The sequence below is a fragment of the Variovorax glacialis genome (genome assembly GCF_051216375.1).
Lineage (GTDB): Bacteria > Pseudomonadota > Gammaproteobacteria > Burkholderiales > Burkholderiaceae_C > Variovorax.
Genome location: NZ_JBPJZT010000007.1, coordinates 167645 through 398330 on the forward strand (window position 1 = coordinate 167645; position 230686 = coordinate 398330).

A 230686-nucleotide genomic window follows, 5' to 3' on the forward strand; every position below is an offset into this window, starting at 1 on the left:
CGCGCCGCTGTCCTTCCGCTTCATCCTGCAGCCGGCGGTTGCCGCCTTCTTCGCCTACAAGGCCGGAAGGCAGGACGCACGCGAGGGACGGCCGCCTTACCTGTGGACGCTCCTGCGGCACCGCGAGCAGCGGAAGGCCTTGCTGCTGGAGGGCTGGCGGCACATCGGCAAGGTCTTCATCGTGGCCATCGTCATGGATGGCGTCTACCAGTTCATCCTGGCGCGCTGGTTCTATCCGGTCGAGGCCCTGATGGTCGCATTGGTGCTTGCGGTGCTGCCCTACCTGCTGCTGCGGGGCGTGGTGAATCGCATCCTGCGACATCGGCCGCACAGCTGAGCAAAGTTCCAGGGCATTGTTTCGAGGTGACCTGGCACCTCTCCAACCAACGTTGAGGAAGAAACCATGACGATGAAGAAGCCCAACATCCTGATTCTCTGGGGCGATGACGTGGGCTGGTGGAACATCAGCTACAACAGCCGGGGCCAGATGGGCTACCGAACGCCCAACATCGATCGCATCGCCAACGAAGGCGTCGCGTTCACCGACTACTACGCGCAGCAGAGTTGCACCGCAGGGCGTGCCGCCTTCATCACCGGGCAGAACCCCATCCGGACCGGCCTCACGAAGGTCGGCATGCCGGGCGCCTCGGTCGGCCTGCATGCGGAAGACCCGACCATCGCCGAGATGCTGAAGCCGCATGGCTACGCCTGCGGGCAGTTCGGCAAGAACCACTTCGGCGACAAGGACGAGTACCTGCCCACGCTGCACGGCTTCGACGAGTTCTTCGGCAACCTCTACCACCTCAATGCGGAGGAGGAACCCGAGGATCCGGACTATCCGAAGGACCCCGAGTTCAAGAAGCGCTTCGGCCCGCGCGGGGTGCTGCATTGCCTGGCCGACGGCAAGGGCGGACAGACGATCGAGAACACCGGCGCATTGACGAAGAAGCGCATGGAGACCATCGACGACGAGACGACCGAACGCGCGCTCAAGTTCATCGACAAGTGCCATGCCGACGGCAAGCCCTTCTTCCTCTGGTACAACACCACGGCCATGCACTTCAGGACGCACTGCGCCGAGAAGCACAAGGGCAAGAGCGGCGGGCAGGGCGACTACAACGACGTGATGGTCGCGCATGACGAGCACATCGGGGAGATGCTCGACAAGCTCGACCAGCTCGGCATCGCGGACGACACGATCGTCATGTACTCGACCGACAACGGCCCGCACTACAACAGCTGGCCCGACGCCGGCATCACGCCCTTCAGGGCCGAGAAGAACACCAACTGGGAAGGCGGCTGGCGCGTGCCGTGCTTCATTCGCTGGCCCGGCCAGTTCAAGGCCGGCACGGTCATCAACGGCATCGTGTCGCACCAGGACTGGCTGCCGACCCTGCTGGCAGCGGTGGGCGAGGGTGACGTCAAGGAGAAGCTCCTCAAGGGCTACAAGGTCGGCGAGAAGAACTTCAAGGTGCACATCGACGGCTACAACATGCTGCCCTACCTGAACGGGCAGACGCAGGAAAGCCCGAGGCAGTTCTTCTTCTACATCAGCGACGACGGGGACATCATGGCGATCCGCCTGAAGGACTGGAAGGTCGTGCTGATGGAACAGCGCGCGAAGACCCTGCAATGCTGGTTCGAGCCTTTCGTGAAGTACCGGGCGCCGAAGATCTTCAACCTGCGGCGCGATCCATTCGAGCGCGCCGACGAGAACTCGAACAGCTACTGGGACTGGGTCATCTCCCACGCCTACATCATCTATGCGATGCAGGGGGCCGTCGCGAACCAGATGGAAGCGTTCCAGAAATTCCCGCCGCGGCAGAAGCCGGGTTCGTTCAACCTCGATGAGGTGATGCGGAACTTGCAGGAGTCGTCAACAGCTTCGCACTAGCCCACCTCCGAAGCGCCGCGGTCCGGCGGAGCCGGACCCGCGGCATCCCTGCAATTTGGGGGCGGTGCGCCAATGAAGAAAGCCTGGGTCGACGGAGGTCGGGTCCAGGCTTGCGTGCGTGAAGGCGGGCAGGAGGCTGCCCGGAAGGTCTAGCTCTTCCTCACGACTGACGTGGCGATGGCTTGGGTAATGGTCATCTTCATCTGGTCGCCGACCTTGACGCCGCTGAGCATTGCGGGATCCCTCAGCTTCACTTCGGTGAAGTGACCGAAGGGGCCGCGGACCATCACGGTGCCCTTGGCTTCATTGACTGCCCAGATGTTCGACACCATCGTCGTCTGCTTCATCGCGGCGCCGCCGGGAAGCTCTCCGGCCTGGGCACGATCGACGGCGCGGGTCTGCGTGGCCATGCGGATGCCGTCACCCTTCTGGAAGTCGAGCGCGACCGATTGGATGTAGGTGACATCCACCATGTCGCCGGCCTTGACCTGGGCAAGGTTCTTGACCCTCGAGTCGACCATGACGGCGAATTCATTTCCTTCCGGTCCCTTCAGGGTGACGATGCGGTTCTTCGGGTCGATCGCGGTCACCAGCGCGGAGATGGTGATGCCCTTCATCGTCTCCCGGAGGTCCAGCACCTTGGGGTTGGCCGAGGGCGTGTTCGGCTGCGCCATCGCGGGCGCGACGAGCGTCACGGCGGAGGCCAGCGCGAGAGCTGCATAGCGGGTTGATTTCATTTCACGTTTTCCTTTCACTTTTCGGGTAGATCAGGTAGACGGAACGCGTTCGCCACGTGCGACATCGGCAAAACGAGGCATCTCTCGCAGTGATCGCTTGCACTCCGGTCGAAGATTTTCCCCATTGCCAAGCCGCGCGCCATCCCGACGGCCACGCATGAACACGTACGTGAATTCTCTTTATTCGACGGTGACACGCGCCTCGAAGAGGTAGCCGGCCAGGGCCTGCTCGACCATCGGGACCGAGGTCCGGGCAGTCGCCGGCAGAGTCACGCTGACCATCATTCCCCTGCGGCCGCCTTCGCTTGCCTGAACCTGCGCATCAGGCAGGCCGAGTTGCTCGCGCACCAGAGTGGTGACGAGGCGTGCGGCGGCGTCGCAGCGTAACTGGGGCTTGTAGATCTTGCCGACGGAGGTGAGCGGGATGGCGTCGATGACGTGGATCATCCTCGGCCACGCCGGGCGCTCGCCGATCGTGCGCTCGGCATGCTGGCGCAGTTCCGCCTCGGTGACGCTGGCACCGGGCCGCAGCGCCACGTAGCACACCGGCAGTTCGCCGGCATAGGCGTCGGGCACGCCGACGGCCGCCGCCAGCAGCACCGCGGGATGGGACGCCATGGCGTTCTCGATCATCTGCGGATCGATGTTGTGGCCGCTGCGGATGATCAGGTCCTTCGCGCGTCCGGCGATGTGGATGCGACCCTGGGCATCGGTGTAGCCGAGGTCACCGCTGTTGAGCACGCCGCCGTCGAAGACGCCGGCGTCGTGCGCGGGATCGCGATAGCCCGGCGACACATGCGGGCCGGAAACGGTGATGACGCCCACCTCGCCGGTCTCGCAGGCCGGCCCCAGCGCGCCGCTGGCCTCCAGCCGCCGCACCGCGACCCGCGTGTAGGGCAGGGCCCATCCGACCGAGCCGATGCCGCCGCTGCCGCCCACGGCGTCGATGGCGATCAGGCCCGAGGCCTCGGTCATGCCGTACACCTCGAAAAGGCCACGGCCCGTGACCTGCCTGAAGCGCTCGCCCACCGTGGTCGGCAGCGACGCCGCGCCGCAGAAGCCGGCACGCACGGCGCTGATGTCGGCGTCGCCGAGCGGCACGTCGAGCAAGGCGCCGACCGAGGTGGGCACCGCGCCCACCAGCGTGGCGCCGTACTGGCCGGCCAGACGCCAGAAGCCCTGGACCATGGCCGGATTGCGCAGCCCGCCGGGCGACATGATCAGCAAGCCGATCCCCGCCATGAAAGCACTCAGGCCGCAGAAGATGGTGCCGCCGACGTGGAACAGCGGCAGCGTGGCCGTGAGCGTGTCGGTCGGTCGCATGTCGCCCAGGATGGCGCCGCCCAGCGCGGCCGCCAACTGGCTGCGGTGCGTGTGCGCGACCAGCTTCGGCGCGCCGGTGGTGCCTCCGGTGTGGAAGTAGGCTGCCACGTCGCCGTCCCGTCCCGGCTCGCCGAACACGAGGCGGTCGTCGGGCTGCGCCATGAGTGCCGTGTGAAAGTCGATCACGCCCTCTTCGGACGGCGTGCCCGGCGGCGCCACGCGCAGCAGCGTGAGCCCCGGCACCGCGTCGCGCAAGGCGAGCGCCTTCTGCCAGATGTCCAGCACCGGATGCGGCCCCAGCGCGACCAGGACGCGGGCACCGGAGGCTTTCAGCAATTCCGCGATGTGCGCCGGCTGCAGCAGGAAGTTGATCGGCACCGCATAGCCCGCGGCCTCCGCACCCCACAGCGTCGCGTGGGTCTCGACCAGGCTGGGCAGCATGTAGGCCACGCCGGGACGTTCGCCCGCGAGCGATGCGAACAAGTTGGCCGCGCGGCGGATCAGGCCCAGCAATTCGGCGTAGCTGACGCGACGGGGCGCCTCGTCGGGGGCTCCCGTCATAAGCATCGTCAACGCGGTGCGCTCGGGATGGCGGGCGGCGGCGGCAATGAAGACGTCGAGGATGCTGCGCTCGGGCAGGCGCTCGTCGAGCGTCATGTCCGCCTCGACACGCGCCAGGTCCTCAAGATTGCGAACGCTGTTCTCGGGCAGGAATGCCATGGCTGCCTCCTTTGCGGATGAAGGCGGAGGACATTAACGCGATCGGCGCAACGGCAACATCAGGGTCTTACCCGCTTGCTTGCCGAAGTCGCACCGCAAAGCGCCGCGCTGTCCTACCATCGCCCACTCGTGTGTCTTCGGAGAGAGCCGAATGGACGAAGAACAGCATCGGCGCGGCGAACCGCTCGACCTCGTCATCATCGGCGCAGGCATCGGCGGCGTGATGACGCTGCACTACGCGCGCCAGGCGGGCCTGAATGCGCTGCTGCTGGAGCGCCAGAACGTGGTCGGCGGCCTCTGGGCCACGCTTCCGCCGTGGCAGGACATCCAGTTCGGCCGCTGCGACTGGACTTTGGGCGATCTGCCGATCGCGGGGGAGGACCAGGCCAGCATCCGCGACAACATCGAGGCCTGGGTCGAGCGCTTCGGCCTCGCAAGCGCGATGCGACTCGGCACCGAGGTCACGCGCGCCATCCGCAGCGGCGATGAATGGATCATCGAGACACCGGCGGAGACCTATCGCGCGAGATTCCTGGTCAGCGCCACCGGCGCGCACAACAAACCCATCATCCCTGCGCCCGATCGCGAAACCGTCACGCTGCGCGAACTGCATTCGTCGCAACTGCGGGAAGCCTCCGACCTGCGGGGACGGGATGTCGTCGTGGTCGGCGGCGGCGCCTCTGCGCTGGACTTGCTCGACCTGTGCTTCGAGCATGAGGCTCGCCGCGTGATCTGGATCCACCGGAAGCTGCGGTGGATGATGCCGAGCACCAAGCCCAAGAGCCTGGCGGGCAGCCCGCGCGGAATGGCAAGAGCGCAGATGGAGGGCGCGACCGTCGAGCAACTCAGCGTCAGCTTCGATGCGCAGCTTCGCGCCCGCTATGCCAAGTTCGGGCTGCAGGACATCCTGCCCGAGGGCGTCTTCGATCTGGGACGCGACCAACTCTTGCCTGGGCGCTGCCGAATGATCGAGAACTTCGCCAGGATCGAGCGTCACCGCGCTGAGGTGACACGCGTCGAAGGCAAGTGCGTGACGCTGTCGACCGGAGAGACGATCGATGCCGACTTGCTGCTCTGGGCCACGGGCTACGAGATCGATCTCGGTTTTTTCGCCAATGAATCCCTGTCCCGCATCCGCCGGCACGAAGAGCTGGTTGCGCAATGCGGCTGCGGGCTGGTCGCAACGGCGGAGCCCGGCCTGTATTTCCTGGCTGCGGGCTGGAGTCGACAGGTACTGCTCCCTGGGCCTACGCACTGATCGCACGCACGCTGATGTCGCACATGCGGGGTCGCGCCACGCTGGAGTCCGCGCCGCTCGAACGCAAGCTCAACCACTTCCACTACCCGGCCTTCCTGGCGGCACGCGATCCGGCGAACTATCCGGAAGGGCAGTGGGAAGAGGAGTTTCGACAGCTGGCCCTGGCCTACCCGGAAGACCGGCCTTTGCCGATCCCCGATCTGAGACTCTGAGCCGACAGGCGGAGGGGTGTGGGAGTCGAACCCACCCGGCGACGCATGGCGCCACCCACCGGGTTTGAAGCCCGGCCGTCCCACCAGGGACGTTGCCCCTCCATGATTGAATTCGAAGTGGTCCTCGCCATCACGACGTGCCCTCCGAAAATAAAGAGGTGTCGCTGCGCAACCTGTGCGCGTCCCCGACGCGGCGCAGCAGGCCGGTCCGGTCGAAGAATTCGAGCACATGGATCGCGCGCTTGCGGCCGAGGCCGGTGGCATCGCGAAACTGTGCGGCCGTGACCTCGCCGTCCGCGCCGGCGGCGACCTTGCGCAGGATGGCCGCCATGCGCGCCATGCTGTCCGGCGGGTAGTAGAGGTCCTTCACCACCTGATGCATCTCGCCGCGCTGCGCGAGGCGCGCCAGTGTCGTGCGCATCAGCGCTTCGTTCTCGTGCGTGTCGCGGGCGAGGTCGCGCACCCAACTGCCTTCGAAGCCGGCCGTCGACATCAAGGGCCTGACCTTCTGTGCGAGGCGCTCGTCGGTGGCCGTGAGACGAAGGCCGTGCTCGGGCAAGTGCACGAAGGCGCCGCGAATGCCGATGTGTCCTTGAGCACGCAGGTCGGCAAGCAACGCGCGCCACAACGGCTCCGTCCATCGCGGCGCCGCGAGCCGCCGCAGGCGACCGGCGTCGGGGCCCAGCGTGTTCGGCTCGCGTTGATGGAAATTGCCCAGCGCAGCCAGCACACCGTCCTGCGCAGCGCGACGATGGCTCGCTGCCAGCGCCCAGTCGCAGCCCTCCGCCTCGGCTGCATGCAATGCGCCCTGCGGCAGCGACGCCATGGCCTGCGAGGGCAGGCCTTCCGCCAGTGCCCAGCGGCGGAGCGACACGCCATGCGGCGCAGCATCGATCAGCGACGCAAGGCGCGCCGTCGCATCGGGCTGCGACCACGCACGCAACTCCGCCAGGCGCTGCGGGGTGCGGCGATAGCGCACCGGCGCGAACGGGTCCAGCACACGGCCTCCCGCCAGCGTGCGGCTGCCCGAGTTGTCGCGCAGCACGATCCGATCGCCGTGCCATGCGCCCACGGGATGGTGCAGCACCAGTTGCACGTGCGCGGAGGCACCGGGTGCCATCGACTGGGCCGCATCCTTCGCGTCACCGCCTTGCACATCGAGGATGGCGACCGTGCCGAGCACGTCGGCGGCACCGATGTGCACATGCACGGGTGTGCCCGATCGCAGCGCCTTCGCCTCGTCGTGCCACAAGGTGAGGCCGGCGTCGATCCGGTCGGTGGCGATCGCGCTGTCGCGCGCGACCAGCCACTGCCCGCGCGACACCTGCTCCTTGTCGATGCCGACGAGGGCGACCGCACAGCGTTCGCCGGCCTGTGCGCGCGTGACGGCACGATTCTGCGCATGCAGGCTGCGCACACGGGCCGTCAGCGCCGGCGTCGATGGCGTGAGCGCAAGCTCGTCGCCTACCTGGACCTGCCCTGCATGCACCGTGCCGGTGACGACGGTGCCGACACCGTCGAGCGTGAAGGCGCGGTCGATCGCGAGGCGGAAGGCCGAGTCGCCCTCGCTGCGGGCTGGCGTCGCGCGCGCCGCATCGAACAGCATCTCGCGCAGCGGCGCGATGCCGATGCCCGTTTGCGCCGACACCGGCAGCACGGGCACGCCCGCCAGTGCGCTTCGCGCCAGCAGCGCATCGACTTGCGCCCGCACTTCATCGATGCGCGCCCCGTCCGCCCGGTCCGCCTTGGTGATCGCCACGGCGCCGCGCGAAATGCCGAGCAGCGACAGCACGGCCAGGTGTTCGCGCGTCTGCGGCATGACGCCATCGTCCGCGGCCACCAGCAGAAGCGCGAAGTCGATGCCCGTCGCGCCCGCGAGCATAGTGTGCACGAGCCGCTCGTGCCCGGGCACGTCGATGAAGCCGATGCGTCCGGCCGCCGCGCTCCCCGGCACGTCGAGGAAGGCATAGCCCAGTTCGATCGAGATGCCGCGCTTCTTCTCCTCGGGCAGGCGGTCGGTGTCCACGCCGGTGAGCGCGTGCACCAGCGTGGTCTTGCCGTGGTCGATGTGGCCTGCCGTTCCGATGATCATGGCTACATGAAATTCCGGGTGTGCAGGTCGGCGAGGCGCCCGGCCTCGTCGCGATCGAAACCCAGCCGGGCCAGGCGGGCGCGCCGGCCGGCCGACATGTCGCGCTTGAGCTGCTGCACGGCATCGTGGCCGCGCGCGATGGCGGCGGGCGTCAGCTCGCCCGCGGCGAGCAGGACCAGTGCGTCGAAGACCTCCTCGTTCAGCCCGGCGGTTGCGGCCAGGGCGTCGTAGCGCACTTCGACCGCATTGCGCAGGCGCACCTGGTAGTCGGGCTGCGCGGCCAGGCGGTATTCGAGGTGCGCCATGCCGAAGGCGACATGGCGTGCCTCGTCGCGGGCGGCCAGGCGGGCGATCTGGCGCGTCACCGGGTCGGGCGCGTGTTCCTGCAGGAAGTTGAGCAGGTTGACGAAGCTGCCTTCGCCCAGCACCGCGAGCAGGAAGGTCGACACCGAGAAATCCGGCGCGTCGAACAGCGTGCGCAGCGACGCCTGCCCGCCGGCGGTCGACAGCGCCGGCGTGTGCCCGCGCAAGGTCGCACGGCGCGTGAACACTTCGACGTGCCGGGCTTCGTCCGCGCATTGCAGGGCCAGCAGCTGGAGGACTTCGCGGTAGTGCGGGTGGATCTGCCCCAGGTGCCGCGCCGGCACGAGCAAGGCCGCGTTCTCGTTCTCGATGAGATAGGTCATGACCTGCACCACGGCGGCCTCGATGGCCGGTGGAAGGTCGAAGGGCGCGTCCCAGTCGATGGCCGTTTCGGGATCCCACTGCGCCGCGGCGCCTTGCCGGTACAACTCGCCCGCTGTGGCGGCCCAGAGCTCGTCGCGGCGGTTCAGGCCGAAGGCGAAACGCGGGCTTCCCGCTTCGACGAGTGCGCCGCGTGCGGCAAGGCCCCATGCCGGGGAGGCCTCCGCAGCCGGCAGCGCGCTCTCGTCGAGCCGTGCGCGCCCCGTCGGCAGCGCGTCGCGCCAGCGGCCTTCGGCGTCGGCGCCGCGGATCACGCACGCTTCCAACTGTCCGGCCGCCGTCGAGGCGAAGCGTGCCGCGTGACCCTGCTGCCGGCACCAGGCGGCCAGGTGAAGGTCCCAGGCCGGCGCCTGCCCGCGCACGCGCAGTTCGCCGCCGACCGGCAGCGCGGCCAGCGCGCGACGGATCAGCAGAAGGGCGCCCTGGTCCAGCCCGAGCGTCTCAATATCGATAGTCGTCGGCAAGGATTCGGCCATCGGGGCTGTAGAAGTTTTCGTCGTCCACTGCGCGTTCGAGCAGGGCGTAGCCGCTGGTCCGTCCGGTGCGCCACTGACGCAGGCCCTCCAGTTCGAGCAACGGGCGCACTTGCGGGTCGTCCCACCGCATCGCCATCAGCAAGGAGATGAACTGGTCGATGAGCGCGGCGGGTGCATCCGGACTGGTGGTGAAGTTGCAATGGTCGTAGGCCGCGGTGGTGGCGATGACACGCGTGCCGCCGGCGGGCAGGGTGCCATCGAGCCCGAAGGCCAGGTGGTTGCCATCGATCAGGCAGCAGGCATCCACCTCGCCGGCAATGAGCGCGGTCGCGGCGTCGCGCTCGCCTCCGATGTGGTCGCCGTGCTTGCCGCCGAGCACGTCGAAGCGGCGCACGCTGAAGTCGCGCCCGCCGACGAGCCCAGCGCCGCGCAGGTGGTCGAGCGGGATCAGCGTGGCCTGCGGCGAATCGATCGCACCGACGCCGACCGTCTTGCCGCGCAGGTCCGCGACGTCTTTCATCGGGGTGTCCGCGCGCACGACGATGACCGAGCGCAGGTCGCAGTCGGTGTCGCGCATCGCGACCGCGCGCACCTGCTGGCCGCGGCTGCGTGCGATGCGGTCGGCCCGCACCCAGGCCAGCGGCGAGTTCCACGCCAGGTGCAGCGTGCCGTCGAACTGCGATTCGACCTGTCGCTCGTAGTTGGAATACAGCACGTAGTCGAAGGCCAGCCCGTGCCGGGCGAAGAAGGCCTTGAAGCCTTCCCAGATGGTGACGACCTTGGGGGCGTAGGCCACGGCCCCCATGATCAGCGTCGGATGCGACATCGCGCGCTCCTTCAGAAGAGAGGCAGGCCGGTGATGGCCTTGCCGATGAAGTCGTAGAGCACGTCGGAGGTCGGCGCCATCACGCTCGCCGCGCGCGCATCGCGGAACAGCCGCTCGATGCCGGCCTCCTTGCGGAAGGCGGCCCCGCCGCACACGCGCATCGCGATGTCGGTCACCTCCAGCGCAGTCTCGCCGGCCGCGGCCTTCACCTCCAGGACCCGCAGCATCGTGTCGGCGCGGCCGGCGCCGATGGCGGCGACGGTGTCGTCCAGCAGGGCCTGCGCCATGTCGGTCTTGATGCGCGCACGGGCCAGGTAGGCGCGGATCGTCGGCAGGTCCGCCAGCGAGGAGCCCAGGTGAAGATGCTTCGTCTGGCCCACATGGCCGATCGCCCGCGTGAGCGCGCCGTCCATCAGGCCGACCGAGCAGGCGGCGCTCAGCACCGAGAACCAGGGCAGCACGACGCCCATCATCACGTCGAAGCCCTTGCCGTCGTCACCCAGCCGGTCGTCTGCGGCTATGCGCACGCCCTGCGCGGTGATCGGCGTCGATGCGTTGCCGCGCAGGCCCAGACCGTCGAAGGTGCCGGGCTGGCTCAGGCCTTCGCTCTCCGCGTCGACCCACCACAGCGTGCTGGCGCCGTCCGCCGCCAACGGCTTGCTCGACCAGACATAGCTGTCGGCCTCGAAGGCCGACGTCACCCAGCTCTTGCGCGCATCGAGCACGACCTGCCCGCCGTCGGCGCGTGCGGTGCCGGTCGGCGCCCAGAAGTGGCTGCGCGAATCGGCCTCCGAGAAGGCCAGCGTGCCCAAGTGCCGGCCGCCTGCGATGTCCTTGCGGACGGGCTCCTTGCCGAAGTGCTCGATCACGGCGGTGGCGCAGTAGTGCATGCAGGCGACCATCGCGGTGGACGGGCAGCTTTGCGCAATGCGCGAGACCACCTGCGCCGCTTCCTTGAGACCGAGGCCCATGCCGCCGACCTCCTTGTCGGACACCAGCCCGAGCAGTCCGGCCTCGCCCAGCGCCTGGATCACCTCGCGCGGAAAGCGTCCCTCTCGATCGGTGCGCAAGGCCAGCGGCTCCAGCGTTCCGGTGAGGATGGGGGCGAGTGCGTCGAGGTATTCCATCGGTTTCTCCTGGTCGAGGTGGATCGGAAATGTCAGCTCAGAAGTTGTTTCAGGCGAGGCAGCTGCGCCACGAAGGCTTCGCTTTCCTCCAGGCAGCGGAGGTCGAGCAGCAGGCGGTCTTCGGCGATGCGGCCGATCACCGGCAGGGGAAGGGCGCGCAGGGCGGTGGCGAGCGCATCGAGCGAGGTGCCGATGCCTTTCTTCGTCGTGCCGGCCGGCGCGAGGGCGAGGCCGGCCGATGGCAGGCGCTCGACCGGCAGCGAACCCGAGCCGATCTGACCCAGCAGGTCGACAACTTCGACCGTGAAGCGCGGTGCCACCGTCGACGCGAGTGTGGGTTGCAGCGTATGCGCCAGCGCGCGGATCGTGTCGGCGGGCCGGGTCAGCAATCGCAGGGTGGGAAGGTCCTGCGCCAACCGTTCGGGCCGCAGGTAGAGCATCAGCGTGGCTTCGAGCGCGGCCAGCGGCAGCTTGCTCATGCGCAGGGCCCGCTTCATCGGGAACTTGCGGACGCGGCCCACCGCCTCCTTGCTGCCCACGATGAGTCCGGCCTGCGGACCGCCCAGGAGCTTGTCGCCGGAGAAGGTGACGACATCGCAACCGGCGGCGAGCATCTCCTGCGGCAAGGGTTCGCGCGGCAGGCCGTAGTGGGCCAGGTTGACGAGCGAGCCGCTGCCCAGGTCGGTGGCCAGCGGCACGCCCCGCGCATGCGCGATGCCGGCAAGGGTGGCCTCGTCGACGGCCGCGGTGAAGCCCTGCACGGCGTAGTTGCTGGTGTGCACCTTCATGACGAGCGCGGTCTGCGCGTTGATGGCGCGCTCGTAGTCCTGCGGGTGCGTGCGGTTCGTGGTGCCGACTTCGACCATGCGCGCACCGGCGCTCGCCATCACGTCGGGCATGCGGAAGGCGCCGCCGATCTCGACCAGTTCGCCGCGCGAGACGATGACTTCCCGGTCACGCGCGAGCGCGGCGATGGAGAGCAGCACGGCCGCCGCGTTGTTGTTGACCACCGTGGCGGCCTGCGCGCCAGTGATGGTGCACAACAGTTCTTCGACGATGGAATCGCGATCGCCCCGGGTGCCCGATGCCAGGTCGTACTCGAGGTTGTTGGGCGCGGTCATCACCCGTAGCAGGTGCTGCAGGGCCGCGTCGGCGAGCAGGGCACGGCCCAGGTTGGTGTGGATGACGGTGCCGGTGAGGTTGAGCACGGCGCGCATGCGCGGCGCCAGCCGGGCTTGCACGCGCGCAGCGAGCGCGGCGGAGAGCGCATGGGACTCGACCTCCAAACGGGGCAGGGCACCGACGACCGCCTGGGCGCGAAGGCCATCGAGCAGGGCGCGGGCTTCGTTGGCGACGAGCGTGTGACCGTGCGCATCCAGCAGAGCGCGCGATGCATCCAGCCGGAGCAGCTTGTCCACCGAAGGCAGATCCTGGGGCCTGGCCTTCGAACCGTGAACCACGGATTCGTCGGTCGCAGGCATCAGCCGCCTCCGCCGTCGTCGGGAATGTCGGGATCGCCGAAGAGCAGCATCAGATTGACGCCGTGCCGGCGAAAGCCCGCTTCGGACACCAGGAGGTCGAGCGTGACCGAGGCCAGGTCATCGGCCGCGGCCTCGACCTGCGCGTCGCGCTCCATGTGCACGATCTTCAGGTAGTGGCCGCACTCGTCGCAGGTCTCGGCTTCGATGACGGACTTGGGCGCACCGGATGCGGCAGCGTCGACGGGCTGCAGCGACTGGTAGTGGATGCCCTTGGTGCTCTCGCAATGGCTGCACTTGATGCGCACCATGTGCCATTGCGTCGAGCACAGCGAGCAGTGCAGGTAGCGATAGCTGCCCGCGCTGGGTTCGATGCGCGAGATGCTGGCCGTCGGACGGCTGCCGCAGCAGGGGCACAGCGTGGCGTCGTCCGTGCGGCCGAACGGCGGGAGGCGGTCGGCGCCACGCGCGTCCTGCGTCGCGATCACGAGCTGCGACCAGTACGCCTGAAGTGCGGCGGCGATGAGCGGCGCGGCCGCGAGGTCCAGGCCGAGCATCACGTTGTTGAGCAGGCGGTCGGCCTGCGCTTCGAGTCTGTCGTCGTCCGCTTCGCGCAGGGCGCGAACGCTGGCTTGCGCGGGACTGCCTTCGAGCCGTTGCAGCAGGCGGTCGAGCATGCGGCGCAGCACCGCCCGCCATGCCGGGTCGCGCGGCCAGTCGATCGCAGGCAGGGGCGGCATGCCGGCCCGCGAGGCGGCGTCCAGCGCGGCGGCATCCGGCAGGGGAACGGCGGGAAAGTCCTGGAGCGCCGCGTGCTGCGCATGCGCGACGTCGGCCATGAAGATCAGGAAGTCGCGCATCGGGTGCGACGCGGCGCGCTGGCGCAACCGCATCTCGCGCTCGGCGAAGACCTCCGAGCGGCGAGGCGTCTGGAGAAACGGAACCTGCTGTCCCGCGCGGACGGCGATCTCTTCCGGTGTCAGCAGCGGACTGGCTTGGCTCAGGCTCATGGATCTATTCTGCGCTCCGGCACCGCGCCCTGCTTGCGCAATTGGTCGTACCAGAGCGGATGGTGCTTGCGAGCCCAGCCGTCGCTGACGGTGCCGCGCGTCATCGAGCGGATCGACCCCTTGACCCAGATCGCCGCGTAGACGTGCACGATCACGCCGATCACCAGGATCGCGGCCGACGCCGAGTGCACCACCACCGCGATGCGCCGCAGGGTGATCGGGAAGAAGTCGACGAACCAGGGCCGCCAGAACATGAAGCCGGTGATCAGCAGGAGCAGCAGGCAGACGGTGAACAGCCAGAACACGCCCTTCTGGCCGGCGTTGTACTTGCCCACCTGCGGCATCTTGTCCTCGTCACCCTTGAGCAGGTCGCCGGCATGCCGGACCCATTGGGTGTCGTGGGACTTCCAGGTGTTCTCGTGCCACACCTGGAAGAACAGCAGGACGAAGCCCAGCACCATCAGCAGTCCGAAGAAGGGGTGCAGGATGCGCGTCCACGGTCCGCCGCCGAAGAGGGCGCTGAAGAAGAACATCGACGGATGGAAGAAGGCCAGTCCCGACAGCGCCGCGCAGATGAAGAGGAATGCCACCGCCCAGTGGTTCATGCGCGTGTGGTCGGGATAGCGTCGGATGATGGTGCGTGACATGGCAACTGCTCCTCAAACGTCCGTCCTGCGCTCGGTGGGCTTCTCGCCCAGCGTGGGATCCGGGTTCTCGTCCTCCTCGACCTCCAGCGGCCCGACCTTGTTGTAGTGGAAGAAGCCGGCCACTGCGGCGCCGACCATGGCAGCCACCGCCAGCGGCTTGGCGGCGCTCTTCCACAGCGAGACCCAGGGACTGATGTGCGGGTCGGCCGGCAGCCCGTGGTAGAGCTCCGGCTTGTCGCCGTGCTGCAGCACATACATCACGTGCGTGCCGCCCACGCCCGGCGGGTTGTACACGGCGGCCTGCGCATAGCCGCGCTCCTTGAGGTCGACGATGCGCTCCGCGCCGTAGTCGAGCATGTCGCTCTTGGTGCCGAAGCGGATCGCGCCCGTGGGGCAGGCCTTGACGCAAGCGGGCTCCAGGCCCACGCCGACGCGGTCGGAGCACAGCGAGCACTTGTAGGCCTTGTCGTCCTTCTTGCTGATGCGGGGCACGTCGAAAGGGCAGCCGGTCACGCAGTTGCCGCAGCCCACGCAATGCTCGCTGATAAAGTCGACGATGCCGTTGGCGTACTTGATGATGGCGCCAGGGGATGGGCAAGCCTTGAGGCATCCCGGGTCCGCGCAGTGCATGCAGCCGTCCTTGCGGATCAGCCATTCGAGCTTCGTCTCCTCGTTCTGCTTCGTCTCGACTTCAGAGAAGCGCATGACCGTCCAAGACTCGGGCGACAGGTCGGCCGGGTTGTCGTACACGCCCACGTTGTGGCCCACCGTGTCGCGCAGGTCGTTCCACTGCATGCACGCCACCTGGCAGGCCTTGCAGCCGATGCAGCTGGACACATCGATGAGCTTCGCCACCTCGGGCGTCGAGCGCGCCTGCGGACTGGGCGTGGTGGTCGCCGAGCGCGCGGCGATGTCGAGTGACTGCAGTGAAGACATGTCAGTTCCCCCCCACGTGACCAAATGACTCGCAACGCATGAACCCGCCAGGCCCGAGCCCAGGGATACCGCGGAACCGGCTCCGCCGGGCCGCCGGTATCGCCCCCTCGAGGGGGAGGCGCCGCAGGCGCTTCGGGGGTGGCCTCATACCGCGGAACCGGCTTCGCCGGGCCGCCGGTATCGCCCCCTCGAGGGGGAAGCGCCGCAGGCGCTTCGGGGGTGGGCTCGTGTTCATGCCTTTTCGATGTTCACGATGAACGCCTTGAACTCCGGCGTCTGCGTGTTGGCATCGCCCACGAACGGCGTCAGCGTGTTGACCAGGTAGCCGGGCCGGGTGAGGCCAACGAAGCCCCAGTGGTTGGGCAGGCCGACGGTGTCGATGGTCCGGCCGTCGCACTGCAGCCGCGGGATGCGCTTAGTGACCACCGCGACGGCCTTGATGAAGCCCCGGTTCGACGACACCTTCACCATGTCCCCGTGGGCAATGCCCTTGGACTTGGCAAGCTCCTCGCCGATCTCGACGAACTGCTGCGGCTGGATGATCGCGTTGGTCAGCGCGTTCTTGGTCCAGTAGTGAAAGTGCTCGGTCAGCCGGTAGCTGGTCGCGACATAGGGGAAGTCCTTCGGCGAGCCGAAGGCTTCCAGGTCGCCCTTGAACACGCGGGCCGCCGGGTTGGCGCGCGCCTTCGCGTTGTTCGGGTGCATCGGGTTGTTGTCGAGCGGCGATTCGAAGGGCTCGTAGTGCTCGGGCAGCGGACCTTCGGCCATGCCGGTGGGTGCGAAGAGCCGTGCCACGCCCTCGGAGGTCATGATGAAGGGCTGGACGCGGTCGGCATCGCCCGGGTTCGCGTCGGGCCGGATGTCGGGAACGTCCGAGCCGCCCCAGCTCGTGCCGTTCCATTGCACGAGCCTGCGCGTCGCGTCCCATGGCTTGCCGTCGGGCGCGCTCGATGCGGCGTTGTAGAGGATGCGGCGATTCGCCGGCCAGGCCCATGCCCAGCCGAGCGTCTGCCCGATGCCCCACGGGTCGGCGTTGTCGCGGCGGCCCATCTGGTTGCCGGCCTGCGTCCAGGCGCCGGTGTAGATCCAGCAGCCGGCGGAGGTCGAACCGTCGTCGCGCAGTAGCCCGAAGCCCGACAGTTGCTCGCCCGCCTTCGCCATCACCTTGGTCGCGTCCTTGGGGTCGACCAGGTCGGTGAGCGCCTTGCCGTTGTATTCCATCGCGAGCTCTTCGGCCGACGGACTGTGCGGGATCTTGTAGGGCCAGGTCAGCTTGACGATCGGATCCGGGAAGGCGCCCCCTTCCTTCACATAGGCCGTCTTTATCCGGTTGAAGATGTCGGCGATGATTTCGATGTCGCCCTTGGCCTCGCCGGGTGGCGGTGCGCCGTTCCAGTGCCATTGCAGCCAGCGGCCGGAGTTGGTGAGCGAGCCGTCTTCTTCGGCAAAGCAGGTGGAGGGCAGGCGGAACACCGTGGTCTGGATCTCCTCGCTCTTCACGTCGTTGTGCTCGCCGAAGTTCTTCCAGAACTCGGAGGTCTCGGTGTTGAGCGGATCGATGGTGACCATGAACTTGAGCTTGGACAGCCCCGCGATGATCTTCTTCTTGTTGGGGAAGGAACCCACCGGATTGAAGCCCTGGCAGAGGTAGCCGTTGAGCTTGCCCTGGTTCATCAGCTCGAAGGCCTGCAGCACGTCGTAGAGCTTGTCGATCTTCGGCAGGTAGTGGTAGGCCCACGAATTGTCGGCCGTGGCCGCGCTGCCCCACCAGGCCTTCTGGAGACTGACGAAGAACTTGGGGTAGTTCTGCCAGTAGCTCATCTGGTTGGGCCGCAGGGGCTGCAGCGCGCGTGTCTTGTAGTAGGTGTCGAGGTCCTGCTCCTCGTCGCGCGCCAGGGAGAGGTAGCCCGGCAGCGAGTTCGACAACAGGCCCAGGTCGGTCAGGCCCTGGATGTTGCTGTGGCCCCGCAGTGCATTCATGCCGCCGCCGGCGATGCCGATGTTGCCGAGCAGCAATTGCACGATCGCCGCGGTGCGAATCATCTGCGAGCCCTGGCTGTGCTGCGTCCAGCCCAGCGCATACATGATCGTCATGGCCTTGTTCGGCACGGCGGTGGTGGCGATCATTTCGCACACCTTGAGGAACTTGTCCTTCGGCGTGCCGGTGATCTGGTTGACCACCTCGGGCGTGTAGCGCGAATAGTGCCGCTTCATCACCTGCAGCACGCAGCGCGGGTGCTCGAAGGTGGGATCGACCTTGGCGAAGCCCTTGTCGTCGAGTTCGTAGCCCCAGCTGTCAGGGTTGTAGCGGCGCCTGGCCTCGTCGTAGCCGGAGAACAGGCCGTCGTTGAACTGGTAGGCCTCGCCGACGATGAAGGACGCGTTGGTGTAGTTGCGGACGTAGTCCTGCTGCAGCTTGTTGTTGCTCAGCAGGTAGTTGATGACGCCGCCGAGGAACGCGATGTCGCTGCCCGCGCGGATCGGCGCATAGAAGTCGCTCATGGCCGCCGAGCGCGTGAAGCGCGGGTCGACGACGACGAGCTTCGCCTTGTTGTGGTGCTTGGCCTCGATCACCCACTTGAAGCCGCACGGATGCGCCTCGGCGGCGTTGCCGCCCATGATCAGGATCAGGTCCGCGTTCTTGATGTCCACCCAGTGGTTGGTCATCGCGCCGCGTCCGAACGTCGGGGCCAGACTGGCCACCGTCGGTCCGTGTCAGACGCGCGCCTGGTTGTCGAAGACGAGCATCCCCAGCGAGCGCATCGTCTTGTGCGTGATGTAGCCCGTTTCGTTGGAAGATGCGGAGGCGCACAGCATGCCGGTGCTGAGCCATCGGTTGACCGGCTTGCCGTCGGCATTGCTGGTGATGAAGTTGGCGTCGCGGTCGGCCTTCATGAGCTTCGCGATGCGCGACATGGCCTCGTCCCACGAGACGCGCTTCCATTCGCTGCTGCCGGCCTCGCGCACTTCGGGGAACTTGAGGCGGTTCGGGCTGTGCACGAAGTCGAGCAGTCCCGCGCCCTTGGGGCAGAGCGTGCCCCGGTTTACCGGATGGTCCGGATCGCCCTCGATGTGGATGATCTCGGCGGTGACGTTCTTCGCCCGGTCGCCCAGGCTGTACATGATGATCCCGCAGCCGACCGAGCAATAGGGGCAGGTGTTGCGGGTCTCCGTGGCGCGCGTCAGCTTGAAGTTGCGCGCTTCCGCCAGCGCCTGCGTCGGCGAGAAGCCGAGCGCGACCAGGCTGGACGCCGCCAGCCCGGCGCCGCTGACGCGGAAGAATTGCCTTCGGTTCATGTCCATCGTGAAGCCTCCTGTGATGCGGCCTATTTCTTCGGCGGTGGGGTTTCGGACTTGGCTGCGCCGTCACCACCCGTCGGTGCGGACGTGCCGCCCGAGGCAGCGCCGCCATCCTGCCTGCCGCCCGTGACGCCACCGATGGCGGTGGCGCCTTCGGCAGGCCCGGACCCGGAGGACGATGGCGGAAGGTCGCCGGAATGCGGCTTGATGCCCTCGGTCGACGAGTTGCTGGCGGCGGGTGGCGAGGGAGCCGATGCCGGCGGCGCGGCAGGCGCGCCCCGATCGCACGCGGCCAGCGCGAGCAACGAGGCGGCGAGGCCTATCCGGGCGATCGGGCTCATGGCTAAGACGAACTTCGTTTGGCTCGCGCCAGTTGGCAATACAACCCGACATGCGACAAGCCTTGGAAAACCCTTAGAGGTGGGAATGTTTCATTCGTCATCTTCCCCGTTTCGGGCGAATGATTTCGCAGCCTGGCCGGCAATGAAGGCGAAATGGCCCAAATCGAGCATCGAGGCACCAGATCAAGTGCGACGCACATCGCGCCATGAGCGAGCGGGCGCGCAACAACTACCTGTTCGCGCGCGCACTCATCGGCATCGACGTGGACACGCCCCGCGTCCGGATCCAGTGAAGCTCAGCCGGCGGTGCGCGGCTTCAGCGTCTGCGCCAGGCCCTCGGCCAGCTCCCGCAGGCCGAGCGGCTTTCGCAGCAGCGCCACCACACCGGCGTCCCGCGCACTCTGTTCGAGCGCAGCGCCCACATTGCCGCTGACCAGGATCACCGGCAGGCCGGGGCGGGCCGCGAGCAGGCGGCGGGCGAGTTCGCTGCCCGTGAGCCCCGGCATCATTTCATCGGTCAGCACCACATCGAAACGCTGCGGGTCTGCCATGAAGACCTCCAGCGCACGCTCGGCGGAATCGAAGCCGACCGGCTCGTAGCCAAGCTCCGCCAGCAGCTCCTCGGCCAGTTCGACCAGCGGGCGCTCGTCGTCGACAACCATCACGACCTGCCCGTTGCCGAGCGGCCATTGCGGATCGGGGCGCGCCGCCTGGCCTTCGACCTCGCCGGACGCCGGCAGCCAGACAGCGACCTTCGTGCCGTGCCCGGGCTCGCTCTGGATGTCGATCGCGCCGCCGAGGTCGGCCACGATCCCATGCACCATCGACAGCCCGAGTCCCGTCCCTTCGCCCACCTTCTTGGTCGTGAAGAAGGGATCGAAGGCACGCTGAAGCACTTCCGGCGACATGCCGCTGCCCGTGTCCGACACCGTGAGGCGCACGTAGTCGCCAGCGGCGAGCTCGCCGTGGAGCAGCGGCTTTGCTGCGTCGCAACGGACGCGCTCCAGCACGAGCTCGATCACCCCGGCGTCGCCGATGGCTTGTGCGGCGTTGGCGCAGAGGTTCATGACCACCTGGTAGAGCTGGGTGCCGTCGCCGAGCACGGCGGCCGTGCCGGCCTCCAGGCGTGCATCGAAGCGGATGCCTTCGGGCAGGGAAGGGCGGAGCATCGCGATGGCTTCCTCCGTGACGGCCTGGATGTGCACCGGCACGCGCTCTGCGACGCCGCTGCGGCTGAAGTCGAGGATCCTTCGCACCAGCACCCGCGCCCGCGCGCCGGCCTGCAGCACGCGGTCGATGTGGCGTCGCATGTCGCTGCCGGGCTCCGCATGCTGCTGGGCCATTTCGCCGAAGCCGAGGATCGCGCCGAGGATGTTGTTGAAGTCATGCGCGATGCCGCCGGCCAGTGTGCCCAGCGACTCCAGCCGCTCGGCCTTCTGCAGCCGGGCCTGCAGCGCGGCCTTCTCGGCCTCGCCGGCCTCCAGTCGCCGAAGCTGGCGCAGCAGGCCCGCGATGGTCAGCACCACCAGCGCCGTGAGCAGCAGCGTGCGGATGATGGCGCTGCGCACCTCGTCGCGCCACGGGCGCAGGGCGTTTTCCTCGTCGCGGATGATGGCCAGAGTCAACGGCCGCTTGCCAATGCCCACGGCCGCTACCAGCTTGGCCCGGCCGTCGGCCGGACTGACCGCGCGATCGATCAATGGCGCGCCCTTGAAGCCCGGCACTTCGGGAAAGCGCCGGCTGGGGTCCAGCCCGGTGACCTCCGGCTGCCGTACCACCAGCGTGCCATCGTCGAGCGTTAAGACGAGGGCGCTGCCTTCGCCCAGCTCGATCGCCTTGTAGGCCGCCTGGATCTCCTGCAGCGTCACGATCGCGGTGACCACGCCGTCGAAGCTGCCGTCCGGGGTGTTCAGCCGGCGCGACACGACCAGCGCGGGCAGCCGTTCGGTGCGCGTGACCACGGGCTCGTTGATGTAGAGACCCGCGGAAGGGTGCTCGCGCTGGCTCTGGAAGTACGGCCGGTCGGAGACATCGGCCAGCGGCGCCCCCGTGATCCGCGAGCGATGGCGCTGCAGGCCCTGGGCGTCGACCACCGTCAGCACGCTCACTTGCGAGACGCCGACCACGCGCGATGCCAGGCCGTCCGCAACGGCCTCCGGGGGCAGGTGACGTCCGGTGGTCTCCCACCATTCGGTGGTGTCCCGCAGAAGCACGTCGACCGCCTGCAGGGTCCTGGCGCCTTGCTCGGCCAGCGCCTTGGCCAGGTTGCCCAGCTCGCGGTCGTTGGCGAGCATGATCTGCTGGTGCAGCCGCCAGCCGTCGTACACCGCCGAGCCGGCGAATGCCGCCACCAGGACGACACCCGCCGCGATGATCCGCTGCCGCAGCCGTTGGCCCGTCGTCATGAGGCTAGGCGACGGCCGCCACGGCGTCGAGCAGTTCCTCGCGGCCGCACGGCTTGGCGAGCAGGCGACAGACGCCCAGGGCGCGGGCTGCGTCCGAATTGCCGCCCAGGCTGCGCCCGAGTTGCGTCGAGATGCCGATGACCGCCGCACGGGGATAGGAGGCGTGTACCGCCTGCACCGCGCGCGCGGTCTCGCCGTGCCGGGAGCGCGGATTCGGCAGGTCGAGGATGACCAGGTCGACCGTGTCGTCGGAAGCGGCCGCGGGCCGCTGCAGCGAACGGACCTCGTGCCCCTCGCCGGCGAGCCATTCGGAAATCAGCAAGCGCATCGCTCCATCTTCCTCGATAACCATGATCTTCAGCATGAAATCAGTCCAATCCTTCACCGGGGCGAAGTGGCGCCCCATGGGATCTATTGGCGCTGATGCGGGTGCCGGGGCGATGTCAGATTGGCGGGGCGGGATTACAGTTGTAATGCGCCTGTAGGCACCCGTAGGATCAATTCAACTACGCTCCCTGTGCCATGAACACTGTTGCACCCCACATCCTTGTCGTCGACGACGATCCGGCGCTGCGCGAGCTGATGTCGGACTATCTGTCGGAGAACGAATTCCAGGTCACCGCGGTCGCGAGCGGCGCCGAGATGAATGCGGTCCTGCAGAACAGCGTGATCGACCTGGTCATGCTCGACCTCCGCCTGGCCGGCGAGGACGGCATGAAGCTGGCGCGCGGCCTGCGCGAGACCAGCGAGGTGCCCGTCATCATCGTCACCGGCAAGCAGGACGAGGCCGATCGCGTGATGGGCCTGGAGATCGCCGCCGACGACTACGTGACCAAGCCCTTCAGCAACCGCGAGATGCTGGCGCGGATCCGGGCGGTGCTGCGCCGCTGCCAGTCCCGGGCCGACGCCGCGCCGCAGAGCCGCAGCACCAAGCGCCGTGCCTACCGCTTCGCCGGCTGGGAGCTCAACCTGCTGGCGCGCCGGCTGACGTCGCCGGAAGGGCAACGCGTCGAACTCAGCAACGGCGAGTTCAACCTCCTGCTGGCGCTGTGCGAACAACCGCAGCGCGTGCTGTCGCGCGACCAGTTGCTCGAGATGTCGCGGCTGCACGGCGCGGAGGTGTACGACCGCTCGATCGACGTGCAGATCCTGCGCCTGCGCCGCAAGATCGAGGCCGATGCCTCGGCGCCGAAGATGATCCGCACCGAGCACGGCGCGGGCTATGTCTTCGAGCCCCAGGTGCAAGTGGTGCACTGAGGCATAAAGACACTGGCGGCCTCGCTCAGCGCGAGGGCCCGTCGTCCGCATCGAGCTGCGTGCTCGATGCGTCGAGCCGGTCGACGCGCCGGCCCAGTTCACCGACCTGCCGCCGAAGCGTCGCGATGCTGGAGCGCAGGTCGTCGAACTGTTGAGCGTTGATCTTCGATTGCCGCTCCAGCGCGGACAGCAGCAGTTCGGTGATGTCGGGCATGGCTTCTTCTCCCCGCCGCGCTCAGCGACCTGTTTCGAAGAGGAACCAGGCGCGCCGCTCGGTCTCGTCGATCCAGACCTCCGGCACGCTGGCCGTGGCGACGTCGCCATGTGCGTCGCACAGCGCGTGTGTCGCGCGCATAGAGGTCTCGCGACGGGCGATGGCGTTTTCGAGGGTGAGAGTCATTGCATGGGCCTTGGGTGTGCATCGGGTTGAAGGATGAACCACCCTTGGATGCGCTGCAGGTGGTCCATGGCTGAACTTTGAAGCGCCCGCGTTGCCACGCGATTGCAGCCGGCCCCTTTTCCGGTCGACTTCCGCTACAGCTGAAACACGAGGGTGTCCACCCGAAACCACGACGCAATGGCGGCCCTGGACGATCGGTCCCCATGCCGATCAAGGACGCCTCATGAATGACGACAGCATTCGCCCGTACCAGCGGCACGCCTTCCACAAATCCGTGCCGATCCGTCTTCGGCGTTCATTCCCCTGACAGGAGCTGGTTCCATGACCTTGCATCAAGCACTCTGGCGCTGCCGCATCGGCGCCGCCCTCAGCGCCTTCGTTTTCCTGGCGGCCTGCGGCGACTCGAAGCCCCATGCGCCCGTGGCGCAGGCGCCGGAAGTCGAAGTGGTCGCCGTGCACCGCCAGCCCGTGCCGGTCCGCACCGAACTGCCGGGCCGCACCTCGGCCTATCTCGTGGCACAGGTGCGCGCGCGGGTCGACGGCATCGTCCTCCAGCGCGAGTTCGAGGAGGGCTCGGACGTCAAGGCCAACCAGCCGCTCTACACCATCGACCCGGCACCGTATCGCGCCGCGCTGGACAGCGCCCTCGCGACCTTGCAGAACGCGCAGGCCAACCTGGTGTCGGCCACTGCGCTGGCGCAGCGCTACAAGCAGCTCATCGGCGCGAACGCCGTGAGCAAGCAGGACCTGGACAACGCGGTCGCCGCCCAGGGCCAGGCGCAAGCGTTGGTCGCCTCGGGCAAGGCCGCCGTCCAGACCGCGCGCATCAACCTGGCCTACACCGAGGTGGTATCGCCGATCAGCGGCCGGGTCGGCATCTCGCAGGTCACGCAGGGGGCCTACGTGCAGGGGAGTGCGGCGACGCTGATGTCCACCGTGCAGCAACTGGACCCGATCTACGTCGACCTGAACCGCTCGAGCCTTGCCGGCCTGCAATGGCGCCGCGACATCGCCTCGGGCAAGTTGAAGCTGGCCGGCCCCGACGCGACGAAGGTGCTGCTCACGCTGGAAGACGGCAGCCGCTATCCGCTGCCCGGCGCGCTGGAGTTCACCGACGTCACGGTCGACGCGGGCACGGGCTCGGTCACGGTCCGTGCCGTCTTCCCGAATCCGAAGCACGTGCTGCTGCCGGGCATGTTCGTGCGGGCCAGCATCGACGAAGGCGTGGACGAGCGCGCGCTGCTGGTGCCGCAGGTCGGCGTCACGCACGATCCGAAGGGCCAGGCCACGGTGCTCGTGGTCGGTGCCGATGACAAGGTCCAGCTCAAGACCATCCAGGCGACGCGCACCCTTGGCGACCAATGGGTGGTCGACGGCGGCCTGTCGGATGGCGAGAAGGTCATCGTGGCCGGCCTGCAGAAGGTCAAGGACGGGACGCTGGTCAGGCCGGTGGAGAAGGACGCGCCGGCCGCTGCCACCACGCCGGCCGATCGCCCCGTCGTCGCCTCCAGCACCAACTAGACGAGGTGCGACGATGGCCAGATTCTTCATCGCGCGCCCGATCTTCGCGATCGTGCTCGCCATCCTCGTCATGCTGGCGGGGGCCCTGTCGATCTTGACGCTGCCGGTCGAGCAGTATCCGCAGATCGCCCCGCCGACGGTGCAGATCACCACGAGCTACCCCGGCGGGTCCGCGACCACGGTGCAGGACACGGTGGTCCAGGTGATCGAGCAATCGATGAGCGGGCTCGATCACCTCCTGTATCTGTCCTCGGCCAGCGACGACACCGGGCAGTCGACCACGACATTGACCTTCGCGCCCGGAACCAATCCGGACATCGCCGAGGTGCAGGTGCAGAACAAGCTGCAGCTCGCCACGCCGCTGCTGCCTGCGCAGGTGCAGCAGACGGGCGTGCGCATCACCAAGTCCAGCAGCGCTTCGCTGCTCGTGGCCGGCTTCGTGTCGACCGACGGCAGCATGACCAAGTTCGACATCGCGAATTACGTCGTGTCCCATGTACAGGACCCGGTCAGCCGGATCGATGGCGTGGGCAACCTCAACGTCTTCGGCACGCAGTACGCGATCCGGATCTGGCTCGACCCGCAGAAGCTCTACAGCTACGCGCTCACGCCGGTGGACGTGAACACCGCCGTGACCAACCAGAACGTGCAGGTCTCCGGCGGCCAGCTCGGCGGCGCGCCCGCCGTCGGCAACCAGCAGCTCACCGCGACGATCACCGCCGCGACGCTGCTGCGCACGCCCGAGGAGTTCGGCGCGATCCTGCTGAAGGTGATGCCCGACGGCTCGCAGGTGCGCCTGCGCGATGTCGCGCGCATCGACCTGGGGGCCGAGAACTTCGCCGTCGATACGCGCTACGACGGCAAGCCGGCGGCAGGCATCGCGGTCCAGCTCGGCACCGGCGCCAATGCACTGCAGACGGCCACGGCGGTGCGCGCGCGCATCGAAGAGCTCTCGCGGTACTTCCCACCCGGACTCAAGGTGGTGTACCCCAACGACTCGACGCCCTTCATCAAGGAGTCGATCAAGGAAGTCGTGAAGACGCTGTTCGAAGGCATCGCGCTGGTGTTTGTGGTCATGCTGCTCTTCCTGCAGAACATCCGGGCCACCCTCATTCCCACCATCGCGGTGCCGGTGGTGCTGCTCGGCACCTTCGGCGTGATGGCGGCGCTGGGCTTCACGGTCAACACACTGTCGATGTTCGGCCTGGTGCTGGCGATCGGCCTGCTGGTGGACGATGCGATCGTCGTGGTGGAGAACGTCGAGCGCGTGATGGAGGAAGAGGGCCTGCCCGCCGTGGAGGCAACGCGCAAGGCGATGGGCCAGATCTCCGGCGCGCTCGTCGGCGTCGCGATGGTGCTCTGCGCGGTGTTCGTGCCGGTGGCGTTCTCAGGCGGCACGGTCGGCGAAATCTATCGCCAGTTCTCGCTCACGATCGTCGCGGCGATGCTGCTGTCGGTGTTCGTCGCGCTCACGCTCACGCCGGCGCTGTGCGGGTTGATCCTCAGGCCATCCCATCCGGACAAGGGCAGGAAGGGCTTCTTCAACTGGTTCAACCGGACATTCGACAGCTCGCGCGATCGCTACGTTCACGGCGTGCGCCATGTGATCGGACGCGCCGGCCGCTGGTTCGCGATCTACGCGGTGATCATCGCGGCGGTGGCATGGCTTTTCGTCCACCTGCCGACGTCCTTCCTGCCGACGGAAGACCAGGGCTTTGTCTACATCCAGGTGCAGACGCCGCCCGGCGCGACGATGGAACGCACGGGCAGGGTGCTCGACACGATCCAGGGCTACCTGGCAAAGGACGAGCGGGACACCGTCGAGAGCAGCTTCATCGTGAACGGCTTCAACTTCGCCGGACGCGGACAGAACCAGGGCCTGGTGTACGTGCAGCTCAGGGACTGGCATCAGCGAAATCGCCCCGAGCTGAGCGCCGATGCGCTGAACGCGCGACTGGCGAAGCACTTCGCGTCGTATGAGGACGCAGTGATCATCCCCATCAATCCGCCCGCCATCCAGGGCCTGGGCACCGCCTCGGGCTTCGACTTCGAACTGGAGGATCGCGGCGGCGTCGGCCACGAGAAGCTGACGCAGGCGCTCGACAAGCTGCTGGAACTCGCCCGGCACGACCCCGACCTCGCGCTGGTGCGGCGCAACGGGCTCGCCGACAACCCGACCTTCAAGGTCGATGTCGACCGCGAGAAGGCGAGCGCACTCGGCGTGGCCATCCCGGATGCCGACCAGACTTTCTCGATCGCCTGGGGCTCGAAGTACGTCAACAACTTCCTCGATACCGACGGCCGCATCAAGAAGGTGTACCTGCAAGCCGACGCGCCGTACCGCATGAATCCCGAGGACCTGGACCGCCTCTACGTGCGCAACGGGCAGGGCGGCATGGCGCCGTTCTCGTCCTTCGCCAAGGGGACGTGGACCTTCGGCCCGCCGCAACTCCAGCGCTACAACGGCGTGCCCGCGGTCGAGATCCAGGGGCAGGCCGCGGCCGGCCGCAGCACCGGCCAGGCCATCGCCGCCATGGAACGGCTGATGAAGCAGATGCCGGAGGGCATGGGCTACGAGTGGACAGGCGTTTCGCTGCAGCAGCAGCAGTCCGGCTCGCAGGCACCGTATTTCTATGCGCTGTCGATCCTGGTGGTGTTCCTCTGCCTCGCCGCGCTGTACGAGAGCTGGGCGATCCCGCTGTCGGTGTTGCTGGTCATCCCGCTGGGCGTGCTCGGCGCATTGGGCGCGACGACGCTGGCCGGCCTGTCGAACGACGTCTATTTCCAGGTCGGGCTGCTCACGACGATCGGCCTGTCGGCGAAGAACGCCATCCTGATCGTCGAGTTCGCCCGCGACCTGCAGGCGAAAGGGAAGAGCGCGCTGGATGCGGCCATCGAGGCCGCCCACATGCGCCTGCGGCCGATCGTCATGACCTCGCTGGCCTTCGGCCTCGGCGTGCTGCCGCTGGCGCTGGCCAAGGGCGCCGGCTCCGCGAGCCAGAACGCGATCGGCATCGGCGTGATCGGCGGGATGGCGACGGCCACCTTCCTCGCGATTTTCATGATTCCGATGTTCTATGTCGTGGTCGCCGCCAGGCTGGCGCGGCCCAAGGCTTCGACGACGCCGTCAGCCGCCGTTGCAAGCCCAGAAGGAGTCTGAAATGCATGTCCTAAAGCATGGCGTGATCGCATTGGCGGCCGCAATCGCCTTGGCCGGCTGCTCCCTGCAGCCGATCTACCAGAGGCCCCCGGCACCGATTGCTGCCGCGTATCCGTCGGGCGACGCCTACGGAATGCCGGTAGCGGCGGTCCCGGGCGCGACACCCGCTGCGGACATCGGCTGGCGCAATTTCCTTTCGGACGAGCGCCTGCAGCGGCTGGTCGAGCTTGCGCTGCACAACAACCGCGACCTCCGCGCGGCGGTACTGAACGTGGCACAGGTGCAGGCGCAATACCGGGTGCAGCGCGCGGCCCTTTATCCGCAGGTCACTGCCGGCGCGGGGGGCTCGCAGTCGCGAACGCCCGCCAGCCTGACGCAGAGCGGCGAGACGCTGGTCGCGCATTCGGCGTCGGCGGAGCTGTCGGTGGCTTGGGAGGTCGACCTGTTCGGCCGGCTGCAGAGCCTCAGCGATGCGGCGTTCGAGCAATACCTCGCCAGCGCGCATGCGCGGCAAGCCGCGCAGATCCTGCTGGTCTCGCAGGTGGCCGACCAGTACTTCACCGTGCTCGCGTTCGACGAGCAACTCGCCGTCACACGCAAGACCCTCGAAGCCACGACCGGCTCGCTCGCGATCGTGCAGCGCCGGTTCAATGTCGGCACCGCATCGGATCTCGACCTGACGCAGGCACAGACGCTGGTCGAACAGGCCCGGGCCAACGATGCCGAGCAGGTGCGCCTGCGGGCGCAGGCCGAAAACGGGCTGGTGCTGCTCGTCGGCGAGCCGCTGCCGCCGTCCCTGCCGCAGCCGGTGCGGCTGAGCGAGCAGGCCATCCGCGACGACGTGCCCGCCGGCCTGCCGTCCGATCTGCTCACGCGCAGGCCCGACGTCCTGCAGGCCGAAGCCGTGCTGCGTTCGGAGAACGCGGACATCGGCGCGGCACGCGCGGCCTTCTTTCCGCACATCACGCTGACCGGCGCATTGGGCACGGCGAGTTCGTCGCTGGGCGGGCTGTTCGGCGCCGGCGCCAGCGCATGGTCCTTCGTGCCGGCGCTCACCTTGCCGATCTTCGACGCGGGCGCCAACCAGGCCAACCTCGACGTCGCCAAGGTGCGCAAGGACATCGGCATCGCGCAGTACGAGAAGACGATCCAGACCGCGTTCCGCGAGGTGTCCGACGGCCTGGCCGCCCGCGGCACCTACAACGACCAGCTCGTCGCCGCACAGCGCTACGCCGAGGTCGAATCACGCCGCCTGGGGCTCGCGCAGGTCCGCTACGACAGCGGCGTGGACGGCTACCTTGAAGTGCTCACGGCGCAACAGGACCTCTACAACGCGCAGCTCTCGCTGGTGTCGGTGCGCATGAATCGCCTGGAAAGCCTGGTCGACCTGTACCGCGCGCTGGGCGGCGGCTGGATCCCCGACACCGGCGACGACAGCGATCTCGCGCACGTCGCCAGCAGCGGCAGCAACGCCAGGTAGCCCGCCGCGACGGGCCATGTTTCAAAAGAAACCGTGCCCGTTTCAGCCGCATCACGCGTTCGCCGCGTCGCAATCCGGCGGCAACCGCCGGATCCGACAGTAGAGGCACCGGGACAGATGCAAGTCGTCCGGTTTTTTCAAAGAGATCGCCGGATGCGTGTCTGTCGGCGCCACCTCTCTCCTTCATTCAGACGCGCGAAGGAAATCATCATGAAGAAGTTCAACCTCACCATGGGCCTGCTGGCCACCGTCCTGACCCTCTCCGCCACCGTGGCGTCCGCGCAGGTGACCCGTGCCGAAGTCAAGGCACAACTCCAGGCCGCGCAGGCCAGCGGCCAGCTCGCCGCGCTCGACGGCGAGGACAGCGGCTCGGCCTACCTGGCCTCGCACTTCCACTCGACCGAATCGCGCGGCGAGGTGAAGAGCGAAGTCAAGGAAGCCCGTGCCGACCACACGCTGAACGTGCTGGACGGCACCGACAGCGGCTCGTTCTACCTGTCGCGCCACGAGACCCTCGACACGCCGCGCGCGGAAGTCAAGGCCGAACTCGCCGCCGCGGAAAAGAACGGCACGCTCGACCAGCAGTACGGCGAGGACAGCGGTTCGTTCGAACTGTCGGCCAACCGCTACCCGCACGCCAAGCGCGCGGCCGTCGCCTCGAACTGAGCATGCGGGGTCCGGCGGCATGTTCCTCCTCGACTTCCCCTGGTACCGCGTCGTGGCGATCGCGGGACTGACATGGCTGGCAGCCGCCGGACCCATGCCGGTCTTCGCGACGCATCTCGCCGACCATGCGACGACGAGCCTGTCCGCGCCGGACCGCGCCAGCGCGCGTAACGGGACCGTCGCCAAAAGCGCGCCGTGTACCCCGCGCCTACCCGGAAGTCAAGCGAAGTCAGGGTAGTACGTGGCCGCACCTAATGGCTTAGGTGCTCGCACGGGCCGTCAGCACGTGCGCGCCACGATTTTCAACGCCTGCACGGGCGACTAGTCTCCACGGTGCCCGCAAAGCGGAGCGACGACAGGAGACGAGGATGCCCGCACTTTCGGCGATTGACCTGGCCATGTTCCTGCTCGAGACGCCAGCCCGGCCGTTCAACATCGGCCCGCTGGTTCTCCTGCGACCGCCAGAGGGCTTCAAGGGAAACTTTGCCGACAAGCTGCATGCGAAGCTGCTCAAGCGCCCGCCGGGTCCGCCCTTCAACTACCGGTTCAGGAAATCGCTGACCCGACTGCCGTCGGTCGAGCCCATGGCCGACCCCGACATCCGCGAGCACGTCCACCGGCTGACCCTGGACGACGCGACGATGGACGAGTTGCTGAAGGAAGTCTGCGCGCTCCACGAGACACAGCTCGACCGCTCGGGCCTGCTCTGGCAGTTCCATGTCATCGACGGGCTCGAAGATGGCCGCGTGGCGCTCTACGGCAAGGCGCACCACGGCATCATCGACGGACGCACCTTCGTCAAGGCCGTCACGGCCTGGCTCAGCGACGATCCGAAGGACAAGGAAGTGCGCGCCCTGTGGGATGGCGTGCCGCGCTCCAGCACCGCGACCAAGGAGCGCGCGGACATGGTCCAGCAGCTCTTGAACGCGAGCAACCAGGTCACGGGCGCGCTGGTGTCCGCAGCCGGCCTGTACGGCATGGTCGTCCAGCAGGGACTGCGGTCGCTGAGCTTCGGCAAGGAACTGGCGCTGCCTTTCCTGAAGGTGTCCTCGGCCTTCGATGGCGCGCTGTCGTCAAGGCGCAGCTATGCCTACTGCACCTTGCCGCTGCCGGAGATGAAGAGCCTCGGCAAGGCGCACGGCGCGACCATCAACGACCTGCTGCTGACCGCGCTCGACATGGCGATGCGGCAGTACCTGCGCAAGCGCGGCGGCTCGCACAAGGAGCCCCTGGTGGCCGACATGCCGGTGGCACTGGCCGACGCGAAGGGCGGCAACCAGATCGCGGTGCTCCAGTTTCCGCTGGGCAAGCCCGGCGCCACGGTGGCCGAACGGCTGGCCGCGATCCGTGCCGAAACGGGTCAGCTGAAGGAGTCGCTGAAGACACTCAGCAGCGACACGGTGATGCTCTACACGACCATCGTGCATGCGGTGCCGCTGCTGATGGAAATGGTCGCCGCGAAGGCCGCGCCGCGCCTGTCGAACCTGATGGTGTCGAATCCCTTCGGCCTCACGGGCCAGCCCTACCTCATGGGCGCCGCCGTCGAACTGGTGCTGCCCGTGTCGGTGGTGGCGGCCGGGCACAAGCTCAACGTCACCGCCGTCACGCTGGGCGAGCGGCTGCAGCTCGGCTTTCTCGCGATGCCCGAGGCGGTGCCTCACATCGAGGAGCTGGCGCGCTTGACCGAGCAGGCGTTCGAAGAACTGCGGGCCACCCTGGGTGCGGGCGATCCGGCGGCCGAACCTGCCGTTGCATCGCAGGAGAAGCCGACCAAGGTCGCGGCCAGGACGCCGCGCAAGCGCCCCGCCAAGGCGCCCGTAAAGCGAGCGAGGGCCGCGCCGGCCAAGCGCGGTGCGAGGTCTGCATCCGCCTGATCCCCTGCCTTTTCGATCAAGAACCAATACCAGGAGACGCCCCATGAAGAACGCATCCGTCGCGACCTGTGTCGGCGTCGCGTTGCTGGCCTGCGCAGCCGCCATTGCCCAGCCGACGACCGCGCCGCTGCCGCCGTCCAAGCCCGCCACCGCCACCACCGAGCGCGCCAACGAAGCGGTGCGCAAGGCCATGGCGATGAACGACAAGCAGGACATGGAAGACGCCACGCGAGGCAAGCTGGCCGAGCTGAAGGACCCGCTGATCAAGGCCGCGGACGGCAGGATGGTGTGGAACACGCAGCGCTACGACTTCCTCAAGGGCGATGCGCCGGCGACGGTGAACCCCAGCCTCTGGCGCGAGCAGAAGCTCAACACCTCGCAGGGCCTGTTCAAGGTGACCGACGGCATCTACCAGATCCGCGGCTATGACCTCGCCAACATGACGCTGATCGAAGGCGCCACCGGCTGGCTCGTCATCGATCCGCTGTTGACCGAGGACACGGCCCGTGCCGGCCTGAAGCTGGCGATGGAGCACCTCAAGAGTACGAAGCCGGTGGTCGCGGTGATCTACACCCACAGCCATGCCGACCACTTCGGTGGCGTCCGCGGCGTCATCGACGAGGCCGACGTGCGCTCGGGCAAGGTGAAGGTCATCGCGCCCGAGGGCTTCATGGACAACGCCGTGGCCGAGAACGTGCTCGCCGGCAATGCCATGTCACGCCGCGCGAACTACATGTACGGCATCTCGCTGCCGGCCAGCGACAAGGGTTCGGTCGGCACCGGCCTCGGGCTGGCGCTGAGCATCGGCTCGCCGGGCCTGGTCCCGCCGACGGACCTCATCAAGAAGACCGGCGAGGAGCGGACGGTCGACGGCGTGCGCATGCAGTTCCAGATGGCGCAAGGCTCCGAGGCGCCGTCGGAATTCATGCTCTATTTCCCCGACAAGAAGACGCTGTGCCTCTCGGAGGTCGCCACCAAGCTGATGCACAACATCTACACCATTCGCGGCGCCAAGGTACGCGACGCGCTGGAATGGAGCAAGTACATCAACGAGACGCTCGACCTGTATCCCGACGTCGACGTGGCCTTCGCGAGCCACCACTGGCCGACCTGGGGCAACCAGCACATCCGCCAGTACCTGGCGAACCAGCGCGACACCTACCGCTTCCTGCACGACCGTGCACTGCACCTGGCGAACAAGGGCCAGGTGATGGACGAGATCGGCAACGAGCTGTTCTTCCCGAAGGAACTTGCCAAGGATGCGAGTTCGCATGGCTACTACGGCACGCTCAGCCACAACCTGCGGGCGGTCTACAACTTCTACCTGGGCTACTACGACGCCAATCCGGCCACGCTGAACCGCCTGCCGCCCGTCGATGCGGCCAAGCGCTACGTGGCCGCAATGGGTGGCGAGGCCGCGGTCATCGCCAACGGCCGGAAGGCCTTCGACGAAGGGGACTACCGCTGGGTCGCCGAGATGGTGAACCACGTGGTCTTCGCCAACCCGGCCAATGCCGAGGCGAGGGCGCTGCAGGCCGATGCGCTGGAACAGCTGGGCTACCAGGCCGAGTCCGCCACCTGGCGCAATGCCTACCTGATGGGTGCGCTGGAGCTGCGCGCCGGGCCGCGCACCTCGGGCGCGAGTTCGAGCGGACCGGACACCGTGCGCGGCATGACCAACGAGCTGCTGTTCGACTACATCGCGCTGCGCCTGGACCACGAGAAGACCGACGGCATGAAAGCCGCGATCAGCATGGTGTTCAGCGACACGAACGAAGTCTGGGCGCTGGAGCTGTCGAACTCGGTGCTGAACAACACCAAGGGGCGGGTGCTGAAGAACCCCGATGTCACGCTGACGCTCACGCGCCCCGCGTTCCTCGCAATGCTGCTGCAGGGCAAGAAGGTGCCCGAGCTGGTGCAGGCCGGCATGCTCAAGGTCGAGGGCGACCCGAAGGGGTTCGCGGCGGTGGTGTCGAACATCGTCGACTTCGATCCGGTCTTCAACATCATCGCGCCCTGAGCGCGGCGAAGAGGAGGCGAATCATGACCGCGAGGCACTGGCACGCGAGCTGCGGCGACACCCCGACGCCTGACGCTCGGTCGAGCGCAGCGGCGATCTTGCGGCGCGAACTGCGCGACGTGACATGACCGACTTCGACCACGACTGGCTGATCGTCAACTCCGGCTTCGGCGGCAGCGTCTCGGCGCTCCGGCTGGCCGAGAAGGGCTACAAGGTGGCCGTGCTCGAATGCGGCCGGCGTTATCGTGACGAGGATTACGCCGCCAGCTCCTGGAACCTGCGCGACTTCGTCTGGGCGCCAGCACTGGGGCTGCGCGGCATCCTGCGGCTCACGCCCTTCAAGGATGTGTTCATCGCCAGCGGCGCGGCAGTGGGCGGCGGCAGCGTGGTCTATGCCTGCACCCTGTACCGCGGCGCACCGGAGTTCTTCGTGAACCCGCAGTGGGCCGGGCTCGAAGACTGGGCGGCCACGCTCGGGCCCCACTACGACACGGCCGAACACATGCTCGGCGTGAACACCGTGCCATTCCAGAGCGACGGGCAGGAACTGTTGATGGACGTGGCCCGCCATTTCGGCGTGGAGGACACGTTCAAGCGCACACCGGTGGGTATCTTCTTCGGCGAGCCCGGCAGGACCGTGCCCGACCCGTACTTCGGCGGCGAGGGGCCGGCGCGGACCGGCTGCACGCGCTGCGGCGCCTGCATGGTGGGTTGCCGCGTCGGTGCGAAGAACACGCTGGTGAAGAACTACCTGTGGTTCGCCGAGAAGGCCGGCGCGCAGATCCTGCCGGAACACGAGGTGGTCGACATCCGCCCGCTGGGCGCGGCCGATGGCAGCGACGGCTATCGCGTCACCACGCAACGGCCCGGCGCGTGGTTCAACAAGCAGCGGAGAAGCTTCACCACGCGCGGCGTGGTTGTGTCGGCCGGAGCGCTGGGCACCAATCGCCTGCTGGCCAAGTGCAAGCACGGCGGTTCGCTCCCGGCCATCAGCGACCGGCTGGGTGAACTGGTGCGCACCAACAGCGAATCGATCCTCGCCGTGACATTGCCCGACGAGAAGCGCCGGCCGGGCAACGACGTGGCGATCAGTGCCAGCATTCATCCGCGCCCGGACACCCACATCGAGTTCGTGACCTACGGCGCCAAGGGCGACTTCATGTCGACGCAGTTCACCATGATCACAGGCGAGGGCACGCGCGTGACACGCCCGCTGCGGCTGCTGGGCAGCATCGCGCGCCATCCGGTGCGCTTCGCCAAGGTGCTGTGGCCCTTCGGCTGGAGTCGCCGCACGGTCATCTTCCTGGTGATGCAAAGCCTCGACAACGCCATCGCGTTTCGCGCGAAGCGGGGGTGGCTGGGGGGCATCGGGTTGAGTACCGAGCAGGACAAGGACAAGCCCAACCCGACCTTCATCCCGGTGGCCAACGAGGCGGCCGAGTGGCTGGCGCAGAAGACCGGCGGCATCGCGCAGAGCATGGTGCTCGAAGCCACGGCCAACATCCCATCGACCGCGCACATCCTGGGCGGCGCGGTCATCGGCAAGGATGCGAGCTGCGGCGTCGTCGACCGGCACAACCGGCTCTTCGGCTATCGCAACTTCCTGGTCTGCGACGGGGCCGTCATGCCGGCGAACCCCGGCGTCAACCCGTCGCTGACCATCACGGCCATCACCGAAAACGCGATGAGCCACATCCCTGCGGCACAGGCGCAGCACGCATGATTGCCCAGCGGGTCATCGATGCGGCCCTGCGCTTCAGCGTGAGGCGGCTGTGGCGCAAGGGTGTCACCATCGACAGGCTGCGCGAGAAGGCGCGCTTCGCGGACACCTGGCTCCATCGGGGTGCCGGCAGCATCGGCATCGAAGGCGTCGACGCCAACGGCGTGCCGTCGGAATGGATCGGCGGGGAGGGCGCGGCGAAGCGCGGCGTGCTGCTCTATCTGCACGGCGGGGCCTTCTGCCTGCACATGCCCAACGCCTACCGGCAACTGGCCGCGCGCCTGGCCCGGACGACCGGCATGCGGGTGCTGGTGCCGGCCTATCGCCTGGCGCCGGAGCATCCCTTTCCGGCGGGGCTGGACGATTGCAGTGCGGCGTGTCGCTGGATGATGGACCAGGGCTCTGCGCCCGAGCACATGGCGATCGCCGGCGACTCGGCCGGCGGCAATCTGGCGCTGGGCGTCCTGATGCACCTGCGCGATCAAGGGCTGCCACTGCCTGCCTGCGCAGCGCTGATCTCGCCCGTCACCGACCTCACCGGCAGCGGCATCTCGCTGCAGGGCAATGAAGACAGCGACGTGCTGTTCGACCGGCATGCGCTGACGCTGGTGCAGGCCGCCTACCTCGGTGATGCGCGCGCGGACGCCCCCGCAGCATCGCCGCTGTTCGCGGACTGGACCGGGCTGCCGCCGCTCTTGTTCCACGTGTCGAGCAGCGAGATGCTGCTCGACGATTCGCTGCGCGCCGCAGAGCGCGCCCGCGCCCTCGGCGTCGATGCGCAGGTCAGAGTGTGGCCCCGCATGCCGCACGTCTTCCAGATCATCGGCGCGCTGCCGCAGACGAAGGAATCGCTCGACGAGATCGGCGCCTTCATTGTCGAGCGCTGCGGCCTTGCGGCGCAATCCGCGATGCGCGTCGCCGCGCAGCCGATGGCGGCGGTTCCCTAGGAGATCCACCATGGACACCCTCATCCAGCGCATGGAAGACACCTTCGAACGGCAACGCGTGGCCTTCCTGGCGCATCCCTTTCCGAGCCTGTCGGAGCGCAAGGCCAAGCTGAAGGCCCTGCGGGCACTGCTCAAGCGCTACCAGGACCGGATCGCCACGGCGGTCAGCGCCGATTTCGGCAATCGCTCACCGGCCGAGACCAAGCTGGTGGAGGTGCTGGGACCGATCCTCGAGATCAACCACGCGCTGCACCGGCTGCGCCATTGGATGGAGCCGCAGCGCCGTGCGACCGAATTGCTCTTTCTCAGCAACAGCGCGCTCGTCAACTACCAGCCCAAGGGCGTGGTCGGCGTGATCACGCCGTGGAACTTCCCGTTGTACCTGTCGCTGGGGCCGCTGGTCGCCGCGCTGGCCGCGGGCAATCGCGTGATGATCAAGATGTCGGAACTGTCGCCGAGGACCACCGAACTGCTGGCGCAGATGCTTGCCGAGCACTTCCCGCAGGACGAGGTCGCGGTCTTCGGCGGCGAGGTCGCGGAGGCGCAGGCGTTCTCGCACCTCCCTTTCAACCACCTGGTGTTCACCGGCTCGCCTGCGGTGGGCCATCACATCATGCGTGCGGCTGCCCAGCACCTCACGCCGGTCACGCTGGAACTGGGCGGCAAATCGCCGGCGCTGGTGGCGAGCGAACGTGCGGTGGAGATGGCCGCCGAACGCATCGCGCACGGCAAGGCCTTCAGCAGTGGCCAGGTCTGCCTGGCACCCGACTACGCCTTGGTGCCGTGTCCGCAGGTCGATGCCTTTGCGAGCGCCGTGGAGCGCGCCTTCCGGCGCCTGTACCCCACGGTGCAGGGCAACCAGGACTACACCAGCATGGCCTGCGACCCGCATGCGCAACGCATCCGCGAACTGCTGGCCGAAGCCGCCGCGAAGGGCGGGAAGGTCATCGCCTGCGGCGACAACGGGCCGGGGCGACGCATCCCGCTGCACGTCGTCACTGGCGTCCGCGACGACATGCGCATTGCCAGGGAGGAACTGTTCGGCCCGATCCTTCCGGTGGTGGGCTACGACACGCTCGACCAGGCCATCGACTACATCGCGGCGCGACCGCGCCCGCTGGCGCTCTATGCATTCGGATTCGATGGCGCGGATCAGCAGCGACTGACAAACCTCACGCATTCAGGCGGCCTCTGCATGGACGACTGGGGCTGGCATGCCTTCAACCACGACCTGCCTTTCGGCGGCACGGGCAACTCGGGCATGGGCACCTACCACGGCGAGGAGGGCTTTCGGGAGCTGTCGCACGCCAAGGGCACCTTCAAGCGCGCACCGTGGTTCCCGATGGGATTGTTCTATCCGCCCTATGGCAACCTGGTGCAGCGCCTTGTGTTCAGGTTCTACCTGGGCCATGCCGATCCGGCACTCTCGGAAGCACCGCTCGGCCAGCGCGCCGCGCAAGTCCCGTCGCGATGAAGCGGCCGGCCGTCAGCTGGCGGCGACGATGCCGCGCGACGGATTGGGAAACAGCAGCGGCCCGAGCATGCCGCGCTGGAACGGCTTCCATTCGCCCTCGGGCTGCGCGAGGCGGTCGGCCAGCGCGTAGAGCACGGCGGGGTGCGTGTCGAGGCCGAGGTGGCTGCCGAGCAGTACTTCGATGTTCTCGGAGGTCGGCCCGGTGGTCTCCATGCTGCAGCGCCACGCGACGATGCCGTCGGTGCGGCTGAAGATCGACGTGGTCGGCACGCGCGGCGTGCGCGTCACGTGCTTCATGCGTGGTGGATCTTCGGCGCTCTGGCCGCTCAGGCCTTCATAGACGCGCCAAGCATGGGTCGCGCGCGGGCTGCCCTTGAACGGGCTGCCGAGCGTCACGACGCTACGGACCAACCTGGGATGGCGGTTGGCCAGGAAGCGCGCATAGGCACCGCCGAGACTCTTGCCGACCAGGCTCACCTTGCGGCCCTCCTTGGCGTGGAGTTGCTTCAGCTTCTCGACCATGCGGTCCTCCACGCCGGTGCGCGGACCGAAGTTGCGGCCCTGGCCCCAGCCGTGCACGTCGTAGCCGCGGCCCTTCAGGTAGCGCCGCAGCAGGAGCGTCGAGCCATCGCCCGAGGTCAGGCCGGGCAGCACGAGCACCGGATGGCCGTCACCGCGCGGCGCAATCTTCAGCAGCGGCCATAACGCGACCGTCGCGCCGGCTTCCCACAAGGCGCGGACCTCGGCGAGCACGAGCAGGCGAGAGGGCGCGCGAACGGGGCGCGGCACTGCGGTGGATGAGGTGGGTACGGCAGGTGAGTTCATTCCAGATCCCTGGCCGAGATTGTTCCAGCGCGGCCGGATTGAGTCCAATGCATATTCGCCTCGATATCAATGCACGAGATGCAATCGCGCAACCACCCTCGCCGGGTGGCGTGGACTGGGTGAAACCCTCCACCCTGCGCGGGGGGAGGGTGGGAGAGGTCTGCGGCTACGGCTACGACTTCGGCATCCGCCACGCGTTCTGACGCCGAGGGCCGCCGCGCGTCGCTCAGGCGCGCGAACGCCGGGCCGGCCCGAAGTCGACCGGCAGGCTCCCCTCGGTCTTCACTTCCCGCAGCACGATCGCCGACCGCACGTGCGTGACGCCGGCTTGCTCGAAGAGCGTGGTGTGCAGGAATTTCTCGTAGTGCTTGATGTCGGGCACGAGCACCGTGAGGATGTAGTCGGCCGGGCCGGTCGCCGAGACGCAGCGCACGATTTCAGGGCTCGCTTCGACGGCCTTCTCGAAGTCGCGGACCTTCGATTCGTTGTGCCGGTCGAGATTGACCTCCGTCACCGCCGCGATGTTCAGGCCGACCTTCTCGCGATCGACGACTACGGTGTAGCCGCGGATCACGCCCGCGGCCTCCATCTCCTTGATGCGCCGCCAGCAGGGCGTCGACGACAGCCCGACCTTGTCGGCGATCTGCTGCACCGTCTGTCGCGCGTCGCGCTGCAGTTCGAGGAGGATCTGGAGGGAGTAGTTGTCCAGAGGAATGGAATCGGTACTCATGGGGGTTTGGGAGAATGAAATTCTCCGAAATAGGGTCGGTTTGGGGGCATTGAAGAGGATATTCCTCCGCCAGGCGAAGAACAATCCCCGGATGAATACGACCACGATTCCCGCGCCCATCCAGCGCCCCGCCTACCAGCTGTCCGACAGCCTCTGGGCCCGTTCGGGCGCCATATTCCTGACCGGCACGCAGGCCCTGGTGCGCGTGCTGCTGATGCAGCGCCAGCGCGATGCCGCACGCGGGCTCGACACCCAGGGCTTCGTCAGTGGCTACCGCGGCTCGCCGCTGGGCATGGTGGACCAGGCGATCTGGAAAGCCGGTGCGGGCTTCAAGGACGCGGGCATCCGCTTCGTGCCCGCCATCAACGAGGAACTCGGGGCGACACAGGTGCTCGGCACGCAGCGCGTGGAATCGGACCCCGAGCGCACCGTCGAAGGCGTCTTCGCGATGTGGTACGGCAAGGGCCCTGGCGTGGACCGCGCCGGCGATGCGCTCAAGCACGGCAACGCCTACGGCTCGTCGCCGCACGGCGGCGTGCTGGTGGTGGCGGGGGACGACCATGGCTGCGTCTCCTCGTCGATGCCGCACCAGAGCGACCATGCCTTCGTCGCCTGGAGCATGCCGGTCATGCAGCCGGCCAGCGTGGCCGAGTATTTGGAGTTCGGCCTGTACGGCTACGAGCTCTCGCGCTTCTCCGGTGCGTGGGTCGGCATGGCCGCGCTGTCCGAAGTGGTCGAGAGCGCCGGTACGGTCGACCTCGACCAGATCAATGCACGCGTCGCCACCTGGGCCGGTGCCGACACGGTGCGCGCCGCCACGGGCCATCGTGCGCCGGCCGACGGCCTTCACTACCGCTGGCCCGACCTGCCTTCGCTGCGCATCGAATCGCGCCTGGCCGACAAGCTGGAGGCCGTGGCCGCCTTTGCCCGCGTCAACAGCATCGACCGCCACGTGATCGAGAGCCCGCATGCCAAGGTCGGCATCGTGACCTGCGGCAAGGCGCACTACGACCTGATGGAAGTGCTGCGCCGGCTCGAAGTGACGCCGGAAAGTCTCGCGCGCGTCGGCGTCAGGCTCTACAAGGTGGGGCTGAGCTTTCCGATCGAGCAGACGCGCATCCGGGCCTTTGCGCAGGGGCTGGACGAGATCCTCATCGTCGAGGAGAAGGGCGGCATCGTCGAGAGCCAGTTGCGCGACCTGTTCTACAACGCGCCCGCCGGTGCGCGGCCCGCACTGGTCGGCAAGCACGACCGCGACGGGCGGCCGATGGTGTCGGCGCTCGGCGAGCTGAGGCCCTCGCGGCTGATCGAACTGGTGGCGCACTGGCTGTCGGTGCACTTTTCGGACAACGGCGATCTCGGCGACCACTTCCGGCACGTCCGCGACTTCACGCTGCCCGAACTCATGAGCAACGACAGCGACTCGGTCAAGCGCCTGCCGTACTTCTGCGCGGGCTGCCCGCACAACACCAGCACCAAGGTGCCCGAAGGCTCGACCGCGCGCGCCGGCATCGGCTGCCACTTCATGGCCAACTGGATGGATCGCAGCACGGCCGGGCTGATCCAGATGGGCGGGGAGGGTGTCGACTGGGTCTCGCACTCGATGTTCACGCGCACACCGCACGTGTTCCAGAACCTCGGGGACGGTACCTACTACCACTCGGGCTACCTCGCGATCCGCCAGGCGGTCGCGGCGAACGCGACGCTGACCTACAAGATCCTGTTCAACGACGCAGTCGCCATGACCGGCGGGCAGCCGGTCGACGGCGTGATCAGCGTCGATGCCATCGCGCGGCAGGTGGAGTCAGAGGGCGTGAAGCAGGTAGTCGTCGTGAGCGACGCGATCGAGAAGTACGCGCAGATCAAGGGCAAGTTCCCGGCCGGCACCGAGTTCCACGACCGCAGCGAACTCGATGCGGTGCAGCGTCGCCTGCGCGAGATCCCGGGCGTCACCGTGCTGATCTACGAACAGACGTGCGCGGCCGAGAAGCGCCGTCGGCGCAAGAAGGGCGAACTGGTCGAGCCGGACAAGCGCCTCTTCATCAACGAGGCGGTCTGCGAGGGCTGCGGCGATTGCAGCGTGCAGAGCAACTGCGTGGCCGTGCTGCCGCACGAGACCGACCTGGGCCGCAAGCGCAAGATCGACCAGACGAGCTGCAACAAGGACTATTCGTGCGCGAACGGCTTCTGCCCGAGTTTCGTCGGCGTGACCGGCGGCGCGCTGCGCAAGAAGAGCGGGGCGCTCGCTGCCGGGCGCGATGCCTTCCTGCAGCATGTTGCGGCATTGCCGCGTCCGGCCGAAAGAACATGGGACGCGCCCTATGACCTGCTCGTCACCGGCGTCGGCGGCACCGGCGTGGTGACCGTCGGCGCGGTGATCGCGATGGCCGCGCACCTCGAAGGCAAGTCGGCCAGCGTGCTGGACTTCATGGGCTTCGCGCAGAAGGGCGGGGCGGTGCTGAGCTTCGTGCGTCTTGCCGACACGCCCGCGCGGTTGAATCAGGTGCGCATCGACACCCAGCAGGCCGATGCAATCCTGGCGTGCGACATCGTCGTGGGTGCATCGCCCGATGCGCTGCAGACCGTCCGGCATGGCCGTACCCGGATCCTCGCGAACACGCACGAGATTCCGGTGGCCGAATCGCTGCGCAATCCGGACGCCGACCTCAAGGTCGAACTGCTGCTCGAGAAGATGCGATTTGTCGCGGGCCGGGACCAGGTCGAGACTTTCGATGCGCAGACGATGGCGGAGGAATTCCTCGGCGACACGCTCGCATCGAACATCCTCGCGACCGGCTATGCATGGCAGCGCGGTCTCGTCCCGCTGAGCCTCGAGGCGGTGACGCGCGCCATCGAACTCAACGGCGTTGCGGTCGCGGCGAACCTGACGGCCTTCTCGCTCGGCCGGCTTGCCGCGGGCGCACCGCAGGCGATCGAAGGCTTGCGCGGCGCAAGCACGCCCGCCGCGCAGGACGAATCGCTGGAGGCCCTGATCGCCCGTGCACGCCACCATCTCACCGGCTACCAGAACGCCGCCTGGGCGCAGCGCTTCGAGGCGCGCGTGCGCGGCATGCAGCAGCGCGAAGCGGCGCTCCCGGGTGGCGATCCAAGCCTGCCGGTCACACGCAACGCGGCGCGCAGCCTGCTGAAGCTGATGAGCTACAAGGACGAGTACGAGGTTGCTCGCCTCTACAGCGACGGCAGCTTCCGCGAGAAGCTTGCGGAGCAGTTCGAAGGCGACGTCAAGCTCGAATTCCACATGGCGCCGCCCTTCCTGTCGCGGCCGAAGAACGGGCAGCCGCCGGCCAAGATCCGGCTCGGAGCGTGGATGCTGCCGGCCATGAAGTGGCTCGCCCACGGCAAGCGCCTGCGCGGCACGTTTCTCGACCTGTTCGGCCATACGGCAGAACGCCGGCTGGAACGCTCGTTGATCGACCAGCTCGACGCGCGACTGGACGAGTTGATGGCCGAGCTGTCACCCGACAACCAGAAGCTCGCCGCGCAGATCGCCGCCGTGCCCATGACCATCCGCGGCTATGGCCACGTGAAGCTGGCCAATCTCGCACTGGCGCGCGGCCGCGAGGCAGAGCTGATGCATCGCTTCTCGCCCGCTCGCTATCCGAGACCCGCGGCGGAGGCGAAGGCCGGCCAGATCCGCGGGATCGCGGTCGTGGCGACGCATTGACGGCCTACTTGCGTGCGGCCTTGAGCACGTCCGCGATCAGGAAGGCCAGTTCCAGGCTTTGCGACCCGTTCAACCGCGGGTCGCAGGCGCTGCGATAGCGCGCCGCGAGGCCTTCGTCCGTCAGCGCCTGCGCGCCGCCGCGGCATTCGGTGACGTCCTGGCCCGTCATCTCGAAATGCAGGCCGCCGGGGTAGGTGCCCTCCTGTGCATGCGCGTCGAAGAAGCCGCGCAACTCCTGGAGGATGCGTTCGAAATCGCGGGTCTTGTAGCCGTTGGAGGCGGTCACGGTGTTGCCGTGCATCGGGTCGCAGCACCACACCGGCGTGCGCCCGGCGCTGCGCATCGCACGCAGCAGGGGCGGCAGGCGCTCGGCGACCTTGTCGCTGCCCATCCGCGCGATCAGCACCAGGCGCCCGGGCTCGCGCTGCGGGTCGAGCACGTCGGCGAGGCGCAGCGCGTCGTCCGGGCTCGCCGAAGGTCCCAGCTTCACGCCGATCGCGTTGCCGATGCCGCGCAGGTACTCTACATGGGCGCCGTCGCGCTGGCGAGTTCGCTCGCCCAGCCATAGCATGTGGGCCGAGCCGCCGTACCAACGGGCGGTTCGCTCGTCGAACCGGGTCAGCGCCTCCTCGTAGTGCAGGTGCAAGGCCTCGTGCGAGGTGTAGAACTCCACGGCGTGCAGTTGTGGTGCGCGAGAGGCATCGAAGCCGCAGGCCTCCATGAACGCGAGCGACTCCGTGATGCGATCCGCGAGTTCCTCGAAGCGCTCGCCCTGCGGACTGGAGCGAACGAAGTCGGCAGTCCAGCGATGCACCTCGTGCAGATCGGCAAAGCCACCCTGGGCGAGCGCGCGCAGCAGGTTGAGCGTGGTCGCGGAATGCGAATACGCCGTGAGCAGGCGCGCCGGATCGGGCTGCCGCGCTTCCGCCGTAAAGGCACCCCCATTGATGATGTCGCCGCGGTAGGAGGGCAGCGTCAATGCGTCCTGCGTTTCCACGTCCGAGGAGCGCGGCTTGGCGAACTGCCCGGCGATGCGCCCCACCTTCACCACCGGGCAGGCGGCAGCGTAGGTCAGCACGACCGCCATCTGCAGGATCACGCGGAAGGTCGATTCCACCGGCGCCTGGCCGAACTCGTCGAAGCTTTCGGCGCAATCACCGCCCTGCAGCAGGAAGGCCTCGCCCCGGGACACGGCCGCGAGGCGCTGGCGCAATTGCGAGATCTCGCCCGGGAAAATCAGCGACGGCAGGCCGGAAAGACGTCGCTCCGTTTCGCGCAGCGCGTGCGCGTCGCTGTAGGACGGCATCTGAAGCGCAACGCGATCGCGCCAGGAGGATGGACGCCAGTCTTGCAGATGCGACATCATGGGAACTCCTGTTTCGGCCGACCTGACGAAATCGTCTCGCGCATGAGGCAGGCCCAAGGAGAGCTACATGCCGAAACCCAACCACGAGTGGAAGGTCCTCCCTCATGGTCCGCTTCGGGAGATCGACCCCGACATTCATGTCGTCGAAGGCGAGATCCCGATGCCGCTGATGAACCTTCCGCGCCGCATGACCATTATTCGCCTGGTCAACGGCGAGCTGCTGATCTGGAGCGCCATCTCGCTCGAAGAGGAGGACATGGAGACCATCGAGCGCCTGGGTCGTCCCGCGTTCCTCGTGGTGCCCAGCGACCACCACCGACTCGACGCCAGCGCCTGGAAGCATCGTTATCCGGCGTTGAAGGTCGTTACGCCGCCGGGCTCGCGGGCGAGGACGGAGAAGGTGGTGGAGGTCGATTCGACGGCGCCGGACTTCGGCGATCCCGACGTTCGCATGGTCGTGGTGCCCGGGACGGGCGAAGAAGAGGCGGCGTTGATCGTTCGGCGACCGGGCGGCACGACACTGGTTCTCAACGACCTGGTCGGGAACATCCGACACTCGTCAGGGTTCGGCGGATGGGTGTTGCGGATGATGGGACTGGCGGGCGACAAGGCGCAGGTGCCCAAGGCGGTGGCGATGGTGATCGTGGAAAGCAAGAAGTCCTTGGGTGAGCAGCTTCAGGCATGGGCTGCGATGCCGGATCTGAAGCGGATCATTGTTTCGCATGGGGACATCATTGACGAGGCGCCGCAGGGGGTGTTGCGGGAGCTTGCGGCGTCGTTGGGGGAGTGAGGTGTGGATCTGGAATGCTGCCGCCTCCACCGGAACAACGTCCGTTGCCCGATGCAGGGACTGCGCAGCAGCAGGGGCGGCATCGAGGCCAAGCCCTAAGTAGGGGTGCTCCACCTAGCCGAGGGTGGATTCCGTGCAGGGCCCGGAGTACCGACGAAAGGCAAACACCTCTCGCAGTAGAACTAGATAGAAATCGTCCACCCTCCGATGTCGAGGTTTGTCACTGTGTAAGCCTTCTCTCCATTTTCCCAGTAGTACGTCTCAACGCTACTCCAGTAGTGGACACCCTCCTGGTCATAGTTGATAAGCAGAGTGCTGCCATCGTCGCGGGAAATTCTTCGCCAGTCTTCGCGTCCCCACGCGTCCGTGTAGCTCTCCCAGACGCGGTCGCCGCGTTGATTGGCTTGGTCATAGTCGATCCAATGGGAACTGCCGTCGTCCTGCACGACGTTCACGTAGTCCAGGCGACCCGAGGCATCCCAGCGGGTCTCCCTGGTCCTCCAGCCTTGCGAATTGTCCTGGTCGAAGTCGGTCTGGTTGGTACTGCCGTCATCCTGCACGACGTTCACGTAGTCCACGCGACCCGAGGCGTCCCAGCGGGTCACCCTTGTCTTCCACCCGTGCGAATTGTCCTGGTCGAGGTCGGTCTGATTGGTACTGCGGTCGTCCTGGACGACGTTCACGTAGTCCACGCGACCCAAGGCATCCCAGCGGGTCTCCCTGGTCTTCCAGCCGTGCGAATTGTCCTGGTCGAGGTCGGTCTGATTGGTACTGCCGTCGTCCTGGACGACGTTCACGTAGTCCACGCGACCCAAGGCATCCCAGCGGGTCTCCCTGGTCTTCCAGCCGTGCGAACTGTCCTGATCGAGGTCGGTCTGATTGGCGCTGCCGTCGTCCTGGACGACGTTCACGTAGTCTACGCGACCCAAGGCATCCCAGCGGGTCTCCCTGGTCTTCCAGGCGTGCGAACTGTCCTGATCGAGGTCGGTCTGATTGGCGCTGCCGTCGTCCTGGACGACGTTCACGTAGTCCACGCGACCCGAGGCATCCCAGCGGGTCTCCCTGGTCTTCCAGCCGTGCGAACTGTTCTGGTCGAGGTCGGTCTGATTGGCGCTGCCGTCGTCCTGGACGACGTTCACGTAGTCCACGCGACCCGAGGCATCCCAGCGGGTGTCTCTGGTCTTCCAGACGTGCGAATTATCCTGGTCGAAGTCGGTTTGATTAGCGCTGCCGTCGTCCTGGGCAACGTTCACGTAGTCCACGCGACCCGAGGCATCCCAGCGGGTCGCCCTTGTCTTCCAGCTTTGCGAATTGTCCTGGTCGAAGTCGGTCTGATTGGTACTGCCGTCGTCCTGGACGACGTTCACGTAGTCCTTGTGACCCATAGCATCCCAGCGGGTCTCCCTGTGAGTCCAGTTCTGCAGATCTCCCGGGTCGTTCTCAGTCAGATCAATGCTGCCGTCATCCCGCGTGAACTCGATTCGCTCAACACGCCCGTCCGAGTCATAGCTAGTCGTGCGCGTGGCGTAGTCAGTGTTGTTGTTCGCGCCATCCCATTCTGTGACGCGAGAGACTTCGCCGTTTGCATGGTAGGCGGTGGCGCTCTTGTCGCCGTTCGCGGCGGTTTCAGTCTGCCGGTAAACATTGCCGTTCGAATCGAATACCAGTTCCCTGCGGCGGCCATCCTCGTAGATGACGGTCGCGGTGGACGAACCGTCGTCATACACGATGGGATCGGTCACCTTATAGCCCGTTGCATTGAAACTGCTCTTAAGGTGATTCAGCATGTCAATTCCGGCTTGCGAGCCGGCGAGGCCAAGCACTCCGTTAACGTGAGCAGCGTAGTAGTTGACGTAGAAGTGTTCGTAATAGCCAGCCATCTCGTCTCGACTCCCTTGAATGGCGAACTCTTTTGCCTTCTCGTCGCTCATCCCGTTCGTATGGGACTGAGCACTCGAAAACGCCTTGTAAATATCGTTAGTGACAAGCTCGACCCGATTCGCTCGGTGGTACTGGTTGACCGATAGATCGGTCAGGCTATCAAGCTGAGAGCGAAATTCCCAAGATTCATACCGCGCGTCCAATTCATCATCAAGCCTAAGGCGCATAAAGTTTTCGGCACGCTCTGCATTGGAGCGAGTCGAATCATCCAAAGCCCTGTTCGCGGCTTCCCGTGCGTCTTGCATGGCCGGGTCTCCATGCCCGATACCTTCATGCACAAGCGTATCGATCAACTTGAGCACAGCGCCAGGCATATCCGTTGGGTCCGATACAGAGAGAAGATCGGACCGCACAAGGATTTGGCCAGGCGTACCGCCTTTCGGATCAAGGAATTGACCGTCGGCATCCTTCATCTCGGCTGCAGTGGCCGCGCGAAGCGTCCAGCTACAGTTCGCCAGCCCTTCTCGTAGTGCACCCAGCGAGCTCAAGTTTGGATTGTTGATGAGCTCAACGACCTTTGCGATGAGGACCGGATCAGCGCCTCTAAGGCCGGACAGTGCGTTTGCAGTGATGATTGTCATTGGCTGGTTTTCTCCTCTTGGTAGCGGCCGGCCACACTGATCTCGTTAATGCAGCCGGTACTAGTGAATGATTGAGTGACGGAATCCTTCGTCAGAGCTACTTTGATGCTGAAGCCTTGTCCTCGATAGCGTCCGGATTCGCTCCAGCTGAACATGCCCCAGACGTATGCCGGAGGCGATCTACCTGCGACCGCATGCGGCGAGCTATCAAGATCCACGAACGTCGATCCGGTGTAGATCGCCAGTTCATAGGGATCTAAGCAAAATCCGCTTCGTATTGGTGATACAACCAATTGAAGGCTTTGCGTCATGTGGCCGAGCCGCGACGGCTTGAGTACGAAATAGTTCGCGCCAGACGCAAGCTGAGCGTCCGAATGTGGGTGCATGTAGCGCGTGCCACCGACAACGAACACTTTGTGAAAGGTGCGAATCTCCCGAGCCCGGAGCGGTCGCTCGGTCAGCGAGATCCTCATCTTCTGTTCCACCTCCTTAGCAGTCGGCGGCCGTTCGTCGGCAGTCTTCGGATACAGCGTCAGCATGTTGTCCACCAGTCGTTTGATCTCAGGCGGCCAACGGTCCGCAATGCGCGGATCGCGCGGCGGTAGCGGCGTACCTTCCGGCTGCGGCACCAGTGGCGGTGGAGGTATCCCCGTCGTCCCGAGCGGGGAGTTTTCCTCCGGTACCCGGGAGGTCGTGCAGGCCGCGAGGCATGCGACAACACTCAGCAGGACTAGCCCGCATCTACTTCGCGTCATTCTTCTTAGCTCCTTTCGGTAGTGAGTTGACGATGAAACAATCACGGCGCGTACACATGATGTCGCTCCGGGCTCTTGATCGCTTGCAGTCAAGCCTCCCGGATGTCAATCGGACGTGACAAGGTCCACCCGGTTTGCTCTGTGGTACTGGTTAACCGATAAATCGGGGATCGAGGAATTGCCCGTCGGCGAGGCCGATGTTGTCGGCAGCGGTGGCGACGCGGACCGCCCTGGTTCCATTGACCAGCCCATCCCAAAGGGCGTTCAGTGATGTCAATGCCGGATTGTTGATGAGTTCGACGGCTCTCGCGATGAGCGCCGGATCGGAGCCTGTGAGGCCGGAAAGCATGCTTGCGGAGATGATTGTCATAAATTACCTTTCCTTCGTTCGATATCCGCCGCCACCAGCGACGGCGATGTCATTCACACAGGGGTTGCTCGTTACCTGTTGTGTTTTGGAGTCGCGGTCTTGAGTGATCGTGATCGTGAAGCCTTGTGCGAGATAGCGTCCGGGTTCGCTCCAACTGAACATGCCCCAGACATAGGACGGAGGCCGACGATGAGAAGCCGCACGTGGCGAACTGTCCAGATCGACAAACGTCGATCCGGTGTAGACCGCCAACTCGTAGGGACCGAGGCAGAATCCGCTTCGCGCCGGCGATATGACCAGCTCCAGGATTTGAGTCTGCGATTCCCGGAGGATGGTGAAGCGCGCGCCGAGGACGTCAGGAACGTCGGAAGGTGGGTTCATGTAGCGCGTACCGCCAACAATGAACCGTTTGCTGTAAGTGCGGACTTCATCGGGCCGCAGCGGGCGCTCGGTCAGTGTGATCTCCATCTTTTGCTCGATCTCCTTGACGCTTGGTGGCCGCTCATTGGGCGTCTTCGGGTACAGCGTCAGCATGTTGTCCACCAGTCGTTTGATCTCAGGCGGCCAACGGTCCGCAATGCGCGGATCGCGCGGCGGTAGCGGCGTACCTTCCGGCTGCGGCACCAGTGGCGGTGGAGGTATCCCCGTCGTCCCGAGCGGGGAGTTTTCCTCCGGTACCCGGGAGGTCGTGCAGGCCGCGAGGCATGCGACAACACTCAGCAGGACTAGCCCGCTTCTACTTCGCTTCATTCTTCATAGCTCCCCTCGGTAGTGATTGAAATTGATGATGAAACACTCACGGCGCGTGTGCATGCAATCGCTCCTGGGCGCTTGGTCACTTGCAACCGCTACGGACAGAATGGAAAGCTTCATGGGCAGGAAACGCACGGGGGAAGCAAACCCATCCTTTCATTTAGTGCCCGAAAGAAGTCGAGGCTTCGCCGCCGCTTCCCGCTCTACAAACAGTTGCCTCGTCGTGTACGAGACCCAGACTTTTCGAGTCTTGAGAAAGTCCTGCCCGAGGATTCCGGCGTATGGTTTGACGTCGATATCAGACACCTTGAGTTCGACATTGCGGTAGGCCGCTTTTCCGATCTGGATCTTGTCAAAGTGTTGGGAGTAACTCGCCTTTGCAACGCGACTGAGACCGTAGCTCGCCGAACGTGGCGCTTCGGACTTCATCCGGTCAAGTTCCGGAGCTTGTTGGATGAGAGGGTACTGGGTCATCGATATCTTCATAGTGATGTGGCGCCGGGCGGCGGCCCGGTTCATCGTTCGCGCAAGCTGTGCCTGATGCCATCGAGGACCGGATCGAACAGGTACCGCCACGCACTGCGCTCGGTGGTCGGGATGAACACTTCGGCCTGCATGCCCGGAGACAGCACCAGCGGCTGACCCGCGAGCTTGCTGGCGGTGTCCAGTGCTTCAGGGCTCACATTGATGTGCGCGATGAAGTACGGCGCGTTGGGGGCCTGGGGATCGGTCTGGCGATCCGCCCCTACATAGGTCACGCGCCCATCCACCTGAGGCGTCGCACGTGTGCGGTAGGCAGGCAGCATCACATGGGCAAGCGCTCCGTGCGCCATGGTCTTCTGCGCGTCCCGGATGTCGCTCGGCGCAATGCGCGCTTCGATCACCAGTTCCGAATTCGCGGGCACGATGTCCAGCAGCGGCTCGCGCGGGCCGATGGCTGCACCCACGGTATGCACCTTCAGGCCCACGACTTCACCGTCGACCGGGGCAAGCAACTGCTGCCGCGTCTGCGCGTCGAGCGCAGGGCGCAGCGCCTGCTCCGTCTGTGCGAGTTGCGCCGTGATCTCCTTCAACTCGTCAGCCGCCGCACGCGCAAACTCGGTGCGCTGCGCCGAGAGCTTGAGGCGCGTATCCGCCTCTTTCTGCCGCGCCTGAGAGAGCTGGCTCTGGCCCGCCTGCACGCGAGCGCGGTAGTCCGCGACGACCCTCTGCAACTCGGCCAGTCGCGCAGGGCTGATAAAGCCATCGCCTCTCAACTTCTCGTTCATCGCGAGGTCTTGCTGCGCCAGTCTGAGGGCTGATTCGGTGGTGGCGATCAGTTCGCTTTGCGTCCGCGCCTCGCTCTGTATCTGCGCCAACTGTTCACTGAGCCACCTGGCCTGCTCGGTCTGCTGGCGTGCACGCGCGGCGAACAGATCAAGCTCGCGTTGGGCCAGCAGCGTGACCTGTGCCTCGCCCTCGTTGTGCCGCGCGTGCGCGTCCCACGGCTGTTCCAGCGCCTGCAGGTCGGGCGTGAACGACGCACCGCGCGTCTCGGCGCTAAGGCGTTGCACCTTCAGCGTGTTGACGGCCCATTGCTCACGCAGGGACTGCGCGCCTGCCGCCACGCGCGCATCGGCCAGCGTGATGAGGGCTTGGCCCTGCTTTACCCGGTCCCCGTCCCTCACATGAATGGCCGCGACGATGCCGCCCTCGGCGTGCTGCACGGTCTTGCGGTTGCCTTGCGACTTGACTGTCCCCTCGGCAATGACTGCAGCGGCCAGCGGCGCGAGCGCGGCCCAGGCGCTCAGGGCGATGACACCGAGCACGGTGCCGCAAATGCCCGAGCGCAGGGCACGGCGCATTTCATGCCGCCATGCGGGCAAAGGAATGGCCAGGGGATCGTTGGCGGCGGAGTGGTCGGTCGTGTTCATGCACGGGCCTCCCGGCTCGCGATCAGGGCCTGGTTGCGCTTCACCATCCATTGGCGAACCTGCTCGCGCGGGCCGTACTGTTCGACGGCTCCCTGCGCGAGCACCAGGACGTGACTCGCGAGGCCGACGAGGTGGGGGCGGTGCGTGATCACGACGACGGTGCGCCGGCGTTCGCGCAGGCCGTGCAGGCAGCGTTCCAATGCGGCTTCGCCCTCGGCGTCGAGCTGGCTGTTGGGTTCGTCCAACACCACGAGGCTGGGTTCGCCTGCGTCCGGCGTCGCATAGATCGCACGCGCCAGGGCGATGCGCTGGCGTTGCCCTCCGGAGAGCACGTGCGCGCCGGGTTCCTGGCCGATCAGGGTGTCATACCCCTTTGGCAGCGCCGCAATGAGTTCATGTGCGCCCGCGCGCCGCGCCGCGAGCACAACGGCTTCGCTTTGCCCTGGCGTCAGCTTTTCGGTCGGCCTCCACAGGCGCGCAATGTTGTGGGCCACGGTGCCCGTGTGCAGCAAGACGTCCTGCGGGAGAAAGCCCGTGCTCCGTCCACGGGCCTGAGCGCCGTACTGATGCAGAGCCGCACGGTCGAGCGCGACCTCGCCTTGCGTCGGGGCCTGGATGCCCGCAAAAACGCGCGCGAGCGTGCTCTTGCCGCTGCCGCTGGAACCCAGTACCGCGAGCATGCCGCCTGCGGGCAGGTCGAAGCTGACGTTCTGGAGGATCGCAGCCCCGGCAGGCGATAGTCGTACGCCCAACTGACGCACGTTCAGCTCGCCCTTGGTCGGCGGCAGAATCGTCTCGGGCGCCCGGTTCGCCGACTGTGATTCGGACGCCAGGGCGTGCCGCAGGCGGGCGAGCGCGTCGCGTGCCTCCAACTGCTGCTTCCATCCGCCGATCAAAATCTCCAGGGGCGCGAGCGCCTTGCCGAGCAGGATGCTGCCGGCGATCATCACGCCGCCTGTGGCTTGTCCCTGCAAGACCAGCCATGCGCCCGTGGCGAGCATCGCGATCTGCAAGACCTGCCGCGCGAGCTTGCCCAAGCCCTTCAGGCCATGGCCGGGCAGATCTGCGGCCATCCGCGCCGTCGAGGCCTCGTCCCTGATCGCGATGAGCGCGCTGCAGACCTGCCGTTGCTGGCCGTGCGCCTGAAGCACGTCGGTGAAGGCGGCAACCTCGCTGCCCATATGGTGCGCGCGCATGTAGCCTTGTTCGGCCATGCCCACCGCGCCGCGCAAGCGCCATTCGGTGAGCCATGAGAGGCCGATCAGGATCAACATGCCGGATAGCGCAACCGCGCCGAGCAGGGGATGAAAGGCCGCCAACACCAGCAGGTACACCGCGCACCACGGCAGATCGATCAGCGCGAGCAAGGCAGGCCCCCCGACGAATGCGCGCAGGGTGCCGATGTCCCGAAAGAGTTGTTGCGATACCGTGCTTGCCTGCGCGGCGGGGACCTGCAAGGTCAAGGGTATGAGCGCTTGCGTGAGTTGCGCGTCAAGCCCTACGGCTCGTGCCGCATGCCAGCGCACGCGGGCGGTATCGACCACCCACCACGCCGCGAGCGACAGGGCCGCAGCGGCCAGCAGCATAAGCAGGGTCGGTGTGCTGCGGCTGGAAAGCACGCGGTCGTAAATCTGCAGCGTGATCAACGTGGGGATCAGTAGCAACAGGTGCACGACAGCGCCCGCCAGGAATGCGCCAGCCCACTCAGACGAGCTGGGCAATGCGAGGGTTCTCTCGACGCGTACGCGGTTGGCTCTCGTCGCGCGGTGCGGGGGGTGGCCCAGCGAAGTATTGTTGCGCGCGGGCGCTTGGGACTCGGGGAACAAAAGAGGGGCTTTCTTCACTTAAATTTTTGTCGCGGCTCTGATTCGGCCAGTGAGGAAGCAAGGGCGCGCTCCTTGTTCTTGCGACTGAGACTAAGGGGGATGCGTGGCTGCGGTCGATCGGAACAGTCCGAATCGCAATGAAGTGCGCCGCGATGCGCTATCAGACGGTTCTGGAAATCTGTTGAGATTCTTCTGAATGTCTGGAGGGGCTGTCCAAATTTTCGCCGCGACAGATAGGCTTGAGCCACTGCGCGCCACTGCGCGCCACGCGTGGACACACGGCGCGATATACGAACGGAACAGTCCAGGAGGGAGAACCTGATGGGAACACGCTTCAGTCGGCGCACATGGGATGGAACCTACGAGTACTACGAACGAAGAGTCGCTGCGAGAGGTCGAGCGCCGCGAAAATAGCGAATCACGCGCAACCGTGTTCGGACTGGTTGGGCTGCTGTTGGGCGGCATCGTGACCTAACTCGTGCTGGCGAAGTACAGCATGGAGTGGCCGAAGTGGCTGCGCTTCGGCCTCGTTTTGGCGGGAGCGACCATCGCTTGCTGCGCGCTGGCCAAGTTCGCCGATCTCATCTGTAACATCATCGGGGCGGTTGTCTTAATGGCCATCGTGTACGGCATCGGCGCGTTGATCTGGAAGGTTATTTAAGGGCTTCGGCGTTCACCCAGCCTTCCCGCTGCAAGATCTCGATGAAACCCATCTGTACCGCATCGATGAGGTACTTCCTCAGGGTGCGTCCGTCGACATAGGCCGATGCGGCTCGTACGCTCGCGACGGTGTCGCTTAAGCAAGCGAACCCGAGTTGCGCGGCCAGACCTGCGATGTTCGCTTCCCTTGCTGCAACTCCACAGGTGGGTCCTTGCGGACGGAACAGGCACCCTCAGCCCTTCCTCTTCGCCACGGTGCCGGTGGCGCGATCAACGCCGGGGCCAAGTGCAGAAGTCGACTTCTCAAGCCCCGCCACGCCGGTAAACCCCCGGCGCACTGCCGGTCCAGCACTTGAACGCGCGCTGGAACGCCGCCGTATCGGCAAAGCCGAGCTCATGCGCAATGGCGGCCATCGGCACCGTGCTGGTGTTCAGGCGTTGAATCGCCACGTCGCGTCGCAATTCGTCCTTCAACGCCTGGAACGCCGTGCCTTCGACGGCCAGACGGCGCTTGAGTGTCGTCGTCGACATGTTCATGGCACTCGCCGTCGTGGCAAGGTCGGGCCATTGCGGCTGGGTTTCCAGCAGGTGCCTGCGCACGCGCTCGCCGACCGCATCGTCGCCTCGCCGCGGCACGATGATCTGGGCCTGCGCATCGGCCAGAAAGGTGCGCAGTGCGGCCTCGTCGCGGCGCACTGGGCGGCGAAGTCGCTCGGCCTCGAACCAGAGTGCCGACAGCGGCTGCTCGAACTGCAGGGGCGCGGTGAAGATCGCGGCGTAGCCGCCGTTGTAGGGCGGGCTCGCGAAAGCGAAGTCGAAGCGTGCGGCCGGCAACTGGCCGCCGGCCAGCCACGCGAGCAGCCGCCACAGCGCGCGCATCAGCAACTCATGCAGGAAAGTCGGCCGCGCGGTCGACGGACTGGCGAAGCGCAGGCCCCAGCCGGCCAGCGGCCCTTCGCACACGGCATCCAGCACGAGGTCGTCCTGCAGCAGCAAGAGCGTCCTTGCAATGCGACGCATGGCCGCTTCCAGCGTGGGCGCCCCCAGCGCGGAGTGGGCGATCAATGCAAAGCTTCCGCGCCTGAGCGGTCGAGACAGGAAGCCCAGCATCTCGTCATCGAGGCGGTTCGTCAGCAACTGGAACAAGGCCACGTACTGCGCCGCGCCGACACGGGCCCCGGGCATTGCGAGCAGTTCGGGCGCAATGCCGGCGTCGGCGACGAAGCTGTCAGTGGAAACGCCACGTGCCACCACGCCGGACAGCATGCCGTGCACAAACGCGATCGGGATCGTGACCGGGGGCTTTTGCGTCATGCACGAGGGCGTCCTGATTTGAGCTTTTCTGCCATTGAAACGACCTGAAACGCAATGGCGCGCAAGGTCATCGGTTTCTACCATTCGCCTTGCACACAAGACACCCGTGCATTCACGGGTGAGAAGGAGACAAGCATGTACCTGACCCAGAGTTTCCATCGCGCGATCTCGACACGGCCGGGGGCCATCGCCAGCGTGTACCGCGACCGGCGTCGAACCTTCGCGCAGATGGGCGACCGCGTGGCGCGCTTGGCCGGCGCCTTGCGGAAGCTCGGGCTCCAGCCCGGCGACCGCGTCGGCATGCTGGCCTTGAATTCCGATCGTTACCTCGAGTACTACATGGCGGTGTACTGGGCCGGTTGCGCGGTCAATCCGGCCAATATCCGCTGGAGCGCCGCCGAGATCGCCTTTTCGCTCGACGATTGCGACACCCGGGTGCTGATCGTCGACGATCAGTTCGCACCGATGGTGCCGGAGTTGCTTCGGCGCTCCGTGGCGCTGCGCACGTTGATCCATGCCGGCGATGGCGCCACGCCCGAAGGCATGCTGTCGTACGAGACGCTGATTGCCGAGTCCGAGCCGGCGGAAGACGCCGGGCGTGGCGGCAGCGACCTGGCCGGCGTCTTCTACACCGGCGGCACCACCGGCTTCCCGAAGGGCGTGATGCTGTCCCACGCGGGCCTCTACGTGAACGCCCTGGCGATCGTCGCGGAAGGTGCCGTGCGCGATGGCGACATCGGCCTGCATGCCGCCCCGATGTTCCATCTGGCGGACGGCGCCTTCATGAACGCGATGTTCGCGTGCGGAGGGACTCACGTGATGATCCCCGCGTTCACGCCGCTCGCGGTGCTGGAGGCGATCGGGCGCGATCGCATCACCGCATCGCTGCTGGTGCCGACGATGATCCAGATGACGGTGGACCATCCGGAAGTGCCCCGGCACGACCTGTCCAGTCTGCGCAGCGTGATCTACGGCGCCTCGCCGATCAGCGAGGCCCTGATCGACCGCGCCACGCGGGCCCTGCCGCGGGTCGGCTTCTTCCAGGCCTACGGCATGACGGAGCTCTCACCGGTAGCGACGATGCTCAGGCCGGAATTCCACACCCGGGAGGGCCGGGCCCTGGGCAAGGTCCGTTCCGCGGGCCGCCCGACCTACTGCGTCGAATTGCGCATCGAGGACATCGACGGAAGCGAACTGCCGCGGGGAGAAGTCGGCGAGATCGCCGTCAAGGGGCCCGGAATGATGCTGGGCTACTGGAACAGGCCGGAAGAATCCGCCCAGGCCCTGCGCGGCGGCTGGATGCACACCGGCGACGCCGGGCGCATGGACGAGGAGGGCTTCGTGTTCGTCGTCGACCGCATCAAGGACATGATCGTCACCGGTGGCGAGAACGTCTACTCGGTCGAGGTCGAGAACGCCGTGCTCCAGCACGCCTCGGTCGCCGCCTGCGCGGTGATCGGCATCCCGTGCGACAAGTGGGGCGAGCAGGTGCATGCGGTGGTGGTGCTCAAGGCCGGCGCTGCCGCCACGGGCGAAGACATCCAGGCGCATTGCAAGACGCTGATCGCCAACTACAAGTGCCCGCGCAGTATCGAGTTCATTGCGGCGCTGCCGCTGTCCGGGGCGGGCAAGGTGCTGAAGACCGCATTGCGCGCGCCGCATTGGGAGGGCCGGGAGCGGGCCATCGCCTGACGGTGGCCGTTCCTGCCCATTCACTTCCTTCTTCTCTCCACGGTTTCAGGAGCATTCGATGAGCCAGAACGTCTTCGTCGCCGGGGTCGGCATGATCCCCTTCACCAAGCCCGGCACCAACGAGCCCTATCCGCAGATGGCCGCGAAGGCCACGCGCGCCGCACTGGCCGATGCCGGCATCGGCTACGAGCAGGTGCAGCAGGCCTACGTGGGCTATGTTTACGGCGACTCCACCGCCGGCCAGCGATCGCTCTACGAAGTCGGCATGACCGGCATCCCGGTGGTCAACGTCAACAACAACTGCTCCACCGGCTCGACGGCGCTGTTCCTGGCCCGGCAGGCGGTGGCCAGCGGCGCCGCCGACTGCGTGCTGGCGCTCGGCTTCGAGCAGATGAGCCCCGGGGCGCTCGGGGCGGTGTTCAAGGACCGGCCCAGCGCTTTCGAGCGCTTCGACGCCGCCACGGACGAACTCGTCGGCCAGGGCGATGTGCCGCTCGCGCTGCGCTACTTCGGCGGGGCCGGTCTGGCGCACATGGAGCAGTACGGGACGAAGTTGTCCACCTTCGCGAAGATCCGCGCCAAGGCCAGCCGTCACGCGGCGAACAACCCGCTCGCGCTGTTCCGCAACGTCGTCACGGAAGAGGAAGTCATGAACTCGCCCATGATGTGGCCCGGCGTGCTGACCCGCCTGATGGCCTGCCCGCCCACCTGCGGCGCGGCCGCGGCCATCGTCTGTTCGGAGAAGTTCGCCAAGGCCCACGGCCTGGATCGCAGCGTGCGCATCAAGGCGCAGGCGATGACCACCGATCGCCCGGTCACCTTCGAGGCGCGCGACATGCGCGAGGTCGTCGGCTTCAGCATGGCCCAGGCCGCGGCCCGGCAGGTCTACGACGCGGCCGGGGTCGGCCCGCAGGACATCGATGTCGTCGAACTGCACGACTGCTTTGCCCAGAACGAACTTCTCAGCTACGAAGCGCTCGGCCTGTGCCCGGTGGGCGGCGCCGAAAAGTTCGTCGACGACGGCGACAACACCTATGGCGGCCAGGTCGTGACCAACCCGTCGGGCGGCCTGCTCAGCAAAGGCCATCCGCTGGGTGCCACGGGCCTGGCGCAGTGCACGGAACTGGTCCAGCAACTGCGCGGCACCGCGGACAAGCGCCAGGTCCAGGGTGCGCGGCTGGCGCTGCAGCACAACCTCGGGCTCGGCGGCGCCTGCGTCGTGACCCTCTACGAACGCGTCTGAGAGGCAAGCCATGATCGACAGGAAATGGATCGGCCACGAACTGCCTGCGTCGGTGCTGCCGATCGAGCGCAGCCGGCTGCAGTTCTTCGCCAAGGCCATCGGCGAGACGGACCCGCTCTATATCGACACGGCCGTGGCGCGGGACGCCGGCTATCCGGACCTGCCGGCCCCACCAAGCTTCCTGTTCGCGGCCGAGCTCGACTCGGGTGCCGCGTTCCGGATGGTCGAGGACCTGCAGATTCCCATCGCCAAGCTGCTGCATGGCGAGCAGAGCTTCGTCTACCACCGCTCGGCCTGCGCTGGCGACACGGTGACGGTGCGCTCCACCATCAGCGACATCTACGACAAGAAGAACGGCGCGCTCGAGTTCGTCGTCAAGACCTCGCGCGCCACCAATCAACGCGACGAACTGGTCGCCGAGTTGCGCTCGGTGCTGGTCTGCAAGAACTAGGCACAGCCCCAGGCTCGTCCACTTCGCGTGGCTCCCACACCCCCTTGCAGGGGGCAACACCGGCGGGCCGGCAAAGCCGGTCCCGCGGTGATTCTCGACAAAGGAACAACTTGCGATGTCTCAACACACATTCGAATCCGTTCACGTCGGTGACGAGCTGCCCGCCCTGCAACTGCCGCCGGTGAACCGCACGACGCTGGCATTGTTCGCCGGCGCCTCCGGCGACCACAACCCCATCCACATCGACCTCGACGTGGCACGCCAGGCCGGCATGCCCGACGTCTTTGCGCAGGGCATGCTGGGCATGGCCTGGCTCGGCCGCCTCATCACAGGCTGGGCGCCCCAGAGCCGGCTGCGCCGCTTCGACGCGCGCTTCCAGGGCATCACGCATCTCGGCAACGCGATGCGGTGCAGCGGCCGCGTCGTCGAGAAGCTCGAGCACGGCGGTGAACGCTGCGTGCGCATCGAGCTGCAGAGCGCCAACCAGTTCGGGCAGACCAAGATCGTCGGCGAGGCCGTGGTCGCGCTGCCCTGATTCCCTTCACTTCCGGAGCATCCCCATCATGACAAGCAAACTCGACGGCAAGGTTGCCCTCATCACCGGCTCGGGCCGCGGCATCGGGCGCTCGATCGCGCTCAAGCTGGCCAGCGAAGGCGCGCGCATCGTGGTCAACGACCTCGACGACGGCCCGGCCCAGGAGACCGTGGCGGCCATCCGCGAGGCCGGCGGCCAGGCCGTGGCCTGCGCAGGAAGCGTGAGCGCGCCGGATTTCGCCGAACGCTTCGTCGGCCTGGCCACCAGCGAGTACAAGGGCCTGGACATCATCGTCAACAACGCCGGCTACACCTGGGACAACGTGATCCAGAAGATGACCGACGAGCAGTGGTACGCGATGCTCGACACCCATCTGACGGCGCCGTTCCGCATCCTGCGCGCCGCGCAGCCGGTGATCCGTGCGCTTTCCAGGTCCGAGGCCGAAGGCGGCCGACGCGTCGTGCGCAAGGTGGTCAACATCTCGTCGATGGCCGGCCTGTTCGGCAACGCCGGCCAGGCGAACTATTCGACCGCCAAGGCCGGCATTGTCGGCATGACGCAGACCCTGGCCAAGGAATGGGGCCGGATGAACGTCACCGTCAACTGCGTCGCCTACGGCTTCATCAAGACGCGGCTGACCAGCAGCGCCGCCGGCGAGTCCACCGCCAGCATCGATGGGCGCGAGATCAAGGTCGGCGTCAATCCGGACCTGCTGGCGATGATGGAGAAGACCATCCCGCTGGGCCGCGGCGGCACGCCCGACGAGGCGGCGGGGGCCGTGTACCTGTTCTGCATCCCCGAGTCCGACTACGTCAGCGGCCAGACGCTGATGTGCAGCGGCGGCCTCACCGGCATCTGACGGCCATGCTGCCGCAGCTTTACCACCATCGCTGGATGGACGAGGACATCGACGCGTTCCGCGAACAGGTTCGACGCTACGTCGTGGGCGAATTGGCGCCGCACGTCGAGGGCTGGCGCCGCCAGGGCTACATCCCGCGCGAGGTCTGGCGCCCGTTCGGGCAGATGGGCTTTCTGCTGCCCGAACTCGACGAAGCCTACGGCGGCGCGGGGGCGTCGCTGGCCTGTCAACTCGTGGTGCAGGACGAACTGGCCAAGGTCGAGATCCCGGCCAACACCGGCGTGCACAACCTGGCCGCGCACTACATCCTCGACTACGGCACCGAGGCGCAGAAGCGCCGCTGGCTGCCGCGGATGGCCAGCGGCGAATTGCTCGCCGGCATCGCGCTGACCGAACCCGGCTGCGGCTCCGACCTCAAGGCGCTGCGCACGCGCGCCCGGCGCGATGGCGACGACTACGTCATCGACGGCGCCAAGACCTTCATCACCAACGGTTTCACCGCGAACCTGCTGGTAGTGGCCGTGCGCACCGGCGATGCCGGCAGCCGCGGCGTGTCGCTGGTCGTGCTGGAGACGGAGGACCTGCCGGGTTTCCGCGTCGGGCGGCGGCTGGAAAAGCTGGGCCAGCATGCCTCCGACACCGCGGAGCTGTTCTTTGACGGCGTGCGCGTGCCGGCCAGCCACCTGCTGGGCGACCGGGAGGGCGAGGGCTTCGTGCAACTGATGAGCCAGCTTTCCTACGAGCGTCTGTTCATCTGCGTGCCGGCCGCAGCGGCGATCGAGCGCGCGGTGGCATTGACGGTGGAATACACGCGGCAACGCAAGGCGTTCGGGCAATCCGTCGCCGATTTCCAGAACACGCGCTTCAAGCTGGCCGAGTGCGCGACCATCGCGCACGTGGTGCGCAGCTTCGTCAACGACTGCATCCAGCGCATGCTCGACGGCACGCTCGACCAGGAGGCCGCCTACATGGCCAAGTGGTGGTGCACCGAGCAGCAGGGCAGAGTGATCGACGAGTGCGTCCAGCTCTTCGGCGGCTATGGCTACATGGCCGAATACCCCATCGCCCGCCTGTACGCCGACGCGCGCGTGCAGCGCATCTACGGCGGCACGACCGAGATCATGAAGGATCTGATCGCTCGAAAGCTCTTCGCATGAAGCCGCCCCTTTGACGAGCGCGCGCTGCGGGGCCAAGATCGGCGAGAGCAGAAACCCAGAGAGTCGCAATGAAATCGATGCCTTCCGTTTTCGGACGCAGCCGGACGACACCCGCAGCCGCGACAGGCGCGCACGCCATCGGCACCGCCGCATTGGGCTCCGTCGCGCTTGGCGCGGTCGCGGTCGGTGCCCTGGCCATCGGCGCCTTGTCGATCGGCTGGCTCTTCGTCGGCCGGGTCCGGATCCGTCGGCTGGAGATCGACGAGCTCGTCGTTCGCCGCGTTCGTGTCATCGAGCAGCTCACGACACCGCCACCGCCCGACCCCGACGCCGCCATCGACGCGTCGAACCCGGTCGCCGGGACTCGTCGAGCAGACCGCAGTCGACGATCCTTCTTCGCGTATTGACGCCTGAAGGCGGATGGTTCAGTCTTCCGCTTCCGGACCTGGCAGGCGGTGCCGCAGCGGTTGTGGCATCGAGGCGGTCGCGTCGCGGACGGAGGTTGTCATGCTTGTTGAACGCATCGCGCTTCGCAGTGCCGGGGTTTTCAGAACCCGGCTTCTTCCCGTGCTGATGTTGTCGGCCGCTTGCGTGCTCGCCGCGATGCCTCGCACTGCCGCTGCCGACGACGTTCCGTACTTCTACGTGGTCAATTCCGGGACGCTCATGATGGCCGACGTCGTCGCACGCCGCACGGATGACGGTGCGCCGGTGGTCCTCTGGCCGAACTACGGTGGCCCCAGCCAGCAGTTCAGCATCCAGCGGCTGCCGCGTTCAGCCAATCCGGAGCCCTTGCAGGAGCAGTGGTTCCTGTTGCGGGCGCGGCATTCGGGGAAATGCCTGAAGACCGCCGGTTTCCAGGCGGGCGCGGCCATCGTCCAGGAGACATGCAGCGGAGACGCCTCCCAGTTGTGGCGTTTGCGGCCCGTGGTCATGACGGCCGCCGAATGTCGGGCCAGCGGTCAATGCTTCATGGGCCGCCGGACGGTCCTGGAGAACTATCACGACCGCGGGCGGCGCTGCCTCGATGCCGCGAACGTCGAACTCGGGACGCCTCCCCAGCAAGGAGAAGGCTTGCACGCCCGGAACTGTACGACGAGGTTCAGCGCGCCCAACGCCGTCAACCAGGAGTGGGAACTGGTCGACGTACAGAACTGGGATGCGCCGTTCAACGTGAGGTGAAGTTCGGTCGCGGCCATGCTCACGCGGCCCGCGTGCGCTTTCGGCCGCGCGTTCGCGAGCCGTTGGCGGCCGGCGAAGCCACGCACCAGGGGCCTGAAGGTCCAGTTGGACTGAACGGCGCGACCGCGAGGCAGTGCCGCACTACTGGTCGGGCGGGGGCTGCGACGTGCTTTCGTCCGGCGGTGTCGCCATGTCGCGCATGAGCTGATCGATCTGGTCGGGGCGCAGGTTCTCGTCCGGTGCGAGCGTGGCCGGCGAGGTGCGGAGCCAGCGCGTCGTCGCCGGCCAGGCGATCACCATACCCATCACCAGCAGCAGTGCGACGAGGTAAGGAACGAGCACCGCAAACACGCGCCACGACGACGGCCGCGGCGAAGTGTGACCACGGGCCAGCACCACCGCGTAGCCGAACGGTGGCAGCAGGAAGCCCGCCTGAAGGGCGAGCAGGGCCAGTGTCGAGACCCAGGCGGCGTCGTCGATCTGGGCCAGCAGCGGCGGCATGATGATCGGCACCACCAGGAAGATGAGCTCGAACGCGTCCAGCACGAAGGCGCAGGCCAGCAGCACGCCGAGCACGGTGAGCGTCGCGGCCATCGGATGCCCTTGCAACGACTGCATGAGTTGCACCGCCAGCTTGTCGGTGCCCAGGATGCGGAGCAGCAACGAAAAGCTGGTCGCGGCAACCAGCAGGGCGAAGAGTGCGCCGGTGAGCGACATGGCCTCGTCGAGCACTTTCCAGAGCACCGCGCCCGTCAGCCGTCGCGAGATGACGCCCCAGCAGAGCAGCAGCATCCCCGCGGTTGCGGCGGCCTCGACCGCGCGCACCATGCCGATCGCGACCAGCGACAGCAGGATGACGATGATCACTGGCACCACGCACGTGATGAGCCGTTCGCTCTTCGTCATCGGTGCCGGCGAAGCTTCACGGGAGCCGCGCGGTGCGGCGAGCACGATGAGGATCGCCCAGAACGCCAGCAGCACGGCGCCCGGCAACAGCGCCGCCTGGAGGATGTCCTGCGTATTGACGATGCGAACGGCCGCTTCGGCATGCGGCAGGCCCATCTGTCGCGCGAGATTCACGCCTTCGGTGTGCGCCTGCAGCATCGCGTCCCCAAGCAGGAGCAACACCAGTGATGGCGGCACGATCACGCCCAGTGTGCTGGCGAGCGCCACCATCGCGGTTCGACGGGCCGGCGCGCGCCCTGCGGCAGCCCATTTCGCGTCCGCCGTGCGCGACAGCGTCATCAGGCTGGCGCCCACCGAACCGTTCATCGGCGCAAGGATCAGTCCGAGTCCGAGCCCGGCCAGCTCGGGTGCAGCGGACGGCACACGGCGCTGCAAAGTCTTGTCGATCCCGCTGTAGAGGCTGTCGGCGATCGTCAGCCGGTTCAGCAGCGCACCGACCAGCGCATAGAGTGCCAGCGCCTGCAGCAGATCGCGATCAAGCAGGCCCACGATGCGGGTGGGCAGGGCGCCGAGCACGGCAGTGTCGACGGCACCCGACGCCAATGCCGCCAGTGTTCCGGCCGAGCACACACCGAGCAGCACCGCGTAGGTCGGCCAGCCGGTGGTCATCATCAGCGCGAGCGCCAATGCGAGGAGGGCGAGGCCGAACCAGCCCATGTCAGTCCCCTGGCCCCGGCGGCACGGCACGCAGCGCGCGCCAGAGGTCCAGCGCGGCCTGCACCAGCATCAGCAGGCCCATCAGCATCAATGCGACCTTGATCATGAAGTAGCCGGGGTTGAAGGTGTCCGGAAAAAGCTCCAGTGCACGCACCGACTGGCCGACGGGCGCCGCCGCGCTGAGCACCAGGAACAAGGCCCACGGAAGCACGCACAGCGGCGCGCCGACGCGGCGCAGCCATGCAACTCGGCCCGCGCCTGACGGCGGAAGGTCGGGCCGCGCGACAAGATGCGCGCCGCGTCGCCGCGCATGGTTGATGGCGACGGCAACGTAGAGCGCGAACAGCCACTGCGCAAGATCGTTTGCCTGGGTCGACCCCTTGCCGATCCAGTCCCGCAGCGGCCATTGCAGGAACAGCAGCAGCGTGATGGCGAGCGCCAGCGGCATCATCGCCATGCTCACGCCGTCCAGCACGCGCTGAAGGCGGGACCTGGTGGATTCCATGGCGGGTTGCGACATTGGCGATGCGACGGGCGGACGCGCCATGCTAGCGCGTCGCCGTGAAGCGGCCCGCGCGCATGCAATTGCACTAGGATGATCCCTTCATTGCGCAGCCGTGCCCATGCTCATACGTATCGACGAGGACATCACCTTTCGCAAGCTGGAGATCCTCCTGGCGTTCATGGAGACGGGCAATCTCGCGCGCGCGGCCGAGCGCCTCGATGTCAGCACGGTGAGCGTGCACCGGGCGCTTCATTCGCTGGAGGCGGGCGTGCGGTGCGCGCTATTCCGCCATGAAGGTCGCAACCTGCATCCGACCGACGCCGCACGCGAGCTCGCCGAAGTGGCGCGCGAAGTGCTGCGCACCATGTCCGACGGCATCCGCTCCACGCGCGAGCTGGCCGGCTATTCGGCCGACCGGATCCGCATCGGCTCCCTCTATTCGCTGACCAGCCGCACGGTGCCGACCATCGTCATGGGGATGAAAGTCCGCAAGCCCGAACTGCAACTGGAACTGGTGCTCGGCTCCAACGCCGACCTGCTGCAGCGCCTGCGCGACGGCACGGTCGATGCGGCCCTGATCGGCACGCCCGAGGGTGCGGCCGACGTGGAATCGGAACTGCTGTTCGAGGACGACATCTTCTTCGCCGCGCCGACGGGCTCGCGCTACGCCGAGCTCGCGGAGGTCGACCTCGGCGCCTGCGCCAACGAGCCTTTCGTGAGCCTGGGCGAAGGGTTCGTGACCTACACCGGCTTCCAGGATGCGTTCCGCGTGGCCGGCTTCACGCCCAACGTGGTGATGGAAACAGGCGACATCTTCTCGCTGATGAACCTGGTCAGTGGCGGCGTGGGCTACACGCTGCTGCCCGGCCGCGTGCGCGCCGTGATGCCCCAGCGCGTGCAGTTGCTGCCGCTGCAGGAGCGCTACCTCATGCGGCAGAAGATCGGGGTCAGCTTCCTTCGCACGCGGGAGCGCGATCCGAACCTGCTGGCGCTGCTGACCGTGTGCCGAATGGCACGCGCAGACCTCTCCTGACGCCGCGCCCGCCTGTTCGGCGCATTCAGGGTTAACCCTCGATCGTTTCACCCGGCGCGTTTTCGCGCACGGGTGGTTAATTGATCGCACCCGGAGCCACCGGTACCTTTCGTCTCCAGGGAAGCAGTTCCCCCGGGTCGCGCAGTTCGTGCGGCACGAACCAGGAGACAAACCCATGATCATCTACGGCACCGCGCTACTGGCAGTCTGCCATCTGCTCGGCATCTTCATCGGCGACCTGCTCGGGCAGGCGATGGGCGTCAAGACCAACGTGGGAGGCGTCGGCATCGCGATGCTGCTGCTGATCTTCGCGCGGATCTACATGCAGAAGAAGGACATGCTGCCCAAGCTCACCGAACTCGGCGTGGAGTACTGGGGCGCGATGTACATCCCGGTCGTCGTCGCCATGGCGGCCCAGCAGGACATGGTGTCGGCACTGCGCGGCGGCCCGGTCGCTTTGCTCTCCGCCATCGCGGCGGTCGGCGTCTGCGCCATCGTCATCTCGGTCATCAATCGCACCGAAAGTCCGGAAGACGAAGCGGTGACCGGCCCGATCCTGCACAACAACCCCCTGGTCGCCGAAGCGGAGTGAACGCCATGCTCGAAATCCTCGAAAAAGCCGCCGCCCTGAACGGGCTCGTCACTGCCTTCGCCATCGTCGGTTTCGTCGTCCTGGTCTCAGGGCAGATCTCGCGCCGGCTGACCATGGGCCGCGTCCATGGCTCGGCCATCGCGATCGTCATCGGACTGGCGCTCGCCTACTGGGGCGGCACGCAGACCGGCGGCCACAAGGGGCTGGCCGACATGTCGCTCTTCGGCGGCATCGGCCTGATGGGCGGCGCGATGCTGCGCGACTTCGCCATCGTCGCGACCGCCTTCGAAGTGCAGGCCACCGAGGCGCGCAAGGCCGGGATGATCGGCGTGGTCGCGCTGTTGCTCGGGACCGTGCTGCCCTTCATCGTGGGCGCGGCGATTGCGTGGAGCTTCGGTTATTCGGACGCGGTCAGCATGACGACCATCGGCGCGGGTGCGGTGACCTACATCGTGGGGCCGGTGACAGGCGCCGCGATCGGTGCCACGCCCGACGTGATGGCGCTGAGCATCGCCACCGGCCTGGTCAAGGCCATCCTGGTGATGGTCGGGACGCCCGTCGCGGCGCGCTTCCTGCGCCTGAAGACGCCGCGCTCCGCGATGGTGTTCGGCGGACTGGCCGGCACGGTGAGCGGCGTGTCGGCGGGCCTTGCCGCCACCGACCGGAAGCTGGTGCCCTACGGCGCGCTGGTCGCGACCTTTCACACGGGCCTCGGCTGCCTGCTCGGCCCGTCGCTCCTGTTCTTCGCCGTCAAGGCCCTGGTGCACTGAGGACTTCACATGGACCGCATGATCTGGAATACCAAGACGGCCAACCGCAATGCGCGGCTGGCCAGGGTCTCGCAGGCGCTCGGCGCGCAACGCGTGGGCAAGTGCGTGGCGACCGAGGCCATCGGCCAGCTGCTCGAAGCGGCGATCGAACCCGGCGACAGGGTCTGCCTCGAAGGCAACAACCAGAAGCAGGCCGACTTCCTCGCCAAGGCGCTGGTGCAACTCGATCCCCAGCGCATCAATCACCTGCACATGGTGCAGTCGGTGCTGGCGCTGCCGGAGCATCTGGACATCTTCGAGAACGGCATTGCCTCGCGGCTCGACTTCAGCTTCTCGGGGCCGCAGGGCGCGCGGCTGGCGAAGCTGGTCTCGGCCGGCCGCATCGAGATCGGCGCGATCCACACCTACCTCGAACTGTTCGCGCGCTACTTCGTGGACCTCACGCCCAAGGTGGCGCTGGTGGCGGCACAGGCGGCCGATGCCGAGGGCAACCTCTACACCGGCCCCAATACCGAGGACACGCCGGCGATCGTCGAGGCCACGGCCTTCTCGGGCGGCATCGTGATCGCCCAGGTCAACGAAATGGTCGACGGCAAGACGACCACCCTGCCGCGCATCGACATCCCCGGCGACTGGGTCAGCTACGTGGTGAAGGCGCCCAGCCCCAACTTCATCGAACCGCTGTTCACGCGCGACCCCGCGCAGATCAGCGAGATCCAGGTGCTGATGGCGATGATGGCGATCAAGGGCATCTACGGCGAATACGGCGTGCAGCGCCTGAACCACGGCATCGGCTTCGACACCGCGGCCATCGAGTTGCTGCTGCCGACCTACGGCGAATCGCTGGGCCTCAAGGGCAAGATCGCGAAGCACTGGGCGCTGAATCCGCACCCGGCGCTGATCCCGGCGATCGAGGCGGGGTGGGTCGAGTCGGTGCATTCCTTCGGCTCGGAGCTGGGCATGGAGGACTACATCCGCGCGCGTTCGGACGTGTTCTTCACCGGCCCCGACGGCAGCCTGCGCAGCAACCGCGCGTTCTGCCAGGCGGCGGGCCACTATGCCTGCGACCTGTTCATCGGCTCGACCTTGCAGATCGACCTCGACGGCAACAGCTCGACCGCGACGCTGGGCCGTATCGCCGGCTTCGGCGGTGCGCCCAACATGGGTGCCGATGCGCGCGGCCGGCGCCATGCCAGTCCCGCCTGGCTGAAGGCCGGCCGCGAGGCGCGCGCAGGCCGCAGCGGTGCGGCCGGCACGCCGCGCGGGCAGAAGCTCGTCGTGCAGATGGTCGAGACCTTCCGCGAGCACATGCAACCGGCCTTCGTCGACCGGCTCGACGCATGGACGCTGCAGGAGCAGGCCGGCATGGACCTGCCGCCGATCATGATCTACGGCGACGACGTGACCCACATCCTCACCGAGGAGGGCATCGCCAACCTGCTGCTCTGCCGCAGCGACGAAGAGCGCGAGCAGGCGATCCGCGGCGTGGCGGGCTACACCACGGTCGGCCTGGGCCGGGACAAGCGTGCGGTGGAGAACCTGCGCGACCGCGGCGTGATCCGCCGTCCGCAAGACCTCGGCATCGACCCGCGCGACGCCACCCGCAACCTCCTGGCCGCGCGCAGCATGCGCGACCTCGTGCGCGCATCCGGTGGGCTCTACCAGCCGCCCAAGCGCTTCCGCAACTGGTAAGGAACAACAGACATGAGCGACATTCCCGTGGGGATCGAAACCCTGGACTTCTCATTCGCAGGCGGGCGTCCCGTCGGCGCATTCGAACCGGTGCTCGTCGGCGTGGTGGGCTCGGGCAATCTCGAAGTGATGCTCGAGGCTTCGGTCGACGACCAATGCCTGGTGCGCGTCGAGACCTCCGCGCGCGGCTTCGGCCCGATCTGGCAGGCCGTTGCCGACGACTTCTTCGCGCGCCATCCGCTGGGCGGACTGCGCGTCTCGATCAACGACATGGGCGCGACGCCCGCCGTGGTGAGCCTGCGGCTCGACCAGGCCGTCGCCGAATTACCTCAAGGAGCCTCCTCATGATCAGCTTCGCCGAATGCTCCGCGCGCGAGCGCCTTGCCTTGCTGTTCGATGCGGGCAGCTTTCATGAATGGATTCCGCCGTCCGAGCGGCTCACCAGCCCGCATTTGGCCCAACTCGGCGTGCCATCGGCCTTCGACGATGGTGTGGCGATCGGGCACGCGAAGCTCGATGGGCATGAAGTTTTCGTCGCCGCGCAGGAAGGTGCCTTCATGGGCGGCGGGGTCGGCGAAGTGCACGGCGCCAAGCTGGTCGGCATGCTGCGCCGCGCCTTGCGCGACCGGCCCGAGGCGGTGGTGCTGCTGGCCGAGTCCGGCGGCGTGCGCCTGCACGAAGCCAATGCCGGCCTGATCGCAGTGTCGGAAGCGATGCGCGCCGTGCTGGACGTGCGCGCCGCCGGCATCCCGGTGATCGTGCTCATCGGCGGCGCCAACGGCTGCTTCGGCGGCATGGGCATCGTGGCGCGCTGCGCCGACTTCATCGTGATGAGCGATGTCGGGCGGCTGGCCATGTCGGGGCCGGAAGTCATCGAGGCCTCGCATGGCGTGGAGGAATACGACTCGCGCGATCGGGCCCTGGTGTGGCGCACCAGCGGCGGCAAGCACCGCTGGCTGACCGGCGACTGCGACGCGCTCGTCGAGGACGACGTGCAGGACTTTCGCGCCGCGGCCATCGCCGCGCTCGACCGGTCGCGGCCGGTGACGCTCGAATCGCTCGAAGCCGAGCACGCGCTGCTCGAAACGCGACTGCATCTGCTTCCGCTGGAAACCGGCGGTGCGGATTCGGCCACGTGGCTGTGGCACGGACTCGGCATCGAACAAGCCGAGTGCGTGCCCGAACTGGATGTAGGCGCGGTGCGCGCGTTGCGCACGGCATGAAAGGCGAAACGAACATGAACTGGAATGCACTCGTGACCCAGCTTTTCGGGTCCTATCACGGCATGCGCGCCGCCGGCGATTTCCTCAAGGGCGATGTGATCTTCGAAGGCCGTCCCCTCACGGTCGTCGGCACGACGAACCATGCGCCGATCGGCGTTGCGCTGGCCCTGGCGCAGGCCCGCGTCATCCTCGACACGATCGCCCGGCATCCGGGGCGGGCCATCCTGCTGCCGATCGACACGCAGGGCCAGCAGTTGCGCCGGCGTGACGAAACCCTGGGCATCAATCGCGCGATGGCGCATCTGGGCATGTGCATCGACCTGGCGCGGCGGCGGGGCCATCAGGTGATCGGCCTGGTGTATGACCAGGCGCTTTCGGGCGGCTTCATCACCTCGGGGCTGATCGCTGACGGCTGCTACGCCTTGCCGGAAGCGGAGATCCGCGTGATGCGCATTCCTGCGATGGCGCGGGTCACCAAGCTGTCGGAGGAGACGCTCACGGCGCTGTCGCAATCGAATCCGGTGTTTGCGCCGGGCGTGGGCAACTACGTGGCGATGGGCGGCGTTCGCGCATTGTGGGAAGGCGACTTGCGGAAGGCCCTGCGCGATGCATTGGCCGACACGCCGGTGGAGGACACGCGGGCGCAAGACGGGGCGGAGCGCGGCGGCCGCAAGCTGGCGGCGTCGGTCGTTCAGCGCGTGCTGGCAGCGGCCTGACGCGCAGGAGAGGCAACGTGGAACCGCTGCGTCGTCATCGACTCGCTCGCCTGACCGTGGCAGGCTGGGCCGCCGTGCTCGCGCGGCCCTGGGATGCGCAGGCACGCGATGTCCTGACGCACTGGGCTGCACATCGATTGCCGCTGGTCGTGACACGGCAGTCGAACGACCCGGGTGCCGCCGGACTGATCGCCCTGGGCTTGCCTGCGCCGGCGGCGTGGGGACGGCGGCGCATCGCGCTGCAGCTTCCGTCGAACGCAGTGAACCGCTTCGATGAATTTGCCGACCTCGGCGAGGTCTTGTCGCTCTTGCCGCTTTCCGTACGTCTTGCGGCCAGCGATCTGCGTGCGGGACTCGCAGCATGCGATGCCACGGCGCACGTCTACGGCAGCTACGGTTGGCAAGCAGTCAGCGGTCTCGATCACGTGCGGCCGGGCTCCGATCTGGACGTCTGGGTGGCGGTTGACGATGCCGCACATGCGGACGCGGTTGCCAGCCAATTGCTTTGCTTCCCCGGCGTAGAGCCAAGACTGGATGGCGAACTCTTGTTCCCCGATGGCACTGCGGTCGCGTGGCGCGAGTGGGTCGAATGGCGGGCAGGGCGGGTGCGCGCCGTGATGGTCAAGCGACTCACGGGCTCGGCGCTGCGGCATGACACCGCTTGGTGCGAGGGCGACCGCATCGCGGCGATTGCAGCATGAACGCAGCACGCCTGCCCCTGCACCAAGGAGCGCCGCGCACGCCGACGGCGATCGGCCGCGCCGCCACGCTGGCGCTGCACGACGAACTCGCGCTGACGCCAAAGCCGGGCCTCGTCACGCTGGTCGACAACGGCAGCCATCAGGACATGGATGCGCACACCTTCATGCGCAGCCTGTTCGCCTTGCGCGGCTATTTCGTACGGATTGCCGAAGCGGGTCATGCGGGCGCCGCGTTCGGCGAACTCGAACGCTGCGGCATCGCCGCCGAGGCGCGAATGCTGGCGGCCACCGGAGGGATCAACACGCACCGCGGCGCGATCTTCATGCTGGGCCTCCTGTGCGCGGCCGCTGGTGCGGTTTCGCGGGAGTGCGAGGGTCCCATCGATGCATCGCAATTGCGCGCGGCGTTGCGTCTGCATTGGGGCGACGCGCTGATGGCGCGCAGCCAGCGCGTGTCGACCTTGCCCGGCGGTATCGCAGCGCGGCAGTTGGGCCTGCGTGGCGCCTCGGAGGAAGCGGCGCTGGGCTTTCCGGTGCTGTTCGAGGTGGCAGTGCCGGCATTGGCGAGCGGACTTGCGCGGGGCCTGTCGCCGCAACTGGCGCGGCTCGATACGCTGTTCCATGTGATGGCCGTTCTGGACGACAGCAATCTCGCGCACCGTGGCGGCCTCTCCGGATTGCGCGATGCGCAGCGCATGGCGCAAGGGTTCATCGACAGGGGCGGCGTTGCCAGGGCCGGCGGCCTTGCGGAAGCGCAAGCTATCGCGGAAGCATTCGTCGCCCGTCGGCTCTCTCCGGGCGGTGCGGCCGACACACTTGCCGCGGCGTGCTGGGTCGTACGCATGGGTGCGGCGCCATGAGCTTTGCCGTGTTCTTCTCCGGCCAGGGGACGCAGCATCCCGACATGCTGCCCTGGTTGGCGGATGACGAACGCGTGAACGACGTGCAGGCGCAGCTCGGCGTGCGCGACTGGCGTCGCAGCCTTGCCGATCCGGCCTGGGCGGCGAACAACGCCAACGCACAGACACTGTTGACCGGTCTTGCGCTCGCGGCCTGGGCGCAGTTGATCCCCATGGTGCCGCAGCCCGCGGTGGTCGCGGGCTACAGCGTTGGCGAGCTAGCTTCGTTCAGTGCGGCGGGCGTGTTCGACGGGGCCACTGCGATGGCGCTGGCGCCGCAGCGCGCCGCGGCCATGGACAGGAGTGCTGCCCGGGAGGCCGGGGGCCTGCTGGCAATCAACGGCCTGCCGGCTGCCGCGATGGAGAAGTTGCGCGGCGACACCGGCCTGGCGCTCGCGATCCGCAACGGCCTCGACAGCTTCGTGCTCGGCGGCCCCGTGGCTGCGTTGGAGAGGGCGGAAATGATGGCAGCCCATCAGGGCGCGCAATGCACGCGCCTGCGAATCAATGTCGCCTCCCACACGCCGTGGATGCGGGGCGCGGCAGAGGGCTTCGCGCAGACCCTGTCGACCGTAGACTTCCGATCACCGCGGATCCTGCTGTTCAGCAATGCCTGCGATCGCATCCGCGATGCCGAATCTGCAAAGACCGCGCTCGCCGCCCAGACCGCGCAGACGGTGCGTTGGGACGAATGCATGGAAAACGTCTCGGCGCGCCAGGTTCGCTGTGTGCTGGAGATAGGGCCCGGTCAGGCGCTCACGCGCATGTGGAACAAGGCCTTTCCGTCCATTCCCGCCCGCGCCTGCGACGACTTCCGCAGTGCCGCCGCCGTCGCAAGCTGGCTGCGAGCGCACGCGGACGACTGAATTTCCCTTCACTCATCTTTCACGTAAACCAAGGATCGAGACCATGAGCAACAACGAAGCAATCAGCCTTGCGCTGCCGGAAACCGCGATGCCCGACGCCCACGTCAGCGGCATGTCGGGCTACGAAGCCCTCGTGGACGAGGCCGATGCCGACTACCGCGCCTACTGGGCCCGGCTGGCACGCGAGTTCGTGAGCTGGAAGACGCCCTTCACGAAGTCGCTCGACGACAGTGATGCGCCGTTCTTCAAGTGGTTCGAGGACGGCACGCTCAATGTCTCGTACAACTGCCTCGATCGGCAGGTGGAGCGTGGCCTGGGCGACAAGGTCGCGATCATCTTCGAGGCGGACGATGGTCAGGTCACTCGCGTGACGTACAGCGACCTGCTGGCGCGCACCTGCCGTCTGGCCAATGCGCTGAAGGCTCGTGGCGTGAGGAAGGGCGACCGCGTCGTCATCTACATGGCAATGAGCGTCGAGGGCGTGGTCGCGATGCAGGCTTGCGCGCGCATCGGTGCCACGCACTCCGTGGTGTTCGGCGGCTTTTCGGCGCAGAGCCTGCGCGACCGGATCGAGGGCGCGGGCGCGGTGATGGTGATCACCGCCGACGAACAGGCGCGCGGCGGCAAGCATTTGCCGCTCAAGGCCATCGTCGACGAGGCGATCTCGCTTGGAGGATGCGAATCGGTGAAGGATGTGATCGTGTATCGCCGCACGGGCGGGAACATCGCCTGGGATGGGTCGCGCGACCACTGGATGCACGAGGAGACGCAAAGCCAACCAGCGGTTTGCGAGCCTGAGTGGGTGGGCGCGGAGCACCCGCTGTTCCTGCTGTACACGTCGGGCTCCACCGGGAAGCCCAAGGGCGTGCAGCATTCGACCGGCGGCTACCTGCTGCATGCCGCGCTGACGACGAAGTGGACCTTCGACCTGAAGGACGACGACGTGTTCTGGTGCACCGCCGACATCGGCTGGGTCACGGGCCATACGTACATCGCCTACGGCCCGCTGTCGCTGGGCGCGACCGAGGTCGTCTTCGAAGGCGTGCCCACCTACCCGGACGCGGGCCGCTTCTGGAAGATGATCCAGGACCACCAAGTCTCGGTGTTCTACACGGCCCCCACCGCCATCCGTTCGCTCATCAAGGCGGCCGAAGCCGATGAAAAGGTGCATCCCGGCCGGTACGACCTGTCGAGCCTGCGCATCCTGGGTTCGGTGGGCGAACCGATCAATCCTGCCGCCTGGGAGTGGTACCACAAGCACGTGGGCGGCGGCCGTTGTCCGATCGTCGACACTTTCTGGCAGACCGAGACGGGTGGCCACATGATCACGCCGCTGCCCGGTGCCACGCCGCTGGTGCCCGGATCGTGCACGCTGCCGTTCCCCGGCATCGCGGCGGCCATCGTCGACGAGACCGGTAACGATGTGCCGAACGGGCAGGGCGGCATCCTGGTGGTGAAGAAGCCCTGGCCGAGCATGATCCGCACGATCTGGGGCGACCCGGAGCGCTTCAAGAGCAGCTACTACCCGCCGGAGCTCAAGGGCTACTACCTCGCCGGCGACGGCGCGATCCGCGACGCGGAGACGGGCTACTTCACCATCACAGGCCGCATCGACGACGTGCTCAACGTCTCGGGCCACCGCATGGGAACGATGGAGATCGAGTCGGCGCTCGTGTCCTGCACCGACCTGGTCGCCGAAGCGGCCGTGGTGGGCCGGCCGGACGACACCACGGGCGAGTCGATATGCGCCTTCGTCGTGCTCAAGCGCTCGCGCCCGACCGGTGACGAGGCCAAGGCCATTGCCACCCAGTTGCGCAACTGGGTGGGCCGAGAGATCGGCCCCATCGCCAAGCCCAAGGACATCCGCTTCGGCGACAACCTGCCCAAGACCCGCAGCGGCAAGATCATGCGGCGCCTGCTGCGGTCGATCGCCAAGGACGAGACCATCACGCAGGACATCTCGACGCTCGAGAATCCGCAGATCCTCGAACAGCTCATGCAGAGGAACTGAGCGACTTACGTCGCCTGGCATCAAAATCGCTTGCCCTCCGGCACGATAACGATGCAAGGTGACAAGAATGGCCAAGATCCCTCCCGGCGTCGGTCCCCGCTTCCCCCAGGTCGTGATGCTGGTGGGCGCGACCGGCGACCTGGCGCGACGCAAGCTGCTGCCGGGCCTGTTCCACCTTTGCAGCTCGGGCTTCATACCTGGCTGCCGGATCATCGGCGTCTCGCTCGACGAACTCGACGCCGAGGGCTTCCGCGCCGTCGCGCGCAGTGCGCTGGACGAGTTCGGCAGCCGCAAGGTGCTGCCGGCGGCATGGGACGCCTTCGCGGGCATCCTCGACTACGTGCCGCTCTCGGGCGGTGCGCAGGCGCTCAAGGAGGCGGTCGAGCGTGCCGAGCAATCGCTCGGCGCACCCGAATGCCGGCGCCTGCACTACCTGAGCGTGCCGCCGAGCGCGGCCCTGTCGGTGGTGCGCATGCTGGGGGCGGCCGATCTGGTCGAGCGCTCGCACATCGTGATGGAGAAGCCCTTCGGCACCGACCTCGCGAGCGCGGTGTTCCTGAACGGCCAGTTGCACGAGGTGTTCAAGGAAGAGCAGATCTTCCGCATCGACCATTTCCTCGGCAAGGAGCCGGCGCAGAACATCCTGGCCTTCCGCTTCGCCAACGGCCTCTTCGAGCCGATCTGGAACCGCAACTTCATCGACCACGTGCAGATCGACGTGCCGGAGACGCTCGGCCTCGGCAAGCGCGCAGGCTTCTACGAGCAGACCGGCGCCTACCGCGACATGGTGGTGACGCACCTGTTCCAGATCCTCGGCTTCATGGCGATGGAGCCGCCGACGGCGCTCGAACCGGCACCGATCAGCGAGGAGAAGAACAAGGTTTTCCGCAGCATGCTGCCCATTTCGCCTTCGGACGTGGTCCGCGGCCAGTACAGCGGTTACAGGCAGGAAGAGGGCGTCGACCCCGATTCCGACACCGAGACCTTCGTGGCGCTGAAGTGCCACATCGACAACTGGCGCTGGGCCGGCGTGCCCTTCTTCCTGCGGACGGGCAAGCGCCTTGCCGAGGGCCAGCGCATCATCTCCATCGCGTTCCGCGAGCCGCCAAAGAGCATGTTCCCGCCGGGATCGGGCGTCGGCTCGCAGGGCCCCGACCACCTGACCTTCGACCTGGCGGACGCGTCGAAGATGTCCCTGTCCTTCTACGGCAAGCGACCCGGTCCGGGCATGCGGCTGGACAAGCTCAGCCTGCAGTTCGCGATGCGTGACACCGGGCTGGTCGGCGAAGTGCTGGAGGCCTACGAGCGCCTGATTCTGGATGCCATGCGCGGCGACCGTACCCTGTTCACCACCGCCGAGGGCATCGAGCGCCTGTGGCAGGTTTCGACGCACCTGCTAGAAACGCCGCCGCCGGTGCGACTCTACGAACCCGGCTCCTGGGGCCCGAAGCCGATCCACCAGCTGATCGCGCCGCACGCATGGCGCCTCCCCTTCGAGCGCGCCTGGCGGGATCCGAACAAGGCCGGAAGCTGAAGCGTCGAGAGAGCGCCAGGAACCCCGCGGAACCGGCTCCGCCGGGCCGCAGGGGTTGCGCCCGGAGAGGGGGGAGGCGGCCACACGAAGTGGGCAAGCCTGGGGGCGATGTCCAGGCTAGACCGCCTTCAATTTCATGGTCAGGCCGACAGGCGCCATGGATAGCTGGAGCAGTTCACGCGGCTCCTTGCCGTCGACCGTGCCCACGTCCTCGATGTCGAAGTGGCTCAACAGGACCGCCATCGCCATCTTCATTTCGATGAGTGCCAGATAGCGCCCGGGGCAGATGCGCGGGCCGGCGCCGAAGGGCATCGAGATCCGCTTGGCCGAACTGGCGCTCTGGCCGGGGTGCCCGTCCGCCAGCCAGCGTTCCGGCTCGAAGCGGTCGGCATCGTGAATGTACGTTTCGCTGACCGCGTCGCGCCGCATGACCGCGATCACCACCATGCCTTCCTGGACTTGCACATCGCCCAGCGTCGTGTCGCGGATGGCCTGCATGGCGTTCTGCGGTGCCACCGGCTTCAGGCGCATCGTCTCGTGGGCGCAGGCTTCCACGTAGTCGAGCTGCGCGATCTGGTCGACGGCGGGCGGCTCGCCGTCGGCGCACACGCGGCGCACTTCGGCGGTGGCCTTGGCCAGCGCCTCCGGGTTCTGCCACAGCAGGTGGATCATCCAGGACACGGTGTTTGCCGTGGTGTCCTCGCCGGCCAGCAGCATGGTCAGCACGTTGCCGGCCACCTGCTGGTCGTCCATCCCGCTGTCGGGCTCGTCGGCAGCCACCAGCATGGCCTCCAGCAGGTTGGTGGGATGCTCGCGCAGGGCAGGATTCGCCTCCAGCCGCTTGCGTCCTTCGGCAATGAAGCCGTCGATCGCCACGTTTACCTCCGCGACGCTGTGCGCCAGCGCGCGGTCTTCGGCCGACGGGAACCAGCGCCACAGCGGAAGCGGCGCGAAGATGCGCTTGAACACGGTCGGAAAGATCCGGTTCAGGTGCTTTTGGATCACGTCTTCGTCACTCTGGAGCGTATTGACGTCGGCGCCGAACGCCAGGCCGGCGATCGCGTCCACGGTGAAGCGCATGAGGTCGGCCTGCAGGTCGATGGTGGCGCCCTGGCGCGCAGCCTGCTGCCATCGCTGGATCAGACGCTGCGCGACGCGCTGAAGCGCAGGGTGATAGCGCCGCACGCTGCCCGGGTCGAAGCCGGCCATCACCATCCGTCGCTGGCGCCGCCAGGTCTCGCCATTGGCACCGAAGACGCCGCCTGCGAGCCCGAGTTCGCTCCACACCTGTTGCAACTTGGTGGTGCGGCGAAAACCGTCGGGGCGGTCCCGCAGGGCGGCAGCGATCAGCTCATGGTCGCCCACCACGATCGCGCGGCGGGGGCCCAGGCGCAGCTTGAAGATCGGACCGTGCTCTTCGCACCACTTCTCCATCTGCAGGTGCAGCCGGGTGGAGTCGACCTGAAGCAGGTTGCCGAACACCGGCACGCCGCGCGGGCCCGGAAGGTCGTCGAACTGGCGCAGCCGGGTTGCAACGGTAGGCGTGTCCATGTTTTGCTGACTCCAAACGGCCACGTTGACCGGTGCTCAAGTATTCGGCAGTTTCGAGAGCCCGGCAATCGTCATTTGGGGTGATGGCGGATGGACCGCCGCGATTCACCGATCTTCTGCTTCGACTGCGCGCCGGTGCAGCGGCCAGATCGCCTCGAGCGCCTTGCCCTCGCTGCGATAGGCCTGGCAGGTATTGGCGAGCGCCGGTCGCGGCAGGGGGCCGGGCCGGGCATGCGCGGCGCGCAGTCCGCCCCTCTCGCGACCAAGTGCGAACCATGTCTGCATGGCCGTCGTCGCTGCCGGGCCCATCAGCTCCGTGAGGTGGGTGCAGCCCTTGGCGCCGCCCACCAGGGCACGAACCTTCTTCGTGAATCCCGGGCCGATCTTCATGCCAACCAGGGCGTCGTAGACGGCGTTGCTTTCGGCGCACCAGGGCGTGGGGGCGGCATCCGTGCTCACCTGGATGCCCCGGATCACGAGTTCCGCATCGACGGTCAGCACGATGCGCATGCGGTGCAGGTCTTCCCCCGGACCCAGCGGCTTGAAGAACAGGTCGGAGCCGCAGGGCGAGATGTCGCGCATGGTGCTTTCCACGTCGACCAGGCCGTCGTCGCGCAGGAAGCCGTTGCAGATGATCTCGCGCGTGTGGAGCAGGCGGCGCGCGGGGGCGGAAGGTGTAGGCAGATCCATGGTGGGGTGCGTGTCCTGTGCAATGGGCTGGCACATGGTCCCCGAATCGCGCCGCGACGGCACTACCCCGGGCGGGTGGCCGGGGTGGCTCCCGTTGCCCGACCCTGCCACCCGTTCGGGGTGGCAGCGCCTTTGGAGGCGCGCGTTCTACTCGAAGCCATTCAAGAGACGAGGCAGAACCGGACGCCACCATGCAAGTACCCAGCGCCATCCACCCGTGCCCCACGCCTGCAGGCGTGATCGAACGCCCCAGCGGAGCCCTGCACATCGACCCGGCGCTCGCTCGCGGCGGCTTGCCCCGGGAAGCCCACATCCCGGGGACGAGCCTGTTCCGGAACCTCGAGATCTCGGCCCGGCGCTACCCGGCCAAGACCGCGGTGCAGTTCTTCGGCAATGCCGTGGGCTACGCCGAGCTTCTGTCCGAAGCCGAGGCCATGGCCGGCTACCTGCAGGCGGTGTGCGGCGTGGCGCCCGGCGACCGGGTGATCGTGTTCAGCCAGAACTGCCCGCAGTTCATCGCCGCCTATTTCGCCATCCTGCGTGCCGACGCCGTCTTCGTGCCGGTCAACGCCATGCTGGTCCGGGACGAACTCGAACACATCGTGCGCGACAGCGGCGCGGTGGCCGCCTTCGTGGCCAGCGAACTGCTCGACCGCATCGCACCCTTGGTCGGCACCGGTGCGCTGCGCCGCCTCGTAGTGCATGCCTACGGCGACGCACTCGGCGACGATGCGGATTCCGACCCGGCGCTGCCGCCGCCCGACTGGGTGCGCACGCGAATGGCCGATGTCGCGCTGCCGCCATCCGCCGCTTGCTGGCAGGACGCGCTGGCGCAGGACCGGGTGCCCGCGCCGCACCGCGCCGGCCCCGATGACCTGTGCATGCTGCCCTACACATCAGGCACCACCGGCAAGCCCAAGGCCTGCGTGCACACGCACCGCACGGTCATGACGTCCTGCGTCGGCTCCTCGCTGTGGCGCCGCACGAACCCGTCGTCGGTGTACCTGGCGGTGGCGCCGCTGTTCCACCTGCTGGGCCTGCAGAACAACGTCAACTCGGCGATCTTCTGGGGCGGCACCATCGTGCTGATGCCGCGCTGGGACCGCGAGGCCGCGGCCCTGCTGATCGAGCGTCACCGGGTGAGCTTCTGGGCTGCGTTGCCGGCCATGCTGGTCGACTTCTTCGCCCAGCCCGGCATCGAGCGGCGCGATCTCTCCAGCCTGGCGGTGGTCACCGGCGGCGGGGCCGCCACGCCCCAGCACGTGAACGACATCCTCAAGAACCGCTACGGGCTGGACTATGTCGAGGGCTACGGCCTGACCGAAAGCGCCAACTTCCTCTGCGCCAACCCGATGCACCAGCCGAAGAAGGGCTGCCTGGGCGTGCCCACCTTCGGCGTCGACTTGCGCATCGTCGATCCGGAAACGCTGGCATCGGTGCCGCAAGGCGAGGTTGGCGAGATCGTGGTGCATGCCGCGCAGATCATGCTGGGCTACTGGAACCATGCGCAGGCCAATGCCGAGAGCTTCCTCGTGCGGGACGGCAAGCGCTTCTTCCGCACCGGCGACCTCGCGAGCATGGACCAGGAAGGCTACGTCTTCATGCGCGACCGCCTGAAGCGGATGATCAACGCCTCGGGCTTCAAGGTCTGGCCGGCGGAGGTCGAGGCCGCCCTGCATGCGCACCCGTCGATCCTCGAGGCCTGCGTGATCGCCGCGCCCGACCTGCGTCGCGGCGAAACAGTCAAGGCCGTGGTCACGCTGCGCGACGGTTCCCGCGAGGACAGTGCCAGCCTGCTGGCCTGGAGCCGCGAGCACATGGCCGCCTACAAGGCGCCGCGCATCGTGCAGATCGTCGACGAACTGCCGAAGTCGCCCACCGGAAAGATCGCATGGCGCGAACTGCAGGAGCAGGAAGCGCGCGCCGCATCGTCCAGCGAAGCAACGACCCTCGTCCATTGAAGGCCCCGCCATGTCCATGACGCTCGCGCTCCAGCGCTCGATCCAGTCCACGCCCGATCGCATTGCCACCACCTTCCACGGGAGGCGCCAGACCTTCGCCACCTTCGGCGATCGCGTCGCGCGCCTGGCCGCCGCACTCAAGCGCATCGGCCTGTCGAAGGGCGACCGCATCGGCGTTCTGGGCCTCAACGCCGACCGGTGGCTCGAACAGATGATGGCCGTGTGGTGGGCCGGCGGCGTGCTCAACCCGGTCAACACGCGATGGAGCGTGTCCGAGATGGTCTATTCGCTCGACGACTGCGATACCGGCATCCTGCTGGTCGACGATCATTTCCTGAGCCGGGTCGAGGGCATCCGCGCGAGCGCTCAGCGCGTGCCCGTCTTCATCCACACCGGCGAGGGCGCGACGCCCGAAGGCATGCTGCGCTACGAGACGCTGATCGCCGCGGCGGCGCCGGTCGATGATGCCGGTTGCGCAGGCGACGACCTGGCCTGCATCCTCTACACCGGCGGAACCACCGGCTTTCCGAAGGGCGTGATGCACACCCACTTCAGCCTGTGGGCCATCTGCATGCAGCGGCTGGTGCAGACGCCGCTGACGCCGGGGCCGAGCATTGCGCTGCACGTGGCGCCGCTGTTCCACATCGGCGGCATCGGCCGGGCGCTGGTGCAGTTCGTCGCGGGAGAAAGCCATGTGCTGGTGCCGGGCTTCGACGCGCGCGAGGTGCTGCAGACGATCGAGCGCGAAGGCGTGACCGATGTGCTGCTCGTGCCGACCATGCTGCAGGCGCTCATCACACACCCCGAGTTCGATTGCTTCCGTCTCGACAGCCTGCGGCGCATCATCTATGGCGCGTCACCGATCGCGGAGTCTGTGCTGGAGCGCGCCATGACGCTGTGGCCGGGCGTGGCGTTCACCCATTCCTACGGGCTGACCGAGGCGGGCGGCGTCACCTCGAATCCGCCGGAAAACCACGGTGCGTCAGGACGGGCCTCGGGCCTGTCGCGTTCGGCGGGGCGCGCGAGTCCGGGCGTGGCCGTGATGGTGGTCGACGGCGAGGGCCGCGAGGTCCCGCGCGGCGAAGTCGGCGAACTGATCGTGCGCGGTCCCAACGTGATGCGCGGCTACTGGAACAAGCCCGAGGAGACGGCGCGCGCCGTTCGCGAAGCCTGGCTGTACACGGGCGACGGCGCGAGGATGGACGAGGACGGCCATGTGTTCATCGTCGACCGGCTCAAGGACATGATCGTGAGCGGCGGGGAGAACGTGTACTCGGCCGAGGTCGAGAACGTGATCGCCCGGCATCCGGCCGTGCAGGCCTGCGCGGTCATCGCCGTGCCGCATGCGCAGTGGGGCGAGGCGGTGCACGCGGTGGTCGTGCGCAAGCCGGGCGCGGACGTGGATGATGCCGGCCTGCACGATCACTGCCGCCTTCACATCGCCGGCTACAAGTGCCCGAAGACCATCGAGTTCCGGGAGGCGCTGCCGCTGTCCGCCGCGGGCAAGGTGCTCAAGCGCGAACTGCGCGCGCCGCACTGGGCCGGACAACTCCGGCAGGTGAGCTGACGGCGATGGCGTTTCGCACGCGCATCACCGAGCTGTTCGGCATCCGCCATCCAATACTGCTCGGGGGCATGGAGGTTCAGAGCGCGTAGGTCACCAGGTCGAAGTCCGGGTCTTCGTCGAAACGCTTTACCGAGAAGCCCAGCTTCCTCGTCAGCTTCAGCATCTCCGTATTGCTCCTGAGCACCAGCCCATCCATTTCGGTCAGGCCCTTCTCGCGCGCGGCGTCGATGATGCTCTCCATCAGTCGCGACCCGATGCCCTTGCCGCTGAAGGTGTCCGCCACCAGCAACGAGAACTCGCAACTGCGCTGGTCGGGGTTGGTGATGTAGCGCGACACGCCGATGATCCGCTCGGTCTCGGTGACCTGGCCGCCGGCGTCCGTGCTGCGCTCCTTGAACACCGCCACCAGCGCCATCTCCCGGTCGTAGTCGATCAGGGTGAAGCGCGAGAGCATGCCGGCCGGCAGTTCCTCGAACCAGGACACGAAGCGGAAATAGCGGCTCTGCGGCGAAAGATCGTGCACCAGCGCCTGCAGCATCTGCGCGTCGCCGGGATGAATGGGGCGCACGGTGTACGTGCCGCCGCCCGGCATCGGCCAGGCGCGCTCGTGCCGCGCCGGGTACGGCAGTATCGAAAGATGGTGGTAGTCGCCGGAACGGCCGCCCTGGGGATGGGAGGCGCTGTCGACCACGATGCGGGCGTCGACCGCGACCGCGCCCGAGGCGTCGACGATGATGGGATTGATGTCCATCTCGCGCAGCTCGGGCAGTTCGCACACCATCTCCGACACGCGCAGCAGCAGTTGCTCCAGCGAGGCCATGTCGACTGCGCTGGCGCCGCGCCACTCCCCGAGGGTCTCGGCCACGCGCGAGCGTGCGATGAGCTGGCGCGCCAGGAAGGTGTTGAGCGGCGGCAGTTCCATCGCGCGGTCGTCGATGAGTTCGATCATCGTGCCGCCGGCGCCGAACACGATCACCGGCCCGAACGGACGGTCCGTCACAAGCCCCACGTGCACCTCGCGGCCGCGGTGCGCGCGGGCCATCTTCTGCACGGTCACGCCGTTGATGCGGGCATCGGGCATCAGGCGTGTCACGCGCTCCACCATGTCGCGGTAGGTGTCGCGCGCGTTCGCGCCGTTCATGATGTTGAGCGCCACGCCGTCGACGTCGGACTTGTGGCTGATGTCCGGCGAATCGATCTTCAGCGCGACCGGGAAGCCGAGCTGCGTCGCGATCATCATGGCCTCGTGGGCGCTGCGCGCCAGCAAGGTCCGCGTGATGGGGATATGGAAGGCCGAGAGCAGCGTCTTGGATTCCATCTCGGTCAGTACTTTGCGGCGCTCCGCGAGCACGCTCTCGATCACGAGGCGGGCGCCTTCGATGTCGGGCTTGGCCATGGTCGACAGCGGCGGCGGGATCTGCTGCAGCAGTTGCTGGTTCTGGTAGAAGGCCGCGATGTTGCCGAAGGCGCCGACGGCGGCTTCGGGCGTGCGGAAATTCGGGATGCCAGCCTCGTTGATGATCGCGCGGCCTTCGCCGACCGAGGCGTCACCCATCCAGCAGGCCAGCAGTGGCTTGCTGATCGCGCCGTGGACGTCGAGGAGCGCGCGCGCCGTGGCGGAGGCGTCGACGCCGGCCTTGGGCGAGAAGATGGCCAGCACGCCGTCGACCTGCGCGTCCTTGCCGGCCGACGCGATGGCCGCCTCGTAGTGCGCGGGCGTGGCCGCTTCCGACAGGTCGACCAGGTCGGACAGGGACGCCGCCGGCGGCAGCAAGGGTGCCAGCGCCGCGATCGAGTCGGGCGACAGCCGGGCGAGTTCGAGGGAGATTTCGTTCACCCAGTCGGCCGCCAGGACGCCCGGCCCGCCGCCGTTGGTGACGATCGCAAGGCGGCGGCCCACCGGCCGATAGCGCGACGCCAGGCACTTGGCGGCGGAGAACAGTTCCACGAAGGAACGCACCCGCACCGCGCCGCCGCGGCGCAACGCGGCATCGAACACGTCATCGCTGCCGACGATGGTGCCGCTGTGGGTCTGCGCCGCTTCATTGCCGGCGGGCTTGCGGCCGGCTTTCAGCACCACCACCGGCTTGGCATTGGCCGCCGACCGCAACGCGCTCATGAACGGTCGTGCGGCGTGGATGCCTTCGAACTGGAGAATGATGCTCTGCGTCTGACCGTCGTGCGCGAGGAAGTCCAGGACCTCCGCGATGTCGAGGCAACCGTGCCGGCCGACCGACACGACGCACGAGAAGCCGACCCTGTTCTTGTGGGCCCAGTCCAGCATCGAGGCGGTGAGCGCGCCCGATTGGGAAACGAGCGCCAGCGACCCGGGCCGGGCGAGGGGCCCGGCCGCGCTCGCGTTCAGTTGCAGGTGCGGACGCTGGAAGCCCAGGGAATTGGGCCCCAGCAGGTGGATGCCCTCGCGTTGCGCAATCTTCCTGAGGGCCGAGGCCTCCCCGGCGTCCATGCCGCTCGAGATCACCAGCGCGGTGCGGCAGCCGATCCGGGTCGCGACCTCCAGCGCCGCCGGAACTTCCTGCGGTGGCAGCGCGATGATGGCGAGGTCCGCCCGCGTCAGGGCCAGGTCGCCCAGCGTGCCGCTGGTGCCGATGTCGAGGAACTGCAGCGTGCCTTCGAAGCGCTGGGCGCGCAGCGACTCCTGCAGCACCTGCCCGAGTGGGGCGGGAAAGGGCGCGGCGCCCGCATCGGCCGCCCCCGCGCGTGCGCCCGCAAAGACGACGATCGACGCGGGCGAGAACAGGGGAGCAAGATAGTGCTTTTCCATCCCCTCAGTCTGCACCCATCGGGCCCCGGATGGGCGCTGCATGGCGCTACCACTTGAATCGAACGCCCACGCGGCCGCTCCATCCGTGGCTGTCGCCGCTATCGAGCGAACGGTTGTAATCCACGGAGCCGAAGGCAGTCACGTTGCGCGCGATGGATCCCGACAGCCCGACGCCGGCCTGCGCCCATGTCGATGCGCCGAGCGGCGCACTCAGCGCCACCGGATTGAAGCCTTGCAGGCTGGTGAAGGTCGTCGTCGCGTCGGAGTCGAAGGCATGCCAGACGTTCAGGCGTGCCCAGGCCGTGATCTCCTGCCCGTCCAGTCCCTGTGCGATGCGGTGCGTCAATCGGGCGCCGATGCGGCCATAGAAGGTGCTGGTGTCATCGAACGAAACGCGGGCGAAGTTGTCGCGCCCGTCATCGAGCCTCGTCCACTGGTAGACGAGTTGGCCTTGCGGCTCGAGGGCCCAGCCAGGTGCGAGCGCGAAGGGGTAGCCGGCTTCGAGCGAGGCCGCGACGCCCCAGCCATCGGTAGCAAGCGCTTCGCCAAGGATCGAACGCGTCTTGACGCTGTCGTAGCGCGTGCCCTGCAGCACGCCGTCGACGTACCAGCCTGAAGCGCCTTTGCGTGTCCAGTAGCCACCGAGCGAATAACCGTCCATCGAAGCCGTGCCTGCCTTGCCGCCGTAGATCGCATCGACGTCGCTGTCGATGTGGCCGACGGCGATGAAGGCGCCCGCGACATCGCTCTGGCCGTTCGCGTCGGCCCGGCGCAAGAGGTCGATGCCGGTCTGCACGCCGGCCTCGTTGTAGTCGTAGGAAGGGCCGTTGCGCGTGAAGTCGTTGAAGCGATCCGTGTTGGTGCCGCCGCTGCCGTTGCGGACTTCGCCGCTCGCGCCGAACACGCGCCCCCAGGTGCCCAGGCGGCTGGGGCCTTCGCTGGTCGGGCTGACGCTGTCTTCGCCGGCCCGGTCGTGGTAGGTGCCGAGCATGGCGATGCCAAGCCGGTTGGCGAGCACGGGGGCGGACATGTCCAACGGGACTTCGACACGGTAGTTGGGCAACGGCGCGCTCATCGCGACGGAAGGCGCCGAGCCCACCACGGACGGAACCGAACCCACGACGGATGGCGCGGGTGCCGGGGGCGGTGCCGCGCCGGGCAGGGCAGCAGTCGCTGTCGCAGTCGCCGGCAAGGTGGTACGCAGATACCAGCTCTCGCCATTGGCAGCCCCGCCTTTGAACAGCAGGTATTCGTAGGCGCCCGCCGCCACGCGTGAGCCCAGTGCAAAGGCCGAGCCGGCAGTCGTCGCGCCATTGGCCGCATCGACGACCGCGATCCCGTCGCCTGTCGTGAGCGCGCCGCCCCCGCCTGCGTTGGTGATCTGCAGCGTCGACGCGCCGCGCGCACTGCCGCCGTTGATGATCAGCCTGTCGGATGGCGAGTTGTCGGCCCCCAGGAAAGTATTGAGCGCCACACGGCTGCCCGACGCGCCGACATAGCTGTTGACGATCAGCGCATTGCCCGGTGTTCCGTTGACCGCGCCGAGTTGTGCCAATCCCGCGTTCTGCAGCGTGCCGTTGACCGTGAAGCTGCCGTTGCCACCGGCCAGGACCGCCGGCTTGCTCGCCAGCTTGGTGGAGACGGGCGCCGGAGCTGCACTCGCAATCGCATCGGCGACCTTCAGCACGCCGTTGTTCACTACATCGCCGGTCACGCTGCCGTAGCCACCCAGCGTCGCGCCCGGGTTGACCAGGACCGTCCCGCCACCCCCCAGCGCGGCGTCGCGGCTGCCCGCGTCGCCGACAACGAGCGTTCCTGCGTTCACCGTCGTGCCGCCGCTGAAGGAACTGGCGCCCTGCAGGATCAGTGTTCCGGTGCCCTGCTGAACGACATGCCCTGTGCCGGAGATCAGGCCGTCATAGGTGAGGACGTCGGACCTGTCGAACACCAGCGTCCCGTCGTTCGCCACATTGCTCGTGATGCTGCCCGTCGTGCCGCCATTGCCCATCTGAAGCGTGGCGGGCGCCGCGATCGTCGTTGCACCGGCGTAGCTGTTGTCGGCCGTCAGGATCGTCGTGCCGGCCAGCGCGTTGACGGTACCGGTGCCGGTCATCAGCGGCGCAAACTCGTAGCTGGACGAGGTGTGGTTGAAGTTGATCGTGGCCGTGCCATCGCCCAGCGCCACGGTCGGGGTGTCGAGCAAGCCCGGGACCGCCGGCGCGTTGCCGGTCGCTCCACCGATGTTCAGCGTGCCCACCGACCCCGGATAGAACGCCACATAGGTCGCGGGCGCGCTGACAGCGGCCCCCTCGCTGATCGTGAGCGTTCCGGTACCGCCATTGCCCACAGTCAGGTCGGGCCCCGTGTTGACCCAACTCGATCCGGCGCCCGTGACGACAGCGTTTCCCACGCCGCCCGCGACGCGCCCGACAAAGCCCTGCGCGCTGGTCACCGTGGCGCCACCGGATACGGTCAGCGAGCCGGTGCCGGCGCGTGCGACTTCGAAGGTCGAATCGCTCGTCAATGTCGATCCCGGTCCGCTGACCACGGCCGTGGCCTGCGCGCCTGCGTTCTCCCCGATGACGACACTGCCGCCACGCACCTGGCCCGCCTGGTCGATGGTCATCGTGCTCGTGCCCGACAGCAGGCTGACGAATCCGCTGGTCGTCCAGCGCGAGCCGGTGCCGCTCACGTGGATGGTGGCCGTCCCGCTGCCCTGGAATGCGCCGAGCGCGAAGCCGCTCTGGACGACCCCTCCGTTCTCGACAGTGAGCGAGCCCGCGCCGACATCGCCGATCGTGAGGCCGCTGCCGGTGGTCCACGCCGAACCGCTGCCCGTCACCACCACGGCGCCTTGCGAACCGGCATTGGCCCCGATGACGCTGGTCGTTCCGTTCACCCGCGCGCCGTTCTCGAGACGCAGAGTGCCGGTCCCCGAAACGCCGACGGCGATCGTCGCGGCCGGTGAATCGATGGCGCCGCCGCGTACGCTCAACGTGCCGCCGTCGACGGTGGTGTTCCCCGTGTACGTGTTGGCCGCCGTGAGCACGAGGGTGCCGAGGTCGGTCTTGTCGATACCGCCGCTGCCCTGGATCGCGGCTCCGATGGTGGCGGTCATCGCGGCCCCCGCGGCCGTGCCGTCACCCACGCGGATGATGGTGTCGGCCGTGGTCGTCGTCAGCGGCTGGCCGGTGACGGTGTAGCCGTCCGTTGTGAACTGCGCGCCGCTGAAGGTCACTGCGCCCGCGCCGTTGTCCACCGCGACGGTGCCCGGCGTGCCCTGGAAGATCGCAAAGCCGTTCGGCTGCCATGGCGCATTCACGGTGCCGGCGCTGTCGGTCCATCCATCGTTCGTGCTTGCCAGCCACGTGCCGGCGCCGCCATTCACTGCGGCGTTGTTGAACAGCGCGGCGTTGTTCCCGTCCCAGAAGTTCAGCACCAGGCCCTGCGTGTTGACCAGGTTCACCTGGTTGACCAGCGAGGTCTGCACGAGGAACGGACCGCCCGCCGGCATCGCACCGATATTCAGCCCCTGGTTGTTCAACGCGCCGCCGTAGTTGATCAACCTGTAGATGCCCGGGCCGAAGCTGCCTCCGGGCGGTTGCGTGACGTTCACCGTGCCGTCGAGACGCAGGTTGCCGCCCACCACCGTCAAGTCGTTCACCGCGCCGCCCGGCATGTTGGCCTGACCCAGTTCGTAGTCGAGCACCGAGCCGGGCGACAGCGACAGATCGCCGCCGATGGTCAGCGTGCCGGGACTGGCGCCGGGCGCGATGTGCCCGCCGTCCTGGACCGTCACGGAGCCGGCGATGCGGCCGGTGCCGCCGAGCGTCGCGGCGTTCTGGACGGTCGTCGCCGCACTGGCGAGCGAGCCGTTGACCCGCAGCGTGCCGGCCGCGACGGTGGTCGGGCCCGTCAGGGTGTTCGCGCCCGTCAGCGTCGTCGTGCCGGTGCCCGCTTGGGTGAGGGTTCCGGTCCCGCCGATGACGCCCGAATAGGTGATCGCGTCGCTGCGATTGAAAACCAGCGCGCCGTTGTCCGTGATGCCGCCCGCGACGGTGCCGCTCGCCCCACCGACGCCGATGTGCAGCTGGGCGCCTGCCCGCACTGTCGCCGGGCTGGTCAGCGTGCCGCTCACGCGCAGCGCGCCGCTCTCGACCTGCGTGTCGTTGAACGCACCGCTGCCGGCCCAGGCCCAGTCGCTGCCGGTCATGCGCAGGGTCTCGAAGTTGGCGAACGCGTTGGACGCCGTGCCCGTCCCTTCAAGGATCACGCCGTCGGTCCCCGTGCCGCCGTCGGCGAGCCCGGTGATCTGCGAGCCCGTTCGCAAGGTCAGCGTGTCGTTGCCGCCGCGCAGGTCGATCGCGGTGCCGACATCGCTCCGGATGACGCCGGAATTGATCAGGCTTTCCTGGCCATTCACCCCGCGCACCGCGAAACTGCGCTCGCTGATGATGGAACCCGTGTTCTCGATCCTTGCGACGAAGCTGCCCGCGACGGTGTTGGACAGGACGCCATCGGCATTGATGCCCGATGCCCGGATCGTGCCGCTGTTCAGCAAGGTGTTGTTGGTGCCCTGCATGAAGACACCGAAGGCATCGCGGCCGCCGACGAGGAGACTGCCGCTGTTGATGAAGGTGCTGTCGCCGTCATCCGCGCGCATGCCGTTGCCGCGCTGGCCGCTGGTGTTGACGGTGCCCCGGTTCTCCAGTGTGTTGTTCGAGCCGGAAAGCACGTAGAGGCCGTGCGCGCCCGTGCCGCTGACGTTCACGGTGCCGTCGTTGCGCAGCAGGGTGCCGGTGCTCCCGTCAATCTCCATCCCGCTCGAACCGATGCCGCTGGCGGTGATGGTCCCGCCGGCCACGTTCTGCACGATGTTGCCGCCTCCGCCGGCCACGAACATCCCGAATGCCCGGTTCACCGTTTCCGAACTGCCGCCCGACGTGGTGATCGATCCGGCATTGGTCATCGACGAGCCGCTCGTTTCCACCAGCAGCATCCCGTGCGACCCCTGGCCCCGCGTCACGATGCTGCCGTCGTTGCGCAGCACGTGTCCGATGCCGGTGCTCGCCGCCATCCCGAAGGCTTCGTCCAGGTTGGATTCGATGACGCCGGTCGCGGTGTTCGTGAGCACGGAGCGGTTGGTCGCCTGCGCAAACATCCCTGAGCCCTGGAAGGTGTTCAACGTGATCTGGCCCGCGTTGATCAACTGGTTGTCGTCGGTATTGGAGGCGATCAGGCCCGTGGCGAGGTCGCCGTTGACGGTGATCCGCCCGCCGGCTTCGTTGCGCAATACGCTGTTGGCCCCGATGCTGACGAAGGTCAGCGAGTTGAACCCGCTCGTGACGAGCGTTCCGAAGTTGCGCAGCGTGCTGTTGGCGCCGAGCGCGACCACGCCGATGTTCCCCGCACCCGTGGACACCGGTCGAATGCTTCCGAAGTTGTTGAGCTGCGCGCCCGTACCCAACGCGATCAGGTTGGTGTTTCCGGTGATCACGGCATCCGGGTTGACGTTGACCGTCACGCCGGAAGCCGCGGACGCATCGAGCGGCACGGTCGTGGGGGCCGGTCCGGTGCAGGTGACGGTCTGGCCGTTTCCCGGCGGGTTGGGCAGGCAGTCCGCCCTGGCGGGCCTGGAAGCACCCGATGCAAGCAGTCCGGCGATGACAGATGCCGAGACAGCGGTGATCTTGCGGGCGAACGGGGCGATTCGTTGGCAACCCGGGTGGCCCTTGCACGGCTTTCGCGCAAGGGCAGTTGGGAGCAAAGGCATGGCACTGGGCCCTTCCTGGTCTACACCTGAGGAATGCAGCGCGATCTTCTGCTCGCTGCCTTGGCCTTTCTAACATCCGGGCTTGCGCTTGCGCAAGCGAAGGCACACTGACCTGCTTCTGCGACGACACCCTTGCGGCGAGCCCGCCCACCGCGCCCCGCGTCAGCCGCGAAATTCGGGCTTGCGCTTCTCGTTGAACGCTGCTACTGCTTCGTGATGGTCCGGCATCTGGTGCGACATCACCTGGAAGGCGGCCGACATCTCGAGCAGCGTGTCCAGCCGCGAATGCAGCGCCTCGCGCAGCAGGCGCTTGGCCATTCGCACGGCATGCGGCGGGTTGGCGGCGATCTGCCCGGCCAGTTCGCGTGCGGTCGGCATCAATTGGTCCGGAGGCACGACGCGCGACACCAGGTTCCATTCCGCGGCCTGCTTCGCGTCGATGGTCTGGCCGGTCAGGGTCAGCTCGGTCGCGCGCGACAGGCCGATGATGCGCGGCAGCAGCCACGCGCCGCCATCGCCCGGAATGATGCCGAGCTTGACGAAGCTCTCGGCGAACTTGGCACCCTCGGCGGCGATGCGGATGTCGCACATGCAGGCAAGGTCCAGACCCGCACCGATGGCATGGCCGTTGACCGCGGCGATGACAGGCACCTCCAGGTTGAACAGCGCCAGCGGCAGCTTCTGGATGCCGAGGCGGTACTCGCGTCGCAGCTCCATGGCCGGCATCTCGCTGTAGCGGGCCATGTCGCGCACATTGCCGCCCGAGGAGAAGGCGGTGCCCGCGCCGGTGAGGATCACCGCGCGCACCGAATGATCGGCATGGATGCGATCGATGGCGGCCAGGAATTCCGGCACGGCCGTGTTGCCCGTGAGCGGATTGCGACGCTCGGGGTCGTTCATCGTCAGGGTGACGATGTGGCCCTCTTGTTCATAGATCAGAAAGTCGCTCATTGCAGGATCTCCTCCATCACGAATTGCAGGACCGACGGCGCGGCATGCCCGAGCATCGCCTCGCCGACGATGCGGTTCCAGTACGCCTCCGAGCCGTCGGCCATGCGCCACGCGTGGAGGCGGCGGCTGTAGAGCTGGAGATCGAATTCCTCGGTGACGCCGATGGCGCCGTGCAGCGCATGCGCCGTCGATGCGACGAGGGGCACCGACGCGCTGGTGCGAGCCTTGGCCGTTGCCGCCGCGAGCAGCGCCGGCACCCGGGTGCCGGCCTTGAAAGCAAGCTCCGCCGCCACGCCCGCGCACGCCACATGCTCGGCCATGACGCTGAGCTGATGCTGGATCGACTGGAACTTGCCGATGGCCTTGCCGAACTGCACGCGGTCGTTGCAGTAGCCGAGCGTCATCGAGAACATGCGCTCCATGGCGCCGGCCATGGCCGCCGCATGCAGGGCCGCGCTGAACACCGCGACCTCGCTGCCGTGGTCGCCGACGGGCGCGCCGACGGCGTCTCGCGTCCAACGCAGCGATGCGCCCTGGCTGCCGCGCACGCCCGTCGGGGTGCGTTCGGCCCTGGCGCAGTCGAGCAGCACGAGCGCGCCTTCCACGTTGGCCAGCGCATGGTCCGCGATGGCGCCGAAGGCCACATCGGCCGCGCTGATCGAACCGTCCGCCTCGCGCCGTGCATGGCCGACGAGTGTCACCATGCCTTCCGGCGCAGCCACGTCGCGCAGCAGGGCGCGCGCCGCAATGCTCTGTGCCGCAGGCACCGGCACCGCATGGCGGCCGAAGGCGACGAAGATCGGAAACATCGCGTCGAGGTCAAGGCCTGCGCCGCCGGCGGCTTCGCTCGCCATCAGCTCCAGGAAGCCGTTGTCAGCGAGCGCGCTCCAGAGCGCCGCAGGCGAACCGCCGTTCTCGATCGCCCGGATCGCCGCGGGCGTGCACTGGTCCATGAGGATGGCCTCGATGGCTTCGGTAAACATGGTCTTGTCTCCTTGATGTTTCAGCGCAGGCCCAGGCCGCGCGCGATCATGCCGCGCAGGATTTCGCGCGTGCCGCCGCGCAGCGAGAAGGTCGGCGAGATCTGGCTCAGGTAGGCCAGCGTGCGATGCAGGTCGGCATCGACGGCACGCGTCGGGTCGGCGGCCACGGCCGCTTCGATGGCGGCCGGAATGGCCTGCTCGAATTCCGTGCCGATGTCCTTCACCAGCGCCGCCTCGACGACGGGGCTTTCGCCGCGCGCGAGCTTGGTGGTCACAGCCACCGACAGGCTGCGCAGGGTCGCGAGCTGTATGGCGAACCCGCCCAGCAGTGCTGCGTCCGACGCGGAGAAGCCGCTCTTGCGAAGGCTCGCCATCCAGGTATCGAGCAGCACGACGCTCGAATAGAGCCGCTCCGGGCCGCTGCGCTCGAAGGCGAGTTCGGCATTGACCTGCATCCAGCCGCTGCCTTCGTCGCCGATGAGCGCGTCGTCCTTCAGGAAGACGTCGTCGAAGGTGACTTCGGAGAAGTGCGCATCGCCCGTGAGGTCGGCGATCGGCCGGATGTCGATGCCCGGCAGGGAAAGATCGACGATCAGCTGCGACAGCCCGCCCTGGCGGTCTTCCGGCGCGCCGGAGGTGCGCACCAGCGCGATCATGTAGTGCGAGCGGTGCGCGTTGGTCGTCCAGATCTTGCGGCCCGTGAGGCGCCAGCCGCCTTCCACGCGCGTAGCGCGCGTGCGCACGCTGGCCAGGTCGGAGCCCGAGTTGGGCTCGCTCATGCCGATGCAGAAGAAGGCTTCGCCGCGGCAGATGCGCGGCAGGTAGAAGTCCTTTTGCGCTTCCGTCCCGAACTTGTTGATCAACGGACCGCTCTGGCGGTCGGCGATCCAATGGGCCGCGACCGGTGCACCGGCCGCGAGCATTTCCTCCACGAGCACGAAGCGACGGAAGGCGTCGAGGCCCGCACCGCCGTACGCGCTCGGCAACGTGATGCCGACCCAGCCCCGCGCCGCGAGCCGCCGGCTGAAAGCCGCGTCGAAGCCCATCCAGGTGCGTGCCCGAACGGCCGGCGCGGCAGGCTCCAGGTTGCTCGACAGGAACTCGCGCACTTCCGTGCGGAAGGCCTGCGCTTCCTCGGGCAAGTGCGCGAGGCGGAAGGCCTCGAGCAACTGGGTGCTCATGACGTCACCTCTTCGGCGGCCGGGATCTCGCCGGTGGTCAATGCATTGGGCGCGGCCTGCTTCACCAGGTCGGGGATCAGTCCGCCGAGTTCCTCGACCGTCCAGCGGCCCGTCTTCTCGATGCGCGGGCCGGCGTGCCAGCCTTCGGCCACGGTGATGCGGCCGCCCCGCGCGCCGAACACGCGCCCGGTGACGCCGCGCGATGCGCTGCTGCCGAGCCATGCCACGAGCGGCGCGACGTTCGACGGGTCGAGCGGGTCGAAGCCCGGGGCCTCGTTGCGGATGGCCTGCCACTTCGGGCTGGCGAAGATGTCTTCGGTGAGTCGGCTCATGGCGGTGGGGTAGATGGCGTTCACCGTCACACCGTAGCGGTCCAGCTCGCGCGATGCAATCACCGACAGGGCGGCGATGCCGGCCTTGGCCGCGCCGTAGTTCGACTGGCCGGCGTTGCAATACAGGCCCGACGACGAGCTCGTGTTGATGATGCGCGCATCGCGCTGGCGCCCGGCCTTCGATTCGTTGCGCCAGTAGGCGGCCGCATGGCGCGAGGGCGCGAAGGTGCCGCGCATGTGCACGCGGATCACCGCGTCCCAGTCTTCCTCTTCCATGTTGACGAGGGTGCGGTCGCGCAGGATGCCCGCGTTGTTGACCAGCACGTCGAGGCCGCCAAAGGTGTCGATGGCAGCGTCGATCATGCGCTTCGCGCCATTCCAGTCGGCCACGTCGTCCGCGTTGGCGATGGCCTGGCCGCCCAGGGCCTCGATCTCGGCCACGACTTCGAGGGCCGGGCCGGTCGCGGCGCCGGGGCCGCCGTCGCCGCGTCCGCCCAGGTCGTTGACCACGACCTTGGCGCCGTGGCGCGCGAATTCGAGCGCGTACTCGCGGCCGATGCCGCGGCCGGCGCCGGTGATGACGACCACGCGGTCCTTGCAGAGCTGTTGCATGTCTTTCTCCTGAATCTCTCGTGGCGGGTGTGCGGCTCAGCGCTGCACGATGTCGACCTGCTTCGCCAGCGCCCGGTAGCGCGCGGTTTCCGAAGCGATCATCGCGCTCATGTCCTTGCCGGGAATGGTGAAGACCTCGGCGCCTGCCGTCTCCGTCACGTAGGTCTTGAACTCCGGCTGCGCCATGGCCTTCAGCAGGGCGGTCTCCAGCGTCTTCGCGACAGCATCGGGCACCTTGCTGCTCACGCCGAAGCCGATCCACACGTAGAGGTCGTAGTCGGGCAGGCCGCTTTCGCGGACGGTGGGCACGTTGGCAAGCTTGGGATGGCGCTCCTTGCCGGTCACGGCCAGCGGGCGCACCTTGCCGGCGGCGATCAGCGGAAGCGCACCGCCGATGTCGAGCAGGGCCAGGTCCACCTGGCCGCCCATCAGGTCGGTCTGCACCTGGCCCGGGCTCTTGTAGGGGATGTAGTTGAACTCCACGCCGGCCGCGTGCTGCATCATCAGCGAGCCGATGCGGTAGTGATGGCTGTAGCTCGCCATGCTCACCGTCTTCGGCGCCTTGCGTGCGGCGGTCATCGCCTCGGCGAAGGTCTTGTACGGCGAGTTGGCGCCGGTGACGAGCACCGCGGCGCTGCGCAGCATGGTGGCGACCGGGCGCAGGTCCTTCTGCGGGTCATAGGCAAGGCCTTCGTTGACCAGCGGATTGATCACCATCGACGAAGGCGACAGCATCAGCACGCTGTAGCCATCGGCCGGCGAACTCAACAGGCTTTGAACAGCCAGTACGGCGTCACCACCCGGCTTGTTCTCGACGAAGGTCGACTGGCCCAGCTCCGGGCCGGCCAGCTTGGCGACGAGGCGAGTGACGGTGTCCGAGCCACTGCCCGGGCCCAGCGGCACGATGAAGCGCACGGGATGCGACGGGAAGGGGTCGGCGGCCTGCGTCGATTGCAGGGGCAGGGCGAAGGCGACCAGCGCGGTCAGCGCCGTGCCGATGAGGCGAAGGGTCTTGAGGTGTTTCATGCTTGTCTCCAGTCTGGTTGATTCGAATCACATGCGGGCGAGGCGCGCGGCCTGCGTGTCCACGTCGCCGAACAGCTGGTCGAGCACGTGGATGCGGCGCAGGCAATGGCCGACCGCGTACTCCTCCGTCATGCCGATGCCGCCGTGCGACTGGATCGCCTGCTGGCAAAGCGCACGGGCGTGGCGGCCGATGGACAGCTTGGCGCGGGGCAGGTCGGTGGCGGCGCTGGGCGACGCGGGGTCGTCCACGGCCACGGCCGCCGCGACAGCCATGCTGCGCGCCATTTCGAGCGCGACGGCCATCTCCGAGACGCGATGGCGCAGCGCCTGGTATTCGCCGATCAGGCGGCCGAACTGCTTGCGGGTGTTGACGTAGGCGGTGGTGAGCGCGAAGGCCGATTCCATCGTGCCGACCATGTCGGCGCAGACGGCGGCGGTGCCGGCCGCGAGGGTGGCGCGGATGGCAGCCGCTGCGCTGGCCGCATCGCACAGGGGTTCTGCCGCGGCGCCGTCGAGGATCAATTCGCCGGCCGGCGAGTCGTCGACGAGGCGGTATGTCCGCAATCCGGCGTTGGCCGCATCGACCAGGAAGAGGGCGAGGCCGTCTTCGTCTCCAGGCTGGCCGCTCACGCGCGCGCTGACGACGAAGCGGCTGGCCGTACCGGCATGCAGCACGAGCGACTTCGTGCCGTCGAGGCGCCACTGCTTGCCGTCGAGGCGTGCATGCGTCTCGACCCACAGGTCTGCGTGGCGACCGGCCGCTTCCTCGTGCGCCCACGCCATGCGCAGTTCGCCGCTGGCAAGCATCGGCAGCAGGCCGTCCTTCTGCGCTTCGGTGCCCGCTGCGAGCACGGCTGTCGTCGCCAGCACGCTCGATGCCAGGTAGGGCTCCAGCAGCAGCGCGCGGCCGAAGGCCTGCATCACGGGAAGCCGGTCGGTCGCGCCGCCGCCCAGCCCGCCAAAGGCTTCGGGAATGCCCAGGGCCGTCACGCCCAGCTCGGCGAGCTTGCGCCATGCTCCTTCGTTCCAGCCGGCTTCCGAGCCCGCGATGGCGCGGCGCTTCTCGAAGCCGTAGTGGTCGTCGAGCAGGCGCGCGAGGCTTTCGGCCAGCGCCTGTTGGTCTTCGTTCAGATCGAATTGCATGGCTTATCCCAGGAGCGTCTTGGCCAGAATGTCCTTCTGCACTTCGCTGGAGCCGCCGTAGATGGTGGCTGCGCGATAGAAGAAGTAGCGCGGTGACGCGGCAGCGAGCGGGTGCAGGGCGGCATCGCCTTCGCCGTCGCGCCGTTCCAGTCCGGCGGGGCCGGCAAGGCGGGCGATGAGCGATGTCAGCTCCTGCAGGGTCTCGGAGCCCTTGACCTTGAGCACCGAAGCGAAGCCCGGGTTCTTGCGACCGATCTCCGGGTCGAGCAGGAAGCGCCAGTTGGTCAGCTCCAGCGCACGCACTTCCGCGCCGAGCAGGGCCAGTTCGGCGGCCAGCTTCGTGTCGTCGATCAGGCGCTTGCCGCCCTGGCGGATGGTCCCGGCCAGTTCATGGGCGTACCCCAGCCGCTCCCAGCACAGGCCGATGCTCGCGATGTTGGTGCGCTCGCTTGCCAGCAGGTACTTGGCGCAGTCCCAGCCACGTCCTTCCTCGCCGACGAGGTTGGCGACCGGCACGCGCACCTTGTCGAAGAAGACTTCGTTCAGGTGGTGCTGCCCGTCGATGGAAACGATCGGCCGCACCGAGACGCCCGGCGTCTTCATGTCGATCAGCAGGAAGGAGATGCCGTCCTGCTTGCGCGCGGCCTGCTCGGTGCGCACCAGCGCGAAGATCCAGTCGGCATGGTGGGCCGACGTCGTCCAGATCTTCTGGCCGTCGACCACGTACTCGTCGCCATCGCGAACCGCGCGCGTGCGCAGCGAGGCTAGGTCCGAGCCCGAATCCGGCTCCGAGAAGCCCTGGCAGAACCACAGGTCGAGCCGCGCCAGCCTGGGCAGGAAGAAGCGCTTCTGTTCCTCGGTGCCGAAGCGCAGCAGCACCGGGCCGAGCATCGCCACGTTGAAGGGCAGCGGCTGCGGCGCCGCGGCGCGTTGCAGTTCCTCGACGAGGATCAGGCGCTCGACGGTGCCGAGCCCGGCGCCGCCGTATTCGCGCGGCCAGTGCGGTGCCGCCCATCCACGCTCGTGCAGGATGCGCTGCCACGCCACGATGTCCTGCTTGCGGGCCGCATGGCCCTTGCTCAGGCGTTCACGGATCTCGGCGGGCAGCCGGTCGCGGATGAAGGCGCGCACCTCGTCGCGAAACGCGGTCTCGCTCGGGCTCAGCTGGAGGTCCATGGCGCTCAGTTCTTGCCGTAGAGCGTGACGACGCAAGCGCCGCCGAGGCCCAGGTTGTGCTGCAGGCCGAGCCGGGCGCCTTCCACCTGGCGCTGGTCCGCGCTGCCGCGCAACTGGTGCGTGAGTTCGTAGCACTGCGCCAGTCCGGTCGCGCCCAGCGGATGGCCCTTCGACAGCAGGCCGCCCGAGGGATTCACCACGATCTTGCCGCCGTAGGTGTTGTCGCCGTCGTTCACGAACTTCTCGGCGCCGCCTTCGGGGCAGAAGCCCAGCGACTCGTAGCTGATGACTTCGTTCTGCGCGAAGCAGTCGTGCAACTCGCACACGTCGATGTCCTCGGGGCCGACGCCGGCTGCTTCGTAGACGCGGCTCACGGCCGATTTCGTCATGTGCGTACCGACCCAGCTCAGCATCGAGGGCGGCTCGAAGGATTCGACCGGGTCGGTCGTCATCGACTGCGCCAGGATCTGCACGTCGGTGCGCAGGCCGTGCTTCTTCGCGAAGCGCTCCGATACCAGCAGGGCCGCGGCGCCGCCGCAGGTCGGCGGGCAGGCCATCAGGCGCGTCATCACGCCGGGCAGCAACACCTTGTCGGCCATCACTTCCTCGGTAGTCACGACAGTGCGGAAGAGGGCGAGCGGGTTGTTGGCCGCATGGCGGCTGGCCTTGGCGCGCACCGCGGCAAAGGTTTCCATGCTGCAGCCGTAGCGCGCCATGTATTCACGCCCCGCGCCGCCGAAGGTTCGCAGCGCCTGCGGCATGCCGTCCATGTCGGCCGTGAGGCCGTGCAGCACCGGCAGGAAGCGCTCGCGCGTCGGCGGGCGATCGGTGTACTGGGCCTTGAGCGCGCCGGCCTGCATCTGCTCGAAGCCCAGCGCCAGCACGCAGTCGGCGTCGCCGGATGCAATCGCCTTGCGCGCCAGGTACAGCGCCGTCGAGCCGGTGGAACAGTTGTTGTTGACGTTGACGACCGGAATGCCCGTCATGCCCACTTCGTACAGCGCCGTCTGGCCCGAGGTCGAGTCGCCGTACACATAGCCCACGTAGGCTTCCTGAACTACGTCGTAGCCCACGCCCGCATCGGCCAGCGCCCGGCGCGTGGCCTCGGCGCCCATCGCGGTGTAGCTCAGGCTCTGGCCCGGCTTGGCGAAGGGGATCATGCCGACGCCGGCGACGATTACTTTTTCGGACATATGAAGCGCTCCTAGATTGACTGATTGGTGGAACACCGCGGAACCGGCTCCGCCGGGCCGCTGGTGTTGCCCCCTGCAAGGGGGTAGGCGAAGCGACACGAAGTGCGCGAAGCCTGGGGGTTAGCCAAGAACACCTGGGGGAGGTCAAAGCTTTCTTGAAATCAGGTCGCGCTGGACCTCGCTGGTGCCACCGAACACGCGCGTGATGCGGTAGTCCGTGAACGCCCGTGCAATCGGGTACTCCAGCATGTAGCCGTAGCCACCGTGCAGCTGCACCATCTCGTCGATGCACTTCCACAGCGTCTCGGTCGCGAACAGCTTGGCGATCGCGGCCTCTTGCACCGAGATGCGGCGCGTCATGTGCTCGCCGATGTAGTAGTCGACCATCGTGCGCACGGCCACCGCCTGTGCCTTCACGTCGGCCAGCTTGAACTTGGTGTTCTGGAAGTCCCACACCGTGCCGTCGAAGGCCTTGCGTTCCTTCACGTATTCGATGGTCTGCTCCAACAGGCGCTCGAGCTTGGCGGCCGAGTACACGGCGATGATCAGGCGCTCCTGCGCCAGTTCCTGCATCAGGCAGACGAAGCCCTTGTTCTCTTCGCCCAGCAGGTTGTCGACCGGCACGCGCACGTTGTCGAAGAAGAGCTCGGTGGTGTCGGCGGCCGGCTGACCCACCTTGTCGAGCTTGCGGCCACGGCGGAATCCGGCGCGGTCGGCCTCGACCATGATCAGGCTCACGCCCTTGGCACCGGCCTTCGGGTCGGTCTTGCAGGCGACCAGCACCATGTCGCAGTTCAGGCCGTTGCTGATGAAGGTCTTGCTGCCGTTGATGACGTATTCGTCGCCGTCGCGCACGGCCGTCGTGCGGATCGACTTCAGGTCGGAGCCGGTGCCCGGCTCGGTCATGGCGATGGCCATGATCGTCTCGCCGCGGCAGATCTTCGGCAGCCAGCGCTGCTTCTGTTCCTCGGTGCCGAAGCGCACGATGTAGGGCGCGGTGATGTCCGAGTGCACCGAGAGGCTGAAGCCCGAGACGCCGGAGCGGTGCAGCTCCTCGGCCAGCACGCAGGAATGGCCGAAATCGCCGCCGCCGCCGCCGTATTCGGCGGGGACGGTCACGCACAGCAGGCCTTCGCGGCCGGCCTTCAGCCAGGTCTCGCGGTCAGTGCGGCCGGCCTTGTCCCATTCGGCTTGGCGCGGCAGGCATTCGCGCTCGAAGAACCGGCGCGCGGTCTCGCGCAGCATTTCGTGGTCTTCGCGGTAGACGGTACGGTTGATGTTCACGGGGTCTCCTTGTCTGTGGGTGATTCTGGGAGCCACCCCCCGTAACCTCACTACCCCGATCGGGTGGCAGGCGAGCCACAATGGCGACCCTGCCCATGCCCCAAAAGACAACCGATCCCGCACGAATCCCATCCGACGCTTCGGCACTGAAGGCGCTGGTCAGCACCAAGATGGTCCCGCCGCGCAGCGCGGTCCGCGTCGTGGCGCGCGAGGCGCTGCTGGCCCGGCTGATGGAGGCGCGCCGCCGCCGCTGCCTGGTGCTGCAGGGCCCGGCCGGCTGCGGCAAGACCACCACCCTGGTCGCCTGGCGCCAGGCGCTGCTGCCGCTGGGCTTCGACGTCGCCTGGCTCACCCTGACGGCGGAAGACAACGAGCCGACCCGCTTCTTCGACTACCTGCTCGCCAGCCTGGCGCAGGCGGCCCCTGCCGTGACGCAGGCGGCGGCCGATTTCGCCGGCCGCGGCATCGACAGCGAGGCTGTCGAGCGCACGCTGATCGCGCTGGTGCGCTCCGTCGCCGCCCACCCGCGCGACCTGGTGCTGGTGCTCGACGACCTGCACCACCTGACCGATCCGCGCATCCACGAGGCGCTGCAATGGCTGCTGGATTACGCGCCGGCCAACCTGCACCTGATGATGGCCTCCCGCGGGGCGTTGCCGCTGTCGCTCGACCGGCTTCGCGCCGAAGGCCAGCTGCTCGAACTGGACGTGCGCGACCTGCGCTTCTCGGCGGCGGAATCGGAGCGCTTCCTGCAGAGCCAGCTCGGCACCATCGACCACCGCGACGCGATGCAATTGCATGACCTTTGCGACGGCTGGGCCGCCGGTCTTCAATTGCTGGCCATCAACTGGAAGAAGCGCCGGCACGAGCTGGGTGCCGCCCAGGGCGATGCCAAGGCCCCCGGCGACTTCGTCCGCACGCACGTGCAGGACCCGCAGGCCTTTGCGGTCTATTTCGAGAAGGAAGTGTTGTCGCGCCTGTCGCCGCAGGAGTTGGAACTGCTCATCAGCGTCTCGGCCTGCAGCCGCTTCTGCGCGCCGATGTGCGCCGTGCTGCTCGGACTCCCTGAAAGCGACACGGGCATGGCGCCGCTGCTCGCGCGGCTCGAAGCCGAGAACCTCTTCATCGTGCCGGTGGAAAGTACCGAGCGCGACACCTGGTACCGCCTGCACCCGCTGCTGCGCGAAACCCTGCGCGATCGCCTGGGCCAGCGCAGCGAGGCCGAGCGCCTGAAGGTCCACCGCATCGCGTGGCAATGGTTCCGCGACCACGGCCTCATCGACGAAGCGGTGCGGCAAGGCGTGGCGGCGGGCGAGGGCGCCGCCGCGGCCGCGCTGGTCGAGAAGTCCGCGCGCGACCTGGCCGTGGGCGGTGAACTGCGCAAGCTCATCGGCCTGGTGCGCCAGTTGCCGCCGGCCCAGGTGCAGGCGCGCGTCGGCCTGCGCCTGTGGATGATCCGGGTCCAGCTGTTCGCGCGAGAGTTCGATGCCTTTTCTGCGCTCATCGATCAGTTGCGCAAGGACATTCCGCCCGACGACGCCATGAGCCATTACGCGCTCACCATGATGGAAGGGACGCTCGCGGTGCAACGCGACGACACCGACGCCGCCATGGCCCTGCTGCCGCGCCTGCTGGCCGTGCCCGAGGGCGCGGATGCCATGACCATCGGCGGGCGCGACAACATCCTGACGTGGCTCTACATGCACCGCGGCGACTACGAGCTGGCGCGGCGCATCCAGCAGGACAACGCGATCCGTCTCATCAATGGCGTCCCGTTGCGCGGCACGCCTTCGGGCACCCTGCAGGGGCGCGCCCTGGTCGGCCTGAGCTACGCGATGGAAGGCCGCATGACGCAGGCCGAGCGCATCTACCGCGACGTGCTGCGCGAGGCCAACGAGGGCGGCAGCGCCTGCGTCGACCCGGCGTACCTCGCTACCGCGCTGCTGGGCGAAGTGCTCTACGAGCACGACGAAACCGACGCCGCGGTGCAACTGCTGGAAGACCGCGTCGATGCGCTGGAGCGCGTGTCGATCCCCGACTCCGTGCTGCGCGTCCACCGCACCCTCGCGGCCTCGCATTGGGTGGCCGGCCGAAGGATGGAAGGCATGGCCTACCTGGAGCGGCTGGAGGACTACAGCGTCTCGCTGGGCCTCGACCGGCTGCTGGTTTACAGCCTGGCGCTGCAGGCGCACTACCGCATGGAGATGGGCGACCCGTCCGCGGCCGAGTCCGCGATGCAGCGCCTCGACGCGATCGATGCGCGACATGCCGATGCGGCCCAGAGCGCGCTGATGGAGATTTCGGTGATCGCCGAGCGGGCGCGCATCCGGTGGTCGATGGCGCGGGGGGATCCCGACGATGCGGCACGGCGCATCGAGCCGCTGATCGCCAACATCGAGATGCGCGGACGGCAACGGCTGGTGGCGCAGTTGAAGCTGATGCAGGCGGCCATCGAGCGGCGCCGCGGGCATATCGAGGCAGCCAGGGAATGCACGCTGGCGGCGCTGCGGCGCGGCCATCGGCTGGGGCTCGTGCGCAGTCTGCTGGATGCGGATCCGTCCGTGACGGCGCTGGTCGCGGACGTCGCCAAGGACGCCTCGCTGGATCCGGTGCTGGGTTTCTATGCGGAGCGGCTGATCAGTGCGGGGAGGGTGCCTGTCGCCGCCGACGCGGCGCACGCCACCGTGGCGTCGGGCAGTGCGACGAAGCGCCCCGTCGAGCCGTTGAGCGAACGGGAGCGCGACGTGCTGGGCCTGCTCGCCCAGGCGATGCCCAACAAGAAGATCGCGCTGGCGCTCGGCCTTTCCATCGACACCGTGAAGTGGCACCTGAAGAACATCTACGGCAAGCTCGGCGTGGCCGGCCGCGACGAGGCAGTCTCGTGGATGCGGGAGGGCGGCGCCTAGTCCACCTTCGCGCCCGACACCTGCACCAGCTTCTGGACGATGGGCCCGCTGGCCTCGAAGTTCTTCCGGAACTCGGCCGAGCTGTTGCCCATGGCAACGAGCCCGTACATCTGGAACCGCGCCTTCATCGCCGCGGTCTGAACGGCGGCACGCGCTTCCTTCTCGAGCCTCGCGAGGACCGGTGCCGGCGTCTTGGCAGGCGCGGTCAGCATCACGCCGCCGAGCGGCTTGAACTCCTCGTCCGGGAACCCGGCTTCCGCCATCGTCGGCACCTTCGGCATGTCCGACAGGCGACTGTCGCCGATGATGGCCAGCGGGCGCAGGCTGCCGCTGGCGATGTGCGGGGCCATGGAGCCCAGCGTGCCGATGCCCACGGGGATCTGGCCGCCGATCATGTCCTGGATCATCGGCGCCTCGCCCTTGTAGGCCACGTGGGTCATGTCGAGGTGCCGCGACTCGCCGAGGTACGCCATCATCAGGTGGCTCGACGAGCCGACGCCGAAGGAGCCGTAGTTGACCTTGCCCTTCTGCGTCTGCGCCCAGGCGATGAACTCCTTCATGTTGCGCGCGGGCACTTCCTTGCCGACCGCGAAGACCAGGCTGGCCGAGCAGATCTCGGTGATGAGCGCGAAGTCGCGCTTCACGTCGTACGGCACCTTCGAGAACATGTACTGCGCGTAGTAGATCGGCGCGGCGTGCGACAGGAAGAGCGTGTAGCCGTCCGGCGCGGCGCGGGCCACGGCCGACGCGCCGAGCATGCCCGAGGCGCCGGGCTTGTTGTCGACGATGACGGGTTGCTTCAGGCTCTTGCCCATTTCCTCCGCCAGAACGCGGGCCAGCACGTCGGTCGCGCCGCCCGGCGGCGCGGGCACGACGAGGGTGATGGCCCGGGTCGGGTAGTCCTGCGAGAAGGCAAGGACGCCGCAGGCGAGGGCAGCGATGCCGATGAGTGCTTTCACGGTACGCATGGTTTTGTCTCCGGTATTGTCGAAACGCGTGGGCCTATGCGCACGCACGCGCCACGTGGGCGCCGGGCTGCGGCTGGAAGAGTTCATCGACCAGGTGGGCACGGCGCGAGCGGGTCGTGGCCTGGTTGACGTAGCCCTTGTCGGCGATCTCGTTGGCGTCCATCGAGGGCGGCTCGGCCATCAGCATCAGCCGCTCGACCCGCAGGCTGGCACTGCCTTTGTCCCTCCGCAGCCTTTCGCTCAAGGCCTCGATGAGCGCGGGATGCGTCACCATCCCGGCGGCGTCCATCCCCGCGAGTTCGGGCACGAGCTTCTGGCAGGCGGCCACGTTGGGCCAGGCGAGCGCCGCGACGTAGTCCTGGTCATGGCCGCAGATCACGGCGTCGGTGATCAGCGGCGCGCAGCGCTCGATCAGGCCGAGGCGGATCGAGCCGGTGCGCACCCAGGTGCCGTTGACGAGCTTGAAGTCTTCCGCCACGCGACCGTCGAAGCGCATGCCCTTGGCGGGGTCCGCCATGTCGACGAGGCGCACGGCGTCGCCGAGCCGGAAGAAACCTTCCTCGTCGAACGCCGCTGCCGTGAGATCGGGCCGCGCGACGTAGCCGGTGAAGTTGTGGGCGCCGCGCACCCGGATCTCGTAGCGGTCGCCGTCCAGCGGCACCAGCTTGAGTTCGGTGCCGGGTGCGGGCGCCCCGATGTTGGCCAGGTCGTCGCTGACCCACGTGCGGTAGGTGCCGACGCCGGTGGTCTCGGTCGATGCCAGCCCGGTGCCGAACACGATGCGCTCGCCCACGGTGCGCTCGGCCACGCGCTGGATGCGCTCGTTGACGTCCTTGGGCAGGCTTGCGCCGCCGTAACCGAAGTTGATGACGCGCGCGAACACGCTGCGTGCAAGCTGCGGGTCGCGTTCGAGTTCCGCGGCCAGCAGGGCCCAGGCGGCGGGCACGCTGGTCAACACGGTCGGCGAGACCTCGCGCAGGTTGCGCACCGTGCGATCGAACATCCCCGGCAACGGCTTGCCGTCGTCGATGTAGTGCGTGGCGCCGAGCAGCACCGAGCGGCCGATGTTGAGCACGCCGCCCAGCGCGTGGTGCCAGGGCAGCCAGTCGAGGAAGACCGGCGGCTCGTGTTGTCCGGCCAGGCTCGCGAACATGTTCGAGAGATTGGCCGCGCAGGCTTGCAGGTTGCTGTAGCTGATGGGCACGCCCTTGGGAACGCCCGTCGAGCCGGAAGTGAAGAGGATCCTGGCCACGTCCTCGGGCCGGATCGCCGCGTGGGCCGCCGCGACCTTTTCGCGTCGTTCCGCGGTGAGTTCGATGGACCCCAGCGAGGCCCATGCGTGCTGGCCCGCCGTGGCGCCGTGCACCGCGATGACCGGGGCATCCGGGCAACCCAGCGCGGCGATGGCGCGCTCGTAGGTAGCGGCGTCCTGCACGAACAGCGCCGCAGGCGGCACCAGTTCGCAGACACCCTTGAGCCGTGCGAAGTCGCGGCTCAGCAATGAATAGGCCGGCGACACCGGCGCCACCGGTACGCCCACGTATTCGGCGGCCATGAGCAGCACGAGTTGTTCGAGCGAGTTGGGCGACAGCACCACCAGCGGGCGGTCCTGGCCGAGGCCGAGTTCGAGCAGGGCGGCGCCGATCGCCTGCACCTGCTGCCACATCTGCATCCAGGTGATGCGCTTCCAGGCGCCTTGCGCGTCGCGCTCGTTGAAGGCCGGCGCGTCGCCGCGCTTTTCGGCCCAGTGGGGGATGAAACCCGCAAAGCCGGTGCGGCCCGTGGGCCTGGGAACGATCGGCGAGCGCAGGATCAGCGTGCCGTCGGCACGCCGTTCGCAGACGGCCTTGCGGATCTCATAGGGCACCGGTCGATAGCGCGCCGGCGGTGGCGCGATGGCTTCGGTGGCGAGGGTGGTCATGCGGCCTGTCTCCAGAATTCTTTTAGATCGACTTCCGTCGGCGGACCCAGCGCCCGCCGACGTCCCCACGCAGCGCGCAGTTACTGCGGCGAGCCCGCCACGGCCACGACCTGGCCGGTGATGTAGTTCGACTCGGGCAGGCAGAACAGGTACACCGCGCCGGCCGCTTCTTCCGGCGAGCCGCCACGGCCCAGCGGATTGCGCTGCGCGTGCGACTTGAGCAGTTCGGGGTTCAGGCCCACGCGGATGTCCTTGCCCTCGATGTTGATCGTGGCGCCGGCCTTGGCATCGGCACTCGTCATGCGGGTGTGGATGAGGCCGAAGGCCACCGCGTTGACGTTGACCTTGAAGCGGCCCCATTCGCGGCTCAGTGCGCGCGTCATGCCGATCACGCCGGCCTTGGCCGACGAGTAGTTCATCTGGCCGGCATTGCCGTTCAGCGCGGAGGTCGACGAGATGTTGACCACCTTGCGGAAGTTCTCGATGCCCTTTTCCTGGTCGGCCATGGCTTGCGCCTTGATGACCGGGTAGGCGGCGCGCAGGATGCGGAAGGGCGCGGTGAGGTGGCAATCGAGGATGCCGTACCACTGCTCGTCGCTCATGCGCTGGATCACGTCGTCCCACGTGAAGCCGGCGTTGTTGACGATGATGTCGATGCCCTTGTAGTTGTCGACCGCGGTCTTGATGAAGCGCTCGGCGAAGTCCGGCGCGCTGACGTTGCCCGGGCAGGCCACGGCCTCGGCGCCGCTCTTCTTCAGCAGCTCGACCGTTTCCTGCGCCGGATCGGCGTCGAGGTCATTGATGACGATGCGCGCGCCCTGGCTGGCGAGCTTCATGGCGATGGCCTGGCCGATGCCGCGGCCCGAACCGGTGACCAGTGCCACTTTGCCGTCGAGTGTTTTCATGTCTTCTTCCTGGGTTGATTGATTGAGATGGATTGGGTCTCTGTGCGGGGAGCAGCGCGGAACTGGCTTCGCCGGGCCGCTGGTGCTGCCCCCGGCGAGGGGGTAGGCGGCTACACGAAGTGAGCGAGCCTGGGGGAGAGCGAGATCACGGCTTCGCCAACGATCCTGGTGTCGCCGTACTGGTTGCGGGTTTCGATTTCGAGCTTCACGCGTTGTTCGCCATCGGCTTCGAATTTCTCGACCACCTTGCCGCTGCAGGTGATCCTGTGGCCCAGGTGCGTGATGCCGGTGAAGCGCACGCCGAAGCTGCGGATCCGGCGCTGGTCGACCCACTGCGTGAGCAGCCGGCCGAGGTAGGCCATCGACAGCATGCCGTGCGCGAACACGTCGACCATGCCGGCCTTGCGGGCGTAGTCGGTGTCGATGTGGATCTGGTTGTGGTCGCCCGAGGCACCTGCGAACAGGGCCAGCGTGGTGCGGTTGATGGCCGGGAGTTCCAGCACGGGCAGGGTGTCGCCGACGTTGACGGCCGCGAATGTGGGTTGGCTCATGGTTTGTGTTCCTGCCTTCATGCGTTTTTGTGCACGAGCACGCTTCGGAGGTCCGCCACGTGTTCGCCGCGCTGGTTGGTGACTCGCGACTCGCGCACCACGAAGCTCAGCGCGCCACCCTTCTTGTCGTAGATGTCGGCGATGTGCGTCTCGAACTGCAGCGTGTCGCCGGCGTAGGCCATGCGGTGGTACTTGAAGGTTTCCTCGCCGTGCAGGATGCGCGAGGTGATGATCCCCAGCTCGTCGCGCCATGCGTTCGACGGAATCTGGAACTCCAGCGAGAACAGGAAGGTCGGCGGCAGCGGCAGCCCGGGGTGGCCGGCATCGCGCGCGGCGGACTCGTCGATGTAGACCGGATCGGTCTCGCCGATGGCCTTGGCGAAGAAGCGCAGTTGCCCGGCTTCCGCCGTCGCCTTGTAGACCGGCAGCTTCATGCCGATGTGCTTCTTGTCGATCATGCGGACACCTTCTTGTAGATCGTGACCACGCCTGCGCCGCCGAGGCCGAGGTTGTGTTGCAGCGCGACCTTCGCGTCCTGCACCTGGCGTTGGTCCGCCGTGCCGCGCAGCTGGTGCGTGAGTTCGTAGCACTGGGCGAGGCCCGTCGCGCCGAGCGGATGACCCTTGGAGAGCAGGCCGCCCGAAGGATTGGTGACCCAGCGGCCGCCGTAGGTGTTGTCGCCGTCGTTCACCAGCTTCTCGGCTTCGCCTTCGCCGCACAGGCCCAAGCCTTCGTAGGTCAGGAGTTCGTTCTGCGCGAAGCAGTCGTGCAGTTCGATCACGTCGATGTCCTCGGGGCCCACGCCGGCCTGTGCATAGGCCTGCTGCGCAGCCAGGCGCGTCATGTCGAAGCCGACGACGCGGATCATGTCCTTGGCGTCGTAGGTGCTCGGGAGGTCGGTCGCGAGCGACTGGCCGGCGATGAGCACGTCCGTGCGCAGGCCGCGCTTGCGGGCGAAGGCCTCCGAGACCACGATCGCCGTGGCGCCGCCGCAGGTCGGCGGGCAGGCCATGAGGCGCGTGATCACGCCGTCCCACAGCATCGGCGAGGCCATCACGTCCTCGGTCGATACGACATTGCGGAATACGGCCAGCGGGTTGTTCGCGGCATGGCGGCTGGCCTTGGCGCGGATCTTCGCGAAGGTCTCCAGTTTTGTGCCGTACTTCTGCATGTGCGCGCGTCCGGCGCCCGCAAACTGGCGGATGGCCGACGGGATCTCGGGCCGGCCGACCAGTTCGTCGACCACCTTCTGCGCCCGTTCGAGCGCCGGCGCGCGATCGTCCCAGCGCGACTTCAGCGCACCTGGGTTCATCTGCTCGAAGCCGAAAGCCAGCGCGCAGTCGACCGCGCCGCTCTGCACCGCCTGCCGGGCGAGGAACAGCGCCGACGAACCGGTGGCGCAGTTGTTGTTGACATTGAGCACCGGGATGCCGGTCATGCCGACGCGGTAAAGCGCCTTCTGGCCGCAGGTGGAGTCGCCGTACACATAGCCCGCATAGGCCTGCTGCACATCGGTGTAGTCCAGCCCCGCATCGGCCAGCGCCGCGCGGATTGCCTGCTCGCCCATCACGTCATAGGGCTCGCTCATGCCCGGCTTCTTGAAGGGGATCATCCCGACCCCCGCGACGAATACCTTGTTTGTCATCTCACTGCTCCTGTTGATTCAGTTGTCTTTTCGGGAAGTACTGCGGAACCGGCTCCGCCGGTCCGCCGGTACTGCCCCCTGCAAGGGGGTAGGCGTAGCGACACGAAGTGCGCGCAGCCTGGGGGTGCTCAGAGCCCCCTTGAGATCAGCTCGCGCATGACCTCGCTCGTGCCGCCATAGATGCGTGTCACGCGCGAATCGACGAAATCGCGTGCGATCGGGTACTCCAGCATGTAGCCGTAGCCGCCGTGCAGTTGCACCATCTCGTCGAGCGCCTTGCCCAGCGTCTCGGTCGCGAAGAGCTTCGCGATCGCCGCCTCTTCGAGCGTCAGGCGGCGGCGCATGTGCTCGGCGATGTAGTAGTCGATCATGGTGCGCACGGCCACCGCCTGCGCCTTGATGTCGGCCAGCTTGAACTTGGTGTTCTGGAAGTCCCACACCGTGCCGTCGAAGGCGCGGCGGTCCTTCACGTAGTCGATGGTGGTCTGCAGCGCGCGCTCCAGGCGTGCGGCGGCGGAGATCGCGATGGTGAAGCGTTCCTGCGGCAGCTCGCCCATCAGGTAGCTGAAACCCTTGCCTTCCTCGCCGAGGCGGTTCGTCACGGGCACGCGCACGTTGTCGAAGAAGAGCTCGGCCGTGTCCTGCGCGTACTGGCCGACCTTCTCGAGCTTGCGTCCCCGGCGGAAGCCCGCGCGCGTCGCCTCGACCGCGATCAGGCTGATGCCCTTGGCGCCGGCGGCCGGGTCGGTCTTGCAGACCACGATGATCAGGTCCGCCGTGAGGCCGTTGCTGATGAAGGTCTTGCTTCCGTTGATGACGTACTCGTCGCCCTCGCGCACGGCCGTGGTCCGCACCGCCTTGAGGTCGCTGCCGGTGCCCGGCTCGGTCATCGCGATCGCCAGGATGATCTCTCCGGAGGCGGCGCCGGGCAACCACTTCTGCTTCTGTTCCTCGGTGCCGGCACGCAGGATGTACGGCGCGATGATGTCCGAGTGCATGCCGAAGGCCGGGCCGCTGACACCGGAGCGCGCGAACTCCTCGCCGAACACGGCCGCATGGCCGAAGTCGCCGCCGCCACCGCCGTATTGTTCCGGCAGCGATGCGCACAGCAGGCCTTCGCGGCCGGCCTTCAGCCATGTCTCGCGATCCACCTGGCCGGCGTCGTCCCAGGCCTTCTGGCGCGGCAGGCATTCGCGCTCGATGAAGCGGCGCACCGTCTCGCGGTACATCTCGTGGTCGTCTCGAAAGACGTTGCGGGTCACTTGCATGAATTTGTCTCCACCAGGGTCTCTGTGCTCGGGTTTCGAAGTTAATCCTCGGGGAGCGGGTAGCCCCCACTCCGGATGGGGGGCGGGCTCAACCCGGGATGCGGTCCCAGTCGAAGGCGGCCGGCTCTCCGCGCAGGAAGGCTTCGACGGCGGCGTCGTGGTAGGGCGCCGTCGAGGCCACGCCCTGCGCGGTGCACTCCAGTTCGGCCAGGGTGGCGTAGGAGGTTTCGAAGCTCTTGTTCATCAGGTTCTTGGTCAGGCCCATGGCCTCGCGCGGGCCCGCGACGAAGCGGCGGGCGAAGCCGATGGCGTCGGGCAGCAGCGCATCGGGTTCGTGCAGGGTGTGGACGAAGCCCAGCTGCTTGCCTTCGGCGGCACTCACGCGGCGCGCGGTGAGCGCCAGTTCCTTGGCCATCGGCAGGCCGACGGCGCGCGGCAGGAAGTGGAAGGCGCCCAGGTCGGGGATCAGCCCGACCTTGACGAAAGACATGCAGAACACGGCGCGCGTGGAAGCCAGGATGAAGTCGGCGGCCAGCGCGATCGAAAAGCCCGCGCCGACGGCCGGACCGTCGACCGCGGCGATGACAGGCACTTCGAGCGAATGCAGGCGCCGGACCCAGCCATGGCCGTCCTGCAGGCGGCGCCGCAGGGCATGGGCGGTGCGGAAGTCCGGGTCCGTGCTGGTCAGTCGCCCCTTGAGGTCGCCGCCCGCGCAGAAGCTGCCGCCGGCGCCGGTGAGGACCAGCGCACGCACGCGGCGATCGTTCTCGACATGGTTGAGCATGTCCTTGTAGTCGGCGCGCAGTTCCATCGACAGGGCATTGCGTGCGGCCGGGCGCTGGTGCGTGAACACGGCCACGCCGTCTTCGTCGATCGAGAGCTGCGACTCGCGCAGCGGGATGATGTCGCTCGGCATGGTGTCCTCTTTGCGTCGGTGTGCGGCATGATCCGCCGCACTCTCCGCCAGGGACCCACCCGCGCCGGGTGGTGCCGCGCCTCAGGCGGGCGCTGCGACCCCGCCCGGGCCATCGACGTCCCAGCCCAGGTCGCGCACCCGCGCGACCGCTTCGTCGCGGCCGGCGACGCGCAGCTTGCTGTAGATGCGGCTCAGGTACCACTTCACCGTCTCGGGCGAGAGGCCGAGCGCACGCGCGATCTTCTTGTTGGGCTTCGCCTGGGCGAGCAAGCGCAGCATCTCGATCTCGCGTTCGCTGAAGGCGTCGAGATCCGCCGCCATCGCGGCGCGCAGGGTTGGCCTGGCTTCGACTTCCGCTGCCGGCATGTCCGGCCGGGCGCGGATGGCCTGCAGCCGCTCGACGTAGAAGGCCAGCACCGGGTCGAGCGACTCGGTCTGCGCGAGCTCGCCCATCATGGTGCGGGCCGCCGGGTCCGCGTCGATCAGGCTGCGCAGCAAGCCCAGCCGGTGGCCGCGTCGCAAGGCATCGAGCAGTTTCTGACGCGCCGGGCCATAGCGGCCCAGCCGTGCATCGACAGCCGCGCTCTTTACCAGCAGGTGCGCGACAGTGCGCTGCCGGCCGCGCTCTTCGCACTGCGCGATGAGCGTGGCGAGTTGCGATGCGGCGGACTCGAAGTCGCCCAGCGTCGCGGTCAGGCGAATGCGGGCGCGTTGCGCCACTTCGCCGATTTCGTCGGGCGCGCCCGAGGACGCCGAGGCGTGGCGCGCCTCGATGGCATTGAGCCGTGCAAGCGCGGCCTCGGCGGCGGTCAGTTCGCCGAGCAGCAGCCGGTAATGCACTTCGTCCCCCAACCCATGCGCCAGCAGGCGATCGAGCTGGTTCCTCGTGCCGTAGGCCTGCAGCCGGTCGACATGCGCAAAGGCCGCGACGGGGTTGCCGGCCTGCCAGTTGGCCGCGGCGAGCACCCGGTAGACGCGCAGGACGGCATCGGGCATGGCGATGCGCTCCAGCATGTCGACCTTGTTCTCGAGCAGGGCGAGTGCCTGGCGTGCATCGTTGAGCTCGTAGAGCACGTCGGAAAGCAGGCTGAGTGCGAGGTACCACGCGTCGGCGCAGGCCTTGCCGCCTTGCTCGGCCTCGGCGGCCACGGCGCGGAAGATGCGCTCCGCCTGCGTCATCCGGCCCTCCAGCGCATAGCTGAGGCCCACGAGGCAGCGGCCCTGCAGGCTGCCGGCCGCCGACGCGACCAGGGGCGCGCCATCCACCAGCAGCGTCGGTGCGTCCAGCAGCAGGCGCCGGGCCTTCTCGTATTCGCCCTGCTGCGTGTGCAGCCACGACAGGATGTTGTTGCGCGCGCCGACGGCCAGCGGTTCGGCATCCGGCGGCACGTCGAGCAGTTGCGGGCGGATCGCCAGGGCGGCAGCGGTGTCGTCGCGCTGCACGGCCAGCGCAGCCTGCAAGGTCGCGAGATGAAAGCGCAGCACCGCCGAATCGGCGGGAAGGTCGCGGGCCAGCCCGTCGAGCGTCTCGACGCACGCATCCGTATCGCGCTCGAAGAACTGCGCGCGCGCCAGCCACAGGCGCATCCTGAAGCTCTCTTCGATCTGGCGGGGCGGCATCTGGTGCAGCAGCGCGACGAGTTCGCGTCGTTCGCCACGCACGATGAGCGATTGCGCGCATTGGTCGATCAGCGCCGCGGCCTGGGCCGGCTGACCGGCCTGCACGGCATGGCGAACCGCGTCTTCCAGCAGGCCCTTGTCGCGGAACCAGGCGAACGCGCGTGCGTGCACGGCTTGGCGGGTGGACGGGTCGAGCGCCGCGAAACGCGCCAACAGCGTTTCTCGCAGCAGCGGATGCAGGCGGTACCAGGCTTCGGGTGACTGACTTTCGACAGGAAAGACGAAGAGATCGTTGCCGTCCAGCCGCGTGAGCAGCGCCGAAGCTTCGGCGACCGCCTCCGGCGTGTCCAGCAACGCGGCGCAGAGGGGTGCGCAGAAGCGGCTGCAGGCGGCCGCGCGCACAAGAAGGTCGAGTTCGGCGGGCGCGAGCAGCGACAGCACCTCCTGCTCGAAATACTGCGTCACCGCGAGCGCGTCGCGCGCCGGCAGGCGCGCAAAGGGTTCGCCCGGACCGGCGCGGCCGGCTTCGATCTGCTTCTTCTTCCAGTCCAGCGTGAAAAGTCGCAGGCCCGCGACCCAGCCGTCGCTCAGGTCGTGCAAGGTCCTGATGGTGCGCGCGTCAGCCTCGTCGCCGAGTTGGGCTTTGAGGTATTGCGCGCTTTCCGCCGGCGTCAGGCGCAAGTCGCGCTGGTCGAGTTCCAGCGTCTGCGACTGGCTGCGCAGCCGGTCGAGGGAAAGACGCACTGCGCCGCGCGATGCCAGCACGATGTGCAGGTTGGGCGGGGCGTAGTCCAGCAGCCACTGGAGCGCATCCTGGATGGCAGGGTGGGTCAGGTGGTGCACGTCGTCGAGCACCAGCAGCAGGTCGCGCGGGTGGGCGGCGATGCCGCGCACCAGCGAGATGGCGAGGCGCTCGATGCCGTCGGGATCCGACTCGATGGTTGGGTTGCGCGAGCGTGCCGCTTCGCCAACCAGCGCCGGGTCGATCCGGGCCACGCTGGCCAGCAGGCCGTCGAGGAAGCGGGCGGGCTGGTTGTCGTCGGCGGTCGACGTGAACCAGGCGACATCGGTGCCCAGCGGGACGAGCGCCTGCCGCCATGCGGCGATCAAGGTCGACTTGCCCGAACCGGCCGGGCCGGTGACAGTGATGCAGCGCAGCCGCCGCGCTTCGAGCAGGCGCGCCAGCAGGCGCTCTCGCGCCACGATGCCGACGCCCGAGCGCTGCACCGCCATGGCGGCGCCCGGACTGCCGTTCGGCGCTGCTTCTGGCTGCGCTCGCGGCGGAGCGATCGGTACGGTGCGAGGTGGCATGAGGGGTCGGGTTGCGGCGTGGAAGCCGGCGCAGCGGGGCATTGTGCAGCAGCATGTGCCCGCGGTGTATCCCTGTCGGCCCCCACTACCCGATAGGGGTAGGGGGGCCGGGCGGCGTTTGCTGATCTACTCGCCTCATCGAATCGGCAGGCCTCGTTTCCCGTGTGCGCGGGGCGCTGCCTTCTGAACCAAATGGAGACTTCAATGGGTGTTTTGTCCGGCATTCGCGTCCTGGAATTCGAGGCGATCGGCCCCGGCCCCTTCGGCACCATGCTGCTCGCGGACATGGGCGCCGATGTGATCCGCATCGATCGTCCCGTGGCGCATTCGGACCTGGGCCCGCCCAAGAGCGGCCCGCGCATCGACATCACCGGCCGCGGGCGCCGCTCGGTCACGCTCGACCTGAAGCAGCCGGAGGCCGTGGCCACCGCGCTCGAACTGATCGAACGCGCGGACGTGCTCATTGAAGGCTTTCGGCCCGGCGCCATGGAGCGGCTGGGCCTCGGCCCCGACGCGGTGCTCGCGCGCAATCCGCGCCTCGTCTACGGGCGCATGACCGGATGGGGCCAGACCGGCCCGATGGCCGAACGTGCAGGCCACGACCTGAACTACATCGCGCTCTCCGGCGTGCTCTCCGGCATCGGCCCGGCAGGCGGCAAGCCCACGGTGCCTCTCAACCTCGTGGGCGACTATGGTGGCGGCGGCATGCTGCTGGCCATGGGCGTGCTCGCCGCATTGCTCAACGTGCAGCGTGGCGGCGCGGGCCAGGTCGTCGACGCAGCCATGGTCGAAGGCGCGGCCCAACTCGGATCGGTCTTCTGGGGAATGATCGCCTCGGGTGGCTGGAAAGAGCAGCGCGGCAGCAACTGGCTCGACGGTGGCGCGCCCTGGTACGACACCTATCGGACGAGCGACGGCCAATACATGACGGTCGGCGCGGTGGAAGGCCGCTTCTACGCGGAGCTGATCGACAAGCTCGGCCTCGCGGACGCCGGCCTGTCGCCGCAATACGACCGCAAGGGCTGGCCCCGGATGCGTGAAGTCTTCGAGAAGACCTTCGCCAGCCGCACGCGTGCGCAGTGGTGCGACGTGTTCGAAGGCAGCGACGCCTGCGTTGCGCCGGTGCTCGGCTTCAGCGAAGTGCCCAGCCACCCACAGCACCGCGCACGGGACAGCTTCATGGAAGTGGGCGGCGTCATCCAGCCCGCACCCGCGCCGCGCTTTTCCGCAACGCCTTCGCCCGTGCCCCGATGCGCGCCAGAGCGCGGCGAGCACGGCGCGGCGGCCTTGCGCGACTGGGGCTTCGACCCCGCCGCCATCGCCCGCCTGCGCCACCAGGGCCTCGGCCTGCAAGGCGACAGCGCCGACGCGTCCTGAGCGAAAGCGAGGCCCACCTTGGCACTCCTGCGTCAATGTCTCCTCGAAGTGCGCGCCGCGGCAGCGGCCCGCGCATCGCAATCGCCACCCCGGACGCAGGGCTCACCCTCCACCGCCCCAACTCGCAAGACGTTCAATCTCGCCCCAACGCTCGAAACCGTCACACCCCAAGTCCAGGGATACCGTGGAACCGGCTTCGCCGGGCCACTGGTATCGCCCCCTTGAGGGGGAGGTGCCGAAGGCGCCTCGGGGGTGATTAAGCCACCCGTCGTTCTCGACCTTCCCAGTACGGCTTGCGCAGCTCGTTCTTGAGGATCTTGCCGGCCGCCGACAGCGGCATCGGTTCCTTGCGGAAGTTGTAGGAGCGCGGGCGCTTGTAGCCGGCGATGAGTTCGGCGCAATGCGCATTGAGCGCTTCCTCGTCGACGTCGACGCCGTCGCGCAGGCGCAATTCCGCGTGCACGGCCTCGCCCCATTGCTCGTGCGGGATGCCGATCACCGCGCATTCCAGCACCGCCGGATGGCGCGAGAGGGCGTTTTCCACTTCGGCCGAGTAAACGTTCTCGCCGCCCGAGACGATCATGTCCTTCTTGCGGTCGACGATGAAGATGAAGCCGTCCTCGTCCATGTACGCCGCATCGCCGCTGCGCAGCCAGCCGTCCTCGATGGCGGCGCGCGTCTGCTCCGGCTTGTTCCAGTAGCCCAGCATCACGGTCGGACCGCGTGCCGCGATCTCGCCGACGGTGCCGCGAGGCACTTCGTTCATGTCGTCATCGACGATGCGGACTTCCGTCGCCGGGCTGCAGCGGCCCGCGGCGCGCAGCAGGCGCGCGTTCGGCCCTTCGAGCGCGTGGAACTCGGGGCGCAGCACGACCACGCCGCCGGCCATCTCGGTCTGGCCGTAGCCCTGGTAGAGCTGGACATTCGGCAGGCTCTTCATCACGCGCTGCAGCAGCGCCTCGGAGATGGGCGCGGCGCCGTAGATCATCTTGCGCAGCGAACCCACGTCGGTCGGCACGGCCTGAAGGTAGCGGTCGATGAAGTCGATCATCGTCGGCACCATCAGCGTCATGTTCACCTTCTCCGTCGCGATCAGGTTGCAGATCAGCGCGGGGTCGAAGCGCGGCGCGATCACTTGCGTGGCGCCGGCCGCCGTGTAGCTGAACATCGAGCTGAGCGCGGCCAGGTGAAACATGGGGGCCACGTGCAGGAACACCGTGTCCTGCTCGTACGGGCATTCGAGCGCGAAGCTCATCGTGGCCATCGTCAGGTTGTCGTGCGAGAGCATCACGCCCTTGGGAAACCCCGTGGTGCCGCCGGTGTACATGATGCAGGCCATGTCGTGGCCCTGTCCCGCGCGGTCGGCGAGCGGCGCGTTGTCGGCGATCAGGGCCTCGTACGAGGCGATGCCGGCCTGTGCGTCGTCGCCCATGTAGATGGTGCGGCGCGCGTCGACGCCGGGCAGCTTGCGCGCCATCTCGACGAAGTCCTGGTCGACCATGAAGAGCGTCGGCATGCTGTCCTGCAACGCGTAGGCATGCTCGGCCGGCGCCCAGCGCGTGTTGGCGGGCACCGCCACGCAGCCGGCCCACAGGATGGCGAACACGGATTCGATGTAGCGGTCGCTGTTGCCCGCCAGGATCATCACGCGGTCGCCGGGCTCCGCGCCCATGGACGCGATGCCGCCTGCGAGTCGTGCGACGCGGTTGGCCGTTTCGGACCAGCTGCGGCGGCGTTCGCCGAACACCGTGGCGGTGCGGCGGGGAAAGATTTGCGCCGTGCGGCGCAGCGTCTGTGTGAGTTGCATGGTTTGTCTCCGTCGTTGTCAAAAAAGCGGTCAGCCGCCGAGCGCGTCGGCCACGCCGTAGACCTCGAAGCGGGCCTGTACCTCGGCGATGTGATGACTGAGGATGGCGAGGTCGTAGGTGGTGCCGTCGCGGTCCTTCACGTGGTCGCGCAACACCGCCTCGGCCCTGAAGCCGAGTTCCTCGAAAACGGCAATGGCCGAGCGCTGGTCGACCGTCATCTGCACGTAGAGCTTGTCCAGGCCCAGGCCGAGCGCGAGCGCAAAGCACTCCTGGATCAGCAGTCGACCGAGCCCGCGGCCGCGCCACGCGGGCGAGGTCATGACGCGCAGCTCCGCCACGTGGCGCGACCAGGAGCGCGGGTCGGTAACGATGGCGGTGCAGCCGATCAGCTCGCCATTGCAGCGCGCGGCCAGGCTGGTGATGCTGCCCTCGGCCACGGAGTCGAGCCACGCGGTCACCACCTTCGGATGGCTCAGGTCGCGCCGAACGAAGAGCAGGTCATGTGTCGGCAGCTTCTGCACGAAGCGGGCGACCTCGGCGCCCTGCGAAGGTTCGAGCAGCTCGACTTCGACGGTCGCGTTGCCGATGAGGTGCTTGCGCGGATAGGCGCGGGGAGTGGTGATGTCGTTCATTCGGATCTCTTTCCAAGCCATTGGTCGAGTGCGGGCCACATGCGCTTGACCGCATTGGGGCCGGCCACCAGGCTGACGTGTCCGCCCGGCAACGTGATCTGTTCCTTGTCGGGCGAACCCGCCTGCGCCACGAGCGGTGCGGCGCATTCGGGCGGCACCAGGTGGTCGTATTGCGCGGTCACGTGCAGCAGGGGCACGGTGATGGCGTGGATGTCGACGGTGCGGCCGCCGACGCGCAGGGTGTTGTCGTACAGCCGGTTCTTCCAGACCAGTTCCTTGACGGTCTGGCGCAGGTACTCGCCCGCGAGCGGCAGCGTTTCCGCGCCGAAGCGGTCCATCATGCGGTAGCCCTTGACGTACTGGTCGTTCCACATGTTGTCCCACAGGCGCACCTGCGCGGCGACGCGCCCGGCCGGGCGTTGCGCCTCGAAGGCGCCCATCACTACCTGCGAGGGCACGTTGCCCAGCGTGTCGACCAGCCGGTCCACGTCGAAATGCCGCTGGTCGGCCATCGACTGGAACAGGGTCATCTTCTTCCAGTCGATCGGCGTGGTGAAGCACACGAGGTTCTTCAGCGGGCCTTCCGGATGGAGCGCGGCGTAGATGGTCGACAGCACGCCGCCCATGCAGTAGCCGACCAGCGTGACATCCTGTTCGCCCGAACGTTCCTGCACGCGGCGGAAGCAGTCGGGAATGAAGTCGAGCGTGTAGTCCTCGAACTTCAGGCGCTTCTCGTCGAGGGTGGGGGCATCCCAGTCCATCACGTAGACGTCGTAGCCGCGCTTGAGCAGGAACTCGATCAGGCTCTGGCCCGGTGCCAGGTCGAAGATGTAGCTCTTGTTGGTCGTCGCCATCACCAGCAGGAGCGGCACCCGATAGACCTCCGCGCTTTGCGGGTGGTAGTGGTAGAGGCCGAGCGTGCCGCGGCGGTGCATGAGGCTGCGGGGCGTGGTGCCGACGGCCGGTGCCGGCGAGCCCAGGTATTCGAGGCCCTTGAAGCTGCGCTGGATAGCGCGGTCGACCTCGGTGCGCAGGCGCTGCGTGAGGGACGCGTCTTCAGTTTTGACGGCGGCGTTCATGCGTCACCCCTTGCGCTTCGATGAACGGGCGCGCGGGGCCGCCGGAGCGGCGGAAGGCACCTTGGCACGGGCACCGACGGTCGCGGCTTTCGTTTCAGAGGGTGCGGCGTCGATCGCCAGCGCGGCGGGCGCGGCTTCCGGCGCGCGCTTCGTGCGGGCGGGCCGATGTGCCGGTGCGGGCGGCGGCAGCAGCATGTCGAGCTTGTCCTCGATGCGCCGCACGCTGGCGGCGATCGCCTCGACCTCGCCGCGGCTCGGCAAGCCCAGCCGCTCGTACACACGGGCCAGGTTCTTGTCGAGCAGATGGTGCGTGCCGAGCGATGCGCGCAGCACGAGCGCGAGCGCCTGCGAGAACTGCTCCGTCTCCATGTTGCGCGTGGTGAGGTTGTTGACACCGCCTTCGAGGCGGTCGATGGCATCGCGCCACATCGCCAGGGGGTCGAGGATCTGCTTGGGAATCATGTGGAGGTTTCCTTGGGTACCCGCTTCCGTGTGCCACGGCCTGGCGTGGCTTGCGCCCCTGCGGATGGCGGAGAGGATTCATGGGGCTTTCGCGACGGCGCGCATTGCAGGCTCGTGGCATGGGGCCAGGTCTGACGCGCTTCGAGCGCGTGGGTGTGCGCCGCCGCGCTGCGGCGCAGGAAGGCACCGGGTACGAGGCGCGATTCGAGAAGCCGGCGGGCTGCGTGGTCGGTGGTCGCGGAGAGTCGGCCGAACAGCGCCAGCCAGACGCGCTCCGCGGTGGCCCAGCCGGTCAGCGAGGTCATCAGCAGTTCGGTCATCGGCCGGAGAGGCCAGGCCGGCGCGGCGCGCGCCGCGTCCGCGACCTCGATCGTGCGGTCGGATGCGGCGTCGCCTGCGAAGGCCCTGTCGAGGGCACCGGCGATGCGATGCAGGGCGTCACGGCCCGCGTCGATCACCGAATCGAAATTGAGGAAGCCGTGGATCTGCCCGGCGTAGTGCAGCAGGTCCACCGGCACGTCGGCGTCGCGCAGGCGCGCGGCATAGTCCAGGCCGTCGTCGCGGATCGGATCGAAGCCGGCGCTGATGACCATCGCGGGCGCGACACCCTTCAGGTCGGGCTGCCGGCGGGGCGAGAGCCAGGGGTCGTCCGCATCGGGGATGTCGCCGACGTGCGCCAGCACGCCGCGCAGCAGGCGTTCGGTGATGAGGTAGCCGCTCGCGTTTTCCTCCAGCGAAGGAAACTCCGCGACCAGGTCGGTGGCCGGGTAGGCGAGCACCTGCAGGCTCAGCCTGGGCCCGTTGTTGCGCAGCACGTGTTGCGCCACCGCGGCGCAGATGTTGCCGCCGGCCGAATCGCCGCCGATGGCGATGCGGCTTGGGTCGATGCCGAGACTGCCACCGAACTGTGCCACCCATTGCAGCGCTTCGAGGAAGTCCTCGCGGCCGGCCGTCAGCGGATGCTCGGGCGCGAGCCGGTAGCGCACGGCGATGACCACGCAATCGGTGGCCAGCGCGATGCTGCGGCAGATCGAATCGCCGGAGTCCAGGTCGCCGACGATGAAGCCGCCGCCATGGCACCACAGGAACGCGGGCCTCGGCTGCTTCGAAGGTGCGCCCGAGAAGATGCGCAGCTCGATCGGCCCGCCGGGCCCGGCGATCGTCCGCTGCGTCACCGAAGCCACCCGGGGCCGGCGCCCCAGGGCCAGCGCCATGAGCCGCCAGAGCTTGCGCTGCGTGGGCACGGACCGGTTTTCGATGCGCCCCGGCGCCAGGTTGAACCAGCGCAGGAAGGCGCGGACGTCGCGGTCCGGCCGTTGCGAGCGCAGGCTCAGCGGCATGCCGCGTGCGGCGAGGCGGGTCGGTTCGGGGTTCATGGAAGCGGAGGGCTGGGGGGAGGAGGAGGTCTTCATGCACGCAGGATGCGCGGGGCTGCGCCGCGCCCGACCCCCCGGTGTGGGGGGAGGGCAATTCCGGGTGGACAGGCCTCGACGGCTCAGGGCTCGATGCGCTTCATCTTCGAGGTGTCCACGCGCACCATGCCGAAGGCCATGCCGTAGAGCAGGTGTCCGTCCGCATCGACCTTGATCGGGGCGTACATGCCGTTGAACATCGGGTTGGTGCCGGTGCGGATGCTCATCACCGTCTTGCCCGTGTCCAGGTCCATGCCGATGTGGTGGCGGTCACCCCAGCGGCCGGCGAAGTAGCCGTCAATGATGGCCATGTGGCTGCCGCCGCTGATCATCGGAACGATCGAGATCGACGACACGTCGTTGCGCGACCACTGCTGCGCCCAGGCGTGCTTGCCGTTGTCCCACTTGAAGCCGGCCGCGCCGACCGGCCCGGGTCGCGTGGCGCCGTTGACCAGGTTGACATAGAAGCTGTCGCGGCTGAGCTGGGGCTCCTCTTTGGTCAGGATGTTGTTGACCACGAAAGCCTGGTCGCCGTAGACGGACACGGATTGCTCCGACTGCACGATGTCCAGGCCCGGGCCCATGTCGACCTCGATCTGGTCGGCGATGCGCGGCGACTGCGTGCCGGGCTTCTGCTTCCAGCCCGCGGGGATGCCGTCGCGCCAGAACGACACGAGGCGCATCTTCTTTGCACCGTCGGTGATGACGACCAGCTTGTCGTCGTTCGGGCCGAAGCCCATCAGCGTGGGCGTCGAGCCCGTGCCGTCGCCGATCTTGGGCGGGGGCATCTGGATGCCGCGGTCGTACTTCGCCGCCCAGGCGCCACTGGCCTCGTCAGCGTGGATCTTGCCGTTGGCGTCGACGACCAGGCGATACATGGTCGTGTTGGACGCCACGTACACGGCGCCGCCATTGGCCTCCGGGCCGGTGGCGAAGCTGTTCATGAACGACTCGTCGGCGCCGGCGGTGGTGTACGTGTCGATGATCTCGAGCGTCTCCCGGTTCAGCGTGATGACCTTGCCGCCCAGCGTGTTGACCACGAGGTAGCCGTTGAAGGTCATACCCAGGCCGAAGGACATGTCGCCGGGCAAGTGCGTCTTGGCGCGGGCGCGTTCGTTGTCGAAGAGCGAGACGGGCAGGGTGGTGAAGCGCGCCGGCTTCATGCCGGAGGCGGGGTTCTTCGGGTCCTGCTGGTCGATGCGGAACACCTGGCGGCCGTTGCAGCCGATGAAGGCGTCGTCACGCGTCAGCACCGCGTACACGGCGCCATTGGCGATCTGGTCGGAGGAGGCCGTCGATGCACGGTTGGGCTGCGACTTCAGGTAGTCGAGCAGGCCCTTCTCATCCTTCGCTTCGATGAACTTCTGGATGGCAGTCGCCTGCGCGCGGCGTTCCTCTGCGCTCACGGGCGCGAAGTTCGGCAGCTTCACCGGGATGTCGGCGCGGGCGATCTCGACCAGCTTTCCGCCTTCGGCCCTCACCTTGCGCAGGCCGAAGCCCGACCACCACCACTGGATTTCCTGGCCGGCGACGCTGTCGCTCATGGAGGGCAGGCCGACCGATTCGTTCGGGATCAGCTGGACCGACTCGGGCGTGACCTCGAAGAAGCCACGCGGCACGGCGATGCTGGTGCTGTCGGAGGCGGCATCGTCCCAGTGCGTCTGGTTGTTGTACGACTGCGCGAGGTAGGGGTTGTGCGCCTGGGCGAGCGGCGTGCCCGCGTGGGCGGCGGCGGCGAGTGCTGCGACCGCGAGGGCGGCGCTTGCGAGGCTGAATGGCTTCTTCACGGGGAGTCCTTGTTTCGTCGATGGTTGCAGGAGGGAACGCAACCACGTCTCGATGCCGTTTGTCTCCAGCCGGGCGAAGTCTGCGTACGGGATGAATGGTCGTACCGGACGGCCCGCGCGGCCCCACCCGTCATGGGTGGAAGGGGCCGTTGGAGCAGCGGGGTTTCCCCGCCCCCCCGATCCGGGTGGATGCTGCACTGCGAGAGGCTGTTTCACTGCAAGCCAACGAAGGCGACTCGCGCAGCAATAGATCCATCCATGAACATCACCGACCCGGTGGTCCCGCTTCCGGACGCCGAAGAGAATTTCGAGAACGCCCACCGCGGCTTCATTGCCACGCTGCCGGACGCGCACATCGTCGACGGGCGCGGCCGCGTGGTGTGGAGCCTGCGCGACTACCGCTTCCTGGAGCAGGACGAACCCGCATCGACGGTGCATCCGAACCTGTGGAAGCACGCGCGGCTGAACAATGTGCACGGCCTCTTCAAGGTGACGGAGCGCGTCTACCAGGTGCGCGGGTTCGATGTCTCGAACATCAGCTTCATCGAGGGCGACACCGGCGTGATCGTGATCGATCCGCTGACCGTGTCGGAGACGGCCGAGGCCGCGCTCAGGCTCTATCGCGCGCACCGCGGGGACCGGCCCGTGACCGGGCTGATCTACACCCACAGCCACGCCGACCACTTCGGCGGCGCGCGCGGCGTGCTCGACGAGGCCGACGCGATCGCGCGGCGCGTGCCCATCGTCGCGCCGCGGGGCTTCATGTGGCACACGGTCTCGGAGAACGTGCTGGCGGGCAATGCCATGGGCCGCCGCGCGATGTTCCAGTTCGGCGTGATGCTGCCGCGCAATGCCTGCGGCCAGGTCGACTGCGGCATGGGCAAGGCCGTGCCGATGGGCACGACGACGCTCATCCCGCCGACGCGGACCATCGAGCGCGAGACCGAGACGCACACGCTCGACGGCGTGGAGATCGTCTTCCACCTCGCGCTCGAGAGCGAGGCGCCCTCGGAGATGTTCATGCATTTCCCCGGTCTGCGCGCGCTCAACACGGCGGAGATCGGCACGCAGGCGATGCACAACCTCTGCCCCTTGCGGGGCGCACAGGTGCGCGATGCAAGGGTGTGGTCGCGCTACCTGGACCAGGCGCTGGACCGCTATGCACCGACCGCCGACGTCGTCTTCGCCCAGCACAACTGGCCGACCTGGGGCAACGAGAAGATCCGTGCCTACCTGCGCCATCAGCGCGACCTCTACAAGCACCTGCACGACCAGAGCGTGCGCCTGATGAACCGCGGGCTCACCGGCATCGAGGTGGCTGAGGCGATGAAGCTGCCGGCCGCGCTCGCCGCGCCCTGGGCCAACCATGGCTTCTACGGCACGGTCTCGCACAACGTGAAGTCGATCGTGCAGCACTACCTGGGCTGGTACGACGGCAACCCGGCGCACCTGCATGCGTTGCCGCCCGAGCAATCGGGCCCGCTCTACGTCGAGTACATGGGCGGCGCGAAGGCGCTGCTGGCGCGGGCGCGCAATGACTTCGAACACGGCGAGTACCGCTGGGTGGCCGAGGTCACGAACCACCTGGTCTTCGCGCAGCCGGACAACGTCGAGGCGCGCGCGCTGTGCGCCGATGCGCTGGAGCAACTCGGCTTCGCGGCCGAGTCCGCCACCTGGCGCAATGCCTTCCTGCTGGGTGCGCAGGAGCTGCGCCACGGCGTGCCGAAGGTGCGCCGCCGCAACGTGAGCCGCGACCTGGTGTCGGTGCTGCCCATCGAGCTGCTGCTGGACCACATGGCCGTGCGCCTCGATGCCGAACAGGCCGAAGGCGTGGAGATGAGCATCGAATGGGCGAACCCCGAGACCGGCGAGTGCTGGGCGATGCGCCTCGAAAACGCGACCATGACCTACCTGCCCGGCACCGTGCGGAACGGGGCGACGGCACGGGTGAGCCTGAAGCGCGCCGCGCTGGCCGCGTTGCAATCGGACAGCGCCGGCATGCCAGCAGCCTTCGAGCGACTGGTGGCGGAAGGGCGGATCGAGGTCGACGGCGATGCCGGCAGCGTGCTGCGGCTGCTGCGCATGCTGGAAGAGTTCGACGCGATGTTCAACGTCGTCGAACCCTAGGGCGCCACGGCCTTGCCAGGGCCCTGAAGAATTGCATCAGAGAGAACCAAGGAAAACATGACATCGACTTTCAGGCCACTTTCCAATGGCCAGCTCCTCGACCTGCCCGCGACCCTGCCGGTGCTGGACCCCGCGACCGAGGAGACGATCGCCCACGTGCCCGACTGCAGCCACGAACTGCTCGACGCCACCGTTCGAGCCGCATCCGCGGCCTTCGAAGCCTGGCGCGCGGAGCCCATCGAACAACGACGCGAGCGCCTCGAAGCGCTGGGCGGTCGCATCAAGGAACACGCCGACGAGCTTGCGCTGCTGCTGACGCGCGAGCAGGGCAGGCCGCTCGCGCTCGCCAAGGCCGAGGTGCTGGGCTGCGTGCACTGGCTGCGCAGCGTCGCGAAGATGGCGCTGCCCGTTGCAGAGCGCACCGACCCTGCCGGCGTGAGCTGGTCGACCCGCCGTGTGCCGCTCGGCGTCGTCGCGGCCATCGCGCCCTGGAACTTCCCGCTCACGCTCGCGGTGTGGAAGCTCGCACCGGCGCTGCTCGCGGGCAATACGGTGGTCCTCAAGCCGTCGCCGTTCACGCCGTTGGCAACGCTGCGGATGGGCGAGCTCGCGGCCGACCTGTTCCCGGCAGGCGTTTTCAACGTGCTCTGCGGCGGCGATGCGCTGGGGCCCTGGATGACCGCGCATCCTGGTGTCGCGAAGGTGGCCTTCACCGGCTCTACCGCCACCGGCCGCCGCGTGATGGCCTCCGCCGCGCCCACGCTCAAGCACCTCACGCTGGAACTGGGCGGCAACGACGCAGCGATCGTCATGCCCGATGTCGACGTCGTGAAGACGGCGCGCAAGCTCTTCATGGGCGCTTTTCTCAACTCGGGGCAGGTGTGCATCGCGGCCAAGCGCATCTATGTGCACGATGCCATCTACGACGCGTTCGCGCAGGCCTTCGCGGCGGCGGCGAAGGCAACGCCGATGGGGCCTGGGACGCAGGAAGGCGTGATGCTCGGGCCGGTGCAGAACCGCCCGCAGTACGAACGCGTGAAAGAACTCATCGCGGCGACGCGTGCGGCCGGCCACCGTTTCCTTGCCGGCGGCGAGGTGCCTGAAGGACCCGGCTACTTCATTCCCCCGACCGTGGTGGACAACCCGCCCGACGATGCGCGGATCGTGGTCCAGGAGCCCTTCGGCCCCATCGTGCCGCTGCTGCGCTTCTCGGACGTCGACGAGGTCGTGCGCCGCGCCAACGACTCCGAGTTCGGCCTCGGCGGCTCCGTCTGGTCGAACGACATCGCGCAGGCCCGTGCCATCGGTGCGCGCCTGGAAGTCGGCACGGTGTGGATCAACAGCGTGCACCTGCTGGACCCGCTGTCGCCCTTCGCGGGCCGCAAGCAGTCGGGCGTCGGCGTCGAGAACGGCGTCGAGGGCTTGCTTGAATTCACGACGACGCAGACCATGGTCGGCTGAGGCCGTCCCATCCCTTCCTGAAAACCGAGAGATTCAAACCATGCAAATGCGCTCCAAAGCCGTCGTCTTCCGCGCCGACGGCGTGACCGTCCATGTCGAGGACATCCTGGTCGACCCGCCCGGCCCGCACGAGGTCATGATCAAGGTCGGCGCCTGCGGCGTCTGCCACAGCGACCTGTCGGTGACCAACGGCACACTGCCGCTGCCCGCGCCCGTCATCCTCGGCCACGAAGGCGCGGGCGTCGTGTGCCAGGTGGGCGAGGGCGTCACCGACCTGAAGGTCGGCGACCACGTCATCAGCAGCTTCGTCAACACCTGCGGTCGCTGCCGTTATTGCACGAGCGGCAAGCCCAACCTCTGCGACCAGGGCAACACCACGCCCTACACCCTGCCCGGCGCCCAGCCCCGCACCCGCGACGCGAACGGCCAGCCGCTCAACGTGATGGGCGGCTGCGGCGTGATGGCCGAGTACGCGACCCTGCACGAGAACAACGTGGTCAAGGTCACGCCCGACGTGCCGCTGGACCGCTGCGCGCTGGTCGGCTGCGGCGTCATGACGGGCTGGGGCGCGGCCTGCAACACCGCAAAGGTCGAGCCGGGCGCGATCTGCGTCGTGTTCGGCGCCGGCGGCGTCGGCCTGAGCACGCTGCAGGGCTGCCAGATCGCGGGCGCCACCATGATCGTCGCCGTCGACATGCTGGCCAGCAAGCTGGAACTCGCCAAGGTCTTCGGCGCCACGCACGTGATCGACGCATCGAAGTCGGAGAACGTCGTGAAGGAACTGCGCAAGCTCACCGGTGGCGGCGCCGACTATGCCTTCGAATGCGTCGGCCACGGCGAGATCGTCGCGCAGGCCTATGCGTGCCTGCGCAAGGGCGGCACGGCCATCGTGGTGGGACTGGCGGGACCGACGAACACGACCACCCTCAAGACCGCCAGCTTTGCGCTGGAAGAGAAGGGCATCAAGGGCAGCTACTACGGCTCGACGCGCCCGCGGCACGATTTTCCGAGGCTGCTGGCGCTGTACCAGGCGGGCAAGCTCAAGCTCGACGAGTTGATCACGCACCGCTATCGCATCGACGAGGCGCCACAGGCCTTCGAGGACCTGGCGCAGGGGCGCAATGCGCGGGGGGTGATCGTTTTCGATTGAGCGCTGACGAGGTTGTTTCGGCCGCCCTTGTGTCGTTCGCAGGCAGGCTAACGGTCGCGACGCCCCGGCTTGGGCGTGGGGAGCGCACGTCTGGTTCCGACTTTCGACGCCTTCCCTTTTGCCTTTTTCGGTGTTGCTGGCGGCTTCGCCGGAGCGGATGCCGAAGCGACGGCGGAAGCAGTCGGCTCCGTGGCCATTTCGCTCGAACCTGCCTCGTGGCGCCGCCATCCGATCTGCTGATTGACGGCGCCGACGATCCAGACTCTTTCGTCGACGCCGTCTTCGGCTGCGTACCTCGCAACCGTCGCGCGCATGCTGTACGGGAGGAAGGAGTCCGAGGCGGTCGTGTCCTCGTCCTGACCGGGAGCCTTGTCCTCGATGGCTTCTGCGAGGATCGCGACTTCCGATGGGGCACCGATGGGCGCGGGCTTGTCCTTCAGGGTTTGCTCCGCTTGCCACAGGTCGTACGCGCTTTGCTCGGCCAGCCATACCGCAGCGTCGCCTCCCCGGTCGACCCCTAGCCACGCTTCCAGGCGCAACGCCAGTTCGGGCGATATCGCCGCGTGTCCGTTGACCACGCGCGAAAAGGCAACGCGCGACACCCCGAGTTGCCTGGCGGCCTCGCCGACTCCCACTCCAAGTGCCGGCAATACATCGTCGCGCAGAGTCAGCCCGGGATGGGGCGGATCAAACATGCGAGTCATCTTGGCTTCCTGCTTTCAGTGGTAGTCCAGATAGTCGACCAGGATCGCGTCGCTACCCTCGAATTCAAATGTCAAACGCCAGTTGCCGTTGACCGTGACGGCCCATCGCGCGGCCTGATTGCCCTTTAAGCGATGCAGCCCCCAGCCGGGCACGTTCATCGCCTGTGGATTCGACGCTTCGTTCAAGCGCGACAGGATTCGCTTCAGCCGCGCGACATGTGAAGGCGTGATTCCGGCTTGCGTTCCTCTCTCAAACAGGGCCTGCAAGCCCTTGTGTTGAAAGGTCTTGATCACGACCGATAGTGTATCGCAATAAGATACACAAAATCGATGAGAAGAGGAGGACGTGCAGGTATTCCGTATCGCAAGGCGATGCAAAACGGAAGGTTTTCAGCCGGATCGAACGTGACTGTCCGCCGCCTGCGCCGACGGGAAATCGGCGGTCAGAGTTCGAGCTTGTTGACCTTGGTGCCGTCGAGGCTGAGGTTGGCCATCAGGCCGGCATTGCTCAGTGCGTAGCCTACGACGGGCTGCTGCGCGGTCTGCGTGTCGATGGCTGCCGATGCGCCGACCTTCAGCATGGTCACCGAGGCATCGACGCCTGCGGTCCAGCCCCGGCTCGCGCGAAACTTGTCCAGCGACTCCTGGGTCATGAAGAGCACGAAGACGGCCTTGGAGTCCGCACCGGCCAGCAGGCCGACCGATGCCGCGGTCGTGCTGTAGTAGCCGTCGGTCTTGCCGCCGACGCGCAGCGCGCCCTGGCCATAGGAGCCGCCCACGCCCAGGCCGGCCGAGAGCACCGAGGGGAACACCAGCACGCCCTTGGCCTTGCCCGTCATCTCGCGCGAACCGGGCGCCTGTGCGTAGAGCCTGGACAGAGCGCTGTCGACCGACGCGTCGATGCTGCTGCGCTTGGCCGCCGGATCGCCGCCGGTGGTGGAGGTGGTGGTACACGCCGCGGTGAGCATGGCCAGGAGCCCTCCTGCCAAGAAAGATCGCTTGTCCATGTCAGCTCTCCTGCAGTTGCGTTGAAGAAAAGTGAGCACGAAAAGGGTGTCGTGACTGCCTGGCGATTTGGCGCCCCGGACGGCCGGTGCGGGTTGATATTCATCAATCGCGCGATGCGCCTGGCGCTCCAGGCCGCCGCCGATCAGCCGATGTCGTTTTCGAGTGCGTAGCGGATCAGCTCGGCCGTGCTCGAGATCTCGAGCTTTTCCTGGATCCGTGTCTTGTGCGTGCTCACGGTCTTCACCGACAGGTGCAGCGCATCGCCGATCTCGGTCAGGCGCTGGCCGGTGGCGATGCGTCGGAGCACCTCGAATTCGCGGTCGGTCAGCAGCGAGTGGCGCGGCGCTTCGGCACTCTTGTTAACCTGGCGCACCACGCGCTCGGCAAGGCTCGCGGTCACGTAGGCGCCACCTGCGGCGACCCGGTGCACCGCACCGATGAGTTCGGTTGCGGCCGCGTCCTTGGTGACATAGCCATCCGCACCGGCCTTGAATGCCCTCAACGCGTATTGCTCCTCCGCATGCATGCTCAGGACCAGCACCCGCACGCTGGCGAACTCGGTCTTGATGCGATGGACCAGTTCCAGCCCGGTCATGCCCGGCATGGTCAGGTCGACGAGCGCGAGGTCGTATTCGTTCTCGCGAAGCAGATCGAGCGCCTGGAAGGCGGTCACGGCTTCGGTGAGCGCCCAATCGTTGGCCTCCGCATCCAGCAGGCGCATCAGGCCCTGCCGGACGATCGCGTGGTCGTCGACCAGGAGCACGCGGAGCGCGGGGTTTGGCATCACTGACTGTTATCAGCCGTCTTCCGACAAAAAGCAACCCCCAGATCTGGGGTTGTCGCCGGGCTCGATCCGTCGTTGGACGTTAGGAATATTCCGAATCGTTGGTAAGAAGAATCCGCTGTCGTTAGGAAGAATCCGCCCCTCCGCAGGGCAGGTGGCCGATGGCCGAGTCGCAAGGCGCGGTGCATTCTTCGTCCGCCGCCGGCATCCCATCGCGGCCCAAGGAGCATCCCGATGAGCGCCATCCCCTTGCAGGACTCGCAGCCCCTTTTCAGTGCCAACCGGGTCATCCGGCTTGCTGCCGTCGAGCCGCGCGAGCACACCGGCATGAAGGAGATGTTCGATCTCATTGGCGTACCGCTCGGTCAGGGTGACCGAGCGCCCGGCATGCCGCTGAACATGCGGCGTCTGCAAGCCGGCGAGACCTTGTTCTTCGAGGGCGCCCCGGCCGCTTCCATCTACGTCGTGCGCACGGGATCGTTCAAGGCCTTTCACACGGCGGAGGATGGTTACGAGCAGGTCGTCGGATTCGTACACCGTGGGAACCTGCTGGGGTGCGACGCCCTGGCCGGCGAATGCCATCTCGTCGCCGCGGTGGCCCTGGAGGAAGCGAGCGTCTTTGCCATTGCGCTGGCGGACTTCTTTGCGCTGTCCGAGAGCCATCCGGCCTTCGGTCGGGGGGTGATGCGCGCGGTGAGCAACGCGATGATCGATCTCACGCAACTGGCCGACATGATGGCCGCGGTGGCGGCGGAAGTCCGGCTGGCGAGGTTCCTGATCCATATCTCGCAGCAGACCTCGACCGGCGGGCAGCCCGCGCGACACCTGCGCCTGCAGATGACTCGCCGCGACATCGGAAGCTACCTGGGCGTGGCCCACGAGACCATCAGCCGTTCATTCACGGCACTGGCCGACCTGCACCTTGTGAATGTGGAGCAGCGCACCGTCGAAATCCTCGATCTCGCTGCGTTGCAGCAATTCGCCCAGGGTACGCGCGCACCCGCGAAGCTGCATTGCAGTTCGCTGCCCGGTGCCGGAAAACGGCCGCGCCAGGCTTTGTGCGGCGTGGCCTAGCTTCCGGTGTCGTGCGCGCTCGCGATCTCTGCGATGAAGTCGCGCGCCTGCTGGATTTCGAGGCCCTTATCGAAGTAGGCGATAGCGCCGGCATCGAGGTAGCTCTGTCGCATCGATGCCCAGCCGAACTGTGAAAAGACGACGACCTTGATGTGGGGGTGGTGCTGCGCGACGTGGCGCAGCACGAGCAGCCCTCGATCCGTGCCGCGCAACCTGGCATCCAGGACGATGAGATCCGGTTGCGTCGAAGCGATGGAAGCCAGCGCCGTCGCCAGATCGTCCGCGTAGCCGACGACTTCCACGCCCGGGGCGCTCGACAGCAGCGCACCGAAGCTCCGGTGGATGGAAACGGAGTCATCGACCAGCAACACTCTCACTGCCGCACCTCGTGCGAATCCTTGGGACGAATCGGATATTGCCCCGGATTCGGCAACCACGAAATGCGTTTGCTCAAGCCCTTCTGTCGGAACACGGCCTGACGGGCGGGCCAAGGTGGAGAATGGCGCGCAGTTCGATTCCTGATGTCCGTTGGGGTCGGCCGGCCGCGGCGAAGGCGCGGTCCGTCCGGGCCCCGAATAGCGCGAGGGCTCCCATGGCAGCATGGCTCGAGAACCTGTCGATCCGCACCCGGCTCGTGCTGCTGATGGTGGGTGTCCTGCTTCCGGTCGCGGCACTTCTGGCGTGGGTGCTTGTCACGGACGTCCGGCAGGCCCGCGCCGCGGCGGACGAAAAGGTCCGGATCCTGGCCACCGGGACGGCTGCGGATCTGCAGCGCTTCCTGGACCTTGTCGAACCCGTGCTTGAGCGAATGTCCGCACGGCCCTTGGTCGGGGCACTGGACCCGGGCCGCTGCGACCCGCAACTCCCGGAATTCATGCTCCTCGGTCCGGCAGTGGTCGGCTTTACGGTCCACGATGCACGGGGCAAGGTCGTCTGCCAGTACGCGCTGAATTCGAACCCGCCGTCGATCGCCGCGGACGCGAGCTGGCTCCAGGCGGCCCTTGCGGCCGGCAAGTTCACGGCCAGCGACATGTTCGTGGACGAACGCACGGGAGGGAAAGTGGCCGCGCTGGCCTATCCCATCCGCGGCGACGGCACGGCGCAGACGGGCCTGCTGGTGGCCACGCTCGATCTGTTGAGGCTCAACGAGCAACTGATCGTCGGGATTCCGAAGAATGCCGTCGTCACGGTGCTGGATCGTTCGAGGACCGTGCTCCTCCGCTCGGCGAACCCCGGCGTGCTCATCGGCTCGCGTCCTTTGGACGACGATGCGGATCCCGCGATGGGCGCGCGCGAAGGCTATTTCGCAGTGAAGGGGCGGGATGGCGTGCCCAGGCTGGTCGCCTTCCTGACCCTGCCTGACATCGACTGGCGCGTGGCGGCAAGTTTTCCGCAGGCCGATGTGCTCGCAAGGTACAACGCCTCGGTCCGCCGAACGATCGTCGTCGGCCTGGTGCTGTGCTTTCTTGCGCTGGCCCTGGCGTGGTGGATGAGTGCCGACATCGCCAATCCCATCGCGCACCTGAGGGAGACGGCCGACGGGATCGCGGCCGGCAATGCGGCCATACGCGCCCAGGTCGCGGGGCCGCCCGAAATCAGGTCGGTCGCGCGCCAGCTCAACCGGATGCTCGATGCGCAGGCGCTGAGCGAAGCCCGGCTGCGCGGCATCTTCGATTCGGCCGTCGATGCCATCCTGACCATCAACGAGCAGCAGGCCATCGTGCAGGCCAACCCGGCCGCGGCGGAGATGCTGCGCTGCGCGCCGGATGCCCTGATCGGCACGCCGCTGAGCCGTTTCATCCCTTCATGGTTCTGGGAACATCACGCCCAGATGAGCGCGCGCCCGATGGGACTGCGGAGGGATGTCACGGCCTTGCGCACCGATGGCGAGTCCTTCCCCGTCGAAGCGTCGATCTCGCACACCGCCGTTGCCGGCCGCCCGTTGTACACGGTGATCCTGCGTGACGAGACCGAACGCAAGCTGGCCGAGGAGGTCGTGCGGACCAGCGCATCGACGTTGCAGGCGGCCCTCTCGAGCATGACCGACGCGGTTGCCATCTGCGACAGCGAGGGCCGCTTCATCGAGATCAACGATGCCTTCGCGTCCTTTCACCGGTTTGCCGGCAAGGCGGCCTGCGAGCGGAAGCTTGCGGAATATCCGAAAGTCCTCGACGTGTCGACGCCGTGCGGCGAGCCGGTGCCGCTTGGACAATGGGCCGTCTCGAAGGCCCTGCGCGGCGAAACAGCGACAAATGTCGAATACCGGATGCGGCGCAAGGACACGGATGAAAAGTGGGTGGGCAGCTTCAGCTACGCGCCCATCCGTTCGACCGAGAGCGTGATCGTCGGTGCGGTCGTGACCGCGCGCGACGTCACCGGCCTCCGGGAGGTGCAGGCGGATCTCAAGTCGTCCCACGTCGCCCTGCAACAGCTCATCGCCTCGCGTGACCAGGTCCAGGAAGAGGAACGCGGGCGCATTGCGCGCGAACTCCACGACGACCTCCAGCAGACGTTGGCGGCCATCCGCATGGACCTGCGCGCCATCAGCGAGCGTTTCGGGCCCGATGCGCCGAAGCTGCTTCCGCTCGTGGCCGGTGTCGACGGCCTGGCCGAACAGGCGGTCGTGTCGACGCGCCGCATCGTCAACGATCTGCGCCCGGCCATGCTGGAAGACCTGGGGCTGCTGCCGTCCCTCGAAGCCCTCGTGGGCCAGTTCAGCCAGCAGAACGGAATGGCCTGCGAGATCGACGCATCGGAAGAACTGTCCGACGAACTGATGGAAACGCCGGCCGTGGCCCTCTGCCTGTATCGCATCGCGCAGGAGGCGCTCAACAACGTGGCCAAGCATTCCGCAGCGAGCGAGGTGCGCATCGCGCTGGGCCTCGCGCCGGACGGCGCCATCTCGCTTCGCATCAGCGACAACGGCCGGGGCATGATCGCCGCCGAGCCGAGGAAGGCCGAATCGTTCGGGATCCTGGGCATCCAGGAGCGCTTGCGTGCGTACGGCGGCACCCTGCGCATTCGCAGTGCGCCCGGAAGCGGGACCGAGGTGGACGTCCTGGTTCCGCGCGTCGTTGCGGACGGCGGGCCGGTGCAAGCGGGCGACGGGCAGGAGCAGGGCCCCAAGTACACCGGACTCGACGACACACTCGCCCTGCCAAGGTTGCTGAGCCGTGCCACGCACAAGACCCTGCAGGACGTGATCGACGCGCTGGCCGGGAACGTCGCGATCGTCGACCGGCATGGCGTGATCCGCTTCGTGAACCGCGCATGGACCGAGTTCGCCGAACGGAATGGCAATCCCGGCGCGGAGACGATCGGCCCTGGCGTCAACTACCTGGAGGTCTGTCGCCGCAGCGCCTCGGCTGACGGGACGGCCCTGCGCGTGTTCCACGGCCTCGACGGCGTGATGAAGGGCCATCGCCCGGTGTTCAGCTGCGAATATCCGTGCCATTCGCCCAGCGAGCTGCGCTGGTTCCAGATGCACGCGACGCCGATGGCCACCGGCGACGTCATGGTCGCGCATTTCGTGGTGAGCCGCGAGAGCCAGGTTCACGTGGTCTTCGATGACGGTGGGCAAAGCTAGAATCCGCCGACCGCAGTGGGCCGGGTTGCGCGAACCGGCCCCTCTGCGCATTCCAAGGGGGAACGTGTCGTGACGCATGGTGCCGGCGAAGTCGACAACGACTTGCTGCTCAAGATCTCGCCGCCAAGGGTTCCCCGCCATCTCGTTTCCCGTGCGCGCCTGCTTTCGAGCGAGGCCGGGCTGCGCGATCTGCCGGCGATCCTGGTCCAGGCACCGGCCGGCTTCGGCAAGACGTCCTTGCTGGCGCAGTGGCGGCTCGAGCATCTGTCCCGCGGCGCTGTCGTCGCCTGGCTGTCGGCCCAGCCGCAGGACGACCCGCAGCGGCTGGCGCAGGGCCTGGCCCTCGCTGTCCGGCGCGGCGCGGGGCGTTCCACCTTCGGCCACACCTTTCTCGAAGCCGTGGGGCCGGGCGGTCTCGAAGGGATCACCGTCTGGCTCGCCGAACTGGCGCAGGCGGCGCTGGATGTGGTGCTCATCGTCGACGAGGCCGAGCGCCTGCCGCCCGCGTCGCGCGAGGCCCTGGTCTACCTGTTGCGCAACGCACCGCCCAACCTGCGCGTGATCGTCGCGGCGCGGCCCGATGGCCGGCTGGACATCGACGACCTCATCGCCTACGGGCAATGCGTCGTGGTTGGGCCGGCGGAGCTCCAGTTCCGGCTCGACGAGACGCTGGAACTCGTGCGAGGCCGGCCGGGCGTTCGCGTCGACAACGACACGGCTGCGCGTCTTCACGAGTTGACGGAGGGTTGGCCGCTCGGCCTGCAACTCGCCATGACGATCGTCTCGCGCGGTGTCGACGCGCGTGCCGACCTGGCGAGCATGGCGGCGTTCGACGGCGAGTTACACGACCGGTTCGTCAAGCTGCTGCTGGCCAACCTCGACCCCGGCGACAGCGACTTCCTCATCCGCATCGCCATCCTGGACCACCTGCATCCGGATCTGTGTGGCGCCGTCACGGCCTGCGAGGACGCGACCGAGCGGCTGGCGCGCCTGAGCCGCGACACGCCGGTTTTTGCCGCGGCCGAGCGGGGCGACTGGTTGCGCATGCACACCCTCGCGCGCGATGTGCTCCGCAAGCTTTTCTCAGGCCTGCCCGCGACAGAGCAGAACCAGGCGCATGCGCGCGCCGCCGAGTGGCTCGCCGAGCATGGCTTGCTCGAATACGCGGCCCGGCATGCGCTGGCCGCCGGCGAGCACCAGAAAGCCTATGGGCTGGCCGAGCGCAGCCTCTACGAGTCCATCATGCGGCACGGCCGGCAGGGCGCGGTGCTCGAATGGCTCGCGCAGCTTCCCGCCGCGGAACTGGACAGCCGCCCGAGGCTCATGCTCGCCGCCGCATGGACCCTGGGGGTCAGCGAGCGACACGAAGAAGCAGGGCGCCTGGTTGCGCGCACCCTGGCCCAGCCCGAAGTCAGCGAGGCGCTGCGTTGCGAATGCGCGCTGATCCTCGGCGGCGCGGCGGTGTTCGCGGACGATCCGGACCTCTTCGCGGAGCTCCACGACCCATGGGCGGAACGGGCCCCATTGCACGATCCGATGCTCCTGCAGGTGCATGCCAACCGGACGGCCTACCGTGCGCTGCTCGAAGGCGAGCCCGCCCTGGCGCGCCTGCGCGAACAGCAGGCACCGCGCGGCGACTTCGGCCGCGACGTCGGGTACACGCGCCGCTGGGGCGAGTTCATCGTCGGGCTCAGCTACATCTGGGAGGGGCAGGCCCTGCTGGCCGACAACCTGCTGCGGCCGGCGGTCGCGAGCGCGGACGCGGACCTGGGCCGACGCAACCGCTTCAGCTGCATGCTGGCCGCGCTGCTCGCCGCGGCCGCCTGGGAACGCGATCGCCCCCACGACGCGGCGGCCCTGCTGGCCGATCGGCTCGACATCCTCGAACGAAGCGGCCTTCCGGAGTCCTTGCTGTTCGCCTACCGGACCATGGCGCGGATCGCGGCGGCGGAGGGCGCCGAGCACCGCGCCCTCGAACTGCTCGGCGCGCTCGATGCCGCCGGTACGGCCCGGGATCTGCCGCGCCTGCGCATCGCGAGCCTCGTGGAGCAGGTGCGATTGCACGCCGGCCGCTACCGCGCGCGCAGTTGCAGCGACCTCTGCGAGCGGATCGACGCGATGCTGCGCGAGGATGGATTGCCCCAGGGACGGCTCTGGCGCCAGGGTGTGGACGTCCTGCGGGAGGTCGCGCACGGCTATGCGGCCATCGCCCGAAAGGACTGGCGCGGCGCGCTGACGACCCTGGCGCGCGCCGACGACCAGGCCCGGGCGCTCAAGCTGGGCCGTCTGCACATCGAGCTGCTCGGCCTGCACGCCTTCGCGCTCGACCAGTGCGGCGAGGAATCACAGGCCCGCCTGCGCGAAGCCGTGGACCTGGCGGAGACCTTCGGCCTTCGGCGCGTGTTCGACGATGCCCATCCGGACCTCGGTGCGTGGATGCGCAGGGTCGTCGCAGGCGGCGCCCGGCGAGAAGTGTTCGCCCCCGTGCCGGAAAGGGAGCCGGAGTTGCCGGACACCGAGCCCGGCATCGCGTCGCACGGGACGGTGCTCACGCCCAAGGAGCGCGAGGTGCTGGAACTGCTGGCGCGCAATCTGTCGAACAAGGAAATCGGCCGGGCCATGCAGGTGGGCGAGACCACCATCAAATGGCACGTGAAGAACCTTTTCGCCAAGCTGGACGCCGGCACCCGCAAGCAGGTCGTCCTACGCGCCCGCATCCTCGGGCTGATCAAGCCGGCGGACTGAGCGCCCGGCGGCGCCCGGACGCCTTCCGACGCGGAATTCCCGGGGGGCACCCCCCTGCCGCAAGGAGGGGGCGAATTCGGGGCCTTTTTCCTATTCTCAGTACCTGCGGAGCCGCCGGAAAGCGGACCGTTCCAACCTAGAGAGCCCGGCACCGATCAGGGCTCATCACGGAGACAAGCAGGCATGAACACCCTCACTCAAACGAGCCCCTCGCCGGCCGGCCCCGCCATCATCAAGGCCGCCGCGCGGCTGGCATCCATCCAGGTCGAGCCGCTGACCTGCACCATCGGCGCCGAACTGGGCAACGTGGACCTTGGCGCCGCCTCGCGCGACGCGGACCTGGTGGCCGAGATCCGCGGCCTGCTGCTCAAGTACCGGGTGCTGTTCTTCCGCGACCAGGACATCACCCGCGCCGAGCACGTGGCCTTTGCCCGCCACTTCGGCGAGCTGGAAGACCATCCGGTGGCCGGCAGCGACCCCGAGAACCCGGGACTCGTGCGCATCTACAAGTCGCCCGACACGCCCATCGACCGCTACGAGAACGCCTTCCACACCGATGCCACCTGGCGCGAGAAGCCGCCTTTCGGCTGCGTGCTGCGCTGCGTCGAGTGCCCGCCCGTGGGCGGCGACACCATCTGGGTCAACATGGTCGAGGCGTATGCCCGCCTTCCGCAGGACATCAAGCTCAAGATCTCGAACCTGCGCGCCCGGCACAGCATCGAGGCCAGCTTCGGCGCCGCCATGCCGATCGAGAAGCGCCTGGCGCTCAAGGCCCAGTTTCCCGACGCCGAGCACCCCGTGGTGCGCACCCATCCGGAAACCGGCGAGAACGTGCTGTTCGTCAACGCCTTCACGACCCACTTCACGAACTTCCACACGCCGGAGAACGTGCGCTTCGGCCAGGACGCCAACCCGGGCGCCAGCCTCCTGCTGAACTACCTCGTCAGCCAGGCCGCGATCCCCGAGTACCAGGTCCGCTGGCGCTGGAAGAAGAACAGCATGGCCTTCTGGGACAACCGCAGCACCCAGCACTACGCCGTGATGGATTACCCGCCGTGCCACCGAAAGATGGAGCGCGCCGGAATCATGGGCGAAGCCACCTTCTGACGCCTCCCGCCCGCACCTCATTCACCTTCACGCCACTGAAAGACGAATCATGAACTTCCTCGACGGATCGCTGTTCCCCGAAAACCAGGACAAGCTGGTCATCACCGCCGCGCCCTACGGCCCCGAGTGGGTGCCGTCCGACTTCCCGGAAGACATTCCGGTGACGATGGAGGAACAGGTGCAGAAGGCGGTCGACTGCTACAACGCCGGCGCCTCGGTGCTGCACCTGCATGTGCGCGAGCTGGACGGCAGGGGCTCCAAGCGCCTGTCGATGTTCAACGAGCTGATCGCCGGCGTCCGCAAGGCGGTGCCCGACATGGTCATCCAGGTCGGCGGCTCGATCTCCTTCGCACCGGAAACCGACGGCGCCTCCGCGAAGTGGCTGAAGGACGACACGCGCCACATGCTCGCCGAGCTTGATCCGAAGCCGGACCAGGTCACGGTCACCGTCAACACGACGCAGATGAACGTGCTGGAGCACATGGAAGCCGAAGACATCGCGGGCACGTCGCTGGCGGACCCGGAGATCAACGCGGCCTACCGCGAGATGATCGTTCCGTCCGGCCCCGGCTTCATCGACGAGCATGTGCGCCGCCTGAGCGCCGCGGGCATCCAGAGCGCGTTCCAGTTCTACAACATCAACAGCTACGAGACGGTGGAGCGCCTCATTCGCCGCGGCGTCTACAAGGGTCCGCTGGTGATGAACTGGGTAGCGATCAGCGGCGGCATGGACGCGCCGAACATCTACAACCTGGCGAACTTCCTGCGCGCCATTCCCGACGGCGCCATGCTGACCGTGGAAAGCAGCATGCGCAACGTGCTGCCCATCAACATGATGGGCATGGCCATGGGCCTGCACGTGCGCTGCGGCATCGAGGACAACCTCTGGAACCAGTCGCGCACCGAGAAGATGACGACGGTGCAGCAGGTCGAGCAACTGGTGCGCATGGCGCGCGAGTTCGGCCGCGAAGTCGCCAACGGCAAGGAAGCGCGCGAGATCCTGAAGATCGGCGTCTTCTACGACACCGTGGAGGAGACCCTGGCCGCCAACGGCTTCGCGCCCAACCCCAAGGGCCGCCAGCAGGGTTACCTGCGCCGGGTGGCCTGACCATGACCGGTGCGCCCGCCATGCCGACGGTCCTCATCGTCCCCGGACTGCGCGACCACGTCGACGCGCACTGGCAGACGCTGCTGGCCGCGGACCTGGAGGCCCGCGGGCGCAAGGTCCGCACGGTGCCGCCGATGGGACGCACCGATCTCGACTGCGCGACCAAGGTCGCCGCGATCGAGCGCGCGGCGCAGGCCATCGAGGGGCCGCTGATCGTCGTGGCGCACAGCGGCGGCTGCGTGATGGTCGCCCACTGGGCGCGCCAGACCCGGCGCGCCGTCCAGGGCGCGCTGATGGCCACGCCGCCGGATTTCGAGCAGGCCATGCCCGAGGGTTACCCCACGCTGGAGGCCCTGCGCACCGGCGGCTGGCTTCCCGTGCCGCGGGAGCGGCCGCCTTTTCCCGCCATCGTCGCCGCCAGCCGCGACGATCCGCTCGGCAACTGGGACAGGGTTGCCGGGCTCGCCGGCGACTGGGGCGCTCGCCTCATCGATCTCGGCAAGGTCGGCCACCTGAATCCCGCCTCCGGCTTCGGACCTTGGCCCGATGCGGAGCGATTCATCGACGAACTCGCGGCATGCGGTTCGACGGCCGGCTGAAGCGGTCACTTTGCCTGGCTCACAGGTTTTCAAGATTCGAAGGAGACATACCATGGCCCAAGCCATTCGCCTGCACGAGACCGGTGGTCCTGAAGTGCTCAAGCTGGAAGACGTCGAAGTCGGCGAGCCCGGCCCCGGACAGGCCCGTGTCCGCCACACCTATGTGGCCGTCAATTTCATCGACGTGTATTTCCGCACCGGCCGCTATCCGCTGCCGAAGCCCAATGGCCTGGGCTCCGACGCCGTGGGCGTCGTCGAGGCCGTCGGCCCGGACGTGACCGGCCTGCGTGTCGGCGACCGCGTGGGCTACCTGGTCGGTCCGCAGGGCGCCTATTCGGACGTTCGCGTCATGCCGGCCGACGTGCTGATCCCGCTGCCCGAAGGCGTCTCCGACAAGACCGCATCGACCCTGATGATGAAGGGCATGACGGTGCAATACCTGTTCCGCCAGGTCTTTCCCCTGCATGGCGGCGAGACCATCCTCTATCACGCGGCGGCCGGCGGCGTGGGCCTGATCGCCTGCCAGTGGGCACGCGCGATGGGCGTCACGATGATCGGCACCGTCAGCTCCGACGAGAAGGCCGCGCTGGCCAGGGCGAACGGCTGCGCCCACACCATCGTGACGTCGCGCGAGAACATCGCCGAGCGCGTCCGCGAAATCACCGGCGGCAAGGGCGTGCCGGTCGTCTACGACTCGGTGGGCAAGGACACGCTGGAGGCGTCGCTCGACAGCCTCCAGCCGCGCGGCTCGCTGGTCAGCAACGGCACCACGTCCGGGCCGGTGGTCATCGACTCGATGATGCTGGCCACCAAGGGCTCGCTCTGGGTGACCCGGCCGGCGATGATGCACTACATCATGCCGCGCGCGCACATGCTCTCGATGGCCGACGAACTGTTCGGCCACGTGCTGTCCGGCGCCATCGTCAGCGAGCCGAAGCAATCCTTCGCGCTGGCCGATGCCGCCGACGCCCACCGCGCGCTGGAGTCGCGCAAGACGGTCGGCGCGACCGTGCTGGTGCCTTGATGCGGCGCCACGATTTCGAAGACGGGAGGACGCGATGAACATCGGTGCACTGCCGGCCACGCAAGGCCGTGACGACTATCTCTTCAGCCGGGGCCAGGCGTGGTTCGCCTTCGCCATGACCGTCGGCCTGATGATGTTCGACTACATCGACCGCCAGGTCATCGTGTCGCTCTTTCCCTACCTGAAGAGCGAATGGAGCCTCTCGGACAAGCAGCTCGGCGGGCTGGTCTCGGCGGTGTCGGTGACGGTCGCGCTGGCCGGCATTCCGGTGGCGCTCTTCGCTGATCGCGCCAGCCGTGTCAAGAGCGTGGTCGTGATGGCGACCATCTGGAGCCTGGCTTCGATCTCCTGCATGTTCAGCCGCGGCTACGGCAGCCTGCTCGCCGCGCGTTCGATGGTCGGCCTGGGCGAGGCGGGCTACGGCTCCGTCGGCGCCGCGCTGATCGCCAGCCACTTTCCTTCGCGCCTGCGCGGTGCGGTCCTCGCGGGCTTCTTTGCGTCCGCCTCCGTCGGTTCTGTGCTGGGGGTGATGCTCGGCGGCGTGATCGCGGCCCGCTTCGGCTGGCAGGCCGCGTTCGGCGCGGTGGGCATCCCGGGGCTGCTGCTCGCGCTGCTGTACCTCAAGGTGCGTGACTACCCGACCGTGAAGCTCACCGCCCGACTCGATCGCGCGACAAGCTCGGTGAGCGGCACGGCCAGCGCCATCGTGCGCGCACTGGTCCGCTCGCGAACCATGCTCTGGCTGTGCATCGCGGCGCCGGCGCAGCTGATCGCGGTGTCGGCGATCTGGTCCTGGCTGCCGAGCTTCCTCAACCGGGTGCATGGCATGGCGCCGGAACAGGCGGCCGTTCGCGCTTCGCTGATCGTTCTCTGCGGTGCCCTGGGCAGCGTGGTCTGGGGCGCGGTGGTCGACTATTCGGGCCGCCGGCGCCCGCGGGTCAAGCTGTATTCGACCGCGCTGCTGTGCATCGCTTCGATGGTCGTGCTGATGCTGGCCTTCGGAGCTTCGAGCATGGGGATCGCGATCGCGGCCAGCACGCAGTTCGCGCTGCTCGCCCTCGGCGGCTTCCTGATGACCTGCACCGTCGGTCCGGTGGCTGCCGCTGTGATCGAGGTGATCCACCCGGGCATCCGCGCCACCGGCGCCTCGGTGCTGTCGCTGTTCCAGAACCTGTTCGGCCTCGCGCTCGGACCGCTGATTGCCGGCTTCCTGTCGGACGCGTGGTCGCTGGAGCGCGCACTGATGACGGTTCCCGCTTTCAGCCTCCTGGCAGCCGCGGCGCTGCTGATCGCGTCGCGCACCTTCGAATCCGACCTGAAGCGGGCCGGGGAAGCTGCCGAGGAAGAGGCGCGACCCGAACCCGCTACCTCGCCGCGCCAGGCCGTCGCCTGAGGCCGCGGCAGCATCCGAACCCAACGCATTGAAAGGGAACATCCATGAACGGATCGATGATGGAGCAGCCGCTGCTGATCTCGACGCTCCTCACCCACGCCGAACGCCACCACGGCGAACAGGAGATCGTCTCGCGGCGCGTGGAAGGTGATATCCACCGCTACACCTACCGTGACCTGGCCGAGCGCTCGCGGCGTCTTGCCAACGCCCTGGCGGCACGCGGCATCGCCTTCGGCAACCGTGTCGCCACGCTGGCATGGAACGGCTACCGCCACATGGAGCTGTACTACGCGGTCTCGGGCTCCGGCGCCGTGCTGCACACGCTGAATCCGCGCCTGCACGCCGACCAGGTGACGTGGATCGCGGACCACGCGGAAGACCAGATCCTGTTCTTCGACCTGACCTTCCTGCCGCTGGTCGAGGCGATCGCCTCGCGGGTGTCGACCATCAAGGCCTTCGTGGCGATGACCGACCGCACGCACATGCCGGCCTCGTCCAAGGTGCCCAACCTGCTGTGCTACGAGGACCTGGTCGAGGCGCATTCGTCCGACTTCGACTGGCCGGTCTTCGACGAGCGGGCGGCGTCATCGCTGTGCTACACGTCCGGCACCACCGGCAATCCGAAGGGCGCGCTCTACAGCCATCGTTCGACCGTGCTGCACACCTACGCGGCCGCGCTGCCCGATGCATTGAACTGCTCGGCGAACGACGTCATCCTGCCCGTCGTCCCGATGTTCCACGTCAATGCGTGGGGCCTGCCGTATGTCGCGTGCATGGTCGGCGCGAAGCTGGTCTTCCCGGGTCCGTGGCTGGACGGCAAGTCGCTCCACGACCTGTTCGAGGCCGAAGGCGTGACCGTCTCGGCCGGCGTGCCCACCGTCTGGCAGGGCCTGCTGACGCATGTGGAGAGCAACGAGCTGAAGTTCAGCACCATGCGCCGCACGATCATCGGCGGCTCGGCCTGCCCGCCGGCCATGATGCGCGCCTTCCAGGAGGACTACGACGTGCACGTGCTGCACGCCTGGGGCATGACCGAAATGAGCCCGGTCGGCACCGTCTGCACGCTCAAGCCGCGGCAGCGCGCGCTCGGCGCCGAGGCGCGCCTGGCCATCCAGGCCAAGCAGGGGAGGCCGGTGTTCGGCGTCGACATGAAGATCGTCGGCGAGGACGGCAGCGAACTGCCGCACGACGGCGTCTCGGCCGGCGAACTGATGGTGCGGGGTCCGTGGATCATCGCCAGCTATTTCAAGGGCGAGGGCGACGGCCCGCTGGTCGGCGGCTGGTTCCCTACCGGCGATGTCTCGACAATCGATGCGGACGGCTTCATGCAGATCACCGACCGCAGCAAGGACGTGATCAAGTCCGGCGGCGAGTGGATCGGTTCCATCGACCTGGAGAACATCGCGATGGCCCATCCGTCCGTCGCACTGGCGGCCTGCATCGCGGCCCGCCACCCGAAGTGGGACGAGCGCCCGCTGCTGGTGGTGACCTGCAAGCCCGGGCAGACCGTGACGCGCGAAGACCTGATTGCCTTCTACGACGGCAAGATCGCCAAGTGGTGGACGCCGGACGACGTGGTCTTCGTGGACAGCATCCCGCTCGGACCCACCGGCAAGGTGCAGAAGAACAAGCTGCGCGACAGCTTCCAGGACCACCTCCTGGCCGTTGCTTGAGCCCGCCATGATGACGACATCCCTCGCCGCCTGGCCGGCGCGCGGCCGCACGCTGTTCCCCGGCGTGCTCGCCAGCCTCGTGGTGGCCGCCGCCGCGACCTTTCTCTCGCAGCACTATGGCGCGCCCGTCATGCTCTTTGCGCTGATCCTCGGCATGGCGATGAACTTCCTCTCGAGCGACGGGGCCTGCGCGGCTGGCATCGGGTTCACCGCGCGCGAGGTGCTGCGTTGCGGCGTCGCGCTGCTCGGGCTCCGCATCACCATCGGGCAGGTGGCGGCACTGGGATGGCATCCGGTCCTGCTGGTGGTGGTCTCCGTCGTGGTCACGATCTCCGTGTCGATGATCGCCGCGAAGTTGCTGGGCTTCCAGAGCCTGTTCGGCCTGCTCACGGGGGGCGCCACGGCTATCTGCGGCGCATCGGCCGCGCTCGCGCTCGCCGCGGCGCTGCCCGCGCATCCGGGGAAGGAGCGCGCCACGCTGTTCACGGTGGTCGGCGTGTCGGCACTGTCGACGCTGGCGATGATCGTGTACCCCATGCTGGCGCACGCCCTGGGGCTCGATGCGCGCGCGGCGGGCGTCTTCCTCGGAGGCACCATCCACGACGTCGCGCAGGTGGTCGGCGCCGGCTACAGCATGTCGCGCGAGACGGGCGACGTGGCGACGCTGGTCAAGCTCATGCGCGTGGCCATGCTGCTGCCGGTGATCGTGTTCGCCGTCATGTGCACCCGCGCGCGCGGCAAGGGTGCCGGCGGCCCCCGGCCGCCGCTGCTGCCGTGGTTCGCCGTGGCCTTCGCGGCCCTGGTCGCCATCAACAGCACCGGCTGGATTCCCGCCAGCCTGACCAAGCTGGGCAGCGATCTTTCGCAATGGTGCCTGGTGGCGGCCATCGCGGCGATCGGCATGAAGACGCAGTTGCGCGACCTGGCCACCGTCGGCCTGAAGCCGGTGGCCTTGATGGTCGGCGAGACGGTCTTCCTGATCGGGCTGGTGCTCGCGATGCTGCGCTGGGCGTCCTGACGCGACCCGCGGCCCTTCAAAGATCGATCGCGCTGCTCTTCTTCTTGCGCTTCTCCAGCACCTCCGGCCTCAGCAGCTTCAGCCCGAGGCTCGCGTTGTAGCCGTGGATCTCCTTCACGTCCAGTTCGCGCATGAACTGGATCGTGTCGGCCGCGATGACCTGCCCCGGCACCATGATCGGGAAGCCGGGCGGGTAGGGGATGACGAAGTTCGCCGCGACGAGGGGCGGGCCTTTTTTCAGGCGGTCGTCGATCGCCTTGTCCGCCAGCTTGATGTGCTCGCAATCCTCTTCGCGGTAGGCCATGTAGAAGGCTGCGCGCATGTGTCCTTCGGTGGTGGCGCTTTTCGCCTCGTCGCGGAACACGTCGTGGAAGCGGCTGAAGTTGGGCAGGTCCGGGACATCTTCCATCAGCGACTTGACGCGCGCCTCGAAGGCGGCGTGCGCCGCCTTGCCGCCTTCCAGCAGGTTGCGTTCCCTGTCGCGCGAGATGTCCGCGAGCACCTTCAGCAGGTGGGCGACATCGCTGCGCGTGTTGTTGATGTTGATCTGGACGAGGATCGAGTTGCGTGAGGTCTTGTTGATCTGCACGTCGTACTTGGCAGCCAGCAGGCCCTTGAATTCCGTTCCGTCGTAGCCAGCCCGCCCCGTGACCAGCGTGATGCGGGTCGGATCGAGCGCGAACTCGTCGGTCTCCCAGGCCGCGAGGATCTTGATCCAGGTCGCATGCGGCTTGGCGTAGTCCTCGACGCCCGAGGCCCGGAATTCCTTCGGCACCATCTCGCCGGGCGTGAGGATGTGGAAGTACTTCGAGATGAGCGGATGCGTATTGACCTGCCGCCGCAGGTCGATGGAGAGCGCCACGGCCTGCATCACGAGTTCGTAGCCTTCGAGCTCCATCTGCCTGCGCGCGATGTCGAGCGACGCGATGATCTGCTGGTTCGGCGAGGTGGAGGTGTGCGTGTAGAAGGCCTCGTGGAACTGCTCCTCGACCCGGTGGAAGTCCTGGTCGCGCACGAGGATCATCGAACCCTGCCGCAGCGCGGACATCGACTTGTGGGTCGAGTTGGTCTGGTAGACGCGCACCCGCGCACGGTCGGGGTCGGGCATCAGGCGCATGTCGAGCAGCGCCGGATCCTTGGGGTCCAGGTCGTCGCCGACCTTGCCCTTGAGCTTCGCCTTCCAGGCTTCGTATTCCACCCGGTATTCGGGCGTCAGGAGCCGGTCTTCCAGGTCCTGCGCGGCGCCCATGCCGGTGCGCCGCCTGTGGAAGGGCGAGAAACGCGCGAAGGCGAACCACGCCTCGTCCCAAAGGAAGATCAGGTCAGGCTTGATGGCGAGGCATTCCTCCATCACGCGCCGGCAGTTGTACATGTGGCCGTCGAAGGTGCAGTTGGTGAGATCGACCGCCCGGGCCTTGTCGAGCTTGCCTTCCGCCTTGAGCGTCAGCAGCGCCTGCTTGATGGTGCGCAGCGGCACGGCGCCGTACATCGAATAGGCCACCATCGGATAGGCCTCGAGGTAGAAGGGCTGCGCCCCCGCCAGCACCAGTCCGTAGTGATGCGACTTGTGGCAGTTGCGATCGATCAGGACGATGTCGCCGGGCCTGCACAGCGCCTGAACCACGATCTTGTTGGATGTCGAGGTGCCGTTCGTCGCGAAGTAGACGTGGTCCGCGCCGAAGGCGCGCGCCGTCATGTCCTGCGCCTCCTTGATGTTGCCGGTCGGGTCCAGCAGGCTGTCGAGCCCGCCGGTCGTTGCCGACGATTCCGCCAGGAACAGGTTGGCGCCGTAGAACTGGCCCATGTCCTTGATCCAGTTCGACTTGAAGATCGACTTGCCGCGCGCGATGGGCAGGGCATGGAAAGTCCCGATGGGTCGCGCCGCGTATTTCTTTAGGTTGTCGAAGAACGGCGTCTCGTAGCGGTCGCTGACGCCCGCGAGGATGCTCAGATGGATTTCCATCAGTTCCTCGGCTTCGTAGAACACGCGCCTGACCGCCTTGGCATCCATGCTCGTGGCAGCGGCATCGACGCCGCGCTCGGTCAGCAGGTAGATGTCGATTTCCGGTCGGATCTTCTTGAGGAAGTTGGCCAGCACGAGTCCGTAGTCGCGCGGCATGCCGTCGTCCTCCAGATGGCCGAAGCGCTTGATCAGTTGGTCGAGCGCAGGCAATGCATGCCTGGACTTGTAGCGGAAGCCGTCGTAGATGACGACGGCCTGCAGGTTGAAGTTGACGATGGTCGCGACGACGGCATCTTCGAGACTGAAGGTCTGGACGGCCTCGTAGGTGAAGGGGTCTTCGGGCCGCCGGAGCTTGCGCCACTCCCGCTGTGGATTCGCCGTCTTCGAGATCTCGGGCGCGACGGTGAGTATTTCGAAGTACGGACGATGCACCGCATCGGCCACCAGTCCCGGCGGAAGGCGATCGCCCAGGTCGACTTCGGTCTCTTCGTCGATGTTCCAGGCCGAGGCATCGTGACGGTAGGAGCCGGAGAAGATCGACGCCTTGATCCGATGCGCGGCATTCGCCAGGCCCGAGGCGTCGCCCGCGTCGAGCAGCTCGCGCAATGCGCGCATGAGGTTGGCGCCCGGGTAGGCCCAGTAACCCTCCAGCGGCTCGATCTGGTCGAGCAGGGTCCGGATTTCGCCCGCGAGCTTGTCTTTCCGGTCCTTCTGAATGCCGCCTGCGTAGGCCTCGGTGCAGACCTGGAGACGGCTCCACCGCTCCCGTCTTGCTTCCGCAGCGGAAAAGAAGTCCGCCATCGACATGTCGTCGGTCTGGCTGTCCGTCGTGTCTTGGGACATGTGCACCTCCGTCATGGAGATTGTGGGCACCGGCGCCGGCTTCGAGTTGAGAAACGTCAAGTGGGGGCCGACAACGCACGGCTATAAACCTTGCAGCCTTGCAGCGCCGCATTGCAAAGCCGGCTTCGTCCGCCGACTGAAAGGAGTTCCTCATGGATTGGCTCGTGCAAACGCTGAAGCAGTATCCCGAACTCGGGCTGTTCGCCGCGCTGGCGTTCGGCTTCTGGCTGGGGCCCAAGAAGTTCTTCGGATTCAATCTCGGGGCCGTGACCGCCACGCTGATCGCGGGCGTGGCGATCGGACAGCTGGGTCTCTCCATCCCCGGGCCAATCAAGTCCGCTTTCTTCCTGCTGTTCCTGTTTGCGGTGGGCTACGGCGTGGGGCCGCAGTTCTTTGCGGGGCTTGGCAAGGACGGACCGAAGCAGATCGCCTTCACGCTGATCGTCATGGTGGCCTGCCTGGTCGTACCGATCGCCTGCGCCTACATCGCCGGGCTCGACGTGGGCTACGCGGTGGGCCTGTATGCAGGGTCGCAGACGATCTCGGCGTCGATCGGCGTCGCGACCGACCAGATCAACAAGTCCGGCCTGTCGCCCGACGCGGTCAAGAGCATCCTCGGCGCGATACCGGTCGGGTACGCGGTGACCTACATCTTCGGCACCGTCGGCTCGGCGCTGCTGCTCTCCAAGCTGGGCCCGAAGATCATCGGCACGGACCTCGTGCAGGCCTGCAAGGACTACGAGGCCCGGCTCGGCGGCGGCGGCAAATCGGCCCAGCCCGGCATCCTGTCGGCGTATCACACCTTCGGGCTGCGCGGCTATCGCATCACCGAGAAGAGCGGCCTCGCGGGCAACCGTTGCGGGGACACCTTTCCGGGCGTGCGCGTCTTCTTCGAGCGCATCAAGCGTGGCGACCAGATGTTCGTGGCCCAGGCGGACACCGTGCTCCAACTGGGCGATCTGGTCGCGATTTCCGGCGCGCGACATCTCCTCGTGGACGAAGTCGAACGGACGCTCGAAGAGATCGACGACCGGCAATTGCTCGACATGCCGGCGACCGTGGTCGACGTGTTCATCACCAACAAGGAGATCAACGGCAAGACCATCGCCGAGCTGGCCGAGCGGTCGGAAGCGCGCGGCGTCTACCTGACCAAGATCACGCGGCAGCTCGTCGATATCCCGCTCCTGCCGGGCACCGAGATCCTTCGGGGCGACGTCATCCGCATCGGCGGCAGCATCGAGCACGTCAACGCCGTCGTGAAGATCCTGGGCTACGCCGATCGCCCGACCGATGCGACGGACATCTCCTTCATGTCGGCCGGCATCCTGGTCGGCGGACTGATCGGCGTGCTGAGCGTGACGGTCGGCGGCGTTCCGATCAGCCTTTCGACCTCCGGCGGCGCGCTGCTGGCGGGCCTGTTCCTGGGCTACTACCGCACCATCAAGCCGAAGTTCGGCCAGATCCCGGCGCCCGCGCTGTGGATCCTCAACAACCTCGGCCTCAACGTGTTCATCGCGATCGTCGGCATCAACGCCGGGCCGGACTTCATCAGCGGCCTGCAGAAGCTGGGCGTGAGCCTGTTCCTCTGGGGCGTGGTCGCGACCTCGGTGCCGCTGCTCATCGCCATCCTGGTGGCGCGCTTCATCTTCCACTTCGATCCGGCCATCCTGCTCGGCTGCTGCGCCGGCGCGCGGACGACGACGGCCGCGCTCGGCATGGTGCAGGACGCTGCAAAGAGCAACATCCCGGCGCTCGGCTACGGCATGCCCTACGCGGTGGGCAACACCTTCCTGACCATCTGGGGCCTGTTCATCGTGATCGTGATGATGAAGATCAGCGGCGGAAGCTGATCGCCATCCGTGTTTCCCGGTTCTTCATCGAGTCCGCTCGTGGCGACGACTTCGCCATCCCGTTCAAGGAGCAGTTCATGGATCTTCTGACATTGCGCAACTACGAAGCCCTCGGACCTTTCGAGATCAAGAACTTCCTGGCCGAATCGGCGACGAAGGCGGCCAAGTCGTCCGCGCTCGCCTACCTCAACGCGGGACGGGGCAACCCCAACTGGGTTGCGACCGAGCCGCGCGAAGGCTTCTTCACGCTCGGCCAGTTCGCGGTGCAGGAGACCAAGCGCGTGATGGACGTGTCTCCGGGCATCGGCGGCATGCCGCGCGTGGAAGGCTGTGCCGACCGCCTGCAGGCATGGCTGGCGATGCACGAAGACCTGCCGGGCGTCGATTTCCTGAAGCGGATGGTTCCGTGGGCGGTGCTGAAGTTCGGCTTCAAGCCCGACGCCTTCGTCGGTGAACTCGTCGATTCGATCATCGGCGACCACTACCCGGTGCCCGACCGCATGCTGGTGCACAACGAAATCATCGTGCGTGAATACCTGCAGTGGGCGATGTGCGGTGACCCGAGGCCCAAGGGGACCTTCGAGCTGTACGCCGTCGAAGGTGGCACCGCCGCCATGTGCTACACCTTCAAGGCGCTCAAGAACAACCGGTTGCTCAACGCCGGCGACACGATCGCGCTGGGTGTTCCGATCTTCACGCCTTACCTGGAGATGCCGCACCTGGAAGACTACGACCTCAACATCGTGAGCATCCACGCGCCGCAGGAAAACAGGTTCCAGTTCACCGACGAAGAACTGGACAAGCTGCTCGATCCGAAGATCAAGGCCTTCTTCGTGGTCAACCCGGGCAACCCGTCGGCCATGGCACTGTCCGAATCGGTCATCAAGAAGATCGGAGAGATCCTGAAGAAGCGGCCCGACCTGATGCTGCTGACCGACGATGTCTATGGCACCTTCGTGCCGGGCTTCAGGTCGCTGCTCGGCGCCTACCCGCGCAACACGATCGGCGTGTACTCCTACAGCAAGTACTTCGGCTGCACGGGCTGGCGCCTCGGGGTGATCGCCATCCACGAGGACAACGTCTTCGATGCGCTCATCGCGAAGCACGATGCCGCCACGCTGAAGAAGCTCGACAAGCGCTATGGCACGCTGACGCCGCATCCGCGCGAGGTGCGCTTCATCGACCGCATCGTCGCCGACAGCCGGGACGTGGCACTCAACCACACGGCGGGACTGTCCCTGCCGCAGCAGGTGATGATGTCGCTCTTCTCGCTCTACGAGTTGATGGACGAGCAGAAGGCCTACCAGAAGGCATGCATGGAAATCTGCCATCGGGGCGCCATGCTGACGATCGAAGGGCTCGGCATCGACGTCGCGGCCAACCCGCTCTTCGACTACTACTACGGCCTGATCGATTTCGAGTTCTGGCTGCGGAAATACGGTACGGAAGAGCTGGTGGCGTGGGTCAAGGAAAACGTGCACCCGCTGGACATCGTCTTCAGGCTTGCCGAGGATCACGGCATCGTGCTGCTGAACGGCGGCGGCTTCGAGGCGCCGGACTGGTCGGCGCGGATCTCCTTCGCCAACCTCGACGAAGAGGTCTACGAGAAGATCGGCCGTGCGGTGCGGGCGGTGGCGCGCGGGTACGTGGATTCCTTCGAGCGCGCCAAGGGGGTCAAGCTGAAGAGGAAGTCGTAGTTCCGCAGGCGGTTGACGCGGCGCGAAGTGGCTCGGCCAGCGACGAGCGGACGGGCGCGCGCGGGCGCAGCAGGAAGTGCGACAGCGCGGGAATCAGCAGCACCGCGCCGACCATGTTCCAGATGAACATGAACGCGAGCAGGATCCCCATGTCGGCCTGGAACTTGATGGGCGACAGCGCCCAGGTGAGCACGCCAGCCGCCAGCGTCACGCCGACCAGCACGACCACCTTGCCCGTGAACTGCAATGCGTCGCGATAGGCCTGCGCAAGCGTCGCGCCGGCGCGCTGGCGGGCGAGCTGCACGCTGAGCAGGTACAGGGCGTAGTCCACCCCGATGCCCACGCCGAGCGCGATCACCGGGAGCGTGGCCACCTTGACGCCGATGCCGAGGCAGACCATCAGCGCTTCGCACAGGACCGACGTGATGACCAGCGGCACCACCGCCACGACCACGGCACGCCAGCTGCGGAAGGTGATGAAGCACAGCACGATGACGGCGGCGTAGACCAGCAACAGCATCTGCGTCCAGGCCTTGTGCACCACGATGTTGGTGGCCGACTCGATGCCCGCGCCGCCGGCCGCAAGCAGGAACTTGCGCTCGCCGTTGCTGTGCGCGTCCGCGAAGCCGGCGCTGGCCTTCACCACGCGGTCGAGCGTTTCGGCGCGATGGTCCGCCAGGTAGGCGATCACCGGCATCACCGAGCATTCGGTGTTGAACAGCTCCGGGTTGTTGACGCCGGCCTGTTGCGCGCCGTAGTTCAGCACGTCCTGGTTGCGCGCGATCGTCAGCCACTTGGGGCTGCCCTCGTTGCTGCCGGCGGTGATCTGGCGCACGGCGTTGGCGAGCGACATCGTCGTCTGCACGCCCGGCACCTGCTGGAGCGTCCAGGCCAGCCGGTCGGCTTCAACCAGGGTCTCGTACTTCAGGCAACCTTCCTTGGCGGTCTTGACGATCACCGCGAAGGTGTCGCTCGACAGCGAGTAGTTGGCGGTGATGAAGGCGTTGTCGCGGTTGTAGCGGGAGTCCGGGCGCAACTCGGGCGCGCCGGGGTCGAGGTCGCCGATCTTGAGATGGGTGCTCACCGCGAAACCGCCCGCCGTCAGCACGGCCGCCGCGACGACGGTGCCGGTCGCCCAGCGCCGCTCGGTGAAGCGATCGAGCCACGCGTAGACCCGACTCGCCGATGCCTCGTCGGCCCCGGCCCGCAGGCTGCGCGCCGCCGCCTTCGCGCTGACCCCGATGTAGGAAAGCAGCACCGGCAGCAGGATCAGGTTGGTCACGATCAGCACCGCCACGCCGATGCTCGCGGTGAGTGCGAGGTCCTGGATGACGGGGATGTCGATCATCATCAGGACAGCGAAGCCCACCGCGTCGGCCACGAGCGCGGTCAGGCCCGCGAGGAACAGGCGCCGGAAGGTGAACCGTGCGGCCACCAGCCGGTGTGCGCCGCGGCCGATGTCCTGCATGATCCCGTTCATCTTCTGCGCGCCGTGCGACACGCCGATCGCGAAGACGAGGAAGGGCACGAGGATGGAGTAGGGGTCCAGCTCGAAGCCCAGCGCGGCCACCAGCCCGAGCTGCCACACCACGGCCACCAGCGAGCACGCGACCACCAGCGCGGTGCTTCGCAGGCATCGGGTGTAGAAGAAGATGATGAGCGTCGCCACGAGGGCGGCGAGGCCGAAGTACAGCGCGACCTGGTGCAGTCCGTCGATCAGGTCGCCGACCAGTTTCGCGAAGCCGATGCTGTGGACGCGAATGCCCGTCGGCTGGCCCTGGGCGTCGGTCTCGTAGCGCGCGCGCATCTGCTCGAGCGTCCGCGACAGTCCGTGGTAGTCGAGGCGCTTGCCCTGCGAGGCATCCTGGTCGAGCAGCGGCACGATGATCATGCTCGACTTGAAGTCATTGCCGACGAGGCTGCCCGCGAGCCCGGCGCGTGCGATGTTGCCGCGCAGCTGCTCGGTGGCGGCCTGCGAGCCGTCGTAGTTGTCGGGCATCACCGGGCCGCCCCGGAAGCCTTCCTCGGTCACTTCGGTCCAGCGCACGGCGGGCGCCCAGAGGGACTTCATCCATGCGCGGTCGACGCCGGGCGTGAGGAAGAGATCGTCCTGGATCTTCTTGAGCGCGGCCAGGTACTCGGGGTCGTAGATGTCGCCGCCGGTGTTCTCCACGACGATGCGCAGCGAGTTCCCCAGCCCGCGCAGCTCGGTGCGGTTCTCCAGGTAGTTCTGGATGTAGGGATGGCCCTGCGGCAGCATCTTCTCGAAGCTGGCATTGAGCGTCAGCCGCGCCACGGCCATGAAGCCGAGGAGCAGCGTGACGAGGCCGCAGGCGACCATCACGGCGAAGCGGTGATTGAAGATCAGGCGCTCCAGGCGCGAGCCCGAGCCACTGTCGAATTGCGCGAGCGAGCTCGGCGCGGACGTGTCCGCGGATGGGGGGGTGTGCATGTGCGAGTTCCCGCTGCCCCGTCAGGGCAGTTGAAGCGTTTGGGCGCCGCGCGGACCGGCGATGACGAGCGCGTGGCCGGCGGTCGCCGCCACGGCCGCGGCGGGCAGGGTGCGCCCGACGGACGCGGCCTTGAAGCTGGCGCCGTCGTCGTTGCTGGTCAGCACGTGGCCGGCCTGGCTGACGAGGACGATGCGTCCGTCCGCCTGCCGCATGCCGGCGGTCATGCCGACCTGCAGGCCGGTCGGTGTCTGTTGCCAGTTCCGGCCGCCGTCGGTGCTGCGCAGCACGGTGCCGCGCAGGCCGTAGGCGATGGTCGATCGGGCATTGCCCGTGACGCCGAAGAGGGTGCCCTTGTAGGGCAGTTCGAGTGCGCGGAAGCGCGTGTCGCCGCGCTCCAGCTTGAGCAGCAGTCCCTGCTCGCCGGCAATGTAGACGTCGGCGTCGATGCCTTTCACCGCGTAGAGGTGCAGGCCCTTCGGATTGTCGAGCGCGTGCAGCCACGGCGCCCATGTCGCGCCGCCGTCCGTGGTGTGCAGGACGAGGCCGAATGCGCCGACGACGAAACCCTCGGACGCATCGCGGAACCACACGTCGAGGAAGGGGTTCTCGGCCCCTTGCGCTTCGAAGCGGCGGGCCTCTTCCACCAGCACGGCGGCGCGCTTCGGATCGTCGGCCGCCAGGGCCGCGGCTTCGCGCTGGTAGTAGCCGACCATGATGCCCCCGACGCGGCGGCCGTCGAGCTGGGTGGTCCAGCTCAGGCCGCCGTCGGTGGTGCGCAGCACGACGCCGTCGTGGCCCACGGCCCATCCGTTCGCCGCGTCCGGGAAGGTGACGGCCACCAGGTCCGAACTGACCGGTACCTCGGCCTGCCGCCAGTTCGTGCCGCCATCGTCGGAGTAGACGACGTGGCCGCGCTGGCCCACGGCGACGATCCGGTCGCCGGCACTGGCCAGGCCGTTGAGCAACGTGCGCGAAGCGAGCGGGCTCTTCATGGCCGGCGCGTCCAGCACGTCACGCCATCCGCCAGGCTGCACCGTCTGTGCGGCCCATGCCGCTGCGGCCAGCGCGGTGGCGAGCGCCAGGCCGCCGAAGGTGGTTCGCTTCGCGTTCATCGAAAAGTGCCTCGATCAGCGAATGCCCGAGCCGGCGAGCGAGTCGGCCGTCCACTCGCGGTCGGCCAGCGCCTTGGTGTGGCGCAGGCCGCCGGTTTCCGCGATGTAGCCGGTCAGCGAATACACGCGCGACGCGAAGTCGTAGTGGCCGAACATGTCGGTGTACGGCGCCGGCAGGTCGTAGCTGGGCGTCATGTAGGCAAAGCCGGAGCGGTACAGCTGGCCGCGCGCGTCATAGTTGTCCGATGCCAGGGCTGCCCACGAGTCCTCGTCGAGGTAGAAGGTGCGCTTGCTGTAGACATGGCGCTTGCCGTCGCGCAGCGTGGCTTCGACGGCCCACACGCGATGCAGTTCCCAGCGGACCAGGTCCGGGTTCAGGTGATTCGGCTTGAGCAGGTCGTCCTGCTTCGACTGGTACACCGCGGCGTAGTCGTTGTAGGGCACGAACATCTCCTTCTTGCCGAGCAGCTTGAAGTCGAATCGGTCCATCGAGCCGTTGAAGATGAAGGTGTCGTCGAAGGTCGTGGCGCCCGCGGTGCCAGGGTTGGGCGTGTCGAAGGAGAGGTCCGGCGCGACCTTCACGCGGCGCTGGCCCGGCAGGTACATCCAGGCGCGGCGGTCCTTGTTTCCGATGTCGAGCGGGTCGACGATCATCAGCGCCTCGCCGGCGCGGCGTGCGGGTCCGGTGTAGGTGAGCTTGATGCGCCAGTACGTATCGGCCGTGGCCTTGCTCGGGTCCCAGAAGGGGAAGTCCTGCACGCTGAGGCCTTCGGTCGCCAGGGCCGGGTGGCCGCCGGCATCGACGTTCAGGTTGCGGTACTTGGCCTCGTAGCTCTGGCCGTTGAAGCGCACGAGGTGGTTCCACATGGCCTCGTAGCCATTCTTGGGAATGGGGAACGGGAAGCCGGCATGCGCGCCCTCGATCGAGCGCCCGTCGTTGGTGGTCTTGGCCTGCACTGCGTTGGCCGCCGTGTTGTCGGTCACGAACTTGGGGAAGGCCACGGTGCGGTGCGTCGGATAGACATCGACGCGGAAGCTCGGGTACTTCTCCAGCAGCGCCTTGGTCCCGTCGGTCAACTTGTCGGCGTACTGCGCCATGTTCTTCGCGTCAATCACGAGGCGCGGCTTCTCGTTGGCGTAGGGGTCGGGCCGAACGCCGTCGCCCGCCTTGAAGCCTGCCGGCGCCGTCTTCAGGCCGCCGTCGTAGGCGGGAATGGTGCCGTCCTTGTTGCCGGCCTTTTCCGCGCCGACGGGCGTGAGGGTGGTGCCGAGGGTCTTGGCCTCGTCGGCGGTGATGGCCGCCTGGGCGGCCAGGCTTGCCGTTGCGGCGACGACGCCTGCAATGAGCGAGTAGGTGAGTTTCATAATGAGTTTCCTCAGAAGGTGGTCTTGAAGGTGAGGCTCACGAATGCGCGGTCGTCGAGCAGCGTCGTGAAGCCGTTCTGGCTGGTCACGGCGTAGCCGTTGTCGCGGTAGCGGCCGACGTAGTTGATGTATTTCAGGTCGAAGCGGTACTTCTGCCGGACGTCGAAGCCGACGCCGAGGCTGTAGTTGCCGTTGGCCTGATTGCCGCCGAAGACGGTTGCCGCGTTGCCGTAGAGGCCGACGGCGTACGTGAGGGGTGCCGACACGTCGACGCCCGGCCACACCTGGAACCAGGTGGGCGTGAAGGAGACCGTGCCGCCGACGTAGTTCTTCGTCGTGCAGCCGTCCCATTTGTCCTTGCCGACGCACGGCGCGAAGCCCTCGGCGAAGAAGAGGTTCTTTCCGCTGGTCACCTTCGACCAGGTGGACCAGGCGAGTTCCGCGCCGTAGGAAGCCGTGTCGAACAGTGCGGTCTTCGGGATCACGCCCACGGCATTCACCAGGCCGTGGATGGTGTCGCCGCGCGGACCCTTGGTGTCGCCCTGCGCCGGCAGGCCGGGCGCGATGCCGAGCACCGTGCTGTTGAGCGGGGTGTTGTGGCGATACGAGAGTTCGGAGCCGAAGCTGATGCCGCCGATGTTCTTCGCCAGGCTCACGCCGAACAGGTCGATGTTGTCGGCGTAGATCAGGTTGTACCGGCTGATGTTGGGCCCCACGCGCGTGAGCAGGGTCTGCGGCAGCTTGTCCGCGAAATTGCGCCAGTAGAAGCCCAGCGTGCCGTCGAGCCACTCGGGGCTCCAGCGCGTCGACAGGCCACCCTCGCCGTGGTTTGGCGGATTGACCCCGCCGCCGTTCTGGGCGAAGCCGAGCGCGGGCGAGATGAACTGGCGGTCGGGGCCGTTGAAGGCGAAGTCGACCGGGCCGAGGTAGGTGCCGCCCTCGGGATAGCGGAACGCCTCCCACTGCAGCATGTATTGCGCCGCGACCGAGACGGTGTCGGTCACCTGCGCCTGCATCGAGATCTGGTTGAGCGGCCGGAACAGTTCCTTGGCTTCCACGCCGGGCGTCGCGAACCCCTTCTGCAGGTCGAGCGGATTCTGCGCATAGGCGATGCCGTTCAGGTTGCCGTTCACGAAGAGCGATTCGCCCCAGTAGAGGGAGTGGCGCCCGAGCTTCATGTTGACCGGCACGTTGCCGAGGTCGAAGCCGCCGAACACGAAGGCGTCGAGCCACTCGCCCGAAGGGCCGGCGTAGTAGCGCTGGGTGTAGCCGCTGTACTGGTGGTTGACGTAGCTGGGGATGTTGACCAGCGGCGGGTACGGGTTGGACTGGCTCGTGCTGCCGTACGCGTTGTCGTACCAGCCGGCGGCACTCACGCGCATGCCGTAGCGCTTCTTGTACGTGAGGTCGAATTCCGAGAGGAGGTCGAGGCGGTTCGCCACCGTGTCGCCCACGTTGAAGCTGTACGTGCCTTCGTCCGAAATCGCCGAGTTGCCGATCTTCTGGTCACGGTTGGCGACGCGGTTCCCGTAGTTGTAGCGGACGGTGTTGTCCCAGCGGACCGCGAGGTCCTCGTTCCCGGTGTCGATTTCGAACGCCTGCGCACCGCCCGGGGACAGCATCGCGAGAAGCGCGGCGGCGGCGACGGCCGCGAGGCGAAAGGTCGAGCGGGTTTCGATGGATCCCGTCTTGTGGTGGGAGTGGTGCACGTATATCCAGTTTCTTGGTTGATGGGAGAGAGGCTGCAGTGAGCAGTGGCCGGGCGGAATTCTGGGATTCGCACGGGCTCGACACCCCCTCCTTGGTGGAGGGGGCGGGGGGGTGGGAAAGCCTCAGGCCGCGCGTCGCGCGACAGTGCGCCGGGGAGGGGCGCAGCGCGAAGAAGCGGGCGGCCGCGCCGTCAGCCGCCGAGAAGGATGACCGCGACCACCAGGACCGCGCCGAGCCCGGCCATGATGAGCCCGACCTTCCAGCTGCCGTAGCCCGCGTAGCGTCCCAGGGCGAGGCCGCCGAGGAAGAGCATGACCAGCGCGATGGCGCGGGTCGCCCATTTCGCAGTGCCGATGTCCGTGACCAGCGCGAAGGGCAGGACGACCGGGAAGGTCGCCGCGACGACGATGAAGAAGATCGCGACGGCGGCGAGCAGGTCGCCCCCCCGCAGCCTCGGCCGGTCCGGAACGGAAGGCAGGGCGATCATCCGGTTGCGGATGGCCTCGAGCTCCTGCGGCCCGACGAACCGCGCCCCGACCTTCGACAGGGCCCCTGCGATGAGGCCGCGGCCCAGTTCGGCGTCCGCCGTGATGCGCACCGAGCGAACGAGCGAGATCCATCGCCCGCGGTCGGTGATCGTGCGCACCAGGTACATGACCGCATCGACCAGGCCCCACGCCAGGTTGCACCCGAGGGCGGCGACAAACATCTTCCGGACATCTTCGCGGCCAGATTCCGCCACCGAGACGGCGCCGACGAAGGTGAGCGCCATGAACAGGCCGAAGAGCATCTCCGAGACGCGGTCCACGGGGCTCAGCACGGGGTCGCGCGCGGAGGACTCGTCGGACTTCTCGTCAGCCATTGCGTGGATTCCCGTCGATCAGAACGTGAGCTTGGTGGAGAACTGCAGGCGGTAGTCGTCCGCCGACAGGCCGAGCTTGTTCTCGAGCCGGCCCCAGATGAATTCGCCGCCCAGCAGCACGTTCCGGCTGGCGGTGTACAGGAGGTTGACCGACGAATAGCTGCCCTTGCGGAAGGCCGTGGCGAGCTGGCCGGCGGTGTTGTTCTGCCGGTGCTCGCTGTAGCCGATGGCACTGCTCCACTTCTCGCTCCAGGCGTGGTTGTAGTAGGCCAGCCATCCCAGCGAAGGAACGGTTTCGGCCTGCAGGCCCGCACCCGGGGCCAGGTCCACGCCGCCGTCGTTCATGTAGCTCGCGATGCCTTGTCCGCCCACGACTTGCCAGCTCAGCTTGTCCTTGCCGAACAGGTTGTACGTGCCGCTGAGGTTCAGGCCGTAGCCGGTCTTCGAGCCGGAGGGCTCGCCGTTGAAGCTGATCGTGTTCTGGTAGCCCACCTCGCGCACGATGGCGGCGGCCCGCACATGGCCCCAGTCGCGCTCGAACCGCACGGATGCGACCGCGTCCGGCGCGCGGTTCCAGCCGACGATGCCGGCGCCGAGGGTCGGGTCGATCCGCGTGATCCGGCCGGTGTCGATCGCGGAACTGGGCGATTCCAGCGAGAACGCCGCCATCAGGCCGTCCTTGTCCAAGGGCGTGACGCGCAGTTGCGGATTGCGCACGAAGACCATGCCGCTCGGCCCCCAGTAGTCGATGATGTTCGGGAACACGTCGATGTCCATGAAGTTCGTGTAGGTCTGGCCGATGCCGTACATGCCCAGTTCGGCCCAGGCGTTGAGCCAGTGGACCTGCGTGCCGCCGTTGGTCCCGAAGAGGTCGAAGCTCAGGTCGGTCTTGATCACGCCCAGGTCCGTCGGGACGGAGGTCCTGAAGCCCAGGCTCGATTGCCGAACGCTGAAGACCGTGGTGCCGTCCTTGCCGCAGCCTGGCGAACCCGGGCAGATGATCGGGATCTGCGATGGCCGCAGGGTCGCCTGCCAGTCGGGGTTCATGCGCTTGAAGTCGTAGATCGTGTCGATCATCGCCTGGCCGTAGAACTCGACGCCTGCCGTCGGCGGGGCCGGTGCGGCATCTTCCGCGCGGGTTCCAACCGAGACGGGGGGTGTCCAGGTCGCGGCCGCAACCGGCGCGGGCACGGGCGCGGGTGCCGCCGGGCTGGTGGCCGCGTTCTGCTGCTCCAGGGCCGTCACGCGCGCCTGCAGGTCCCGGATCGTCTTCATGGCCTGTTCCAGCGTGGCCTTGAGTTCATCGTTGGACTGCGCCTGCGCGAGGCTGCAGACGGCGAACGAGACGGCGGCGGCCCATGCCAGTCGTTTCAATCGTTTCTCCTTGACCTTCTCGCCCGCACGCAGTCTCTCCTTGCTGGCCGGCGGTCGCATTGATATCCATCAATCGCGCGAGCGCTTCGTATAGGATGCCCGCGTTGACGTTTGTCAATTGACGCGTCCACGACTCCTCTAGCATTTCCCCATCACTGCGAAGAACAGGAACCTGCCATGCGTCGCTCCCCGACGGGTCTGAGTTCGATCGCGCCTGCATTCATCGGCATCGGCGCGCTCGTGGCCCCTTTCGCGGCGAACGCGTCGTTCCTGCCGCCCGAGATGATGGCGTCGGCGGCCACCGGCCTGGCGTGGTTCATCATCTTCGTGGTTCCCATCGCCGGCATCGTGCTGTTCTGGATGGTGCATGTCCTGCCGGAGAAGATCGCGCACAAGCGGCACCATCCCCAGCGGGACGCGATCAAGACGCTCTGCCTGCTGTCGCTGTTCTTCGGTGGCCTGCTGTGGCCGATCGCCTGGCTGTGGGCCTACGTGAAGCCCGTGGCCTATCGGGCGGCCTACGGCACCGAGAAACACGACGACTACTTCCACGAGACGGGCGAAAAGGCCCGCTCGGGCGAATTGCTGGAGCATGAGATCGCGCACCTGCGCGAAGAACTCGATGTGATGGATGCCAAGGGCACATTGACCGCGGAGCTCAAGCAGTTGCGCAGGGACCTGGCGGCGGTGTCACCGGCCTCGGTCGATGCGGCCGTCGCAAGAGAGGCGAATACCTGATGGAAGCACTGCTCCTTGCCATCTACGCCTTCTTCGTCTGGCTCTTCTTCATCAAGCTGAAGTGGCTGCCGTGGAACACCGCGACCCAGGTCACGGTGGTGATCATCCCGATCGTCGCGCTCACGGCGCTGATCCTGACGCTCAATGTCGTTGCCCCTTCGACGGCCGATGTCCGGGTCGTCAAGTACGTCGTTCAGATCGTGCCGCAGGTGCGCGGGCGCGTGCTGGAGGTGCCGGTCGAACCCAACCGGCTCGTGAAGAAGGGCGAACTGCTGTTCCGCATCGATCCGACCCAATACCAGAACGAGCTCAACGCGGCCAAGGCGCGGCTTGCCGCCGACGAGGCGAAGTTCGCCGCGGCCGGCGCGGGCCTCGTCGATGCATCGGCGGGCGCGCGTCAGTTGCAGGAGCAACTCAAGTCGGCCACGGGTCAGGTCAGGGCGCTGCAGCCGAGACTGGAACTCGCACGGCTGCGGGTCCGGCAGAACCAGGAGCTGGTGGCCAGCGGCGCGGGCGACAAGTTCGCCCTGGAGCAAGCCCAGTCCAACCTGATCGAACTGCAGGCCCAGATCGCGACGGCGACGGCCAACGAGGCCCAGGTCACGCAGAAGCTGGCGGGACAGGTCAATGGCGAGCAGGCGACCGTGGCGTCGGCACGGGCCCAGCTCGCGACGGCCAAGGCGCAGGTCGACATCAGCCGCGCGGATCTCGGCAACGCGCAATGGAATCTCGACCAGACGACCGTCTACGCGCCCTCGAATGGCTATGCGATCAACGTCCAGCTCCGGCCGGGCTCGTTCGTGGTTTCGATCCCCTTGTCGCCCGCGATGACCTTCGTCGAGGAGACCTACCAGGTGATCGCGCTCTACGCGCAGAACGAACTGCGGCTCGTGGCGCCGGGTGACCGGGCGGAGTTCACGCTCGCGACCTATCCGGGCCACATCTTCTCGGCCAAGGTCGATTCCATCGTCTGGGCCCAGGGACAGGGGCAGGTGCCAATCTCGGGCACGCTCCCGCAGACAGGTGTCTACCCGCAGGTGCCGGGCCGATTCCCCGTCAAGCTCATCGTCGACGAGAAGGACGCCAGCACCTTCCTCGCCGCCGGTGCGGACGGCCAGGGTGCGATCTACACCGAGCACGTGGAGATGATCCACATCATCCGGATGGTGATCCTTCGCGTCGGCTCGATCACCAACTACCTCGTCCTGAAGCTGCACTGATGCGCGCACCGTCCTTTCGCCTGCGGATTCTCGCGACGGCCCTGGCCGCGGGGCTGGCGGGCTGCGCGCTCAAGGATCCACCGACGGGCGCCGAACTGCAGCAGGAGGTGCTGCCGCAGGCACCCGTGCCGGCGCAGTACCGGGCGGGCGGCGGCGCCGCGGCGCCGGTGGCCGACCGCTGGTTGGCGAGTTTCGACGAGCCCGCCCTGACGGCGCTGGTCAACGAGGCATTGATCTACAACGCCGACCTGCGGGTGGCCGCGACGCGTGTCGAGCAGGCCGCCGGGTACGTGAAGGTGGCCTCTGGCGCCTTGCTGCCCTCGGTCGGCGTGATCGGCCTGGGCGGCGGCAAGTCGGGCGGTGGTGGCGGGCTGGACGGCGTCTTCCTGAATGCCTCGCTGGAACTCGACGTGTGGGGCCGCCTGCGCTACGGCCGGGCAGCGGCGAGGGAGCAAGCCGCGGCTGCCGAAGCGGACTACGCCTATGCGCGCCAGTCGCTTGCGGCGCTGGTCGCCAAGGCATGGTTCCTGGCGGTAGAGGCCGGGCTGCAGCGCGTGATCGCGCAGGACGCGCTGGGTTCCGCCGACACGCTCTCGCGGATGGCCGGCGACCGGCTGCGCGTCGGCAACGGCAATGCGCGGGAAGTGGCGCAGGCGCGCGCGAACGTGGGCACCTATCGCGACACGCTGAAGCAGGTCGAGCTTTCGCGCGAGCAGGCCCTGCGTGCGCTCGAACTGCTCGTCGGCCGGTATCCGGCGGCGGAGATCGCGGTGGCGGACCGGCTCTCGTCGACACCCCCGCCGGTGCCCGTGGGCGTGCCCTCCGAATTGCTGGAGCGCCGGCCCGACATGGTGGCTGCCGAGCGTCGCGTCGCGGCGGCTTTCAACCGCGTGGGCGAAGCCAAGGCGGCGCAACTCCCGAGGATCAGCCTGACGGCGGGCGGGAGCAACGTGTCGAGCGAACTGATCGTGCTGAAGGACGTCAGCAGTCCGGTGTGGAGCCTCGGCGCCAACCTGATCGCGCCGCTCTACCAGGGCGGCGCGCTGCGGGCCCAGGTCGAGATCCGGACGGCCGAGCAGAAGCAGGCGGTCGCCGAATACGCGCGTGCGGGCCAGAAGGCCTTCGGCGAGGTCGAGAACGCCCTGGGCGCGGAATCGGTCTTGCGAGAGCGCGATGCCATCCTCGAAGCGACCGTGCGAGACAGCGCGGACGCGCTGGAACTGTCCCGCACCCAGTTCCGCGTCGGCAGCGCCGACCTGCGAACGGTCGAGCAGAGCCAGCTCTCCCTGTACGCGGCGCGCACTTCGCGCCTGCGTGTGCAGACCGAGCAGTTGGCCCAGCGCATCAATCTCTACCTGGCGTTGGGCGGCGGCTTCGACCTGCCGGCCATGGCCACGTCGTCCGAGGCCCTCGCGAACGGGGGCGGCACGGTCGTCGCCAAGTGAGAAGGCTGTAACAGCAGCGCGCAGACGCGCCGCGTTTGAGAACGATCAATGTCCGTCGGCCCCGACCGGGGTAGCTTCGCAGTTTGCGGTGCACCAAACTTCACCTTCCGAAAGGTCGAGCCATGGACGCAGGAGCGCAACTCGCGCAAAACCAGCGGATCGGAACGAGGATCGCCACGCTCCTACAGAAGCGCGTGCAGATCGCGCAGGAGCAGTTCGCCCGGCGCGTCAACCAGGCGCTGGAGAAGGAAAGCGACGACTGGCCGTCGAACGTGATGGCAAGCCTGAATCCGCTGAGCGGCTACCAGTACGCGGTCGACGCCGCCCAACGATCGATCCTCTTCTGGGACACCTTGTGGAAGCGCGGCAACAACTTCGTCGAGCGTGCGTCGCAGGGCCTGACGCCGGTGCTGCATTTCGACTCCGAACTCATCCTCGACGGCCGCCAGTTCGATCGCCCGGTCAACTACGCATTGCTTCGCATCACGCCGCCGGACGGCGTCACCATCGACCCCGCGCGGCGGCCCTACCTGATCATCGACCCGCGCGCCGGCCACGGCCCGGGCATCGGCGGCTTCAAGGACGATTCGCAGGTCGGCGTCGCGCTGCGGGCGGGCCATCCGGTGTACTTCGTGATCTTCTTCCGCGATCCCGAACCGGGCCAGACGCTGCTCGACGTCTGCAACGCGGAGCAGCAGTTCGTGAAGAAGGTGCGCGCGCTGCACCCCGACAGCCCGAAGCCGGCCATCGTCGGTAACTGCCAGGGCGGATGGGCCGCGATGATGCTGGCCGCCTCCGACCCGGAGATCACCGGGCCGATCGTCATCAACGGTGCCCCGATGTCCTACTGGGGCGGGGCCTGGAGCGAAGGCGAGGGCGACAACCCGATGCGCTACGCGGGCGGCCTGCTGGGGGGAACGTGGCTGTCGTCCATGACCGCCGACCTGGGCAACGGCAAGTTCGACGGCGCCCATCTCGTCCAGAACTTCGAGAACCTCAACCCCGCGAACAGCCTCTGGGACAAGTACTACCACCTGTTCGACCAGGCCGACACCGAGCCGCCGCGCTTCCTGGAGTTCGAGCGCTGGTGGGGCGGGTACTACCTGATGAACCGCGAGGAGATCGAATGGATCACCCGCAATCTCTTCGTGGGCAACAAGCTGTGGTCGGGTGACGTCAAGTCCGGCGACGACAAGCCCTTCGACCTGCGCGACATCCAGTCGCCGATCGTGCTGTTCGCATCGATGGGGGACAACATCACGCCGCCGCAGCAGGCCTTCAACTGGGTGGCGGACGTCTACGGCAGCACCGCTGAAATCAAGGCGCGCGGGCAGGTCATCGTCGGCCTCCTGCACGGCAGCATCGGCCATCTCGGCATCTTCGTGTCCGGCTCCGTGGCGAAGAAGGAGCACACGCAGATCGTGTCGGTGCTCAAGAGCATCGAACTGCTGCCGCCCGGCCTCTACGGCATGGAGATCACCGAGAAGAAGGGGAAGGGCACCGCACCCGAGTACGAGGTCGCGTTCCGCGAGTACCGGCTGGAAGACATCGTGGCGCGCATCAACCGCTTCCAGCGCGAGGACGAGAAGCCGTTCGAGGCGGTGGCGGCGTTGTCGGACTTCAACCAGCGGGCCTACGAGCTGTTCGCGCGGCCGCTCGTGCAGGCCACATCGAACGAGACCACGGCGGACCTGCTGCGCAAGTTCCATCCGCTGCGCGTGCAGAACTGGGCGGTTTCGAGCCTCAATCCGTGGCTGTCGTGGATCGCGCCCGCTGCCGAGTCGGTGAAGGCCGGCCGCCAGGCGATCGCGAAGGACCATCCCATGCGGCGAAGCGAGCAGTTCGGCGCCGAACTGGTCAGTGCCTCGCTCGATCTCTACCGCGCGATGCGCGACGCGATGACGGAGGCCCAGTTTTTCGCCATCTACGCCAACATGCAGAACCTCGTCGCCGACGACGCGCAGGGGCGTGCAGCGTCCGAGGCCCTCGCGCCCAGGGATCTGCCGGAGGTCAGCGAGGCACTCGCCGCCATCTCGCAGGGCGGCTATGTCGAAGCCCTGGCGCGCGTGGCCTTCCTGCTCGCGCCCGGCGGCGAGCCGCTGCCCTTGTCGCGGCTGGACATGCGACGGGAACTGATCGACGACTATGCGGACTTTCTCCCCGACCTGCCACCGCATCGCTGGCGCGTCATTCGCGGCGTGCAGGAAATCATCGCGCGACTCGAGCCCGACGGGGCGGTCGAGACGCTGCCCGACTTGCTGGCGGAACCGGCCGACCGCGAACGCCTCCTGTCGCTCCTCGACAAGCTGGCCGCGGACCCGCACGTCTGGCAGGCCACACCGACGGCCGACCAGGTGGCCATGGTGAGGCGCATCCGTACCGCGCTGGGCGCCAAGGGGCCCAAGGAGAGTCGCCGCTCGGTGGTGGTGCGCGGAAAGTTCCCGCCGGCAAGACGGCCACCCCCACGCAGGAAGGCTTCATCATGAGCGCGAAGCACGAGAAGTACCACCGGCTGATCGAGGCCTGCAAGGCGCTGTTGCCCACGCCGACGGCCGTGGTGCACCCCTGCGATACGAGTTCGCTCGAAGGCATGCGGGAAGCGGCCCGGCTGGGGTTGATCGCGCCGATCCTCGTCGGCCCGCGCGCGCGCATCGAGGCCACGGCCAAGTCGATCGCCCTGGACATCGCCGGCATCCCGATCGTCGATGCACCCCACAGCCACGCCGCGGCAGAGAAGGCGGTTCAACTGGTGCACGAAGGCACGGTCGAGGCGTTGATGAAGGGCAGCCTGCACACGGACGAACTGATGGCCGCGGTGGTGAAGCGCGACGGGGGCTTGCGTACCGAACGCCGCATCAGCCACTGCTTCGTGATGGACGTGCCCAGCTACGAACACGCGCTGATCATCACCGACGCCGCCGTCAGCATCGCGCCGAGCCTGGAGGACAAGGTCGACATCCTGCAGAACGCGATCGACCTGGCGCACGCATTGCGGATGGATGACGTGCGGGTCGCCATTCTCTCGGCCATGGAAACGGTCAATCCGAAGGTGCCGTCCACGGTCGAGGCCGCGGCGCTGTGCAAGATGGTGGACCGGCACCAGATCACCGGCGCGGTCGTCGACGGGCCGCTCGCTCTGGACAACGCGATCAACCTCGAAGCCGCGAAGATCAAGCAGATCGATTCGCCGGTCGCCGGACGCGCCAACGTGCTGATGGTGCCGAATCTCGAATCGGGGAACATGCTCGCCAAGAGCCTCTCGTTCCTCGCAGGTGCGGATGCGGCGGGCATCGTCCTCGGCGCACGGGTCCCGATCATCCTGACCAGCAGGGCTGATTCGGTGATTGCGCGGCTGGCGTCATGCGCGGTCGCCGCGATGGTCGCAAGGGCCCGCCGCGAGAGCGCGGCGGTGATGGGCTGATGCCATGACCGACGTGATCCTGGTGCTGAACGCGGGCTCGTCGAGCATCAAGTTCAGCGCGTTCGCGACGACGGGGCCCGAACTCGAACTGATCCTGCATGGCCAGGTCGAGGGGCTCTTCACCGCACCGAAATTCGCCGCTGTCGACAGGCACGGCGCCCAGGTCGGCGCCAAGGCCTGGGGCGAGGGCATCGAACTGGGGCACGCGGGCGCCATCGAGCACCTTGCCGGCTTCCTGCGCGACCACCGCGAGGGCTATGCGTTGAGTGCCGTCGGTCATCGCGTCGTGCACGGCGGCATGGCGTTTTCGGAGGCCGTGCGCATCACGCCCGAGGTTGTCTCGGCGCTGTCGGCGCTGGCGCCCCTGGCACCGCTGCACCAGCCGCACAACCTCAAGGCCATCGAGATCGTGGCGGCGCAGCGCCCGGACCTGCCCCAGGTGGCCTGCTTCGACACGGCCTTCCATCGCATGCAGCCCGAGGTGGCCCAGGCCTTCGCGCTGCCGTCCTCCATCACGGAACTCGGCGTGCGGCGCTACGGGTTCCATGGCCTGTCCTACGAGTACATCGCGAGCGTGCTTCCCGAGTTCGATCCGAAGGCGGCAGCGGGCCGCACCGTCGTCGCGCACCTCGGCAATGGCGCCAGCATGTGCGCGATGTCGGCGGGACGCAGCCTCGCGAGCACCATGGGTTTCACCGCTGTCGACGGGCTGCCGATGGGCACGCGCAGCGGTACCCTCGACCCCGGCGTCATCCTTTACCTGCAGGATGAGCTGCGGATGGACGTGCGCGCGGTCGAGGACCTGATCTACAAGCAGTCGGGACTGCTCGGCGTATCGGGCGTGTCGAGCGACATGCGCGCCCTGCTGGCCAGCGACGACGACCGTGCCCGGTTCGCCATCGCGCTCTATGCGTACCGGATCGGCCGCGAACTCGGATCGCTGGCCGCGGCGGCGCAGGGCCTCGATGCGCTGGTCTTCACCGCCGGCATCGGCCAGCACGCCGCATCGGTGCGCGAGCGCGTCTGCCGCGACGCGGCGTGGCTGGGCCTGGAGCTGGACCCGGATGCCAACCAAGCCGGCGGCCCGCGCATCAGCACGGCTTCGAGCAAGGTCGCTGCGTGGGTAATCCCGACGGACGAGGAACAGATGATCGCGCGCCATACCCGTCGGGTCGTTGAATCTGGGAGTGAACGATGACGCTTGAACTGCCCCGTCCGCTGCTCAAGGGCGCCAAGGTCCTGGTCTGCGGAATCGCCAATGAGCATTCGATCGCGTACGGATGCGCGGCCGCGTTTCGCGAACTGGGCGCGGACCTGGCCATCACCTACGCGGGCGAGAAGGCCCGGGCGCATGTTGAGCCCGTCGCGAAAGGGCTCGATGCGCCGATCTTCATGCCGCTGGACGTGTCGAAGCCCGGCGAGCTCGAAGCCCTGTTCGGCCGGATCGAAAGCGAATGGGGCCGGCTCGACGTGCTGGTGCACTCGTTGGCCTGGGCGCCGAAGGACGACCTGCAGGGAGGCCTCCTAAACTGCTCCGCCGAAGGCTTTGCGCAGGCGATGGACATCTCGTGCCATTCCTTCGTGCGGATGGCCCGGCTGGCCGCACCGCTGATGAAGGACGGCGGCACGATGTTCACCATGTCGTACCACGGCGCCAACAAGGTGGTCGCCAACTACAACGTCATGGGGCCGGTCAAGGCCGCGCTGGAGGCGTCGGCGCGCTACCTCGCCTACGAACTCGGGCCCCTGGGCATTCGCGTGCACCCGATCTCGCCGGGACCGCTCAAGACGCGCGCCGCCTCCGGGCTGAAAGACTTCGACCTGCTGCTCAACGAGGCGGCCCAGCGCGCGCCGCTGGGCGAGCTGGTGGACATCATGGATGTCGGATACACCTGCGCGTTTCTTGCGACGCCTTACGCGCGGCGGCTCTCGGGTGAAACGCTGTACGTCGACGGCGGCGTGCACATCATGGCGTAGCAAGTCAGTCGCGGAAGGAGTTTGCATATGGCACGGATGTTGTTGGGAAATATCGAAAGCGGCACGTCCGAGGACGAGGTCAAGGCTTTCCTCGTGAAGTACGGGTTTCCGGAATTCGACGAAGTCGAGCACGTGCCCGGCGATGGATCGCGGCCCGCCATGCTGCTCACGTTCAGGAACGTGCAGCCGGAAGGACTGCGCAAGCTCAAGGAACGGATCCATGACATGTACTGGAAAAAGGGGCGCCTCACGGCGCGGGTCCTGAGCGACGATTTCGCCTGACCCCTGGGAGGAGGAGAAGAATCGCCATGGGAATCCTCGGCCGGCTGTTCGGCGGCAGGAGCGCCGGGCCCGCACCGCGTGACGAGGCGGTCGGCCCGATGGCGGCGCGCGTCATCGACCTGTGCCCGCGTCTGCGGCTGGCCCAGGGGCACGACGCGCGGCTGGAAGCGGTGTTGGCGAAGGCGCTGGCGCACCTTCGGCAACTCGTCGAGGCGTTTCGCCCGCCGCACCTGGCAAGCGCGGCCAGCTGGGCGACGGACCCCTACATCCGCGCATTCTTCGCGTCGGCCGACGACGTCGGCATCGCCCTCAGCCGCTCGACGGAACTGGCGGCCTTCTTCGACCAGGCGCCGGGCACGCAGGAGGCCTATGCGGTGCTGGGGATGGCAATGAACGAGCGTCGCACGCTGGGTGTTGCCCAGGAAGGCGACACCACGCGCACCGACGTGCCGCAGACGACGCTGAGCTTCAGCGATCACCAGATCCGGATCTGCGGCGCCTCGGACGCGGAATTGAGGCAGGAGGTCGTCAAGCGCATGGTGGACCAGCTGGCGATCGAGGGGCTCATGCGGCTTGCCGCCGACACCACGCGGCGCGACGTTCTGGAGCAGGAGCGTGCGCTGCTGGCGACGCGCTTGCGGCTCCTCGAACGCCAGGGCGCCGGGATGCGGTCGGTGATGGGCGGCGACGGCGAAATCGATGCCGGCGAACTGTCGCGTCTGCGCGCACAGCTCGAGGCGAACGACAGCGACCTCAAGCGCCTGGGGTCCCGTTCCGAGGCACTGAACCGTCAGCTCGACGGCATGTGCGCGATGTTCAACGACGCGAGCAAGCTGATCCACGTCTCGGGCAGGCGATTGCGCCTGAGCCGGATGAACGTCGTCCTGCCCGAACGGGGCGCGGACGAGGGCCACACGCTCGATCTGGAAATTGCCCGCGTTCCGGGCGACCCGCCGCGCGAGCGCGCTTTCGCGCTGGTGCGGGTGTCCCGGGGCGATGTGCCCCAGCCCAGGAACCTGCTGGACGAAGCCGCGCGAATGCTTTGAGAGAGTCCCACCAACCACCGATGGAGGCAGCGATGTCGAAGAGCGAGAAAAGACACCACAGGGCAAAGTCGAACCACAAGGACGAATCGAACGAGGCCTTGCCGCAAGTGCCCGAGGACGATGCCAGGCCCGCCCCGGAAAAGCGGCTGTCGAACAAGGACTACGAAAAGGCGCTGCGGGAACTGCATGTGGAGCTCGTCAAGCTGCAGCTGTGGGTGCAGCATGCCGGCCTGAAGGTGTGCATCGTCTTCGAGGGACGCGATGGCGCGGGGAAGGGCGGCACGATCAAGGCCCTCACCGAGCGCGTCAGCCCGCGGGTGTTCCGGGTCGTGGCCTTGCCGGCGCCCACCGAGCGGCAGCGTTCGCAGATGTACATCCAGCGCTATATCTCCTACCTGCCTGCGGCGGGCGAAGTCGTGATCTTCGACCGCAGCTGGTACAACCGCGCGGGGGTGGAGCGCGTGATGGGCTTCTGTTCGGAGGCGCAGGCGAAGGGCTTCCTCGCCGGCACCCCGCTGGTGGAGCGGGCGATCATCGATTCGGGCGTCATCCTGCTGAAGTACTGGCTCGAGGTCACCCCCGAAGAGCAGACCCGCAGGCTCGAGGAGCGCATCGAGGACGGCCGCAAGATCTGGAAGCTGACGCCGATGGACCTCAAGTCCTACAGCCGCTGGTTCGACTACTCGCGTGCCCGCGACGACATGTTCAGGTCCACCGACCTGCCCACCGCGCCGTGGTACGTCGTGCGTTCGGACAACAAGAAGAGCGCGCGCCTGAACATGATCAAGCACTTCCTCGCCCATGTCCCGTACGAAGAGCTGCCGCGCGAGAAGATCAAGCTGCCGAAGCGGCAAGCGCGCGGCGACTACCAGGAGCTGGATCACCCCTACCGCTTCGTGCCCGAGGTCTTCTAGGGAATCGCCCGCCATGTCGGACCTCGTACTTCCGGCGACGGTGTCGTTGCGCGACGGGCGGCAGGCGACCTTGCGCGAGATTGCGCCGGCGGACAAGGCCGCATTGCAGGCCGCCGTCGGCAGCCTGTCGGCCGATTCGCGCTACTCCCGCTTCATGGCGTCGGTCCAGGAGATACCGGACAAGATGCTCGAAGCGGCGACCCATCCGGTGCAGGACAAGGAGTTCGCGCTCGTCGCCGTGAGCGGGCACGGCCTGGACGAATCCATCATCGGCGGCGCGCGCTATGCCTCCGAGGCCGGCAGCGACACCTGCGAGTTCGCCATCACGATCGTCGACGGCTGGCAAGGCCAGGGCCTGGCGCCTCGGCTGATGGAGACGTTGATGACAGCCGCCGAAGCGCACGGCTTCCAGTGGATGGAGGGGTATGTGCTGTCGACCAACGCCTCCATGCGCGGACTCGCGAAGCGGCTCGGTTTCCAGGAGTCTCCGTTTCCCGGCGACGCCACGGTCCGTGTGGTGAAGCGCCGTCTGGGGCTCGGCGATGAAGCATCGGCCTGACCCGAGAGGCGCGAGACATTCGAGCGGCCGTGTGTGGCTTCCCGTCGCGGAGTGGCTGCGCGGCTACCAGGGCGCATGGCTGAAGGCGGACGTGATCGCCGGTCTGATCGCTGCCGCGGTCGTCATTCCCAAGGGACTGGCCTACGCGACGATCGCGGGCCTGCCGGTGCAGGTCGGCCTCTACACGGTGTTCATTCCCATGGCGATCTACGCGCTGCTCGGCAGCTCACGTCCGCTCAGCGTGAGCACGACGACCACGCTCGCGATCCTGACGGGCACGGCCTTGGCCGCGGTCACCTCCGGCGGCAACGAGGCCGACCTGTCGGCCGCATGCGCAACGCTGACCCTGCTCACCGGCGTCATCCTCGTGCTGGCGGCGTTGCTGCGACTGGGCTTCGTCGCCAACTTCATCTCGGAACCGGTGCTGGTCGGATTCAAGGCCGGCATCGGGATCGTCATCGTGGTGGACCAGATTCCCAAGCTGCTCGGCATCCATTTCGACAAGGGCGGCTTCTTCGAGAACGTGCTCTCGATCGTGAGGAGCGTGCCGGAGATTTCGGGCCCGACTCTAGCCGTGGGTGCGGCCACGGTGATCGTCCTGGTGCTCCTGGAGCACTTCACGCCGAGGGCGCCCGCGCCGCTGATCGCGGTGGCCGGGGGCATCCTCGCCATGAAGTTCCTCGGGCTCGACGCCTACGGTGTCTCGGCGGTTGGCACCGTTCCTACAGGTCTGCCGCCGCTGACAGCGCCGAGTGTCCACCTCGCGGCACAGCTCTGGCCGGCGGCATTGGGCATTGCGCTCATGAGCTTTACCGAGACCATCGCGGCAGGCCGGGCCTTCGCGGTGAGCGGGGAGCCTGCGCCACAGCCCAATCGCGAACTGCTCGCCACGGGACTTGCGAATGGCGGCGGCGCACTCTTCGGTGCGATGCCCGCGGGCGGTGGCACCACGCAGACCGCCGTGAACCATCTCGCGGGTGCACGCAGCCAGCTCGCCGAGTTGGTGACGGCCGCGGCGGCCCTGGGCACGGCGCTCTTCCTCGCGCCCTTCATCGGCCTGATGCCGCACGCAACGCTCGCGGCGGTGGTCATCGTGTATTCGATCGGCCTGATCAAGCCGGCAGAGTTCAGGGACATCGTGAAGATCCGCAAGACGGAATTCGTCTGGGCCCTGGTCGCGATGGCCGGCGTGGTGCTGCTCGGCACGCTGCAGGGCATCGTCGCGGCGATCGTCGTGTCGCTGGTGGCGCTGGCCTACCAGATGTCCGACCCGCCGCTGTATGTGCTCGGGCGCAAGCCCGGTACCAACGTGATGCGGCCGAGGACGGACGAGCATCCCCAAGACGAGCACTTTCCGGGCATGCTGGTCCTGCGGCCCGAAGGGCGCGTCTATTTCGCCAATGCGCAGCAGGTCGGCCGGAAGATGCAGGCCTTCGTCGATGAAGCCGCGCCGAAGGTCGTGCTTCTCGACATGGGCGGGGTCTTCGACCTGGAGTACACCGCGCTCAAGATGCTGATCGAAGCCGAGAAGCGGTTGCGCGACGACGGGATCCTGCTGTGGCTCGCGCGGTTGAACCCGAGCGTGCTGGAGGTGGTGCAGCGATCGCCGCTGGGCGAAACGCTGGGCCGCGATCGCATGTTCATGAACACGGAACTGGCCATCGCCCGCTATCAGCGCGTGGCTTGAGGGGACGGGGGCACCTTGCGCCAACTCGCATCCGGATTGAATCGTGTCAGTGCGCGTGCGCTGGCATCGGTGTTCGGTCCGAGATCCTTCTCGTACAGCGTGCCGTCGTGGCTGACCATGAAGCTCATCACGCCCGTCTCGCCATAGCGGATCGGCCACGCGACCAGCGCGAACCCGCTGCGCATGCGGTTGCCGATCACATAGTCGTAGGCGCCGCCCGGTGCATCCGTGCCCTGCGCCTTGAGGATCCTGAAGTGGTAGCCGTGATAGCCCTCGTCGGATCGCTGGCCGGCATACAAGGGGCCGAGCGGGCTTTCATCCTGGCCGGTGACATCGGGCCAGTAGAGGCCGTCGTGCTTGCCGGGCGAACTCACGAACTTCTGCGCGTACTCCAGTACGCCGTTGCCGTCACGATCCTTCTGCGCGTATTCCTTCTGCGCATCGAAGTAGGCGAGGGCAGCCTGCATCGCGGCGAGTTCGTTGCGCCCGATGCGACGGGTACGCATGAGGTCGAGGCCCGCGTGCGGGTCGAAGCGCCAGCCGGCCGCGCTCTTGATGATCGGTATCGGCAACGTCCAGTCGCCTTCGCCTGCGGCGAGCATCGCCCGGGCCGGGTCGTCGAGAACGACGCTGTGCCGCTTCGCCCATGCGCCGAGGAAGGTGTAGATGTCCTCCTGTTCGAAGGTGCCCTCGGGAACGAAGCGCCGCCAGTCGGGGCCGAGCACGGTTCGCAGGGCGTCGACGTCGCTCCGTGAGACGGCGTCGACGAAGGCCTGCGCCGCGGCATCCGGCGTCGGATAGGCGCGCTGTGCGAACGAAGATCCCGAGGCGAGGCAGAGGGCCGCGGTCAGGACTGCCGCCAGCGTCCTGAAAGTGGCGGTGGCTGGAAACAAGGCGCGGATGCGGTGTTCGGTAGGTTGCGTCATGGGGTCCTCCAACTTGTTCAGCGACCTCGGCCACCGCCGCCGCGCCCACCGCCGCCGCCGCCACGGCCCCCGCCTCCGCCACCGCTCATGCGGGCGCCGCCGCCACCGCCACCGCCACCCGCGCGGGCGCCGGACGCTCCGCCACCCATGTGCGCACTGCCGCCACCGGCGGGCGCGCGCGCCCCGCCACCGCTGGGGGCCGTCCGCTGCTGGGCCATGGATTGACGGCTCGCGTCGCCGCGACTCGCCTGCTGCCGGGCCTGCCCGCCGGCATCGCCGGCGCCTCGCAAGGCGTTGTCGCCGCCGCCGTGTTGTGCTCGCGACAGCCCCTGGTCGCCGCCGCCGCGTGCACCCGGTCCACTGCGGTCGCCCACTGCGTTGTCTCCCGCCCTGGGGCCGGCGCCGGCGCGGTCGCCCGCACGGTCACCGCCGCCCGCGCCTGCTCGATCGCGGTTGGTGTCTCGCGTCGCCGCTTGTGCGCGATCGCGGGCGGCGGGATCGTTGCGCAATTGATCGCGGCCCTGGCCCGGGTCCATGCCGCGCTGCTGCAACTGGGATTGCGCCTGCTGGCGCTGGGCGTCGCGCGCGGCCGTGTCGCGCCCGCGGTAGTCGTTGCGCTCGCCGGCGCCGGCGACATCCTTGCCGAACTGCTGACGGCTCGTTGAATCCCGGTAGGGCACGCCACGTCGGTTGGCCGCGTTGTGCTGGAAGTTCGTCTGGTTCGCGGCGATTTGCCGGTTGGCGTTGACGCTGTTGTAGCGGTTCACGTTCACGTTGACGTTGCCGCCGCCCCAATTGGCGTTGCCCCAGAGCGCCGCGGTTGCCGCCACGCCGACGCCGAAGGCAATGCCGGTTGCGAGCGCGGCGCCCGGGTAGTAGTACGGCGCAGGCGGGTAGTAGTAGGGCGGGTACGCGGGATAGGGCCATGTGCCGTACACCACCGTGGGGTTGTAGGCCGGCACATAGACCACCTCCGGATTGGTCGGCTCGATCTTGATCACCGTCTGCTGCGTCTGCGGCTCCTGCTCGACGATCACCTTCTGTTGCTCCGAACTCTTGAGGCTGCCCGTCTTCTGCGCCTGGCCCCGCAGCCGCTGCGCCGAGTCGAGCACATCCTTGGAGGAGGCAAGGAAGGCGTCACCCAGGTTCTGCACCCAGTCCGGCCTTTCGCCCATCATCTGCAGCACCTGCGGGAACGCGACGAGCGACTGCACGCTCGGATCCCACGGCTGGTTGGCGACCAGCTTCAGTGCCGCGTCTCCTTTCTGGTCGGGATTTGCCTTGGACCACTTGGCCGCATCCGCGACGTCCGCGGGATAGGTCGCGGCCATCAGCACCTGCGAGAGCAGCGAATCCGGGTACAGCGCGATGGGCGCCATCATCTGGTCGAGCTGCTCCCGTGAAAAGGTCGGGGCCTGCTGTGCGGCCGCCAGCGCCGGGAGCAGCGAGATGGCGATCACAAAGGCCTTCACGAGTCGGACGGCCAAGGCGCGCATATCTCCTCCTTTAGTCCTGAGGCAGGAATGGGTGGCTGAGGGCCCCATCGTCATGCAGCAGGGAGGCGCGCCGATTGATCGAAATCAATTCGCGGCCGATGGAGGAGGCCACCACGCATACGCGCGCGGGCCACCTTGACGGAACCGTCAGCAGTTGGCGCGAATGCGCCGAATGAAAGTCGCGTCGCCGACCTGCTCGGTCTCGAGGAGCGCGGTTCCTTCGCACGCTGTCCTGGACACCCGATAGCTGTACTTCGCTTCGACCAGGTTGGCGTCGATCGCACGGATGGACCGGATGCGTAGCGGCTGCGCGAACGAGCCGTAGAAGCGCGAGATGTTGGTCTCGTTGAACGGTCCGATTCCCCGTTTCGCGGGAATGATGAACGCCGCTGCGGACCTGCCATCCGCCACGGACAGTGCGCGATAGAAATTCTCCACGGCCTGAAGCTGCGGATGGCGACCCGGCTGGTGCGGGGAAGCATCCGCAGGCTTCCCTTCGGGCTTGCGCATCTCGCCGGCAGTTGGGTTCGGCTGCTGACCCAAGTCCGGCTCTGGCAAGACGGTCGAGGCGCGTGCGGTGACAAGCGTCGGCTCGGGCGGCGGCGCCTTGTTGGCGACCACCTGGGATCCGGTCGCGTTAGGGGCGGGAAGCAGCGCCTCGCGCACTGGCGCGGGCGTGGCTCTCACATGCATGAACCAGCCCATGAACCCGATCATCATGAGCACCCCGAGCGCTGCCAGTTGAACCCAGAATGCTTTCGTCTCGGACGGCAGGATGGGTTGGGGGCCGTATCCCGGCGCTGATTCCGCGCCTGATGCAGCACTGGACGGTCGAGCCGAGAGCGCCTTCATGGCTTCGAGCGCCGACGGTCCGGAAGGGGCGAATCCGGGCAGCTTCGCCGTGCACCCGATGCAGAACATCGCGGAGGTCCTGTTGCTTCGTCCGCAACGTTCACAGACGTTAGACATGTTGTTTGACGCCTTGATAAGTTGGCTTGCACGCAATCTCGCGTGTACGTCGCCGCCGGCACGCTGGATCAGCAACGGCAGCATCTTTTGCAACGAAGAGTGATCCCGGGTGTAGGCAGCGGCCCCGCGCCCGCGAGCCATTGCACTTATTTACACATCCAACGGCACTGCCGCTGCGTACAAGAGGCGGGTACTCGGTCGAGCACCTGATGACCCACGTCATTGCTATCCAGCCAACCTGTCAAGGTGATGCCCATGAGATTTTCGAACCCATCCATCCGATTCGGACTGCTTGCCACCTGCGCGATAGCCGCCGGGGGCGCCATGGCGTCCAGTCATCGCGAGGCGCCCTCCATCACGGGCATGCCGAAGGTCGATGCCACCGACTTCTACATGTTCCGCAGCTACGAGGCAGGCCGCGACGGCTTCGTGACGCTGATCGCCAACTACCAGCCCGACCAGAGCCCGTACGGCGGGCCGAACTACTTCGCGATGGATCCGAATGCGCTCTACGAGATCCATCTCGACACCGACGGCGACGCGGTGGAGAACATCACCTTCCGCTTCAAGTTCACCAACACGCTGCGCGACATCCAGTTGCCCATCGCCGGCAAGAAGGTGTCCATTCCGCTCGTACAGGCCGGCGCGATCTCGGCGCCGAACCAGGCGACAAGCAACCTGCGCGAAACCTACACGCTGGACATCGTGCGCGGCGATCGCCGCACGGGCAGGGCGGAGCCGGTCTCGATGGCCGGCGGCGGCACGGTGTTCGACAAGCCGACCGACAACATCGGCGACAAGACATTCGGCGGCCCGACCGGCTATGCAAGCTATGCGAACCAGCATCTCTATGCGGTCAACATTCCCGGCTGCAGCACGCCGGGCCGCGTGTTCGTCGGGCAGCGCAAGGATCCGTTCACCGTCGCGCTCGGACAGGTGTTCGACCTGATCAATCTCAATCCGCTCGGCTCGACCAGCGCCAACCCGGACGCGCTCGCCGGCAAGAACGTGACCACGATGGCGCTGGAAGTTCCGATCTCCTGTGTCACCACCGCGGGCAGCCCGATCGTCGGCGGCTGGACCACCGCCAGCGTGCGCCAGGGCCGGCTCATTGCCAACCCGCCGAAGAGCGGCTATGGCACGACGACACTCAACGGCGGGCCGTGGGCACAGGTCTCGCGCCTGGGCATGCCGCTGGTGAACGAGGTCGTGATCGGTTTGAAGGACAAGGACAAGTTCAACAGTTCCAAGCCAAAGGACGACGGGCAGTTCGCTGACTACGTGACGAATCCAACGCTGCCGGCGCTGATCCAGACCCTGTTCCCGAGTGCCGCTGCCCCGACCAACTTCCCGCGTACCGACCTGGTCGCTGCCTTTCTCACCGGCGTGGAGGGCGTGAACAAGCCTGCCAATGTCAAGACTTCGGAAATGCTGCGGCTCAACACCTCGGTCATGCCAACATCCAAGGCCAAGCAGAACGGGCTCGGTGTGCTGGCCGGGGACAACGCAGGTTTCCCCAACGGCCGCCGGCCCGGCGACGACGTGGTGGACGCCGAACTGCGCGTCGCGATGGGTGCGCTTTGCGTGGCCACCGGTGCGCTCGACACCTTGAAGGTCGGCTGCAAGCCAGACGACGCCCCTGCGGGCGCCGCCCCACTGACCGATGGCGCGCTGCAGAGCCCGGCGCAGTTCCCGGATGCGTTTCCGTACCTGAACACGCCGCTTCCGGGCGCTCAGTAAGGAGCACGACATGAACCGCATGATCATTCGAATCGGCCTTCCGCTGGCTGCGGCGTTGCTCGTTGTCGCCTGCGGTGGCGGCGGGGGCGGCGGCTACTTTCCGCCGATTGGCGGCGGCACGACGCCCGCCGCCGAGACCGACACCCTCGATGCCTTCCTTGCCTACGTGAAGTCGCTCGTCGCGACAGCGCTGGATACGGCGGAGCCGGCCGACGTCACGGCATTCGATCCGCCGACGACCACGGAGACCCGGGAACCCATCGCCACGCAGTGATGCGCACACCCAAAGGCCCAAGGGCTGGCCTCGCGCGATGCGGCCTGCTGGCTGGGCTGCTGTTCGCAGCCGGCGCACCACTCGCTGCCGCACCGCGCGTGCCGGCCAGCGACGACACGATCGTCGAAACGCTGCCCACCATCGCGGGTTGGTCGCGCGAGGAGCGGCGGCTGCGGCAGGCGCTGGCCCAGCGCCCGCGCGACGAAGCCACAGCGATCGCTGCCGCGCAGGCGTACCTGGAACTGGCGCGGACGCAGGGGGATGCGCGCTACGCCGGCTACGCCATGGGCGCGCTACAGGCCTGGGACGCGACAGCGGCGGCGCAGACGCCGCCCGCCGTGCTGGTGATGCGGGCCACGGTCGCGCAGTTCCTGCATGACTTCGACGGGGCCGAAGCCACGTTGAAGTCGGCGCTGGCCCGGCAGCCCGGCAACGCGCAGGCCTGGATCACGCTGGCAACCATCCTGCGCGTGCGAGGTCGCTACGTCGAGTCGGACGCCGCGTGCCGCGCGCTGGGCCGCGTCGGCCCTGCGCTCTATGGCTTGGCCTGCCTCGCCGAGAACGAGGGCCTGCGCGGCGACCATGCGTCCGCACGCGCCACCCTGCGCGGCTTGCTGGCCGATCCGGCGGTGCAGGGCACGCAGCAGGCGGGCACGCGCCAATGGCTGCTCACGAGCCTTGCTGAAATCGAGGAACTCGCGGGTCGGCCGGTCGCGGCCGAAGGCTTCTACCGGCAGGCGCTGCAGGCAGCGCCCTCGGGCTACCTGCTGATCGCCTACAGCGACTACCTGCTGCGCCAGAACCGACCCGCCGAAGTCCCTGCGCTGCTCGCGAAGGAGCCTCGCAGCGATGCGGTGCTGCTGCGACTGGCCATCGCCGCGAGGCGTCCCGCCGGCACGGGCGACGCCCGCAAGGATCTCGACGAACTTCAGGCCCGCTTCGATGCGGCGGCGCAGCGGCCGGGCAACGCCGAAGTGCATGCACGCGAAGGGGCCCTGTTCGCGCTCGACGTCGAAGGCGATGCCCGGCGTGCGCTCGATCTGGCTCGCGCCAACGTGCGCCTGCAGTGCGAGCCGATCGACCTGCTGTTGCTCGCGCGCGCCGCCAACGCCGCCCACGACGAGGCAGCACGCAGCGAACTCAAGGCACTGATGCAACGGACGGGGTTGCGCGATGCGCGGATCGACGCCGTTCTTTGACATGACGCCTGTGTCCATGCGGCGGATGCGCTGGATGAACGCGTGCCTGATCGCCTTGCTGTTCGGCTTGCTTGCAGCCGGACCGCGCACGGCGCATGCGCACAAGGCCAGCGACGCCTACCTGCAGCTGCAGACGGCCGGCGATACGGTGCAGCTGCGCTGGGACATCGCGTTGCGCGACCTCGACGCCGTGCTGGATCTCGACCGCGACGGCGACCGCCAACTGAGCTGGGGCGAAGTCAAGGGTCGCATGGACGACATCCGTGCCTATGCGCTCGCGCGCCTGCGGCTGCAGCAGGGGCGCTGTGCCTTGACCGAGGTCGCGCCGCCGGCGGTCGACGATCGCGTCGACGGTGCCTACCTCGTGTTCCAGTTGCAGGGCCGGTGCGATGCGGCAACGGCGCTGTCGATCGACTACCAGTTGTTCCGCGAAGTCGACCCCACGCACCGCGGCCTGCTACGCATCACGGCGCAGGCCGGCGATGCGCCGCAGGTGCGCTCGCTGGACCCGTCCGGCGGCCCGGTCACCCTGAACTGGCCTTCGGCATCGCGCGACACCGTGCAAGGAGCGAATGCGGCGGACACTGCGGCGCCCAATGCGAGCCTGTTCCGCGATGGCGTGCATCACATCCTGATCGGCTATGACCACATCCTGTTCCTGATCTGCCTGCTGTTGCCGGCGGTGCTGCGCCGCCGCGCCGGCGGCTGGGAGCCTGTGGTCATGTGGCGCGAAGCCGTCCTGCCGATGCTTGGCATCGTCACGATGTTCACCATCGCGCACTCCCTCACGCTGGCGCTTGCGGCACTGAACATCGTGCACATCTCGCCGCGCGTGATCGAGCCGGCCATCGCGGTCACGATCGTGCTCGCCGCGTTCGACAACATCTACCCCTTGCTGCGCGGCCGGCGGAAGCTCTTCAGCTTTCTTTTCGGCCTCATCCACGGCTTCGGATTCGCCGGGGCGCTGGCGGAGATGGAGCTTCCGACGCGAGGCTTCGCCTTGGCACTGCTGCAATTCAATCTCGGCGTGGAAGCCGGTCAGCTCGTCGTGGTGTTCTCGGCGCTCGGCTTGTTGCTGGCGATGCGCCACTGGCGTCGCTACGAGCCGGTACTGCTGCACGGCGGGTCGAGCGCTGCGCTGTTGATCGCGGGGATCTGGTTCATGGAGCGGGTCTTCGACCTCAAGGTGCTGCCGTTTTCCTAGGGACTGCGAGGCCATGACGCCTGGAATCCGCTTCGCAAGGGTTCCGCCTGGCCAGCCGTCGCGGCCGCTGGATGCGCCGCCGACGGCAGGCCCGACTGCCGGATCAGGCTGCGCTCGAGAGACAGCTGCGCACCCGCGCCGACCGCCGCAAGGGCCAGGGTCACACCAGCCAGCAGCGGCCGGCCAAGGCGCGACGGACTGAAGAAAATCATGGTGGACCCCTTGGCGCGCCATGCCGACTTACTTCTTCATCTCGTCCCTGGCCATGCCGTCCTTCGCCATACCGTCTTTCGCCATGGAATCCTTCTTCATGCCGTCCTTCGACATGCTGTCCTTGGCCATCGAATCCTTCTTCATTCCGTCCTTGGCCATGCTGTCCTTGGCCATGCTGTCCTTCGCCATCGAGTCTTTCTTCATGGCGTCCTTGCTCATGTCGTCGGCCGCGAAGGCCGAGGCGGAGCCGACGGCCACGAAGGCGGCGAGGAGCGTTGCAGAGAGCTTGTTCATTTCAGTGTCCTTGTGAATGGAAGTTTGAATGGGCACGGTTCAAATGAACACGGCCGCGCGCTTCAACAGTGCCGAGTCGGGATCGACTCAACTGCCGCCGAACCAGTTGTAGCCCTGGTCTTCCCAGTAGCCGCCAGGGTAGGTGTTGGTCACGAAAATCGCCCGGATGTGCTTGGGGTTCTTGTAGCCAAGCTTCGTGGGCATGCGCAGCTTCATCGGGAAGCCGTACTTCGGGGGAAGCGGCTGGCCGTCGTAGGTCAGCGTGAGCAGGGTTTGCGGATGCAGCGCCGTCGGCATGTCGATGCTGGTGTAGTAGTCGTCGGCGCACTTGAAGCCGACATAGCTGGCACTGGTGTCGGCGCCGATCCTGCGAAGGAAATCGGCGAAAGGAACGCCCCCCCATTTGCCGATCGCGCTCCAGCCCTCGACGCAGATATGGCGCGTGACCTGATCCCGCTGCGGCATCGCGCGAAGGTCCGCCAGCGTCCAGCTTCGCTTGTCGGCGACCAGGCCGGTGACTTCGAGCCTGAAACCGTCCTCCGCCACCTCGCGGACCTCGTTCTCGCCGTAGTAGGCGTTGAACGGAAAGGGCCGCGTGATCATCGATTCCGGATAGGTCGGCGCCAGCTGGTTCGGATCGAACAACCAGCCTTGTGCCGCGTCATTGAAGCGTGAGATGCGGGTGAGCGCCGCTTCGACCGTTGCGTTGTCGCTGATGCTGCAGCCGCTCAGCAGCGAAAGGCCGCCCAGCGTCAGCGAGCGCTGCAGGAAGGCCCGCCGTGCGGGTTGCTCGATGCGGCGGCCGATCAGCTTGCGTGCCTCGGCCAGGACCGCGTCGCTGTCAACGTCGGCCAGCGTGGCCAGGGAGGGGCGTTTGAAGATCTTCATGCTGCTTCCTTGCCGTGGCTACTCAGCATCGTGAGCAGCGTGCGCGGGACTAGCGCCACCATCACGAGGTGGACGGCGACGAAAGCCACCAGCGCGGCCATCGCGCAAAAGTGGATGCGTCGGGCGAACTCGTAGCCGCCCAGCAACTCGCGCAGACCAGCAAACTGGACCGATTTCCAGAGCACCAGACCGGACAGGACGAGCACGGCGATGTCGACCATCACGAACAGGTACGCCAGCCGCTGGACGTTGTTGTAGCGCCGCGGGTCGGCGTGCGAGAGCTTGCCGCGCAGCGCAGCGAGCGCGTCGTGCCAGATGCCGGCCGGCGACAGCGGGAAGAACTTGCGGCAGAGCCGCCCGCTCGCCACATTGAGCGCGAGATAGATCAGCCCGTTGATCGCCAGCAGCCACATCGCCGCGAAGTGCCATTGCAATGCGCCGCCCAGCCAACCGCCCAGCGTGATCGCGGGCGGAAACTCGAAGTCGAAGAGCGGCGATGCGTCATAGATGCGCCAGCCGCTGGTGACCAGCACCAACACCGCCACGGCGTTGAGCCAATGCGTGATGCGCATCCACAACGGGTGGATGGGTGCGTTGCCGGGTGTCTGCGTCTCGCGTTCCATGGGCTGGATTCTTGGGCTCACCCGATGGCCGAGTCATCACGAAGAGTTCAATTAATCGTGACAAATGCGCCACCCATATCGCCGCACAATCCATTACATGGATCCCGCCAAACGCGTTCTGATCGTCGAGGACGATGCCCACATCGCCGAACTGATGGGCATGCACCTTCAGGATGAGGGCTACGCCATCACGCACGCAGCGGATGGCGACGCCGGCATGCGCGAACTCGAGCGCGGGAGTTGGGACGCGTTGATCCTCGACCTGATGCTGCCGGGTGTCGACGGACTGGAAATCTGCCGGCGGGCCAGGGCCATGACGCGCTACACGCCGATCATCATCACCAGTGCGCGGTCGAGCGAGGTGCATCGCATCCTGGGACTTGAACTCGGCGCCGACGACTACCTGGCCAAGCCGTTCTCGGTGCTGGAACTGGTGGCGCGGGTCAGGGCGTTGCTGCGGCGCAGCGATGCGCTTGCGCGCAATGCGCGGCTGGAGGCGGGGCGCCTGGACATCGGCAACCTCGGCATCGATCCCGTCGCCCGCGAAGTGCAGGTCGATGGCAAGCCCGTCGAGCTCACGCCGCGGGAGTTCGATCTGCTGCATTTCTTCGCCCGCCATCCGGGCAAAGTGTTCTCGCGGCTCGACTTGCTCAACCATGTCTGGGGATACCAGCACGACGGCTACGAACATACCGTCAACACGCACATCAATCGCCTGCGCATGAAGATCGAGGCCGACCCATCACAGCCGCGATGCATCCTCACGGTGTGGGGGCGCGGCTACAAGCTGGCGCCGCAGGAGGGTGGATCATGAGCCCGGGTGCCAGCCTGTCGCGCCGCATCTCCCTCGTCTTCGCCGTGCTGCTGCTGGCCTGCTGCAGTGCTTCGATCTGGCTGCAGATGCATGCCAACCTGCGCTACGAGCAGGAAGTCACGCAGCGCCTTTCACGCGGGCTTGCGGCGCATATCGCCGAGAACTCGACGCTGATGCAGCGCGACGGCCTCAATCCGGCGGCCGTGACCGATCTGTTCGACAAGCTGATGGCCGTCAATCCCAGCGTCGAGGTGTACCTGCTGGACCTCGATGGACACATCCAGGGTCAGGCCGCGCCGCCCGGGCATCTGAAGCATGACCGGGTCGATCTCGCGCCAATCAAGCGGCTGCTCGACGGCGCACCCTTGCCGATCGTCGGCGACGATCCGCGCGGCAACGGTACACGCAAGGTGTTCAGCGCTGCGCCGCTGCGCGTCGACGGCCGGGAGGCCGGGTACGTCTACGTGGTGCTGTCCGGTGAGGACCGCGATACGCTGCTGGCCGATGCCGTGGCGAGCAATGTGCTGCGCACGACGTTGTGGTCGATCGCGCTGGTGGCACTGCTGGGTCTGATCGCCGGGCTGGTCGCATTCCGATGGATCACGCGGCCGCTTCGCGAACTCACAGGCGCGGTGCGCAAGTTCGAGAATGAAGGGATGGGGGCGCTTCACGACGTCGCGCCGGCCTTCGAGCGCGCCGCCCGCGGTCGGGACGAGATCGCCACACTCGCGCAGGCCTTCACGCAGATGACACGGCGCATCGCCGAACAATGGCGGGAGCTGACCCAGCAGGATCAGCAACGGCGCGAGCTGTTCGCCAACATCTCGCACGACCTGCGCACGCCGCTGACCTCGCTGCACGGCTATCTCGAGACGCTGCTGATCAAGGCAGACACGCTGGACATCTCGGAGCGACGCCGCTACCTCGAGATCGCGCTGGCGCAGAGCCGCAAGGTTGCGCGGCTGTCGCAGGAGCTGTTCGAGCTGGCGCGACTGGAATACGGTGTCGTCAAGCTCGAGAAGGAGCAGTTCGCACTGGCCGACCTCGTCCAGGACGTGTTCCAGAAATTCGAGCTGGCGGCCGAAGCGCGGCAGCAGCGGCTGGTGGCGGACATCGCGCCGGACCTGCCGGGCGTGACGGGCGACCTCGGCTTGATCGAACGCGTGCTGACCAATCTGTTGGACAACGCGATCCGTCATTCGCCCGTGGGCGGCGAGATCGTGGTGCAGTTGCAGCAGGACGAGGCGGGCGTGCGCGTCGAGGTCAGCGACACCGGTCCGGGCATTCCGACCGAACTGCGCAATGCGATCTTCACCCGGCCGATGTTTTCCTCGGCGGGCGGTCGCAGTGGCGGCCTGGGACTGGTGATCGTGAAGCGAATCCTTCAACTGCACGGCAGCGACATCCGCTTGCAGCCGCGGCCTGACAAGGGCGCGGTCTTTTGCTTCCGCCTGACCTAGCGAGAAAGCTTGGCCTGCCCGGAGGGGATCGAACCTTTATATTAGGTCGGAGGTGCCTAGCGTACGCCGATTTCAACCCTTTTCCCTTAAAAGCGAAGCATGCATCTGGTTGCATGCTAAGACTTCGGTCTTCGTTTTCGGATTTTTCTTTTTTTTTGGGGGGTGGAGGGGGGGGCGGCAGTTATCCACAGGGCAGCCTCTTCGCCAAATGAAGGTCGCTTGGTCCAGGGGGTCCTGCACATGCGCTCGCGACTGTTGAGTCCAGCAGTGCGCGGCCCAAAGGGTTACCGCGGGGGGAAGGTCTCGAGAGCTTTTTGACGTCGCGTTGTTTCGCGGAAGTAAGCCATGAAGCCGATATAAACCGCACTCCTATAGAAAGGTCCCCCTCGAACAAAACCTACCGTGCATTCCTCTCAACCCGCCGTCGAACGCCTGAACCGCGCCCATCTCCTTCCGCCATCAAAAGCCGCCGCCCTTGTCGGCAATCTCGTGAGCTACCTGCTCCATGTTCCCATTGCGGACGAACAGCCGAAGCCCTCGGTTCGCCGGACATGACCTGTACGCTGGACCTGATGGCCCTGCCCAGCGGTACGCTAATCGCCGTTCCAACGCTCCGATGCCAAGGGACCGAGATGCGCATCCTGGTTCCAATAGTTGGCGTTCAAGCGCGCCGGTGGGCGAAGGACTGCCTCATGCTCGGACGGATGGAGTTGCTGATTGCGAGCAAATCGCGCGCCGGGTGCCTCTGCATCCGCATCGAAAATCACCATGCTCGCTGGTTTCGCGCCGCCGCAGAGGGGCCACCTCGCTCGCCCCGTCCGCGACCGTCGGCAGCGTCACAATTGCTGGAAGCTGCGAGGTTGTTGTGCGAGCATCGCTCGGCGGACGTCGTCGACCAATGGTTCTGGGGTGTTGGTGCGTCTCTCGACCACGCCGTCAGATTGGAGCCCACCGCAGTGCCGAGCCGGGCGGTTCGCCGGTCATCAACGTGAGCGCGAGGTTTCGATGCGGCTCCAAGCGGGCGGACGTCCGAGCGCCATCGACGTTGTTGGAAGTCGAAGAGATGGCCTGCATCCTTGGTCGCAGCGTGCGTGCCATCAGAAGCGACGTACGGCATAACCCCGAACGGCTCCCACCTCGCCTGCAGCTTCCTAGAACCAAGTTGCTTCGTTGGCGTCAGGAAGTCGTTACTACTTGGCTTGCAGTCCGAGCAATCGCCGAAACTGCGGGATAAGTTTAGACGCAGTGCCTGTACTCAGCCCGTCAGGAATCGCCATCGGAGCTGGGCTCCCGCGACGAGTGTTCGCGGCGCTTGGCTTCTCCCGCCTGAGGCGTGGTGTCGCCCTCCAATTCCAAGCTCCCATCTGCATCAAGTTCTACCTCAGAAATTGCTCTGCGCGGTCGGCCAGATAGGAAGCTGGCCATTCCAATGAGTTCTTTTAGATTTGACACGCTGTCCTATTCATCACTGCTTCAAGCTCTTCGTTTTTCTAGATTGGTAGCTGACAGAGTCCACCCTCTTTATGTCAAGAATTTCCTGACTTGCCAACCATTGCTTGTCCTCGTGGGTCGTCCTAAACATGTATAGGCGCTGTAGCGCAAGCATTCGAATCATGCTGCCTCCGACTATATCCGCCTTGACCTCTTCATCGAGCTTTCTGATGAAGTCACGAGGGAGAGGTTCGGGAGAATCTAGCCGCACGGCGAGGTCGATGAGGCGCGCTGCCGGCGTTCCGATTGACTTGGCGGCCGCCTGTATGTCCTCGGACAAATCTCTTGAGCTCACTGCGGCGGCCGTTCGGTAGATAAATCCAAAGGCGACGCTCTGCAAAAAGTGGGCAAGGATTCGTCGCGCTAGCTCCTTTCGGCGCTCACCATCCTTGATATGTGCCTTCTTTTCAAGCTGCTCTTCGAGCTCTGCAATGACAAATTCTTGCGAGTTGAGGAGTTCATCGAGAATTGCAGAAGTCCCGCGCAGCGGGCCGCGCATGAGCTGCTTAAGCATCTCCACGCGCGTAGAGCGTCCAATTACCGCGTACTGATTCTTGAGCACTTGTCCGAGAATCTCAACGGTCTTGGCGGTGCTTGCGAGCTGTGCTGAAAGGCTTAGGTCGTCGCTGTCCTCTTCACATTCGGCTAGGCCGTCGGGTGCATCGCCAAGGCGGTCCTTTTCTTCGTTCAAGCGATTTCGATGCTGCTCTGGCGTCTCGCCCGTGTAGACAAGTTTCGGCGCGTCATGAACGAGCGTGGCAATGCGCTTGGTATCGTTGCCATCAAATCTCGATTCTGGAACTCCCGCGAAGGGCAAGTTCAACGCATCGACGATGCATGACAGAAAGAATTTGTCTGAATAGGCGTGGTGGGCGAGGAAGAGCAGGGTGTTGGCATTCTCCCGCGCATAGAGATGTTTGCAGCATCGTTTGACGTATGCTTGGACCTCGAGGTCGTCCATCCGCTTCGAGAGATACCGACCCTTCAAGTAATAGTAGATGTAGTGGTAGCGAAATCGAAAGTAGTCGCCACTCTGTACGAGGACACGGGCGCGCAGCAGGTCTTCTAGACGAGCCTCAAAAGCTACTGAGTGTTGGTCTCGCTCGAAATTGCGATTGAACTCGCGCAAGCTTGACTTCTCAAGTTCTTTCGCCCCGGTGCCGTGGAAATGCCAAGCCAGATGTGAGCAGTACTCGATGATGGATTCCCAGCGCTGCGGCTGAACACCCGCCTTCCGAAGACTTTCATTGAGAAGGAATCCGTAGTATTGCCCTAGTGCGCTCTCCTGAAAGCTACCGGCGACGCCGGTATCGACGCCTTGCAGAAGGGTCAGTAGGTAGAGAGGAAGTGCGGGAATGATGTTGCGGACCATCACCGTGTTGAACAGTCGCTCTGAGGCGGCGCACTTCGAAGAGAAATCGCTTTCGCTCATGGTCCCGTCGCGACCTGTGAGCTGAAACCATCTTGTCGCTAGTTCAGCACGACGGCCGTAACCGAACGGAAGAAGGCGGAACCGGCGAAAGTCCTTCAGAAAGTCGCCCTCTGGCATCGTGAATAGGTCGCCTAGACTGAAGAGGGGGCTCACCGTCATGACGACCTGACCGAAGCGTCGCGACATAAAACCGATGATTCGTGAACGATGCGCGACCGCCTTCATTGGACTGTCGTCAAAATCGTCTAGGAGGAGTAGCCGCCGCTCCTTCGATGTCTGTTGGAACCGCAGGAATGCTTCAGCCCCATACTGCTCTTCGACTGCCCGTCGTACAGCGACGTCGAGGTCCTTGTCGGAAGAATTCCTAAGGTCGCTTCCCCTAAGATAAAGGGGAACCAACCCTGAATCGTGGTGCGTTTCATACAGTCGGAACAACAGGCTCGTGGCGCCCACTTTCTCCTCGCCCTCGAGAAGGACGCCGCGGTTCAACCACTCCTTGTCTCTCAAGACTGAAGCGCGCAGCAGTTCCCTAGACTGTTCCTCGTCCTGGCTCTGCATGTCTGGATAGACATAAATGTCTTCGAGCGTGACTTCCTCGCCGACTGTGGACTGGAAGGTACCGCCCGGGTCTCGAAGTAGCTGCAGGAAACCCGCGTTGATTGCAAAGGCGCTTCGTTGCTTCGCGGGAAGGTTCCTGTAGTCTTGCCAAGAGCCCTCGTCGGAAGGCGCGTACATGCCGGCTTGCCAAGCAAATTTCGTTGCCCGGTAAGTTTGGTCTTCCAAGTTCAGTTCGATGAGCCCAAACGCAGAATCGCTGAGGTCGCTTTCGCCCTGCAAAACCCACCCCTCGACGTATGCACTGCTGCCGCTCTCCGCATCGGTGTTCTCTCCGAAGACACCGACGTGCTCGTGGCCCGTCATCACGATGTTCGACAGTCCGCGAAGGAACTGCCGGAATGGCCGGTAGGTGGCTTGGCCGAACCAGTTCATGGGCTGGTGGAGAACGGCGATTCTGATGTCCGGTTGCTCTTTCGCCTTTGCTTCGTATCGCTGATGCGGGAAGGTCAGCGTGCCTTGCTCTTCGCGCAGCTGCGAGGCCCAAGAAACGTTGAGCGCGTCGAAGGTTAGCGCCTTGCCCTCTAACTCAAATTCGTAAGACTTCCATAGGGAGTCGCCGCGCTGGAAAGGAACCCCCTCCGTGAGCAATTCTTCGAAAGCAAAGTAGCTTTCCTGAATTTCGACGCAGGTCGCGATGACCGAGTTGTCTACCGCAACCGCACCCTTCGCCTGGACGCCGCTGAGCACCATTTGCCTTGTTGTCGTGTCCTTAGAAAAGTCGCAATCGTGATTTCCGGGGCAGGGAATGAAGTGAACAGGAATCTCACGTTCCAGTTGAATTTCCTTGCGCAGCCTTTCCAAGAAAGTAGAGGCGACCGCGTACTGGTCCGCTCGTCCGCTAAATGCGATGTCGCCAGATACGACAATAAGGACGGCGCTGGCCTCGGGGAGCGCGTGATAGGTAGCTCTGGCGATTTCGGAAGCCCGTTTGAGGATAGGGTCACGCTCCGATTTGATGTGGATGTCGCTCAGGTGCAGTACGAGTGCTGTCATTCTTTGGTTCTAGTTCTTTGCGGCGATTGTCGCCCGACGTCATCTCACTTGGCGTTGCCGTCGCTTACCGATGCGAGGTGGCATTCTTACCGGGGTTTAGCTGTTGAGACGGGGGCACCTTTGCCGGTACTCCCCAAAATTGTGCAGTAGTAGCGCCTTGTCTTCATGTGGCTGGCCGGGGACTGGGGGGGTCCCAGGCGTCACCGACACATGAGGCATCGCCTTGCGTTGGCGGTCGACCTGGCGGAAAGCGCTGCGCCGGCTAGTCCGCGAGCCCCTTTCACAGTTCGGCTTGTGGATGGCTTCCGCCAGGAAGATGCACCACTGCCCGGCCGCCAAGCGCCACGGTGCATAGCTTTGGCATCGACGATTTCAGAGCGAGCGTTGCACGTTCTTCGTGCCCAGTCGACCTTGGCAAGAGAGTCGAGGAGGAAAGGAAGACCATCTCGCCGACGACACGGCGTACCGTATTCGGGTCGCTTCGAGACGACGCCAAGGCTGGAAGTCAAAGACGAGCTGGCGAGCCAAGTCTTCAAAGCGCTTGAGCTCGAGGTCTTCGAAGTACAGTGAGCCTGAACTTCACCTGACAAGTTCTTTGGCATTGATAGCTTCGAGAAAATTGAACTCGCTGAAGGTTCCTCGGCTAAGACGAGCGAATCCGTCCAGTCTCCTATTGGCAACCTCCAGCCTAGCATCCAGGTCAGCTCCAGTACTGATGCCGATGGCGGTGCGAACGCCATTTCGAACCTCCTCGTCAGCTGCGCGCATAAAGAGCGGGAACTTGTTCCCGTAAGTGCAATAGACATTGGTTCTCGCAGACCAAATGCGTGGCCAGGTCCCCGTTGGTTCAGAGCCGAGGCGCGCAATGCTTTCGAGCATGAGAAGGACTTCGGCCTCCATCAGCTCAGGAAAAGTCACTTTGTCGGGTGAAGAGCGCTCCTTGAGCAAGTCTGCGCTTACCGAGACGCGGTTTAGCTTTAGCTGTTGATTTCGGTGCTCGTCGAGCGACAACAGATTCGCGTCGAACGCCGTATAGTTGGTAGCCTTAGCTTCGTTCTGACTGCCCTGAATGACATACGTGGCGCCGAGAAGCCGGCGTAGGGACTTCCAGCGCCCGTGTCGAATGAGAGCGGCTGTCTGAACTAAGAACACTTCAAGCGCGAAGTACGAGTAGAAGTCGGACCATCCTGGGTAGTAGCTTCCTTGAGAGGCGGGCGGCCCGAAATGCGCGCCGAGTCCCTCCATCATTCTGATGAAGGGACTCAACGAGTTCGTGTCGTCGCCTGAGAAGGCCGCCACCGCTTCGACGTATTCCGCAATCTGGTCTCGAAGGCCCTTCGTTGCAGCGATGGCTTGGTACACGCCTTCGTGGTAATCGTTGCCCGTCGGCGTGACATACAGCTTGTCAAGTTCTGTCAGTAGGCCCTTGACGAACAGCGCCTCTAGGCCCTGGCGGTTCGGCTTTCCATCTTGAATGGAACGCATCGCCGCGGCAAGTTCTTTGACGTGACTTGCTCCGCCGTCGCTCACAAACGCCGGAGCGCCGCCGAGCTTCGGTTTTTGATGGAAAGGCTGTTCGTAGACTAGCCTTAACAGGTGGTCGAGCCCTTCGCCATATCTCTCCTCCGACGACACGTCGATGTAGATGAGCCCTTTCATGAAAACCGGCAAACACGGCTGGCCCTCGTCGTCGAACTCACGCACGACGGGAATGAATTTCGTCTGCAACACCTTACCGTACAGTTCCTGTGAAATGATTTGCGATTCCGTTCCGACGCCACCTGCACGCGCGTTTGCCTTCTCTTGGTATTTGCGGTCACAGACAACCAGAACCTTTGTGACTGAAGCGTCAACGACCATCGACTCCATGAACACGTATTTGTCCTGACCCGGCCTAAGGTCCCACTTGTCGAGCACAGCGTCGACACCGTGATTTCTCAACGAAGTAGCAAAGTCGAGGATGAATTGCTCGTGCTCGGTGTTTGTCCAGCTGTAGGAAATGAAGACCTCAAGACCGGCGCCTTCGAGTCGGTCAGAGCCTTGTTCTCTTCATAGCAGCCAAGCCTCGTTTTTGCCGCGGGATTTCATCACGCAATCAGTGGAAATCCGCTGGGTAAGACAAGAGAACGAGGCACAAATCATCGCGACCCCGCAAAATCGCCTCCTTCCAAGAAGAAACACGAAGCGAATGGACGTCCAAGAAAACGAAGAAGCACTGGCAATCGGCCTCGGGGCGGCGTCAGAGCCGTCCGCCACCCTCCATGTTGTGCTCATCGAGGTTGAGGCCGACGCAACGCTCGGCTACGCCTCCATCCAGAACTCCGTCCCAGTCATTCGTTCGCTGCGGCTGACCAACACCGGCGCAGAGCCGCTGGAGGCCGTCGAGGTCTTGGTGAGTTGCAACCCACGCTTCGCGGAGGGCGTCAAGCTGCGTTTCGACCGGCTGAGTCCTAGCGAATCGCGCCGCATTTCTCCGCTCGACTTGCGGCCGGACCACTCGTACCTTGCTGACCTCCAGGAAGCAGTGACGGCGTCGATTACGGTCACTGTGCAGTCCGGCACCACGGAGCTCGCCCGCGCGGGTCACCCAATGCAGGTGCTTGCGTACGACCAGTGGGCTGGGACCCGTGCGCTTCCAGAGCTCTTGGCTGCGTTTTGTATGCCCAACAACCCGGCCATCGACGTGCTGGTGGGCAAGGCAGCCGGCCTCTTGCGGACCGCGCACAACGAACTCTCGATGAACGGCTATCAGTCCAAAAGCCGCGACGTCGTCTGGAAGCAGATATCCGCTCTCTACAGCACGATTGCGGCAGGAGGGCTGCACTACGCCGAACCTCCCGCGTCGTTCGGAACCGACGGGCAGAAGATTCGTACGCCTGACCGCATCTTGGACGCCGGGGTGGCGACCTGCCTCGACTTGGCGATGCTTTTCGCTTCCTGCTTCGAGCAGGCTGGATTGCGTGCAGTGGTTCTCTTCAAGGGAGGCCACGCGTGGGTAGGGGTATGGCTTCACCAAACGAGTTTTCCGGAGCCCCTAACCGACGACGTCCAATCGGTACGAAAGCGGGTTGATAGCGGTGAGCTGCTTGTGTTCGAAACCACCGGCGTGGCTATGCACCAGAGTCATCGCCCAACGCTTCGAGTTGCGATGGAGCGGGGCAACGAACACCTCCTGGACGAGGAGGCCTTTCGTTACGCGGTAGATATCCACCGTGCTCGTGAAGTCCAGATTCGGCCGCTTCCCTCGAGGGCCGTGCCACTAAAGGGCGGTGACAATGGCCAAGCAGAGGAGCCCACAGGCATTGAGCCGACTCCGCACATGCCGGACTTAGACGTCGCGGCACTGACGCCGTTGGACCTGCCTTATGCCGACACGCCTGAGGGCAGGTTGTCGAAGTGGAAATCGCGCCTGCTAGACCTGACGCTTCGAAACAAGCTTCTGAACTTCAAGGCTACAAAGACAACGCTGCAGTTCGTCGCCCCCGACCTTGCGCGGCTGGAAGACGTCTTGTCAGATGGAAAGGACTTCAAGGTGCGGCCACTACCATCCATCATGGAAGGGGCGGACCCGCGAATGGCGCAGGTCCACGCCGGTCGTAGCGGCCGCACGCCACTCGATGACATGGCGCTCGAGGCTCTGCAGAACCGCGACCTTTTGGCCAAGGTCGGCCAGGATGAACTGGATGGTCGACTCCTTGCCATCCACACCGCGGCTCGGACAGGCCTCGAGGAAGGGGGCGCCAATACCCTCTACTTGACCATAGGCCTTCTGCAGTGGACCGAGGACGAGAAATCTGAGCGCAAGAATCTCGCCCCTATTCTGTTGATACCGGTCACGCTTCAGCGTCAGTCTGTGCGCTCCGGATTCAGGCTCGCGAGGCACGACGACGAAGCCATAGTCAACCCAACACTTCTCCAGTTCCTGAAAGCGAATTTCGAACTTCGAATTTCAGGGCTCGAAGTGCTACCCACAGACGAAAAGGGCGTCGACGTGGCCCGGGTGTTGCAGGCTTTCCGCCTGGCGGTCGCGGAAATCAAGAAATGGGAAGTGCGCGAGGAAGCCCATCTCGGCCTCTTCTCGTTTACCAAGTATTTGATGTGGAAGGACCTGCAGGACCGCACGGACCAACTCAGGGCCAACCGCGTGGTGCGCCACCTCATTGACAACCCGGGGCAGCCATTTGAGCGCGATGGCGAAAACGGAGAATTCGAGCGGCTTGACCAAACCCATAAGCCGCAGGACATCCTTGCGCCGCTGCTGTCCGACTCGTCTCAACTGAAGGCCATTTGTGCGGTCGACACGGGCCGCGACCTGGTGCTGGAAGGGCCGCCTGGAACTGGCAAGAGCCAGACCATCACCAACATCATTGCGCACAGCCTCGGCAAGGGAAAAACCGTTCTTTTCGTATCCGAGAAGATGGCAGCTCTCTCGGTGGTTCACCGGAGGCTCACAGCCATCGGGCTCGGGCCGTTCTGCCTTGAGCTCCATTCATCGAAGTCGAAGAAGTCCGAAGTGCTGCAGCAGTTGGGAAGCGCCCTGGACATAGCGGGCCAGCGGACCACCGACGATTGGTCACGAGAAGCCGAGCGCCTCGCGCAGCTGCGCCAAGACCTCAACGGCCTCGTCGATTCCCTGCACCAAAGCTATCCCAACGGCCTCACGGTGTTTGACGCCGTCGGTACCTGTATCGGCAGGGCTGGAAAAGAGCCATCTTCGATGCCTTGGGTCGATGCGATGACCCATACGCGGGAGGAGCTCGACAAGCTTCGAGAGAGTTCGCGCCGCATGGCCGCGCTCGCCGGTTCAATTGGCGAGCTAAACGGACACCCGCTCAGCCTCATCGGCATGGCGGACTGGAGGCCTACGTGGGGGGATGAACTTCTGGTTGCCTGCCAGGACATGGCGCGCGTGACGACGGTCATGCATTCGAAGGCGCAGGTCCTTGGGGCAATTCTCGGGCAAACGCTCACCGGGTTGAGCATGGACGGCTACGCGGACCTTGATGTGCTCGTCGATACGCTGCTCGCGGCGCCCAAAGTCCCGGCGAATCTCGCGCGGCAAGCCCATGACCCATCAACACGCGCGCGTGTCCAGATGCTGGTCAAGCATGGCACGGCACGAGACCAACATTGGGCACACGTTGGCGCCGGTTGGGTGCCACAGCTGGCCAAGCTCAACGGAATCGAGTTGCTCGCGAGCTGGTCTCAGGCAAATGCATCGTGGTGGCTGAAGGCATTGACGGGCCGGCGCGCCATCACGGCGAAGCTGGCCGGGTTCCGGGAAGACAAGAAGCGGCCCCATCCGTCACTTGTCGACGCGATGTTGCAGCCGCTCGTCGAGGTCAACGAGGAGGACCAGGTCCTGCGGTCGATGCACGAGGAGGCTCAGACCCTGCTTGAAGGCGCCTACGATGGAATCAGGACGGACTGGAGCGCTCTGGCGTCTCACCAGGAATGGGCCAAGCAGTTCGCCAATGCGGTGGCTAGGGTTGCCGGGGGAGACGAGCAACGTGGGCAAGCCCTGCGCAGCGCCTTGCAGCCACTCGTCGCCGTGAACCGGGATGCGCTTGAGCCCAGCGGCAAGGTCGGACAGGCGCTCCTAGAGTTCCGAGGCGCGCTGCGCGACATGCGCCAGAAGCTCGACACGCTGAACGGCGCGACAAAGCCGGTGGCGCCTCTTGCTGGCCCCACCAATGCGGATGGCGCTCTCGAACGAATTCAGGGCGTAGTCGCAGGTTGGCAGTCGTCGAAACGACTGTTGCAAGCATGGTGCCTCTGGCGCAAAGCGCGTGACCACGCAATCGCACAGGGGCTCCAAGGCCTAGTATCCGACCTCGAGCGCGGCATCCTTGGCCTGAGCGAGGTCGAAGGCCATTTTGAATTCAGCTACCGAAGCTGGTGGTTGAAGAAGGCTATCGACGTCGACCCGATTCTTCGTGACTTTGCAAGCGCCGACCACGAACGCAAGATTCGCGAGTTCCGCGTCGCCGACACCAACTTTCAGAAGCTCACGGAGCGGTACCTTGCCGCGACCTTGGCGGGAAAAATCCCCTCTGCTGCAGGTGTCGAGGCAAAGGCTAACCCTGAGATGGGTCGCCTCCTGCGTGAGCGTCAGAAACAACGCGCCCACATGCCTGTGCGCCAGCTCGTGCAGGCGATGCCGACCCTTCTGCCGAAGCTGAAGCCCTGCCTTTTGATGTCGCCGCTCTCGGTCTCGCAGTACCTGGACGCGGGGTTCTCACAGTTTGACCTGGTCATCTTCGACGAAGCGTCCCAGATTCCAGTGTGGGACGCGGTGGGAGTGATTGCTCGCGGCAAGCAAGTTGTGGTCGTCGGCGACCCCAAGCAGTTGCCCCCGACCAACTTCTTCAACAAGTCATCCGACAGCGAGGAGGTCGGCTCTGGCGACGACGAACGGGTCGAGGACCTTGAGAGCATTCTCGATGAGTGCCTCGGCGCCGGCATGAACAAGCTCAGCCTCAAGTGGCACTACCGCAGCCGCCACGAAAGCCTCATCACGTTCAGCAACCATCGCTACTACGACGATTCCCTGGTGACCTTCCCGTCTCCGGTGACCGACGACGTGGCCGTCAAGTTTCAACGCGTCGCAGGTGTCTACGACCGCGGCGGCAGTAGGACAAACCGCGCAGAAGCGGAAGCCATCGTTGCTGGCATCGAAGAGCACTTCCTGAATCCGACGAAGCGCGACCTGACATTGGGCGTCGTGACGTTCAATCAGACGCAGCAATCGCTCATCGACACCTTGCTGGACGCGCGCCGACGCGCAAATCCTGACCTTGACCGCGCCATTGCAGCGCAGACCCGCGAGAAGCTGTTCGTCAAGAACCTGGAGAATGTTCAGGGCGACGAGCGCGACGTCATCTTCTTTTCCATCACCTACGGTCCCGACGCTGCCGGTAAAACGACGATGAACTTCGGGCCGCTCAACGGCGAAGGCGGTCATCGTCGACTGAACGTCGCCATCTCGCGAGCGCGAGAGGGCGTAGTCGTCTACAGCACGCTCATGCCGGAGCAGATTGACCTCGCGCGGGTGCGTGCCGCCGGCGTGCGCGACCTCAAGCACTATCTCGAGTTTGCCATCCGCGGCGCTCGAGCTCTTGTCGAGCAGAGTTCTCCGACCGGCATGGAACCCGAGAGCCCGTTCGAAGTCGCAGTCGTGAAGGTCTTACGCGACATGGGCTGGACCGTGCATCCTCAGGTAGGCTGCTCAGGCTATCGCATCGACCTCGCCGTCGTGGACCCGCGCGCCCCGGGCCGCTACCTGGTCGGAATCGAGTGCGACGGCCGAACATATCACTCAGGGGCCACCGCGCGTGACCGTGACCGCTTGCGACAGCTGATTCTCGAAGGTCTCGGCTGGCGGATTCATCGCATCTGGTCTACGGACTGGTGGGTGAACTCAGAGGGGGAGGTTCAGAAGCTCTCGGCTTTGCTTCAGTCGCTGGTTGACGAAGAGGCTGAAGACGACGACGGGACTAGTCCCGCTGACCATGCTTCAACGTCGGAGGCGTCGCCTGATTCGGACCGACCGGACTCTGGGCGGGAAGTCGGCAGCCCAGTAGCCGTGCCTGAGGCGGCGCTGGTTGCAACTCAGGCGGCCACTGATAGCCCTCAAGCGGGCGGCCTTCAGGTTTACGTGCCGGCGACTGTCGCTGCCGGTGACCCGCTGGCATTTTATGAGCCGCACTCAAGTCGACGGCTCTCGGACCAGCTTCAGCTCGTAGTCGACGCAGAGGGGCCGATTCCGGCGTCGGCGCTCTTCAAGCGTGTCGCGCGAGCGTGGGGTCTCGAACGTACGGGGGCCAGGATTGTCGAGCGGCTCAGGTCACTCGTCCCGTCCGCCCTGCCGCGGACGACGGAGCCCCATGAGACCTTCTATTGGCCGGCCAACGCCGAGCCGAAAGGCTGGAACGCGTTCCGCATCGCCGACGCGACCGAAGGGTCCAAGCGGCACGTTGCCGAAGTCTGCATCGAGGAGGTGGCGGCCTTGGTGTTGCACGTCGTTCGCGAAGCGGGCTCTCCACCTCGGTCCGACGCTGCAAGAGCAGTGTGTCGCCTGGTCGGTATGGCTCGGACGCCAGCAGACGCCGAGCGCCGCGTAATGGATGCTGTAAGCGCACTCGTCGCGGCAAACCTCGTGAGCGAGGCTTCGGGAGCGCTCCGCTTGTATGAGCACGACCCGTTTCGATTCGGTACCGCCGTTGGCGGCGGCCGGTAAGGTGCTGCGAAACGCTTAACGATTGGAAAAACATGGGCATCCTGAGCCGACTGTTTAAGTTTTTTGATGCACCCGCGGAGCAGGGCCGGCGCTCCACATCCGTGGATGTGCTGAACGAGGTGAACACGCCCGCGCCTGTCCCAACCGCGCAGGTGGTTTCCCCGCCGGAACTTGGCGTAACCATGACTGTCACGCTGCAGGGGATGCCGGACCTCCCGGACGTCGAAGTGACTGAGGCAGACGTTTCGAACGCGTTGGCAACGTGCCGTTTTGTACTGGACCGGCGCATCGGTCCTTTGAGAGCGTCAGAGCAGTGGTGGAACGAGGAAGCGCACAACAGGCGAGTGAAGGCCGGTTCCCCCAAGGCTACCCTGTGGTTGGAACCGTTCGTGCCCGTCAACATCATCCAAGGGCTGCCGCTCGCCAGCGCCACGAACCCTCGCGGACCGTTAGCAGCCGGATTGGTGGTGAAGGAGCTCAGGGCAGCTGTCCGCGAACGGCGTAAGGCAAAGCAGCCTTTCGAGGACCTATTGCGCGCACTGCATGCTGCCTGCGTGCTCGAAGCCTTCATCCGAGAGATGCCTTTCGAGTTCGTCTACGCCAATCAACTCTCCTGCCACTTGACCGGGGAAGACTGGCGTGCCGTTCCTCTGGACTATCAGGAGTTTGGGTATGCGCACATTCCACCACTCGCGAAAACGGATATCAAGTGGCTCGTTGACGCATTTGGGGAACCGCGCGGTCATCGTTCCCCGGCCGAGGCCTTGGCCACTATTCGGGAAACGGCCATCTCTCGGTACTGTTGGAGCGAGTTGACCCGCGAGAACGAATCGTTCCGCGCCGGCACTCCAAGGTCGATGGAGGCGTGGCTTCGACAGCGCCTTGCCGGCACGGTGCGGATAAGGAAGGAAAACGAGGCCCTCATGGCGCGTCGCTTGGCGCGCAAGGAGCGCGATGAGCGCATGCTTCAAGACCTGCCGAGAGCGTGGGCCGCTACGGAGGGCACGTTCGTAATTGCTGACCTCGAAACCACCGGGTGGAGTGCGGAGAACGACGACATTTTGGAGTTCGGTGCTGTGCGAGTAAGTCCCGAGGGTCAGGTGCTTTCTGAGTTCTCTGCGCTCGTGAACGTCGGGCACGACTTGCCGCCATTTATCAGCAGGCTCACAGGCATTACGGATGACGAGGTTCGCCGCACAGGACGACCGTTGCATGAAGCGTTCAAGGCGTTCACGGATTTTGCACAGATGCACCCCGTGTTTTTTCACAACTCCCACTTCGACGAAGGGTTCCTTGGTAAGGCGGCGAAGCGGGTCGGCCACAAGCTCGCCGGGCCGGTATTCGACACCCTCATGCTCGCGCGGGCCGCTTGGCCCGACGTTGAGTCCTTGAAGCTGAAGGACTTGGCTGAGAAGTTGGGTACGCAACCCCCGACCCATCGCGCCGTCGGGGACGCGAAAGCAGCACTAGAAGTCCTGCTGGCCGCGAGGGAACAAGCGCATTCCCCAGCGCAGGCACCGTCTACCTGACGCGAGGAGCTGGGCCGCCCACCCCCTGGGCCAACGACGTCGAATACGCAGCGACATTCTTGGGCGAGCAGTGGGTTCAGGCCGGTCTGCAAGTCCTGCTATACATCGCGACGGACGGAAAGCGGCCAAGAGGGGCGGGCGGCCTCGCTGCCGAATGGCACCGGAAAGACGACATTCGCGGCGCGCGCACCAGTGCATCTCGTATGGCGCGTTAGACTGCCCCTGAGGTGGAACTCTGGAGGCTGGAATGCAGGATGCGTATCTCGGGTACGTCGAAAAGGACGAGGGGCTGTGGCAGGTCGTGGAACCGATTCTTCCTCGGCTGACGACCTTGTCTGCGGAGCAGGTGGAGACGCTCGTGTTCTACCTCAAGTCACTGCATGGCTACTACCCCAGCAGCGCCAACGAATTGCAGCATCGAGAGTCCTTTGACACGAGACTCGACGCTACTCGAAACAGCTCGACGCAGGACGACCTTCAAAGCAAGGCGCGCTGGCGGTTGCGACTAGGTGTTCTGATGTGTGTCGTGGCCGGTTTCCTCTGCCTACCGGGCGTACTTGCCTTGTTTGCAGGGGAGTGGAAAACGGTCGCCGTTTGGGGGCTGCCGGCTTTAGCCCTTGTCTTCCTGGCTGACTATGTCGGGTTTCTCCCCGCAATCAATACGTTCAAACAACAAGACCGCCGCCACTTCCTTGAAAGTCTTCGCGCAGCGCGGGCGTGCAACGAGTTGGACTGGTCCGGTCTCTTCACCTACAACGGCGTGACGAAGTCGGGGCCGCAAAATAATGAGGCAATCCGCCTTCGCATCGCCGAGCTGACGCAGCAGCTTCGCGCAGCGCTCTACAACGATGAGTACATGGACTACTCGAGGCCGCGCGGCTGAGCTCGTCAAGATTCAACGGTCTTTCCCCATCTGCGGCGGCGCGGTGCTCGCTGCGAAGTGGGGAATGGCAGTCCGTGAGTAGGGCGCAGTTGACGGCACGGTTCGCTCGGGAAGTTTTTTGAATTGAGCGCCCGCATTGGACCGCAGCGTACGCGACGCACCCCCGGCGACCCCGCCAGCCGCAAGTCGGCACGTCGCGCTCAATCGCTCGGCCACGATGGCTCACGAGGTCACATGTCCTTCAGCCAGTTCGATTCGGCGAACTTGGGGTTGTCGTACAGTTTTTTGAGGGCCTTCTTGTCGATGGGCGCCTTCAGGGTCGTCTTGGAGAACGTGCTGGCTTTGTCGCCACCGCCTTCCGTCCAGGCTGATTGCCAGATTTGAGCTAGCGTGACGGCGCCATCCGCCATTCGCTTTAGCGTGCGCGTGCCCAGGTCATCCCACATCGCTTTTGCTTGGCCGGGCCCACGATGTGCTTCATAGGAAGCGAGGACGTCCTCGGGCGGCAGTGCCTTGATGGTTCGGCGCATGAGTTGGACGACACAGTCTGCTGCGTTGGCGCCTCCCGTGAAGAGAGGTGGAGCGGCTGTCGCATCGACCAGCTCCTTCACTTCCGAGACTACGATAGGAGCCTCCTGGGTGACCATGTCGTCTTCGTAGACCGCATGAACATCGTCATCGCTCTTGTCTCCTGGCTCTCCATGGTGGAGATACGAGACGTGTAGAGTTTGGCAGGCGTCGCCAACATAGTGCGCAAGCACGCCAGCGGCACAAACGTACTCGTCGATTTTCTTCCTCCGTACGGCCTCGACCATGACGTCATAGATTTGAGCCACCCGGAAGGGCAAGGCGCCTCGATGAGCCGGCACCATCTTTGGGTCGATGCTGCTGTAGAAGTCGTTCCACACCTGCGGTGTGCGCGACCCCTTGTCATGCTGCCATAGGTCCATCAGCGTCTTACCCGAGAACTCACCAACTCCTTCCTGGTCCATGTCGGCAAAGTGATTTGCCTTGTCCTTGCCGCGGGTCGTTCTCCACACGAGGTCAGGGACGTCAGCAAGTCCGATGAAGGAGGTCTTGTTTGCCGCGCTCGGAAGCTTCTGGGCGAGGATGTCAGCGTCCGAGACCGAGATGGACGTAGCGTTGGCTTGAAAAAGAAGCTTGGCGTTGGCGGACTGAAGCGCGAAGCATGCCGCGAAGCCAATTTTGTAGTGCCCCACCTTTGCCCAGTAGCGGCCTTCGCCTACTCCCCAATCGCGCACGAAGTCCACTTTAAGAGCCTTGCAGATGGCACTCAGGCTCGTTGCTAGGGCGAACTCTGTGGACTGCGCAGCGCCGCTGAAGAAGCCCTGGCCGCCCCACTGGACGGCGAGCGGCTTGTACTGTTCCGCCGGTGGACGCTTGCCCTTTTCCGACACCTTGGCCTTCTCGTCGGCTTCGTGGTCCCAGAACCAGAGCACTCCGGAGTCCCCCGGACGCGTCTCGACGCGGTCGCCTTGTTTGCGGGGACCGATGAGGAGCTCGCTGAGCGTATCGACGCCTCCGATTGTTGCGTGTCTGTAGAAGAGGCCCTGGACCTCGCCCTCGACGCGTATACCGCCTGGAAGCTCGGCGAACACAGGGCAACCGATGAGATTGAGGTTGAGCGTGTCGGCACTCAGGTCGATGGGGGCGCCCATGACCCCCACGCCCATGGCGCGCGCCGTCCAGTTGTTGACGTTCTCGATTCGTACCAATCCAGCGTCTAGTTTTAGGTACGCGGCTCTGCCGGCGAACCCGGGATACACATCGGCGAGCGGGAGCGAGTCGACCGAGCGATTCGTCGACGTCCCGACGGTGCGCCGTTGACCACGCGGAATGCAGTAGACCTCGCTATCCGGAGTGCCTGCCACGTGTGCTGTTGTCAGCATGAAGGCGCCTGTGCCGTCTGTGACGAGGGAAGAAGCCACGCCCATTCGTGTGACGCCTTGGCCGTCCGAGAACACCTGGAATCCCGGGCTCAGCAGGCTAGTTGCGTACGACACCGCCTGCTCTGGTGGAAGGTTCGGCTCTCGACGCTCCACAAGAACGACACAGGTCCGAACCTGCCGCCCATCAGGTAGGTAGAGCACGGGCGGAATGGTGCGCTCGGGTTTCTTCGCCAGTACCTCGGGGTCGACCCATTCGGAGACAAAGACGAGGACGCACGGCCATGACCAAGGTCTTATCCGACTGTTCTCGAGAGTTCTAGCACCTAGCACCTTGCTCGGCGCTTGCCCGTCGAAGGCCGCGTCGTCGAAGTTCTTGTCGCGCATACGGATGCGGTATCTCCCGACCGAGGTGCCCACGACCGTGTCGAGATTCGCAAGGTGCACATGGTAGTGGTCGCGGGCCTCCAATAGGTCCTGGAGGGAAAGGGCGTGAAAGTCTGCCTGCCGTACAAAACGTAGCATGGTCTGTCCCTCCAGCGAAGTTCTTCTTCTCGCGCGTTGAGCGTTGTAACGGCACTCGTATTCAGGGTCAATCACCAATTGGGTTGATGACGCGTCACTGGATAGTGCGTAATGCATCGTCTCGCTTGAGAGGCTGCCATTCACAACTCAGCTGCGCTGCGCACCATCCGCTGACCGAACGTGCGCGTCTGACCCCGCTTGGCTTCTTTGGCGTCTGGCTGCGGGGCGCGTTCGGTCTTCGCGTACTTGGCCGAGGCTTAGCCAGGTCGAGGTTCTTGGTGAAGCGCTGTCACCGTCTGGCGCATTCTCCGAGTGCGACCCGGCCTTTCGGGTGCATCGGACCGATTCAAAGCGCGGTCGATATACTTCGCCCCTCATGCTGCGGTCAATCGTCCTCTTCCTCGCCGTCCTGTTGGCGGTCCAGTTCACCTGGGCCGGCGCTGCGGCGTATTGCCAGCATGAGACCGATGCGTCTGCTGTGCCGCACTTCGGCCACCACGAGCATGTTCACAAGGACGTGGGCAAAAAAAGCACCGACAGCAAGCTTGTGGCCGACCCTGATTGCAACGTTTGCCACGCTTCATGCGCTCACCCCCTGCGCTCGGAGGTGGCCGCGACGTTGGTCGAAAATGTCGACGCGACACCGTTGCCACCAACTGCCGCCCAAGCAAGTTCGCCGCCTCCAAGCTCGCCCTACCGCCCCAAGTGGTCGCGCCTCACCTAGCCGGCGCGACGCAGAAGCAAAAACTACTTTTTCGCTGAACGACGTCTCGCCGAATCCCTGGATTCATTCTTCGGTGAGAGTCAATGCGACGATTTTTTTGGCCGCTTGGGCTGGCGGCGACGCTTTTCAGTCCCTTTGTGTCGCAGGCGCAGCCTGCGTTACCACCTTCGGCGCTTGGTCAGTCGCCAGCTGCCGCAGACGCTAGTTCAGGCTCTCTGACCCTGGACCAGGCCCTCGCGTTCGCGGTGGCTAAAAGTCCATTGTTGGCTGCCTCAGAACGGGAGCTCGAGGCCACCCAGGGCGCAGTGCAGCAGGCCGGTGCGCTCCGCAATCCAGAGCTCAGCGCACTGCTTGAGGACACCAATAAGGAAACGCGGACCACGACCGGTGTGGTCAGCTTTCCGATTGAACTCGGGGGCAAGCGCGCCGCCCGCGTTGCCGCGGCGGAGAGAGGGCAGGATGTCGCCCGTGCCGAGCTCAGCAACGCCAAGGCCCAGCTGAAGAGCACTGTGATTGCGGCGTTCTTCGCCGTCATGGTCGCCCAGGAGCGCGTGCGTCTGGCGTCAGGCTCCGCGGAAATCGCTTTGCAAGGTGCCGACGTGACGGCACGCCGCGTTGCTGCCGGGAAGATTTCCCCTGTGGACGAAACCCGTGCACAGGTCGAGATGGCCAACGCTCAGCTGGAACTCTCGGAGGCCAAAGCCGAGCTCTTCAACGCGCGCCAAACCCTAGCTGCGCAATGGGGCGCCGCGGCGCCTCACTTCACGGAAGCACGCGGCGACTTGGACAACCTGCCGGCTCGCGCCAGTGCGGAGTCGCTCCAAGGAGAACTGCTGCAGTCGCCGTCCCTCCGAACAAGCCGAATGGAGTTGGACCGCCGCCGTGCCTTGGTCGACGTAGAGAACAGCAAGCGCTATTCCGATGTGACATTGAGCGTCGGCGCCAAGCGCGACAACGAACTCGGCCGAACTCAAGCCGTTGTCGGCGTCTCGGTACCACTCCCATTCTTCGACCGCAACCAGGGCAACGTCTACGAGGCGACCAAGCGAGTGGAGAAGGCCGAAGAGGAGTACCAGTACGCCCAAATTCGTTTGGCCAATGAACTCAGCAGCGCCAGCAAGCAGCTCGAAGTCTCTCGCGCGTCCGCACAGACGTTGAAGACGACTGTGCTTCCGGCTGCCCAGCGAGCCCACGACGCCGCGACCAAGGGGTTTGAAGCCGGCAAGTTCGGCTTCCTGGATGTTCTGGACGCACAGCGGAGCCTGCTGCAAGCACGTGTGCGCTATCTCGGCGCGCTGGCTAGTTCCTACCAGGCTGCGACAACCATCGACCGCATCCTCGGTCACTGACGTACAGGCAACAGACATGGCTATCTCGAACAAGCAAAAGGCCGCCATTTCGGCCATCGTCCTCGTCGGTGCAGTCGCGACAGCGGCGCTGCTATTGACTGGCCGGCCGGCTCAAGAGGGCGAAGATGCCCGTGAGCACGCGGAGCACACCGAATCTGGTGGGCACGAGGATGCGGAGCACCACGGAAAGGAGGCGGAGCACAAGGACGCCGATGCCAAGGGGCATGCCGACAAGGAGCATCACGCGACCTCAAAAAAGGGCCCACACGGCGGTGAAGTCACGTCGGTTGGCGACGTTTCTGTGGAGGTTGCTCTCTCCGAAGAAGGCGGGGAACCACGCTTGCGCCTTTGGGCGAGCAAGGGCTCGAGCGCGTTGGAGCCGCAACAACTCAAGGCTGCCGGCACGCTGACCCGCCCGACAGGTGAAACAGAGGAGCTTGTCTTCGAACCCTCCAAGGAAATCCTTGCAACGAGGAATTCGGTCGAGGAGCCCCACTTCTTCGACGCGGAAATCAGTGTCACCGTGCCGGGCGTCGACCAACCTGTCATCGCAAAGCTGTCCAAGGACGAAGGCAAGGTGAAGCTCTCCTCCGAGCAGCAAAAGACGTCCAACATCTCTACGCGGGTCGCGGGGCCCGCAAAGCTTCTCGGTGCGCATCAATTCCAAGGTGAAATCCGCTTTGACGAAGACCGCACGGCTCACGTTGTGCCACGGCTCGCTGGCGTAGTTGACTCTGTACCGGCCCGCCTCGGGCAGACCGTGACAAAGGGCCAGGTGCTCGCCGTCATTTCGAGCGCGACCTTGTCCGAGCAGCGAAGCGAACTCTTGGCTGCACAACAACGGCGAGCCGCGGCCAAGGTGACCTACGAGCGCGAAAAGAAGCTCTGGGAGGACAAAATCTCCGCGCAACAAGACTATCTTGCGGCGCAGACCGCATTACGCGAAGCCGACATTGCGGTTCAGAACGCAACGCAGAAGCTGGCAGCGATTGGAGCCGGCTCAGCCAGCCAAAGCCTCAATCGCTTCGAACTGCGAGCGCCCTTTGACGGGACCATCGTCGACAAGCACATTGCGCTGGGGGAAGCCGTCAAGGAGGATGCGAGCATCTTCACGATTTCCGACCTCAGTTCTGTCTGGGCGGAATTCGTGGTTTCCCCGAAGGATTTGGCGAGCGTCCGGGTCGGCCAAAGGGCGGTCGTGACCTCCACGGCCTTTGATGGCAAGGCGGAAGGTGATGTGTCCTACGTTGGCTCGCTGCTTGGAGAGCAGACTCGCACCGCAAAAGCGCGAGTCACCTTAGCCAACCCGAACCTGGCATGGCGGCCCGGCCTCTTCGTGACCGTGACGCTCGCCGGCAGCGATGCTGCCGTACTGGTTGCGGTTCCCGCTGACGCAGTTCAAACACTTAACAACGAAAGCGTGGTTTTCCTCGCCGTTCCCGGTGGGTTCGTCGCCCAGCCCGTCAAGGTCGGGCGGACTGACGGGAAGATGGTCGAGATTCTCGATGGGCTCAAGCCAGGCGCCAAGTTCGCTGCGACCAATACCTTTGTCATCAAGTCGGAGCTGGGCAAGTCCAGCGCGACCCATACGCATTGAGGCAAGGGACCGGAATGTTCGAACGCATCATCCGCTTCGCCATCGAGCAACGATGGCTGGTCCTCCTCGCGGTGCTCGGCATGGGGGTCTTGGGCGCGTACAACTACTCGCGCTTGCCCATCGACGCCGTGCCTGACATCACGAATGTCCAGGTGCAAATCAACACCTCAGCGCCCGGCTATTCGCCGCTTGAAACCGAGCAGCGCATCACCTACCCGATTGAGACCGTCATGGCCGGCCTGCCGGGCCTCGAAGAGACGCGTTCGTTGTCGCGATACGGCTTGTCCCAAGTGACCGTCATTTTCAAGGACGGTACGGACATCTACTTTGCGCGCCAACTGGTCAACCAGCGCATTCAGGAGGCCCGCGACAACCTGCCGCAGGGTGTGACGCCTGCCATGGGGCCCATCTCCACCGGCCTCGGAGAAATCTACCTCTGGACCGTTGAGGCGGAGGACGGGGCCAAGAAAGCTGATGGCACGCCCTACACCCCGGCGGACCTGCGCGAGATTCAAGATTGGGTGGTCAAGCCTCAGCTTCGTAACGTCGCTGGCGTGACTGAAATCAACTCCATCGGAGGGTTCGAGAAGCAGTACGTCGTGGCACCGAATCTCGAGCGCCTCGCTTCCTACGGTCTCACGCTGCCTGACGTGGTCGGCGCCTTGGAGAAGAACAACGCCAATATTGGCGCAGGGTATATCGAGCGCCGCGGCGAGCAGTATCTCGTGCGGGCACCAGGGCAAGTGAAATCGCTCGATGACATCCGCGATGTCATCGTCGGCACTGCGGACAGGCAGGCGATTCGCATCCGCGATGTCGCGACGGTGGACCTTGGCCGCGAGCTTCGTACAGGCGCGGCGACGGAGAACGGCAAGGAGGTCGTTCTCGGCACGGTCTTCATGCTGATTGGCGAGAACAGTCGCGCCGTCTCGCAGGCTGTCGACAAAAAGATGGTTGCCATCAACCAGACGCTGCCGGAGGGCGTCAAGGCGGTCACGGTCTACGACCGAACGGTGCTGGTCGATAAGGCGATATCCACCGTCAAGAAGAACTTGCTTGAAGGTGCGGTGCTGGTCATCGCCGTGCTCTTCCTATTTCTCGGAAACATCCGGGCAGCCATCATCACCGCGACGGTCATTCCTCTTTCGATGCTGTTCACGTTCACGGGCATGGTCCACTACCGCGTCAGCGCGAACCTGCTCAGCCTCGGGGCGCTGGACTTCGGCATCATCGTAGACGGAGCTGTGGTTATCGTAGAGAACTGCGTGCGCCGCCTGGCGCATGCGCAGGCTCATCATGGTCGGCCGCTCACGCGGTCGGAGCGCTTCCACGAGGTCTTCCTTGCATCACGGGAGGCACGGCGTCCGCTGCTGTTCGGGCAACTCATCATCATGATTGTCTATCTGCCCATCTTCGCGCTGACCGGCGTGGAAGGGAAGATGTTCCATCCCATGGCATTCACGGTAGTGCTCGCCCTCGTGGGCGCCATGATTCTCTCTGTCACCTTCATCCCGGCGGCAGTAGCTCTGTTCATCGGCAACAAGGTCGCAGAGAAAGAGAATCGGTTGATGACGTGGGCCAAGCGCTGGTACGAGCCGGCGCTGCGCCACACGATGGGGAACACGCCGGTGGTGCTGACCTTCGTGGCTGCAGTCGTCGTGGTTTCTGGGGTCGCGGCCACGCGGCTCGGCAGCGAGTTCGTTCCCAACCTCAACGAGGGCGACTTCGCGATTCAGGCTTTGCGAATCCCTGGCACAAGCTTGAGCCAGTCGGTCGAGATGCAACAGCAGATTGAAACGACGCTGAAGCAGAAGTTTCCAGAAATTGACCGCGTGTTTGCACGGACGGGGACGTCTGAAATCGCATCCGACCCGATGCCGCCGAACATCTCCGACGGCTACATCATGCTGAAGCCGCACGACCAGTGGCCTGAGCCGAGGAAGACCCGCGATGAATTGCTCGCCGCTGTTCGCGCAGCTGTGGCTGATGTTCCAGGGAACAACTACGAGTTCTCCCAGCCCATCCAGCTAAGGTTCAACGAACTGATTTCCGGTGTCCGCTCAGACGTCGCGGTCAAGGTCTTCGGTGATGACAACGACGTTCTCAACCAAACAGCGAACCAGATTTCAGCAGCGCTCAGCAGCGTCGCCGGGGCCACGGAAGTGAAAGTCGAGCAGACTACCGGGTTGCCGATGCTTAATGTCAACATCGACCGAGCCAAGGCAACCAGATACGGTCTCAACATGAACGATGTGCAGGAGGCTGTGGCCACCGCCATCGGGGGGCGCGAGGCCGGAACATTCTTCCAGGGCGACAGGCGTTTCGACATTCTGGTGCGCCTTCCTGAGGACGTTCGTTCGGACGTCGAGGCCTTGAAGCGGCTGCCCATTCCGTTGCCCAAGGGCAGCGAAGGTCGGACACCCTATGTTCCTCTGGCCGAGGTGGCGACGCTCGAGGTAACCCCTGGCCCGAACCAGGTCTCGCGCGAAAACGGCAAGCGGCGAGTCGTTGTAAGCGCCAACGTCCAAGGGCGCGACATCGGTAGCTTCGTTTCGGATGCGGAAGCCGCTATCCAAAAGCAAGTGAAAGTCCCAGCCGGCTATTGGACCACTTGGGGCGGGACGTTTGAGCAACTCGAGTCGGCCACGAAGCGCCTGCAACTCGTCATCCCTTTGTCGTTGCTCTTGGTCTTCGTGCTCCTGTTCGCGATGTTCGGCAACGTGAAGGATGGGCTGTTGGTATTCACCGGCATCCCTTTCGCACTCACGGGAGGCGTCCTGGCCCTTTGGGCGCGAGGCATCCCGATGTCCATTTCGGCAGCCGTGGGGTTCATTGCACTGTCGGGCGTCGCCGTGCTGAACGGTTTGGTGATGCTTTCATTCATACGCAGCTTGCGGGAGGAAGGTCGGAGCCTCGATGAGGCGATTCACGAAGGGGCGCTAACCCGGCTGCGACCTGTCCTGATGACCGCGCTGGTCGCATCGCTGGGCTTTGTGCCCATGGCCGTGGCGACGGGCACCGGCGCGGAGGTGCAGAGACCCCTCGCGACCGTCGTCATAGGCGGGATTCTGTCGTCGACGGCGCTGACGTTGTTGGTATTGCCGCTTCTCTACCGACTGTTCCACGGGAAAGATTCTGACGAAGTGCTGGAGTCGGGCAGAGGACACTAAAGCGTTGCGGGCGCGGTCACTGGCCGCACCCGCTTCAAAGGGAACCACATGGCAGCCGAACACAATCACAGTCACACCGCGGGCAGCAACCAACGCTCCTTAGCCATCGCGCTGGCGCTCACCACCACATTCCTCGTCGTAGAGCTGGCCGGCGGCATCCTAACTAAAAGCCTTGCGCTCATCTCGGATGCAGCGCACATGTTCACGGATGCTGCAGCTCTTGCCATCGCGTTGGCGGCTATACAGATAGCAAAACGTGCCGCCGACCGCAGGCGGACCTTCGGCTACCACCGATTCGAAATCCTTGCTGCTGCGTTTAACGCAGTGCTGCTTTTCCTCGTCGCGCTGTACATCCTGTACGAGGCTTACGGACGGCTCGCTGAGCCGGCAGCCGTCCACTCCACAGGCATGCTGGTGATAGCGGCTGTCGGAATGGTCGTTAACCTCATCAGCATGCGGGTGCTCTCGTCAGGCAAAGACGAGAGCCTGAACATGAAGGGCGCTTACCTAGAGGTCTGGAGCGACCTGCTCGGCTCCGCCGGTGTCATCGTGGGCGCCATCATCATCAAGCTCACCGGCTGGACCTGGGTCGATTCAGCTGTCGCCGTTCTTATCGGCTTGTGGGTCCTCCCTCGGACTTGGATGCTCCTCAAGGCAAGCCTGAACATCCTGCTCGAAGGCGTACCTGAGGAGATTGACATTGACGAGTTGCGACGCTCGCTGCTTGAGGTGCCCGGCGTCGCGAGCATCCATGACCTACATGTTTGGGCCTTGACCAGTGGCAAGGCGAGCATGACCGTCCACGTTGTGAATGAGTCAGGCGGCGACGCCGAGCTCCTTATCCTGCCCGAAATACGACGGCGCATGAAGGCGAGCTTCGGCATCTCGCACATCACAGTCCAGAGCGAATCTGTCGCCTGTGAGCAGATTGACGAGGACTTTCATTTCGGTAAGGACGATGGGCACGTCGGGTCGCGTGAAGATGAACCTGAGGACGACGGTCACAGGCGCGCCCACGGCCATGTGCATTAGGCTAGCCACCCTGCCAGCGAAGCATCTGAGAAAGCACTACAAGTACGAATGAATGCTCTTACCAACCGCGGCGTTCTTGCGGCAATCGGAGCGGCGGCGCTTTTCGGCGCCGGCACTCCAGTCGCCAAGCTACTGCTCGCGCATTCGAGCCCTTGGTTGCTGGCAGGGCTGCTCTACCTGGGTTCGGGGGCCGGACTCTGGCTGTGGCGCCTGCTATCGCGCGCGCCAAGAGTGCGGCTCAGACGCGGTGAGCTGGGGTGGATGGCTGGCGCGGTCGTCACCGGGGGCATGCTCGGCCCCGTGCTTCTGCTGACGGGATTGGCAGGCATGGCCGCATCAGACGCCTCGCTGTTGCTGAACGCAGAGGGCGTGTTTACCGCGCTGCTGGCGTGGTTCGTTTTCAAAGAGAATTTCGACCGGCGCATCGCGCTCGGCATGGTGGCCATCGTGGCGGGGGCGGCTATCCTCAGCTGGCCGGGTAGTGCAGGCGTTGGTGCGCTCTGGCCGTCGCTAGCGGTGCTGGGCGCCTGTTTAGCCTGGGCCCTCGACAACAACCTTACCCGCAAGGTGTCGGTGGCCGATGCGTCCTTCATCGCCATGACCAAAGGGCTTGCCGCCGGCGCGACGAACCTCGCCCTGGCGGTCGCCACCGGAGCAGCATGGCCGCCGGTCGCGATGGTCGCCGGCGCCGGTCTGCTAGGGCTTTTGAGCTATGGCACGAGCTTGGTGCTGTTCGTCGTCGCACTGCGGCACTTAGGAACGGCGCGCACAGGTGCCTATTTTTCGGTCGCGCCTTTTTTTGGCGCTGTACTGGGCATCGGTCTGTTGGGTGAGCCGCTCACGCTCCAGCTCGTTCTCGCTGGCGGCCTGATGGCTGTCGGTGTGTGGCTGCATTTGACGGAGAGCCACGGGCACCTTCATGCGCACGAGCCACTAGAGCACAGCCATGAGCATGACCATGATGACCACCACAGGCACGTTCATGCTGACGACTCGCCCATCACGTCCAGGCACATTCATTGGCATCGCCATGAGGCGTTGAAACACAGCCACGAGCACTACCCGGATATTCATCATCAACACCCCCATCCGCATTAGCCCTCCAGTGAAGGAAGGTGGCTGAGTGCGTTCCGATGCGGCAACCCTTTGACTTGGACGCTCTTGTGGCCCCGAACATGGCAATTGCAGGCCAAAGAACTAGGCCTTCTTTCGCAGGAGTCGCAAGCCGTTGAAGACCACCAGCAGGCTGCCACCCATGTCTGCAAAAACGGCCATCCACAGGGTGGCCTGACCGGTCAGCGCGAGCGTAAGGAACACGACCTTGATGCCGAGCGCAAGAGAAATGTTCTGCCACAGCACAGTCTTGGTTGCTCTGGACAGCTTTACGAATTCCGCAAGTTTGCGGGGGTCGTCGTCCATGAGTGCCACGTCTGCCGTTTCAATCGCGGTATCCGCACCGGCTGCGCCCATCGCAAAACCAATGTTTGCCTTCGCCAGGGCCGGAGCGTCGTTAATGCCGTCTCCCACCATGCCAACCACTGTGCCGCCAGCAGAAAACTCTTCAATTGCCTTGAGCTTCTCTTCCGGCAAGAGCTCGCTTCGCACGTCCGCGATTCCGACCTGGCGTGCGATAGCCTCGGCGGTGTGCCGGTTGTCGCCGGTCAACATCACGGGACGGATGCCGAGTTGCTTCAGCTGCGCTACCGCCTCCCGGCTCTCCGGACGTACGGCGTCGGCGACCGCGAAGATGGCCAGCGCCTTTGTGCCTTCGGTGAGCACGACCGCCGTTTTGCCTTCTTGCTCGAGGGCGTCTAGCTTCGACTCAAGTTCATCGGAGCAAGCGCCCGATTCTTCGACCAACCGATGATTTCCGAGCCTGTAGCGCACGCCGTTGATGCTTCCCTCTACGCCCCTGCCGCGCAGCGCGGAAAAGCCCGTCACTTCGGGGAGCCCCGCTGTGTCTTTCAAGCCCTCGGCGACAGCACGCGAAACCGGGTGGTCACTTCTCGTGGCAAGCGCGGTGGCGAAGGTCGACAGGGCCATCTTCTCTCCCTCGAGGGAGATGACGTCCGTGAGCACTGGCCGTCCCTGCGTCAGCGTCCCGGTCTTGTCCAGAGCGAGAACTTGCAGCCGGTGACCTTGTTCAAGGAATACACCTCCCTTAATGAGGATGCCGCGGCGTGCAGCTGCAGTCAGGCCCGAGACGACGGTCACCGGCGTCGATATGACCAAGGCGCAGGGGCAAGCGACGACGAGAAGTACGAGTGCGCGGTAGACCCATGTGAACCACTCGGCTCCCATGGCGAGAGGAGGAATGACCGCAATGGCGATGGCGACCGCAAACACCGCCGGCGTGTAGTAGCGCGAGAAGGTGTCCACAAAGCGCTGCGTCGGAGCGCGCGTGCCCTGTGCCTCCTGTACCGCGTGAGCAATCCGGGCAAGGGTAGAGTTGGTGGCGGCTGCGGTCACCCGATACTCGAGCTCTCCGTCCTGGTTGATGGTTCCCGCGTAGACGGTATCGCCGGTGGCCTTGTCCACCGGCACGCTTTCGCCGGTGATTGGCGATTGGTCGACCGCCGACGTCCCCAAGGTCACACTTCCGTCCAAGGCGATGCGTTCGCCGGGCCGAGCTCGCACTGTCGCGCCGACTGCAACTTCCGCGGCGGGAACTTCCTGCCAACCAGACGGCGTGTTCACCGTCGCTGTCTCCGGTGCCATCGACACAAGGCCTTCGACGGCTCGCCGCGCGCGGTCGAGGGAGCGCGCTTCAATCATTTCCGCGATGGCGAAGAGGACCATCACCATCGCCGCTTCCGGCCATTGCCCGAGGATGGCAGCGCCTGTGACGGCGACGGACATCAGCGCGTTGATGTTCAAATTCAGATGGCGAACAGCAATCCAGCCTTTGCGGTAGGTTTCGATGCCGCTGACCGCGATGGCTGCCACCGCTAGACCTATGACGGCAATCGAACTGTCGCCAAGCTTGAGCGCAACCAACTCGGAAGCTAGCGCCAGGGCTCCGCCGATTGCGAGCTTCCAGTACGCAGGACGCGGGCTTTGGCGTTGGGACGTCTTGGCGGGCGCGTCCTGCCGTTCCGGCAGACCGCCCATACCCACCTCGTTCAGAGCGGCGAGCACGTCGTCCAGCCGGCCGGTGGCATGGTTCACGGTCAGCTTGCGCTGCAACAGGTTGAACGTCAGGTCGTGAACCCATGCTTCCTTGCCCAAGCGTTGCCGGATGAGAGCCTCTTCGGTGGGGCAGTCCATTTTTTCGATGAGGATGGTGCTGGTGTCCATGCCCGGCTGCGCGGCGGGCTGGTCGGTGACCCCGCGCATGCCGATTTCGTCCAGCGCCTTAAGTACCTGGGGCAGTTTCCCCGGCCCATGCACGACGGTCAGCTTGCGCTGCATCAGATTGAACGAGAGTTCGCGCACCGCCTCGTCGCCGCCAAGGCGCTTTCGAATCAGTGCCTCCTCGGTAGGACAGTCCATCTTCTCAATGAGGATGGTGTTGCGCTCGTCCTTGGAACCGACGGCATGGCCTGATTCCGGCAGCCGAACTTCCATCCCGGAGCGCTGCGCTGCGCCCAGCAGGTCGGCGGTCGTCACCGAGTCATGTTCCACGCGGACGCTTCTGCGCATGAAATCTGGCGTAACGGCATGGACTCCAGCCAGGCTGCGAAGTTGTTTTTCTACCAGGCCGAACTCGGTCGGGCAGCACATTTCCGGTACGTCGAGTACCGTTATCGGGCGGTCCAAGACGGCGTCGGCCGCAACCGAGCCGCTGCCTGACCCGCAACTCTTCGAACTACAACCCGTCGACCCACAATCATCTGCCATGGTGAACTCCTAGCTTGCCTCCATTTGAAAGCCTATAGTCGGTAGAGAGTCAAGCAGAAGGAAATCGCATGAAGATTGGAGAGCTGGCCGCGCGCGCAGGTTGCCAGGTGCAGACCATTCGCTTTTACGAGAACGAAGGCCTGATGCAGCCCCCTGAGCGAGACGCAAACAACTATCGGACCTATGACGAGGCCCACGAAAAGCGTTTGCGCTTCATTTTGAGGTGCCGTTCCCTCGATATGGCGCATTCTGAAATCCGTATCTTGCTGAATTTGCAGGACGACCCCGGACGCCCCTGCGACGAGGTGAATGCGCTCCTTGAAGAACATGTTCGCCACGTACAGACGCGAATTTCTGAACTCACCCTGCTCAAGCGCCAGATTCAGGAAATCCGAAGCGCCTGCGCCGGCGGCGGGTGCATCGGAGAGTGCGGTGCGCTCGAATCCTTGCGGCAAACCACCGGGGAGAATCAGCCCGGTCCGAGACGGCATGTCAAAGGCGTGCACGCCTGAGGCTTCCGATTCGGCGCAGGTTTCAGGATTGGAAACCCTCTAGTCAGTAGAAGGTCAACCAGAAGGTGTGAGAGGCCCTTCGGCCAACTCGGCGGCCTCCCGCACGGCGGAACTCGAAACTAGAATTATTCCCATTTGCATTGGGTTTGGTAATGCTCGGCTTCCTGAAACTGCTCCCTCGAGCCGCCGTATGTGCCGCGCTCCTCCTGCTTGCGACGGTCGCAAGCGCCACGGAATCCGACGTGCGCCGCATCTGGCAAATCCTCGACTACTTGGCGGTGGACTACCGTGGAGCGGTCCAGGACGGTGCTGTTCTCAACGCCTCCGAGTTTGCGGAGATGCGCGAGTTTGCCAAGGCCAGCCAAACGAAGCTCGCTGCCTTGGACCCTCATCCGGAACAGCCTGCTTTGGTGACAGAGGCAGGTGCCCTTGCTGCGGCCATCGACGCGCGGGAAGACCCCGCGCGCGTTGCAACGCTCGCCAAATCCTTGGGCAATCACCTTCTCGCCGTCTATCCGGTCTCGTCCTCACCGAGCGCTCCGCCAAACGTAGCTGCCGCAGCCGCCATCTATCAAGCGCAATGTGCCGCGTGCCATGGTGCCGCCGGGAATGGAGATGGGCCGGTCGGAGTTCGCCTGGAGCCCCGGCCGGTCGCCTTCACCGACCAAGCTCGCGCTCGTGAGCGCAGCGTTTTCGCCCTGTACCAAGTTATCAGCCAAGGCATCGAGGGCACGCCCATGGTGAGCTTTGCCTCCCTTCCCGAGGCGAACCGCTGGGCCTTGGCCTTCTACATTGGGCAGTTCGCTCACAAGGAAGGAGATGTCACGGCCGGCGAAACGGTCTGGAAAGACAACGCGGCGGTTCGTGCACAGCTCACGAATCTAGACGGCTTAGCTCGAGCAACTGAGGGTGACCTCGCGAAGGAGGTCGGCGTTGGACCTGCTGCTGCCGCGATGGCTTATCTTCATGTCCATCCCGAGGCCGTTGTTCAGAAGCGTCCCCTGACGTTCGATATTGCCCGCCAGCGGCTCGCCCAGAGCGAAGAAGCGTACGACAGGAAGGATTTCAAGCTCGCGGCGGACCTGGCGCTCTCGGCGTACCTGGACGGTGTCGAGCCGCTCGAGCCGACGCTTGCGACGCGCGACAAGGCATTGCTTGGCCGCATTGAAACCGCCATGAGCCGGTTCCGCTCGCTCCTTGCGAGCAAGGCGTCCTCGCAGGAAATCAAAGCGCAGACCTTGCGGATTGATGCCTTGTTTAAGGAGGCGGACAGCGTCTTGTCGACAGCCGCCGACGATTCCACTGCCGCGTTCTTGGGAAGCTTCACGATTCTTCTTCGCGAAGGCCTTGAGGCGCTTCTGGTCGTGGTAGCCATGGTCGCGTTTCTTCGCAAGGCGGAGAGACCCGACATGCTTCGGTACGTGCACGCGGGCTGGGTGGGAGCTTTGGCTCTTGGGGCGGTGACTTGGGCGGTCGCGACGTACATCGTCAACGTGAGTGGCGCGAGCCGTGAAGTCACCGAGGGTCTGTCGTCGCTCTTCGCAGCGGCTGTGCTTCTGAGCGTTGGCATGTGGATGCACCAGAAGAGCATGGCAGGCAAATGGCAGCAGTACATCCACGAGAAGCTTTCCGCAGCACTAAATCGCAAGTCGGCCTTCTTCATGTTCAGCCTTTCCTTCATCGCGGTGTACCGGGAGGTTTTTGAGACCATCCTGTTCTATGCTGCGTTGTGGGAGCAAGGCAATCACGCGGCGGTGCTGGGCGGTTTGGCGGCCGGCCTGGTGGTACTGCTTGCAGTGGCGTTTGCGCTCCTGAAGTTCAGCGCTCGCCTTCCTATCGGCAAGTTCTTCTCTTGGAGTTCCATGTTGGTCGCTGTGCTGGCGGTCGTGCTGACCGGCAAGGGCGTCGCGGCGCTTCAGGAAGCCGGATGGATTGGCGCACTTGCCATCAACACGCCGCGCATCGATATCTTGGGCATATTCCCATCTGCGCAGGCTCTGGGTGCCCAACTCGTAGTCGCCGCCATCATCCTCCTGGGTTTCGCGATGAACGCTCGTGCCGCCAGAGGCACGTCTTAGCACGTCCTTCTCGGGACCCTAGCCAAGACAGCCGCCCGTAGGGGGCCTGTGCGGCGAGCCGCCTCGAAGGCGGCGCAAACGTGGTCATCGAGGCGGTGCGTTCGCAGGTTCCGGTGCTCGCGAGCCGAATCGATGGCAACGTCGGCTTGCTCGGACGCAACTACGACGGCTATTTCCAGGTGGGAGATGCCTTTGGCCTCGGGGAGCTGATGCTGCGCGCGAACGCCGAACCGTCATTCCTGGCTCGCCTGCGGGGGCAGTGCGCCAGGCGCGAGCCTCTCTTTGACACCGCGGCAGAGGCAAGGGCCGTGGAGCGGCTACTCAGCGACATGCTCAGTCAATAGGCGGACCATGACTTGTCGAGAGCGGAAAAACTTGCGCACTCACGCGCGTAGGCGCACTCCGACGTTTTTGAACGATTCTGTGTAGAAGCCGTCTCGCAGAGGCCGTCGCGGTTGTGCCCCCGGAGGGCCAAGCAAGCCGGCCTGACCCGGACGGGAAGTTCTCATGCGGGCACTTTCGAACTGCTGCCTTCTTCGACGAACCTAATGACGGAAGCGGCGAGCGCCCGGCATGCGCTTGTCGGCGTGGCGGCTGGGGCCCCACTGAAGCGTTGCGCCTAGTCGGGCAGGGGTGTTCATATTGGTGTTGACCTTCCCCCCATAGGAAGGTTCAAACTCGCTACCTCCTGCAGTTTTTGCAGGCAAGGTTCAGAAATTTCCATATGGTTCGCCTGCGCGCAGTACTGCTTTGGCTCGTGATGCTAGCCGTGCCCTTCCAGGGCTACGCGGCGGTAGCTATGGCCTTTTGCGCGCCGTCGGGAGTAGAACTCCAGGCAGGGCTTGTGCATGACCACGCCAGCCATGACCATGCTGCGTCGCAAACGGCGCACGAGCATGAGGCGGGCGACCAGGCTTCGCATCAGCACCACCAGGACGACCAAGGCGCGTCGCACAAGTGCGGCAACTGCGCGGCGTGCCACTCTGTCGGCATGACGCCGACGTTGGAACCGATTCTCTTGAAGGGCCTCCCGCAGGCCGACCTGCTGGAGCCGTTTTATCCGGTGGCAAGCATCTCGCCACCCGTCCCCCAAAAACCCCCTCGCGTCTGACCGCGTCTGAACCATAGCGACCTTCGGTCGCTGATGTGTTGACGCGCATGTATCGCTCGTTGTCGCACGGCCGCCGGCCGCTGCTGGCACTTCGTTCATGAACACGCGAGGATTCCATGTTCACTCTTTCGCCAGCCCGATGGCTGGCTACGTTGCCAGCTCTCATGGCCTTGGAAGCGGCCGCCCAGACGGGCGGCGAGGTCAAATCGCAAGTCGAGGCTGTCCCGGCACTTACGTACCAATCGGCGACGGAGGGCTACAAGCCCTTCACAGATGGCGCCTCTGTTTCGTGGCGCCAGGCAAACGAAACGGTCCACCAAAGAGGAGGCTGGCAGGCATACGCCAAGGAAGCATCGGGAGACGCTGAGGGCGAGCGTTCGCCGTCGGACGCCCATGGGGCCCACTCCACTCGCACGGCTCCTGCGGCGCCCGCGAAGGAGAAGCCATGAGACGCGCGCTTCGCCTGCTAGCGGCTGTGGTCGGGGTGGCTCTCGCCGGCTGTGCATCGCTCGGAATCGATGACGCGCTCAAATCAACCAACACTTCGGCTTCGCAGTTTACCGGCGGGAATCTGGAGCTCAGTCGTACCGACGAGCAACAAAAGGCCCGTGCAGAACGCTCGCAAGAGCTGCTGAGCAAGCCCTTGTCTCAGGACGATGCGGTACGCCTCGCGCTGGCAAATAGCCCTACTGTCCAAGCATTGGTCGCGCAGAGTTGGGCCGATATCTCAGCAGCCAATCAAGCAGGCCGCCTTCCCAACCCGGTCTTCACCTTCGAACGATTTCGTCTTGGTGATGAGCTCGAAATTGGTCGTCTGCTGTCGTTTGGGCTAGTGGATTTACTGCTTCTACCGAAGCGCGTGTCGATTGCCGAGAGTCTGGCTGCTCAGGCGCAAGTACAGCTGACCGGCGCGGTCGTCGACCAAGTTACGCAGGTGCGCCAGGCCTGGGTCAGGGCGGTTGCGGCTCAGCAGTCCCTTAAGTACGCGGAGCAGGTCAAGGAATCTGCTGAAGCCAGTGCCGAGCTCGCACGCCGGATGCAAGAGGTTGGCAACTTCAGCAAGCTGCAGCGAGCGCGTCAACAGGTCTTCTATGCCGATGCGACTGCCCAACTGGCTTCGGCGCGCCATGCCACCACCGCTGCCCGCGAAGAGCTCACGAGGGTGCTGGGCTTGACAGATGCTCAGGCAGCTCAGTTGAAGCTGCCGGAGCGCCTGCCGGACCTCCCCAAGGCTCCTCGCGAAGCCAGGCAGGTCGCGTCTGCCGCCGGGGAGCAGCGACTAGACATTCAACAGGCCAAAGCCCAACTGGAAGTTGCTGGCAAGTCGCAGGGCATCAACTTGCTATCGACCTTCATCGATGTGGAGGCAGGCTATCGGCACGACACCGTCTTCGACAACGCCGGCGGCGGTAGCGCTACACGGCGAGGCTGGGAGTTCGATATTCAGTTGCCGCTGTTCGACTGGGGAACAGCTCGCCGGGACGCACTGAACGCGCAAGCCCTCGCTGCCGCCAACCGATACGACGCAGCGGTGCGCGGTGCTACGTCGCAGCTTCGCGAGAACTATTCGGCCTATCGAACAGCGTACGACATCGCGCGCCACTACCGCGACGAAATCGTGCCTCTCAGGCAGACGATGGCTGAAGAAAACGTCCTTCGATACAACGGCATGCTCATCGGTGTCTTCGAGCTCCTCGCGGAGGCACGCGACCAGATTGCAAGCGTGACAAGCGCCATCAACGCCCAGCAGCAGTTCTGGCTCGCCGATGCTTCTCTCGAGGCCGCGGTCATTGGAAGGCCCATCGCCGCCGTGACCTCTGTCTCCGCTTCTAGCCCAGCCTCAACCCCGGGCGCGGGTGCCGCTCACTGAGCCCCTCAATCAATCCGATTCAGATGACAAACAGACGAAATTTTCTAGGCGGTACGGGCGCAATCACGGGGGCACTCGCCGCCGCTTCGGTTAGCAAGGTCGCCATGGCGGCCTTGCCGGAGCCAGTGCTGCAAACGAAGCCTGACACCATGCCGCCGCTCGCACCGTCGACAGGGCGGCCCTACAACCCTGTAGTGACCCTCAACGGATGGTCGCTTCCTTGGCGCATGAATAGCGGCGTGAAGGAGTTTCACCTGGTCGCAGAGCCGGTGGTTCGCGAGATGGCGCCGGGCTTCAAAGCACACCTTTGGGGCTACAACGGCCAGTCCCCGGGGCCGACCATCGAGGTGGTCGAGGGCGACCGGGTGCGCATCTTCGTCTCCAACAAGCTGCCTGAGCACACCAGCATTCATTGGCATGGCCAGCGCCTGCCCAATGGAATGGACGGCGTCACCGGCCTTACACAGCCGGGGATTCAACCTGGCAAGACGTTCGTCTATGAGTTCGTAGCGAAGCGGCCGGGGACGTTCATGTACCACCCGCATGCCGACGAGATGGTCCAGATGGCGATGGGGATGATGGGATTTTGGGTTACCCACCCAAGGGAGCGGCACCCGCTCATCGAAGAGGTCGACCGTGACTTCGTCTTTCTGCTCAATGCCTACGACATTGAGCCTGGTAGCGCGACGCCCAAAGTCATGACCATGCTCGACTTCAATCTATGGTCATGGAATAGCCGCATCTTTCCGGGCATCGACTCGCTCAACGTCCGACAGAACGACAAGGTTCGCATCCGCTTTGGCAATCTCACGATGACGAACCACCCGATGCATCTGCACGGGCATGAGTTTCTTGTCACGGGCACCGATGGCGGGCCCACGCCAAAGAGCACTCGCTGGCCCGAAGTCACGACCGATGTGGCGGTTGGCCAGATGCGCCAAATCGAGTTCTTGGCAGACGAGGAAGGTGACTGGGCGTTCCATTGCCACAAGAGCCATCACACCATGAACGCGATGGGTCACGACGTGCCCACCATGATTGGCGTCGACCACAAGGACGTAGTCAAGAAGATTACGAAGCTCGTCCCTGACTACATGGTCATGGGGGAGCGCGGCATGGCCGACATGGGAGAGATGGAAATGCCTATTCCGGACAACACCGCCCGAATGATGACCGGTGAAGGCCCGTTCGGTTCAGTGGAAATGGGCGGCATGTTCAGCGTCATCAAAGTGCGCAAGGGACAGAAGCCCGGCGACTACTCAAACCCCGGCTGGTTCAAACATCCGCAGCGGACGGTCGCCTATGAGTTCACCGGTGCACCGCCCGCACCGGCCCGCGCCAGCGACGCTGGCGAGAGCTCCATGCCGGCGCAACACATGCCCGCCAAAAACATCGAAGTTCAAGTTCGAAAACCCGCTGGTGGTGGCCATACCGGCCACTGACCTTCTCTCAACTCAAGCAAAGGAAATCCTATGAAAACCCACTTTCGCAATGCCGCGCTTGCGGTCCTGGCGACTGCTTTCGCGGCTGTCGCCGCCGCGTCTGGCAACCACGCTGGCGGTCATGGCCACGATTCATCCGAGGCCATCGGCAAGCCTGGGGATGTCGCCAAGGTCGTGCGCACAGTCAACGTCGATATGACCGACAGCATGCGGTTCGACCCCTCAAGTCTGGCCGTCAAGCAGGGCGAGACCATTCGATTCGTCGTCAGCAACTCTGGAAAGCTCAAGCATGAGTTGGTCCTCGGCACGGAGAAGGAGCTGAAGGAGCACTACGAGGCGATGAAGAAGAACCCGGAGATGGAACACGCTGACCCGCACATGGTGACGCTTGCCCCGGGCAAGACTGGCGAAATCGTTTGGCAGTTCACCAAGGCGGGGAAGGTGGACTTCGCTTGCCTCCAGCCCGGGCACTACGACGCTGGAATGAAGGGGGCCGTGAATGTCGACAAGGCAGTCGCTTCCTCGAAGCAACACCAGACGCAGCACTAGGCACGACGCCGCCGGCGCCTCACCATTACATCACAAAGGAACTCTCATGTTCAAAATCTCAATGACTCTGGGCATCCTCATCTCCGCGCTGGCACTCCCTGGTCTGGCAACCGCACAGACAAGCAGCGGGGCATCTGCATCGACTTCAAGCGCAAGCACCTCAGACGCATCGGCCGAGCTCACACAAGGCGAGGTCCGCAAGGTGGACAAGGAGGGCAAGAAGCTCACGATTAAGCACGGCCCCCTGAAGACCCTCGACATGCCCGGTATGACCATGGTGTTCCAGGTGAAGGACGAGACGGTCTTGGACAAGGTCCAAGTCGGCGAAAAGGTTCAGTTCCTGGCCGAAAAGATTGACGGCAAGTTCACCGTCACCAGGCTGGAACCCCTGCGCTAGCCAAGTGCATGCGCCGCCGGACGGAGGCGGACGCACCTCCTCACTACGGAGACAACCCTGCTTGCACGATGGCAAGGAGAGAACGATGAGATATGCGAACACAGCGCAGATGGTCCGCGAGTTCTTGGAAGGCCCCCTCACTCGACCAGGCTTGATGCATTGGAGGCGGCAACACTTCCTGTCCGCGGATGGAGCATCTTTCTATTTCGGAGTCTTCGACAGTTTCGCCAGCGCGCGACGCTGGTTGCCGCCGAGCCCGGAGTTCAACGCAGACGCATTGCAGAAGGAATATGTCGAAGTCCGCACTCGAAGAATCTTCGCGTACGACTACCCCGTGATGTGGTGGCTCTCAGCCGCGTTTCGGGATGGCGCTCAGAGCATCTTGGACATCGGGGGGTCTGTGGGCGTGCACTATTACGCCTACCTTCCGTTCGTCGACATGCCGGAGACGCTTAGCTGGAACGTCGTCGAGGTTCCATCAGTCGTAGCCATCGGCAGAACGTTGGCGGCAGTGCGTAAGGCTCCTGCACTCGAGTTCTCGCCAAACTTGACTGAGAGCGTGTCTCGCGTCCGCGCCGACGTGTTGCTTTCCGCCGGAGCACTTCAGTATGTGGACAACGGCGGACCGGCCAATCTTATCGAACGAATGGCGCGAAGGCCCTTGCGGGTCCTCCTCAATAAGCTGCCTCTTTACGATGGCGAGGACTTCGTCACCACCCAGAACTTGGGTAGCGGCTGCTTCGCTCCGGTGCGCGTCTTCAACCGTCGAAATTTCATCAGTTCTATCGAGGCACAGGGGTACGTTCTGAGAGATGAGTGGTCAGTTCATGAGCGCGCCTTGTACTTGCCTGGCTTCCCGGAGCGCTCGTTCTCGTACTTTACTGGGTTGTACTTCTGCGCCGAAGAAAGACCTGGGCATGGTTGTGAAGTCGATGACGAGGCGCGTGGCCCGTCTCAGGTGACCTCAGAAGTAGGGGTACTGGCAAGCGCCTTGACATTGCCATCATGGGAGGGGCGACATTCGACTCATTGAAAAGACTTTGAGAGCAAAACCATGATTACCTTTGAAGTCAACGACATGACCTGCGGTCACTGCGTGAGCACCATCAGCAAGGCGGTCAACAGCGTCGACAAGGACGCCAAGGTCCAAATCGATTTGGGAGTACACCGCGTCCAGATTGAGCCGGCCGCTGCGACCGCTCAACAACTGAGGGACGCCATCAAAGACGCGGGCTACAGCCCAGTGGCCATCGAGGGCACCGCGCCTATCTCCGCGACGACGAAACGAAGCGGCTGCTGCTGCGCATAGGCCGGTCCGCTTGGAAGACCCGTCTTAGTTTGTGAAATTGAGCGGGGGGTATTCGCCTGCGTTGATGTGCATCAACGGCCAGAGCGGTCCTTGCGAGCATCGTGTGGTTGTAGAGCGCTGGCCCAGCGCTCACATGCAAAAAGGTGAAGTACTATGAAACTCGTCAGCATTTTGGGCGCGGCCGCAGCGGTCACGCTTGCGAGCTGCTCCGCCTTTCCCGGCTCGGCTGCCAAGCAGCCCGAAGAGCACGAGGCACATCACCCGGCGGCTGAAACTGCGCCGAAGGTCGACCCGGCAAAGCTCGACCAGCAGATGCAGGCGATGCAGGCGATGCATCAAAAGATGATGGCAGCCAACACGCCCGCGGAGCGTACCGCCCTGATGAAGGACCATATGAAAGTCATGCAGGACGGCATGGCGATGATGGGACAGATGGGTGCTGGTACGCCAATGATGGGCCAAAAGGGTGGAGCCACGCCGATGCAGGGTGGTGGGATGTCCGCTATGCCCGGCGGCTCGCCGATGCAGACAGACATGATGCAGCGCATGGACATGATGGAAATGATGATGCAGATGATGGTCGACCGCGAGGCGGCAATGCCTCCTGCTGCAAAGTAGTCACGATTCCAGGGGAGCAATCAAATGAACACGCAAGACGACGAAAGAAGTTTCTGGCGCTCACCTGGCGGAATCGGATTGCTTATCGTTGCCCTCGTCGGCGGCTTCTTTCTGCTTACCGAGCACAGGGCGCACTTGCTGGGATGGCTTCCATTCATTCTCATTTTGGCCTGTCCGCTGATGCATGTTTTCATGCACCACGGGCACGGTGGAAAGCATTCCGGGCACGGCCCGTCGGGAGGCGACCATGAACAACACAAGCAATGACTACGGCCTGTGGAGCCTGGTCGTCCTGAACTCCGTCATCTTCGTCGGGTTCGCATACAGCTTTTTCAAGCCATCGACCCTGCGGGACTGGAGGAGCTTTGGCGCCTACTCCGCGTTTATCGTCGCCTTGTTCGCGGAGATGTACGGCTTCCCCCTCACGATATTTCTGTTGTCAGGCTGGCTCGGCGCCAAGTTTCCGGGTGTCAACCTGTTTGGGCACGACGCCGGGCACCTGTGGTGGCTGTTTACGGGCCAGCACGGAAATCCGCACGCTGGGGTCCTGCACATCCTGAGCTTTGTTGCCATCTTTGTCGGCTTCATGCTGTTGTCGAAGGCATGGCATGTCCTGTATCAGGCGCAGCGGCGGCACGAGCTCGCTACAGCCGGTCCATACCGCAGCATTCGGCATCCGCAGTACGTCGCGTTCGTGCTCATCATGTTCGGATTCCTGATTCAGTGGCCGACGTTGCTGACCCTTGCGATGTTCCCGGTGCTGCTCTTCATGTACGTCCGCCTCGCCATTTCCGAGGAACACGATTCAGAGCGCGAGTTTGGGGAGGCTTGGCGCGCATACGCGGCTGAGACGCCTCGCTTCATTCCCACCTGGGGTGGTGGCCGTCGTCGGCATGCCTAGTGCAGCGACGCTCATCAAGGGCGCCGAGCTGATATCGGGGGGTGGCGCGGTCGTGCTTGGGGTGGGGCTGGGATTGCTCGCTCCCGTGCTGCTCCGGCGGTACGCCCTACCGTTTCTCGTTGTCGGCGTGCTTTTGCATGGGGTGGGAATGACGCTCAAGTACCGACTGGAGGCGGGCGGCAGGAAGACGCCAGGTTGGGTGCGCGCCCTGTTCTGGATGTGTTGGGCCGCCCTGCTGGCAACGCTCGCTTGGGTGTTGTATCTCATCCTTGCGCCGACTTGGAGTTGAAGCAAGCGAAAGATGCGAGCTTGACCTTCCACCCATGGGAGGGTACAGACTGCGAAGTCACCACAGGGCGAAAGAAAATTCCAATGGTCTCCGAAACCTCGTCCAAGCTTCACGCGCACGGAATGCACGAGCCTGCGGCTCCGCACGGTCACCATGACCATGCAGCACATGCTGGCCACTTGCCTTCGTCGACGGTGACCGCGTCAAAGCCGGACGGAACGGACATTGAGTACACATGCCCTATGCACCCGCAGGTGCGGCAGATGGGACCTGGGAACTGCCCCATCTGCGGCATGACACTCGAGCCGGTCTTGGCGACGGCGCAAACGGGTGATAGCCCAGAGCTACGCGACATGAGTCGCCGTTTTTGGGTTGGGCTGGCCCTGACGGTGCCGGTCTTTGCGTTGGAGATGGGCGGGCACTTGTTCGATATCCATCACCTCATAGGGCAGCAGGTTTCGAACTGGATTCAGCTTGTTTTTGGAACACCTGTCGTCCTCTGGGCCGGCTGGCCCTTCTTCGTGCGGGCATGGGCTTCGGTCAAGAACCGCAGCTTGAACATGTTCAGCCTCATAGCGCTCGGCACCGGTATGGCGTGGGTCTACAGCATCGTGGGCACCGTGGCCCCCCAGGCCTACCCGGCTGAGCTTCGGAGCCAGGACGGCGCGGTTGCCATCTACTTCGAAGCCGCGGCCGTCATCACAGTGTTGGTCCTTTTGGGCCAGGTACTGGAGCTCCGCGCCCGCGAAAAAACGTCTGGCGCCATTCGAGCTCTTCTTGACCTCGCACCCAAGACGGCGGTGCGGGTGGCTGCGAGCGGAGCGGATGAGACGGTCGAAATCGACACCATCGTTGTCGGGGAACTGTTGCGTGTTCGGCCGGGCGAGAAAGTGCCAGTCGACGGCGAGGTCACTGAAGGCAAGGGGACAGTCGACGAGTCGATGGTGTCTGGTGAGCCCATGCCAGTGGCCAAGGCGACTGGCTCCAAGGTGACTGCGGGGACCTTGAACCAGACCGGTGGCTTCGTTATGCGCGCCGAGAAGGTGGGCGCGGATACGCTGCTGTCCCAAATCGTCCACATGGTCGCGGCGGCGCAGAGAAGCCGGGCTCCAATTCAGCGCATGGCCGACCAGGTCGCGGGCTGGTTCGTGCCTGTTGTCATCTTGGTCGCAGTGGTGACCTTCGCGGCATGGCTCGTGTGGGGGCCGCCTCCCGCATTTTCGTATGCGCTTATTACCGCAGTTGCGGTTCTCATCATCGCGTGTCCCTGCGCGCTTGGGCTTGCAACGCCTATGTCCATCATGGTGGGTGTGGGCAAGGGCGCCCAGCACGGCGTGCTGATTCGAGACGCCGAGGCTCTCGAGAGGATGGAGAAAATCGATACGCTCGTGGTCGACAAGACCGGTACGCTGACCGAGGGGCGGCCAAAGGTTGTGCACATCGAGCCGACCGCTGGCCTAACCGAAAACGATGTCCTTCAGAAGCTCGCCAGCGTCGAGCGTGCCAGCGAGCATCCGCTCGCAGCCGCCATCGTGGCGGCAGCCCAAGACCGGAACCTTCCGCTGCAGCCGGTCGTCGACTTCGACTCGCCTGTCGGCAAGGGTGTCGTGGGCGTGGTCGACGGTAAGAGAGTCGTGTGCGGAAGCGCCAAATTTCTGCAGGAACAGTCCATCAGCTCGGAGTTGCTGGCGTCCAAGGCAGAGGAACGCCGCGCCCAGTCGGCGACCGTCATCTTTGTTGGGATTGATGGACAGTTGGCGGGCTTCGTTGCCATCGCTGACCCCATCAAGGCGACCACGCGTGCGGCTCTCCAAGCGCTCAAAGAGGCCGGGGTCCGAATCGTGATGCTGACGGGCGATGGCCGGACGACTGCGGAAGCCGTTGGTCGTGAACTGGATATCCATGAAGTAATCGCCGAGGTGTTCCCTGAGGACAAGGCCAAAGTGGTTCAGCGCCTCAAGAGCGAAGGGCGCGTCGTGGCGATGGCGGGCGACGGAGTGAATGATGCCCCTGCGCTTGCAGCAGCAGAAGTCGGAATCGCAATGGGCACCGGGACGGACGTAGCCATGGAAAGCTCCGGCATTACCTTGCTCAAAGGTGACCTGATGGGGCTGGTGAAGGCGCGCCGCCTTTCGCGTTCGACCATGCGGAACATCCGGCAGAACCTGTTCCTCTCCTTTGCGTACAACGTTGCCGGGATACCTCTTGCCGCGGGCGTCCTGTACCCGTTCTTCGGATTGCTGCTGTCGCCGGTGGTGGCCGCAGCTGCGATGGCGCTTTCGTCGGTGAGCGTCATCGGCAATGCGCTGCGGCTGCGCAGTATCCGCCTGGACTGACCATGACGCGGCACCATTGGTCGCGATGGCTAATAGGCAGTTGCGGCGCATGGTTGTTAGGGCTTGGTGCCTCTTTCGTCTTTCTTCGGCCCCCGCTGTTGCCCGAGGACCTGCGGTATATCGGTGTCACGCTGGAAGCCCTACGGGCGGCTGCGCCTGGGCTTGAAGGTTGGCTCGCGAAGGTCTTTGTCGTCATGGGGGGCTTCATGGCCGGCGCCGGCGCGCTCACTCTGTACGTTGCGCTGTCGCAGCCGAAGCTCGGGCGGCTTGGCACGGTCAGTGTTTTGGCGTTCACGGGCCTCTTGACCGTCGGCCTCATGAGCGCCGTCAACTTCGCGCTGGGCTCGGACTACCGCTGGTTGCTAATGGCTCCGATGGTGGCATGGACCTTCGGCACTTGGCTTCACGTCTGACGGGGGACCAATTTTCAAGCGCTTCGCAGATAAGTGCCGGATGGTGCTAGCTGACCGGAAAAACAGCCATCTCAATTCGGACTTGGAAGTGGCGTGGTCAGCGTACTGACTCGATGTACGTCACCGTCGCTGCGCCGTTCTTGATTTCAGCGTTGAATCGCACCTTGTCGCCAGGCTTCAATCTGTCCAGCATCCGTTTGTCAGCCACAGCGAAACCCATGGTCATCGCTTCCATGCCGAGGTTGGGCAGGTCGCCGTGATTGATGACGACCTCGCTGTGCTCCTTGTCGACCCTTTCCACTTCGCCCACCGTGAGGGCCATCGCGGGACGAGTGCCGATGCTCCAAGCTTTGCGAGGGGCGGAAGTCGGACCTTTTGCTGTCTGTGCCTGCGCACCGGCGCACGCCATCAGCCAGAGCGCGACGATGATGCCTATGCGTTTCTTCATGGCTTCAACGATGACTGCTGAGCGGGATAGCTCGCGAACACGGTCTCGCGCCCTTTGCGGTCGACCAGAAGAACCTTGTACGGGTCCTTGCGTTCTCCGTATTCCATACCTGGCGAACCGATGGGCATCCCTGGCACAGCGAGCCCGACAGCCTGAGGCTTCGCGGCCAGCAGGCGCTTGACGTCAGCCGCGGGTACGTGACCTTCGAGGGCATAGCCGTCGACGACACCGGTGTGGCAGCTGGCCAGTCGTTCGGGGATGCCAAGGCGCTTGCGCACGCCTGCCGTGTCA

Annotated in this window: 180 protein-coding genes, 1 tRNA gene and 1 pseudogene (2 of these 182 cut by a window edge); 99 read left to right on the top strand and 83 right to left on the bottom strand. The window is 66.2% G+C overall.

Annotated elements, in window-relative coordinates; genetic code table 11:
* Together ACSFBL_RS19915 and ACSFBL_RS19920 are read left to right on the top strand one after the other, a co-directional pair.
* A protein-coding gene (locus ACSFBL_RS19915; protein WP_435517539.1) for a hypothetical protein crosses the window boundary here: on the top strand, window positions 1–337 show its 3' portion. It extends 59 nt beyond the left edge of the window; only the last 337 of its 396 coding nucleotides appear in the window; its start codon lies off the left edge, out of view; its stop codon occupies window positions 335–337.
* A 66-nt stretch (window positions 338–403) separates the two neighbouring features.
* Window positions 404–1894 (top strand): arylsulfatase, encoded by a 1491-nt coding sequence (locus ACSFBL_RS19920; protein ID WP_435517540.1) that lies wholly within the window; start codon window positions 404–406, stop codon window positions 1892–1894.
* Between the two features lie 149 nt (window positions 1895–2043).
* Here the strand turns inward: ACSFBL_RS19920 and ACSFBL_RS19925 are convergent, their stop codons facing one another.
* Window positions 2044–2631: a hypothetical protein gene (locus ACSFBL_RS19925; RefSeq protein WP_435517541.1), complete on the bottom strand. Its 588-nt coding sequence runs from the start codon at window positions 2629–2631 to the stop codon at window positions 2044–2046.
* A 180-nt stretch (window positions 2632–2811) separates the two neighbouring features.
* Window positions 2812–4674 (bottom strand): AMP-binding protein, encoded by a 1863-nt coding sequence (locus ACSFBL_RS19930; RefSeq protein ID WP_435517542.1) that lies wholly within the window; start codon window positions 4672–4674, stop codon window positions 2812–2814.
* Window positions 4675–4825: 151 nt separating this feature from the next.
* Here ACSFBL_RS19930 and ACSFBL_RS19935 point away from each other — a divergent pair, with 151 nt between their 5' ends.
* Entirely contained in the window at window positions 4826–5932 is a 1107-nt protein-coding gene (locus ACSFBL_RS19935; RefSeq protein WP_435517543.1) for an NAD(P)-binding domain-containing protein, read from the top strand.
* A 23-nt stretch (window positions 5933–5955) separates the two neighbouring features.
* A complete protein-coding gene (locus ACSFBL_RS19940; RefSeq protein ID WP_435517544.1) occupies window positions 5956–6144 on the top strand; it encodes a hypothetical protein in 189 nt (62 codons plus the stop codon).
* Window positions 6145–6153: 9 nt separating this feature from the next.
* Here ACSFBL_RS19940 and ACSFBL_RS19945 read toward each other — a convergent pair.
* The 13 genes from ACSFBL_RS19945 to ACSFBL_RS20005 form a co-directional block, all read right to left on the bottom strand.
* Window positions 6154–6246, bottom strand: a tRNA-Sec gene (locus ACSFBL_RS19945).
* A 28-nt stretch (window positions 6247–6274) separates the two neighbouring features.
* Window positions 6275–8236, bottom strand: a complete 1962-nt coding sequence (gene selB / locus ACSFBL_RS19950) for a selenocysteine-specific translation elongation factor (protein WP_435517545.1) — start codon at window positions 8234–8236, stop codon at window positions 6275–6277.
* 2 nt (window positions 8237–8238) lie between these two features.
* A complete protein-coding gene (locus ACSFBL_RS19955; RefSeq protein ID WP_435517546.1) occupies window positions 8239–9456 on the bottom strand; it encodes a ferritin-like domain-containing protein in 1218 nt (405 codons plus the stop codon).
* Window positions 9422–10282 (bottom strand): phosphate/phosphite/phosphonate ABC transporter substrate-binding protein, encoded by an 861-nt coding sequence (locus tag ACSFBL_RS19960; RefSeq protein WP_435517547.1) that lies wholly within the window; start codon window positions 10280–10282, stop codon window positions 9422–9424. The genes ACSFBL_RS19955 and ACSFBL_RS19960 overlap by 35 nt, the downstream gene beginning before the upstream one ends.
* Before the next feature lie 11 nt (window positions 10283–10293).
* The gene (locus tag ACSFBL_RS19965) at window positions 10294–11409 is read right to left on the bottom strand and encodes an acyl-CoA dehydrogenase family protein (RefSeq protein WP_435517548.1); all 1116 of its coding nucleotides are present in this window, start codon (window positions 11407–11409) and stop codon (window positions 10294–10296) included.
* 32 nt (window positions 11410–11441) lie between these two features.
* Window positions 11442–12890, bottom strand: coding sequence for an L-seryl-tRNA(Sec) selenium transferase (gene selA / locus ACSFBL_RS19970; protein WP_435517549.1), 1449 nt, complete (start codon window positions 12888–12890; stop codon window positions 11442–11444).
* A complete protein-coding gene (gene fdhE, locus ACSFBL_RS19975; protein WP_435517550.1) occupies window positions 12890–13897 on the bottom strand; it encodes a formate dehydrogenase accessory protein FdhE in 1008 nt (335 codons plus the stop codon). Before fdhE ends, selA begins: the two co-directional genes overlap by 1 nt.
* On the bottom strand, window positions 13894–14544 hold the full coding sequence (locus tag ACSFBL_RS19980) for a formate dehydrogenase subunit gamma (protein WP_435517551.1): 651 nt from the start codon (window positions 14542–14544) through the stop codon (window positions 13894–13896). The genes fdhE and ACSFBL_RS19980 overlap by 4 nt, the downstream gene beginning before the upstream one ends.
* Window positions 14545–14556: 12 nt before the next feature.
* A complete protein-coding gene (gene fdxH, locus ACSFBL_RS19985) occupies window positions 14557–15480 on the bottom strand; it encodes a formate dehydrogenase subunit beta (RefSeq protein WP_435517552.1) in 924 nt (307 codons plus the stop codon).
* Window positions 15481–15711: 231 nt separating this feature from the next.
* Window positions 15712–18783 (bottom strand): formate dehydrogenase-N subunit alpha, encoded by a 3072-nt coding sequence (fdnG, locus tag ACSFBL_RS19990; RefSeq protein ID WP_435517553.1) that lies wholly within the window; start codon window positions 18781–18783, stop codon window positions 15712–15714.
* Window positions 18784–18806: 23 nt separating this feature from the next.
* Window positions 18807–19121: a hypothetical protein gene (locus ACSFBL_RS19995; protein ID WP_435517554.1), complete on the bottom strand. Its 315-nt coding sequence runs from the start codon at window positions 19119–19121 to the stop codon at window positions 18807–18809.
* A gap of 296 nt (window positions 19122–19417) precedes the next feature.
* A complete protein-coding gene (locus ACSFBL_RS20000) occupies window positions 19418–21526 on the bottom strand; it encodes an ATP-binding protein (protein WP_435517555.1) in 2109 nt (702 codons plus the stop codon).
* A 4-nt stretch (window positions 21527–21530) separates the two neighbouring features.
* A complete protein-coding gene (locus tag ACSFBL_RS20005) occupies window positions 21531–21890 on the bottom strand; it encodes a DNA-binding transcriptional response regulator (protein WP_435517556.1) in 360 nt (119 codons plus the stop codon).
* Window positions 21891–22048: 158 nt separating this feature from the next.
* Between ACSFBL_RS20005 and ACSFBL_RS20010 the strand changes: the two genes are divergently transcribed.
* Window positions 22049–22783, top strand: coding sequence for a response regulator (locus tag ACSFBL_RS20010; RefSeq protein WP_435517557.1), 735 nt, complete (start codon window positions 22049–22051; stop codon window positions 22781–22783).
* Between the two features lie 25 nt (window positions 22784–22808).
* Here ACSFBL_RS20010 and ACSFBL_RS20015 read toward each other — a convergent pair whose 3' ends face one another.
* Window positions 22809–22997: a hypothetical protein gene (locus tag ACSFBL_RS20015; RefSeq protein WP_435517558.1), complete on the bottom strand. Its 189-nt coding sequence runs from the start codon at window positions 22995–22997 to the stop codon at window positions 22809–22811.
* Window positions 22998–23018: 21 nt separating this feature from the next.
* Window positions 23019–23183 (bottom strand): ferritin family protein, encoded by a 165-nt coding sequence (locus tag ACSFBL_RS20020; protein WP_435517559.1) that lies wholly within the window; start codon window positions 23181–23183, stop codon window positions 23019–23021.
* 321 nt (window positions 23184–23504) lie between these two features.
* Here ACSFBL_RS20020 and ACSFBL_RS20025 point away from each other — a divergent pair, with 321 nt between their 5' ends.
* The 9 genes from ACSFBL_RS20025 (at window position 23505) to ACSFBL_RS20065 (ending at window position 38045) form a co-directional block, all read left to right on the top strand.
* Complete coding sequence (locus tag ACSFBL_RS20025) at window positions 23505–24704, top strand: efflux RND transporter periplasmic adaptor subunit (protein ID WP_435517560.1); 1200 nt, start codon at window positions 23505–23507, stop codon at window positions 24702–24704.
* 13 nt (window positions 24705–24717) lie between these two features.
* On the top strand, window positions 24718–27864 hold the full coding sequence (locus ACSFBL_RS20030) for an efflux RND transporter permease subunit (protein ID WP_435517561.1): 3147 nt from the start codon (window positions 24718–24720) through the stop codon (window positions 27862–27864).
* A gap of 1 nt (window position 27865) precedes the next feature.
* Window positions 27866–29344 (top strand): efflux transporter outer membrane subunit, encoded by a 1479-nt coding sequence (locus tag ACSFBL_RS20035; RefSeq protein WP_435517562.1) that lies wholly within the window; start codon window positions 27866–27868, stop codon window positions 29342–29344.
* Window positions 29345–29554: 210 nt separating this feature from the next.
* Entirely contained in the window at window positions 29555–30010 is a 456-nt protein-coding gene (locus tag ACSFBL_RS20040; RefSeq protein ID WP_435517563.1) for a DUF4148 domain-containing protein, read from the top strand.
* Window positions 30011–30378: 368 nt separating this feature from the next.
* Entirely contained in the window at window positions 30379–31884 is a 1506-nt protein-coding gene (locus ACSFBL_RS20045; RefSeq protein WP_435517564.1) for a wax ester/triacylglycerol synthase domain-containing protein, read from the top strand.
* Window positions 31885–31927: 43 nt separating this feature from the next.
* Window positions 31928–33904 carry an alkyl/aryl-sulfatase gene (locus tag ACSFBL_RS20050; protein ID WP_435517565.1) on the top strand — a complete coding sequence of 659 codons (1977 nt, stop codon included), beginning with the start codon at window positions 31928–31930 and terminating at the stop codon, window positions 33902–33904.
* Window positions 33905–34028: 124 nt separating this feature from the next.
* On the top strand, window positions 34029–35627 hold the full coding sequence (locus tag ACSFBL_RS20055) for a GMC oxidoreductase (RefSeq protein WP_435517566.1): 1599 nt from the start codon (window positions 34029–34031) through the stop codon (window positions 35625–35627).
* The gene (locus ACSFBL_RS20060) at window positions 35624–36571 is read left to right on the top strand and encodes an alpha/beta hydrolase (RefSeq protein ID WP_435517567.1); all 948 of its coding nucleotides are present in this window, start codon (window positions 35624–35626) and stop codon (window positions 36569–36571) included. The genes ACSFBL_RS20055 and ACSFBL_RS20060 overlap by 4 nt, the downstream gene beginning before the upstream one ends.
* A gap of 10 nt (window positions 36572–36581) precedes the next feature.
* Entirely contained in the window at window positions 36582–38045 is a 1464-nt protein-coding gene (locus ACSFBL_RS20065) for a coniferyl aldehyde dehydrogenase (RefSeq protein ID WP_435517568.1), read from the top strand.
* Window positions 38046–38057: 12 nt separating this feature from the next.
* Here ACSFBL_RS20065 and ACSFBL_RS20070 read toward each other — a convergent pair whose 3' ends face one another.
* Entirely contained in the window at window positions 38058–38870 is an 813-nt protein-coding gene (locus ACSFBL_RS20070) for an esterase/lipase family protein (RefSeq protein ID WP_435517569.1), read from the bottom strand.
* A gap of 47 nt (window positions 38871–38917) precedes the next feature.
* On the opposite strand from ACSFBL_RS20070, the gene ACSFBL_RS20075 reads away from it, so the two are divergent.
* Window positions 38918–39073, top strand: coding sequence for a hypothetical protein (locus tag ACSFBL_RS20075; protein WP_435517570.1), 156 nt, complete (start codon window positions 38918–38920; stop codon window positions 39071–39073).
* Window positions 39074–39096: 23 nt separating this feature from the next.
* On the opposite strand, the gene ACSFBL_RS20080 is transcribed toward ACSFBL_RS20075, so the two are convergent.
* Complete coding sequence (locus tag ACSFBL_RS20080; RefSeq protein WP_435517571.1) at window positions 39097–39600, bottom strand: Lrp/AsnC family transcriptional regulator; 504 nt, start codon at window positions 39598–39600, stop codon at window positions 39097–39099.
* Window positions 39601–39691: 91 nt separating this feature from the next.
* On the opposite strand from ACSFBL_RS20080, the gene ACSFBL_RS20085 reads away from it, so the two are divergent.
* Window positions 39692–43285 (top strand): indolepyruvate ferredoxin oxidoreductase family protein, encoded by a 3594-nt coding sequence (locus tag ACSFBL_RS20085; protein ID WP_435517572.1) that lies wholly within the window; start codon window positions 39692–39694, stop codon window positions 43283–43285.
* Between the two features lie 4 nt (window positions 43286–43289).
* On the opposite strand, the gene ACSFBL_RS20090 is transcribed toward ACSFBL_RS20085, so the two are convergent.
* Window positions 43290–44648 carry a class II 3-deoxy-7-phosphoheptulonate synthase gene (locus tag ACSFBL_RS20090; RefSeq protein WP_435517573.1) on the bottom strand — a complete coding sequence of 453 codons (1359 nt, stop codon included), beginning with the start codon at window positions 44646–44648 and terminating at the stop codon, window positions 43290–43292.
* Between the two features lie 163 nt (window positions 44649–44811).
* Between ACSFBL_RS20090 and ACSFBL_RS20095 the strand changes: the two genes are divergently transcribed.
* On the top strand, window positions 44812–45441 hold the full coding sequence (locus tag ACSFBL_RS20095; RefSeq protein WP_435517574.1) for a hypothetical protein: 630 nt from the start codon (window positions 44812–44814) through the stop codon (window positions 45439–45441).
* Window positions 45442–45623: 182 nt separating this feature from the next.
* Here the strand turns inward: ACSFBL_RS20095 and ACSFBL_RS20100 are convergent, their stop codons facing one another.
* The 7 genes from ACSFBL_RS20100 to ACSFBL_RS20130 form a co-directional block, all read right to left on the bottom strand.
* Window positions 45624–47963 carry an RHS repeat domain-containing protein gene (locus ACSFBL_RS20100; protein ID WP_435517575.1) on the bottom strand — a complete coding sequence of 780 codons (2340 nt, stop codon included), beginning with the start codon at window positions 47961–47963 and terminating at the stop codon, window positions 45624–45626.
* Window positions 47960–48511, bottom strand: a complete 552-nt coding sequence (locus ACSFBL_RS20105) for a hypothetical protein (protein ID WP_435517576.1) — start codon at window positions 48509–48511, stop codon at window positions 47960–47962. Before ACSFBL_RS20105 ends, ACSFBL_RS20100 begins: the two co-directional genes overlap by 4 nt.
* Window positions 48512–48869: 358 nt before the next feature.
* On the bottom strand, window positions 48870–49088 hold the full coding sequence (locus tag ACSFBL_RS20110) for a hypothetical protein (protein WP_435517577.1): 219 nt from the start codon (window positions 49086–49088) through the stop codon (window positions 48870–48872).
* 3 nt (window positions 49089–49091) lie between these two features.
* Window positions 49092–49622 carry a hypothetical protein gene (locus ACSFBL_RS20115; protein WP_435517578.1) on the bottom strand — a complete coding sequence of 177 codons (531 nt, stop codon included), beginning with the start codon at window positions 49620–49622 and terminating at the stop codon, window positions 49092–49094.
* A 375-nt stretch (window positions 49623–49997) separates the two neighbouring features.
* Window positions 49998–50315 (bottom strand): pepsin/retropepsin-like aspartic protease family protein, encoded by a 318-nt coding sequence (locus ACSFBL_RS20120; RefSeq protein ID WP_435517579.1) that lies wholly within the window; start codon window positions 50313–50315, stop codon window positions 49998–50000.
* Window positions 50316–50356: 41 nt separating this feature from the next.
* On the bottom strand, window positions 50357–51754 hold the full coding sequence (locus tag ACSFBL_RS20125; protein ID WP_435517580.1) for an HlyD family type I secretion periplasmic adaptor subunit: 1398 nt from the start codon (window positions 51752–51754) through the stop codon (window positions 50357–50359).
* Window positions 51751–53475: a type I secretion system permease/ATPase gene (locus tag ACSFBL_RS20130; RefSeq protein WP_435517581.1), complete on the bottom strand. Its 1725-nt coding sequence runs from the start codon at window positions 53473–53475 to the stop codon at window positions 51751–51753. Before ACSFBL_RS20130 ends, ACSFBL_RS20125 begins: the two co-directional genes overlap by 4 nt.
* A gap of 601 nt (window positions 53476–54076) precedes the next feature.
* Between ACSFBL_RS20130 and ACSFBL_RS20135 the strand changes: the two genes are divergently transcribed.
* Window positions 54077–54241, top strand: a complete 165-nt coding sequence (locus ACSFBL_RS20135; RefSeq protein WP_435517582.1) for a hypothetical protein — start codon at window positions 54077–54079, stop codon at window positions 54239–54241.
* Between the two features lie 302 nt (window positions 54242–54543).
* Here ACSFBL_RS20135 and ACSFBL_RS20140 read toward each other — a convergent pair whose 3' ends face one another.
* The gene (locus tag ACSFBL_RS20140; protein ID WP_435517583.1) at window positions 54544–55554 is read right to left on the bottom strand and encodes an AraC family transcriptional regulator; all 1011 of its coding nucleotides are present in this window, start codon (window positions 55552–55554) and stop codon (window positions 54544–54546) included.
* Window positions 55555–55689: 135 nt separating this feature from the next.
* On the opposite strand from ACSFBL_RS20140, the gene ACSFBL_RS20145 reads away from it, so the two are divergent.
* From ACSFBL_RS20145 to ACSFBL_RS20180, 8 genes are all read left to right on the top strand, one after another.
* Window positions 55690–57246 carry a long-chain-fatty-acid--CoA ligase gene (locus tag ACSFBL_RS20145; protein WP_435517584.1) on the top strand — a complete coding sequence of 519 codons (1557 nt, stop codon included), beginning with the start codon at window positions 55690–55692 and terminating at the stop codon, window positions 57244–57246.
* 58 nt (window positions 57247–57304) lie between these two features.
* Window positions 57305–58489, top strand: a complete 1185-nt coding sequence (locus ACSFBL_RS20150) for a lipid-transfer protein (protein WP_435517585.1) — start codon at window positions 57305–57307, stop codon at window positions 58487–58489.
* Between the two features lie 10 nt (window positions 58490–58499).
* On the top strand, window positions 58500–58940 hold the full coding sequence (locus ACSFBL_RS20155; protein WP_435517586.1) for a MaoC family dehydratase N-terminal domain-containing protein: 441 nt from the start codon (window positions 58500–58502) through the stop codon (window positions 58938–58940).
* Between the two features lie 115 nt (window positions 58941–59055).
* Window positions 59056–59475, top strand: a complete 420-nt coding sequence (locus ACSFBL_RS20160; protein ID WP_435517587.1) for a MaoC family dehydratase — start codon at window positions 59056–59058, stop codon at window positions 59473–59475.
* Window positions 59476–59503: 28 nt separating this feature from the next.
* Window positions 59504–60334, top strand: a complete 831-nt coding sequence (locus tag ACSFBL_RS20165; protein WP_435517588.1) for an SDR family NAD(P)-dependent oxidoreductase — start codon at window positions 59504–59506, stop codon at window positions 60332–60334.
* 5 nt (window positions 60335–60339) lie between these two features.
* Complete coding sequence (locus ACSFBL_RS20170) at window positions 60340–61491, top strand: acyl-CoA dehydrogenase family protein (protein WP_435517589.1); 1152 nt, start codon at window positions 60340–60342, stop codon at window positions 61489–61491.
* A gap of 77 nt (window positions 61492–61568) precedes the next feature.
* The gene (locus ACSFBL_RS20175) at window positions 61569–61898 is read left to right on the top strand and encodes a hypothetical protein (RefSeq protein ID WP_435517590.1); all 330 of its coding nucleotides are present in this window, start codon (window positions 61569–61571) and stop codon (window positions 61896–61898) included.
* Window positions 61899–61998: 100 nt separating this feature from the next.
* On the top strand, window positions 61999–62673 hold the full coding sequence (locus ACSFBL_RS20180) for an RICIN domain-containing protein (protein WP_435517591.1): 675 nt from the start codon (window positions 61999–62001) through the stop codon (window positions 62671–62673).
* A 141-nt stretch (window positions 62674–62814) separates the two neighbouring features.
* On the opposite strand, the gene ACSFBL_RS20185 is transcribed toward ACSFBL_RS20180, so the two are convergent.
* Together ACSFBL_RS20185 and ACSFBL_RS20190 are read right to left on the bottom strand one after the other, a co-directional pair.
* The gene (locus tag ACSFBL_RS20185) at window positions 62815–64296 is read right to left on the bottom strand and encodes a TRAP transporter large permease subunit (protein ID WP_435517592.1); all 1482 of its coding nucleotides are present in this window, start codon (window positions 64294–64296) and stop codon (window positions 62815–62817) included.
* A gap of 1 nt (window position 64297) precedes the next feature.
* Window positions 64298–64801, bottom strand: a complete 504-nt coding sequence (locus tag ACSFBL_RS20190; RefSeq protein ID WP_435517593.1) for a C4-dicarboxylate ABC transporter substrate-binding protein — start codon at window positions 64799–64801, stop codon at window positions 64298–64300.
* A 118-nt stretch (window positions 64802–64919) separates the two neighbouring features.
* Here ACSFBL_RS20190 and ACSFBL_RS20195 point away from each other — a divergent pair, with 118 nt between their 5' ends.
* The 12 genes from ACSFBL_RS20195 (at window position 64920) to zwf (ending at window position 76838) form a co-directional block, all read left to right on the top strand.
* A complete protein-coding gene (locus ACSFBL_RS20195; protein ID WP_435517594.1) occupies window positions 64920–65834 on the top strand; it encodes a LysR family transcriptional regulator in 915 nt (304 codons plus the stop codon).
* Between the two features lie 175 nt (window positions 65835–66009).
* On the top strand, window positions 66010–66426 hold the full coding sequence (gene madL, locus ACSFBL_RS20200; RefSeq protein WP_435517595.1) for a malonate transporter subunit MadL: 417 nt from the start codon (window positions 66010–66012) through the stop codon (window positions 66424–66426).
* Between the two features lie 5 nt (window positions 66427–66431).
* Entirely contained in the window at window positions 66432–67196 is a 765-nt protein-coding gene (madM, locus tag ACSFBL_RS20205) for a malonate transporter subunit MadM (RefSeq protein ID WP_435517596.1), read from the top strand.
* A gap of 9 nt (window positions 67197–67205) precedes the next feature.
* Window positions 67206–68888: a malonate decarboxylase subunit alpha gene (mdcA, locus tag ACSFBL_RS20210; RefSeq protein WP_435517597.1), complete on the top strand. Its 1683-nt coding sequence runs from the start codon at window positions 67206–67208 to the stop codon at window positions 68886–68888.
* A gap of 12 nt (window positions 68889–68900) precedes the next feature.
* Entirely contained in the window at window positions 68901–69236 is a 336-nt protein-coding gene (mdcC, locus tag ACSFBL_RS20215; RefSeq protein ID WP_435517598.1) for a malonate decarboxylase acyl carrier protein, read from the top strand.
* Window positions 69233–70111 carry a biotin-independent malonate decarboxylase subunit beta gene (locus ACSFBL_RS20220; protein ID WP_435517599.1) on the top strand — a complete coding sequence of 293 codons (879 nt, stop codon included), beginning with the start codon at window positions 69233–69235 and terminating at the stop codon, window positions 70109–70111. Before mdcC ends, ACSFBL_RS20220 begins: the two co-directional genes overlap by 4 nt.
* Window positions 70112–70125: 14 nt before the next feature.
* Window positions 70126–70827: a biotin-independent malonate decarboxylase subunit gamma gene (locus tag ACSFBL_RS20225; protein ID WP_435517600.1), complete on the top strand. Its 702-nt coding sequence runs from the start codon at window positions 70126–70128 to the stop codon at window positions 70825–70827.
* A 17-nt stretch (window positions 70828–70844) separates the two neighbouring features.
* Window positions 70845–71528 (top strand): malonate decarboxylase holo-[acyl-carrier-protein] synthase, encoded by a 684-nt coding sequence (gene mdcG, locus ACSFBL_RS20230; protein WP_435517601.1) that lies wholly within the window; start codon window positions 70845–70847, stop codon window positions 71526–71528.
* Window positions 71525–72388, top strand: coding sequence for a triphosphoribosyl-dephospho-CoA synthase (locus tag ACSFBL_RS20235; RefSeq protein ID WP_435517602.1), 864 nt, complete (start codon window positions 71525–71527; stop codon window positions 72386–72388). The genes mdcG and ACSFBL_RS20235 overlap by 4 nt, the downstream gene beginning before the upstream one ends.
* The gene (locus ACSFBL_RS20240; protein WP_435517603.1) at window positions 72385–73293 is read left to right on the top strand and encodes an acyltransferase domain-containing protein; all 909 of its coding nucleotides are present in this window, start codon (window positions 72385–72387) and stop codon (window positions 73291–73293) included. Before ACSFBL_RS20235 ends, ACSFBL_RS20240 begins: the two co-directional genes overlap by 4 nt.
* A 43-nt stretch (window positions 73294–73336) precedes the next feature.
* A complete protein-coding gene (gene acs, locus ACSFBL_RS20245) occupies window positions 73337–75304 on the top strand; it encodes an acetate--CoA ligase (protein WP_435517604.1) in 1968 nt (655 codons plus the stop codon).
* A gap of 67 nt (window positions 75305–75371) precedes the next feature.
* A complete protein-coding gene (gene zwf / locus ACSFBL_RS20250) occupies window positions 75372–76838 on the top strand; it encodes a glucose-6-phosphate dehydrogenase (RefSeq protein WP_435517605.1) in 1467 nt (488 codons plus the stop codon).
* Between the two features lie 117 nt (window positions 76839–76955).
* On the opposite strand, the gene ACSFBL_RS20255 is transcribed toward zwf, so the two are convergent.
* Together ACSFBL_RS20255 and ACSFBL_RS20260 are read right to left on the bottom strand one after the other, a co-directional pair.
* Window positions 76956–78389 carry a cytochrome P450 gene (locus ACSFBL_RS20255; protein WP_435517606.1) on the bottom strand — a complete coding sequence of 478 codons (1434 nt, stop codon included), beginning with the start codon at window positions 78387–78389 and terminating at the stop codon, window positions 76956–76958.
* Window positions 78390–78494: 105 nt separating this feature from the next.
* On the bottom strand, window positions 78495–79079 hold the full coding sequence (locus ACSFBL_RS20260; protein ID WP_435517607.1) for a DUF2889 domain-containing protein: 585 nt from the start codon (window positions 79077–79079) through the stop codon (window positions 78495–78497).
* A 191-nt stretch (window positions 79080–79270) separates the two neighbouring features.
* Between ACSFBL_RS20260 and ACSFBL_RS20265 the strand changes: the two genes are divergently transcribed.
* On the top strand, window positions 79271–81040 hold the full coding sequence (locus ACSFBL_RS20265) for a long-chain-fatty-acid--CoA ligase (protein WP_435517608.1): 1770 nt from the start codon (window positions 79271–79273) through the stop codon (window positions 81038–81040).
* Window positions 81041–81050: 10 nt separating this feature from the next.
* Window positions 81051–82607: a long-chain-fatty-acid--CoA ligase gene (locus ACSFBL_RS20270; RefSeq protein WP_435517609.1), complete on the top strand. Its 1557-nt coding sequence runs from the start codon at window positions 81051–81053 to the stop codon at window positions 82605–82607.
* Window positions 82608–82683: 76 nt separating this feature from the next.
* On the opposite strand, the gene ACSFBL_RS20275 is transcribed toward ACSFBL_RS20270, so the two are convergent.
* The 11 genes from ACSFBL_RS20275 to ACSFBL_RS20325 all read right to left on the bottom strand — a co-directional run bounded on the left by ACSFBL_RS20275 (window position 82684) and on the right by ACSFBL_RS20325 (window position 101046).
* Window positions 82684–85392 (bottom strand): bifunctional acetate--CoA ligase family protein/GNAT family N-acetyltransferase, encoded by a 2709-nt coding sequence (locus ACSFBL_RS20275; protein ID WP_435517610.1) that lies wholly within the window; start codon window positions 85390–85392, stop codon window positions 82684–82686.
* 46 nt (window positions 85393–85438) lie between these two features.
* The gene (locus ACSFBL_RS20280; RefSeq protein WP_435517611.1) at window positions 85439–91165 is read right to left on the bottom strand and encodes an autotransporter outer membrane beta-barrel domain-containing protein; all 5727 of its coding nucleotides are present in this window, start codon (window positions 91163–91165) and stop codon (window positions 85439–85441) included.
* A 162-nt stretch (window positions 91166–91327) separates the two neighbouring features.
* Window positions 91328–92116, bottom strand: a complete 789-nt coding sequence (locus ACSFBL_RS20285; RefSeq protein ID WP_435517612.1) for a crotonase/enoyl-CoA hydratase family protein — start codon at window positions 92114–92116, stop codon at window positions 91328–91330.
* Window positions 92113–93099 carry an acyl-CoA dehydrogenase family protein gene (locus ACSFBL_RS20290; protein ID WP_435517613.1) on the bottom strand — a complete coding sequence of 329 codons (987 nt, stop codon included), beginning with the start codon at window positions 93097–93099 and terminating at the stop codon, window positions 92113–92115. Before ACSFBL_RS20290 ends, ACSFBL_RS20285 begins: the two co-directional genes overlap by 4 nt.
* A 20-nt stretch (window positions 93100–93119) precedes the next feature.
* Window positions 93120–94280, bottom strand: a complete 1161-nt coding sequence (locus ACSFBL_RS20295; RefSeq protein WP_435517614.1) for an acyl-CoA dehydrogenase family protein — start codon at window positions 94278–94280, stop codon at window positions 93120–93122.
* On the bottom strand, window positions 94277–95224 hold the full coding sequence (locus ACSFBL_RS20300; protein ID WP_435517615.1) for an SDR family oxidoreductase: 948 nt from the start codon (window positions 95222–95224) through the stop codon (window positions 94277–94279). The genes ACSFBL_RS20295 and ACSFBL_RS20300 overlap by 4 nt, the downstream gene beginning before the upstream one ends.
* Window positions 95225–95260: 36 nt before the next feature.
* The gene (locus ACSFBL_RS20305) at window positions 95261–96250 is read right to left on the bottom strand and encodes a Bug family tripartite tricarboxylate transporter substrate binding protein (RefSeq protein ID WP_435517616.1); all 990 of its coding nucleotides are present in this window, start codon (window positions 96248–96250) and stop codon (window positions 95261–95263) included.
* A 27-nt stretch (window positions 96251–96277) separates the two neighbouring features.
* Window positions 96278–97393, bottom strand: coding sequence for an acyl-CoA dehydrogenase family protein (locus ACSFBL_RS20310; RefSeq protein ID WP_435517617.1), 1116 nt, complete (start codon window positions 97391–97393; stop codon window positions 96278–96280).
* A 3-nt stretch (window positions 97394–97396) separates the two neighbouring features.
* On the bottom strand, window positions 97397–98569 hold the full coding sequence (locus tag ACSFBL_RS20315) for an acyl-CoA dehydrogenase family protein (protein ID WP_435517618.1): 1173 nt from the start codon (window positions 98567–98569) through the stop codon (window positions 97397–97399).
* A 5-nt stretch (window positions 98570–98574) separates the two neighbouring features.
* Complete coding sequence (locus ACSFBL_RS20320; RefSeq protein ID WP_435517619.1) at window positions 98575–99762, bottom strand: lipid-transfer protein; 1188 nt, start codon at window positions 99760–99762, stop codon at window positions 98575–98577.
* A gap of 144 nt (window positions 99763–99906) precedes the next feature.
* Window positions 99907–101046, bottom strand: a complete 1140-nt coding sequence (locus ACSFBL_RS20325; RefSeq protein WP_435517620.1) for an acyl-CoA dehydrogenase family protein — start codon at window positions 101044–101046, stop codon at window positions 99907–99909.
* A gap of 95 nt (window positions 101047–101141) precedes the next feature.
* Between ACSFBL_RS20325 and ACSFBL_RS20330 the strand changes: the two genes are divergently transcribed.
* Entirely contained in the window at window positions 101142–103952 is a 2811-nt protein-coding gene (locus ACSFBL_RS20330) for a winged helix-turn-helix domain-containing protein (RefSeq protein WP_435517621.1), read from the top strand.
* Here the strand turns inward: ACSFBL_RS20330 and ACSFBL_RS20335 are convergent.
* The 9 genes from ACSFBL_RS20335 to ACSFBL_RS20375 all read right to left on the bottom strand — a co-directional run bounded on the left by ACSFBL_RS20335 (window position 103949) and on the right by ACSFBL_RS20375 (window position 115057).
* On the bottom strand, window positions 103949–104920 hold the full coding sequence (locus ACSFBL_RS20335) for a Bug family tripartite tricarboxylate transporter substrate binding protein (RefSeq protein WP_435517622.1): 972 nt from the start codon (window positions 104918–104920) through the stop codon (window positions 103949–103951). The two genes, ACSFBL_RS20330 and ACSFBL_RS20335, sit on opposite strands and share 4 nt — an antisense overlap.
* 34 nt (window positions 104921–104954) lie before the next feature.
* Window positions 104955–106841, bottom strand: a complete 1887-nt coding sequence (locus ACSFBL_RS20340) for a feruloyl-CoA synthase (protein WP_435517623.1) — start codon at window positions 106839–106841, stop codon at window positions 104955–104957.
* A gap of 80 nt (window positions 106842–106921) precedes the next feature.
* A complete protein-coding gene (locus ACSFBL_RS20345; protein ID WP_435517624.1) occupies window positions 106922–107746 on the bottom strand; it encodes an SDR family NAD(P)-dependent oxidoreductase in 825 nt (274 codons plus the stop codon).
* 110 nt (window positions 107747–107856) lie between these two features.
* Entirely contained in the window at window positions 107857–108297 is a 441-nt protein-coding gene (locus ACSFBL_RS20350) for a MaoC family dehydratase (protein ID WP_435517625.1), read from the bottom strand.
* Between the two features lie 17 nt (window positions 108298–108314).
* The gene (locus ACSFBL_RS20355) at window positions 108315–108755 is read right to left on the bottom strand and encodes a MaoC family dehydratase N-terminal domain-containing protein (RefSeq protein WP_435517626.1); all 441 of its coding nucleotides are present in this window, start codon (window positions 108753–108755) and stop codon (window positions 108315–108317) included.
* Window positions 108752–109942: a lipid-transfer protein gene (locus ACSFBL_RS20360; RefSeq protein WP_435517627.1), complete on the bottom strand. Its 1191-nt coding sequence runs from the start codon at window positions 109940–109942 to the stop codon at window positions 108752–108754. The genes ACSFBL_RS20355 and ACSFBL_RS20360 overlap by 4 nt, the downstream gene beginning before the upstream one ends.
* Window positions 109943–110070: 128 nt before the next feature.
* Entirely contained in the window at window positions 110071–111210 is a 1140-nt protein-coding gene (locus tag ACSFBL_RS20365; RefSeq protein WP_435517628.1) for an acyl-CoA dehydrogenase family protein, read from the bottom strand.
* 88 nt (window positions 111211–111298) lie between these two features.
* The gene (locus tag ACSFBL_RS20370) at window positions 111299–112126 is read right to left on the bottom strand and encodes an enoyl-CoA hydratase/isomerase family protein (RefSeq protein ID WP_435517629.1); all 828 of its coding nucleotides are present in this window, start codon (window positions 112124–112126) and stop codon (window positions 111299–111301) included.
* Between the two features lie 81 nt (window positions 112127–112207).
* A complete protein-coding gene (locus ACSFBL_RS20375; protein ID WP_435517630.1) occupies window positions 112208–115057 on the bottom strand; it encodes a winged helix-turn-helix domain-containing protein in 2850 nt (949 codons plus the stop codon).
* A gap of 204 nt (window positions 115058–115261) precedes the next feature.
* On the opposite strand from ACSFBL_RS20375, the gene ACSFBL_RS20380 reads away from it, so the two are divergent.
* The gene (locus ACSFBL_RS20380) at window positions 115262–116434 is read left to right on the top strand and encodes a CaiB/BaiF CoA transferase family protein (RefSeq protein WP_435517631.1); all 1173 of its coding nucleotides are present in this window, start codon (window positions 115262–115264) and stop codon (window positions 116432–116434) included.
* Window positions 116435–116690: 256 nt separating this feature from the next.
* Here the strand turns inward: ACSFBL_RS20380 and ACSFBL_RS20385 are convergent, their stop codons facing one another.
* The 6 genes from ACSFBL_RS20385 to ACSFBL_RS20410 form a co-directional block, all read right to left on the bottom strand.
* Complete coding sequence (locus tag ACSFBL_RS20385; RefSeq protein ID WP_435517632.1) at window positions 116691–118241, bottom strand: long-chain-fatty-acid--CoA ligase; 1551 nt, start codon at window positions 118239–118241, stop codon at window positions 116691–116693.
* A 30-nt stretch (window positions 118242–118271) separates the two neighbouring features.
* Complete coding sequence (locus ACSFBL_RS20390) at window positions 118272–118874, bottom strand: GNAT family N-acetyltransferase (RefSeq protein ID WP_435517633.1); 603 nt, start codon at window positions 118872–118874, stop codon at window positions 118272–118274.
* Window positions 118871–119953, bottom strand: a complete 1083-nt coding sequence (locus ACSFBL_RS20395) for an alpha/beta fold hydrolase (RefSeq protein WP_435517634.1) — start codon at window positions 119951–119953, stop codon at window positions 118871–118873. Before ACSFBL_RS20395 ends, ACSFBL_RS20390 begins: the two co-directional genes overlap by 4 nt.
* Before the next feature lie 3 nt (window positions 119954–119956).
* Window positions 119957–120415: a hypothetical protein gene (locus tag ACSFBL_RS20400; protein ID WP_435517635.1), complete on the bottom strand. Its 459-nt coding sequence runs from the start codon at window positions 120413–120415 to the stop codon at window positions 119957–119959.
* A complete protein-coding gene (locus tag ACSFBL_RS20405) occupies window positions 120412–121827 on the bottom strand; it encodes an alpha/beta hydrolase (RefSeq protein WP_435517636.1) in 1416 nt (471 codons plus the stop codon). The genes ACSFBL_RS20400 and ACSFBL_RS20405 overlap by 4 nt, the downstream gene beginning before the upstream one ends.
* A gap of 83 nt (window positions 121828–121910) precedes the next feature.
* The gene (locus tag ACSFBL_RS20410) at window positions 121911–123614 is read right to left on the bottom strand and encodes a hypothetical protein (protein WP_435517637.1); all 1704 of its coding nucleotides are present in this window, start codon (window positions 123612–123614) and stop codon (window positions 121911–121913) included.
* A 258-nt stretch (window positions 123615–123872) separates the two neighbouring features.
* Between ACSFBL_RS20410 and ACSFBL_RS20415 the strand changes: the two genes are divergently transcribed.
* The 3 genes from ACSFBL_RS20415 to ACSFBL_RS20425 are packed head-to-tail and all read left to right on the top strand — an operon-like array spanning window position 123873 to window position 128352.
* Window positions 123873–125741, top strand: a complete 1869-nt coding sequence (locus ACSFBL_RS20415) for an alkyl/aryl-sulfatase (protein ID WP_435517638.1) — start codon at window positions 123873–123875, stop codon at window positions 125739–125741.
* Window positions 125742–125798: 57 nt separating this feature from the next.
* Window positions 125799–127202 carry an aldehyde dehydrogenase family protein gene (locus ACSFBL_RS20420; RefSeq protein ID WP_435517639.1) on the top strand — a complete coding sequence of 468 codons (1404 nt, stop codon included), beginning with the start codon at window positions 125799–125801 and terminating at the stop codon, window positions 127200–127202.
* 40 nt (window positions 127203–127242) lie between these two features.
* Window positions 127243–128352, top strand: coding sequence for a Zn-dependent alcohol dehydrogenase (locus tag ACSFBL_RS20425; protein ID WP_435517640.1), 1110 nt, complete (start codon window positions 127243–127245; stop codon window positions 128350–128352).
* A 449-nt stretch (window positions 128353–128801) separates the two neighbouring features.
* On the opposite strand, the pseudogene ACSFBL_RS20430 reads toward ACSFBL_RS20425, so the two are convergent.
* The 4 genes and pseudogenes from ACSFBL_RS20430 to ACSFBL_RS20445 form a co-directional block, all read right to left on the bottom strand.
* Window positions 128802–129056 (bottom strand): annotated as a pseudogene (locus ACSFBL_RS20430) (HigA family addiction module antitoxin); the annotation flags it as partial.
* 15 nt (window positions 129057–129071) lie between these two features.
* A complete protein-coding gene (locus tag ACSFBL_RS20435) occupies window positions 129072–129350 on the bottom strand; it encodes a type II toxin-antitoxin system RelE/ParE family toxin (RefSeq protein WP_435517641.1) in 279 nt (92 codons plus the stop codon).
* 149 nt (window positions 129351–129499) lie between these two features.
* Complete coding sequence (locus ACSFBL_RS20440) at window positions 129500–130063, bottom strand: BPSL1445 family SYLF domain-containing lipoprotein (RefSeq protein WP_435517642.1); 564 nt, start codon at window positions 130061–130063, stop codon at window positions 129500–129502.
* Window positions 130064–130206: 143 nt separating this feature from the next.
* Window positions 130207–130848 carry a response regulator gene (locus tag ACSFBL_RS20445; RefSeq protein ID WP_435517643.1) on the bottom strand — a complete coding sequence of 214 codons (642 nt, stop codon included), beginning with the start codon at window positions 130846–130848 and terminating at the stop codon, window positions 130207–130209.
* A 234-nt stretch (window positions 130849–131082) separates the two neighbouring features.
* Between ACSFBL_RS20445 and ACSFBL_RS20450 the strand changes: the two genes are divergently transcribed.
* Window positions 131083–131922 (top strand): Crp/Fnr family transcriptional regulator, encoded by an 840-nt coding sequence (locus ACSFBL_RS20450; RefSeq protein ID WP_435517644.1) that lies wholly within the window; start codon window positions 131083–131085, stop codon window positions 131920–131922.
* Here ACSFBL_RS20450 and ACSFBL_RS20455 read toward each other — a convergent pair.
* Entirely contained in the window at window positions 131919–132299 is a 381-nt protein-coding gene (locus ACSFBL_RS20455) for a response regulator (protein WP_435517645.1), read from the bottom strand. The two genes, ACSFBL_RS20450 and ACSFBL_RS20455, sit on opposite strands and share 4 nt — an antisense overlap.
* A gap of 215 nt (window positions 132300–132514) precedes the next feature.
* On the opposite strand from ACSFBL_RS20455, the gene ACSFBL_RS20460 reads away from it, so the two are divergent.
* The 9 genes from ACSFBL_RS20460 (at window position 132515) to ACSFBL_RS20500 (ending at window position 146175) form a co-directional block, all read left to right on the top strand.
* Window positions 132515–135508, top strand: a complete 2994-nt coding sequence (locus ACSFBL_RS20460; protein ID WP_435517646.1) for a PAS domain-containing protein — start codon at window positions 132515–132517, stop codon at window positions 135506–135508.
* A gap of 69 nt (window positions 135509–135577) precedes the next feature.
* A complete protein-coding gene (locus ACSFBL_RS20465; RefSeq protein WP_435517647.1) occupies window positions 135578–138253 on the top strand; it encodes a winged helix-turn-helix domain-containing protein in 2676 nt (891 codons plus the stop codon).
* Window positions 138254–138511: 258 nt separating this feature from the next.
* Window positions 138512–139360, top strand: a complete 849-nt coding sequence (locus ACSFBL_RS20470; RefSeq protein WP_435517755.1) for a TauD/TfdA dioxygenase family protein — start codon at window positions 138512–138514, stop codon at window positions 139358–139360.
* Window positions 139361–139409: 49 nt separating this feature from the next.
* Window positions 139410–140468 carry a beta-keto acid cleavage family enzyme gene (locus tag ACSFBL_RS20475; protein ID WP_435517648.1) on the top strand — a complete coding sequence of 353 codons (1059 nt, stop codon included), beginning with the start codon at window positions 139410–139412 and terminating at the stop codon, window positions 140466–140468.
* A gap of 2 nt (window positions 140469–140470) precedes the next feature.
* Window positions 140471–141067: an RBBP9/YdeN family alpha/beta hydrolase gene (locus tag ACSFBL_RS20480; RefSeq protein WP_435517649.1), complete on the top strand. Its 597-nt coding sequence runs from the start codon at window positions 140471–140473 to the stop codon at window positions 141065–141067.
* 52 nt (window positions 141068–141119) lie between these two features.
* Entirely contained in the window at window positions 141120–142091 is a 972-nt protein-coding gene (locus tag ACSFBL_RS20485; RefSeq protein ID WP_435517650.1) for a quinone oxidoreductase family protein, read from the top strand.
* Window positions 142092–142125: 34 nt separating this feature from the next.
* On the top strand, window positions 142126–143484 hold the full coding sequence (locus ACSFBL_RS20490) for an MFS transporter (protein WP_435517651.1): 1359 nt from the start codon (window positions 142126–142128) through the stop codon (window positions 143482–143484).
* A 44-nt stretch (window positions 143485–143528) separates the two neighbouring features.
* Window positions 143529–145157 (top strand): 3-(methylthio)propionyl-CoA ligase, encoded by a 1629-nt coding sequence (locus tag ACSFBL_RS20495; RefSeq protein WP_435517652.1) that lies wholly within the window; start codon window positions 143529–143531, stop codon window positions 145155–145157.
* A 7-nt stretch (window positions 145158–145164) separates the two neighbouring features.
* Window positions 145165–146175 (top strand): YeiH family protein, encoded by a 1011-nt coding sequence (locus ACSFBL_RS20500; protein ID WP_435517653.1) that lies wholly within the window; start codon window positions 145165–145167, stop codon window positions 146173–146175.
* Window positions 146176–146191: 16 nt separating this feature from the next.
* On the opposite strand, the gene ACSFBL_RS20505 is transcribed toward ACSFBL_RS20500, so the two are convergent.
* Window positions 146192–148981 (bottom strand): decarboxylase, encoded by a 2790-nt coding sequence (locus ACSFBL_RS20505; RefSeq protein ID WP_435517654.1) that lies wholly within the window; start codon window positions 148979–148981, stop codon window positions 146192–146194.
* Between the two features lie 152 nt (window positions 148982–149133).
* Here ACSFBL_RS20505 and aspT point away from each other — a divergent pair, with 152 nt between their 5' ends.
* Window positions 149134–150831 carry an aspartate-alanine antiporter gene (gene aspT / locus ACSFBL_RS20510; RefSeq protein ID WP_435517655.1) on the top strand — a complete coding sequence of 566 codons (1698 nt, stop codon included), beginning with the start codon at window positions 149134–149136 and terminating at the stop codon, window positions 150829–150831.
* A 77-nt stretch (window positions 150832–150908) separates the two neighbouring features.
* Window positions 150909–152528 carry a bifunctional aspartate transaminase/aspartate 4-decarboxylase gene (locus ACSFBL_RS20515; protein WP_435517656.1) on the top strand — a complete coding sequence of 540 codons (1620 nt, stop codon included), beginning with the start codon at window positions 150909–150911 and terminating at the stop codon, window positions 152526–152528.
* Here ACSFBL_RS20515 and ACSFBL_RS20520 read toward each other — a convergent pair.
* The 6 genes from ACSFBL_RS20520 to ACSFBL_RS20545 all read right to left on the bottom strand — a co-directional run bounded on the left by ACSFBL_RS20520 (window position 152506) and on the right by ACSFBL_RS20545 (window position 161404).
* Window positions 152506–154980, bottom strand: coding sequence for an efflux RND transporter permease subunit (locus ACSFBL_RS20520; protein WP_435517657.1), 2475 nt, complete (start codon window positions 154978–154980; stop codon window positions 152506–152508). The genes ACSFBL_RS20515 and ACSFBL_RS20520 overlap by 23 nt on opposite strands.
* 21 nt (window positions 154981–155001) lie before the next feature.
* Entirely contained in the window at window positions 155002–156093 is a 1092-nt protein-coding gene (locus ACSFBL_RS20525; protein ID WP_435517658.1) for a WD40/YVTN/BNR-like repeat-containing protein, read from the bottom strand.
* A gap of 15 nt (window positions 156094–156108) precedes the next feature.
* Entirely contained in the window at window positions 156109–157458 is a 1350-nt protein-coding gene (locus ACSFBL_RS20530; RefSeq protein ID WP_435517659.1) for a DUF1329 domain-containing protein, read from the bottom strand.
* An 11-nt stretch (window positions 157459–157469) separates the two neighbouring features.
* Window positions 157470–159167 carry a DUF1302 domain-containing protein gene (locus ACSFBL_RS20535; RefSeq protein WP_435517660.1) on the bottom strand — a complete coding sequence of 566 codons (1698 nt, stop codon included), beginning with the start codon at window positions 159165–159167 and terminating at the stop codon, window positions 157470–157472.
* A gap of 191 nt (window positions 159168–159358) precedes the next feature.
* Window positions 159359–160030: a hypothetical protein gene (locus ACSFBL_RS20540; protein WP_435517661.1), complete on the bottom strand. Its 672-nt coding sequence runs from the start codon at window positions 160028–160030 to the stop codon at window positions 159359–159361.
* Window positions 160031–160048: 18 nt separating this feature from the next.
* Window positions 160049–161404: a DcaP family trimeric outer membrane transporter gene (locus ACSFBL_RS20545; protein WP_435517662.1), complete on the bottom strand. Its 1356-nt coding sequence runs from the start codon at window positions 161402–161404 to the stop codon at window positions 160049–160051.
* 177 nt (window positions 161405–161581) lie between these two features.
* Here ACSFBL_RS20545 and ACSFBL_RS20550 point away from each other — a divergent pair, with 177 nt between their 5' ends.
* The 12 genes from ACSFBL_RS20550 (at window position 161582) to ACSFBL_RS20605 (ending at window position 174693) form a co-directional block, all read left to right on the top strand.
* Window positions 161582–162142, top strand: a complete 561-nt coding sequence (locus ACSFBL_RS20550) for a DUF3302 domain-containing protein (protein ID WP_435517663.1) — start codon at window positions 161582–161584, stop codon at window positions 162140–162142.
* Window positions 162142–163362: an HlyD family secretion protein gene (locus ACSFBL_RS20555; protein WP_435517664.1), complete on the top strand. Its 1221-nt coding sequence runs from the start codon at window positions 162142–162144 to the stop codon at window positions 163360–163362. Before ACSFBL_RS20550 ends, ACSFBL_RS20555 begins: the two co-directional genes overlap by 1 nt.
* Window positions 163362–164807: a TolC family protein gene (locus tag ACSFBL_RS20560; protein ID WP_435517665.1), complete on the top strand. Its 1446-nt coding sequence runs from the start codon at window positions 163362–163364 to the stop codon at window positions 164805–164807. Before ACSFBL_RS20555 ends, ACSFBL_RS20560 begins: the two co-directional genes overlap by 1 nt.
* A gap of 122 nt (window positions 164808–164929) precedes the next feature.
* The gene (locus ACSFBL_RS20565; protein WP_435517666.1) at window positions 164930–167293 is read left to right on the top strand and encodes a DUF3141 domain-containing protein; all 2364 of its coding nucleotides are present in this window, start codon (window positions 164930–164932) and stop codon (window positions 167291–167293) included.
* Window positions 167290–168228, top strand: a complete 939-nt coding sequence (locus ACSFBL_RS20570) for a phosphate acetyltransferase (RefSeq protein ID WP_435517667.1) — start codon at window positions 167290–167292, stop codon at window positions 168226–168228. The genes ACSFBL_RS20565 and ACSFBL_RS20570 overlap by 4 nt, the downstream gene beginning before the upstream one ends.
* 4 nt (window positions 168229–168232) lie before the next feature.
* Window positions 168233–169426, top strand: coding sequence for an acetate/propionate family kinase (locus ACSFBL_RS20575; protein WP_435517668.1), 1194 nt, complete (start codon window positions 168233–168235; stop codon window positions 169424–169426).
* Complete coding sequence (fabI, locus tag ACSFBL_RS20580) at window positions 169423–170205, top strand: enoyl-ACP reductase FabI (protein WP_435517669.1); 783 nt, start codon at window positions 169423–169425, stop codon at window positions 170203–170205. The genes ACSFBL_RS20575 and fabI overlap by 4 nt, the downstream gene beginning before the upstream one ends.
* Window positions 170206–170232: 27 nt before the next feature.
* Window positions 170233–170487, top strand: coding sequence for an RNA-binding protein (locus tag ACSFBL_RS20585; protein WP_435517670.1), 255 nt, complete (start codon window positions 170233–170235; stop codon window positions 170485–170487).
* Window positions 170488–170585: 98 nt separating this feature from the next.
* Window positions 170586–171533, top strand: coding sequence for a hypothetical protein (locus ACSFBL_RS20590; protein WP_435517671.1), 948 nt, complete (start codon window positions 170586–170588; stop codon window positions 171531–171533).
* A 32-nt stretch (window positions 171534–171565) separates the two neighbouring features.
* Window positions 171566–172447 carry a polyphosphate kinase 2 gene (ppk2, locus tag ACSFBL_RS20595; protein ID WP_435517672.1) on the top strand — a complete coding sequence of 294 codons (882 nt, stop codon included), beginning with the start codon at window positions 171566–171568 and terminating at the stop codon, window positions 172445–172447.
* 13 nt (window positions 172448–172460) lie between these two features.
* Complete coding sequence (locus tag ACSFBL_RS20600; protein ID WP_435517673.1) at window positions 172461–173006, top strand: GNAT family N-acetyltransferase; 546 nt, start codon at window positions 172461–172463, stop codon at window positions 173004–173006.
* On the top strand, window positions 172990–174693 hold the full coding sequence (locus ACSFBL_RS20605) for a SulP family inorganic anion transporter (RefSeq protein ID WP_435517674.1): 1704 nt from the start codon (window positions 172990–172992) through the stop codon (window positions 174691–174693). The genes ACSFBL_RS20600 and ACSFBL_RS20605 overlap by 17 nt, the downstream gene beginning before the upstream one ends.
* On the opposite strand, the gene ACSFBL_RS20610 is transcribed toward ACSFBL_RS20605, so the two are convergent.
* From ACSFBL_RS20610 to ACSFBL_RS20620, 3 genes are all read right to left on the bottom strand, one after another.
* Window positions 174678–175619, bottom strand: a complete 942-nt coding sequence (locus ACSFBL_RS20610) for a DUF2950 domain-containing protein (protein ID WP_435517675.1) — start codon at window positions 175617–175619, stop codon at window positions 174678–174680. The two genes, ACSFBL_RS20605 and ACSFBL_RS20610, sit on opposite strands and share 16 nt — an antisense overlap.
* A 17-nt stretch (window positions 175620–175636) precedes the next feature.
* Entirely contained in the window at window positions 175637–177115 is a 1479-nt protein-coding gene (locus tag ACSFBL_RS20615; RefSeq protein WP_435517676.1) for a DUF3300 domain-containing protein, read from the bottom strand.
* A gap of 147 nt (window positions 177116–177262) precedes the next feature.
* On the bottom strand, window positions 177263–178177 hold the full coding sequence (locus ACSFBL_RS20620) for a hypothetical protein (protein WP_435517677.1): 915 nt from the start codon (window positions 178175–178177) through the stop codon (window positions 177263–177265).
* Between the two features lie 162 nt (window positions 178178–178339).
* Between ACSFBL_RS20620 and ACSFBL_RS20625 the strand changes: the two genes are divergently transcribed.
* Genes ACSFBL_RS20625 through ACSFBL_RS20640 form a run of 4 tightly spaced genes read left to right on the top strand, consistent with a single transcriptional unit; the run spans window position 178340 to window position 182501 of the window.
* Window positions 178340–179824, top strand: a complete 1485-nt coding sequence (locus tag ACSFBL_RS20625; protein WP_435517678.1) for a DUF4331 domain-containing protein — start codon at window positions 178340–178342, stop codon at window positions 179822–179824.
* Between the two features lie 10 nt (window positions 179825–179834).
* Complete coding sequence (locus tag ACSFBL_RS20630; RefSeq protein WP_435517679.1) at window positions 179835–180098, top strand: hypothetical protein; 264 nt, start codon at window positions 179835–179837, stop codon at window positions 180096–180098.
* Window positions 180098–181297, top strand: a complete 1200-nt coding sequence (locus ACSFBL_RS20635; RefSeq protein WP_435517680.1) for a tetratricopeptide repeat protein — start codon at window positions 180098–180100, stop codon at window positions 181295–181297. The genes ACSFBL_RS20630 and ACSFBL_RS20635 overlap by 1 nt, the downstream gene beginning before the upstream one ends.
* 1 nt (window position 181298) lies before the next feature.
* Window positions 181299–182501 carry a HupE/UreJ family protein gene (locus ACSFBL_RS20640; RefSeq protein ID WP_435517681.1) on the top strand — a complete coding sequence of 401 codons (1203 nt, stop codon included), beginning with the start codon at window positions 181299–181301 and terminating at the stop codon, window positions 182499–182501.
* On the opposite strand, the gene ACSFBL_RS20645 is transcribed toward ACSFBL_RS20640, so the two are convergent.
* The 4 genes from ACSFBL_RS20645 to ACSFBL_RS20660 form a co-directional block, all read right to left on the bottom strand.
* Window positions 182498–182713, bottom strand: coding sequence for a hypothetical protein (locus ACSFBL_RS20645; RefSeq protein ID WP_435517682.1), 216 nt, complete (start codon window positions 182711–182713; stop codon window positions 182498–182500). The genes ACSFBL_RS20640 and ACSFBL_RS20645 overlap by 4 nt on opposite strands.
* 28 nt (window positions 182714–182741) lie before the next feature.
* Window positions 182742–183008, bottom strand: a complete 267-nt coding sequence (locus tag ACSFBL_RS20650; RefSeq protein WP_435517683.1) for a pentapeptide MXKDX repeat protein — start codon at window positions 183006–183008, stop codon at window positions 182742–182744.
* Window positions 183009–183095: 87 nt separating this feature from the next.
* Window positions 183096–183896: a molybdopterin-binding protein gene (locus ACSFBL_RS20655; protein ID WP_435517684.1), complete on the bottom strand. Its 801-nt coding sequence runs from the start codon at window positions 183894–183896 to the stop codon at window positions 183096–183098.
* Window positions 183893–184519 (bottom strand): cytochrome b/b6 domain-containing protein, encoded by a 627-nt coding sequence (locus tag ACSFBL_RS20660; RefSeq protein ID WP_435517685.1) that lies wholly within the window; start codon window positions 184517–184519, stop codon window positions 183893–183895. Before ACSFBL_RS20660 ends, ACSFBL_RS20655 begins: the two co-directional genes overlap by 4 nt.
* Before the next feature lie 97 nt (window positions 184520–184616).
* On the opposite strand from ACSFBL_RS20660, the gene ACSFBL_RS20665 reads away from it, so the two are divergent.
* Window positions 184617–185333 (top strand): response regulator transcription factor, encoded by a 717-nt coding sequence (locus ACSFBL_RS20665; protein ID WP_435517686.1) that lies wholly within the window; start codon window positions 184617–184619, stop codon window positions 185331–185333.
* A complete protein-coding gene (locus ACSFBL_RS20670) occupies window positions 185330–186793 on the top strand; it encodes a sensor histidine kinase (RefSeq protein ID WP_435517687.1) in 1464 nt (487 codons plus the stop codon). The genes ACSFBL_RS20665 and ACSFBL_RS20670 overlap by 4 nt, the downstream gene beginning before the upstream one ends.
* 1465 nt (window positions 186794–188258) lie before the next feature.
* Here ACSFBL_RS20670 and ACSFBL_RS20675 read toward each other — a convergent pair.
* Both ACSFBL_RS20675 and ACSFBL_RS20680 read right to left on the bottom strand, forming a co-directional pair.
* Window positions 188259–191327, bottom strand: a complete 3069-nt coding sequence (locus ACSFBL_RS20675; protein ID WP_435517688.1) for a metallophosphoesterase — start codon at window positions 191325–191327, stop codon at window positions 188259–188261.
* A 579-nt stretch (window positions 191328–191906) separates the two neighbouring features.
* Entirely contained in the window at window positions 191907–193328 is a 1422-nt protein-coding gene (locus tag ACSFBL_RS20680) for an SEFIR domain-containing protein (RefSeq protein ID WP_435517756.1), read from the bottom strand.
* A gap of 187 nt (window positions 193329–193515) precedes the next feature.
* Between ACSFBL_RS20680 and ACSFBL_RS20685 the strand changes: the two genes are divergently transcribed.
* The 3 genes from ACSFBL_RS20685 to ACSFBL_RS20695 all read left to right on the top strand — a co-directional run bounded on the left by ACSFBL_RS20685 (window position 193516) and on the right by ACSFBL_RS20695 (window position 201978).
* Window positions 193516–199566, top strand: coding sequence for a DUF3320 domain-containing protein (locus ACSFBL_RS20685; protein ID WP_435517689.1), 6051 nt, complete (start codon window positions 193516–193518; stop codon window positions 199564–199566).
* Window positions 199567–199598: 32 nt separating this feature from the next.
* On the top strand, window positions 199599–201095 hold the full coding sequence (locus tag ACSFBL_RS20690) for a 3'-5' exonuclease (RefSeq protein ID WP_435517690.1): 1497 nt from the start codon (window positions 199599–199601) through the stop codon (window positions 201093–201095).
* A gap of 247 nt (window positions 201096–201342) precedes the next feature.
* Window positions 201343–201978 carry a hypothetical protein gene (locus tag ACSFBL_RS20695; RefSeq protein WP_435517691.1) on the top strand — a complete coding sequence of 212 codons (636 nt, stop codon included), beginning with the start codon at window positions 201343–201345 and terminating at the stop codon, window positions 201976–201978.
* A 230-nt stretch (window positions 201979–202208) separates the two neighbouring features.
* Here ACSFBL_RS20695 and ACSFBL_RS20700 read toward each other — a convergent pair whose 3' ends face one another.
* Complete coding sequence (locus ACSFBL_RS20700; protein WP_435517692.1) at window positions 202209–204410, bottom strand: phospholipase C/P1 nuclease family protein; 2202 nt, start codon at window positions 204408–204410, stop codon at window positions 202209–202211.
* A gap of 376 nt (window positions 204411–204786) precedes the next feature.
* Between ACSFBL_RS20700 and czcI the strand changes: the two genes are divergently transcribed.
* The 6 genes from czcI to ACSFBL_RS20730 all read left to right on the top strand — a co-directional run bounded on the left by czcI (window position 204787) and on the right by ACSFBL_RS20730 (window position 213380).
* Window positions 204787–205134 carry a cation efflux protein, CzcI family gene (gene czcI / locus ACSFBL_RS20705; protein ID WP_435517693.1) on the top strand — a complete coding sequence of 116 codons (348 nt, stop codon included), beginning with the start codon at window positions 204787–204789 and terminating at the stop codon, window positions 205132–205134.
* 83 nt (window positions 205135–205217) lie between these two features.
* Window positions 205218–206483, top strand: a complete 1266-nt coding sequence (locus tag ACSFBL_RS20710; protein ID WP_435517694.1) for a TolC family protein — start codon at window positions 205218–205220, stop codon at window positions 206481–206483.
* A gap of 16 nt (window positions 206484–206499) precedes the next feature.
* Entirely contained in the window at window positions 206500–208080 is a 1581-nt protein-coding gene (locus ACSFBL_RS20715; protein WP_435517695.1) for an efflux RND transporter periplasmic adaptor subunit, read from the top strand.
* A gap of 14 nt (window positions 208081–208094) precedes the next feature.
* The gene (locus ACSFBL_RS20720; protein WP_435517696.1) at window positions 208095–211250 is read left to right on the top strand and encodes a CusA/CzcA family heavy metal efflux RND transporter; all 3156 of its coding nucleotides are present in this window, start codon (window positions 208095–208097) and stop codon (window positions 211248–211250) included.
* A 48-nt stretch (window positions 211251–211298) separates the two neighbouring features.
* On the top strand, window positions 211299–212282 hold the full coding sequence (locus ACSFBL_RS20725) for a cation diffusion facilitator family transporter (RefSeq protein ID WP_435517697.1): 984 nt from the start codon (window positions 211299–211301) through the stop codon (window positions 212280–212282).
* A 48-nt stretch (window positions 212283–212330) separates the two neighbouring features.
* Window positions 212331–213380: a DMT family transporter gene (locus tag ACSFBL_RS20730; protein ID WP_435517698.1), complete on the top strand. Its 1050-nt coding sequence runs from the start codon at window positions 212331–212333 to the stop codon at window positions 213378–213380.
* 99 nt (window positions 213381–213479) lie between these two features.
* Here ACSFBL_RS20730 and ACSFBL_RS20735 read toward each other — a convergent pair whose 3' ends face one another.
* Window positions 213480–215849 (bottom strand): heavy metal translocating P-type ATPase, encoded by a 2370-nt coding sequence (locus ACSFBL_RS20735; RefSeq protein ID WP_435517757.1) that lies wholly within the window; start codon window positions 215847–215849, stop codon window positions 213480–213482.
* Window positions 215850–216190: 341 nt separating this feature from the next.
* Here ACSFBL_RS20735 and cadR point away from each other — a divergent pair, with 341 nt between their 5' ends.
* The 15 genes from cadR (at window position 216191) to ACSFBL_RS20810 (ending at window position 229947) form a co-directional block, all read left to right on the top strand.
* The gene (cadR, locus tag ACSFBL_RS20740; RefSeq protein WP_435517699.1) at window positions 216191–216634 is read left to right on the top strand and encodes a Cd(II)/Pb(II)-responsive transcriptional regulator; all 444 of its coding nucleotides are present in this window, start codon (window positions 216191–216193) and stop codon (window positions 216632–216634) included.
* Between the two features lie 152 nt (window positions 216635–216786).
* The gene (locus ACSFBL_RS20745; RefSeq protein WP_435517700.1) at window positions 216787–218712 is read left to right on the top strand and encodes a cytochrome c/FTR1 family iron permease; all 1926 of its coding nucleotides are present in this window, start codon (window positions 216787–216789) and stop codon (window positions 218710–218712) included.
* An 80-nt stretch (window positions 218713–218792) separates the two neighbouring features.
* Window positions 218793–219056, top strand: a complete 264-nt coding sequence (locus ACSFBL_RS20750) for a glycosyltransferase (protein ID WP_435517701.1) — start codon at window positions 218793–218795, stop codon at window positions 219054–219056.
* Window positions 219057–219436: 380 nt separating this feature from the next.
* Window positions 219437–219823: a DUF2946 family protein gene (locus tag ACSFBL_RS20755; RefSeq protein WP_435517702.1), complete on the top strand. Its 387-nt coding sequence runs from the start codon at window positions 219437–219439 to the stop codon at window positions 219821–219823.
* 445 nt (window positions 219824–220268) lie between these two features.
* Window positions 220269–221693 (top strand): TolC family protein, encoded by a 1425-nt coding sequence (locus ACSFBL_RS20760; protein ID WP_435517703.1) that lies wholly within the window; start codon window positions 220269–220271, stop codon window positions 221691–221693.
* A gap of 23 nt (window positions 221694–221716) precedes the next feature.
* A complete protein-coding gene (locus ACSFBL_RS20765; RefSeq protein ID WP_435517704.1) occupies window positions 221717–223135 on the top strand; it encodes a multicopper oxidase family protein in 1419 nt (472 codons plus the stop codon).
* A 30-nt stretch (window positions 223136–223165) separates the two neighbouring features.
* Entirely contained in the window at window positions 223166–223684 is a 519-nt protein-coding gene (locus ACSFBL_RS20770; RefSeq protein ID WP_435517705.1) for a cupredoxin domain-containing protein, read from the top strand.
* A 46-nt stretch (window positions 223685–223730) separates the two neighbouring features.
* Entirely contained in the window at window positions 223731–224081 is a 351-nt protein-coding gene (locus tag ACSFBL_RS20775; protein WP_435517706.1) for a copper-binding protein, read from the top strand.
* 85 nt (window positions 224082–224166) lie between these two features.
* The gene (locus tag ACSFBL_RS20780; protein WP_435517707.1) at window positions 224167–225114 is read left to right on the top strand and encodes a methyltransferase, TIGR04325 family; all 948 of its coding nucleotides are present in this window, start codon (window positions 224167–224169) and stop codon (window positions 225112–225114) included.
* 21 nt (window positions 225115–225135) lie between these two features.
* Window positions 225136–225390, top strand: a complete 255-nt coding sequence (locus tag ACSFBL_RS20785) for a heavy-metal-associated domain-containing protein (RefSeq protein WP_435517708.1) — start codon at window positions 225136–225138, stop codon at window positions 225388–225390.
* Window positions 225391–225543: 153 nt separating this feature from the next.
* Window positions 225544–226008 carry a hypothetical protein gene (locus tag ACSFBL_RS20790; protein ID WP_435517709.1) on the top strand — a complete coding sequence of 155 codons (465 nt, stop codon included), beginning with the start codon at window positions 225544–225546 and terminating at the stop codon, window positions 226006–226008.
* Between the two features lie 24 nt (window positions 226009–226032).
* Window positions 226033–226275, top strand: a complete 243-nt coding sequence (locus ACSFBL_RS20795; protein WP_435517710.1) for a DUF2933 domain-containing protein — start codon at window positions 226033–226035, stop codon at window positions 226273–226275.
* Complete coding sequence (locus ACSFBL_RS20800) at window positions 226256–226909, top strand: methyltransferase family protein (RefSeq protein ID WP_435517711.1); 654 nt, start codon at window positions 226256–226258, stop codon at window positions 226907–226909. The genes ACSFBL_RS20795 and ACSFBL_RS20800 overlap by 20 nt, the downstream gene beginning before the upstream one ends.
* Window positions 226910–227320: 411 nt before the next feature.
* On the top strand, window positions 227321–229534 hold the full coding sequence (locus ACSFBL_RS20805; RefSeq protein WP_435517758.1) for a copper-transporting P-type ATPase: 2214 nt from the start codon (window positions 227321–227323) through the stop codon (window positions 229532–229534).
* 2 nt (window positions 229535–229536) lie between these two features.
* A complete protein-coding gene (locus ACSFBL_RS20810) occupies window positions 229537–229947 on the top strand; it encodes a hypothetical protein (protein WP_435517712.1) in 411 nt (136 codons plus the stop codon).
* 97 nt (window positions 229948–230044) lie between these two features.
* On the opposite strand, the gene ACSFBL_RS20815 is transcribed toward ACSFBL_RS20810, so the two are convergent.
* Both ACSFBL_RS20815 and ACSFBL_RS20820 read right to left on the bottom strand, forming a co-directional pair.
* A complete protein-coding gene (locus ACSFBL_RS20815) occupies window positions 230045–230395 on the bottom strand; it encodes a copper-binding protein (RefSeq protein WP_435517713.1) in 351 nt (116 codons plus the stop codon).
* Window positions 230392–230686, bottom strand: the 3' portion of a protein-coding gene (locus ACSFBL_RS20820) for a DUF411 domain-containing protein (RefSeq protein WP_435517714.1). Its footprint extends 176 nt past the window's final position; the window shows 295 of its 471 coding nt (coding positions 177–471); its start codon lies off the right edge, out of view — the gene reads right to left on this strand; it ends in the stop codon at window positions 230392–230394. The genes ACSFBL_RS20815 and ACSFBL_RS20820 overlap by 4 nt, the downstream gene beginning before the upstream one ends.

Coding starts and splice junctions, on each gene's coding strand:
- ACSFBL_RS20180 (WP_435517591.1), top strand. CDS start 61,999: ATGCTTGTTGAACGCATCGCGCTTCGCAGTGCCGGGGTTTTCAGAACC.
- ACSFBL_RS20185 (WP_435517592.1), bottom strand. CDS start 64,296: ATGGGCTGGTTCGGCCTCGCCCTCCTCGCATTGGCGCTCGCGCTGATG.
- ACSFBL_RS20520 (WP_435517657.1), bottom strand. CDS start 154,980: ATGCACACCCCCCCATCCGCGGACACGTCCGCGCCGAGCTCGCTCGCG.
- ACSFBL_RS20485 (WP_435517650.1), top strand. CDS start 141,120: ATGGCCCAAGCCATTCGCCTGCACGAGACCGGTGGTCCTGAAGTGCTC.
- ACSFBL_RS20145 (WP_435517584.1), top strand. CDS start 55,690: ATGTACCTGACCCAGAGTTTCCATCGCGCGATCTCGACACGGCCGGGG.
- ACSFBL_RS20295 (WP_435517614.1), bottom strand. CDS start 94,280: ATGAGCACCCAGTTGCTCGAGGCCTTCCGCCTCGCGCACTTGCCCGAG.
- ACSFBL_RS19995 (WP_435517554.1), bottom strand. CDS start 19,121: ATGAGCCCGATCGCCCGGATAGGCCTCGCCGCCTCGTTGCTCGCGCTG.
- ACSFBL_RS20690 (WP_435517690.1), top strand. CDS start 199,599: ATGGGCATCCTGAGCCGACTGTTTAAGTTTTTTGATGCACCCGCGGAG.
- ACSFBL_RS20220 (WP_435517599.1), top strand. CDS start 69,233: ATGATCAGCTTCGCCGAATGCTCCGCGCGCGAGCGCCTTGCCTTGCTG.
- selA (WP_435517549.1), bottom strand. CDS start 12,890: ATGCCTGCGACCGACGAATCCGTGGTTCACGGTTCGAAGGCCAGGCCC.
- ACSFBL_RS20135 (WP_435517582.1), top strand. CDS start 54,077: ATGGAGTGGCCGAAGTGGCTGCGCTTCGGCCTCGTTTTGGCGGGAGCG.
- aspT (WP_435517655.1), top strand. CDS start 149,134: ATGGATTGGCTCGTGCAAACGCTGAAGCAGTATCCCGAACTCGGGCTG.
- ACSFBL_RS19955 (WP_435517546.1), bottom strand. CDS start 9,456: ATGGCCGAATCCTTGCCGACGACTATCGATATTGAGACGCTCGGGCTG.
- ACSFBL_RS20115 (WP_435517578.1), bottom strand. CDS start 49,622: ATGCTGACGCTGTACCCGAAGACGCCCAATGAGCGGCCACCAAGCGTC.
- ACSFBL_RS20075 (WP_435517570.1), top strand. CDS start 38,918: ATGCATATTCGCCTCGATATCAATGCACGAGATGCAATCGCGCAACCA.
- ACSFBL_RS20425 (WP_435517640.1), top strand. CDS start 127,243: ATGCAAATGCGCTCCAAAGCCGTCGTCTTCCGCGCCGACGGCGTGACC.
- ACSFBL_RS19930 (WP_435517542.1), bottom strand. CDS start 4,674: ATGGCATTCCTGCCCGAGAACAGCGTTCGCAATCTTGAGGACCTGGCG.
- ACSFBL_RS20065 (WP_435517568.1), top strand. CDS start 36,582: ATGGACACCCTCATCCAGCGCATGGAAGACACCTTCGAACGGCAACGC.
- ACSFBL_RS20385 (WP_435517632.1), bottom strand. CDS start 118,241: ATGCAACTCACACAGACGCTGCGCCGCACGGCGCAAATCTTTCCCCGC.
- ACSFBL_RS20755 (WP_435517702.1), top strand. CDS start 219,437: ATGGTTCGCCTGCGCGCAGTACTGCTTTGGCTCGTGATGCTAGCCGTG.
- ACSFBL_RS20265 (WP_435517608.1), top strand. CDS start 79,271: ATGCAAGTACCCAGCGCCATCCACCCGTGCCCCACGCCTGCAGGCGTG.
- ACSFBL_RS20110 (WP_435517577.1), bottom strand. CDS start 49,088: ATGACAATCATCTCCGCAAGCATGCTTTCCGGCCTCACAGGCTCCGAT.
- ACSFBL_RS20650 (WP_435517683.1), bottom strand. CDS start 183,008: ATGAACAAGCTCTCTGCAACGCTCCTCGCCGCCTTCGTGGCCGTCGGC.
- ACSFBL_RS20070 (WP_435517569.1), bottom strand. CDS start 38,870: ATGAACTCACCTGCCGTACCCACCTCATCCACCGCAGTGCCGCGCCCC.
- ACSFBL_RS20160 (WP_435517587.1), top strand. CDS start 59,056: ATGTCTCAACACACATTCGAATCCGTTCACGTCGGTGACGAGCTGCCC.
- ACSFBL_RS20125 (WP_435517580.1), bottom strand. CDS start 51,754: ATGAACACGACCGACCACTCCGCCGCCAACGATCCCCTGGCCATTCCT.
- ACSFBL_RS20370 (WP_435517629.1), bottom strand. CDS start 112,126: ATGCCGAGCGACATCATCCCGCTGCGCGAGTCGCAGCTCTCGATCGAC.
- ACSFBL_RS20440 (WP_435517642.1), bottom strand. CDS start 130,063: ATGGACAAGCGATCTTTCTTGGCAGGAGGGCTCCTGGCCATGCTCACC.
- ACSFBL_RS20395 (WP_435517634.1), bottom strand. CDS start 119,953: ATGAACGCCGCCGTCAAAACTGAAGACGCGTCCCTCACGCAGCGCCTG.
- ACSFBL_RS20785 (WP_435517708.1), top strand. CDS start 225,136: ATGATTACCTTTGAAGTCAACGACATGACCTGCGGTCACTGCGTGAGC.
- ACSFBL_RS20015 (WP_435517558.1), bottom strand. CDS start 22,997: ATGCCCGACATCACCGAACTGCTGCTGTCCGCGCTGGAGCGGCAATCG.
- acs (WP_435517604.1), top strand. CDS start 73,337: ATGAGCAACAACGAAGCAATCAGCCTTGCGCTGCCGGAAACCGCGATG.
- ACSFBL_RS20330 (WP_435517621.1), top strand. CDS start 101,142: ATGCCCCAAAAGACAACCGATCCCGCACGAATCCCATCCGACGCTTCG.
- ACSFBL_RS20290 (WP_435517613.1), bottom strand. CDS start 93,099: ATGTTTACCGAAGCCATCGAGGCCATCCTCATGGACCAGTGCACGCCC.
- ACSFBL_RS20365 (WP_435517628.1), bottom strand. CDS start 111,210: ATGCAAGTGACCCGCAACGTCTTTCGAGACGACCACGAGATGTACCGC.
- ACSFBL_RS19965 (WP_435517548.1), bottom strand. CDS start 11,409: ATGGAATACCTCGACGCACTCGCCCCCATCCTCACCGGAACGCTGGAG.
- ACSFBL_RS20815 (WP_435517713.1), bottom strand. CDS start 230,395: ATGAAGAAACGCATAGGCATCATCGTCGCGCTCTGGCTGATGGCGTGC.
- ACSFBL_RS20565 (WP_435517666.1), top strand. CDS start 164,930: ATGGACGCAGGAGCGCAACTCGCGCAAAACCAGCGGATCGGAACGAGG.
- ACSFBL_RS20345 (WP_435517624.1), bottom strand. CDS start 107,746: ATGAAAACACTCGACGGCAAAGTGGCACTGGTCACCGGTTCGGGCCGC.
- ACSFBL_RS20735 (WP_435517757.1), bottom strand. CDS start 215,849: ATGGAAGTTCGGCTGCCGGAATCAGGCCATGCCGTCGGTTCCAAGGAC.
- madM (WP_435517596.1), top strand. CDS start 66,432: ATGCTCGAAATCCTCGAAAAAGCCGCCGCCCTGAACGGGCTCGTCACT.
- ACSFBL_RS20645 (WP_435517682.1), bottom strand. CDS start 182,713: ATGATTTTCTTCAGTCCGTCGCGCCTTGGCCGGCCGCTGCTGGCTGGT.
- ACSFBL_RS20630 (WP_435517679.1), top strand. CDS start 179,835: ATGAACCGCATGATCATTCGAATCGGCCTTCCGCTGGCTGCGGCGTTG.
- ACSFBL_RS20390 (WP_435517633.1), bottom strand. CDS start 118,874: ATGAACGACATCACCACTCCCCGCGCCTATCCGCGCAAGCACCTCATC.
- ACSFBL_RS19940 (WP_435517544.1), top strand. CDS start 5,956: ATGCGGGGTCGCGCCACGCTGGAGTCCGCGCCGCTCGAACGCAAGCTC.
- ACSFBL_RS20795 (WP_435517710.1), top strand. CDS start 226,033: ATGAACACGCAAGACGACGAAAGAAGTTTCTGGCGCTCACCTGGCGGA.
- ACSFBL_RS20165 (WP_435517588.1), top strand. CDS start 59,504: ATGACAAGCAAACTCGACGGCAAGGTTGCCCTCATCACCGGCTCGGGC.
- ACSFBL_RS20080 (WP_435517571.1), bottom strand. CDS start 39,600: ATGAGTACCGATTCCATTCCTCTGGACAACTACTCCCTCCAGATCCTC.
- ACSFBL_RS20310 (WP_435517617.1), bottom strand. CDS start 97,393: ATGCAATTCGATCTGAACGAAGACCAACAGGCGCTGGCCGAAAGCCTC.
- ACSFBL_RS20260 (WP_435517607.1), bottom strand. CDS start 79,079: ATGGATCTGCCTACACCTTCCGCCCCCGCGCGCCGCCTGCTCCACACG.
- ACSFBL_RS20150 (WP_435517585.1), top strand. CDS start 57,305: ATGAGCCAGAACGTCTTCGTCGCCGGGGTCGGCATGATCCCCTTCACC.
- ACSFBL_RS20140 (WP_435517583.1), bottom strand. CDS start 55,554: ATGACGCAAAAGCCCCCGGTCACGATCCCGATCGCGTTTGTGCACGGC.
- ACSFBL_RS20270 (WP_435517609.1), top strand. CDS start 81,051: ATGTCCATGACGCTCGCGCTCCAGCGCTCGATCCAGTCCACGCCCGAT.
- ACSFBL_RS20590 (WP_435517671.1), top strand. CDS start 170,586: ATGGCGGCGCGCGTCATCGACCTGTGCCCGCGTCTGCGGCTGGCCCAG.
- ACSFBL_RS20675 (WP_435517688.1), bottom strand. CDS start 191,327: ATGACAGCACTCGTACTGCACCTGAGCGACATCCACATCAAATCGGAG.
- ACSFBL_RS20695 (WP_435517691.1), top strand. CDS start 201,343: ATGCAGGATGCGTATCTCGGGTACGTCGAAAAGGACGAGGGGCTGTGG.
- ACSFBL_RS20335 (WP_435517622.1), bottom strand. CDS start 104,920: ATGCGTACCGTGAAAGCACTCATCGGCATCGCTGCCCTCGCCTGCGGC.
- ACSFBL_RS20100 (WP_435517575.1), bottom strand. CDS start 47,963: ATGACAATCATCACTGCAAACGCACTGTCCGGCCTTAGAGGCGCTGAT.
- ACSFBL_RS20625 (WP_435517678.1), top strand. CDS start 178,340: ATGAGATTTTCGAACCCATCCATCCGATTCGGACTGCTTGCCACCTGC.
- ACSFBL_RS19920 (WP_435517540.1), top strand. CDS start 404: ATGACGATGAAGAAGCCCAACATCCTGATTCTCTGGGGCGATGACGTG.
- ACSFBL_RS20285 (WP_435517612.1), bottom strand. CDS start 92,116: ATGAGCGACTTTCTGATCTATGAACAAGAGGGCCACATCGTCACCCTG.
- ACSFBL_RS20575 (WP_435517668.1), top strand. CDS start 168,233: ATGACCGACGTGATCCTGGTGCTGAACGCGGGCTCGTCGAGCATCAAG.
- ACSFBL_RS20480 (WP_435517649.1), top strand. CDS start 140,471: ATGACCGGTGCGCCCGCCATGCCGACGGTCCTCATCGTCCCCGGACTG.
- ACSFBL_RS20020 (WP_435517559.1), bottom strand. CDS start 23,183: ATGACTCTCACCCTCGAAAACGCCATCGCCCGTCGCGAGACCTCTATG.
- ACSFBL_RS20450 (WP_435517644.1), top strand. CDS start 131,083: ATGAGCGCCATCCCCTTGCAGGACTCGCAGCCCCTTTTCAGTGCCAAC.
- madL (WP_435517595.1), top strand. CDS start 66,010: ATGATCATCTACGGCACCGCGCTACTGGCAGTCTGCCATCTGCTCGGC.
- ACSFBL_RS20810 (WP_435517712.1), top strand. CDS start 229,537: ATGACGCGGCACCATTGGTCGCGATGGCTAATAGGCAGTTGCGGCGCA.
- selB (WP_435517545.1), bottom strand. CDS start 8,236: ATGATCATCGGAACGGCAGGCCACATCGACCACGGCAAGACCACGCTG.
- ACSFBL_RS20760 (WP_435517703.1), top strand. CDS start 220,269: ATGAGACGCGCGCTTCGCCTGCTAGCGGCTGTGGTCGGGGTGGCTCTC.
- ACSFBL_RS20610 (WP_435517675.1), bottom strand. CDS start 175,619: ATGACGCAACCTACCGAACACCGCATCCGCGCCTTGTTTCCAGCCACC.
- ACSFBL_RS20725 (WP_435517697.1), top strand. CDS start 211,299: ATGGCAGCCGAACACAATCACAGTCACACCGCGGGCAGCAACCAACGC.
- ACSFBL_RS20375 (WP_435517630.1), bottom strand. CDS start 115,057: ATGCCACCTCGCACCGTACCGATCGCTCCGCCGCGAGCGCAGCCAGAA.
- ACSFBL_RS19980 (WP_435517551.1), bottom strand. CDS start 14,544: ATGTCACGCACCATCATCCGACGCTATCCCGACCACACGCGCATGAAC.
- ACSFBL_RS20550 (WP_435517663.1), top strand. CDS start 161,582: ATGCGTCGCTCCCCGACGGGTCTGAGTTCGATCGCGCCTGCATTCATC.
- fdxH (WP_435517552.1), bottom strand. CDS start 15,480: ATGTCTTCACTGCAGTCACTCGACATCGCCGCGCGCTCGGCGACCACC.
- ACSFBL_RS20490 (WP_435517651.1), top strand. CDS start 142,126: ATGAACATCGGTGCACTGCCGGCCACGCAAGGCCGTGACGACTATCTC.
- ACSFBL_RS20090 (WP_435517573.1), bottom strand. CDS start 44,648: ATGTCGCATCTGCAAGACTGGCGTCCATCCTCCTGGCGCGATCGCGTT.
- ACSFBL_RS20780 (WP_435517707.1), top strand. CDS start 224,167: ATGAGATATGCGAACACAGCGCAGATGGTCCGCGAGTTCTTGGAAGGC.
- ACSFBL_RS20615 (WP_435517676.1), bottom strand. CDS start 177,115: ATGCGCGCCTTGGCCGTCCGACTCGTGAAGGCCTTTGTGATCGCCATC.
- ACSFBL_RS20190 (WP_435517593.1), bottom strand. CDS start 64,801: ATGGAATCCACCAGGTCCCGCCTTCAGCGCGTGCTGGACGGCGTGAGC.
- ACSFBL_RS20585 (WP_435517670.1), top strand. CDS start 170,233: ATGGCACGGATGTTGTTGGGAAATATCGAAAGCGGCACGTCCGAGGAC.
- ACSFBL_RS20195 (WP_435517594.1), top strand. CDS start 64,920: ATGCTCATACGTATCGACGAGGACATCACCTTTCGCAAGCTGGAGATC.
- ACSFBL_RS20730 (WP_435517698.1), top strand. CDS start 212,331: ATGAATGCTCTTACCAACCGCGGCGTTCTTGCGGCAATCGGAGCGGCG.
- ACSFBL_RS20360 (WP_435517627.1), bottom strand. CDS start 109,942: ATGACAAACAAGGTATTCGTCGCGGGGGTCGGGATGATCCCCTTCAAG.
- ACSFBL_RS20405 (WP_435517636.1), bottom strand. CDS start 121,827: ATGAAGACCTCCTCCTCCCCCCAGCCCTCCGCTTCCATGAACCCCGAA.
- ACSFBL_RS20525 (WP_435517658.1), bottom strand. CDS start 156,093: ATGAACGCGAAGCGAACCACCTTCGGCGGCCTGGCGCTCGCCACCGCG.
- ACSFBL_RS20655 (WP_435517684.1), bottom strand. CDS start 183,896: ATGAAGATCTTCAAACGCCCCTCCCTGGCCACGCTGGCCGACGTTGAC.
- fabI (WP_435517669.1), top strand. CDS start 169,423: ATGACGCTTGAACTGCCCCGTCCGCTGCTCAAGGGCGCCAAGGTCCTG.
- ACSFBL_RS20030 (WP_435517561.1), top strand. CDS start 24,718: ATGGCCAGATTCTTCATCGCGCGCCCGATCTTCGCGATCGTGCTCGCC.
- ACSFBL_RS20055 (WP_435517566.1), top strand. CDS start 34,029: ATGACCGACTTCGACCACGACTGGCTGATCGTCAACTCCGGCTTCGGC.
- ACSFBL_RS20320 (WP_435517619.1), bottom strand. CDS start 99,762: ATGTCCGAAAAAGTAATCGTCGCCGGCGTCGGCATGATCCCCTTCGCC.
- ACSFBL_RS20050 (WP_435517565.1), top strand. CDS start 31,928: ATGAAGAACGCATCCGTCGCGACCTGTGTCGGCGTCGCGTTGCTGGCC.
- ACSFBL_RS20005 (WP_435517556.1), bottom strand. CDS start 21,890: ATGCTGAAGATCATGGTTATCGAGGAAGATGGAGCGATGCGCTTGCTG.
- ACSFBL_RS20175 (WP_435517590.1), top strand. CDS start 61,569: ATGCCTTCCGTTTTCGGACGCAGCCGGACGACACCCGCAGCCGCGACA.
- ACSFBL_RS20600 (WP_435517673.1), top strand. CDS start 172,461: ATGTCGGACCTCGTACTTCCGGCGACGGTGTCGTTGCGCGACGGGCGG.
- ACSFBL_RS20350 (WP_435517625.1), bottom strand. CDS start 108,297: ATGAGCCAACCCACATTCGCGGCCGTCAACGTCGGCGACACCCTGCCC.
- ACSFBL_RS20605 (WP_435517674.1), top strand. CDS start 172,990: ATGAAGCATCGGCCTGACCCGAGAGGCGCGAGACATTCGAGCGGCCGT.
- czcI (WP_435517693.1), top strand. CDS start 204,787: ATGCTGCGGTCAATCGTCCTCTTCCTCGCCGTCCTGTTGGCGGTCCAG.
- ACSFBL_RS20060 (WP_435517567.1), top strand. CDS start 35,624: ATGATTGCCCAGCGGGTCATCGATGCGGCCCTGCGCTTCAGCGTGAGG.
- ACSFBL_RS20155 (WP_435517586.1), top strand. CDS start 58,500: ATGATCGACAGGAAATGGATCGGCCACGAACTGCCTGCGTCGGTGCTG.
- zwf (WP_435517605.1), top strand. CDS start 75,372: ATGGCCAAGATCCCTCCCGGCGTCGGTCCCCGCTTCCCCCAGGTCGTG.
- ACSFBL_RS20040 (WP_435517563.1), top strand. CDS start 29,555: ATGAAGAAGTTCAACCTCACCATGGGCCTGCTGGCCACCGTCCTGACC.
- ACSFBL_RS20225 (WP_435517600.1), top strand. CDS start 70,126: ATGAACTGGAATGCACTCGTGACCCAGCTTTTCGGGTCCTATCACGGC.
- ACSFBL_RS20775 (WP_435517706.1), top strand. CDS start 223,731: ATGTTCAAAATCTCAATGACTCTGGGCATCCTCATCTCCGCGCTGGCA.
- ACSFBL_RS20235 (WP_435517602.1), top strand. CDS start 71,525: ATGAACGCAGCACGCCTGCCCCTGCACCAAGGAGCGCCGCGCACGCCG.
- ACSFBL_RS19935 (WP_435517543.1), top strand. CDS start 4,826: ATGGACGAAGAACAGCATCGGCGCGGCGAACCGCTCGACCTCGTCATC.
- ACSFBL_RS20300 (WP_435517615.1), bottom strand. CDS start 95,224: ATGCAACAGCTCTGCAAGGACCGCGTGGTCGTCATCACCGGCGCCGGC.
- ACSFBL_RS20555 (WP_435517664.1), top strand. CDS start 162,142: ATGGAAGCACTGCTCCTTGCCATCTACGCCTTCTTCGTCTGGCTCTTC.
- ACSFBL_RS20380 (WP_435517631.1), top strand. CDS start 115,262: ATGGGTGTTTTGTCCGGCATTCGCGTCCTGGAATTCGAGGCGATCGGC.
- ACSFBL_RS19960 (WP_435517547.1), bottom strand. CDS start 10,282: ATGTCGCATCCGACGCTGATCATGGGGGCCGTGGCCTACGCCCCCAAG.
- mdcC (WP_435517598.1), top strand. CDS start 68,901: ATGAGCGACATTCCCGTGGGGATCGAAACCCTGGACTTCTCATTCGCA.
- ACSFBL_RS20765 (WP_435517704.1), top strand. CDS start 221,717: ATGACAAACAGACGAAATTTTCTAGGCGGTACGGGCGCAATCACGGGG.
- ACSFBL_RS20415 (WP_435517638.1), top strand. CDS start 123,873: ATGAACATCACCGACCCGGTGGTCCCGCTTCCGGACGCCGAAGAGAAT.
- ACSFBL_RS20240 (WP_435517603.1), top strand. CDS start 72,385: ATGAGCTTTGCCGTGTTCTTCTCCGGCCAGGGGACGCAGCATCCCGAC.
- ACSFBL_RS20010 (WP_435517557.1), top strand. CDS start 22,049: ATGAACACTGTTGCACCCCACATCCTTGTCGTCGACGACGATCCGGCG.
- mdcA (WP_435517597.1), top strand. CDS start 67,206: ATGGACCGCATGATCTGGAATACCAAGACGGCCAACCGCAATGCGCGG.
- ACSFBL_RS20400 (WP_435517635.1), bottom strand. CDS start 120,415: ATGATTCCCAAGCAGATCCTCGACCCCCTGGCGATGTGGCGCGATGCC.
- ACSFBL_RS20305 (WP_435517616.1), bottom strand. CDS start 96,250: ATGAAACACCTCAAGACCCTTCGCCTCATCGGCACGGCGCTGACCGCG.
- ACSFBL_RS20045 (WP_435517564.1), top strand. CDS start 30,379: ATGCCCGCACTTTCGGCGATTGACCTGGCCATGTTCCTGCTCGAGACG.
- ACSFBL_RS20000 (WP_435517555.1), bottom strand. CDS start 21,526: ATGACGACGGGCCAACGGCTGCGGCAGCGGATCATCGCGGCGGGTGTC.
- ACSFBL_RS20085 (WP_435517572.1), top strand. CDS start 39,692: ATGAATACGACCACGATTCCCGCGCCCATCCAGCGCCCCGCCTACCAG.
- ACSFBL_RS20715 (WP_435517695.1), top strand. CDS start 206,500: ATGGCTATCTCGAACAAGCAAAAGGCCGCCATTTCGGCCATCGTCCTC.
- ACSFBL_RS20530 (WP_435517659.1), bottom strand. CDS start 157,458: ATGAAACTCACCTACTCGCTCATTGCAGGCGTCGTCGCCGCAACGGCA.
- ACSFBL_RS20170 (WP_435517589.1), top strand. CDS start 60,340: ATGCTGCCGCAGCTTTACCACCATCGCTGGATGGACGAGGACATCGAC.
- ACSFBL_RS20340 (WP_435517623.1), bottom strand. CDS start 106,841: ATGACCACCCTCGCCACCGAAGCCATCGCGCCACCGCCGGCGCGCTAT.
- ACSFBL_RS20120 (WP_435517579.1), bottom strand. CDS start 50,315: ATGACCCAGTACCCTCTCATCCAACAAGCTCCGGAACTTGACCGGATG.
- ACSFBL_RS20665 (WP_435517686.1), top strand. CDS start 184,617: ATGGATCCCGCCAAACGCGTTCTGATCGTCGAGGACGATGCCCACATC.
- ACSFBL_RS20255 (WP_435517606.1), bottom strand. CDS start 78,389: ATGGACACGCCTACCGTTGCAACCCGGCTGCGCCAGTTCGACGACCTT.
- ACSFBL_RS20495 (WP_435517652.1), top strand. CDS start 143,529: ATGAACGGATCGATGATGGAGCAGCCGCTGCTGATCTCGACGCTCCTC.
- ACSFBL_RS20035 (WP_435517562.1), top strand. CDS start 27,866: ATGCATGTCCTAAAGCATGGCGTGATCGCATTGGCGGCCGCAATCGCC.
- ACSFBL_RS20475 (WP_435517648.1), top strand. CDS start 139,410: ATGAACTTCCTCGACGGATCGCTGTTCCCCGAAAACCAGGACAAGCTG.
- ACSFBL_RS20770 (WP_435517705.1), top strand. CDS start 223,166: ATGAAAACCCACTTTCGCAATGCCGCGCTTGCGGTCCTGGCGACTGCT.
- ACSFBL_RS20500 (WP_435517653.1), top strand. CDS start 145,165: ATGATGACGACATCCCTCGCCGCCTGGCCGGCGCGCGGCCGCACGCTG.
- ACSFBL_RS20280 (WP_435517611.1), bottom strand. CDS start 91,165: ATGCCTTTGCTCCCAACTGCCCTTGCGCGAAAGCCGTGCAAGGGCCAC.
- ACSFBL_RS20700 (WP_435517692.1), bottom strand. CDS start 204,410: ATGCTACGTTTTGTACGGCAGGCAGACTTTCACGCCCTTTCCCTCCAG.
- ACSFBL_RS20505 (WP_435517654.1), bottom strand. CDS start 148,981: ATGTCCCAAGACACGACGGACAGCCAGACCGACGACATGTCGATGGCG.
- ACSFBL_RS20790 (WP_435517709.1), top strand. CDS start 225,544: ATGAAACTCGTCAGCATTTTGGGCGCGGCCGCAGCGGTCACGCTTGCG.
- ACSFBL_RS20515 (WP_435517656.1), top strand. CDS start 150,909: ATGGATCTTCTGACATTGCGCAACTACGAAGCCCTCGGACCTTTCGAG.
- ACSFBL_RS20635 (WP_435517680.1), top strand. CDS start 180,098: ATGCGCACACCCAAAGGCCCAAGGGCTGGCCTCGCGCGATGCGGCCTG.
- ACSFBL_RS20460 (WP_435517646.1), top strand. CDS start 132,515: ATGGCAGCATGGCTCGAGAACCTGTCGATCCGCACCCGGCTCGTGCTG.
- ACSFBL_RS20560 (WP_435517665.1), top strand. CDS start 163,362: ATGCGCGCACCGTCCTTTCGCCTGCGGATTCTCGCGACGGCCCTGGCC.
- cadR (WP_435517699.1), top strand. CDS start 216,191: ATGAAGATTGGAGAGCTGGCCGCGCGCGCAGGTTGCCAGGTGCAGACC.
- ppk2 (WP_435517672.1), top strand. CDS start 171,566: ATGTCGAAGAGCGAGAAAAGACACCACAGGGCAAAGTCGAACCACAAG.
- ACSFBL_RS19925 (WP_435517541.1), bottom strand. CDS start 2,631: ATGAAATCAACCCGCTATGCAGCTCTCGCGCTGGCCTCCGCCGTGACG.
- ACSFBL_RS20355 (WP_435517626.1), bottom strand. CDS start 108,755: ATGATCGACAAGAAGCACATCGGCATGAAGCTGCCGGTCTACAAGGCG.
- ACSFBL_RS20095 (WP_435517574.1), top strand. CDS start 44,812: ATGCCGCTGATGAACCTTCCGCGCCGCATGACCATTATTCGCCTGGTC.
- fdhE (WP_435517550.1), bottom strand. CDS start 13,897: ATGAGCCTGAGCCAAGCCAGTCCGCTGCTGACACCGGAAGAGATCGCC.
- ACSFBL_RS20805 (WP_435517758.1), top strand. CDS start 227,321: ATGCACGAGCCTGCGGCTCCGCACGGTCACCATGACCATGCAGCACAT.
- ACSFBL_RS20685 (WP_435517689.1), top strand. CDS start 193,516: ATGGACGTCCAAGAAAACGAAGAAGCACTGGCAATCGGCCTCGGGGCG.
- ACSFBL_RS20710 (WP_435517694.1), top strand. CDS start 205,218: ATGCGACGATTTTTTTGGCCGCTTGGGCTGGCGGCGACGCTTTTCAGT.
- ACSFBL_RS20445 (WP_435517643.1), bottom strand. CDS start 130,848: ATGCCAAACCCCGCGCTCCGCGTGCTCCTGGTCGACGACCACGCGATC.
- ACSFBL_RS20660 (WP_435517685.1), bottom strand. CDS start 184,519: ATGGAACGCGAGACGCAGACACCCGGCAACGCACCCATCCACCCGTTG.
- ACSFBL_RS20640 (WP_435517681.1), top strand. CDS start 181,299: ATGACGCCTGTGTCCATGCGGCGGATGCGCTGGATGAACGCGTGCCTG.
- ACSFBL_RS20275 (WP_435517610.1), bottom strand. CDS start 85,392: ATGGAAAAGCACTATCTTGCTCCCCTGTTCTCGCCCGCGTCGATCGTC.
- ACSFBL_RS20540 (WP_435517661.1), bottom strand. CDS start 160,030: ATGGCTGACGAGAAGTCCGACGAGTCCTCCGCGCGCGACCCCGTGCTG.
- ACSFBL_RS20420 (WP_435517639.1), top strand. CDS start 125,799: ATGACATCGACTTTCAGGCCACTTTCCAATGGCCAGCTCCTCGACCTG.
- ACSFBL_RS20570 (WP_435517667.1), top strand. CDS start 167,290: ATGAGCGCGAAGCACGAGAAGTACCACCGGCTGATCGAGGCCTGCAAG.
- ACSFBL_RS20720 (WP_435517696.1), top strand. CDS start 208,095: ATGTTCGAACGCATCATCCGCTTCGCCATCGAGCAACGATGGCTGGTC.
- ACSFBL_RS20315 (WP_435517618.1), bottom strand. CDS start 98,569: ATGGACCTCCAGCTGAGCCCGAGCGAGACCGCGTTTCGCGACGAGGTG.
- ACSFBL_RS20025 (WP_435517560.1), top strand. CDS start 23,505: ATGACCTTGCATCAAGCACTCTGGCGCTGCCGCATCGGCGCCGCCCTC.
- ACSFBL_RS20670 (WP_435517687.1), top strand. CDS start 185,330: ATGAGCCCGGGTGCCAGCCTGTCGCGCCGCATCTCCCTCGTCTTCGCC.
- ACSFBL_RS20800 (WP_435517711.1), top strand. CDS start 226,256: ATGAACAACACAAGCAATGACTACGGCCTGTGGAGCCTGGTCGTCCTG.
- ACSFBL_RS20745 (WP_435517700.1), top strand. CDS start 216,787: ATGCTCGGCTTCCTGAAACTGCTCCCTCGAGCCGCCGTATGTGCCGCG.